We start from the raw sequence: 223,761 nt of genomic DNA, 5'->3' as shown, positions 1-223,761 counted from the left end.
ACCCGGCGAGGGCCTGCATCATCGCGACGATGCGCAGCGGCCCGGTCACCTTCATGCCGGTCTGGCCGAGCGTGGTGAAATTCATCCCCGAAAAATAGACATAGTCGTTCCATGTGCCGCTGAAGCTGCCGCCGAAGGCTTCGGGATAGAGTGTCCGGTGCAGCGCAAGGTAAACGCCGCCCCCAGCCAGGATCTCGATCAGGTGGATCAGGGCCAGCAGGCCAAAGACGGTGATCGGCAGCGCCTTACTGCTGCGCAGGCGGTCCGGCACGCTGGACGTCGCCAGCACCAGAAGCGCGTGGTGAAGACAGGCGGTCAGCAGCATGAAGGCAATGCCGATGAGGTAGGCGGTCATGGTAACTCCCTTGGATCGCGCGGTTGGTCGCACGCCAAGACAATGTTCCGCGCGCCGTGCAGTTCCTTGCGGGCAGAGGATTGCGCCGCCTGCATTGAGAGGCGATCATGATGAAAATGCGCAATTTTGATAGGCAATCATGATCCCCAAGCTGGAGATGTTCATCGCGCTCGCCCGGGAGCAGCACTTCGGTCGCGCGGCGGTCAGCCTCGGTATCACCCAGCCGACGCTGTCCACCGGCATCCGCCAGCTTGAGGAGCAACTGGGCGTGAAGCTGGTGCAGCGCGGCTCGCGCTTTGGCGGGCTGACCCCCGAAGGGCAGCGCGCTTTGGTCTGGGCACGGCAGATTGTCGGCGACACCCGGCGGCTGCGCGACGAGATGCGCGCCTCGCGCGAGGGGCTGGCGGGGCATCTGCGGCTGGCGGTCATCCCGACCGCGCTGACATGGGCGTCGACGCTGGCCGCGCAGTTCAACCGGCGCCATCCGCGGGTCACTTTCACCGTGCTGTCGCGCGCCTCGGCCGACATCCTGTCGATGCTCGACGATCTCGAGATCGACGCGGGTATTTCCTATCTCGACAACGAGCCGCTGGGCCGCGTCACCACCCGTCCGCTCTACCGCGAGGCCTATCGGCTGGTGTGCCGCGACGATCATCCGCTGGCGGGGCGGACCGAGCTGTCTTGGCGCGAGTTGGCCGGGCTGAACCTGTGCCTGCTGACGCCCGAAATGCAGAACCGGCGGATCATCAACCGGCAATTCATGGAAGCCGGGATCGAGCCCAGTTCGGCGATCGAATCGAACTCCACCGTGGTGCTGGTGAGCAATGTGCTGATGGGCGATTGGCTGACGATCCTGCCCACCGATCTTGCGACCTTCCTTGCCGAGGGCAAACCGCTGGCGCTGGTGCCGATGGCCGAGGACAGCCGTGCGCATGAGGTCGGGCTGATCGCGCCTTGGCAGGAGCCCTATACGCCGGTGCTGCAGGCGCTGCTCGACGAGGCGAAGGGGCTGGCGCGTCCGGGCTGACGCGGCGCCATTTGATCCGTCTCAAGACAGACGCGCGCCCTCTGCCTTAGGCTAATGCCGAAAGAGGGAGGCGCCGTGACAGAGCAGCCGATCTACCGTGTCGAAGGGCTCACCCGTGTCTACGGGGAAGGGGCCTCTGCCGTGCATGCGCTGCGCGGCGTCGATCTCGTGCTGCCGCCCGGAGAGATCAGCGTGCTGCTGGGGCCCTCGGGCAGCGGCAAGTCGACGCTTTTGAACATTCTCGGCGGGCTCGACCGCCCCAGCGCGGGGCGGGCGTGGTTCCGGGGCGAGGAGCTGACGCAGATGCCCGACCGCACGCTCACCCGTTACCGGCGTGACCACCTTGGCTTTGTGTTCCAGTTCTACAACCTGATGCCCTCGCTCACCGCCGAAGAGAACGTGGCGCTGGTGACCGAGATTGCACCCGATCCCATGGCACCTGCCGAGGCGCTGGCGATGGTCGGGCTGGAGACGCGCAAGGGCCACTTTCCCAGCCAGATGTCGGGCGGCGAGCAGCAGCGCGTGGCGATCGCCCGCGCCGTGGCCAAACGCCCCGAGGTGCTGCTTTGCGACGAGCCGACCGGCGCGCTCGACAGCGCCACCGGGCGTGAGGTGCTGGGGGTCCTGCAGCATCTCAACCGCAGCCTTGGCACCACGGTGATGATCGTCACCCATGCCGCCGCCACCGCTGCCATGGCGCATCGGGTGATCCGCTTTGCCGATGGCGCGATCCGCGAGGTCGAGATGAACCACGCGCCGCGCCCGGCAGAAGAGATCGTGTGGTGACCGGATGAGCGCGCTCGACCGCAAGCTTTCGCGCGATCTGTGGCGCATGAAGGGGCAGGCGGCGGCCATCGCGGTGGTCATGGCTCTGGGCGTGATGATGCAGGTGATGATGGCCGGGCTGGTCGATACGCTCGATGAGACGCGGCGCGGCTATTACGAGCGCTATCGCTTCGCCGAGGTCTTTGCGCCGGTGACCCGCGCGCCGCGCCACGTGCTGCATCAGGTCACCGCACTGCCCGGCGTGGCGCTTGCCGAGGGGCGCATCGCCGGTCTGGCGCGGATCGAACTGCCGGGCCGCGCGGTGCCGGTCTCTGCCGAGGCGCTGTCGCTGCCCGACCACGGCGCTCCGGTGCTCAATGCCATCCGTCTGCAGCAGGGGCGGATGTTCGCGCCCGGCGCGCCCGAGGAGGTGGTGCTGCTCGACAGTTTTGCCGATGCACACGGGCTACACCCCGGCGACCGGCTCCAGGTGGTGATGAACGGCGCGCGCCGCAGCCTGCGCATCACCGGGCTGGCGCGCTCGCCGGAGTTTCTCTATGCCGCCGCGCCGGGCGAAATGGTGCCCGATGACGCGCGCTTTGCGGTGCTGTGGATGTCGGAGACCTCGCTCGCCGCGGCCTACGACATGAAGGGGGCTTTCTCCGAGATCATCGTGACGCTGACCCGGGGCACAGACCCGCGCGGCGTGATCGCGGCGCTCGACCGGGTGCTGAAACCATGGGGCTCGGCGGGGGCCTACGACCGTCAGGACCAGTTCTCGCATCGCTTTGTGTCGGAAGAGATCAGCGGGCTGCGCGACACCGCCGGGGCGATCCCGCCGGTGTTTCTGGGCATCGCGGCCTTCCTTTTGAACATCGTCATCGCCCGCATGGTGCAGGCCGAGCGCGAGGAGATCGGGCTGCTCAAGGCCTTCGGCTACCGCGCGGCAGAGATCGGCGGGCACTACATGAAGCTGGTGCTGGTGATCGCCGTCGCCGGTGCGCTGCTGGGCGCGGGGCTGGGCATTTTGGGCGGGCGCGGGATGGTGCAGCTCTACCTGCAGTTCTTCAAGTTTCCCTTCCTCGTCTTCCGGCTCGATCCCGCCGCGCTGGCCCTTGGGCTGGCGGTGAGCGTGCTGGCCGCCGCGGCAGGCGGCGCGGTGGTGCTGCGCCGCATCTTCGCGCTGCAGCCCGCCGAGGCGATGCGTCCGCCAGCCCCCGCCGACTACCGCCGCGCGGGCCGCTGGGCCGGGGCGCTGAGCCTCTTCGATCAGCCGACCCGCATGGTGATCCGCCGCTTCACCCGCACGCCGTTCCGGATGCTGGGCGCGGTGGTGGGCATCACCTTCGGCATGGGGCTCTCGGTCGCCATGCTGACCATCCACGCCGGGTTCAATCAGGCGGTGGCGATGAGCTTCGACGTGCTCGACCGCTCCGAGGCGAGCGTCACCTTCACCCACGCGGTGTCTGAAAAGACCCTGCTGGAGCTTGCCCGGCAGCCCGGCGTGCTGCGGGCCGAGGGGGCGCGCATGGTGCCGGTGGTGCTGCATAACGGCCGCTCGAGCTATCGCGGTGCCATCACCGGGTTGCCGCCCGACCCCGCGCTGGTGCGGGCGCTGACGCCGGATTTGCAGCCGATCGCCCTGAACGGGCCGGGGCTGGTGCTGAGCCATGCGCTGGCGGGCACGCTGAGCGCTCGGGTGGGCGACGTGCTGACCGTCGAAGTGCGCGAAGGCGCGCAGCCGGTGCTGCGCCTGCCGGTCACGGGCGTGTCAGAGACGGTGCTGGGCGCGCCGGCCTATATGTCGCTCGACGCGCTGGGTCGGGCGCTGTTCGAGCCGCGCCGCATCTCGAGCGCGGCGCTGCGGCTTGATCCGGCGCAGGCCGAGGCGGTGCAGATCTGGCTGCGCGGCCTGCCGGTGGTGGCGGGCGTGAGCCTCAAGGCCGAGGCCCGCGAGGCCTTTGAACGGGTGATGAACCAAGGCACCGGCGCGACGCGTTTCGTGATGGCGGCGGTGGCCTTCACCATCACCTTCGGGATCATCTACAACGCCGCCCGAATCGCATTGGCCGAGCGGGCGCATGACCTTGCCAGCCTGCGGGTCATCGGCTTTTCAAAGGGCGAGGCCGCCTATGTGCTGCTGGGCGAGCTGGGCTTGGTCACGCTGCTGGCGTTGCCCTGCGGCGCGCTGCTGGGCTGGGGCATCGCGCATCTTCTGGCGGCAGCCTATTCGTCCGACCTCTACACGATTTCGGTGGTCTTCGATCCCGCCGCCTTCGGCTTTGCCGCGCTTGTGGTGATCGCCGGGGCGGTGCTGTCGGGGCTGCTGGTGAAACGCGACGTGGACCGCGCCGATCTGGTGGCGGCGCTCAAGACACGGGACTGATCTCATGGCTCTCAATCACACACGCACGCGCACCCGTCTGATCCTTGGCCTCGGCCTTGCGCTGCTGCTCGGGGTCGCGCTGGCCGCCGCCTTCTGGCCGCGCCCGGTGCTTGTCGATCTTGGCGCGGTCACCCGCGGGCCGCTGGTGGTGACCATCGACGAGGAAGGCAAAACCGAGGTGCGCGACGTCTACGTGGTAACCACGCCGGTCGCCGGTCGGCTGCTGCGGGTACAGGCGATCGACGGTGACGCGGTGGCGCAGGGCGATACGGTGGCGCATATGCGCCCCGCCGCGCCTTCGGTGCTGGACCTGCGCACCCGCGAGCAGGCGCGGGCCGCGGTGGCTGCCGCGCAGGCGGCGCTGCTGCAGGCCAAGGCCGAGGTCAGCGCGTCGCAGGCCGACGTCGAACTGGCGGTCTCGGACCACGACCGGGCCAAGGCGCTGGCGGCGCGGGGCACCATCTCGACCGCCGCGCTCGATCAGGCGCGCACAGCAGCGCTGGCGGCGCAGGCGCGGCTCGAAACCTCGCGCGCGGCGGTGGCCATGCGCGAGGCGGAGCTGGCCAATGCGCAGGCGCAACTCATTGGCTTCGACGATCAGGGGCTGGCCGAGGCGCTGGCCGAGGTCGGGGCCAGCGACATCCCGCTGCGCGCGCCGGTGGACGGGCGCATCCTGCAGGTGGTCGAGCAGTCCGAGACCTCGCTGGCTGCCGGGGCGCCGGTGCTGGAGATCGGCAATATCGCGCAGGACCTGCAGGTGGCGGTGGACCTGCTGTCATCCGACGCGGTGCAGGTGCGCCCGGGCGCGCGGGCGCTGCTGGAGGATTGGGGCGGGCCGGGCGCGCTGGATGCCGAGGTCGAGCGGATCGCGCCGCTGGGCACCACCGAGGTCTCGGCGCTGGGGGTCGAGGAGCAGCGGGTGCGGGTAATCCTGCGCTTCACCGCGCCGCCGGAGGCGCGTGCGGCGCTGGGGCATGGCTATCGGGTTCTGGCGCGTATCGTCACTTGGGAAGATCAGGACACGCTGCAGATCCCGCAAAGCGCGGCCTTCCGCGCAGGCGCGGATTGGGCGGTCTTCCGGGTCGAGGAGGGGCGCGCCGTACAGGTGCCCGTCACGCTCGGGCAGGGCAATGGCATCGAGGTGCAGGTGCTGGAGGGGCTGAGCGAGGGCGATGAGATCGTGCTCTACCCGCCAGCGGAACTGACGGGCGGCGATCTGGTCGCGCAGCGTCAGGCGGGGTGATGAGGGCCGGCTGAGAAGGGGCCAGACACAAAGATCGGTTGATGAGGGGCGGGCACGGCCCGCCCTGCTCATAATGTCGAACAGGGCCGAAGCCCTGCGCGGGTCAGCCCTGACCCTTTTCCAGCGCGTCGAGGCGGGCCTTCAGCGCTTCGTTCTCTTCGCGGGCCTTCTGCGCCATGGCGCGGACCGCGTCGAATTCTTCCCGCGTCACGAAATCGCGATCCGCCAGCCAGCGGTCGATCATGGATTTCATCGCGGTTTCCGCTTCGTCTTTCGCGCCCTGCGCCACGCCCATGGCGTTGGTCATGAGCTGCGACAGATCTTCGAATACCTTGTTGCGCGTCTGCATTGGGCTCTCCGTCATGTGATTGGGATCTATATGGAGCGGCGAGCCCCCGGTCACAAGGTTGACTTCGTCTCGAAACTCCCGGCACACATCGCGCATGAAAGCTGCCATTCCTTTTCCGCCCCTGTCCTCCGAGGTCTTTTCGATCTCGGCTTTCGGCATGGAATTCGCCCTGCGCTGGTACGCGCTTGCCTATATCGCGGGCATCATCATCGGCTGGCGGATCGCCGTCGCGGCGGTGAAGCGCGCGCGGCTCTGGCCTGCAGACACGCCGCCGATGAGCCCGGCGCAGGTCGAGCAGCTGCTCACATGGGTGATTCTGGGCATCATCCTTGGCGGACGTCTGGGCTTTGTGCTGTTCTACCAGCCCGCCTATTACCTGACCCACCCCGCCGAGATCCTGATGGTCTGGCATGGCGGCATGTCGTTCCACGGCGGCTTCCTTGGGGTGCTGATCGGCTTCCTCGGCTTTTGCCTGAAGAACCGCATCCCGCTTGGCTCGACCGCCGATATGCTGGCGATCTCGGTGCCGCCGGGGCTGTTCCTCGGGCGGCTGGCGAATTTCGTCAACGGCGAGCTTTGGGGGCGGCCCACCGATGTGCCTTGGGCGGTGATCTTTCCGGGCGACGCGGCGCAGGCCTGCGGGCAGGCGGTTGGCGAGCTTTGCGCGCGCCATCCCTCGCAGCTTTACGAGGCGGCGCTGGAAGGCATCTTGCTGGGCGCGCTGCTGCTGTGGCTGGCGCTGCGCAAGGGCGGGCTCAAGACGCCGTGGCAATTGGCGGGTGTGTTCCTTGCGGGCTATGGCGTGGCGCGGTTCCTTGTCGAGTTCGTGCGCCAGCCCGACGCGCAATTCGTCTCGCCCGGCAACCCGCTGGGGCTGGCGTGGCAGGTGGGCGGCTACGGGCTGACCATGGGCCAGATGCTGTCGCTGCCGATGATCCTTGTGGGCATCGGCCTCATCCTCTGGGCGCGGCGCCGGGCATGAGCGCGCTGCTGCCGCTCCTTCAGGCGCGCATCGCGGCCGAGGGGCCGATGACGGTGGCCGAATACATGACATGGTGCCTGCTGCACCCGCAGCACGGCTATTACACCATCCGCGATCCGCTGGGCGCCAAGGGCGACTTCACCACCGCGCCGGAAATCAGCCAGATGTTCGGCGAGCTGCTGGGGCTCGCGCTGGCGCAAAGCTGGCTCGATCAGGGACGGCCCGCGCATTTCGTTCTGGCGGAGCTGGGGCCGGGCCGTGGCACGCTGATGGCCGATGCGTTGCGCGCCATGCGCGGCGTGCCGGGGCTGCTGGACGCCGCCGAGCTGCATCTGGTGGAGGCCTCTCCGGCCTTGCGCGCCGAGCAGGCCGCGCGGCTTGGGGATCATGCGCCGGTCTGGCACGACAGCCTCGCCGATCTGCCCGAGGCGCCGCTTTTCCTGATCGCCAATGAGTTTTTCGACGCGCTGCCGGTGCGGCAGTTCCTGCGCGACGGCAACGGCTGGCGGGAACGCGTGGTCGGCTGGCACGAGGGCGCGCTGTCCTTCGGTCTGACCGACATCGCCCCGCAGGCGGCGCTGGAGCACCGGCTTGCGGGCACGCAGCAGGGCGATCTGGTCGAGACCTGCGCACCGGCCGAGGCGCTCACGCAGGAGATCGGCAGGCGCATCGCTGCCCATGGCGGTGCCGCGCTGCTGGTGGACTACGGCAGCTGGGGCAGCCTTGGCGACACGTTGCAGGCGGTGCGGGCGCATCAAAAGGTCGGTCCGCTGGACACGCCGGGGGATGCCGATCTTACCGCGCATGTGGACTTCAGTGCATTGGCCGCGGCGGCGGCCCCGGCGCAGGTGTCGGGGCTGACGGCTCAGGGCGTGTTTCTGGAGCGGCTGGGCATCACCGAGCGCGCCCGCGCGCTGGCCGCCGGGCTGACCGGCGCGGCACTCGACGCGCACATCCGTGCACATCGCCGGTTGACGCACCCCGACGAAATGGGAAGTTTGTTCAAGGTGCTGGGGCTCTACGGTCCGGGCACAGCTACCCCGCCCGGATTGGACGCATGACGCTGGAAATAATCACCGCAGACACGCTCTCCCCGCTTCGGCATGGCTTCTTCACCCGCAAGGGCGGCGCGTCCTCGGGCGTTTTTGCCGGGCTCAACTGCGGGCCGGGGTCTTCTGACCAACGCGAGATCGTCTCGATCAACCGCACCCGCGTGGCGCAGGCTATGGAGGTGCCGCTGGAGGCGCTGATCACCGTCAGCCAAGTGCATTCGCCGCGCGTCGTCACGGTGACTGACCCGCTGCCCGAGCCGCGCCCCGAGGCCGACGCGCTCGTCACGCGCGAGCCGGGGCTGGCGCTCTCGGTGCTGACCGCGGACTGCCAGCCGGTGCTTTTCGCCGATGTGGAGGCGGGGGTCATCGGTGCGGCCCATGCGGGCTGGCGCGGGGCCCAGGGCGGCGTTCTCGAAGAGACGGTGGATGCGATGATCGCGCTTGGCGCCAGCCGCGACGGGATTCGCGCGGTGATCGGTCCGACCATCAGCCAGCGCGCCTATGAAGTCGGCCCGGAATTCTTTGAGGAGTTTCTGGCCGAGGATCAGGGCAACGCCCGCTTCTTCGCGGGCGGCGAGGGGGATCGCATGCAGTTCGACCTTCCGGCTTATGGCCTGCACCGGCTCCGCGCGGCGGGGGTCGAGGCGGAGTGGACCCGTCATTGCACCTATTCCGATCCCGAGCGCTTCTATTCGTTCCGCCGCACCACGCATCAGCGCGAAGCGGATTACGGACGTCTGATCTCGGCCATCCGCCTCTGAGGCGAGTTCACCCGCAGCGCGATCTCGGCTGAAACCTTTCAGCTTCCGGGCATTGATTCGAAATTCTCTGTACCAAAATGTGGCGGGCTGGTTCGTCATCTCGCGACAATCTCTGCAGGTCGCAGGTATTGGGGTCCAGCTTCCCGACAAAACCTTGCCAATTTTGACACAAATGCCAGATTGAGGCCTGTTCAAGGCCAAGTCGGTTAAACGTCCGTCTGTCGTTGTTGGTGGGGGCCAACACGGATGTGACAGCCTCTCAAGGGATGTTCACATGACCAGTATTCATCACGCGGTACGAGGCCGCGACGATGCGTTTTCGCAATCCATTCCTCGCGATCCGGTATCTCTCCGGAGTGGGCGACCTCGGCGCGCAACTTCTCTCATGCGCAAATACGAGGTCGCCGCACTGCTGCCGGATCTGTCGCTGGCGATGAAGCAGCAGATCGCCCCGGCGATCCCTCTGTTCGAAGAGGCCTGCTCGGCGTTTGCCCGCGGCACCCTGATTCAGACGGCGCGTGGCCCGATCGCCATCGAAGACCTTCTGCCCGGCGATTACATCGAAACCAGCCGCGGCGTGCAGTCGGTGACATGGATCGGATCGACCACCTATGTGCCCGGCGTGCGCAGCGAGGGCAGCGCGCTCGACACGCTGACCCGCGTGACCGCAGAGGCCTATGGCGTGGGGCGGCCCGGCTCTGACCTGCTGCTCGGTCCGGCGGCGCGCATGGTTGTCAAAAATGCCAAGCTGCGCAGCCTGCTCGGCAACGACAGCGTGATGGTCCCGGTCTCGGATGAGGCCGACTGGGACCGCATCGTGCCGGTCACCCCGGGCGGGGCGGTGCAGCTTTATCACCTGATGGTGCAGCGCCATGCGACGATCCGCGTCGGCGGCATCGAGATGGAGACCTATCATCCGGGCACGGCGCTGTCGGCGCTTAGCAGCGAGAACATGCGCGCCCTGTTCCTGTCGATGTTCGAGAACATCGAAGGTCTGCAGGATTTTGGCGAGCTGTCGATGATGCGTTCGACCCGTGAAGCGTTGGATCAACTGATCGAGCTGTGACGCCGCGCTGCCGGTCCGCCAATCAGGCGGTCCGGCTCAGCCGCTCTTCGAGCACGTCGAAGGGCACGCCCGGCTCATCCTTGGCGCAGCGGATGACCAGCGAGGTCTTCACCGAACCCACATTCGGAGCGGTCAGCAGATCCTCGGTCAGGAAGGCCTGAAAGGTCGAAAGATCGGGCGCCACGCATTTGAGGATGAAGTCCACCTCGCCATTGAGCATGTGGCACTCGCGCACCAGCGGCCAGTTGCGGCAGCGGTCCTCGAAGGCGCGCAGATCGGCCTCGGCCTGACTTTGCAGCCCGACACTGGCAAAGACCTGCACTTCGAAGCCCAATTCGCGGGAATCAACCTCGGCGTGGTAGCCCTTGATGAAGCCTTGCTCCTCGAGCGTGCGCACACGGCGCAGGCAGGGCGGGGCGGAGATGCCCACGCGGCGGGCAAGTTCGACATTGGTCATGCGGCCATCGGCCTGCAGTTCTGCCAGAATCTTCCGGTCGATGGGGTCGAGCCTGTGGGCGGGCATGCGTCTTCCTTGAAGCTTTTCGCGAATATTATAGCAACCAGACACCCGGCGCAATAATCTTTCATATTCTTGAAAAATTCTTAACTGTGCGAAAATCGGGTGGGGAACCGGTCGGCACGGGGTTTGCGTCGTCGCCGCGCGTGGCTATATGCACTTCGCAAAGCAAATGCCATAGCTCGCGAGAGGCACGACATGTCCGACACCCGCCACACACGGCTTCTGATCATCGGCTCCGGTCCGGCCGGTTACACCGCAGGCGTCTACGCGGCGCGGGCGATGCTCTCGCCGCTGCTGCTGCAGGGGCTCGAACCCGGCGGCCAGCTGACCACCACCACCGAGGTTGAGAACTGGCCCGGCGAGACCGAGATTCAAGGCCCCGAACTGATGGTGAAGATGGAAGCGCATGCGCGCGCCATGGGCTGCGAGATCGAGGGCGACATCATCTCGAAGCTCGAACTCGACAAGCGGCCCTTCGTGGCGCATGGCGACAGCGGCACCACCTACACCGCCGATGCGGTGATCCTTGCAACCGGGGCCCGCGCCAAATGGCTGGGCCTGCCCACCGAGGAAGAGTTCAAGGGCTTCGGTGTCTCGGCCTGTGCCACCTGTGACGGTTTCTTCTATCGCGGGCAGGAGATCGTGGTGATCGGCGGCGGCAACACCGCCGTGGAAGAGGCGCTGTTCCTGACCAACTTCGCCTCCAAGGTGACGCTGGTTCACCGCCGCGACACGCTGCGCGCAGAGAAGATCCTGCAAGAGCGTCTCTTCGCGCACCCCAAGATCGAAACGCTCTGGCACCACCAGCTCGAAGAGGTGGTCGGCGACGACATGCCCAAGGGCGTGACCGGCGTGAAGGTGAAAGACGTGCGGAACGGCGAGATCACCGAGATCCCGGCGAAGGGCGTCTTTGTCGCCATCGGCCACGCGCCCGCGTCGGAACTGGTGAAAGACCAGCTCGAGACCCACATGGGCGGCTATGTGGTGACCAAGCCGGGCACCACGGAAACTTCGATCCCCGGTGTCTTTGCTGCGGGCGATCTGACCGACCATAAGTACCGTCAGGCCGTAACCTCGGCGGGCATGGGCTGCATGGCTGCGCTGGAAGCAGAGCGTTGGCTGGCAGAGCAAGGCCTCGAGGCGGGCAAGGACACCACCGAGCCGCTCGGCCATGGCGCGCCGCAGGGCGAAGCGGCGGCTGCGACCGGCAACTGAGCCGGCATAGCGCCGCTGGTGAGCCCGGCGGCGGCATGTGAATGACTGAGACCCGAAGCCCTCGGATACAGGGCTTCGGGTTTTCTGTGCCTACGATTCACGATTTCTTAACCATGTGAACGCCTTATGGGCGATCCGTGCGGGAATGCGATCTCGCACGGATTGTTTGGTGAAGCCCTGTGTAAGGCGTGCAAATGTTGAGATTGTTTTGTGTTCGGCTCGCTGCTTTAGCGGCGTTGCTTGTCGGCCCGTCCGTCGCTTCGGCGGTCACCGTGGCGCCTGATGGTAGCTCGTCCTACCTCTTCGCGTGGTACGGGACTGGCGACACCATTGACCTGATCCTGCCGGGCGGCGGTGACAGTTGGTCGCTGCTGCTTTCCGATCCCAGCGAAGTGACGATCTCGGTGCGTGACAAGCTGTGGCCCAACGCCAGCTTTAGCCTGACCGGCACCGGAGGTGCGGCGCTGGACTGGACCTACACCTCTGATACCGGCCTATTTCACGGCGTCTACGAGGCTGATCTGGATCCGGGGGCGTATGAGTTCAGCCTGACCGTGGACCCGCTCAGCGTCTGGGCGGGGCTGGGCTCTGCGCAGTTCACCGTCACGGCGCAGATGCCGTCGCCGGTGCCACTGCCGCCCGCGCTGCCGGTTTTTGCCGGGCTGCTTCTCGGCGGGGGCGTTCTGCTGCGCCGCCGCGGCGCATCTGCAAGGCGCTGAGCGCTCGTCAGGCAGACCCGCACTGCGCCTGCCGTAGAGGCAGCTTCGGCTCTGGCGCCGCATTAACGCGGGCCAACTTCAAGCGAGAGTTGAAATTTTTGCGGGCAGGGCTTTCACTGAGGTCATTGCCCGTACCGGCATCCGTTTGCCATTATTGATACAAGAGATTTTTACATGACCATGTCCAAAAACCTCGCTCCTATTCCGGAGCTCTATGTCTCTTACGACAGTGCGCAGAAGATGAAATTCGAGGCGGCGGAGCTTGTCAGCCTCGATCTGAGCCCCCGGCAAATCTGCGACCTCGAACTTCTGATGAACGGCGGCTTTTACCCGCTGAAGGGGTTTCTGGGGGAGGAGGACTACGATGGCGTGGTCGAGAACATGCGGCTTGCCGATGGGGCGCTCTGGCCGATGCCGATCACCCTCGATGTGAAGGCGGCGTTCGCCGACAGCATCGAACTGGACCAAGATATCGCTTTGCGCGACCAAGAAGGGGTGATCCTTGCCACCATGACCGTCACCGACAAATGGGTGCCGGACAAGGCCAAGGAAGCGCAGATGGTCTTTGGGGCCGACGATGACGCGCATCCGGCGGTGAACTACCTGCACAATTCGGCGGGGGAGGTCTATCTTGGCGGGCCGATCACCGGCATCCAACAGCCCGTGCACTATGATTTCCGCGCCCGGCGCGACACGCCGAACGAGTTGCGCGCCTATTTCCGCAAGCTCGGCTGGCGCAAGGTGGTGGCGTTCCAGACCCGCAACCCGCTGCACCGCGCGCATCAGGAACTGACCTTCCGCGCCGCGCGCGAGTCTGAAGCGAACCTTCTGCTGCACCCGGTCGTCGGCATGACCAAGCCCGGCGATGTCGACCATTTCACCCGCGTGCGCTGCTATGAGGCGGTGCTCGACAAATACCCTGCCTCCACCACCACCATGTCTCTGCTGCCGCTGGCCATGCGTATGGCGGGCCCGCGCGAGGCGCTCTGGCACGGGCTCATCCGCAAGAACCATGGCTGCACGCATTTCATCGTGGGGCGCGATCACGCGGGGCCGGGCAAGAACAGCGCCGGAGAGGATTTCTATGGGCCCTATGAGGCGCAGGACCTGTTCAAAGAGCATGAGGCGGAGATGGGCATCGAAATGGTGCCGTTCAAACACATGGTCTACGTGCAGGAGCGCGCGCAGTACGAGCCCAACGACGAGATCGCCGACAAGGAGACGGTGACCATCCTCAACATCTCGGGCACCGAACTGCGGCGGCGGTTGTCCGAAGGTCTGGAGATCCCCGATTGGTTCTCCTTCCCCGAGGTGGTCTCGGAACTGCGCAAGACCAAGCCGCCACGCTCGAAACAGGGGTTCACGGTGTTTTTCACCGGCTTCTCCGGCTCGGGCAAATCGACCATCGCCAACGCGCTGATGACCAAGCTGATGGAGATGGGCGGCCGCCCGGTCACGCTGCTTGATGGGGACATCGTGCGTAAGAACCTCAGCTCCGAGTTGGGCTTCTCGAAAGAGCACCGCGATCTCAACATTCTGCGCATCGGCTATGTCGCCTCGGAGATCACAAAGAACGGCGGCATCGCCATCTGCGCTCCGATCGCCCCCTATGCCACCACCCGGCGCAAGGTCCGCGAGGGGATCGAGGAATATGGTGCCTTCGTCGAAGTGCATGTGGCGACCGCGCTCGAAGAATGCGAGCGGCGCGACCGCAAGGGGCTCTACAAGATGGCCCGTGAGGGCAAGATCAAGGAATTCACCGGCATTTCCGACCCCTATGACGTGCCCGCAAACCCCGAGTTGCGGGTCGAAACCGAAGGCACGGATGTCGACAATTGCGCCCATCAGGTGGTGCTGAAACTTGAGGCAATGGGGCTGATCGCCGGGCACTGAAGCGGGCGTCGCGCTGCGCAGATGGCCTCAAAAGTCGCGGGCGCGCCCCGCGGCTGCGGTAACGCTGCGTCTCTCTCGTAGATTTGAGGAGCTCTGCGCCAGCAGGGGTTTGATGCGCTGCGGCAGGGCGATTATTTCGGATCCGACCACCAGAATCGAAGACCTCGCCCCGGCGCCCCACACAGGCGTTCGGATCAGAACCGTCACCCGGAACCATGTCGCCCGGAAGTCTGCCGCCGGAGACCGCCATGAAGACCGCCTCGATCCTGCGCGCGCTTGCGCTGCTGCTGATCTGCCTGCTCCCGGCGTTGCCGGTGCGGGCGGAGGATGCGTTGCGCTCTGCCTACCGGAGCGGCGTGTCGACCACGCTGAGCGCTTCGGTCGGGGCGTTCAACAGCGTGCTGGGCCATGCGACCACGGGCTACGGTCAGGTGCGGTTGACCGACAAGGGCTTCTTTCTGGCAACGCCCGCCAGCAGCCGCGCCCCGCGCATGTGGTGGGCGTTCGAGGCGCGTGAGTATCACGGCGATACCAGAGGGCGGAAATTCGACATGCTGCTGGGGTTCGAAAAGCCGCTGGGGGTGCGCACCCGGCTGGGCTTTGCCACCGGCTACGGCATGGCTGAACTCGATACCGGGCGAGAGATACGCTCGCGCACGCTCAGCTTCGCGCCTTATCTGCAGACCAAGCTGAACGACAATCTGGGGTTCAAGGCATGGGCGGCGCTGGCCCGGCCCGACTACCGGCTCGGCAGCACGCCGCGGGCGGCGTGGCGGACGGCGGCAGGGCTGGATGCCAATGGGGCCTACAAGCTGCGCAAGCTCGATCTGTCGGGCACTGCGGGGCTGTCCCTGTCGCGGCAGGCCAGCAGCGGGGTCGGGGATGTCGCGGGCTGGCAGATCGGCAAGCTCACCGCGACATTGCGCACCCGCGCGACGCTGCGGCTGGAGCGGAACTTCCGCCCCTATTTCGAACTGGGCTACAGCTATGGCGCGTGGGTGGATGACGGCAGTTCCGGCGATTACGAGACGCCCAGCCTGAAGACCGGCCTCAGCTGGACCCACAAGAAGCGCAGCTTCACGCTCAACCTCAATGGCACGCAGGTGTTCGATCCGGTGCAGCCGCTGGTGCTGAGCACCAATTACAGCATCCGTTTCTGAGGGTCGTGGCCTAAAGGTGTATCTCGCCCGAGATGAGCACATGCGCCTGTCCGGCCACGCGCACGCCGGTGATGGCCTCGGGCGGGCCAAGCACCTCGACCTGCGCCTGACCGGCCCGCCCCATGCCATGGCCCTGTTCGGCGATAAAGCGCGGCGCGTCGAGGAGCCCCTTGCACCAGAGGTAGGACGCCATGGCGCCGGTGGCCGAGCCGGTGAACGGGTCTTCGGGCGGGCTTGGCGGCGCGAGCAGCAGGCGCGAGAAGGTGTCGCCCGCCTCGGTGGCGCCCTCCAAGGTGACGAGGAAGGGCTCGGCAAGGTCCATGCGCCCGCCGATGGTCTGCGCCAGCCTTGCAAGCGCCTCCGTGTCGAGGCGCGCCCGCTCCAGCGCGTCGCGGTCCTTTAGCACGGTGATGCAGAAGGGCAGCCCGGTGGAGACCACCTGCGGCTGCCCGAGGATATCCGACGGGGACAGCGAGACCGCATCTGCCACTAGCGCCTTGTCGGGGCTGGCGCCGAAGGTGGGCGCGATCTGGGTCATCACGATGCGGGGAGGGGAGACCGAGCGGTCGATCTCGATGGGGATCACCCCGGCCAGCGTCTCCAGCGTCAGCCGATCGCCGCTCACCAGCCCGCGATGCAGCAGCGCAGCGACGGTGGCGACGGTGGGATGTCCGGCAAAGGGAATCTCGCCGCTCGCGAGGAAGTAGCGCACCCGCACATCGGCCACATCGGAGGGGCCGGTGAAGGTGCATTCGACCAGCGAGGTCTCGCGCACCACGCGCTTGCAGGTCTCGTCCTCCAGCGCCGCGCCGCCATGCAGCACCGCACAACCGTTGCCGCCGAACGGGCGATCGGTGAAGGCGTCGACCCAGTCCAGCGGCAGCGTGCTCAAGGGCTCATCCAAGCTTCGTGGACAGTTTAATGAACGGTGACGGGGGCGAGGTCATTCTGCCGGGCCAGCGCGAAGGCCATGCCGCGGTCGCGGACCAGCGCCAGCCGCTCGCCATCGGCGCGGTGCACCGCATAGAGGCGGGTGGTGTCACCGACCTGCTCCTGCACGTCTTCGGGCAGTTCGCTCACCTCGACGGAGCGGACATAGACGATGCGCTCGGCGTCAAATTCGGGGAAGTCGTACTTCGTGTTCATGGCTCAACCCTTTCTGATATTGATGGTCTGCACCACCGTCTCTGGACGGGACATGGTCAGGTCTACGTGCAGCAGACCGTTCTCCATGACCGCCTCGCCCACCTCGACACCATCGGCCAGCACAAAGCTGCGCTGGAACTGCCGCGCCGCGATGCCGCGGTGCAGGAAGATCCGGTCGGACCCGTCGTCGCGCTGCCGTCCGCGGATCACCAACTGGCGGTCCTCGACGGTGATGGCGAGATCGGCCTCTGAAAACCCGGCCACGGCCAGCGTGATCCGGTAGGAGTGATCCGACGTCTGTTCGATGTTGAAAGGGGGGTAACCTTCGCTCGACTTGGCTGTGCGCTCGAGCAAGCGCTCGAGTTGCTCGAAGCCGAGCATATGCGGATAGGAACCCAGGGTCAGTTTGCTCATGACATGTCCTTGACAGGGAAGCGACCGTCCGCCGGGCCCCGTGAGCGGCAACCCGACACCATGGAATATGGGAAGCCGCGCCGGGCAGCGCAAGACCCTTGCAAGGGCTTTGCGGCCGCGGCAAGTCTTGGTATCGTAATGCTTCCCGTGAGTTCCAAGGATGGACAGCCATGAACGCGCCGCAAGACATCTCGATGAAGACCGAAGAGGTGCTGCGGGTGGAGCTTGAAGTCTTCCGCCACGAGCACCGCGACCTCGACGAGGCGATCCGCGCCCTGCAGGAGCGCGGCACAGCCGACCAGCTGACGCTGCAGCGGCTGAAGAAGAAGAAGCTCTTCCTCAAGGACAAGATCGCGATGATCGAGGACCGGCTGACGCCCGATATCATCGCCTGAGGCCGCTGGCCGAGGCGGATGGGCAGCGAGGCAGGATGGGGGCGCTGCCCCCGCCGCGCTCGGCGCTGCTCCCCCGGGATATTTTCGCCAAGAGGAAGGACTTGCCGGGAGGCGGGCCGTTGCACCCTTTTCGGGGCGCGCGTATCACTTGCGCGAACGTCGACAGGAGGATCGGATGACGGACGGTGAACTGGCGCAGCGCGGGCTCGTGCTGCTGGGCTGTGGCAAGATGGGATCGGCCATGCTGGAGGGCTGGCTGAAGCGCGGTCTGCCGGCGGGCTCGGTCTGGGTCAACGATCCGCGCCCCTCGGACTGGCTGCAGGCGCAGGGCGTGCATATCAACGAAGACCTGCCCGACAGCCCGGCGATCGTGCTGGTGGCGGTCAAGCCGCAGATGATGGCGGATGCGCTGCCGGTGCTGGCCAAGCTGGGCAATGGCTCGACGGTGTTCCTGTCGGTCGCCGCGGGCGTCACCATTGCCACCTACGAGACCATGCTGGGCGAGAACACGCCGGTGATCCGCGCCATGCCCAACACGCCCGCTGCGGTGGGTCAGGGGATCACCGCGCTCGCCGGCAACACCAACGCCAGCGAGGCGAATATGGCCATGGCCGAAGAGCTGCTTTCGGCGGTGGGCGAGGTGGTGCGTCTCGAGGGCGAGGGCCAGATGGACGCGGTGACCGGCGTCAGCGGCTCGGGTCCGGCCTATGTGTTTCACATGATCGAATGCCTTGCGAAGGCGGGGGAGGCCGAGGGGCTGGCGCCCGAGCTTGCCATGCAGCTGGCCAAGGCCACGGTGGCGGGTGCTGGTGCGCTGGCGATGCAGGCCGACGACGATCCGGCACAGCTTCGCAAGAACGTCACCTCGCCCAATGGCACGACGCAGGCCGGGCTCGAGGTGCTGATGGACGAGGGCAAGGGCCTGCCGCCGCTGATCCGCGCCACGGTCGGCGCAGCGGTGCGCCGCTCGGAAGAATTGGCCAATGGCTGAGATCAGCTACGACGACTTTCTCAAGGTCGACATCCGCGCGGGCAAAGTTGTCCGCGCGGAGCCGTTCCCCGAGGCGCGCAGGCCCGCGATCAAGCTCTGGATCGATTTCGGCCCGGAGATCGGCGAGAAGAAAAGCTCGGCGCAGATTACGGTGCATTACGCCCCCGAGGACCTGCTGGGCAAAGAGGTGATGGCGGTGGTGAATTTCCCGCCACGTCAGATCGGCCCCTTCATGTCGGAAGTTCTCGTTCTAGGTTTCTCCGACGAGGCGGGCGCGGTGGTGCTTGCCACCCCTGACAAGAGTGTACCGCTGGGAGGACGCCTGCATTGACCAAGATCCTGATCGCCCGAAACCTGCCCGACAGCGTTGTTGCCGAGGCCCGCGACAGCTTTGACGTGACCTACCGCGACCGGCCCGATCCGATGAGCCGCGATGAATTGCTGGCCTCGCTGGCAGACTACGACGGCGTGCTGATGACGCTTGGCGACCAGTATAACGCCGAAGTCTTCGCCGCCGCCGGTGTGCCGCGCGCGAAGATCCTCGCCAACTTCGGTGTCGGCTTCAACCACATCGACGTGGAGGTGGCGCGCAACGCCGGGGTCACGGTGACCAACACCCCCGGCGCGGTGACCGACGCCACCGCCGATATCGCCGTGACGCTGATGCTTATGTCCTGCCGCCGCGCCGCCGAGGGCGAACGCATGGTGCGCATGGGCAGCTGGCAGGGCTGGCACCCGGTGCAGATGCTGGGGCTGCATATGACCGGCAAGACCGTCGGCATCCTTGGCATGGGGCGCATCGGTCAGGCCATCGCGCGGCGCTGCCATTTCGGCTTTGGCATGCCGGTGGCCTATACGAGCCGGTCCGAGAAAAGCCTCGCCCATCCGGCGACGCGCTATGAGACGCCCGAGGACTTGGCGGCCAATGTCGACATTCTCGTCACCGCTCTGCCGGGCGGGGCCGCGACGCGGCACACGGTGAATGCCGACGTGCTGGCGGCGATGAAACCGCATGCGCATTTCATCAACATCTCGCGCGGCGACGTGGTCGACGAGGCGGCGCTGATCGCGGCGCTGGAGGCAGGGCAGATCGGCGGCGCGGGGCTCGACGTCTACGAGCATGAACCGCAGGTGCCCGAGGCGCTGCGCCTGCTCGACAACACGGTGCTGCTGCCGCATCTGGGCACGGCGGCGCTGGAAGTGCGCGAGGAGATGGGGCGCATGGCGGTGGCCAACCTGCGGGCCTTCTTCGCGGGTGAAGCGGTGCCGAACCCGGTCTGAGCCAGTCTTCAGCTTTCCGTCTTCAGCTCACCGTGTTCAGCTCTCCGTGGGCGCGCGGCGCCCGCGGAACTCAGCCCTGCGCCGCGTGGTCGCCCATCGCGTCGCGCCAGTGCTTGCGGCACAGCGAGACGTAGGATTCATTGCCGCCGATCTGCACCTGCGCGCCGTCGGTCAGCACGGTGCCGTCGCCATCCTGCCGCACCACCATCGTCGCCTTGCGCCCGCAATGGCAGATGGTGCGCACCTCGCGCAGCGTATCGGCCAGCGCCAGCAGCGCCGCCGAGCCGGGAAACAGCTTGCCGCGGAAATCCACCCGCAGGCCATAGGCCATCACCGGCAGCTTCAGGTCGTCGACCACCCGCGCCAATTGCCAGACCTGCTCTTCGGTGAGGAACTGCGCCTCGTCGATGAAGATGCAGGCCAGCGGCGTCGTCTCGCGCGCGGCGGCGATCATCGCAAAAAGATCGTCCTCGGCGGCGAAGGTCTCGGCCGCTTGTCCCAAGCCGATGCGCGAGCCGATGCGGCCCTGCCCGGCGCGCGTGTCGAGCTTTGCGGTCAGCAGGAAGACCTCCATGCCGCGTTCGCGATAGTTGTGCGCCGCCTGCAGAAGCAGGGTCGATTTGCCGGCGTTCATGGTCGAATAGTGGAAATGCAGCTTGGCCATGCGCGCTGTCCTGCCGCAGCCGCGCGCGCTTCGCAAGCCTGACCACGCGCGCCGGAGCGGAAGTGTTGCGCGAAAAAATTGCCAAACCGAGGGTCTTGTCCGAAGATGGGGGACCTGTTGCCGGGGTCATGATCGGGAGGTTGAGTGATGTGGCACACGGGAGAGGGCCCCGCGCCGCGGCGGCCCATGCTGGAGGCTGAGCGGCATGTCCCGGACCTGCTGCAATGGTTCCTGACTGAACTGGAGATGACCGAGACGACCGAGCAGGTCTGGCAGCTGATCGTCCGGCTTGGCCGGACCCTCGATTTGCCCTTCGTCGATCTGATCGCCTCGAGTTTGCAGAGTGCGTGCCGCCGCCCGCTCTTTGTCCGAAGCTCGCATGACACCAGCTGGCTCGAGGCCTTTGGCAGCGATGCGGAGATCGGCCGCTGGTCCTATCTGCGCGGTCACGCCGCCGCGCATCTGACGCCGATCACCATCGGGCTGGAGTTCCTCTCTGAATACCGCGTTCTGCCCGAGCGCAGGATCGAGGTGCTGCGCGAGGCGGCGCGGCGCCGGATGCGGGCGGGCGTGGCCTTTCCGTTGCGCCAGGGCACGCCGCCGCGCGCCGGAATGCTCAGCTTTGCGGGGGATCATTCGCGACGCGAGATGCTGGCGATCCTCCACGCCCATGGCTGGACGCTCAGCACCGCCGCCTTGCTGGGCCACCAGCGGTTCGCGGCCTGCTTTGCTCGCGAGTTTCCGCTGCGCCGACAGATCACAGAAAAGCAGATGGAATTGCTGGGGCTGATCGGCTCAGGGCTGCACGACAAGGACATCGCGGGCGTGCTCGAGATATCTGTCTCGGCGGTGCGGCAGCGGCTGCAGGCGCTGTGCGCGCGCACCGGCATGACATCGCGCGCAGAGCTTGCAGCGCTGGGGATGTCGCTTGGCGTGCTGCCCGATCCGCTGCAGCCGGGCCTCGACCCCTCGGGGCCAGAGGCGGCGCGCTGCGTCTTCTAGCGCTCTGGTCTTGGCTCAGTCACGGCGCAGCGGGAGCGCCAAAATAAATGCTCCCGGAAAACCGGGAGCATCGCGCCGTGATGAAATCCAAAAGCAAAATCAACGGTCTCCGAAGAGATAAAGGGTGATCACGCAGGGATGCGGTCGCAAGCCGACCGAAATTGTCGCCGCCTCCCGGCGCGGCCAGTGCCGCTGGAACCAGAAAATCTCCGAGCCCCTCCTCCATTGGCCCAATGACTGAAGGATAGCACGGCTCATGCGCGCAACGGATTGCGCTGGCGCAATAAAACGGGCCCCAAAGGGGCCCGGCGCTGGCGCGATTTGTGTCAGAACCTGTCAAAAGTGCCAGTTGGCCGCGGGCACTGCCGCGGCCTGCTGGCGGAATGGGCTCAGTTCGATTCGATCAACCGGCCCCAGAGATCGTATTCGCCCGCTTCATCCACCTCGACGGTGACCATGTCGCCGGGCTTGAGGTGTTCGAAGCCCTCGTCGATGAACAGGTTGCCGTCGATCTCCGGCGCATCGGCCTTGGTGCGGCAGGTGGCGGCATCCTCGTCGACCTCGTCCACCAGAACCTGCAGGGTCTGGCCGACCTTGGCTTCGAGCTTGGCCTCCGAGATCGCCTGCGCCTTCTCCATGAAGCGCTCCCAGCGGTCCTGCTTGACCTCCTCGGGCACATGATCCGGCAGCGCGTTCGAGCGCGCGCCCTCGACGTTCTCGTATTTGAAGCAGCCAACCCGGTCGAGCTGCGCCTCATCCATCCAGTCGAGCAGCGTCTGGAACTCGTCTTCGGTCTCGCCGGGGTAGCCGACGATGAAGGTCGAGCGCAGGGTGATGTCCGGGCAATCGCTGCGCCAGGCGGCGATCTCGTCGAGCGTGCGCGCGGCGGCGGCGGGGCGCGCCATGCGCTTCAGCGTGTCGGGGTGGGCATGCTGGAACGGAATGTCGAGATATGGCAGCACCAGCCCCTCGGCCATCGCCGGGATAAGCTCACGCACGTGCGGGTAGGGGTAGACGTAATGCATCCGCACCCATGCGCCGAACTGGCCCAGCTCGCGCGCCAGCGACAGGATCGGGAATTTCTCGTCGCGGTCCTTCCAGTCGGTGCCATAGGCCGAGGTGTCCTGACTGATCACCAGCAGCTCCTTCACCCCCGCCTCGACCAGCTTCTCGGCCTCGCGCAGCACCGCGCGCTGCGGGCGCGAGGTCAGCAGGCCGCGCATGTCGGGGATGATGCAGAACTTGCACTTGTGGTTACAGCCTTCCGAAATCTTCAGATAGCTGTAGTGGCGCGGCGTGAGCTTCACGCCCGAGCCGGGCAGCAGATCTACAAACGGATCGGGGGAGGGCGGCACGGCGCCATGCACCGCGTCCAGCACCTGCTCGTATTGATGCGGCCCGGTGACCGCCAGAACCTTGGGGTGGGTGCCGGTGATATACTCGGGCTCCGCGCCGAGACAGCCGGTGACGATCACCCGGCCGTTCTCCTTCAGCGCCTCGCCGATCGCCTCGAGGCTCTCGGCCTTGGCGCTGTCGAGAAAGCCGCAGGTGTTCACGATCACCGCATCGGCGCCGGAATAGTCGGGCGAGATGCCATAGCCTTCGGCGCGCAGCCGGGTGAGGATGCGCTCGCTGTCGACCAGCGCCTTGGGGCAGCCAAGCGAGACCATGCCGATGGTCGGCTGGCCATCGCGGCGGGTTTCCGTGACGCGGGCGCGGGCAAGGTCGGGGCGAAGATCGGGCGGATTCTGCATGGGCGGCATATACGCGCTCTCTCGGCTCCGGGAAAGGGCGCTTGGCACCGTGGCGCTTCATTCTGCGGCGCCGCGCGCATGGGGCGGGCGCGACTTGCGTATTTGGAAAGAGAAGAAGCCAAAGAGGGTCCCAGTTCTTCTTCTCTTTTCAAATACGCAAGGGGGTGAGGCGCGGCAGCGCCGAGGGGGCAGCGCCCCCTTATGCCGGGTCACCCATAGAGCCAGAGGATCCCGGCGCAGGCGGCCAGCGCGGCCACGAGGTTCATCGCCAGCCCGATCTTCAGGAAATCGGAGAATCGGTAATTGCCCGCGCCATAGACCAGCGTGTTGGTCTGATAGCCGATCGGCGTGGCGAAACTGGCCGAGGCGCCGAACATCACGGCGGCGGTCAGCGCCCGCGGATCGAGCCCGGTGCTCTGGGCGAGCCCGATGGCAATCGGGGTGAAAACCACGGCGACGGCGTTGTTGGTCACGGTCTCGGTCAGCAGCGAGGCCAGCAGATAGACCGAGAGCAGCGCGAGGAAGGGCGGCATGCCAGAGATCGGCGGCGCCAGCCAGCCGACGAGCAGATCCATCGCGCCGGTGTTCTGCAGGCCCAGCCCGACCACCAGCATGGCGAAGATCAGCACGAGGATCGCGCCATCCACCGCGCCCCATGCCTCATCGGCGTCGATGCAGCGCAGCATGAGAATGGCGGCGACCGCGAGCAGCGAGAGCGTGGCGATCTCCATCACGCCGAAGGCCGCAAGCAGCACCACGCCGGCCAGCGCGGCCAGCACCAGCGGCGCGCGGCCGCGGCGGAAGGCGCGCCCGGTGGGGCGGCTGACGGAGACCAGCTGCGCTTCGTCCTCGAGCGTCTGGAACGCCGTGGGCGGGCCTTCGAGCAGCAGCTTGTCGGCAGGGCGCAGCCGCACCGAGCCGAGGTCGGGGCCGGGGTTGTGTTCGTGCCGGTGCGCGCCCAGCACCCGCACGCCAAAGCGCCGCCCCAACGACATGCTGCCGAGACTGCGGCCAAGGCTCGACTTGCGCGGCGAGACCACCACTTCGACGGTGACAAGCTCGCCCTCGGGGGGCTCGCCGCGGCGCAGGCCGATCTTCAGGGCCGGATCGTCATGCAGCGTCAGAAGTTCGGAAGTGGGCGCGCGAAAGATCACCGTGTCGCCCTTCTCGAGCTCTTGCTCCTCGAGCGGGGCGGGCAGGGCGCGGCCTTTGCGGCGCAGGCCGATCACCCTGACGCCGCCGCGCTTGAATGGGGCAATCTCGGAGAGCGGCGTGCCGGCGAGACTGTCGTCGGTGAGCACGGCCTCCGACAGAAACGTTGTCTCGCCAAGCATCTGGTCGGGATCGCTGGCCTGCCGGTTTGGCAGCAGCCACGGGCCGAGCAGGGCCAGAGTTCCGCCGCCCGCCAGCGCCACCAGAAGGCCGATGGGGGTGATCTCGAAGATGCCGAAGGGCTCCAGTCCCTGACCGCGGGCAACGCCGTCGACCAGCAGGTTGGTCGAGGTGCCGATCAGCGTGCAGGTGCCGCCGAGGATGGCCACATAGCTCAGTGGGATCAGCAGCCGGGTCGGCGCCTTGCCGAGCGCCGCCGCGAGCCGGATCACCACCGGGATCAGCACCAGAACGACGGGCGTGTTGTTGACGAAGCCCGAGGCGAGAAGCGTCACCCCAAGGATCACGATCAGCGCCAGCGCGGGCTTTTCCTTGGCTTGGGTGATCACCATGTTCGAAATCGCTTCGAGCACCCCGGTGCGCACCAGCGCGCCCGACAGCACGAACATCGCCCCGATGGTCAGCGGCGCGGGGTTCGAGAACACCGAGAGCAGCTCATCGGTCGAGACGAACCCCAGGGCCACGAAGAGCGCGGCGAGGCCCGCCGCAGGCACCTCGGGCGGGTAGACCTCGAGCATGAACAGCACGAAGAGGCCGACGATCAACGCCAGCGACAGCAGCGCGGCATAGTCCCCGATGAGGGTCTGAAGTTCGGTCATGCGTTTTCACCCATTGCTTGGGCACAACGCTGGAGGTCACGGCAAGGTTGCGCAACCCCCTGCGGAACGGGCGAAAATCGGCGCAGCTTCCGCGCGGGCGGGCAGGCACAACGATGCAGGCACGAAAAAACCGCCCGGGCCGGAGCCGCGGGCGGTTTCAGAATGCTTGGCGATGCGCGGCTCAGCGGCGGCGGTCGCGGCGCGAGGACATCGGCTGGAAGGCCACGCCCACATGCGCCTCGCAATAGGGTTTGCCCTGCTGCACCGGCAGGCCGCAGAACCAGAAGTCCTCGGTCGCCGGATCGCCCACCGGCCATTTGCAGGTGCGCTCGGTCAGATCCATCAGCGACAGCTTCTTGGCCTTCTTCTCGACCTCGCTGACCTTGGCCAGAGCCTCGGGGCTGATCTCATTGGCCGAGGGCTGCGGCGGCAGCGGCTGGCCAGCCGGCACGATCGGCTTGCGCGACGGGCCGACGGGCGCCGGGCGGGTTTCGGGCACCGGGGCCGCCTCGCGCGCGGCGGGCTCGGGCGCTGCCGCGGGTTCCGGCTTGGGTGCGGGCTTGGCCCTGCTTTCCTTCGCTGCGGGCTTGGCTTCCTTGGCCGGGGCTGCGGGCGCAGCAGGGGCCGACGCGCCGCCAGCAGGGGCGGTGCGGTTCGAGAGGCCCAGCCGGTGCACCTTGCCGATCACCGCATTGCGGGTGACGCCGCCAAGTTCCTTGGCGATCTGGCTGGCCGACTGGCCCTCGGCCCACATCTTCTTGAGAAGCTCGACGCGCTCATCCGTCCAGGACATGTCCGATCCTTGCTTGAGAAAAAGCGGCCCGTGATCAAGGGCCGCCTGAAAATTCCATCAGGGGCCCTATTGTAGTCATCGTATGGCGAGTTACAAGCCGGACCCAAACGGAAAGGAGACCTCATGGACAGCCAAGCCCGCTTTGAGCCCGGCGCCCGGCGTTTCGGCGCGGTGAACTGGCTCGGCCTCGCCACTCTGTGCCGCCGCGAAACCCAAAGATTTCTTGCGGTCTGGACGCAGACGCTGCTGGCGCCTCTGGTCACCGCCGGTCTGTTTCTGGTGATCTTCACCATTGCGATAGGTCCGACCCGCGGCGAGGTGATGGGCGTGCCCTTCACCCAGTTCATCGCCCCCGGCATCCTGATGATGACGGTGATCCAGAACGCTTTTGCCAACACCTCCTCGTCGATCGTGATCTCGAAGGTTCAGGGCAACATCGTCGACACGCTGATGCCGCCGCTGGCGCCGTTCGAACTGGTGATCGGTTATCTCGCGGGCGGCATCACGCGCGGGCTGGTGGTGGCCTGCGCCATCCTGCTCGGGCTCTGGGCGACCACCGGACTGGTGCCCGCGCATCCGCTGATCGTGCTGGGCTTTGTGCTGCTGGGCGGGGCGTTCCTGTCGTCCGTTGGCATCGTCGCGGGGCTGTTCGCCAATAAGTTCGACCAGATGGCAGCGATCACCAATTTCATCGTGACGCCCTTGGCATTCCTGTCGGGCACCTTCTACTCGCGCGAGGCTTTGCCGCCGCTGCTGTACGAGATCACGCAGTTCAACCCGGTGTTCTATCTGATCGACGGTGCCCGCTATGGCGTGCTCGGCGTGTCGGACGCGGACCCGGCGCTGGGGGCCGTGGTCTCGATTGTGGCGACGGCGGTGGTCTGCCTCGGCGCTTGGGGGCTCTTCCGCACCGGCTGGCGGCTCAAGGCCTGAGCGGGCAAGCCCCGGACCGCCTTCCGAAAGAAAACGCCGGCCTCTTTGCGGGGGCCGGCGTTTTTCGTTGGGCGGTGTGGGTTGTGATCAGCGGCGCTGGGGAATCACCTGCTGGGCGATGCCCGCGAAGATCAGATAGACCGAGGTGATCACCAGACCCCAATGCGCCCAGCTTCCGGCGTGGAAGTCGGTCCAGGCCGCCCAGCCCGCGCAGCCGGTCCAGATCAGCGCCATGGGCAGCGAGAACGGCCGCCAGCGCACGGTGCGCACCGGGTGGATGAACTTCAGCGGCAGGAACATCGCCACCGACAGCACCGCCACCAGCGTCAGGATCACCCAGAAATCCGGCTTCAGCGCAAAGAGCACCAGCACCAGCATGTTCCAGCAGCCGGGAAAGCCCTGGAACGAGTTGTCGGTGGTCTTCATCCGGCTGTCAGCGAAATACATCGCCGAAGCGAAGGTGATGACGATGATCGCGAACCAGCCCGTCCAGCCCGGCAGCAGCCCCGAGTTGAAGAGGGCAAAGGCGGGGATGAACACATAGGTCAGATAGTCGATGATCAGGTCGAGCAGCACGCCGTCGAAGCGCGGTGAGTTGACCTTGACGTCGTATTTGCGCGCCAGCGGGCCGTCGACGCCATCCACGGCGAAGGCCACCACCAGCCACAGGAACATGATCGACCAGTCCTCCTGCGCGGCGGCCAGCATCGCGAGCATGGCAAAAACGGCACCGGTTGCGGTAAGCAGGTGAACGATGAGGGCACGGGCTTGAAGTGTCATGCCGCCCGTCTTGGCGGAAATGAGACCGCCGCGCAATCGTCACGCCTCGTCGGCTGGCGGATCCTTCATCAGCGTGGCCAGCGTGCCCAGGTCCATCCCGAAACCGCTCTGCAGCTTGTCGGCGGCGCTCTCGCGCATCTCAGCGGTCTTGTTCTGCGAGAGCTTCCAGGTGCTGTCGATCTCGTCGATGCGCAGCCGGAAGGGCAGGATCATGCGCTGCAGCTTGGCCCGGACCTCCGGGTCCATCTTATCCATGGTCCAAGGGCTCTTGGGGGCAAGGCGGGCCTCGAAGGTGGCGCTTTGTTCGGCCAGCAGCGGGTCGATCTGCGCGTGCGGCAGCGGCTCGAGCGTGCCGGTCAGATGCACCGCCACATAGTTCCATGTCGGCACCTGTCCGGGATCGCCGTACCAGTCGGGCGAGACGTAGCCGTCGGCGCCAGTCACCGCGAGCCGTGCGGGAATGCCGTCGCGGGCGGCGCGGCAAATCGGGTTCGAGCGCACGAGGTGCAGGTCGGCATAGCTGGCATCTTCCGACAGCAGGAAGGGCACATGCGACAGCAGCGGCGCGCCCTCGGCGCTGACCGCCAGCGTGCCGAAAGAGCGCGCGCGCACGAGATCGAGGCTGCGGGCAAGCTCGGTCCGGCGGAAGGTCGGGTTCGGATGCATGGCCTCAGGCCGTCAGCTGCGTGCCGCGGATGCCGGTGATCGTCGCGGTGACGATCGCGCCTTCCGTCTGCGGCGTGTCGAAGAGCACTTCGGTGAATTGCTCGGTGCGGCCCATCTCGGGGCTCTCCATCAGCACCTGATGCGTGCGGCCCGGCTGCGCGGCCAGATGGCGCTGCACGGCGGCATCCCCGGCGGCACGCAGGCGCGCGGCGCGGGCCTTGATGTCGTTGCCGTTCACCTTGCTCGGGATGCGCGCGGCAGGGGTGCCGGGGCGCGACGAGTAGGGGAAAACGTGCAGCCACGTGAGGTCACACTCCTCGACCAGCTTCAGCGAGTTGGCGAAATGCTCTTCGGTCTCGGTCGGGAAGCCCGCGATGATGTCGGCACCAAAGGTCATCTCGGGGCGGAGCTTGCGTGCCTCCTCGCAGAAACGGATGGCATCGTCGCGCAGGTGGCGGCGCTTCATCCGCTTGAGGATCAGATCATCGCCGTGCTGCAGCGACAGATGCAGGTGGGGCATCAGGCGCGTCTCGGTGGCGATGGCCTGCATCAGGTTCTCGTCGGCTTCGATGGAATCGATGGACGAGATGCGCAGGCGCGGCAGGTCCGGCACCAGCTTCAGGATGCGCATGACAAGATCGCCAAGCCGCGGCGTGCCGGGCAGATCGGCGCCCCAAGAGGTGAGGTCCACCCCGGTCAGCACCACCTCGTTATAGCCCTGCTGCACCAGCCGCTTGATCTGGTCGACCACCACGCCCGCAGGGACCGAGCGGGAATTGCCGCGGCCGTAGGGGATGATGCAGAAGGTGCAGCGGTGATCGCAGCCGTTCTGCACCTGCACATAGGCGCGCGACCGGGTGCCGAAACCGTCGATCAGATGGCCCGCGGTCTCGGTCACCGACATGATGTCGTTGACCATGACGCGCTCGGTCTCGCCAATGAAGCCGCTGGACAGGCGCGACCATGTCTCGGGCGCCATCTTTTCGGTGTTGCCGACCACCGCGTCGACCTCGGTCATCGCGGCAAAGCTGTCGGGGTCGATCTGCGCGGCGCAGCCGGTGACGATGACCTTGGCGTCGGGGTTCTCGCGGCGCAGGCGGCGAATCTCCTGACGCGCCTTGCGCACGGCCTCGGAGGTCACGGCGCAGGTGTTCACGATCACCGCGTTTTCCATACCGGCCTGAGACGCAAGATCCTTCATCGCCTCGGTCTCATAGGCGTTGAGGCGGCAGCCGAGAGTGGTGAATTTGGGCGCGCTGGTCATGACACCGCCTCGAGCCAATCGTGGGTGAAATTGCCGTCGAACACATGCGCGGTGCCGCCGGTCATCCAGACGCCATCCTCGCGCCAGTCGATCTGCAGCGTGCCGCCATCAAGCTCGATGGTCACGCGGCGCCCGGTCAGGCCGCGGCGCGCGGCGGCGACGGCGGTGGCGCAGGAGGACGAGCCGGAGGCCAGCGTGAGGCCCACGCCGCGCTCCCAGACGCGCATGCGCAGGTGATCGGGGCCGATGAGGCTGGCGACCTGCACATTGGTGCGCTGCGGATAAAGCGGGTGATGCTCATGCGCGGGGCCGAAGCTGTCCAGATCCACCGCCTCGGCATCCTCGACGAAGAAGGTGCAATGCGGGTTGCCCATGCCGGTGGCGGTGGGGCTGCCGTCGATCGGCAGTTCCAGCGTGTCCATCTCGTGCGCCAGCGGCACCTCGTCCCAGCGCAGCTGCGGCTGGCCCATGTTGACCGAGGTCAGCCCGTTGCCGGCATCGCGCGCCAGCAGCACGCCGCGCTCGGTGGTGAGCGTCAGGGCGTCCTTGCCGGTCTCGTCGATCAGGAAGCGCGCGATGCAGCGCGTGGCGTTGCCGCAGGCCCCGGCGGTGGAGCCGTCGGCGTTGTAGAAGGTCAGATGAGCATCCCCGGCGTCGGTCTTGGAGATCACCGTCAGCTGGTCGAAGCCGACGCCGCGGTGGCGGTCGGCGATGGCCATGGCGAGGGCAGGGGTCATGGCGACGTCACGCGCCCGACCGTCGAGCACGACGAAGTCGTTGCCAAGCCCGTGCATCTTCATGAAGGGCAGGTGATATGTGGGCGCGTGTTTCATCCGCGCGCATATACGCGCGTTGACCAAACGTTTCCAGCCTGTGTTGCAAGGCGGGATGCAGCCTTGCACAGAGGTCGGATCGGAAAGCGGGCAACCCGGCCCTTCAGAGCCCGGCGGACAGGCAGCGGGATCGGGCCGCGAAACAAGTTGGACAGATTTTTCATTTTACCGCTTGACCCTCCCGGCCACACTTTCTAGAAGCCGCCCCACACATAGTGGGCCGTTAGCTCAGTTGGTAGAGCAACTGACTTTTAATCAGTGGGTCGCAGGTTCGAATCCTGCACGGCTCACCATGTGTCAAAATTCCTGCAGAGTGGGCCGTTAGCTCAGTTGGTAGAGCAACTGACTTTTAATCAGTGGGTCGCAGGTTCGAATCCTGCACGGCTCACCACTGGAACTCTTTCCGAGACATCGGACGCAAAATGCGCCGGCCCCGAAACGGGCTGGCGCATTGCTTTTGCAGGCTCAGCTTAGCGCGCTGCAGACGCCTCAGTTCACCGCGACCGGTTGTGGCCGGGGGACGCGCCGACTGCGAAAGCGCAGGGCCGGATGATCGGCGTAGATGCAGCGCGTGATCATGTAGGATTCAACCGCCAGAGAGGTGACGAACCACAGGAAGCGGGGAATCGAATCCTGCAAGAAGGTCATCGCCGCGAGGTAGCCGACGAAGGCGCCGCAATAGGCGATCAGCCGCCGCGCCATCAGCTCGTCGCCGCAGCTTCGGGCCAGTGCCGCGCTGCGGAAGAAGTTGACCGCTCCGAAAGCAGCAAAGCCAAGGAACACCAGCAGGCCGACGATTCCCTGTTCGGTGAGAAACTCCAGATAGAGACTGTGAGTCGCCCGGCCTTCGCCGCGGAAGATCAGCCCGGCCTCAAGCGCGCCGTTCTGATAGTGCGCCTCGAAATTTCCGACACCAACGCCAAACCACGGATGTTCGTTGAACACGTTGTAGGCGACCGACCAACTGGCCAGTCGGCCCTCGGTGCTGGCGTCCTGCGCCTCGCCAGCAGCGGCGGTGCTGAAGATGCTAGAGAAACGCTCGATCAGCTCATCACTGGCAATGACCCCGGCGAGCACCACGACCAGAACCATGACAATACATGCGACAAAGAACTGTCGCCGCGTGAAACTTGTCGCCAAGACGATCAGCCCCAGCATGAGGCCGATCAGCGAGCCGCGTGATTGCGTGGCAAGCAGCCCGGCGATCATCGCCGCGACCACCAAGGCCCAAAGCACCATGGTGAGCGGATTGCGCGCGTTCAAGAATTGGAAGAGGCCCAAGGGCACGGTGAACACCACGATCGCCGCAAAGAAATTGGGGTCGAGCAGCATACCGGAGAATCGGCTCGAGCTTTCGGTGAAGCGCGAGAACCCAGAGAAACCCGACGGCGACGCGCCGAAGACGAGCTGATACACACCGAGCATACAGATGATGGCTATCGGAATGGTCGCCGACAGCGCCACCGTTTCAAAGCCGCGCTTGTGGTTCATGAAGGCCAGCGCGAGGATGGCCACCGCCGCCTCCTTGATGAAGTCCTTCGACAGATCGACGCTCACGCCCCAGCGCAGGGCGTAGGTCGCGCTGATCAGTTTCAGCGCAAAGATGATGCAAAGGAAGGTGATGGCGACCATCGGCACATAGGGCTTGTCCTTGTAGACCGCGTAGCGCGCCGCCAGCAGCACGAAGAGCCCCGGCGCGGTGATCTTGGCCAGCGAGGGCAATCCGTAGAACTCGATCAGATTGTCCGAAAGGTTCGACATGATCATCGCGATCAGCCCGGCCAGCGCCATCATCGGATAGCGGATGCCGACGGCGAAAATCAGCAGGGCGACCGGGGCAATCATCAGCAGTGTCAGCGAGCGGCTGGCCAGGACGTATGACACAGCAAGGGCCATGAGCCCCGCGCCGAGAACGCTGAACACTCCGCGCCAGTCGACGCCATTACGGGGGGAGGCAGCAGCGTGTCGCTCATGGCCGTGCTCCCTTCGTGGCTGTCGCTGCGGGGGGTGATGCGAAGATCATGCGCGCCTCCGCTTCAGGATGAACCTCTGCCCGGCGCTGAACGCCTCGGGGACGAGAATGCGCAGCGCCACGAGGTAGGTCGCACCAAAGGCGGCAGCCCCGGCGAGCAGGCGCAGCAGTTCCGATCCGCTGTGCAGTTGCAGCACGAGGAAGGCCGAGACCGTGGCGCTTCCGGCGCAGATCAGCGCCGGGCGCAGGGCGGCAAAGACCTTTCCGGCGGTGACATGCATCACCCGCTTGGTGGCAAGATAGGTGGGCACGAAGCGCACGAAGGCCAGCACAAGCTGCGCCGCTGCAACCGCGGTGATGCCGAAGGGAATAGCCGCCGCCAGCAGCAGCACAAACACCGGCAGATTGAACAGCGCCACGCGGAACATCAGGTCGGTGCGGCTCAGCGCCTTGAGCAATCCGCCGGGCACCATGTTGAGCGTGCTGACGGCGAAGGCTACGGCGATGAACTGCATCGGAGCGATCATGCCGTACCATTTGTCGGTGTAGAGGACATGCACCGTCGGCTCTGCCAGCACGGCGATGGCAGCGCCCACGCCGAACATCAGCAGCGCGCAGTAGCGCAGCGACTGGTAGTAATAGGTCGCAAGCTCTTCGGGGTGGGTCTGGATCTTTGACATCACCGGATGCAGCACCGTGCCCGCGACCGAGGTGAAGCTCTTGATCGCCAGTTCGGGGATGCGAAAGGCGATCGCGTAGATGCCCAGTGCGGCAGGACCGAGGAACTTGCCGACCAGCAGGTTGTCGAGCAGACGGGGCGTGGAATTGATCGTCTCGGCACCGATGAGATACGAGCCATAGCCCATGACATATCGCACCGTCGGCCAGTCGGGCAGGGCTGTGGGTCGCCATGGCCGCATCCAGAATAGCATCACGGTGCCGATCACCGCCCCAACCACATAGCCCAGCACCAAGGCCCAGACGCCGTATCCCATCATCGCCAAAGTGATCGAGATCAGCCCCTTGGCCAGCCCCTGCGCCACATCTGGCACCAGCTTCTTGCGCAGGCTGAGCTCTCGGAACAGCAGGCTGATGTGCACCGAGCTGACCGCGCGGATCACCAGCACAAGGCAGATGGTGCCCAGAAGAGGTTGCAACTCGGGCGAGTCGAAGAGCCCGGCGATGCCGCCGGACCCCCACCACAGTAGCAGGGCCATCAGGCCGGACGTGAAGAGCGCGCAGAAGAATACGGCATTCGCCGTTTCCTCTTGCCGATCCTTGACCGAGATCAGCGCCGCGCCGAGGCCGAACTTCGAGATGATCTCGAAATAGCCCATGATCGCGAGGCAGATCGCCATCAGGCCGAACTCGGCCGGATCGACGTAGCGTGCGATGATGATCACCGCGACAAAGTTCAGAAGCTTTGTGGAAGCGAAGGAGAGATAGGCCCAGAACAGGTTCTTGGTCGTGGCCTTGCCGGGAGAAAACGCCATGCAGGAAAGTCCTCGAAAACATGAGGAGGGGAAATGAATAATGCGGCGGCCTGAAAAATGACATCGCGGGGGCGACATGCGGCCGAAGTATAGAGAATTGAGTTAAGTCTAAGGTCTGTACCCGGCGCGGCAAAGGGCAAATGCGCATCCGCGGGGTGGTTGCACAAGTTTAGCGCGTTCGATCTAGGCTCCGGGTCACGACCCCGTGTTTTTCCGCGGCGCGGCGCGGAATTGTTGCCGCAAGCAGGGGGCGATGCTACAGTTCGGTATCAGACTAAGTGATTTCGCACTATTTCAATTTCTTTTTTTACCGATGCCTCCCGGCGTCATTGGATTGGTTTTGACCGTGAAACGCATCATTCTTGCAGTCGTCGTATTTGGCGCAGTTCTCACGCCGCTTCTCTATGCCATCAAACAGTCCCGGCCAGTGTACGAAGCCAGATCATTGGTCTCCTTCGCGCTGGGACGTGAATATGTTTACGTGCCGGACCCCAGTCTTACGGACATCAAAGCGCCGAACGCCGGCGACTTTCAGGGCTTCGTGAACGCCGAGATGCTGCTTCTGGACAACCCCAAGCTGGTGCGGGAGGCGATCGAGTCGGTCGGGCTCGAGCGGGTCTACCCGGACATGCCGAACACGGAAGCGGGGCTTGTTGGGGCGACGATCCGGTTGGACGAGAGCACGATGATCGAGCTGATCACCGGGTCCTATGTGGTGAAGGTTTCGGTCTTTCACACCAATCCCGCGGTCGCCGCGGATCTGGTCAACGCTTTGATCGTCGCCTTCTTTGATCACCGCCGAGAGATGTATACCGAGCGCGAGCTTGTCACCATCACCGCGCGTCTCGAAAAGGCGCAGCAGGAGGCCGAGGAGATCGACGCCGAACTGACCGATCTGCTGGGCGGGCCGGATGCCAGCGGGCTCGAAGTGCAATATGAAAACGCGATCAACGACGAGGTGCAGCTCAAGACCGAGCTGCGCGAGTCTAAACTCGAACTGATCACCCTGCGCCAGCGCCAAACGTCTTTCGAGAACCGTCTGGGGTTCGAGGCAGAGGCGGTCGAGGCGCAGACGCAGGTGGAAGAGGCCGAGAGCCGCATCGCCTATCTCGAGCGCGAGCTTGCGGGAACGCAGACGCAGGTGTCCGACCTGTCGCAAGTGCTGCCGCGGGCGCGGCTGCTGCAGACCCGGCAAGCCGCCCAGACCGAGCGGATCGCCGAGCTTGACCTGCGCCTGCGTGACGCGCGCGCCGTCGAAGTCTCGGGCTTTGACAACGTGCGGGTGATCGAAGAGGGCACGCCGCCGATCAACCCGGTCAACATGTCGCCGCGCACACAGTTCGCGATCGCCGTGGTGGTTGCCGCGATTGCCGCCTTCGCCGCCTATATGATCGCGATAATTCTGGGCTCCCGCCCGAAGAAGACGCGCGACGAAGACGAGCTTCAGGGGCCCAGCGTCACCGTGATGAAGCAGTCGCCCCGTGGCGATGATCGGCCGGCGCATCTGGCGCGCTGAGTCTGTCTCGCGCGCGGCTGTGGTCGCGCGCGTCCGAGCCCATTTACGGACGGAATATTCCCATGAAGGCTGCGAAGATTGATCTTCCCGCGCAGGCGACGGCTATTGAAAGCCCCGAGCCGCTGCGTCTGGGATATCTGATCGACACACTTGTCACCGGCGGCGCCGAGCGCCTTGTGCTGACCTTTGCCGAGGCGGTCCGCGCCCGCTCTGACGTGGAGCTGACCGTGTTCGTGCTAAGCGATCTGCGGACCCCGTTTTATGAAAAACTGCGGGCGCTGGGCACCGAGGTGGTGATGCTGCCGGGCCGCAATCTCGCCGACTTTGGCCGCTTCCGGCGGTTGGTTGCGGCGTTGCGGGCGCGGCGGATCGAGTATCTGCATGCGCATTTGGCTTCGTCCAGCACGCTTGGCGCGTATGCGTCGAAACTGCTGGGCATCCCGTTTGTCACGACGATCCACAACGTCAAACCCTCGGTCCGCCGTATCCGGCCCGGTCGGCGAGTGTTGCAGGGCGTGGCGATGCGCTTGCCCGGGGTGAACAAGATCGCCGTGGGTGAAGCGGTGGCCGAGGCCGCGGCGAAAGAGATCGGTCGCTCGGGGTGCCGCGTTGTGCCCAACGCCGTTGCCGACAGCGTGGTCGCGCCCTTCGGGTCGAGAGCGCGGCTGCGGCGAGAGTTGCAGCTTGGCGAGGATCAAATCGCGCTGGTCTGCGTCGGGGCGATCATCGGGCAAAAGGCGCATGAGGTTCTGCTCGATGCCTTCGCGACGGTGCATGAAGCTGCGCCCAACACGGTGCTTCTCTTGGTCGGGGATGCCCGCGATGCACCCCGTCATGCCGCGCTGCTGGCGCAGGCCGAGCAGCTTGGGCTGGAGGGGGCGCTGCGGTTCCTTGGCATGCGCAGCGACATCCCCGAGGTGCTGGCGGCCAGCGACATCTTTGTCAGCTCGTCGCATTGGGAGGGCGCGCCGGTCTCGCTTCTGGAGGCGATGGCCAACGGTCTTCCGCCGGTGGTGACCGATGTCGGAGAAAACGGGCTGGTGCTGGAAGGCACCGGCGCGATTCTGGTGCGGCCCCGCGATCCCGAGGCGCTGGCCCGCGCTATGCTCGAGATGATCGAGACGCCGCGTCTGCGCAGCGCCACCGCCGAGGCTGTGCGCGAGCGGGCGCTCGGGCGCTATGGCACTGCCACATGGGTGGAACGGCTGCTGGCGATCTATGCCGAAACCGGCCAGCGCCGCGACTGGCACCATCCGCGGGCTGACGTGCCGCCGCCGCCTCTGCAGAACCGGTGAACGCCCCGTTGAAAGGCACGCGCGCCACGCCGCGCCACCGCCAGCGGAGGCCGGACCATAAAGTCTTGACGCCTCTTCGGGGCGCTGCGTATCGTCAAAGGATAGTTATGAAAGGTGGGTCCAAGACGTTTTCACTACGGGCCCGGAATTGTTGGAATTCGTCCCAAAGCTTCAGGGGGACATTGTGTCAGTCAAATCGCCTCTCCCGGCAAAGCCGACGTCGGATTTCATCCGTCTTGTCAGGATTGGTCGATGCCGCTGAATATTTTGGAAAGGAGGTTACGTTTGAAGCGCGATCACGGCGCAGCCGAAGGATCGCGAAATGCGTCGTTTGAACGGCAAGCTGACGAGCAACCGCGGCGCGACCGCAGCTACGTCCGCATAGCGATTTTGACGGCGAGCTGTGCACTTACAGCAATTTTTTACGCTTGGCTTATTTCATTTTTCGTCGGGTTCAGCCTCGGGGCGATGGCTTGGATTGGTATTGCATTTTTTGGCGCTCTGGCCGGGTATATTCTGGCGATCATCCTCTGATCGCATCCCCCGGTAGCCCCTGCGGGCCAGCGCCCCGATCCATCTAACGCTTCTGCCGCCGTCAAGGCGGTCAGCCGGTCCGGCGACGCAGTAGGAGACTGCCGTGTCGACCCACTCTTTGCCGCTCGCGTCCGAATTGGTCTCGGACACCGCGCTTTTCCCGCCCGCCGTCTATCTGATCGGCGCACCGAAATGCGGCACCACAGCCTTGGGTCACTATCTGTCGGAACACCCTGAGGTTGCCTTTTCCAGCCCCAAAGAGCCGCATTACTTCTCGCATGACCTGAACGGGCTGTGCCTGTGCGACGATGCCGCTCAGTATCGCGCCATCTTTCCCAGCGATCCAGCGGCGCGGGTGATGATGGAAGGCTCGGTCTGGTATCTCTATTCCGAGGCGGCGATTTCCGAGATCCTCAAGGCGCGCCCGGATGCGCGGTTCATCGTCATGCTGCGAAACCCGGTGAAGATGCTGGTCTCGCTGCACCGGCAGCTGATTCACGCGCTGGACGAGAACGTCGAGGATTTCCGCACCGCGTGGCAGCTTTCGGAAGCGCGCGCGGCAGGCAAGGATATTCCGCGCGGCTGCCGTGCGCCCTCGACGCTGCTCTATCACCGCACCGCCGCCTTCGGCGAGATGATGGCGCGGCTCTTCGCGCGCGTCCCGCGGGAGCGCGTGCTGGTGCTCTTTCAGGAAGAGATGCGCGCGGACACCGCGGGCACGTACCGCCGGACCCTCGAATTTCTCGGGCTGCCGGACGACGGGCGTACCGATTTCACCCCGGTGAACGAGGCCAAGAAGGCACGCTCAAAGCTGGTGCGTTTCATGGTGTCGCGCGCCGGCCCGGCCCGCGAGGTGGTCTCGGGCCCGATCAAGCGGGCGTTGGGCGTGCAGTCGCTGGGCCTCGTGAAGAGGATGGACGCGCTTAACAACACCAAGCTCGGCAAGCTGAAGGTACCGCCGGACCTCGCCGATGAGATCGCGCGTCACTACGCCGAAGACATGCTGCAGCTGCAGGACCTGCTGGGGCGTGACCTTGCAAAACTGGGCTGGCCGATGCCGGCACGCCCATCCCCAAGAGCCGCCGCCGGGCGCTGAGCCCGCGGCACACTGTTTTTAAGACTTTTGATTTTTGCCTATTTGAAAAGGAAACATCATGTTGAAGCGCAACTACAACAGCCGTAAGCGCATCCTCGTCACGGGCGGGGCGGGTTTCCTCGGCTCTCACCTGTGCGACCGCCTGCTCGAAAGCGGTGCCGAGGTGCTTTGCGTCGACAACCTGTTCACCGGCACGAAGCGCAACATCGAGCACCTGCTGGGCAATCCCCGCTTCGAGTTCCTGCGCCATGACGTGACCATCCCGCTCTATGTCGAGGTCGACGAGATCTACAATCTCGCCTGCCCGGCCTCGCCGATCCACTATCAGCACGATCCGGTGCAGACGACCAAGACCTCGGTGCATGGGGCGATCAACATGCTGGGTCTGGCGCGGCGTCTGAAATGCCCGATCCTGCAGGCCTCGACCTCAGAGGTGTATGGCGACGCGCTGGTGAGCCCGCAGGCCGAAGGCTATTGGGGCAACGTCAATCCGATCGGCGTGCGGTCCTGTTATGACGAGGGCAAGCGCTGCGCCGAGACGCTGTTCTTCGATTACAACCGCCAGCACGGGCTGCCGATCAAGGTCGTGCGCATCTTCAACACCTATGGTCCCCGGATGCATCCGCAGGATGGCCGGGTGGTGTCGAACTTCATCCGTCAGGCGCTGTTCGACGAAGACATCACCATCTATGGCGACGGCAGCCAGACGCGCTCGTTCTGCTACATGGATGAGCTGATCGACGGGATGATGCGGATGATGGCCACGCCCGACGGGTTCACCGGACCGGTCAACCTTGGCAACCCGCAGGAATGCACGGTCAAGCAACTGGCCGAGATGATCGTCGCGCAGACCGGCTCGCGCTCGCAACTGGTGTCGCGCGAACTGCCCAGCGATGACCCGGTGCAGCGCCGCCCCGACATCACCCTTGCGCAAGAGCACCTCGGCTGGACCCCGAATGTCGAGCTTTCGCAGGGCATTGCAAAGACGATCGCCTATTTCGAGGACCTGCTGGACAAGCCCGCGCGGCAGATGCAGGCCACCTCCTGAGCGCAGCCCTCTGCGGCTGCCGAAGGGCATGACCCGGACATTGCGGTGTCCGGGTCGCAACCAGTGTTAGGATAGCCACTATGGCACCCTCGGTGCGCGTGACCGGTCTTTTGCGGCTGGCTGTATTCGTCACCGGCGCAGTGATCGCCGGTTGGGTCTTTGGCGTCGGTGAAGCGGTGTCGCAGACTGTGCCCGGCGAAGCGCAAGACGCGCCGCCGGTCGGCTTTGGCGCCGCGACGACGGGCGGGGCAGGGGGGCGGCGCGTGGCCGTCACCTCGCTGGCGGACGAAGGGCCGGGCAGCTTGCGCGCAGCCATTGAGGCTCCGGGCGGACCACGGGTGATCCACTTCGACATCGGCGGCACCATCGCGCTGAGCCGGCAGATCGAGATCGGCGCAGACATCACCGTGGACGGGCGTGGCGCGCCTTCTGCGGTCACGCTGACCGGGGGGCGCCTGCGGGTGATCGGCAGCAATGTGATCCTGCGCGGCCTGCGCGTGCGCCCTGGCGACGGGCCCGGCGATGGCGGTGAGAACCGTGACGGCATCTCCATCGGCTGGGGCAAGGCGCCGATCCGCAACGTGCTGATCGATGGCAATTCAATCAGTTGGTCGGTGGATGAGGGGCTGGCGGTCTGGGGCGACGTTTCGGATGTGACGATCTCGAACAACATCATTGCCGAAGGCCTTGATCAGTCGATTCATCCCAAGGGGCGTCACAGCATGGGCCTTCTGGTCGGAGGCGGCGCGGCGCAGCGCATCACGCTGGTCGGCAACCTTATGGCGCACAACCGGCACCGCAATCCCGCGATCAAGGACCACAGCCGCAGCATCGAGTTGATCAACAATCTCGTCTATAACTGGGGGCCGAACGGCTTGCAGGGCACCGGGTCGGAGATCAACATTCTCGGCAATGTCTATGTGCGCGGACCTGACAGCGTCGAACGCCCGCCATTCTACCTTCAGGATGGCGATCTGACCGAGCCGCATTTCTTCCTGCAGGACAACATCGGTGCGCTGCGCGAGGATGGGGAGGCCACGCTCTCGGAAAAGCCGGTCTTTGAAGGCAGCGGCACGCCGGTGCTGCCTTCGGCGCAGGTTGAAGACGCCGTGCTTGCACATGCAGGCGCACGGCTGCCCGAACGCGATGCCGTCGACCGTCGGATCATCGAGGAGGTGCGCAGCCGCAGCGGCTACATCATCGATTCGCCAGAGTGGGTGATGGGGGGGCGTAAGCCCAAGCCAGAGCCGGAGCCCGCAGAAGACCTCGAGTCCTCAGAGGCTTGCACAACTATAGGTTGTTCTGAGGCCCCTGCGCCCACCGCAGATATCGAAAATGGCGGCTGAGGAGCGGGGGATAAACTGATGCTCAGTCCGCAGGCAACTGCGGCAAAGGCGCGGCTGAATGATGGCTGTTTTCACAAACTTGGGCGCGTTGCTCCAAAAAACAGCTTTCAACTCCCACCATGAAAAGCTACTGTTTTCATAGCGATCATATGCTTTGATTTAGTTTGAATTCTTATCGCTCCGCCACATTTTTAGGAGCATGTTCCGGCCTTTTTTTGGCCACCATCCGGCGCACTGCTCGCGCATATTTTGATCACCGCGGATCACCGCGGCCCTTATTGTTCGTACTTTTGGCCGGGGGCTCGCCTCTGTTGCCGTTTTAAGTCTGCCGAGGATATTTACGATGGATTTTTCAACCAATAACGATCTCGAAAAACCGAAGAGTTTCCAACCTCTAGACGACACCACCGCCCGCCTCAAAGCTTTCACCAACTCTCACTACCGTACCGACCTGAAGTCCTCTGCCGCGCATTCCTCGGGCTTTGGCGCACAGGCGGCAGCGCTTCCGGCGCCCGGACGCAGCGCAGCCTGGCCCCGGTTCTCGGTTGGCTTCCAGCCGCGGTCGCGCCTCTTCTACCGGGCCTATAACTTCGCCATCTCCATGACCCTGTTTCTAATGGTGCTGCCGCTGTTTCTGGTCATCACCGGTCTCGTCGCGCTCACTCAGGGGCGGCCGATCTTCTACCGTGGCCCGCGCATCGGCGAGAACGGCGAGCTGTTCGACGTGCTGAAGTTCCGCACCCTCGACAGCGCCAAGGCGGCACAGCTGACCAAAGACAAGGTGCTTCCCAAAGGGTCGGGCATCGAAACGCCCATGGGCCTCTTCCTCCGCGAGACCCGGCTTGATGAAATCCCCCAGCTCCTCAATGTCATCAAGGGCGACATGAACATGTGCGGACCGCGCCCGGTGCGCCCCGAGATCGCCGCACAATATGCCTCGGAGATCCCCAACTACGAGCGCCGTTTCCGGGTCAAGCCCGGCATGATCGGCCCGGCGCAGGCCTATATGAGCCACGGCACCTCCAAGGCGATCCGCTCGCGCCTGAACAACAAGCTGTGCGGCACCGAAGTGTCTTATCTGGGCGAAATTTCTCTGGTGTTTATCGTCGGCGCCTGTGTTCTGGCGCGCACCGGTTCGCGTATCCTGTCGCGGCTGTTCGGCGGGAAGGCCGAACGGGTCGAGGCGGCGCGCGCCCGGCTCTATGACATCCGTTTTGTCTGCGACGACGGCTCTGAACGCGCGGTGTTCTGGGTCGACGAAGATCAGTTGATCCTCGAACAGGGCAGCGCTTTGAACGTGCCGCTGACCGGACGGCTGGTGATGAACCTGCCCGATGGCCAGACACGCAGCGCCACGGTCGATCTGAGCACCGTTCAGGCCACCGCGCCGAACGGACGTGTGCAGGTTGCCTATCGCGCCAAGAGCGATTTCAGCGCGCACATCCTGAGCCGCTATCTGTTCCAAGCTGTGGTCGTGCCGCATCGGTCCGAATTCCTTTCGGCCCGCTTGCGACGCGCCCTGAGCCGCAGCGCCTGAATGGCCTTGTCGGGCGCGCCGGACAGGCGGGCCCGATCCTCCCCCAAGACCCAAGAGCCAATACACGAGACTTTGTGACGTTAGAGAGTGGGGTTCGACCGGGCGGCAATTGCCGCCGCCCAGGCACGCCAAAAACCTGACAGAACAATAAGTGATTTAAAACATTTCTTTTTTCCCTCTCCTCTGAGGATCTTCCCATGCCCGAGGAAATTACATTCGGCGTCACCAACTTGAGTGGCGAGCTTAATACAAACCCCACCGCGCTGGATTTCAGCGAGACCGGCAACCCTGTGCTCTTCGTTGCCCAGCAGGATGGCACGATCTACCGCTACGAGATCGAGCGTCAGCCCGACGGATCGGATGCGGATACGACCTCTGATTTCGTGGTCACCTCTGCCATCGCGATCGATGTGATCGCCGACGACACGCAGAACTTCAACGACGACGGCACGACCAATTCCACCAGCAAGCGGCAGATGACCGGGCTGGTGGCGACCACCGATGAGGATGGCAATGACGTGCTTTACGTCACGTCCTCGGACTGGCGGATCGCGGTCGGTGAGGACAGCGGCCTCGACACCAACTCCAGTCAGATCCACCGCATCGTGCTGGATGCCGACACCGGCGAGGTACTGTCGAATGTCGCCATCGTGCGCGGACTGCCCCGCTCGGAAGAGAACCACGCGGCCAACGGTCTTGATCTGTCGGTCGATCCCGACACCGGCGACACCTATCTTTGGGTCACGATCGGCGGCAACACCAACAAGGGTGCGCCGGGCAACAACTTTGCGGGCACGGTCGATTTCGCCTACTCGGCCTCGGTCATCAAGATCAACCTGACCGACCTCGAATCCTACGACATCCGCACCGATGCCAACGGCAATCTCTTCATTCTCGATCTGCCGACGCTGGATGATCCCTCGCGCGATAACGTCGATCTCAGCACGCTGGACATCGCGAACCTCGATCTCGATCCGAATTTCACGCTCGACGACAACGGCAGCATCAACGGCGTGCTGCAGCCCGACTGGGCCGGCGGCAACAACGGCCTGAACATGGCCAAGATCAGCGATTACGTTCTGGTCAGCGACGGTGGTCAACTGACGCTGGTGGACAACCCGCTGACCGTTCATTCACCGGGGTTTCGCAACCCCTATGACGTGCTGGTGACCGAAGACGGGCAGGTCTACACATGGGACAACGGCCCGAACGGCGGCTGGGGTGGCCAGCCGCTTTCGTACTCCGACGGCGCGGTGGTCAACGACTGGACCTCGGAGTTCGGCACCAACGAGTTCTCGGAACTCAGCAGCAGCGGGTTTGGGGATCAGCTGCACTATCTGGGCGAGATCACGGATGAATACGGCCCCTATGGCGGCCATGCCAACGTCATCCGCGCCGCCGCCGAAGCGCTGTCTCTGGCGTTCAACAGCGATGGCACCTACGCGGGCGCAAGTTCCAGCGATCCGATCATCGCCAATGGTGAAGTGCTCTTTGCCAATGAGGCTGAGGCCCGTGATTTCCTGTCGCAACTGCTGATCATCTACGAGCAGCAGGGCGATGGAAACTGGGTGGACGTGACCGGCGACACCGGGCTTCCGGCGGATTTCTTCGACGTGGTCTCGGGCTACGACTGGGAGCATCCCGGCAGTTCGATCGCCGACGTTCTGGCGCATTTCGACGGCACCTCGGTCATGGACGGCACGGTCTATTCACCCGAGTCCCAAACGCTGGACGAAGATGAGGATGGCTCGCTTCTGGTGACGCCGGAATCCACCAACGGCATGGCGGAATACACCGCGACGTTCTTTGGCGGTCAGCTTGCGGGCACGATCATCGGCGCCAGCTTCGACGAGACGCTCTACTTCGTGCAGCCCGAGGATACCGACGGCGACGGCAGGGTGGATTCCGCCTCGATCGTCTATACGCTCACCGACTTCGGCTCGAACCCGCTGGCGGTGACGACGCTGGGCGATGAGGGGCTTGGCACTTTCATCGACAAGGACGGTGACGGCCTCGACGATTTCGCCGGGCTGATCGTCAGCGCGGTCTATGGCGCGAACAATATCGCGATCTTCGTGCCCGGTGGCGAGCCGCTGGATCCGAGCGATGATCTCGATCTCGATGGCGTCGACAACATTCTCGACAGCCATGTTGGCGATGCGACCGACGGCAAGGGCGTGGTTGTCGGCCCCAATAGCACCGCGAAGTGGGATTTCGAGCTCAACAACCCCTCGTCCACGCCGCTTGGGGCGGTGCCGGACGGCGACAGCATCGCAGGCGGCATCGGCATCAACGCGGTCTGGCGCAACAACGTTCTGCCCGCCACCGACAACGGCGGTGATCCGACGCAGGGCCTGTTCAATGGCGGCGTGTTCAACGTCGGCGGTGCCTCGAGCTTCGTGTCGATCGACGAGGCCTATGCCGGCAGTGCAGAGGGCACGGCGGACAGCCAGCAGAACGTGCTGGGCATCGGCTTCATGTCCTCGGGTGCAAGCGCGCTGACGATCACCACCGAGATGGTCAACATCTTCACCTATTCGCTCAACACCGATGCGCCCGCCAAGACGTGGGACGGCGGCGAGAAGGTCGGCCTGATGGTTGGGCCGGGCGATCAGGACAATTTCGCCGAAGCCACCATCGCGGTTGTCGATGACGGCGGTACGATCAAATACGGCGTGCAGCTGCTGGTCGAAGAAGACGACAGCTATGTCACCAGCTTCGTCGAGATCGCCGGGATCGAAAGCCCCGAGATCCTCGGCGTCGGCGATCCCAATTTCCAGGTGGCGATTGACCTCGACATGAGCGCGGGCACCGCGACCGCGAAGGCGCGCTACGTCAACAACGGCGTCTATACCGACTGGGTTTCGACCGCTGCTCTGGTTCTGCCCTCGGCGGTGATCGAATCCGTCCTCGGGACCTACAACAACTTCGGCAGCACCACCGGCGCGGTTGTCGGCATGGTGGCCTCGACCGACGTCGGGGACGACAGCTTTGCCGCCTCATGGGACTGGATTGAGGTGACCAATGCCTCGGACGGCGAGGTCGTGCACCGCTGGGTGGCGGGCAATGCCGATGTGGCGGCGACCGATGGCGGCATGGACTGGACCAGCGACACCTCGGTGATCGTGGCTGGCACCACGACGGTCTCGACGTTCAACATCACCGAGCTCGACACATCGGTGCCCGGCACCACGCCGGTGGGCGTCTTCACCCAGGAACGCTGGGCGCGCAACACCGGCGAGGGCATGCAATATGAGTTCGCCGTCGATCCGGGCACCTATGCCATCCGGCTCTATATGGGCGACGGCTACAGCGGCACCACGGAGATCGGCGACCGCGTGTTCGACGTCTCGATCGAGGGCGCGTTGTTCCTCGACGACTTCGATGTCGTGGCGGCCTTCGGCAATGCCGTCGGCGGCATGGTGCAATGGACCGGCACGATCGACGATGGCATCGCCGACATCGACTTTGCCCGTGTGGTCGAGAACCCGCTGATCAACGCCATCGAGATCGTCGCCATCGACAGCGTTGCAGACGGGCCGGCGATTTCGGTCGCGGATGCTTCGGTGGCCGAAGGCGACGGGTCGGTGACCGTGGCGATCTCGGCCAGCAACTACGTGCCGTCCGACAGTCAGGTGCTGGTGCAGTTCGAGGTGCGTCCGCTCACCGCCACGGCGGCCAGCGACTACAGCGTTGCGAATGCGACCTTCAATGCCAGCACAGGCGTCTACACCGGCACGCGCGAGATTGCCGGGGGTTCGGCGGATGCCAGCGTGACCATCGACATTCTCGATGACGCGCTGGGGGAGGCTGCCGAAACCTTCGAAGTGGTGATCACCGCCGTGGCCGGGGCGAATGCGACCATCGGGGAGGATACGGCGATGGTGACGATCACGGACAACGACGGTGGCGCAACAAGCGGCGGCGCGGTGACGCTTGCGATCAACGAAAACTCCAACAACGTCCAGAAATCCAACTATGACAGTGGCTCTTTCGTGCTGACCAACGTCGGCGACAAGGTTGTCACCAAGGTCGAGATCGACGTCAGCAATGCGATCCTCACCGACGCGGTGTTCGATCCCTTCGGCGTTGCGGGCGACACGATCTCGAAGGTCCTGACCATCAACTCCGCTGGCGGCACCGGAGTGGATGCGCCCAACAATGACGAGAGCGACCCGAACAACGAAACCTATGTCGGGGCCGGGGGCACCGCCGGCTACGAGGGCATCGTGCTGACCTTCGACCAATCGTCCAGCGGTGGCTTCGAAAGCGGCGAGAGTGTGACCTTCTCGGTCGATATGGATCCCAACTCGGTGGCCGGGTCCAAGAAGTCGACGCTCGACGAGGGCACCGATCCGGCGTGGGATGTCGGCGGGGTGTCGGGGGCAGAGCTTATCGGCTCCAGCTTTACTGTCACCTATGCCGATGGCACCACCAGCACCGGCTATCTGCAGGGCACCGACACGCAGGCTGGCTCCAAGGGGCTGTCGTCGCAATCCGTGCCGGGCACCACGGCCAGCATCTCGGTCAACGGTCTCAGCGAGGGCGGCGTCGGCACCTACTCTGACGATGACTTCAGCGTCATCGTCAACGGCGCGGCGGGCAGTGTCCTGCGCGTGGTGCTGATGAAGGGCATGATCCAGCCCACCACCAACGCCTTCAGCACCGGCACCAGCTCCGAGCAGGCCTATGCGCCGACCCTCGATGCGCAGCTTGCCGCGCTGGCAGCGTCGGAGTTCCCGGCCAACAACGCGGTCGAAGTGCAGACGGTGGATGTGACCCTCACCGGCGGCGCGCAGGACATCACGGCGCTGTTCGATCTGTCGGGGGTCGCGGCCTATGATTTCACCGGCGAAGATCAACTGCCGCTCGGCATCGTCGCCTCGGTGATCGATCCGGGCAACGACGACCTGCCGCTCGGGCCGACGAGTGACGCGATCTACCTCACCTACGATGCAGACAGCAGTTCCGGCGGCGGCAGCACGCCGACCGGCGATCCGTTCCGCATCGAGGCCGAGGATATGACGCTCGTGCAGGGCTTCGTGGCCAAGAGCAACTCCCATGCTTCGGGGGGCAGCTTCATCCAAGCCACCAGCTCCGGCACCCAGATCGCCAGCTACACCTTTGATCAAAGCGCGGGCAGCTTCGACATCACGCTGGGGTATTTCGACGAGTCCGACGGCCAGTCGGTGCTGAACGTGATCCTTAACGGCACGGTGATCGACAGCTTCGTCTGGGACGCGGATGCCGGCGATGCGACGGTGAACCAAAGCTCCTTCGCCGAGCACACGATCTCTGGCATCGCGCTGGACGCGGGGGACGTGCTGCAACTGTCGGGCACGTCGAACGGCGGCGAGCCGCTGCGCATCGACTATGCGGAGTTCACCCCGGTCGAGGGGAGTGGTTCGGGCGGCGGTGACACCGGTGGTGGAGATACTGGCGGCGGTGATACGGGTGGCGGAGATACCGGAGGCGGTGGCGCCGCGACGGGCGATCCGTTCCGCGTCGAGGCCGAGGATATGACGCTCGTGCAGGGCTTCGTGGCCAAGAGCAACTCCCATGCCTCGGGCGGCAGCTTCATCCAAGCCACCAGCTCTGGCACGCAGATCGCCAGCTACACCTTTGATCAGAGCGCGGGCAGCTTCGACATCACGCTTGGGTATTTCGACGAGTCCGACGGCCAGTCGGTGCTCGATGTGATCCTCAACGGCACGGTGATCGACAGCTTCGTCTGGGATGCCGATGCCGGTGATGCAACGGTCAATCAGACGTCCTTTGCCGAGCACACGATCTCTGGCATCGCGCTGGACGCGGGCGATGTGCTGCAACTGTCGGGCACGTCGAACGGTGGCGAGCCGCTGCGGATCGACTTCATCGACTTCACGCCGCTTGATGGGGGATCGTCTTCGTCCGGGGGCGGCTCGACCACCACACCGCCCAGCGATCCGGTGCGTGTCGAGGCCGAGACCTTCTCGCTCGACGCAGGCTTTGTGATCAAGAGCAACAGCCACGCGTCGGGCGGCCAGATGATCCAGGCCAGTTCCTCGACCACGCAAAGCGCCAGCTTCGTGTTCGACGATGCCACCGGCAGCTACGATCTGACGCTCGGCCATTTCGACGAGTTCGACGGGCAGTCGAGCTTGGACATTCTCGTGAACGGGGTGCTGGTCGACAGCTTCATCTGGAATGCGGATGCCGGCGACGCGACGGTGAACAAGACGTCCTTCGCCGAACATCTGACCAGCAGCGTCGAACTGGAAGCGGGCGACGTGATCACCTTCAACGGCATCTCGGACGGCGCTGAGCCGCTCCGCATCGATTATCTGGAATACGCATATGTGGACGAGGTCATTGGTTGATATGAAGGATTTTAGCTCGGCCCGCCCCGGAAGTTTGCGGGGGTTGATGGTCATTCGTGGCAGCTTTTCGCACATCAACGCGCAGCTCGAACAAGCGCTGCGCCGGGTCCGGCCGGACATCGAGCTTGAGGTGTTCGACGCGGTCAAGGAGTTCAAGGAGGACATGCTCGGCCAGCTGCGCTGCCTTGTGGGTGTGCAGCGCGAATACGGTCTGTCGAGTTGGAGCTCGAAGGACATGCTGCGCTACCGGCTGTCGCGCTCGCAGACCTATTACAAGGCGGTCAACGACATGATCCGCGACCGGTTCCACCCGATGGAATTCGACTTCACCCTGCAGACCCAGTCGCTGTTCAACGCGGCGCTGCCGGGCATTCCCAACTTCGTCTATACCGATCATGTGGCGCGGGCAGGAATGTCCGCGCTGCAAGGCCAGTTCGGCGCCCCAAGCGGTGGCTGGTTCGACTGCGAGCGGCAGATCTACACGCAGGCCGAGCATGTCTTCACCTTCGGGCCAAAGATCCGCCGCCTGCTGATCGAACACTACGGGATCGCGCCGGAACAGGCGTCGGCCATTGGCGCGGGCGCTTCGGTTCTGCCCAAGCGTCCGGTCGAGCTGACCACCGAGCGTTTCGCCAAGCGCCGCATCCTGTTTGTCGGCGTCGACTGGGAGCGCAAGGGCGGCCCGGAACTGGTCGAGGCGTACAAGTTGCTGCGCAAGCGCCTGCCCGACGCCACGCTGACCATCATCGGCTGTCGCCCCGAGGTGGCTGGCGACGGCATCGAGGTGCTCGGCCGCCTGCCGCTCGAAGAGGTCTCCGAGCATTTCCACGACGCCTCGTGCTTTTGCATGCCGTCGCGGCTCGAACCTTTTGGCGTGGTGTTCGTCGAAGCGATGCAATTCGGCCTGCCGGTGGTCTCTACCGACGTCGGCGACATCGGCTCGATCGTGGTCGAGGGCGAGACCGGCCATGTGGTGCCCAGCGGGGACGCGCAGGCGCTGTCAGAGGCGCTCTTCCAGACGCTCGCCATCCCCGAACGCTGCCAGCGCCTCGGCACGGCGGCGAAGGACCGGGCGACCCAGTTCACATGGGACGCCGTGGCCAGCCGCATCGCCGCGCATTTCCCCGGCGAGCCCTCGTTCCCGCGTGCAGAGTTGGAGGTGACATGGTGAATAAGCGTATCCTTTACGTGATCGACAGCCTGAAGATCGGCGGCGCCGAGATGCTGCTGCTGGGCCTGCTCGATGCGGTCCGGGCGCGGGGCGGCGAGGTGCATGTGGCCTATTTCAGCCAAGGTCCGCTCGAGGCGCGGGTGGCCGAGCGCGGTGTCGGGATGACCCGGCTGAGCCAGAAAGGTCTGCGCGATCCGCGCGCGCTGGCGCGCTGCATGCAGTTGATCCGCGAGTGGCAGCCGGACATCGTGCACACCCATCTGATCAAGAGCGATCTCATTGGGCAGATGGCCGCGCGGCTTTCGGGGGTGCCGCGGATCATCACCCTGCACAACACCGACCCGTGGCGCGAGAAGAAGGCAAAGAGCCTTGCCTACCGCACGGTCACCGCCGGGGCCGATGCCTGTATCGGCGTGTCCGAGCGCGTATCGGAACATGTGGCGCGCACCGGCGGTTTCCGCGCCGACCGTATCCAGACCATCGCCAACGGCATCGACCTCGATCACTTCGATCCCGCGCAGGTGCAGCCGCTCGATCTGTCGCCCTATGGCGTGCAGACCGGCTCCCCGGTGATCGCAGTGGTCGGCAGCCTGACGCCGCAGAAGGATCACGAGAATTTCCTGCGCAGCGCCGCCATCCTCGCGCAGCGTCTGCCCGAGGCGGTGTTCCTCGTCGTGGGCGAGGGGCCGCTTGCCACGCAGATCGAGGCGCAGGCGCGCAGCCTTGGCTTGGGGCCAGAGCGGCTGATCCTGACCGGCGCAATCACCCAGATGCGCGAGCTGCTTGCGGCGCTTGACGTGCTGGTGATCTCATCCGCTTGGGAGGGTCTGCCGATGATCCTGCTCGAAGGCATGGCCATGCAATGCGCCATCGCCTCTACGGCGGTTGGCGGCATTCCCGACGTGCTGCAGGATGGCAGCAGCGGGCGGCTTGTGCCGCCGCAGGACCCCGCGGCGCTGGCCGCGGCGGTGGAGGGGCTCTTGTCCGACCGCTCCGCCACAGAGGCGCTTGGCTCCGCCGCCCGCGGGACCGTGGCCGACCGCTTCAGCGCCGACGTTATGCGCGAGCGCATCTTCGCCCTTTACGACAGCAACCACCGGCCGCGTCGCAGCGCGCGCCGCCAGCCGGGGGCGCCCCGTCTGGACAGTTCCAACTGAGGAGTAGCGAGAATGGCATTTTTCCTTCGCCACCTGACCGCCGGCCTGACGTCGGCCCTTATTCTGGCAGCAGCCCTGATCTCTGCTGGCAGCCCCGCCGCGGCAGAGGCCGAAGACTACAAGGTTGATGTCGGCGACCGGCTGACCATCTCGGTCTATGGCAAGCCAGAGCTTTCGGGCACGTTTCAGGTGCGCGCCGACGGCAATGTCGCGCTGCATCTGCTTGGGCCGGTTACCGTGGCCGGGCTGACCATGCGCGAGATCGAAGAGCGGATCGAGACCGAGGCGCGCGAGCGTTTCTCGAGCCGCGAGTTGGTGCTGGTGGACATGCAGGAATATCGCGATGTCTTCGTGCTGGGGGCCGTGGATACGCCGGGCGCTTATGAATACCGCCCGGGCCTGACGGTGATGAAGGCGGTTGCCATGGCGGGCGGCTTCGAGCGTCTGCAGGAAGAGATGTCGAGCGACCGCGAGATCCAGAACGCCCGCAACACCGTGGCCGAGGCGAAGAGCCGTCTCAACTTTGCCCAGAGCGAGCGGGACGCGCTGGCGCGCGAACTGGCGCGGCTTGACGGCGGCGACGCGCCCGCAGGCGTGGGCGAGGGCAGCACGCTCGATCAGGAGCAAGAGCATCTGGTGGGGCTGCGCCGCTCGCTGCTGGAGGACCTCAAGCAAGGTGCCACGCTGAAAAGCTCGCTCGCTGATGAAGAGGCGGGGATGCTGGACCAGCGCCGCGCGTTGATCCTCGAACGGCTCGAAGCCACGCAGGAGCAGCTTGAGGGCATGCAAGAGCTGGAATCCCGTGGCCTTGCGCGCAAAGAGCAGACGCTGGGCCTGAAGATCGACCTCAGCGAGTATAACGCCGACCTGCTGGAGATCGCCGCCTTCGTCTCGCGCGCCAAGCAGACCCGCGCCAATGCCGAGAGCGACATTCAGGAGGCGCAGACCGAATACCGGCTGAAGCTGCTTCAGGACAAGCTGGAGGCCGATCAGCGCGTGGCTCTGGAGCAGACCGATCTGGAGATGGCACTGGATTACCTGCGCCGCGCCAGCCCGGCGGCCGCCGCCGATCTCGGCACCGCGGTCGAGACGGTCTACGAGGTCTTCCGCGGTGGCTCCGACACCGCCGAGCGAGTCAGCCCGACCGCCACGCTGGCGCCCGAAGACGTGCTGATGATCAGCTTCGAGCCGGTGCTCAACAACGGCTGACGCGGGCTAGGGAATGGCCGGACCGGCGTGGCTCAGGCCGCGCCGGTTTGCTGCTCCGCTTCCGCCTCGGCGACAGCCAGTTCGGCCATCTTCATCACCGCCTCACGGCTGCTCGCCACGGCGATGAAACGCCCGTTGTGGCAGAATTTGGCACCCGGCACGCCGCTGGCCTCTTCCAGCGCCGCGTCGGTCAGCCCGGCCCATGCGGCGGGTAGATCGGCGCGCTGTTCGAAACCGTCGGAATTCTTTCGAATGCCGCCGAGCGTCCAGTCCTCGCCGCGCGGGGTGACGACGAAGAGCAGGTGATCGGCCCCGGCCGCGTCCACCGCCGACCGGAACGGCATGCCCTGCGGCAGCTCCAGCACGCGGCTTTCGCCCGCCGCCTCGATGGCGGCCATCACCTGCGCCTCGGCGCGGCGCTTGGCGGCCTTGCGGCGGATCTGCGCCTCGACAAGCGCGCGGGCGATCTGCAGCGCATCGGCAAAGGCCATGTCATCGGCTTCGGGCGCGGTGTTGTCGAACACCGGCTTGAGGCTTTCCAGCAGCACCGGCAGCGTCAGCCCGGTCAGCATCGGCCCGGCCTCGGAGGGGCTGAGCGCGCCATTGTCCATCAGGTCGACGGGCAGCACGAAACCGCGGTCAAAGCTGCCGTGGATGCTGTCGATCTGCTCTTCGGGCACGTCCAGCGCGCGCAGGTAGTCGGCGCCGAAGTGCTTCCAGATCAGGCCGAACGAGCTGTAGGGCTGCTCGTCTTCGCGCAGGGGCGCGTCTTTCTGGTGGTGGTCGAAGATGCGCTGCTCGGCGTCATAGTCGCGGCCGACGTCATAGATCACCTTGCCCTCGCCGGGGGTGATCCACGCGGCATCGCGGGTGCGGACGATCTCGGCCTGCGGGTGCAGCCGGGTCAGAATGACCGAAGACAGCAGCTCGTCGGCGTGGAAACCGCCGGAATGGGTGACAAGGTGAGTGATCTGCATCGTCGGGCCTCTGGGTTGTGTGCCGCCCCCATAACGCGGGCGGGCCGCGCTGCCAAGGCGGCGCGCCGAGAGATCAGCCCGCCGCCAGCTTCACCCGGATCGCCTGCGCCAGCACCGCCGCCGTCTCCTGCGCGAAGCCATGCGCCTCGGCGCGCACGTCCTCTGCCTCGGCCAGCGTCCTTGCGTGTCCTTGCCAAGCCTCGCAGCGCAGCGCCAGATCGGCATCTTCGCCACCAAGCCGCATCAGCAGCGCCGCGAATTGCTCGATCGCCGCGCCGCCGTCCAGCTTCAGCCCGCGCGTGGCCAGCGTCAGCGCGTGGATGCCCGTGGCGCCCTCGTAGATCGAGGTGATCCGCGCGTCACGCCAGACCTGCGCCACGCCATATTCCTCGAGATAGCCATAGCCGCCAAGGATCTGGATCCCCAGATCGGCAGAGCGGATGCCCGCCTCGGTGCCGTAGATCTTGCACAGCGGGGTGAGGAATTCGATCAGCGCGGGGGCCTCGCGCTTTTCCAGTTCTGCCAGCGCGATATGGCACATGGCGCGGGCAGTGCGGGCCAGATCAAGTTGCTCGGACAGCATGCGCGCCACGTCGGGATGATCGCAGAGCAGGGCAGGGCTGCCATCGGGCAGGCGCCCCTGTTTGCGCTCGGCGGCATAGGCGGCGGCGATGGCATGGGCGCGGGTGGCATGGGCAACGCCCTGCAGCGCCACGTCGAGCCGCGCGTGGTTCATCATGGTGAACATCGCCGCCAGCCCGCGCCCTTCGGCACCGATCAGCTCGGCCTTGGCGCCGTCGAACTCCATCTGGCAGGTGGGCGAGGCGTGCAGGCCCAGCTTTTCCTCGATGCGGGTGACGGTGATGGCGTTGCGCAGGCCGCCGGTTTCGGAGGGGCAGAGGAACAGCGACAGCCCCTTCACCCCGTCCTCGGGCGCGCCGCTGCGCGCCAGAACCAGATGCAGGATGCCCTGCGACATGTCCTGATCGCCGCCGGAGATAAAGATTTTCTGCCCTTCGATCCGCCAGCCCTCGTCATCCCGCACCGCCTTGCAGCGTATGCGCGACAGGTCCGATCCGGCCCCTGCCTCGGTCAGGCACATGGTCGAGAGCCACTCTCCCGAGGTGAGCCGCGGGATATAGCCCGCCTGCTGCGCGGGCGTGCCATGCGCCAGCAGGGTCGAGATCGCGCCGGGCACCAGCCCCGTCACCATCTGCAGCGAATGGTTGGCGCCCGAGAAGATCTCGGACACCGCGGCGGCGGTCAGATGGTCGAGCGCCTGCCCGCCGAACTCTTCGGGCGCGGTGAGCCCCTGCCAGCCGCTTTCCGCCAGCTCCGCATAGGCGGCGCCGAAGCCCTCGGGCATCCGCACGCGGCCATTCTCCAGCGCGCAGCCCTGCCGGTCGCCCGGTTCGTTGAGTGGTGCCAGAACGCCCTCGGCGAAGGCGGCGAAATGCTGGGTGATCTCCTGCGACAACTCGGCATCCCAGCCGGGGGCGTCCCCGGCAAAGCGGCGCAGACTGTCGAAGATCTCGTCGGTGGGGGCTTGGAAGGGGATCATTCGGGCCTCACTCGCAGCTGAAACTGTCGGCGGATTTGACGTCACCACCCTGATAGCGCGCCACCTGCGGCGCCGGGCAGAGTGGGCGGCTGGCGTTTTGCAGCGCATCCGGCAGTTCGGCGTTGTCGGCCCGCGCGCTGGCGGTCACCGCGCCGGGCGCCTCGCCATCCTCGACCCAGGCCACCAGCGGCGTCAGAAGATCGAAGGCATCGGTGGCCGGCCCGCCCGCGCAATGGTTCATGCCGGGCACCGGGTAGAAGCGGGCGAAAGCCTCGGCGTCATCGCCGTTGTTGGCATCCAACGCGGCATACCAGCGGGCGGTGTCATTGACCGAGAAGACCGGGTCCGCAACGCCATGGGTCACGATGATCTTGCCGCCCGCATCGCGGAAGGCCGCCAGTTCGGGATCGTCCGCACCCGGCGGGCTCATCACCTCCATCGCGGATTCGGGGAAGGCCTCGGAGGTGGCGTCGATCGCGCCCGCCTGCGCGGCAATGTCGAACTGCATCAGGAAATCGGCCAGCGCCTGCGGGGCGCCCTCGACCTCGGTGGGCGGCACGGTGAAGACCTGCGCCAGCGAGGCCGCGCCCATCACCGCGATGATCGGCATCTGCTCCCATGGCGGCACGGTGCTTTCGACCTTCCAGAAGCGCCAGTTGCCGCCTTCGATGCCCGCATCCCAGCTCCAGTCGGAGTAAAGCTGCTCGCCGCTCGCCCCCTTCGGCCCGGCGTGGATGGTCTGCAGAGCAGTCACCTGCGCCTCCGACAGACAGCCGGAGTTCTGCCCCTCGGTGCATTGCAGCGCGGTCACGTCAAAGGCGGACTGGCAGGCGGCGGTGTCCATCACCAGACCATCCTCGAGCCCGTCGAGGGCATCGCAACTGGCGCGGATGCCCTGAGCGACCAGAGCAAGATCGTCCTTCGAGAAGGCGCTGCGCAGATCGCCGGTGATCGGGGTCATGGCCTGCACGTCCAGCGCGTGCTGGACCGCGGCGCGGGGCAGGTTGAACCCCGGCGCGGCGACCAGCAGCCCGTCAAAGGCCTCGGGCATACGCGCGGCGGCGACCATCGCGTGCCGCCCACCGTTCGAACAGCCGATGCCATAGGCGTGGGTCACCGGCGTTTCATAGTAGGCCTCGACCATCTGCCGGGCCAGCGGCTGGAGGATCTCCACCGCCTTGTAGCCGTACATCTGCCGCGCCTCGAAATCAGAGCCGAAGGCCGCGCCGCCCGCCAGTCCCATATCGGGGTTGGCCTTGCCGTCGTGGCCCGCATCGCTGGAGACCACCGCAAAGCCCTGCGCCAGCGGAGAGGTCTCGCCGGTGCCGGACTTGAGCGCGCCGGTGGCGGGCTTCACCTCGCCATCGTTGCCGCCGTTGAACTGATGCACGAAATCGCCGTTCCACTCGTCGGGCAAGGCGAGCTCGAAGGTCAGCGCATAGTCCTTGCCGTCGCTGCCCACGCGCTCGGCGGTGCGGGCGCGGATGCGGCATTGCGCGGCGGGGCTGTCCTCGCCTGCGGCGACGGCGGCGACCTCGGTAAAGGTGACCCCCGTAAGGCCGAGCGCCTCGGGCGTCAGCCCCTCGCAGTCGAGGGCGAGGGAAGGGGCGGCGATGCAGATGAGGGCCGTGCTGGCCAGAAGCGATTTCATGAGTGTCCTCCCGTGTCATTGATGCCCGCGCGCCTCCTCCGCGCGCGGGCGGGTCGTTCAGGCGGCGATGCCCAGCAGGCGCATGGCGTTTTCCTTGAGGATCAGCGGGCGCACCTCGTCCTTGAACTCGGCCTTGTCGAAGGCGTCGAGCCATTTTTCGGGTGCGATCATCGGCCAGTCGGATCCGAAGAGCATCTTCTTCTTCAGGATCGAATTGGCGTATTGCACGAGGATCTTGGGGAAATACTTCGGCGACCAGCCCGAGAGGTCGATGTAGACGTTGGGCTTGTGCTGCGCGACCGAGAGCGCCTCTTCCTGCCAAGGAAAGGAGGGATGCGCGAGGATGATCGGCATGTCCGGAAAATCCACCGCCAGATCATCCATATACATCGGGTTCGAGTACTTCAGCCGCATGCCGTTGCCGCCGCGCATGCCCGAGCCGACGCCGGTCTGCCCGGTGTGAAAAAGCGCCGGAACCCCGGCCTCGGCAATCGCCTCATAAAGCGGATAGGCCATGCGGTCGTTGGGGTAAAAGCCCTGCATCGTGGGGTGAAACTTGAAGCCCTTGATGCCGTGGTTCTCCACCAGATCGCGGGCCTCGCGCGCGCCCAGCTTGCCCTTCGCCGGGTCGATCGAGGCGAAGGGGATGAGGATGTCGCTATTCTTGGCGCAGGCGTCGGCGACCTCGTAGTTGTCATAGCGGCGGTAGCCGGTCTCGCGCTCGCTATCGACGGGGAAGATCACCGCCGCGATGTTCATCTCGCGATAATGCGCGGCGGTCTCGTCGATGGTCGGCGGATGCGCCCAGGGCGCGCCGAAGTATTTGGCCATGGTCGACTGCAGCTCGTCATAGCCATCATCGGTGTGGCAGCCGCAGGCTTCCTCGGCGTGGGTGTGGAAATCGATCGCGCGGATCTTTGCGAAGTCGATCATGGGGATGCCTCCTCAGACGCGGATCAGCGCCGGGTCTTCGTTGTCGTAGAGCCGCTCCAGCAGGTCGGCGCGGCGGGTCAGGATCTTCTTGATGTTGAGCGAGCCCTTGTCGGTGATCTCGTGGTGCTCCAGCGAGGGCGGCTCGGCCAGCACCAGCGCGCGGGTGATGCGTTTGGCAGAACCGGTGACATGGGCGTTCATCTCGCGCAGGCGCAGCTCGATCTTGGTCATCAGCTCGGCGTCGGTGATCGCGCCCTGCGTCTCCTCGCCCGGCTTGGCGGCACCGGGCACGGGGAAGATGAACAGCCCGACCTCGCCGCGATCATGGCCGCAGATCACCACGTCCTGCGCCAGCCCGGCGAGCTCCTTCAGCGCGGACATGCGCAGGTTGCCCGCCTGCACCCAGGTGCCGGTATCGAGCTTGAAGTCTTCGGACACACGCCCGTCGAAGATCAGCCCGCGGTTGGCGTCTTCGGCATCGACAAAGCGCACCGCGTCGCCGGTGATAAAGAACCCCTCCTCGTCGAAGGCTTCGGCGGTCTTTGCGGGGTCGTTGAAATAGCCCTGCATCACGTTGGGGCCCTTCACGCGGATCTCGCAGCGCATGTCCTCGTCGGGGATCAGCTTCACCTCGACACCCGGAAGCGGCACGCCGATCACCCCCGAGCGGCCGATGGGCTCGTGCACCATCAGGCAGGCGGGGGCGGTCTCGGTGAGGCCCCAGCTCGAGATCATCATCGGCAGCCCGCCGCGCGCATGGATGCAGAACTGCTCGAGCGCTTCCCAGACATCCTGCGGCAGCGAGGCCCCGGCGTAGAACAGCAGTTGCTGATCCTTGAAGAGATGCTCTTGCAGCGCCGGGTCGTCCTTGATCGCATCCACCAGCATGTTCCAGCCCACGGGCACGTTGAAGGCCAGCGTGCCAGGACGGTCGGTGCGGTTCTTGAGGGTGGTGGCAAAGCCCTTGCCGGTGGGCTTGCCGCTGTCGATGGTCAGCGTGCCACCATGCGCGAGCATCATGTTCACGTTGTGCGAGCCGCCAAAGACGTGGTTCCACGGCAGCCAGTCGGTGATGCGCGGCGCGTGGTCCATCAGGAAGGGTAAGGCGACCTGCATCTGCACCTGATTGACGCACATCATGCGGTGGGTGGTCAGCACGCCCTTGGGGTCGGAACTGGAGCCGGAGGTGAAGAGGATCTTGGCCAGCGTGTCCGGCCCGACCTTGGCGTGCACGGCATCAAGCTCGGGGCTTTCCTCGGTATGGATCAGCTCCGACAGAGGGGTGACCGGGCGGCCCGCCTCGCCGCGCGCGGCGACCACCTCGACCTCCGCCAGCTGCGGCAGGGCAAGGGCCGAGGCATAGCGCGTGGCGTCATCGACGAAGGCGAGCTTGGGGGTCACCTTGTCGAGCACGTAGATCAGGCGGCCATGCGCCTCGGGGATCAGCGAGTATTGCTCGGCCAGAGGCACCACCGGCACGCCGATGTATTGCGCCGCCAGCGAGACCAGCAGGTGATCGAGCCCGTTGCCCGAGAGCATGGCGATCGTGTCGCCTGCGCCCAGCCCGCGCGCCAGCAGCGCCGAGGCGATGGCGCGGACCTGCTGCAGCAGCTCTTGATAGGTGACATTGCGCCATCCGGGCCCCTCGGTGGGACGTTCCGAAACGGCGACGCGATAGGGGGCTTTGACCGCCCATTCGTGCAACCATGCGCCAGTGTTGGGCACCGCCTCGGGCAAATCATAGCCCGAGCGCAGCAGGATGGTGCCATCCGTGCGGTCTTCGCGGACAACCTTATGCGGCACGAAACGGGTCAGCGTGTGGCGGCGGGCCCAGTCGGCGCGGGCCTCAAGACCTGCTGGGGCGCGTTCGATGATGGTCATATCCATTCCTCCTCCCTCCGGTTCGGTTCAGCGGAACACGGGCGCGCGCTTTTCGAGGAAGGCGTTCAGCCCCTCTTCGGCGTCCGGGGTGGTCTGCACCAGCGCGGCGCAGAGGCTCTCGGTAAAGAGACCATCACTGCGCGACATGTCGTTGATCCGGCTCAGGGCCTGCACCATGAAGTAATTGGACATGGGCGCGTTGCCGGCGATCTGCTCGGCCAGCTTGCGGGCCAGCGGCAGCGCCTCACCCGCCTCGACGCTGTAGTGGGTCAGCCCCAGCCGCAGCCCGTCCTCGGCCCCGTATTTGCGCCCGGTCAGCATCATCTCGACCATGCGATCCGCCCCGAGGATGCGGCCCACCCGCACCGAGGCGCCGCCGCCGACGAAGATGCCGCGCCGCCCCTCGGGCAGTTGGAAGATCACCGACGGCTCGGCGATGCGCACATGGGTCGAGGCCGCCAGTTCCAGCCCGCCGCCGATCACCGCGCCCTCCATGGCCGAGATCGTCACCTTGCCGCCGAACTGGATCATCTCCATCACCCGGTGCCAGTTGCGCGAGTGGTAAACACCGTCCTCGGCGCTGCGCGAGACGTGCTCCGACAGGTCGAGCCCCGAACAGAAGTGCCCGCCCGCGCCGGTCAGGATCACCACGCGGACCTCTTCGGGCAGGGTCACATAGGCGTTCTCCAGCGCCGCGATCAGCCCGTCGCTCATGGCGTTGCGCTTGTCGGTGCGGATCATGGTGATGGTGGCGATCTGGCCGTCCACCTCGGTGGTCAGATATTTGGCGTGGTCGGACATGGCTGTCTCCTTCGGGAACTTGGGGCGGGCGGTCATTTCGGGGCGAGCCGGACGGCGCTGTCGAGGCGGATCACCTCGCCGTTCAGCAGCGGGTTCTGGATGATCTGCTGCACCAGCAGCGCGAACTCATCGGGCTTGCCCATGCGCGAGGGGAAGGGCAGGCCAGCCTCCAGCGCGGCGCGCGCCTCGGGCGGCAGTCCGGCGCTCATGGCGGTCTCGAAAAGTCCCGGCGCAATGGTCATCACGCGGATGCCGAAGCGGGCCAGTTCGCGCGCGGCGGGCAGGGTGAGTGAGGCGATCCCGCCCTTGGAGGCGGCATAGGCGGCCTGTCCGATCTGCCCGTCCTGATAGGCGACCGAGGCAGTGTTGAGGATGATCCCCCGCGCACCGTCCGCATCCACCGGCTCCAGCGCCGACATGGCGCGGGCGGCGTGGCTGAGCACGATGTAGCTGCCGAGCGTGTTGACCTTCAGCGTGCGCTCAAAGGCCTCGATGGGCAGCGAGCCATCGCGCGGCAGAATGCGGGTGGCGGTGCCGATCCCGGCACAGTTGACCGCAATGCGGGGCGTGCCGAGCTTTTGCGCAACTTGCGCAAATGCGGCCTCTACCGCGGCAGCGTCCGAGACGTCGACCGCCACCGCCAGCCCGCCGATCTCGCCCGCGACGCGCGCGGCGGCTTCGGCCGAGAGGTCCAGCACTGCAACCTTCGCGCCCTCTGCCGCCAGTCGCCGGGCGGTGGCTTCGCCGAGGCCGCTTCCGGCGCCGGTGACGAGGGCGATGGTTCCTTTGATGTCCATTGCAATAGTCCTCAGAAGAAGCCGCGCACGGCGAGCATGCCGCCGACCAGCACGAGGTCGGCAAGGATGAAGGGCACGATCCCCGCGAACACCTGCTCGAGCCGCACGTAGTCTCGGGCGACCGAATGTATGACGAAGACGTTGAGCCCCACGGGCGGCGTGATCATTCCGATCTCCAGCAGCTTGGCGACCAGCAGGCCGAACCACAGCTTGTCGACGCCATGCTGGGCAAGGATCGGCAGGAACAGCGGCAGGGTCAGCAGCAGCGCCCCGATCGGCTCGAGGAACATGCCGAGGATCAGGTAGATCACCACGATCACCAGCAGCAGCGCGAAGGTGCCGAGGCCCAGCCCCTCGACGAACATGCCCATCTGCATCGACAGGCCCGACATGGCCACGAGCCGGGTGAAGAGGTTGGCGCCGATGGCGATGATGAAGAGCGCGCCGGACGAAAGCAGCGTGTCGACGAGGCTTTCCTTGAAGTCCGCCCAGCTCAGCGAGCGGCGGGCGATACCGAGGACCAGCGCGACGAAGCTGCCGAAAGCGCCCGCCTCGGTGGCGGTGAAGAAACCGGTGAAGAGCCCGCCGAACACCGCGCCGATCAGCAGCAGCACCGGCCAGATCTCGGCGGTCTTCTTCCAGCGGTCGCCCATGGTGTAGGGCTCGGCGCGGGGCAGGCTCTCGGGGCTGCGCAGCCAGACCAGCAGCACGGCGCAGATGTAGAAGGCCAGCGAGGCGAGGCCGACGAAAAGCCCACCAAGAAAGAGGTCGTTGATCGAGATCTCGGCCTGAATGCCAAAGAGGATCAGGATGATCGAGGGCGGGATCAGCGCGCCGATGGTGCCGCCCGCGGCGACCGCGCCGGTGGCGATGCGCAGATCGTATTTCTGACGGGCCATCTCGGGGACCGCGATGCGGCCGATGGCGGCGGAACAGGCGACCGACGAGCCCGACACGGCGGCAAAGCCCGAGGCCCCCGCCAGCGAGGCGATGGCCAGCCCGCCGGGCAGCCAGCCCCACCAGACCCGCGCAGCCTCGAACAGGCCACGGGTCAGGCCGGAGTGATAGGCGATGTAGCCCATCAGCAGGAACATCGGGATCGAGCTGAGCGTCCAGCTTGCCGAAGTGGTGTAGGGGATGGTCGAGAGCATCGAGAGCGCCGGGCGAATGCCCGCGACCGCCCAGATGCCAACGAAGGACACGAGGATCAGGCTCGCGGCGATCGGCACGCGCAGGGCGATGAGGATCAGCAGGGCGGCGAGGGCGAGAATGCCGATGGTGACGGGGTCCATCAGATGTCCTCCCCGGACTTGGTGACGTCTTCTAGGGCGCCGACGGGGTCACGGTCGTGATCGCCGAAACGGCCGGTCAGCACCTCGATGATGCGGATCGCCATGATCAGCAGCGCCAGCGCGAAAGAGATCGGCAGGATCCAGTAGCTCGGCCATGTGACAAAGCGCAGGGTGCCCGCCTCGATATAGGCGCCGCGCTGCATCTGGCGGATCGCCTCCAGCCCCGAGCCATAGGTCAGCACCGCCAGCACCGCAGCGAAGACGCCGAAGCCCAGCAGTTGCACCAGTTTCAGCGGCACGCCGGTGAGGGTCTGGGTGAACACCGTGGCCTCGATATGGCGGCGGTTCAGTTCGGTCAGGGCCAGCGGCAGCACACTGACGGCGACCATGTAATACTTGCCGACAAGGTCGGAGGTGCCGGGAAAGCCCGCGCCAAGGAAGGCGCGCATGAACACGTCGACAACGACCTGTCCCATCATCGCCAGCAGCACGAAGCCGCCCAATACCATACTGATCCGCGCCACGGCGAACTCAATCGGGGTGAACATCCGATCCTCCGGAGAATGTCGGGGTTTGCGAGAGGGGGCACGCGCCCGGGGAGCGCCAGCGCGTGCCGCTTGGGCTTAGCTGCCGTAGCTGGAGAGGTCGATCTTCGACCAGATCTCCTCGGCACGCAGCGCGCCCAGTTCTTCGGGGGTCATGCCGGGGGTGACCAGCTCTTCCCACTTGTCGATCAGCGCCTTGTAGCGGTCGATCTTGGTCTGCGCGTCGCTGACGCCGCGCTCTTCGAGGATCGAGGCGGCATTGGCGAGACGGTCTTCGTTGAATGTGTCGCGGGCGTCGATCAGGCTCTGGTCGGGCTCGATGAACTCGACCATATCGCCCGCGCGCACTTCTTCGATCTGCGTGTCGAACCCGGCCAGACCGGCGGCGAGCCCGTATTGCGCAGCGGTGGCCAGCGCGCTGCGGTCATCGCCATCCATGCGGTCCCAGAGCATCTTGCTGGCGGTGGCCACGGCGGCGCCGTTGAACACGCCCTGCTCGATCTCGGTCACATAGTCGACCACATCGCCCAGACGGTTGGCGATGATCTCATGCGGCGACGAGAAGGTGGCGTCGATCACGCCTTGGCTGAGGCTTTCGAACAGCTCGCTCGACTGCATCTGCACCGGCGCACCGCCGACGCTTTCCACGAAGGCCGCGTAGAAGGGCGAGCCCGAGCGGACCTTGAGCCCCTTCATGTCGTCGGCGGTCTTCACCGGCTTGGTCGACAGCAGGTCATAAAGCGGCGTGGTGTCTGACCCGAGGTACACCTGTCCATTGCGCGCAAACTCGGCCTGACAGGGCTCGCAGGTGGCGATGTATTCGGTGACGGCGGACGAGACGACCATGGCGCTCGAGCCCAGCATCGACAGCTCCGACACCAGCACGCTGTCGGGATATTCGGCGACGAAATAGGGCATCAGGAGCGGGCCGAACTCGGTCACCCCGTCGCGCAGGCCGGTGGACATCTCGTTGGGTGCGACCAGCCCCGAGGGTGTGTCCATCCCGGTCCAGCGCCCGTCGGTCAGCTCTTCGAGCTTCTTGAACATCACCGGATAGACATCCTTGGCGATGGCGTGGTTGGGGCCGAAGGCGCTGGTGGCGCGGATGGTATCGGCCGAGGCGCTGACGGCCAGCGCCGAGATCGAGCAGGCGAGCAGGCTCGCGGCAATGCGCTTATTCATGAATTTCCTCCCGTTTGAACAACACGGCCGGCCTCCTCTGCCGCCCGCGCAACTCCTCTAGCGCGCCTTGTCCTCGAGCCGTCCGAGGACGGTCATTAGGTGGGCGCGGTCTTCGTCGTTGAGGCGGCCGATGATTTCGTCCTCGGCCGTTCTCACCCTTTCGGCGGCGTGGTCGCGCAAGCGGCGTCCGCGCAGCGTGGCGGTCAGCGCATAACGCCGACGGTCGGTGGGAACCTTCTTGCGGGCGATCAGCCCGCGCTGTTCCAGCTCGTCGATGATCACGACGAGGTTGGAGCGTTCCATCTGCAGGGCGTCCGCAAGCTCGGACTGAACGATGCCGGGGTTGTCGGTGATGATCGACAGGCACGAAAAGCTGACCACCCGCAGATCGTCCTCGGCCAGCACGCGCTGTGCCTCGGGCTGGATCTGCATATAGGCGCGCTTGAGCCGGTAGCCGATCAGATTGCCGAGCACCGTATCCTCCACTTTCGGCCCTTTGGGCGCGTCCGAAATATCGTCGGGATGCGTCATCGGGTTCCTCCTCGCTTAAAAGGCTATGGAGGATAATAGTTATAGTCAATAACTATTTCCGAAGATGCGCTGCGGGCCGCCGTTGGGGGCGGCGGCCCGAGGAGATTTCAAAGGGGCGTTCGAGGTCACGCGCTTAGCAGGAAGCCCTTGAAGAAATTCGTGATTTCTTCTGCCGCGTCGAGCGGAAGCACCTGCGCCACATATTGGTCCGGGCGCAGGATCAGCAGCGCCCCACGGGCCCTGTCGATGCCGCGAAGATCGAAGATATCGGGGCCATTTTGCGCCGGGCAAAAGACCTTCTCATAGTCGGTGAGTCCGTATTTGCCCTTCTGCGGCAGCAGCGCGCCCGGCAGCTCCTCGAGTCGCATCTCGCGGTGCGGGATCTGGAAGACGACGCGCAGGTCGATCACGCTGTCGGGGTCTGCCCCCTTGGGGGTGAAGCCCGCGATCACCGGCGCCAATTCGGCGCAAAGCTGTGCCAAGGCGCCGCCCGCTTGCCCGGCGTCGCCGGCGGGCGCGAAGGCCAGCACCCGCCAGCGCCCATCCGCCTTGAAGGCATGGCCAAGCTGCACCGGCTTGGCATCCGCCAGCCGCACCACCGGCGCGGAATGGAACCGTTTGCCGACAAGCTGCCCCGCCGCCAGCGCCTGATGTTCGGGTCCGCCGGTGATCAGCGAGGGGTCGTAGCGCGTCTCGACCCCGGCGGTGTAACGCCTGTGCTGCTTGAAATAGCGCTGGAACTGCGCGGCCTCGGCGGCGTCCTTGGGCTTGGCGCTGAACAGGCGCGCCATGTCGCGGTCGAAGTCGATGAGTTCCTTGGCCTTGGCGCGGCGCTCTTCAGAGTAGGTGTCGAGCAGGGCAGGGGCCGCCCGCCCACGCAGCACGGCGGTGAGCTTCCAGCCGAGGTTGAAGGTATCGGCCATGCTGACGTTCATGCCTTGCCCGGCCTTGGGGCTGTGGGTGTGGCAGGCGTCCCCGGCGATGAAGATGCGCGGGCTGCGGCGGCCGCGCATCGCCTCGGGCACGTCGTCGAAGGCATCGCAAACACGCTGGCCGATCTCATAGGCGGACCACCACGCCACCTCCTGCACATCGAGCGTGTAGGGCGCAAGGATCGCCTGCGCCTTGGCGATCAGCATCTCGGCGCTGACATCGCGGTCGGCGGCGCGCTCCTCGCCGTGCAACTCGTCCAGCTCGATATACATGCGCACCATGTAGCCACCCTCGCGCGGGATAATCAGCACGCTGCCCTCATCCGCCGACTGGATCGCCGCCTTGAGCCGGATGTCAGGGAAGTCCGTGACCGGCAGCACGTCCATCACCCCCCAAAGCTGGCGCGCCGACTCGCCCTTCAAAGCATGGCCCATCGAGGCGCGCACCGTGCTGCGGGCACCATCGCAGCCAACGACATAGCGGGCGCGGATCGTCTCGGTGCCGGTCCCATCGAGGCATTTGAACGTCGCCTGCATCGGGTGGTCGGCGTCGCCGGTCTCGGTCAGTTCCACCAATTCGCGGTTGTAGTCCGGGGTCAGGCGGCGCGGGGAGTTGCGCATGATCTCGAGGTAGAAGTCATGCACCCGCGCCTGATTGAGGATCACATGCGGCATCTCCGAAAGATCATCCTCGACGTCCTGAATGCGGTCGGCACGGTGCAGCGCGCCGGTTGTGCCGGGGCGCCAGAAAGAGACCTCGTTGACCCAATACCCCTCTTTCATGACCTTCTCGGCAAAGCCGAAGGCCTCGAACGTCTCGACCGAGCGGCAGGCGATCCCGTCGGCCTGTCCCACCTCCAGCGGGCCGGATTTGCGCTCGGTGATGCGCACCGAGATCTCGGGGAAGGCCGAAAGCTGCGCCGCCAGCGTCAGCCCGGCCGGGCCGCAGCCAACGATCAGAACGTCGACGTCCTGCGATGAGGCCGCTTCCTGCGGCTCAGCAATGGCCGGATCGCCGGGGCGGAACCCGTTGAGGTGAAATTGCATGGCGAGGTCCTCCCAGATGATACGTGTACTTACTATACAGCGCTGGACCGGGCTGGAGTCAACATGGTAAGTATACATATCATATTTGGAGGCCCACCCTTTGACCCAGCGCAACGACCTGTCCTCGATGCCCGGCCACCTGATCCGGCGGCTCAACCAGCGCTCGACGGCGGTGTTCCACGAGCGGATGAAAGCGGCGCCGGTAGAGCTGACCTCGGTGCAATATGCCGCGCTCGACGTGCTGTCGCAGAACCCCGGCATTGATCAGGCGAAGCTGGCGGCGCTCATCGCCTATGACCGGGCGACCATCGGCGAGGTGGTCAAACGGCTGGTGCAAAAAGGGCTGGTGGCCCGGCAGGTCAACGAAGAAGACCGCCGCGCCCGCAGCCTCAGTCTCACCGACGCGGGCGAGGCGGCGCGGGCCGAGGTGGCGCCGCTGGTGGCGCAGTTGCAGCCCGATATCCTTGGCGGGCTGACCGAAGAAGAGCGGGCGCAGTTCATCGCGCTCGCCCGCAAGGTGGTGGACAGCCGACCCGTTAAACACTGCGACAAAATTTCCGCAGGCGGGGGGATGACTTCGGCTTGGTTTGCAATACATTCGCTGCAACGAATATGTAAGGGCGGCACCGATCCGCCCGACAGCCGAAGAAGGAAAGCCAAATGACAATCAGCCCCGTCGTAAAGACTTTCTGGGACGAGCCGACCGGAAGCTGGCAATATGTCTTCCATGACCCGGGCAGCATGAAGGGCGCCATCGTCGACCCGGTGCTGGATTTCGACCCGCTGGCCGGGGCCACGCGCACCCATAACGCCGACGCGATCATCGCCTATGTGCAGGAGGCCGGGATCGAGATCACCCATATCCTCGACACCCACCCGCATGCCGATCATTTCTCTGCCGCGCCCTACATCAAGTCGAAGATCGGCGGCACCACCGCCATCGGCGAAAAGGTGAAGGACGTGCAGAAGCTCTGGCAGGGCATCTACAACCTGCCCGATCTGCCGACCGACGGCGCGCAATGGGATGTGCTCTTTGCCGATGGCGACGAATTCACGGTCGGCGCGATCCCGGTGAAGGTGATCTTCAGCCCCGGTCACACGCTGGCCTCGATCACCTATGTCGCCGGGGATGCGGCCTTTGTGCATGACACCTTCATGATGCCCGACAGCGGCACCTCGCGCGCGGATTTCCCCGGTGGCAGTTCCGCGCAGCTTTATGAGAGCCTGATGAAGATCCTCTCGCTGCCCGAGGACACGCGGCTCTATGTGGGGCACGACTACGCCCCCGAGGGGCGTGAGGCGCAGTGCTGCGCCACGGTGGCCGAGCATAAGGCGAAGAACATCCACCTCAAGGACGACCCGTCCGAGCAGGAGTACCGCGCGGTGCGCGACAAGCGCGACGGCACGCTGCCTCTGCCGAAACTGATGCTGGCGGCGCTGCAGGTGAACATCCGCGGCGGGCGTCTGCCCGATCCCGAGGACAACGGTCGCAGCTACCTGAAGATCCCGCTCAACTATTTCGACCCGCGCTGATCTGCGCCGGATCAAAAAACGGGGTGCCGGGGCGTTTGCCCCGGTCCCCGAATGGATCAGACCCTGCTAGGGACGTCAGGCCCTGACCGCAACATGGCCCGCCATGCGCTCGAATTCCGCAAGGCAGGTGTCCAGACCGATCACATCGGCGTATTTCGCATTCATGTCGAAGAGATTGGCCTCATGCGGGCCTTCGTGCCGGTCGCCGCAGGCCTCGCGCACCACCAGCGTTCGGAACCCGTGGCTCATGGCATCGACGCAAGAGGCGCGCACACAGCCCGAGGTGGTCAGCCCCGTCAGGATCACGCTGTCGCAGCCCATGGCGTGCAGAGTCGAGGCAAGTGAGGTGCCGAAGAAGGCCGACGGGTATTGCTTGGGAACCACCAACTCGTCTTCCTCGGGCGCCAGACCTTCGGCGAACTCGGCGGTGGCGCGGCCCGGCAGAAAGGCTTCCAGCGGGGCGGCCTTTTCAAAGAACCGCCCGCCGTCGATGCCGCTGGGGTGCAGCGCCATGCGCGTCAGCACCACCGGAACCCCCGCCGCCCGCGCCGCGGCGCGCAGGTCCAGCGCCGCCGCCAGCGCGTTCACCGCGCCGGGACCGGCGAACAGCGGGCAGGCCTCGTCGTAATAGGCGTGGGCGAAGTCGATCAGCACCAGCGCCGGACGCGCGCCAAAGCCCACCTGCCGGTCGTAGACACCTGCATAATTCTCCGCCGCGCCGCTCATGTTCAGACCACCTCGGTCTTGACCAGATGCTCGAACTTGCCGTCGTGGTAGAGCAGCGGATCGGAATCGCTGCCCCAGTCGGTCACCGCGATCACCTCGCCGATAAAGATCGTATGGGTGCCAAAGCTGCTCTTCTGCGCCGGGCGGCAGTCAAAGCTCACCTGCGCGCCGCGCAGCGCCGGGGCGCCGGTCTCAAGCTCGCTCCACTCGCCCACTTCAAAGCGGGTCTCGCGGTCCTTGGGCATGGCAAAGCGCGTGGCGATGTCCTGCTGGTCGCGCGACAGCACGTTCACGCAGAAGGACTTGGCTTCGCTCAGATGCTCGTGGATCGAGGCAGAGGCGTTGACGCAGATCAGCAGGCTCGGCGGCTCGGCGCTGAGCGAGGTCACGGCGGTGGCGATCAGCCCGTGCCGCGCGCCACCCGTCTCACAGGTGATCAGCGAGACACCGGCGGCGAGCCGGCGCATGCCGTTCTTGAAATCATTGGGGTCCATCAGTCGTCCTTTCTTTCCATCGCGGCGGGCCGGGAGAGAGCCATCGCCGGTGCGATCTGCGCGGCCAACCGGATCAGCCGGCGGTCCTGCGCGCGCGCTGCCACCAGTTGTACACCCAGCGGCAGCGGATCCGCGCTTACTGGAACATGAATGCAGGGCAGTTGCATCGCCGTCCAGAGCGCATTGAATTTCGGGTTGCCCGGCGTGCGGCCTGTCGGCGCAAAACCGGGTGCCGAGGGGGCGATCACCGCGTCAAAGGGCGCGGCAAGAGTTTCAAAGGTGCGGCGGTGGTCTGCAAGCCGGTCGTAGGCCTCGAACATCTGCCGCGCGCTATGGCCTTCGCGGCGATCTGCGCGGGCGATGAAATCATCGTGAACCAGCGGGCCACGGTGGCGCAGGTTGCGGAAGGCGGCGGCCCCCTCGCTCAGCAACACGCAGCGGTGCAGCGCATCGAGATCGGCCATCTCTTCGGGCAGGTCGAGCCAGTCCACGTCGGCGAGCGACGCCAGCCGCTCGGGCAGCGCCTCCAGCAGCGCCAGCATCTCGGGGGCCAGCTCGTCGGCATAGGGCGTGCGGCACAGCGCCAGCCGGGGCCGGGCAGGGGGCGCCTCTCCGCTGGGGAAACCGTAGACCTCGCCCAAGAGGTCAAGATCAGCATAGGAGCGCGCGTACAGACCCACCGTGTCGAGGCTGGCGGCATAGAGCTTCACCCCCTCGGCAGAGATCAGCCCCCAGCTTGGCTTCATTGCCGGCACGCCGCAGAAGGCTGCGGGGCGGATGGTCGAGCCGCCGGTCTGGGTGCCAAGCGCCAGCGGCACATGGAAATCCGCCACGGCGGCGGCGGATCCCGCCGAAGAGCCGCCCGCGGTGCGCGACGGATCGGCGGGGCAGCCGGTCACCGCGTTGCGCCCGGCGGCGGCGAACTCGGTGGTGTCGGTCTTGCCAAGAATGATCGCCCCCGCCGCGCGCAGCAGTTCGACGCAGGGCGCGTCATCGCTGGGGCGGCGGGTGCTGTAGAGCGGCGAGTTGTGCGTGGTCGGCAGGTCTGCCGTGTCGATGACATCCTTGATGCCGACAGGGATCCCCGCCAGCGGGCGCGGGTCCGAGGCGGCAATGGCCCTCGCCTCTGCTTCGGCGCGCGGGTTGAGGCTCAGCCATGCGCGGATCTCGCCGTCACGCTCGGCGATCCGGGCAAGGCAGGCGCGGGTCAGGTCTCGGGGCGTCAACCGGCCATCGCGCATCAGCGCGCGGGCGGAGGTGGCGTCGAGCCGGAAAAGGTCAGTCATCGGGTGGTCCGTGGTATGTGCGGCCGCCCCCAAAAACACAGAGGGGAGCAAAGGGGCGGCCGCGCCAGTCAGCTGAATGAAGCCCGCAGGCTCAGGCGGCCTTGAGCTTGTGGCTGCGCGACTGCATCAGCGGCTGGATCTTCTGGCCGAAGGTGTCGATCCCTTCGAGGAAGTCGTCGAAGGTCATCATGATGCCCTTCACGCCTTCCACCTCGGCGGCCTCGTCGAGCATCTTGGCGACCGTCGCATAAGAGCCGACCAGCGTGCCCATGTTGAAGTTCACCGCGCCCTCGGGGATCGCCATATGCTTGGCGGTGGAGGTGCCGTCGCGGCCCTGATCGACGTTGGACTGGTCGATCAGCCACTTCAGCGCGTCCATATCGGCCTCATCGTGGTACTTCTGCCATTTGGCCATAGCCGCTTCGTCGGTCTCGTCGGCGATGACCATGAACAGCACATAGGCGCCCACGTCCCGACCCGATTCCTTACTGGCCGCCACGAGGTTCTTCGAGTTCTCCTCAAAGGCGGTGGGCGTGTTGATCCCATTGCCGAGGATGAAGTTGTAATCGGCGTATTCGGCGGCGAACTTCATGCCGCGCGGGCTCATGCCAGCGGCGACGATCTCGACATCGCCTGCCGGCGGCGGCGAGAGCTTGCAATCGTCCATGGTGAAATGCTCGCCCTTGAGGTCCGAGCTTCCGGTGCCCCAGAGGTCCTTCATCACCTGCACGTATTCGGTCGCGTAATCATAGCGGTAGCCGAACCACTCATTGCCCGGCCACAGGCCCATCTGGCTGTATTCGCCCTCGGCCCAACCGGTGACGATGTTGACGCCGAAGCGGCCCGGCGCGATCGAGCTGATCGTCGAGGCCATGCGCGCCACGATCGCAGGCGGCAGCGTCAGGATGGCGGTGGAGGCAAAGAGCTTGATCTCCGAGGTCACCGCGGCAAGCCCGGCCATCAGGGTAAAGCTTTCCAGCGCGTGGTCCCAGAACTCGGTCTCGCCGCCGAAGCCGCGCAGCTTGACCATCGACAGGGCGAACTCCAGCCCATAGCTCTCGGCCTTCTGCACCACCTGTTTGTTGAGGTCGAACGTCGCCATGTACTGTGGCGAGCCCTTGGAGATCAGCCAGCCGTTGTTGGCGATCGGAATGAAGACACCCATATCCATGTGAATTCTCCTGCTGGACGTATCGTCTTTTTTGTATGTCCGAACTTAGTCCGGGCATTGCGACGCAGGTCCAGCAGGGACCGCAGGAAAGTCCGGACTTTTGCGCATTGTCCGGTCGGCTGGTGATTTTCTGGGCAAACCGGCGCCGCGCTGTCACCCGCTTGGGCGCTGCGCGAGCCGTGGGGCGGCGCCTATTCGGCCGAGAGATTCGTCCTATAGGCGAAGGAGTCCGCGGGCGAGGTCTGGATCGCGTATTCCAGCAGCCGCCCGCCCGAGGCCAGATAGCGGCGGGTGATGCGCAGCCCGATGGTGCCCTCAGGGCGGCGCAAGGCGGCGCAGACCTCGGCGTCGATCTCCACCGCGCGGATCTCCTGCTGGATCTCTTCGATCCGCTCGCCGGTGCGCTGCTCCACAAGCTGAAACAGCGACGAGCGCAGCACGCTCATGTCGGCCACCACGTCTTGCGCAATCGGATCGAGATAGACCTCGTTCCAGCAGAAAGGCGTCGGCTCGCCAATGAAATGCCGCGGCCCGGCCATGTAGATCAGGCGTTTTCCGGGGCGGCAGCCGATCTCGGCGGCGGTCTTGCCGCGCACCTCGCGGCGCTCTTTCTGCTCGATGAAGAACTCGCTCTGGCTGGCGAAATCGAAAAGATCGTCGCGGCTGTCGTTGCGGAAGCGGTCGCGCCAGTCGGGTTTCGAGGCTTCGACCCGCGTGCCCACGCCCTTGCGCGCCGCCAGCATTCCACGCTTGCGCAATTGCGCAATCGCCTGACGCACGGTGTGGCGGCTCACCCCAAGCTGCACCGCCAGTTCCGCCTCGGGCGGCAGCAGGCTGCCCACCGCGCGCTCGCCCGACACGATCTGCCGTTCAAGCCGATGCGCCACCTGCAAATAGAGCGGCGTAGACGTGCTGCCCTCTTGTGATGCGCTGCCCGGCAATTGGTCGCTGTCCAGATCGCTCATGACGCTTGCTCCCCTCCCGCGGATCAAAATCTTGTCAATAAGTACGGACTTATTTACTAGTGGTGCGCAGTTTCCGCCCTCTGGCACCCCATCAAGTCCGGACTTTACGCGAATGACCGACAGCTTGTCGACCCAAGGCGCGCCCGCTGCGCCGACCCAATGGATCAAGCCTCTGACGGTGATGACGCTGGTGCAGATCGCCGCCACGGGCAGCATTCTCGCGCTGACCGCGCTGGCGCCCGAAGTCGCGCAAAGTCTTGGCATCGGGGCGCATTGGATCGGCTATCAGATCAGCCTGATCTACTTCTCGGGCATGTTCGCCTCGGGCTTTGCCGGTGCGGTGGTCGAGACCCTGCGCGCCGAGCGGGTGATCCGGCTCGAACTGGCGATTTTCGTGCTCGGGCTGCTGATGTTGGCGAGCGGCCAGCCGGTGCTCATGGTGCTTGCCTCGCTGCTGTTTGGCATCGGCTATGGGCTCAACAATCCGGCCTCTTCGGTGATCCTGCACCGGTTCACCCCGCGCCGCAGCCAGAGCCTCGTGTTTTCGATCAAGCAAAGCGGCGTGCCGCTCGGCGCGGTGCTGGCCAATGTGCTGCTGCCCGCGCTGGCGGTGGCGCTTGGGGCGGGCTGGCGCGTGGCGCTGGTGCTCGCGGCGCTGCCACCGGCGCTGCTGCTGCTGTGGTCGCTGCTGACCGACCGGCCCGAACCGATCCAGCGCGGTGCCGCCTCCGAGGGGGTCTGGCGCCGCATGCTGCGCGAGCAGAAGGCGATCCACGCGGACCCGCGGCTGCAGACGCTCGCCCTGCTCGGAGGGCTCTATTCGGCGCTGCAACTCATCGCCACCGCCTTCATCGTGGTCATGCTGGTCGAACATGGATGGACGCTGGTGGCCGCAGGCAGCGTCGCCGCCGCCTCGCAACTGATGGGCGCGATTGGCCGCGTCGCATGGGGGGTGGCGGCGGACCGTCTGGGCGGCTTCCGCACGCTGGCGCTGATCGGGCTGATCGCCGGGGGCATCCTCTTCTCGCTCTACTGGATCGCCGAGTTCCCCGCGGCGCTGCAGGTGATCCTTCTGGCCGGGCTTGGCGGCGTGGCCTCGGGCTGGAACGGCGTTTTCCTCGCCGCCGCCGCGCGCACCGCGCCGCAGGGCAAGGTGGGGGCCAACACCGGCGCGCTGCTGGTCTACACGTTCATCGGGGTCATTATCGGCCCGTCGTGCTTTGCCTTCATCTATGGGCTGGTGGGCGACTACGGGCTGGGCTTCACGCTGTTTTCCGCGGTGGGCTTCCTCGGCGCGCTGCTCTCATGGCGGCAGGTGCGCGCGCAGGCGCGGGCCGGGCAGGCGGCCTAGGCGCGGCTCTCGCAGCACGGCAAGCGAGTGATGAATTTTCGGGCTAAGCCGCGCCTCTGAGGCGCTGGCAGCGCCGAGAACGCGGCGGACTTGTTGACAGAGTTTCTGCATTAGTCCGGACAATAGGGATGGCAGCCGTGGTGCGACGCCGCCCCCTGCAGCCATCCGGACCCATGCCCCGAGACTCATACCCTAAGACCCATGCCCCGAGACCGCGGACAAGACATGCTCAATCCCCTCCACCCCCTGCGGCACCCGCACCGCAACGCCGTCCCCGCGGGGACACCTCTGGCGCGGCTCCGGTGGGACACGGCTGTCCCCGCGGGGACAGGGGGCGACATGGGGCGCATATCCGGCAAACGTCTATTTTCTCATCACCGGTGCACAGCGCTTGACCGCGCCGCTGGCAGGCCGGTGCGGCGTGCGGAAATTTTCCCGCGCCGCTCTGGCCATTGCCTCCGCCCGCACCCAGCACAGCCGCAAGAGCAGCCGTATCCCGACGGCTGGGAAAGGACCTCTGACATGGAACAGGAGCTGACCGCCCTGCTGGGCCGCGCGCCCTCGGAAGACGAGCTTGCCATCGCCCGCGACCAGCGCGCGCGGGTCGAGACCGGCATTTTCGCCAACCCACTGCTGGACCCGCCGGGCAATGGCACGCTGCGCCCGATGGGGCGCTGCGGCGCGCTGGCGGCCACCGATCCCTTCGCGGAGGGCGGGGCATGACGCTGATCACCATCGCCGAGCTTCTGGGGCGGCTGGACCGGGGTGAGACCACCTCGGTCGCGCTGCTCGAGGATCTGCAGGCGCGCATCGCCGCGCGCGGCACACTCTCGCCGTTCCAGCGGCTCGAATGGGAACGCGCCTATCAGCAGGCCCGCGCCGCCGATCTCGCCCGCCGCGACGGCGCCCCGCTGGGACCGCTGCATGGGGTGCCTATGGCGCATAAGGACATGTTCGACCGCAAGGGCTCGACCGTCGGTTGTGGCGGTCATCCCTCGGCGCGCAAGACCGCGCAGGGCACCGCGGCGGTGCTCGACCGGCTCGACGCTGCGGGCGCGGTGGATTTCGGGCGGCTGCAGATGTCCGAGTTCGCCATGGGCCCGACCGGGCAGAACCATCACCACGGCATGCCCGAGAACCCGGCGGTGCCCGGCGGCGTGCCCGGCGGGTCCTCCAGCGGCTCGGGTGTCGCGGTGGGGATGGGGCTGGTGCCGGCGGCGCTCGGCTCGGACACCGGCGGCTCGATCCGTGTGCCCGCCGCCTGCAATGGCGTCGTCGGCTTCAAGCCCGGCCTTGGCGTGGTGCCGCTGACCGGGGCCATGCCGCTGAGCTGGACGCAGGACACCGTCGGCCCGCTTGCCGCCAGCGTCGATTGCGCCCGGCGCGTGCTGTCGGTGATCTCCGGCGGGCGCACCCGCGCCACCGCCCAGGACCCCGGCCGCCTGCGCATCGGCTTTGACCGCGGCGGCTTCGTCGAGGGCGCCTCGGAGCGGATGCGCGCCGCCATGGCCGAACTGCGCGCCGCGCTTGGCGGGCAGGGGCATGAGACCGTCTCGCTCGACATGGGGTTCTTTTCGGATCTGACCGAACCGGCGAATGTCATCGCCATCTCCGAGGCCGCGACGGTGCATGCCGACCGGCTGCGCGACACGCCCGAGACCTATGGCACGCAGGTGCGCGCGCGGCTGGCGCAGGCGGCGGGCATTCCGGCGCAGGCCTATCTGCGCGCCCGGCAGGTCCGCGAGATCGCCATGGCCCGCACCGAGGCCGAGATCTTCGGCGCTGCAGATCTGATCGTGCTGCCCGGCCTTGCCGATGTGGCGCCGCAGGCCGAGGCGCTGGTGCATGCGCAGGGGGCCGAGATCGCCCGGATGATCTCGGGCATGACCGGCTTCACCCGTCCCGGCTCGATCCTTGGGCTTCCGGTTCTGACCCTGCCCGTGGCATGGACCTCGGACGGGCCGCTCAGCGTGCAGATCATGGGGCCGCGCGGCTCCGAGGATCTGATCGCCGACCTCGCACAGACCTTCGAGGTCGCCCGCCCGCAGATGCAGGGCGCGGTGGCCGAACCCGCATGACCGCTCGAAAGGCATAAATTGATGAAAGATATCGCACTCCCCGGCGCGCTCGACGCCGCCGCCCTCGACACGCTGTTCCTCGAGGCCCGCTCGCAGAACGCGTGGCAGGACAAGGACATCCCCGAGGAGATCCTCGAAAAGCTCTATGACCTGACCAAGATGGGCCCGACCTCGGCGAACTGTGCGCCGGCGCGCTTCGTTTTCGTGCGCAGCAAAGACGCCAAGGAAAAGCTCAGCCCGGCCATGTCCAGCGGCAACCGCGAGAAGACCATGACCGCGCCGGTCACGGTGATCGTCTGCCACGACATCGAATTTTACGAAAAGCTGGGCGAGCTCTTCCCCCACGCCGATGCCAAGCCGTGGTTCACCGGATCCGAGGCGATGATCAACGACACCGCCTTCCGCAACTCCTCGCTGCAGGGCGCTTACCTGATGCTGGCCGCGCGCGCGCTGGGGCTCGACTGCGGCCCGATGTCCGGCTTCGATCCGGCGGCGGTCGAGGAGGCCTTCCTTGCGGGCACCACGTGGAAGGTGAACTTCATGATCAACCTCGGCTATGGCGAGCCGTCGAAAGTGTTCGACCGCCTGCCGCGCCTGAAGATGGAAGACGCCTGCAAGATCGTCTGAGCCGCAGACAATTCACTTCCGGCCCGCGCGGCGTCGCGGGGGCCGGAACCCCCCAGTCTTTTTCTGTGCCACCTCTGCGCTTCTTCTCTTTAAAAATACGCCGGGGGTGAGCCGCGCAGCGGCGAGGGGGCAGCGCCCCTTTCGCCCCTTGGGATAGCACAGAGGCCGCGCACGCCCCGCGCTGAGGCCAACCCCCTTTCCCCTTCCGCCTCATTCCGCTAAGGACCGGACCCAAGCGAAACCAAGCCGGGCCGAGAGATGAAATTCACGCTTTCCTGGTTGAAAGACCACCTCGACACCTCCGCCACGGTGGACGAGATCACCGAAGCACTGACCGATCTGGGGCTCGAGGTCGAAGGGGTCGAAAACCCCGCCGAGCGCCTGTCCGATTTCAAAATCGGCAAGGTGGTCAAGGCCGAGAAACACCCTGACGCCGACAAGCTGCGCGTCTGCACGGTGATGACCGATGCGGGCGAGAGCCAGATCATCTGCGGCGCGCCCAACGCGCGCGAGGGGATCACTGTTGTCGTGGCCACGCCCGGCACCTATGTGCCCGGCATCGACACCACCATCCAGGTCGGCAAGATCCGCGGCATCGAGAGCTTCGGCATGATGTGCTCCGAGCGCGAGATGGAGCTGTCCGAGGAACATGACGGCATCATCGAGCTGCCCTCGGGCGAGGTCGGCGAGCGGTTCATCGACTGGCTGGCGGCGAACGATCCGGCCAAGGTCGACCCGGTGATCGAGATCGCCATCACCCCGAACCGGCCCGACGCGCTGGGTGTGCATGGCATCGCCCGCGATCTTGCGGCGCGCGGTCTTGGCACGCTGAAGGCGCTGCCCGAGGTCACCGTGCCCGGCAGTTTCGCCTCGCCGATCAACGTGACGATCGACGAAGACACGCTGGACGATTGCCCGGTGTTCTATGGCCGCGTCATCCGCGGCGTGAAGAACGGCCCGTCGCCGGAGTGGCTGCAGGACCGGCTGAAGGCCATCGGCCTGCGCCCGATCAGCTTCCTCGTCGATGTGACCAACTATTTCACTTTCGACCGCAACCGCCCGCTGCACGTCTTTGACGCGGGCAAGGTGCAGGGCGACCTGCGCGTGCACCGTGCCAAGGGCGGCGAGACGCTGGAGGCGCTGGACGAGCGGACCTACACGCTCGAGCCGGGCATGATTGTGATCTCGGCCGGCGACACCGTCGAAAGCCTTGGCGGCGTCATGGGCGGCGAGCCTACCGGCGTTTCGGACGAGACCGTGGATGTGTTCCTCGAGGCGGCCTATTTCGAGACCGTCCGCACCGCCTACACGGGCCGCGCGCTGAAGATCAATTCCGACGCCCGTTACCGCTTTGAGCGTGGCATCGACCCGGCCTCGGTGGCGCCGGGCATCGAGGCGGCGACCGCGATGATCCTCGAGATCGCGGGCGGTGAGGCCTCCGAGGTGATCGTGGCTGGCGCCATCCCCGATGTGAGCCGCGCCTATAAGCTCGACACCGACCGGGTGATCAGCCTCGTCGGCATGGAGATCCCGGCACAGGAGCAGCGCGCCACGCTGACCGCTCTGGGCTTCACGCTCGAGGGCGACATGGCCTCGGTGCCGAGCTGGCGTCCCGACGTGATGGGCGAGGCGGATCTGGTGGAAGAGGTGGCCCGCGTCGCCTCGCTGACCAAGCTGCAGCCGCAGCCCATGCGCCGCGCGCAGCCGGGCGTGCCGAAGCCGATCCTCTCGCCGATGCAGAAGCGCGAGCAGGTGGCCCGCCGCACCACGGCGGAACTGGGCTACAACGAGTGCGTGACCTACAGCTTCATCGATCAGGCGGCGGCCGAGATGTTCGGCGGCGGCACCGATGCGACGATGCTGGCCAACCCGATCAGCTCGGAGATGAGCCACATGCGCCCCTCGCTGCTGCCGGGGCTGCTGCAGGCGGCCTCGCGCAATCAGGCGCGCGGCTTTGCGGATATGGCGCTCTTTGAATGCGGTCCGGCCTTCGCGGGTGGCGAGCCGGGCGAGCAGGCGACGCAGGTGACCGGCATCCTTGTCGGGCGCACCGGTCCGAAGGACGTGCATGGCGCCTCGCGCCCGGTGGATGTGTTCGATGCCAAGGCCGATGCCGAGGCGCTGCTGGCGGCCATGGGAGCCCCGGCAAAGATGCAGATCCTGCGCGGCGCCGAGGAATGGTGGCATCCGGGCCGTCACGGCAAGCTCTGCCTCGGCCCCAAGAAGGTGCTGGGCGTCTTCGGCGAGTTGCACCCCAAGGTGCTGCAGGAGATGGACGTGAAAGGCCCCGTCGTGGCGTTCACGCTCTACCCGCAGGAGATCCCGCTGCCGCGCAAGACCGATGCGGCCCGCCCGGCGCTGGCGCAGAACGATCTGCAGGCGGTCGAGCGTGACTTTGCCTTCGTGGTGGATGCGGAAGTGGCCTCGCTCGATCTGGTGAATGCCGCCGCGGGTGCCGACAAGGCGCTGATCGAAGAGGTCCGCGTGTTCGACGAGTTCATCGGCGGCAGCCTCGGCGAGGGCAAGAAGTCGCTCGCCATCACCGTGCGCCTGCAGCCCAGCGACAAGACGCTGAAGGAAAAGGACATCGAAGAGGTGGCGGCCAAGATCGTCGCCAAGGTCGAAAAGGCCACCGGCGGCGCGCTGCGCGGCTGACCTCTGGCTCTGAGAGATCAAAGGCCCCGGTGGAGCGATCCGCCGGGGCCTTTTTGTTTGCGCAGGGGGGCTGGCGGGATGCGGCCTAGTTTCCCGGGCGCTTGGGCGGGGTCATCTCGGCGCCGCTCAGCACACCATCGCCGTTGCGATCCATGCGCTTGAACATCTGCCGCGCGCCGCCGGTGAATTCGGGCTGCGTGATCACGCCATCGCCGTTGCTGTCCATGCGCGGACCGCCGGGCCGGCCCGCAGGCGCACCGTCGCGCGGGGCGGGGCGATTGGCCGCGCCTTGGCGCGGGCCGCGCGGGCGGGCTTCGTCCTGCGAGAGCCTGCCGTCGCGATTGGCGTCGAGCCGGGCGAACATGCGCGCGCTCTGTGCCTCGGCCTCGGCGAGGGTGACCCTGCCGTCGCCATTGGCGTCCATCTGCGTGATGGGGTCACCGCCCGGACCGCCTTGGGCGGCCCCCTGCGGTTGGGCCGCGAGGGCGGTGGTGGAAACGAGAAGGGCGGCTGCTGCTGCGATCAGAGGGTTCATCGGGCGTCCTTTCTGCCTGTGCCCCTCTGATACGCAGCGCGCAGAGCATTCCGTCGCGGGCTTAGCCTTCGGCGGTGAACTCATCATAGGCGGCCAGCGCCTTGGCGGCATACATCAGGCCCGGCCCGCCGCCCATCTGGATCGCCATGCCGCAGACGTCGGCGATCTCTTCGCGGGTGGCGCCGAGCCGGACCAGCGCGCTGACGTGGCTGAGGATGCAGGAATCGCAGCGGATGGCGATGCCGATGCCAAGCGCCACATATTCCTTTTGCTTGTGGTCCAGCGCGGCCTCGGCGGAGGCGGCCTTTTCCATCTCGACGAAACCGGCGAATGTGTCGGGGATGGCCTTGCGCAGTTCGCGCAGTTCGCGGCGTTTGTCGGCGAGTTGTTCCTTGTAGGACATATCAGTCTCCTGGAATGTATTTCACCCCTCCAGACCATGATGGCGGCGGCGCAGCCTTGATGCAGATCAGACAAGAGCAGGGTAGCCGGATTGCGTGGCGCGCAGGGCAAAAAGGCCCCGCTGGGCGGGGCCTTGCCGGTGGTCCGATATGGCCGGGGTCAGCCGAGCAGGCGGCGCGCGATCACTTGCGCCTGAATCTCGGCGTGCAGCCGAGGCGACCCCTCCCCCGGAGGGGTCGCGACATCGTCACCCAAGCAGGCGACGTGCAATCACTTGCGCCTGGATCTCGGCTGCACCCTCGAAGATGTTGAGGATGCGGGCGTCGCACAGGATGCGGCTGATCGAATACTCCAGCGCGAAGCCGTTGCCGCCGTGGATTTGCAGCGCGTTGTCGGCATTGGCCCAAGCCACGCGCGCGCCGAGCAGTTTCGCCATCCCCGCCTCGAGGTCGCAGCGGATGCCCTCGTCTTTCTCACGGGCCGAGAAATAGGTGAGCTGGCGGGCGATCATGATCTCCACCGCCATCATCGCCAGCTTGCCCGAAACGCGCGGGAAGGCGATCAGCGGCTTGCCGAACTGCTTGCGCTCTTGCGCATAGCGCATCCCCACGTCGAGCGCCGATTGCGCCACGCCGATGGCGCGGGCGGCGGTCTGGATGCGGGCGCTCTCGAAGGTCTCCATGAGTTGCTTGAAGCCTTTGCCCTCTTCGCCGCCGAGCAGGTTCTCGCCCTTCACCTTGAAGCCGTCAAAACCGAGTTCGAACTCCTTCATGCCGCGATAGCCCAGCACTTCAATCTCGCCGCCGGTCATGCCGGGGGTGGGGAAGGGGGTCTCGTCGTCGCCGGGGGTCTTTTCGGCGAGGAACATCGACAGGCCCTTATAGTTGTCGCTGCCCGGATCGGTGCGGGCGAGCAGCGTCATTACATGGGCGCGGGCGGCATGGGTGATCCACGTCTTGTTGCCGGTGATGGTGTAATCGCCGCTCTCGTCCTTCACCGCGCGGGTGCGCAGCGAGCCGAGGTCCGAGCCGGTGTTGGGCTCGGTAAAGACCGCGGTGGGCAGCGTCTCGCCGCTGGCGATGCGGGGCAGCCATTTCGCCTTTTGCTCTTCGGTGCCGCCTGCGATGATCAGCTCGGCGGCGATCTCGGACCGGGTGCCAAGCGAGCCGACGCCGATATAGCCGCGCGAGAGTTCCTCGGAGACCACGCACATGGAGGCCTTGCTGAGGCCAAAGCCGCCGTGTTCCTCGGGGATGGTAAGGCCAAAGACCCCCATCTCGGCCAGTTCCTCGATCACCTCCATGGGGATGTAATCATCCTTGAGGTGCCATTCATGTGCGTGCGGCTCGACCTTTTCCACGGCGTAACGGCGGAACTGCTCGCGGATCATCTCTAGCTCGTCGTCGAGCCCGGTGCGGCCCACGGTGATCTCGGCGGCGCGCTCTTGCATCAGTTCGACAAGGCGCGTGCGGGCGCTCTGGCTGTTGCCGCGCGCGGCGAGGGTTCCGGCGGCGCCGGTCATCAGCGGCGCGGCGGCGGAGACGGGCAGTCCGAGATCGCTGAGGCGCACCATCTCGCCCTGATTCATCTGGATGCCCCCGGCGATCTGGCTGAGGTATTCGCCAAAGCCGATCTGCAGAAGCAGCTGTTCGATCTCGCCGAAGGTGCCCTCGGCGGCCATGCGCTCGGCCCAGCCGTGCAACTGCCGCAGCGACTCGGCGTAGGTGGCGAGCCATGCCAGACCATGGGCCGCGAACTGGTTTTCCTCGATCAGCCGACCGGAGACGCGGCCGTCTTCCTCGGTCAGGGCGCGCAGGGCGCTGCGGGCCTCTTCAAAGATCTGTTCCACCGGGGCCAACGCCGCGCCGGTGAGCCCCAGAAGATCGTCCAGAATCGTGCCGTCCTTCAGCATGTCACCCTGTCCGTCATGCGCCATGAATCATCTCCTCCTCGTGCCAGAGAGGGGATAGCGATTTTGCAGTCGCAGCGCAACAAAAATACCCTGTGATAAAATCATGCGACTTAATATTACCCTATCGTTCGGGGCTGTCGCGGCGAAGCGCCCGTGATATGAGCCACTTATGGACGCGCTTTTCTCTCTCGTATCACCGCAGACCTTTGCCCTCGCCTTCGCTGTCGCAGCACTGGCGGGCACGGTGAAGGGCATGGTGGGCTTTGCCATGCCGATGATCATGATCTCGGGGCTGGGATCGGTGGTCGGTCCCGAACTGGCGCTTGCAGGGCTAATCCTGCCGACGCTGGCGACCAACGCCTTTCAGGCCTTCGGCGAGGGGCCGCGCGCGGCCTGGGAGACGGTGAAACGCTTCAAGGTCTTTCTGATCGTGGCCTTCGTGATGCTGGCGCTCTCGGCGCAGCTGGTGCGGGTGCTGCCGTCGCAGGTGCTGCTGGCGATGATCGGCGGGCCGGTGGCGCTCTTTTGCCTGATGCAGCTGGCCGGATGGCGGCCGAACCTGCCGAACGGCTCGACCCCGAGGCTCGAGGCGACGGTGGGCGCGGTGGCCGGGTTCATCGGCGGCATGTCGGGGGTCTGGGGGCCGCCCTTCGTGGCCTATCTGACGGCGATCGGCACCGAAAAGCGCGATCAGATCCGCGTGCAGGGCGTGGCCTATGGGCTAGGGGCGATCTCGCTGACCGCCGCGCATACGCTCTCGGGGGTGTTTAACGCGCAGACCGCGCCCTTCTCGGCGGCGCTGCTGATCCCGGCGCTGGGGGGCATGTGGCTGGGCCGCCGCGTGCATGACCGGATCGATCAGGCGATGTTCCGGCGGATCACCCTGATCGTGCTGCTGGTGGCGGCGCTGAACCTGCTGCGGCGGGCGTTCTTTGGCTGAGGGCGGATGAGGGGCGCTGCCCCTCTGCCCTGCGGGCATTCACCCCGGCGTATTTTCAAAGAGAAGAAGGGCCCGGTTCGGTCAAGCCGGTCAGTCGAAGAACAGCTCGGGGTAGCCGGTGCGCGGGTCGGGCGCGCGGCGGAAATGCACCGGGGCGAGGCCGAGGATCACCTCGGCGGTGGTGCGCACGATGGAGCCTTCGAGCAGATGCCCGCCGAGCATCTGGCCGCGCGAATCCGACACCGAGATATGCAGATGCGGGCCGTCCTTCGAGAAGGTGCCCGACAGTGAGACGATCTCGAGCGTCACCTCCAGCAGCATCGCGCTGTCCTTTCCGGCGGGGCGCAGGGCGACTTTGGAGAGGCTTCCGACGCAGGCGACGACGAACCCCGCATGCTCGCGCTCGGCCGCGAATGCCGCCTGCAGGGCGGCGCGCAGATCATCGCCGGGCAGCAGGCGCAGCGCGAGGAAGCGAGTTGCCGCGCCGGGCCATAGGGTTTTGAGATCTGCGGACTGCGGGGTTTCGGGGCTCATACGCCAAGAGTGACACAGGCCGGGGCGATCTCCTACGCCCATCGCAAGACCTGTCGCGCTTCGGCGTCAGTTCGCGCGTTTGGCCAGCCAGTCCGAGGCCGCGGCGAGATCGCCCTGTCCGAGACCATGCCCGGCGGGCAGCAGGCGGGCGTCGAGCGCCGCGCCGCAACGCTCCAGCCAGTCATTGAGCGCCGGGGCGTAGCGGCCATAGGGATCGGCCTCACCGGCGAGTGTCAGCACTTCGAGATGCGACAGATCCGGCTCGGGCGGCTCTTCCAGCACCAGCATCGGGCGCAAAAGGATCGCGCGCCGCAGCAGCTTGGGGTGCAGCGCCATGAGCGCCGCGGCGAAATTGGCGCCGTTGGAATAGCCCAGCACGGTGAGGCGCGCCGGGTCGATCCGCTCGTGCTGCAGCAGCGCGGGCAGGGCCTCGGCGAAGGCCTGCGCCTCGCTACGGATCTGCGCCTGATCGAAGCGCGCCATTTCCAGCCGCCGGAACCAGCGGGTCACCCCCTCGTCGGTGGCGCGGCCGCGCAGACCCAGAAGCGTGGCCCGCGGTGCCAGCATCTGCCCCAGCGGGATGAGATCGGTCTCTGTGCCGCCGGTGCCATGCAAGAGCAGCAGCGCGGAGCCATCCGCGGCGTCGGGGCGGTGCAGGTGATGGGCGAAGGCGGCAGTGGTCATGGCGCGTGTCCGAGATTGTTGCTTGAAAGAAGATAGGGGCGCGCGGCGCCGCTGTCGCCCCGCCGCCCTGCGCGCCATCGCGGGGGGCCTGTTCGCAGGCGCAGGGTCTGGCGGCGCGCGTCGCAAGGTTGCAGGGTGCCTGCGCGGCGCGATGCTGCTAGGAGGGGCGGTACCACAGGAGGAGGGCCGGGGCACACCCGGCGGTTCAGGCGCATGTTCGACTTTTCACACCCGTTTTTCCGTCCGCTCTGGCTGCGCGTGGCGATCACCGCGGTCTGCCTCGGCTGGGGGCTTTTGGAGATCGCCATCGGCGGGCCGGGCTGGGCGGTGGTTTTTCTGGGGCTGGGGGCGATCTGCGCCTATAAGCTGCTGATCGCCTATGAGCCTCCGGCGGATGGGAAATAGCGCTGCGCGGAGGGCTCTGGCGAAGGGATATCGCGGGCTCCCGCAGTCTGCGCAACGGAAGCCGGATTTCTGGGAGATATCCGGTTGACCACGCCTTCAGAACCTTCTAGAGAGCGCAACACAGTAGGGGTATAGCTCAGCTGGTAGAGCGACGGTCTCCAAAACCGTAGGTCGCGGGTTCGAACCCTGCTGCCCCTGCCACGTACCACCGCCCAGAGGGCCGGGTTGGTCACCACTCTTTCCGAGATTTCTGACATGGTTCGCGCGGCGCATCTGTTTGCGTCCTTCGCTCTGTCTGGCGAGGCCGATCGGTCGGCTTTCCGCCAATGTAAGCTGCCTTGGGAAAACATGTTTCGCCTCTTGCGGGAATTGCCCTAAGGTCAGGGCGAGACGATATTTTACGAATTCTACCGAGATCTTGATTTCCGAGACACCGACATGCGCGTTGCCAGCCCGCGGCCCCGGCCCTCTTTTCCCGCGCTCCGCGGCGCCTTTCGGCGCTTTGTCGCATCCGGCGCAATCCGCGGTAAGGGCTGGAAATCACAAAACAGTTTTCCTTGTGTGAGGAACCGGTCGCGGTGGCTGCGCGTTCTCGTCAGTGCCTCGTCACATTGGCGATACATCGATTCGCCATAAGGCGGGCGAACAGTGAAGGAACATGCCCGGATGCCGACCTTTTCCGCAGGCAAGATTGCCCGCACCTCGTACCGCAGCTTGTTCATTTCCGACCTCCATCTCGGCGCGCGTGCCTGTCGGTCGGGGCCGATCCTCGAGTTTCTGCGCGGGGTCGAGGCCGAGACCATCTATCTCGTCGGCGACATCTTCGATCTGTGGCACGGCGGGCGGCTGCATTGGGCGGCGGCACATGATCAGATCATGGCCGAGCTGCGGAGCCGGGCGAAGGACGGGACGCGGGTGGTCTATCTGCCCGGCAACCATGACGCCAAGATGCGCGCGCCCGGTGCGGCCATCGAGGGCTGGGAGCTGCGTGAGGCGGTGATCCACCACGGCGCAGACGGGCGGCGCTATCTCGTGCTGCATGGGGATCAATGCGATCCGCGGATTCTGCGCTGGCACTTCATGACCCGGCTCGGCAGCCGCATCGACGCCTCGCTGCGCCAGCTCGACGCCTATCTGCGTCGCCGCGCGGGGCTGACCGAATGGGAGCAGAGCTTTGTGGACCGGGTCTTTGCCTGGGCCAACGGCCTCTTGGCGATGGGTGACGGGTTTGAGCGCAAACTCACGCGGCTGGCCGAGGCGGCCGGTGCGCGCGGGGTGATCTGCGGTCATTCGCACAAGCCGGGCGTGCGCCTGCGCAGCGGCATCGCCTATGCCAACTGCGGCGACTGGGTCGACAGCCTCACCGCGCTGGCCGAGGATTTCGACGGGCGGCTGCAACTGGTGAGCTATGAGCGCGCCCCGGCGGCGGCGCTGCCGCGCCCGCTGCCCGCCCGTGCCGCCGAGGCCACACCCGAAAAAGGCGCCTTGGCCGAGGGGGCGATGTGATGCTGACGCTGCTGCTACTTCTGGTGCTTGTGCCGCTGGCGATCCACCTGCTGAGCGCGGTGCTGGCGGGCGCACGTTATGTGGGGCCCGAGCAGAGACCTGCGCAGGCGGATCTGCCGTTCGTGTCGCTTATCCGCCCGGTCTGCGGGCTCGATGCCTTTGACGAAGAGACGCTCGCCTCGTCCTTCGTGCAGGACTACCCGAGCTATGAGGTGATCTTCTGCGCCGCGCGAGAACAGGACGCCGCGGTGCCGCTGGTGCGGCGGCTGATCGCGGCGCATCCGCAGGTGCAGGCGCAACTGCTGATCGGCGACGTGGCGCAGACCGGCAACCCCAAGCTCAACAACCTCTTCAAAGGGGTCGCGGCGGCACGTAGCGAGCATCTGGTGATGACCGACAGCAACCTGCTGCTTGACCGCGATTATCTGACGCGGCTTGTGGCGACATGGCGCGAGGGCACCGGGCTGGTCTCGGCTCCGCCTGCGGGCAGCCGACCTGAAAACTTCTGGGGCGCGGTGGAATGCGCGTTCCTCAACAGCTCGCAGGGGCGCTGGCAACTGGCGGCGGACAGCCTTGGGCTGGGCTTTGCGCAGGGCAAGACGCTGTTCTGGCGACGCGATGTGCTGGAGGCGGGCGGCGGGCTGCGGGCGCTGGGGCGCAACCTCGCCGAAGACGTCGCCGCGACCAAGCTGGTGCGCGCACAGGGACTGAAGGTGCGGCTGTCTCAGCGGCTGTTCTCGCAGCCCATCGGCAGCCGGGCCGCGCGCACGGTCTGGGACCGGCAGCTGCGCTGGTCGCGGGTGCGGCGCGACGGGTTTCCGGGGCTTTTCATCGGTGAGATCGCGCAGGGGCCGCTGCTGGCGCTGCTGGGCCTTATCGGCGTGATCAGCCTTGGGGTGGCGCCGCTGTGGGCGCTGCCGGTGCTTCTGATCCTGTGGTACGGTGCGGAATGGACCCTGTGCAAAGTGGCGGGCTGGCCTGCCGGCGCGCGGGATGTCGCGGCCATGCTGATGCGCGACCTCTTGCTTCCGGCGATCTGGGTGGCCACATGGGCGGGGCGCGGAATCTCCTGGCGCGGAACGGATATGGCTCCCGGCAGCACACCCTCCTCGGCTGCGGGGCCTGCGGAGTAAGACCTTGATCGGACTGGAAACGGTAACCGCCCTCATCGCCAAGGAGGGGCTGGCGATCCTCGCCCCCATCGCCATGCTCGAAGGGCCGATCGTCACGGTGATCGCTGCGTGGCTAGCGAGCCGCGGCCTGCTGGACATCTGGAGCGTGACGCTGGTGGTGATCGTCGCCGATGTGGTTGGCGACGTGCTCTATTACGGCATCGGGCGCTGGGGGCTGACCCGGCTGCCGCAGCGCTGGCTGATGAAGATGGGGCTGAACCGGGCGCGTCTGGCGGCGCTGGCGGGGCATTTTCACCACAAGGGCGGGCGCACGCTGGTGGTCGGCAAGATCACCCATAGCGCCGGCGCGCCGATCCTTGTGGCCGCGGGCATGGCGCGCATGTCGCTGTGGCGCTTCTTCTGGGTCAACACGCTGGCGACCATCCCCAAAAGCCTGTTCTTCGTGGCGCTCGGCTACACGCTGGGCTCGGCCTACAGCCAGATCGACAATTGGATCGCCCGCGCCTCGCTGGTGCTTCTGGGCGGGCTGGTGCTTTTCGCCGTGGGCTGGGGGCTGCGCCGCGGGCTGAAGGTGGGAGTGAAGAAATGACCGAGATCGCGCTCAGCTGCATCATCCCCGCCTATAACGAGGCGCCGCGCATCGGCGGGGTGCTGCAGGCGGTGCTGGACCATCCGCTGATCGGAGAGGTCGTGGTGGTCGACGACGGCTCTGGCGATGGCACTGCCGAGGCCGCCGAGGCGGCGGGGCAGGGGCATGGGCATCTGCGGGTGCTGCGTCAGCCCCACAACGGCGGCAAGACACGCGCCGTCGCGCGCGGCATCGCCGAGGCGCGCGGGCAGCATGTGCTGCTTCTGGACAGCGATCTGCTGGGGCTGGGGCCAGAGCATCTGTCGGCCTTGGCCACCCCCGTACTGCAGGGCCATGCCGGGGCGGCGATCAGCCTGCGCCGCAACGCGCCGCTGCTGTGGCGGATGATCGGCATCGACTATATCTCAGGCGAGCGGGTGATGCCGCGCGCGGTTCTGGCCTCGCAACTGGCAGCGCTCGAGGCGCTGCCGCGCTTCGGGCTCGAGGTGTTCATGAACCGGCTGTGGATCGACGCGGGGCTGCGCGTGGCCGTGGTGCGCTGGCCCGAGGTGGAAAGCCCCTATAAGCACGACAAGCGCGGCGGCTGGATCGCCGGGCTGCGCGCCGATGTGGCGATGCTGGGGGATATTTTCCGCACCGTGCCGCCCACCGAGACGCTGCGGCAGGTGCTGGCGCTGCGCGCCCGGCGGGTCTGAGCGCCGATCTCGCGTCACAGCCCCCTTGATCGCGCCGGGCAGGCAGCCCAAGACTGCGCCGATGATTGATGCCTTTCTCCTGCCGCTGCAGCGCCGCCTGCTACACCCCGTCGCCCGCAAGCTTTATGCCGCCGGGATAAAGGCCGATTGGATCACGCTGGCGGGCTTTGGCTTTGGCCTCGCCGGGGCCGGGGCGGCGGCGCTTGGGCTTCCGGCACTGGCGCTGGTGGGGCTCGCGGCGAACCGTCTCGCAGACGGCTTGGATGGCGAGGTGGCGCGTATGGCCGGGCCGAGCGACCGGGGCGCCTTTCTCGACATTGCGCTGGATTTTCTGTTCTACGCGCTCTTCCCGCTGGGCTTTGCGCTCGCCGATCCCGAGGCCAACGCGCTCGCAGCGGCCTTGGTGATCGCCAGCTTCATTGGCACCGGCTCGTCCTTCCTCGCCTTCTCGCTGATCGCCGAGCGGCGCGGGATGACGGCGGAGGAGTACCCCTCAAAGGGCATCTACTACCTTGGCGGGCTCACCGAAGGCGCCGAGACCATCGTCTTTCTGGCGGCGATCTGCCTCTGGCCGGGTGCCTTCGCGCCGCTGGCCTGCATCTTTGCGGCGGCCTGCGCGATCACCACGGCGACCCGGATATTTGCCGGATGGCGGCTGTTCCGCTGATCGGCGGGGGATCGCCTTGCGGCTCGGGGCAGGGAACCTTGCAGGCGGCGCGCGGGTTTGTCCTGCAAGCCCCGGGAGGGGCATTGGACGAAACCCGGAGGAACCCATGTCCTTTGCAAACATCATTCGCCGTGGCGCCAAGAGCTATGCTGCGAGCACCCATCACAGCAACCGACCCGTGCGCCGCCGTCCGGTGAAGCGCAGCCACAGCCAGAAGCTGCGGCTGGCCGAACGGGCGCTGCGGGAGGTGAAGCGGCGCGTCTGACGCCCGACACGGCGCAGGTATATCAAAGCAGGTATATCAAACATGAAAAAGGGGCGGTCCCAAACGGGCCGCCCCTTTCCTGTGCGGGGGAGGTCCCCCGCGAAATCCGATGCTCAGGCGAGCTGGATGTTCACGGCGCTTTCGCGACCGTCACGGCCGGCTTGCAGCTCGTAGGTTACTTTCTGGTTGTCGGCGAGGCCGGTCAGGCCCGAACGCTCAACAGCCGAGATGTGCACGAAAACGTCCTTGGAGCCGCCATCGGGTGCGATGAAGCCGTAGCCCTTGGTGGTGTTGAACCACTTCACGGTGCCAGTTGCCATGGGTTAAACCCCTTTCCTGTCTTGTGCTGCCCACGGAACTGCGGCAGCCCGGCGTAGAAACGTCTGTATCGATAGACTGCGTGCCGGGTCGGAACTGGGTCGTCGAATAGAAGCCTAAGCGGCCTCAAGCGTTACATGGCAATTCTCTAATTTCAAGGGGATTCGGCCACTTCCGGGAGGGCCCCGGCCTTCAGGCGCTGAAGATAATCGGGATTTACACACGGCGTTTGGCGAAGGATCGCCGGTGCCTTGCAGGGACGCAGCGCGCCGGTCAGATCGGCCCACGCCTCTTAGTGGGCAGGATGGGGCCGGGACAGGGCTGGGACGGGGCCGGGAGGGGGCTTGCGGCGCGGCTGCCCTTGCGGCACCTCTAGGCGAAACAGGGAGACCATCGATGCAGCAACTGATGATCGGGATCGCCATGGGGCTGGGCGGCACCGTGGCCATGGACCTCTGGGCGCTCTGCCTGCATCTCGTGCTGGGCTATCCGCGTCCGGCATGGCGCAACCCTGGCCGCTGGGTCGCGCATGTGGCGCGCGGCAAGGTCTTCCACGACGATATAAACGCCGCCGAACCGGTGCCGGGCGAAAGCGCCATCGGCTGGGCCTTCCACTATGTGGTGGGGGCCATCTACGGCGTGCTCTTCGTGCTGCTTGCGGGGAAGGGCTGGCTGGAAGCGCCCACATGGGCGCCGCTCTGGGCCTTCGCGCTGATCACCATCGCGGCGGGATGGTTCTTGCTGCATCCGGGCATGGGGCTGGGCTGGGCGCTGTCGAAAACGCCCACCCCCTGGAAGGGGCGGGCGCTTGGTCTCATCGCCCATACCGTCTTTGGTCTGGGCATGTATGCGGTGGCATTGATCGCCACCTGAGCGTCAGATCATCGCCCAGTCGGTAAAGCGGAACGTGGGTTCTGGCTCGGGATCCCGTTTCTTCGGTGCCGACTGGCGCTGCTTCTGTGCGGACTGCGTGCTCATTTTGAACTCTTGAGGTCTATGCGTGTGTTTCGCGGAAGGCCTGGCGCTTCGCCGCATCTTCCGCGAGCGGGCACCTAATGATCCACGCGCCGGAACGAAAGACCCCGCGCACGAATGTGTACGCGGGGTCATCTTCATTTTCTGCAATGCTGGGCGGAGTGCCGCTCAGCGGGCGAATTTCTTGAACTTCACCCGCGTCGGTTCCAGTGCATCGGCACCGAGACGGCGCTTCTTGTCTTCTTCGTAGTCCTCGAAGTTGCCCTCGAACCATTCCACATGCGCTTCGCCCTCGAAGGCGAGGATGTGGGTACAGATACGGTCGAGGAAGAAACGGTCGTGCGAGATCACCACGGCGCAGCCGGCGAAATCGACAAGCGCGTCTTCGAGCGCCCGCAGGGTTTCCACGTCGAGGTCGTTGGTCGGTTCGTCGAGCAGCAGGACGTTGCCGCCCTCTTTCAGCAGGCGCGCCATGTGCACGCGGTTGCGCTCACCACCCGAAAGCAGGCCGACCTTCTTTTGCTGGTCGCCACCCTTGAAGTTGAACGCACCGCAATAGGCGCGGCTGTTGATCTGCGCGTCGCCGAGCTGGATGATTTCCGCACCGCCCGAGATCGCTTCCCAGACGTTGGCGTCCGGATCGAGATCGTCGCGCGACTGGTCGACATAGGACAGTTTGACCGTGTCGCCGTAGGTGACGGTGCCCTCGTCGGGCTGTTCCTGACCGGTGAGCATCTTGAACAGGGTCGATTTACCGGCGCCGTTGGGGCCGATCACGCCGACGATGCCGCCCGGCGGCAGCGAGAAATCGAGGTTCTCGATCAGCAGCTTGTCGCCCATGGCCTTCTTCAGACCCTCGACCTCGATCACCTTGCCACCAAGGCGCGGGCCGTTGGGGATGACGATCTGGGCACGGCCGACGCGCTCGCGCTCGGACTGGCCTGCCATCTCTTCATAGGCGGCGATACGGGCTTTCGACTTGGCCTGACGCGCCTTGGCGCCCTGACGCATCCACTCAAGCTCGCGCTCGAGGGTCTTCTGCTTGGCCTTGTCTTCGCGGGCTTCCTGCGCGAGGCGCTTGGCTTTCTGCTCCAGCCAGCTCGAATAGTTGCCCTCGTAGGGGACGCCACGGCCACGGTCGAGCTCGAGGATCCAGCCGGTGATGTCATCGAGGAAGTAACGGTCGTGCGTGACGCAGAGGATCGTGCCCTTGTACTCGATGAGGTGGTTCTGCAGCCAGGCGATGGTCTCGGCGTCGAGGTGGTTGGTCGGTTCGTCGAGCAGCAGCATGTCGGGCGCTTCAAGCAGCAGCTTGCAGAGCGCGACGCGGCGCTTCTCACCACCCGAAAGCGTGGTCACATCCGCCTCGTCCGGCGGGCAGCGCAGCGCTTCCATGGCGACGTCGATCTGGCTGTCGAGATCCCACAGGTTCTGCGAATTGATCTCGTCCTGCAGCTGCGCCATCTCGTCGGCGGTCTCGTCGCTGTAGTTCATCGCCAGTTCGTTGAACCGGTCGAGCTTGGCCTTCTTTTCGGCCACGCCAAGCATGACGTTGCCGCGCACGTCGAGCGAGGCATCAAGCTCGGGCTCCTGCGGCAGATAGCCGACCTTGGCGCCCTCGGCGGCCCAGGCCTCGCCCGAGAAGTCCTTGTCGATGCCCGCCATGATGCGGAGCAGGGTCGATTTACCGGCGCCGTTGACGCCGACGACACCGATTTTCACCCCGGGCAGAAAGCTGAGACGGATGTTCTCGAAGCATTTCTTGCCGCCGGGATAGGTCTTGGAGACGCCGTCCATGTGGTAGACGTACTGATAGCTGGCCATCGGTTCCTCCGGTGAAAAAGCTTTGCGGGGGTGTATGGCACCGCGACGGGGGAAAGCAAATGCCTTGTTTGCCGGGATACGGCCCGCTCCCTGTGGAAAAATGCGGTTGATCCCCGAGCGAAATCCTGTGTCTTTGGGCATTCATTCCTAAAGGAAGGGGCGCAATGCTCTGGAATGCGTATGAAACCGGCTTTCATCTGCGGGCCGGACAGAGGATCGGATTGCTCGGCGGATCGTTCGACCCGCCGCATGAAGGCCATGTGCGCATCACTCTGGAGGCGTTGAAGCGCTTTCGCCTCGACCGGATCATCTGGCTGGTGAGCCCCGGCAATCCGCTCAAGGTTCAGGGCCCGGCACCGCTGGAGGCGCGGATCGCGGCGGCCCGCGCGCTGATCCAGCATCCGCGGGTCATGGTCAGCGGCTTTGAGGCGCTGGCCGGGACGCGGCACACGGCCCGCACGCTGGCGCTGCTGCAGGCGCGGCACCCCGGTGTGCGTTTCACATGGCTGATGGGCGCCGACAATCTGGCGCAGCTGCACCGCTGGGAAGACTGGCGCGAGATCATGCGCCGGGTGCCGGTGGGGGTGCTGGCGCGTCCGGGCAGCCGGCTGGCCGCGCGCGAGTCGGTGGCGGCGGCGGTGTTTCGCCATGCGCGGCTGCCGAGCCGGGCCGCGGCGGTGCTGCCACTTGCCACGCCGCCGCGCTGGTGCTTCGTGAACCTGCCGATGTCGGACCTCAGTTCCACGGCCATTCGTGCGCGGACGCGCGCCGAACCGGCGCAAATGTGAAGTATTCGCGCGTGCAGGACGCTTGCTGCGCCTCACTCGCTTCGGTTAGATCCGCGGCATGAACCGCGGTCTGTCTCGTCGTCACTTTTTGTCTTTCCTCGCTGCGTCCGGTGTCTCCGCGGCTGCGGCCCCGGCGTTTGCTGGCGCGGTCGAACGGTCTTTGCGGCCGATTGGGCGCGGCGACAATGTTGCGCTGCGCACGCTCGACTCGCCCGAAGACCTGATCGCCAAGGCCAATCTTGGCGACGGGCTGGTCGGCTACGCGGTGCTCAGCGCCGCGACGGGCCAGCTGCTCGAGAGCCATCAGGGCACGCTGGGCCTGCCGCCCGCGAGTGTTGCCAAGTCGTTGACCGCCTCTTATGCGCTTGACACGCTGGGCCCGGATTACCGTTTCTCTACAGAGCTTTGGACCACGGGCGCGATCGTCGGCGGCGAGTTGAAGGGCGATCTGGTTCTGGTCGGCGGCGGCGATCCGACGCTGGACACCGACGGGCTGGCCGAGATGGCGCGCAGCCTTGCCGAGATCGGCATCAAGAAGGTGACCGGGCGCTTCATCGTCGATGGTGGCGCGCTGCCCTATGCGGCGCAGATCGACCTCGAGCAGCCGGTGCACGTCAGCTACAACCCGGCGGTTTCGGCGATCAACCTCAATTACAACCGCGTCAGCTTTGAGTGGGAGCGCGACGGCAACGGCTATGACGTCAGCATGGACGCGCCCTCGATGGCGGGGCGGCAGTCGGTGCGCATGGCGCATATGGCGGTCTCGGACCGCAATGGGCCGATCTACACCTATGCCGATCAGAACGGGCGCGACGAATGGAGCGTGGCCAGCCACGCGCTTGGCAAGGGCGGCTCGCGCTGGCTGCCGGTGCGCAAGCCCGAGCTTTACGCCGGTGAAGTGTTTCAGGCACTGGCTGGATCGCAGGGGCTGCAACTGCCCGAGCCGGTGATCGAGCATGGCGTCGAGACGGTGGATTCTGGTGGCGCGTCGCGAGAGCGAGCCGCTGCATGTGATCCTCAAGGAGATGCTGAAGTATTCCACCAACCTGACCGCCGAACTGGTCGGGCTGACCGCCACCCGCAAGCGGCTGGGGCATGCCGAATTGATCGTGCATTCTGCCGAGGTGATGAACACCTGGGCGCGTGACGAGCTGGGGCTGACCCATATTGCCATGACCGACCATTCGGGCCTTGGCGGCAACAGCCGGGTCGCGGCGGCGGATGTGGCCTCGGCGCTGCTGCAGGCCGAGCGGCGGCTGGGGCTGAAGCCATTGCTGAAGCCGATCACCATGCTCGACGGGCGCGGGCGACCGGTGCAGGATCACCCGCTGAAGGTGCACGCCAAGACCGGCACGCTGAACTTCGTCAGCGGTCTTGGCGGCTTTGTCGATATGCCGAGCGGCGAGCAACTGGTGTTCGCGATCTTCTGCGGTGACGTGCCGCGGCGCGACGCGATCCCGGTGGAAGAGCGCGAGCGCCCGCCGGGCATGCGTGAATGGAACCGCCGCGCCAAGGCGCTGCAGCAGGATCTGATCGAACGCTGGGCGGTGCGCTTCCCCAAGGGCACCGGACCCGAGCCTGCTGCTGCCGTGGCAAGCGCCAGCCCCGATGTCACGCCGACCACGCAAACCTCGTCCGGCAGTGTCGCCACGCCGCAAAGCGCCGCGCCCTGAATGGGGCGTGGAGGCGCCGCGCTCGCCCAGCCGGATGACCGGTAGGGCAGGCCAGCGGGGTGCTCACAATGCCAATGCGCCGAGGATCGGAAGCAGGCAAAGCAGCAGTGCAGCGAACAGGGTGAACCTATGACGGGTCACGTGATGACGTGACATGGGCTGTCTTCCTTGAAAATGCAGTGAAAACAGAAACAACTCGGAAAGAATGAGTGGTGGATTAAGTGCGGTAATGCGCACAATTACATCATATTCGAAAAACCGTCCGTCGTCACGCTGCGCTGCGGAAGGCGCGCAGGGATAGGGTGTTTTCCGCCCATGGCCACAACGCCCTGCCGAAACCGGGCAGGGCAGGGCAGGGGGTAGGGCCGGGTATAGAACGGGGTGCTTAGCCGTGCAGGTGACGGGCGCGGGCACCGCGTTCGATGGCGGCGGCATGCAGCCGGTCGATGTCGAGCTCGTAGCGGATTTCTTCGAGCAGCCGCAGTTCCTCTTCGCGCAGCGTGCCATCGGCGGCGGCCACATCGCAGGCCAGCGCATAGGCGGTCTCGTTCAGCCGCTCGGGCAGGTTGTCGCGCAGCAGGCCGAAGAGCGCGTCGAGCCCGTCTTCCTGTTCGAAGAGGTCGAACACCAGATCGGTGACCACGCGCATCCGGTCGATGTCGTAGTTGCTGAAGATCGGCAGCATGTTGACCGAGGATTCGATCTTCACCAGCTCGGCGGTACGCATGTTCTCGTCAGAGGCCGAGACCGCGATCATCAGGGCGACGAGGCAGTCTTGCGGGGTCATCGGATGCGGGGCGGCTTCAGACACTGGAATACTCCGGAAAAATCATGCTACGCGCAATTTATTGACCCCATGCCCCGGCTGCAATAGGACGCGGGCGCACTGCCCCGTGAATGGGGGCGTTTCTTCCCTAAGGAGTGTTTCAATGTCCGAACTGCGCGACGCAGCAATGAGCTCGAAGGCCTGGCCCTTTGAAGAGGCGCGCCGGGTGCTGAAACGCTACGAGAAGACGCCGCCCGAGAAGGGATATGTGCTGTTCGAGACCGGCTATGGTCCGTCGGGTCTGCCGCACATCGGCACCTTCGGCGAAGTTGCGCGCACCACGATGATCCGCCGCGCCTTCGAGGTGATCTCGGACATCCCGACCCGTCTGATCTGTTTCTCGGACGATATGGACGGCATGCGCAAAGTGCCCGAGAACGTGCCGAACCAAGAGCTTCTGCAGGAGAACCTGCAGCGCCCGCTGACCTCGGTCCCCGATCCCTTCGAGGAATTCGAGAGCTTTGGCCACCACAACAATGCCATGCTGCGCCGGTTCCTCGACACCTTCGGGTTCGAGTATGAGTTCTATTCGGCGACCGATTTCTACAAGTCGGGCCAGTTCGACGAGATCCTGCTGCGTTGCTGCGAGAAATACGATGATCTGATGAAGATCATGCTGAAATCGCTGCGTGAAGAGCGGGCCTCGACCTATTCGATCTTCCTGCCGGTCCACCCCGAGACGGGCCGCGTGCTCTACGTGCCGGTGAAGAATGTCGATGCCAAGGAAGGCACGATCACCTTCGACGATGACGATGGCAAGGAATGGACCGTTCCGGTGACCGGCGGCAACGTGAAGCTGCAGTGGAAGCCCGATTTCGGTGCTCGCTGGGCCGCGCTCGGCGTTGACTTCGAGATGTACGGCAAGGACCACTCGACCAACACGCCGATCTACGACGGCATCTGCCGCACGCTCGGCGTGCGCGCGCCCGAGCACTTCACCTATGAGCTTTTCCTCGACGAGAACGGCGAGAAGATCTCGAAGTCCAAGGGCAACGGCCTGTCGATCGACGAGTGGCTCACCTATGCCTCGTCGGAATCGCTGTCCTACTTCATGTACCAGAAGCCGAAGACGGCAAAGCGCCTGTGGTGGGACGTGATTCCCAAGGCGATGGACGAGTACCACCAGCAGCTGCGCGCCTATCCGACGCAGGATGCCAAGGCGCAGCTCAACAACCCGGTGTGGCACATCCACGGCGGTGACGTGCCCGAGACCAAGATGGTGGTGCCCTTCTCGATGCTGCTCAACCTCGCCTCGGCCGCCGGTGCCGAGGACAAGGAAGCGATGTGGGGCTTCATTCGCCGCTACGCGCCCGAGGCCGAGCCCAAGACGCATCCCGATCTCGACGCCGCTGCCGGTTACGCGGTGCGCTACTACAACGACTTCGTCAAACCGACGAAGCAGTTCCGCGCGCCCACCGATCAGGAACGTGCGGCGATGGAAGACCTTGCCGCTCAGCTTGAGGGCTACGATGGCGCGGTCGAGGACGAAGCGCTGCAGACCATGGTCTTCTCGGTCGGCAAAACGCATGAGTTCGAGAACCTGCGCGAGTGGTTCAAGGCGCTTTACGAGGTGCTGCTTGGCCAGAGCCAGGGGCCGCGCTTCGGCGGGTTCATCGCCCTCTACGGCGTCGACGAGACCGCGGCGCTGATCCGCAAGGGGCTGGCGGGCGAACTGGGCTGAGCCATTGGGCCTGACCTGCGGGTTTGACCTAACGTAAGTAAAGACTACCTCCCTGAGCATTCAGGGAGGTTTTTTTCATGCGCAAATGTCTTGCCGCATTTCTGCTGGCCGGGGCTCTGTCGGGCCCGGTCATGGCGCAGGAAGATGAGATCGCCGGCACCATCCGCAGCCAGATGGAGGCTTTTCTGGCCGAAGATGCCGAGACCGCCTTTACCTTTGCCAGCCCCGGCATTCAGGGGCTCTTTGGCACGCCGGAGAATTTCTCGCGGATGGTGCGCGAGGGTTATCCGATGGTCTGGCATCCCGGCGAGATTCGTTTTGGCGGGCTTGATGAGCGTGGCAACTATCTGGCGCAGAACGTTTATGTCACCGACACGGCGGGCCGCGCCCATGCTCTGGAATACCTGATGGAGCAGATCGACGGACGTTGGCGCATCGCTGGCGTGCGCCTTTTGGACCTGCCCGAAGCCTCGGTCTGAGCGCCATCTGCCGTTGCCTGTGGCGGCGGTCCGGCGCGCGGTGTCACTGGGCGTCGTTAACCTCGCTTCTCTAGCTCTTTGCCCATTGGGTCGGCGCGGCCCGTGAGGCGATCAGAGCAGAGGAAGCAGGGCATGAACATTGCGGTGACCGACGGGGTGGTGCTGACCCCCACGCCATTTTCCGAAGGGCTGGATGTGTGGTCGCGCGGCGACGGGCGACCGGGATCGGACACCTACGCCTCGTCTGTTGCGGCGGCCTATGTTCCGGCGGATGCGGATTTCGGCGGCTGTCTGGAATTGCAGAAAACCGACACCACGCAAAAGCTGCGCTACATGGGGCAGACGCCGATCCTGCCCGGCGTCTACCTGCAGGTGACGGCGCGGGTGAAGGCGATCTCGGGCAATCTGCCGTCGGTGCGCATCGCGGGCTGGGCTGGCACCGGCAACGATGTGGCGGTGAGCGGCGTGCCGATGCAGGGGGATGCGGTGGCGCTGAGCAGCTATGGCGAGGTGGTCGAGGTCTCGGCCATCGTGGGGGCCGGGTCGCGCGCCGGTGTCGATTTGATCTGGGGCACAGGGCCGAGCTACGGGCATTTCGGGCTCGACCTGACGGGGCTGAACGGCGGGGTCGTGCGCATCGACGATCTGCAGATCGAGGATATCACCGAGGTCTTTCTGCGGCAGATGCTGGCGAGCGTCGATGTCCGCGACTATGGCGCGCTTGGCGATGGCAGCACCGACGACAGCGCCGCCTTCGAGGCCGCCGACGCGGCGGCGGACGGGCGGCTGATCATCGTGCCCTCGGGGACTTATCGTCTCGCCAATTCGGTCACTTTGGAACACCACGTGCGCTTCGAGGGACAGCTGAGCATGCCAGCCTCGGCGATCCTGTCGCTGACCAAGGATTTCAACCTGCCCGCCTATTCCGATGCTTTCGGCGGCGATGAAGAGATCGCCTTGGCCAAGGGGCTGCAGTCGCTGCTCAACAACGCCGACCACGAGAGCTTTGACATGGGGGGGCGCCGCGTCTCGATGAACGGCCCGCTGGATGTGCAGGCCGCCGTGCCGAACCGCGACACCTATTCGCAGCGCCGGGTGCTGCGCAACGGCCAGCTGCGGGCCGAGGACAGCGGCGGCTGGGGGGCGACCAGCGTCACCAGCACCGCCACCTATTCCGCCTCGAACCAGTGGCGCCTGACCAATGTGGCCAATATCGCCAATATCGAGGTCGGCAGCCTTGTCACCGGCGCCGGGGTGGGGCGCGAGATCTACGTGAAGTCGAAGAACGTCGGCGCGCAGGAGATTACCCTCTCGCAGCCGTTGTCGGATGCGGTGGGCACGCAGAGCTACACCTTCACCCGCTTTCGCTACATGCTGGATTTCTCGGGGTTCACCAAGCTCGAGAAGTTCGAGGTCGAGGATGTGGAGTTCCAATGTTCGGAACTGGCCAGCGGGCTGATGCTGCCGCCGCTCGGCACGGTGAATGTGATCCGCAACTGCGTGTTCAACCGTCCCGGTCACCGCGGCATCACCTCGATCGGCGAGGGCTGTCAGGGGCTTCTGATAGACCACAATCAGTTCATCAGCGCCGAGGGCGGGCTCTCCACGCAAAGCCGCCAGTCCGTGGCGATCAACACCAACGCCAACGATGTGAAGATCCGCAACAACCGCGCCTCGCAGTTCCGCCATTTCGCGGTGATCTCGGGCGCGCAGGCGGTGATCTCGGGCAACCATTTCTTTCAGGGCGACGAGACCGGCAGCGGCATTCGCTCGGCGGGGATCGTGCTGTGCCTCCGTGCCTGCAGCACCACGATCTTTGGCAATTATATCGACAATTGCTTTGTCGAATGGACCAACGAGCGCGAGCCCGAGCCGGATTTCTCGGGCGGCTTCGGCTTTGCGGGCCTGTCGATCACCGGCAATGTCATGCTGTGCTCGAACGTCGCCGACTGGTTTTCCTTCATCGTGGTGAAGCCCTATGGCAGCGGCCATATGGTCAACGGCATGAACGTCTCGGGCAATCTTTTCCGCGCCGTGGGTGGCACGATCACCCGGGTCGAGCGGGTCGACACCTCCTTTGCCGGGCTCGACCTGGGCGCGATGCGCCGGGTGTTCATGCAAGAGAACACTTTCCACAATATCGACCTGCAGACCGAGAACCCGTTGCAGGTTAACCACGACCAGAACACCCATGCCGCCACATGGGTGGTCGCGACCGGCAACAAGCTGCCCTTCGGCGGTCGCGCGCGGCAGGTGCAAAGCCTCGTGCTCACCTCGCGGCCGCGCAATGGCGCGAATGTCACCGCCTTTGTCACACCCTATACCTCGGCGGAGCAGGGCAGCGGGGCGTCCGACGTGCATGTGATCTGGCCCGAGCCGGTGCTTGGCGATCTGACGCTGCTGGTGCGCATGGATACGTGACCCTGCGCATCGGCGGATCGAACCGGCGCCAAAAGGCGTCGGCGCCGTTTCAGAACTGCGTCCAGAGGCCAAGCAGAAGCCCTGCGCTGGTGTCTCCGACCAGCCCCCAGCTGGCGCCGATCTCGGCCTGCAGCCGCGCGCGCAGCGGCAGCACCACCGAAGGGGCCAGCCGCACGAAACCGGGATCGCCGCGCTGCACCCCGGTCTGCACCTGCAGGATCGCCTTGCGGCGCTGCGGCAGGTTGAGCCCAAGCGTCAGGTCCATCTTCACATCGGTGCCCGCCGCGCCACGCAGTTCCGCCAGTATGTCGGCATTGAGCCAGCCGCGCACGTGGCTGAGCCCCAGCGACAGCCCGGGGCGCAGCGCCTGATATCCTTCGATCCGTCCGGCCCCCAGTTCCGCGCTCAACCGCATCGGGCCCGCGCCGATCAGCGGCAGGCGCAGGAACAGCAGCGATTTGCCCGCGCCCGAGATCGCCCGCCCGAGGTCGGCACCGATCGTCACCCGCGGGCTCAGCCCATATTCGACATAGAGCGTGTCATATCGCCCACTGGGCAGTTGCCACCCCTGAAGCCCGTAGCTCTGCGGCCATGTGAGCCGCGTGGTTGAACTGGCGAAACCCGCGCCGCGCTCTTGCAGCCAAGCCCCCGCCTGCAGCGGCCCGGCGCAGAGCCAGAGCAGCCCGCAAAGCACACCTAGCCGTGCCAACCTCCGCATGAGCGCCTCCCTTGCGGAAAGCCTGCTCCGGACGTGGTTAACGTGGGATGAATATGACGCAGGACGCTTGGCAACCGCTTGGCGATCCCTTGGCGACCACGCGTCATCTGGACACTGGACGGAGTGCCGCGATCGGATATGCTGCGGGTGCAAAACAGCCCTTGAGAGGGGCGGGGAGGGGCAGCCATGACCGGATCGGTGATCACCGTCGCACAGCAGAAGGGGGGCTCGGGCAAGACCACGCTCTCGGCCAATCTGGCGATCGGATTTCTTGCGCAGGGCAAATCCGTGGCGCTGGTGGACATCGACCCGCAGGGCAGCCTCGGGCGCTGGTTCATGACCCGGCTGGAACGCGATCCCGAGGCGCTCGGCGCGCTGGAGTTCGCCACCTCCTCGGCTTGGGGGGTTACCTACGAGTGTCGCAAGCTGTCGGGCAGCCATGACGTGGTGATCGTCGACACGCCGCCCAAGGCCGACAGCGATCTGCGCCCGGCGCTGCGTGCCGCCGATCTGGTCGTGGTGCCGGTCTCGATGAGCCATCTCGACCTCTGGGCCACCGAGGGCGTGCTCGATCTGGCCCGGCGCGAGAACCGCGAGGCGATGGTGGTGCTCAACCGCACCCGCCCCGGCACCCGGCTTTCGGGCGAGATCTCCGAGGCGGTGGGCGCTATGGACGTGCGCATCGCCGCCGCGCAACTGGCCAACCGGGTGGCTTATGCCGAGGCCTTCGGGCGGGGGCAAAGCGCCGCCGAAGGGCGCAAGACCCCGGCCCGCGCCGAGGTCGCCGCGCTGACGGCAGAGGTGGCGGAGGCGCTGGCAAACGGGTAAAGCGTGCCGCAACAGGAGACATGCCCGCCCATGACCGACATGACCGATACCACAGACCACGCCGCGCTTGCCGAGACGATCCGCCGCCACCAAGAGGGGCAGGGCCAGCCGATCTCGCGGCTCGGGTATTTCTGCGCGCCCTTCCGGCCCGCCGACGGCCCGTTTGCCGACAAGGTGATCAAAGTCTATCGCGGGCTGCCCGACGGCGCGAAGCTGGAGCGGCTGGCGCAGGCGCATGACGCCTATGTCGCGGCGCTCGAGCAGACCGGCGTGCCGCTGCCGCAGACCGAGTTCCTGCTGATGCAGACCGAGCAGGGGCGGATTCCGGTGATCCTCCAAGAGGCGCTGCCCGAAAGCGCGCTGATGCGCCCGCGCATGCAACGCGAGGATCTGGCCTCGACGCTGGCAATGATGGAGGCCGCGGGTCAGGTCATCGCGCAGTTCTGGAACAACGCCGACCAAATTGAGGGGCGGGTGGGCTTCCACCCGTCGATTCGCAACTTCGCGGTGCTGGACGGTCAGGCGATCTTTTACGACACCTTCCCGCCGCTGATCGGCTACAGCCGCGACGAGATGGGCGAGCTTCTGCTGCTGTTCTCGGAAAAGCGCCTGATGCGCTGGGTCGGTCCCTTCCTCAAGGCCAAGGTCACCGGCATTCAGGACGAATGGTATTCGGCCCCCGAAACGCTGGTCGGCCTCGTCGGCTCGGCCTGCCGTCTGCGCCCCGAGCATGCGGGCGCCTATCTCGACTGGGGCCGCGACTTCGCTCCGCGCGCCATGCCGCGCTTTGCCGAGGAGGCTCTGGAAGGGCTCTCGCAGCCGCCGCGGCTGCCGGGCTATTGGACCGGGTTCCGCAAGCTGCTGGGGTTGCAGGGCGAGCCCAACCTCTGAGGTCAGCCCTGGCCCTGCCGCCGGATGTGCGTATTTGAAAAGAGAAGAAGCGGACGGCGCCGCGCAGGGGTTTGAGGGTAATCTGCCGTTAACCCTGATCGCTTAGGTGTGGCTGTGCGGTACAGGCTGGCGAGCCGATGACCGCAAGAGGAGAAGCCTCGCGGTCCCGCGGCCTTGTTGCTTTCCCGGGCTGCCGGATCGCGGGGTGGACCCGCGCGGTCCCCTGCTTCTTCTCTTTGAAAATACGCACGGCGGAAAATAGCGGCGGGGCGCGCAGCCGGGGTGGGTCCATAGGCTATGGAAATGTAAAAGAAAAAGGCCCGCCTCGTGCAGAGGCGGACCTTTGGAATCCCGGAAAGGAGGAGGCGATCAGACGATCTTGATGCCAGCCTTTTCGGCATCGGCGACAAAAGCGGCGAGGCCCTTGTCGGTCAACACGTGGTTGGCCATCGCCTTGATCACGGCGGGCGGCGCGGTGCAGACGTCGGCGCCGATCTTGGCGCAGTCCGACATGTGGTTGGCCGAGCGGATCGAGGCGGCCAGCACCTGCGTCTCATAGCCGTAGTTGTCGTAGATCTGGCGGATGTCGGCGATCAGCTGCAGCCCGTCGAGGTTCAGATCGTCGAGGCGGCCGATGAACGGCGAGATGAAGGTCGCGCCGGCCTTGGCGGCGAGCAGCGCCTGATTGGCCGAGAAGCAGAGCGTCACATTGACCATATTGCCCTCTTCCGAGAGCACCTTGCAGGCTTTGAGGCCATCCCAGGTCAGCGGCACCTTCACCGCGATGTTCGGCGCGATCTCGGCCAGCTTGCGGCCCTCGGCGATCATCGCCTCGGCGTCGAGCGCGACCACCTCGGCGGAGACGGGGCCCGGCACCATCTCGCAGATTTCCTTGGTGACCTCGAGGATGTCACGGCCGGATTTGGCGATCAGCGAGGGGTTGGTGGTGACGCCGTCCACCATGCCGAGCTCGTGCAGCTCGCGGATGGCATCGACATCGGCGGTATCGACAAAGAATTTCATCTGGGTAAGCCCTCCAGGCTTGGCTTGGCATTCGGTCGCGCCTGTCTTACCTCATGAGGTGAGGGGCGGGAACCCCCTTGAAAATAGCGCTAACGGACCTGCCCTCAATGGATGATTACTACGACGAAGGCACGCTGATCTCGGTGCTGACCACGCAACCGCTGGATCGGCTGCTGGACTATAAGGCGCCCGCGGGTGGCTGCGCGCAGGGGGCGTTTGTCGAGGTGCCGCTGGGGCCGCGCAAGGTGTTTGGCGTGGTCTGGGGGCCGGGGCAGGGCGGCTTCGATCCCGCCAAGGTGCGCAGCGCGTCGCGGGTGCTGGAGGCGGCGCCGATGCGCGCGGAACTGCGGGAATTCCTTGAGCGATCCGCCGATTACACGTTGACGCCGCGCACCGCGATGCTGCGGCTGGCCACCCGCGCGCCGGGGCTGGGCGAGGCGCCCTCGATGCGCAAGATCTACCGCCGCGGTGACAGCGTGCCCGAGCGGCTCACCGATGCGCGGCGCCGGGTGCTGGAGGTGCTCGACGAGATGGGCGGCCTGTCGCTGACGCTGAAGGAATTGGCCGATGCCGCCGGGGTGACCTCTTCGGTGGTCAAGGGGCTGGCAAAGCTCGGGGCCGTGCGCGAGGAAGAGGCGCCGCGCGATACCGCCTTTGCCCGGCTCGATCCGGACTATGGCGGCAAGGCGCTGACCGAGGATCAGGCCAAAGCCGCCGAGGTGCTGCGCGCGGGTGTGTCCTCGGGCACATACGGCACGGTGCTGCTGAAAGGGGTGACCGGCTCGGGCAAGACCGAGGTCTATCTCGAGGCGGTGGCCGAATGCCTGCGGCAGGGGCGGCAGGCGCTGGTGCTGCTGCCCGAGATCGCGCTGACCTCGGAGTTTCTGACCCGCGTCGAGGCGCGCTTCGGCGCAAGGCCCGCCGAATGGCATTCGGGCGTTACGGTGACCGAGCGGCGGCGGGTCTGGCGGCACGTGGCCGAGGGCGGCGCGCAGCTGGTGGTGGGCGCGCGTTCGGCGCTCTTCCTGCCGTTCCGCGATCTGGGTCTGACGGTGGTCGATGAAGAGCACGACACCTCCTACAAGCAAGAGGAAGGCGTGCTCTACAACGCCCGCGACATGGCGGTGCTGCGCGCCTCGATCTGTTCGGGGCGGGTGGTGCTGGCCTCGGCCACGCCCTCGCTGGAGAGTTGGGCCAACGCCGATGCGGGCAAATATGAGCGGCTCGATCTGGTCTCGCGCTTTGGCCCTGCGGTGATGCCGGAGATGCGCGCGCTGGACATGCGCGCCGAGGATCTGCCGGGCAGTCGCTGGATCTCGCCCTCGCTGCAGGCGGCGGTGAAGCGGCGGATCGAGAACGGTGAGCAGGCGATGCTTTTCCTCAACCGTCGCGGCTATGCGCCGGTCACCATCTGCCGCGCCTGCGGTCACCAGATCGCCTGTCCGCATTGCGACGCGCGGATGGTCGAGCACCGCTTCCTGCAGCGGCTCGTTTGCCATCAGTGCGGCGAGAGCACGCCGAAGCCCGAGAAATGCCCCTCCTGCGAGGTGCAGGGCAAGCTGGCGGCGGTGGGGCCGGGGGTCGAGCGGCTGGCCGAAGAGGCGGCGGAGGTCTTTCCCGATGCAAGGCTGGCGGTGCTCTCGTCAGACCTCTTCGGCTCGGCGCGGCAGCTGAAGGCGGAGATCGAGAAGATCGCCATGGGCGGGGCCGACATTGTCATCGGCACGCAGCTGGTGGCCAAGGGGCACAACTTTCCGAACCTGACACTGGTGGGGGTGATCGACGCCGATCTGGGGCTGCAGGGATCGGACCTGCGCGCCGCCGAGCGCACCTTTCAGCTGATGCGGCAGGTGGCCGGGCGCGCGGGCCGGGCCGAGAAGCCGGGCGCGGCGCTTTTGCAGACCTTCCAGCCCGAGCACCCGGTGATCCGGGCGATCCTCTCGGGCGACGAAGAGGGCTTTTGGAAAGCCGAGGCCGATGAGCGCCGCGCCGCCGGGATGCCGCCCTATGGCCGCCTCGCGGGGGTGATCCTGTCGTCGACCGAGGTGCAGGAGGTGTTCGATCTGGGCAACGCCATGGCGCGGCAGGACGGCCCGCTGCGGCGGATCGGGGCGCAGATCTACGGCCCGGCGCCCGCGCCCATCGCGCGGGTGCGTGGGCGGCACCGGGTGCGGCTGCTGGTGAAGGCCCCGAAGGGCGTGGCGTTGCAGGCGGCGCTGGCGGAATGGGCCGGGCAGTTCCGTCTCAAGGGCGAGCTGCGCATGGCGATCGACATCGACCCGCAGAGCTTTTTCTGACGGCAGCGATAGGGGAGCCGGGCGCGCGCCTGCCCGTGGGGTGGCGCCGAAACCGTTTTGGTCGCCGCTTTATGTCAGCCAAGCCCGGGTGACACTCGAACGCCGTGCGCAGGTGACAAAGCGCCAGCCCGACGGGACGGGCAGGCGCTCGCCCGGCGGCTTCGCCTTGATTCCGGGCGCGCGCCTCTACCCGGCCCGATTCAGCTTCGTGCTCAGGTGGATCAGGCTCTCGGAGCTTTTCACCCCGCGCGCCTCGGCGATCTTGTCGAGCGTGGCGTCCAGCTCTTCGGTGCTGCGCGCGCTCACCTGCACCAGCAGGTCGACCCGGCCCGAGGTGGTATGCGCGGCCTCGACCGCTGGCATCTGGCGCAGCCGGGCGAGCACCTCGGGCTGGCTGCGCGGCTCGATGCAGACCAGCACCGTGGCGCGGATCGGCGCCTTCAGCGCGGCGCCGCGGCGCAGGGTGAAGCCGGCGATGATCCCGCGTGAGAGCAACCGGTCGATCCGCGCCTGCACCGTGGTGCGCGCCAGCCCCAGCCGCCGCGCCAGATCGGCCACCGGCAGACGGGCATCGGCCTCGAGTAGGGCGATGAGCTGACGGTCGGTTTCGTCGATCTGTCCGGTTCGGTCGTCAATCTGTGGCATGATGCCCGACATTCTGTTCCATCTGCCACGCGGATCCGAGCGTTTTCTGCGCCATCCTGAAAAGAAAACGCAGCAGGAGGCAGTGACACATGCGGATCGACCCCAGCCTATCGCCGACGCCGGAAAGCTGGCTCGCGGCCAATGCGCCCGACGCGCCGGTGTTTTTCTTTCACCCGGAGCGGCTGGCCGAGGTGGCGCGAGAATTTCGGGCGGGTTTTCCGGGGCTGGTGACTTACGCAGTGAAGGCCAACCCCGCGCCCGAGATGATCCGCGCGCTGCACGGCGCAGGGATCACCGCCTTCGACGTCGCCTCGCCCGCCGAAATGGAGCTGGTGCGCACCCATGCGCCCGGCGCGGCGCTGCATTATCACAACCCGGTCCGCTCGGCGGCAGAGATCGCGGCGGGCCTTGAGGCGGGCTGCGTGTCGTGGTCCGTCGATCGCGCCAGCGAGCTCGAGAAGCTGCGCAGCTTGCCCGCGGGCACCGAGATCGCCGTGCGCCTGAAGCTGCCGGTGGCGGGCGCTGCCTATGATTTCGGGGCCAAGTTCGGCGCCACGCCCGATCAGGCGGCGGCGCTGCTCCGGCGGGTGGCCGAGCTGGGCTTCACCCCCTCGCTCACCTTCCATCCCGGCACGCAATGCGCCTCGCCCGAGCCTTGGGCGCGCTACATCGCCGAGGCCGCTGCGGTGGCGCGCTCGGCCAAAGTGGTGCTGCACCGGCTCAACGTGGGTGGCGGCTTTCCGGCGCACCGCGACACCGACCGCCCCGATCTGCAGGCAATCTTCGACACCATTCGCGAGGTCACCGAAGGCGCGTTCGACACCGCGCCGCAACTGGTCTGCGAGCCGGGCCGCGCGCTGGCCGCCGAGGCGCTGACGCTGGCGCTGCGGGTGAAGGGCGTGGATGAGGAGGCGGTGTTTCTCAACGATGGCGTCTACGGCGGGCTGGCGGAATGGCGCGACATCGCACCGATGAGCCGGGTGCGCCCGGTGGCTGCTGCGGGCGGTGCGCTTTGCGGCGCTTTGCGGCGGCGCATCGTCTTTGGCCCGACCTGCGACAGCATCGACCGGCTGCCGGAATTGCTGCCGCTGCCCGGTGACTTGGCGGAGGGGGACTACCTGCTCTTCGAGGGCATGGGGGCCTATTCGCGCGCCCTTGTCACCGGCTTCAACGGCTATGGTGTACGCAGAGTCGTGGAAATCGAAAAACAGTCCTGAGATCACAGTCCCGGGCGCTGGACTCTGCCGACATGCCCTCTACAGTCGCCCGCGAAGACGCATCGCGGGAGGACCAGCCAGATGGAAAAATTCGGCAAGAGCCAGTCGTTCAAGCGCACCGAGGATGTGCGCTTTCTCACCGGGCACGGTCGCTATGTGGATGACATTGCACCCGAGGGGGCGCTGCATGCCTTCGTCCTGCGCTCGCCGGTGGCGCATGCGAAGATCACCGAGCTTGACGTGACCGACGCCCGCGAGATGCCGGGTGTGCATCTGGTGGCGACGGTCGAGGATCTGCTGGCCTCCGGCATGGACATCTCGATGGGCGGCACGGTGATCAGCAACCGCGACGGCAGCAAGGCCGCCGACCCGATGCGCCCGGTGCTGGCCAAGGACCACGTGCGCCATGTGGGCGAGCCGGTGGCGCTGATCGTGGCCGAGACGATGATCGAGGCGAAGGACGCCGCCGAGGCGATCCTGTTCGATTTCGAGGATCTGCCGGTGCATATGGCGCTGGCGGCGGGCGGCGATCCGATCCACCCCGAGGCGCCGGACAACCGCGCCTTCGACTATGGTCTGGGCAATGAGGCCGAAACCGATGAGGCTTTTGCCAAGGCCGCCAAGGTGGTCAGCCTCGAGGTCGGCGACAACCGCGTCATCGTCAACGCCATGGAGCCGCGCGGCGCCTATGCCGAATGGGACGGCGAGAAGCTGCATGTGGCCTTCAACGGGCAGGGGGTCTGGGGGCTGAAGTCGGAACTGGCCCAGGCCTTCGACCTGCCGGTCGAGCAGATCCGCGTGACCAACCCCGATGTCGGCGGCGGCTTCGGTATGAAGGCTCCGGGCTATCCCGAGTATTTCGCCATCGCCTATGCGGCGAAGCAGTTGGGCAAGCCGGTGCGCTGGATGTCCGACCGCACCGAGGCGATGCTCTCGGACCACGCGGGCCGCGATCTGGTGACGCTGGCGGAGCTTGCCTTTGACGAAGACAACCGCATCCTCGGCTACCGCAACCACACCCGCTGCAACCTTGGTGCCTATAATTCGAACTTCGGGCAGGCGATCCAGACCGCGCTCTATGCCAAGGTGCTGACCGGCACCTATGACATCAAGGCGGCCTATATGCGGGTCGAGGGGTTCTACACCAACACCACGCAGGTCGACGCCTATCGCGGTGCGGGCCGCCCCGAGGCGATCTACACGCTCGAGCGGGTGATGGACCGCGCCGCGCGCGAGCTCGGCGTCGATCCGATGGAGCTGCGCCGCATCAACTTCGTGCAGGAGTTCCCCTATAAGACCGTCACCGGCGAGAATTACGACGTGGGCGATTTCTCCCGCGTGCTGGCCCATGCCGAGGCGGATGCCGATATCGCCGGATATCCGGCGCGCAAGGCGGCCTCGGAGGCGCAGGGCAAGCTGCGCGGGCTGGGCCTGTGCTATTACATTGAAAGCATCCTCGGCGATCCCGCAGAGGACGTGAAGGTGGAGTTCACCGAGGACGGCGGCGCGACCATCTACGTCGGCACCCAGTCGAACGGGCAGGGGCACGAGACGGTGTTCGCCAAGTTCCTCGCCGACCAGACCGGCATCCCGGTCGAGAAGATCGGCTTCGTGCAGGGCGACAGCGACCGCATCCCGCGCGGCGGCGGCACCGGGGGCTCACGCTCGGTGACCACGCAGGCGACGGTGACGCTGACCGCGGTGCGCGACATGATCGCGGGCTTTGGCGAGTTTCTTGCCGGCGAGATGGGCGTCGATCCCGACGACGTGCGCTTCGATGACGAGCAGTTCCGCGCCGAAGGCTCGAACCTGCACCCGACCATGCTCGAGGCTGCCGCGCTGGCCCGCGAGAAGGGCCGCGAGGATCTGCTGAGCTGGTCCGCCCGCACCGCCATCGACGCCCGCTCCTACCCCAATGGCGCGCATTTCTGCGAGGTCGAGATCGACCCGGAAACCGGCGTGACGCGGGTGGTGAAATACACGGTGGTCGATGATTTCGGCAATCTCATCAACCCGATGCTGGCCGAGGGGCAGGTGCATGGCGGGGTGGTGCAAGGGCTGGGTCAGGCGCTCACCGAACACACCGTCTATGATGAGGATGGCCAGCTGCTGACCGCGACCTTCATGGATTACGCCATGCCGCGCGCCAAGGATGCGCCGTGGATCGCCTTCGATGTCGAGCCCGTGCCGTCCACCGGCAACCCGATGGGGATGAAGGGCTGCGGCGAAGCGGGGACCGTGGGCTCCATGGCCGCCGTGTCGAACGCCGTGCAGGACGCGCTGTGGGAGCGGGGGATTCGTCAGGCGGATATGCCGTTCACGCCGCACCGCGTTTGGCAGATGCTGAACGGCGCTGCCATGGCCGCAGAGTGAGGTCCGCCAGCACGTGAAGGCGGGAAGGTCAAGATTTTTTCATCACGTAAGCGCGAGGGGTCTTACATTCGTGGCATTTTTGCCTATCTCTGATGCAGAGGCGCGGAACCGGAACTTCCGCAGCCCCTTCACTGTCCCTCGTTCCGTAACTGGCGTCCGGGTTTCTCCCGGACGCTTTTTCTTTTCCCAGTTTCGCTTCCCCCGGCGCTGTGACAGGCTGTTCGCATGAGCTATTCCGACGCATTTCTCAAAGATGTCCTGACCCGCACGCGGGTGATCGCCGTGGTCGGTGTTTCGACCAATCTCATGCGCCCGAGCCACTACGTCTCGCGCTTCCTGCATCAGCGGGGGTATCGGATCATCCCGGTCAATCCCGGCCATGTGGGGCAGACGCTGTTCGGCGAGGACGTCCGTGCTGGCCTGTCGGAGATCGACGCCCCGGTGGATATGGTCGACATCTTCCGCCGCCACGACGCGGTGCCCTCGGTGGTCGGCGCGGCGCTGTCGCATCTGCCGCAGCTGCGCACGATCTGGATGCAGCTTGGCGTTGAACACGTCGAAGCCGCCGCCAAGGCCGAGGCGAAGGGGATCGACGTGATCCAGAACCGCTGCACGAAGATCGAATACGAGCGCCTTATCGGGGCGTCCATGCCGCTCGCCGACGCCGTGGGTGGCTGAGGAAGGCTAAGGGAAGGGGGCTCTGCCCCCGTCCGCGATGCGGACTCCCCCGGGATATTTGCGTCTAGACGAAGGCCGCAGGGTCCCGGCCCCTGTGCTTCTTCTTTTTGGCTTCTTCTCTTTGAAAATACGCCGGGGGTGAGCCGCGCAGCGGCGAGGGGGCAGCGCCCCCTGACCGGTGGTCTCAGCCCTTGGGCCGCGCGGCCTTCTCGGCGATGCCCGAGCGGCCCTGACGTCGCTCAAGCTCGGCCATGACCTCTGACAGCGGCAGCTCGCGCGCGCGCAGCATCACGAGGAAGTGGAACAGCACGTCGGCGGCCTCGGAGGCGAGCTTCTCGCGATCGCCCTTCACCGCTTCGATGATCGCCTCGATGGCTTCCTCGCCGAATTTCTCGGCGCATTTCTCCGGGCCCTTGGCGAGCAGCTTGGCGGTCCAGCTTTCGTCGGGCGAGGCGGAGGCGCGGTCGGCGACCACCTGTTCCAGCTTTTCCAGCGTCATCTGCGACATGTCAGAGCCTCACGGGGATGCCGGCCTGCGCCATATGCGCCTTGGCCTCGGCGATGGTGTAGGTGCCGAAATGAAAGATCGAGGCGGCAAGCACCGCCGAGGCATGGCCCTCGGTCACGCCCTCGACCAGATGGTCGAGCGTGCCGACGCCGCCCGAGGCGATCACCGGGATTGGCACCGCGTCGGCGATGGCGCGAGTGAGCGGCAGATTGAACCCCGCCTTGGTGCCGTCGCGGTCCATCGAGGTGAGCAGGATCTCCCCCGCGCCCTTGCGCGCCATGGTGATGGCAAACTCCACCGCGTCGATGCCGGTGGGGCGGCGGCCGCCATGGGTGAAAATCTCCCAGCGGCCGGGCGCTACGGTCTTGGCGTCGATGGCGCAGACGATGCATTGGCTGCCGAAGTGATCCGCGGCCTCGGCCACCACGTCGGGATTGGCCACCGCGGCGGAATTGAACGAGACCTTGTCGGCCCCGGCCAGCAGCAGCGCCCGGACGTCGCCCACCGTGCGCACGCCGCCGCCCACGGTGAGCGGGATGAAGCATTGCTCGGCGGTGCGGGTGACCACGTCGAACATGGTGCCGCGATTTTCATGGGTGGCGTGGATGTCGAGAAAGCAGATCTCGTCGGCGCCAGCGGCGTCATAGGCGCGGGCGGCGTCCACCGGGTCGCCGGCATCGCGCAGGTCGACGAAGTTGACGCCTTTGACCACGCGGCCATCGGCCACGTCGAGGCAGGGGATGATGCGGGTCTTCAACATGGCGCTGTGATAGTGCGGAATTTCCGCGGGGGGAAGGGGATGTTGCACCGCAGCGCGCATGCAAGCCTGCCTGAAACCAAGAAGGGCGCGCCGCTTGGCGCGCCCTTCGGCGTTTGTGCCTCAGATGGCGATCACTCTTTCACGGTGATCCGGCCCTCGGTGAAGGGCTCGTAGGGGCTGCTTGCGGCGACGAATTCGGCGGTGACATCGGCGAGGTCGGGGCCGAAGTCATAGGCGTTCTCGGCGGTGGTGAACATGGAGTAGCCGTCCCCGCCGTTGCGCACGAAGTTGTTGGACACCACGCCGTAGGTGGCGCTTTCATCCAGCGCGGCCTCGCCGACCATGACGTCGGAGATGCGGCTGCCAGCCTCGGCCGAGGGATCGACGGTGAAGCTCATGCCCGAAACCTGCGGGAAGCGCCCGCCGCCTTCTTCGATCTGGCTGACGCCGTTTTCCAGCGCCTCCTTGATCACCGCGCCGGTGACCTCGAAGGTCGAGAGGGTGTTCTGGAACGGCAGCACGGTCAGCACTTCGCCCATGGTCACCTCGCCCGCGTCGATCGAGGCGCGCAGCCCGCCGCCGTTGGTGATGGCGACGTCGATGCCCTGATCCTTCACGCGATCCAGCATCGCGTCGGCGACGAGATTGCCCATCGGGCACTCCTCGGCGCGGCACATGTCGCGGCTGCCATTGATCTCGGCGCTCGACTCGCCGATCACCTTGTTGCGGATCTCGTCGAGCGGCTTGGCCGCTTCGGTGATGCGCGACTTGGTGGCCTCATCCTCGGTCACGCTGGCATCCATGATCAGCGGCTGGCCGGAGGCTTCGACAAGGTTGCCCTCATCGTCGAAGGTCGCGTTCAACTCGCCGAGGAACTTGCCGTAGGCATAGGCCGAGAGGATCGCCGTGTCCTTGACCATGGTGGGATAGGGGCCTTCGGCACCGTCCATGTCGCCCAGCAGCGTGTTCGAGTGGCCGCCGACGATGATGTCGACGCCGGTGGTCTCTTCGGCGACGCGCAGATCGGTGTGATAGCCCGAGTGCGACAGCACCACGATCTTGTTCACGCCCTCGGCGGTCAGCTTGTCGACCTCGCCCTGAACAGCATCCACCGGATCGGTGAAGACGACGTTCTTGCCCGGCGAGGACAGTTCCTTGGTGTCCACCGGGGTCAGGCCGATGAGGCCGATCTTCTCGCCGTCCTTCTCGATGACCACGGATTTCTGGATCTCACCTTTCAGCAGATCTTCGGCGGTGAGATCGGCGTTGGACATCAGCACCGGGAAGTCGACCGAATCGACAAAGCCGCGCAGCACCTCGGGGCCGTCGTCGAACTCGTGGTTGCCCACGGTCATCGCGTCATAGCCCATCTGGTTCATCATCTCGGCGGCGAGCTTACCCTTGTAATAGGTGTAAAAGAGCGTTCCCTGAAACTGGTCGCCGCCGTCCACCAGCAGGTAGTTCCCGGCGCGATCCTTGGCTTCGGTGATGGCGGTCTGCAGGCGGGCCGAGCCGCCAAAGCATTTGCCCTCGGTGTTGTCTTCTTCGCCGCAGGTGGAATCATACTTGCTGATCGGCTCGAAGCGCGCGTGGAAGTCGTTCGTGTGCAGGATGGTGATGGAATAGTCGGCGCTGGCAGTTCCAGCGGTCAGCGCCAGCGCGGCGGCGCCGGTCAGAAGACGAAGCGACATGGGAATCCTCTCTGTCGTGTTATTATCTTCCGATCCTGCAACGCCTTCTGCGGCCTGTCAAAACACGTTGAGGGAAAAGTCAGCCTTGCGTCCAGCCGTGGGTCAGAACCCGGGCAAGTTCGGCGGGATCGGCATCGGTTTCCCCCGACAGGAGCTTCAGCCAGAGCATGGCGATCACCGCGTCGGCCAGTGCTTCGGGAGCGAGGCCGGGGGCAAGCTCGCCGCGCGCCTCGGCGCGGTGGATGACGCCCACCAGCGCATCGCGCCGCTCCAGACGAAACTCGGTGAGAGCGGCGTTGACGTCCGGCTCGGCCTGCGCGGCGGCGATGATCGAGCGGAAGACCTGCGCCGTGCCGCCGCGCCAATGGCCAAGGACCAAGGCGAGCACCCCGGCGATGTCGCTCTCGAGCGCGCCGGTGTCGGGGTAGTGATCGTCGAACTTCATCCGCCGGTAGACCGCCAGCAGCAGCGCCCCCCGCGTCGGCCACCAGCGATAGAGCGTTGCCTTGCCAGCCCGCGCGCGCTTGGCCACCGCCTCCATGCTGAGACCCGAGATGCCCTTTTCGGCCAGCACCTCTGCGGCGGCGTCGAGCACGGCGGTTTCCGTGTCGGGGTTGCGGCGGGCGCCGATGGAGGCTCGTTTTTCGGTCATCGGATGGGCTTTGCTGCGAAAAGGGCGGGTTCTAATCGCATAGCCCTTTACAGGCGTGCACGCCAGATATTATGAAACGGAACGTATCGTTCCGATAAATGGAGTCCTCCCATGACTGCCACGACAGCCACGCCGCGGACCCCGTCCCGTCTGCGGTTCGCCATCTTCGTGTTTCTTGCGGTCTATCCGCTTGTCACGCTGCTGCTCTATCTGATCGGTCCCATCACCGCCGAATGGCAGGTCTGGCAGCGCAACCTGCTGTTTGTCCCGATCATGGTTTTCTCGATGGTCTGGGTGATCATCCCACGCATCCAGCGGCACTGCGGGCGCTGGCTCTGAGCCGTCTTGGGCCTGCCTTTCGGTAGGCGGGGATTGACCGGCGCAGGGTTCCACGGCATCTGGAGCCCATGCTGATTTACAAAATCCTCCGGGCCGACGAATGGGCGGCGCTGCAGGCGCAGGGCGAGACCGCCGGGGCGCCCATCGACGTGGCCGACGGCTACATTCACTTCTCGACTTCCGAGCAGGTGCGCGAAACCGCCTCGAAGCATTTTTCTGGCGTCGAGGGGCTGCATCTGCTCTGCTACGAGACGGAGGATCTGGGGGATCAGCTGCGCTGGGAGCCGTCGCGCGGTGGCGCGCTGTTCCCGCATCTCTACGCCGCCTTGCCGATGGCGGGGCTCAAATGGGCGCGTCCGCTGCCGGTGGGCAGCTCTGGGGCGCATGTGTTTCCGGATGATCTGGCATGATGCGATTTCTCGAGAAGGCAGGTCTGCCGCTGTTCCACAAGCTTGATCCCGAGCAGGCGCATCGGGCCGCGGTGCTTGCCCTGAAGATGGGTCTGGCGCCGGCGCCCGGTCTGATCACCTCGGACCGGCTGCGCTGCGATGTGGCGGGGCTGCGGCTGCCCAACCCGATCGGGCTTGCCGCCGGGTTCGACAAGAATGCCGAGGCGCTTTCGGGTCTGTCGCGCGCGGGCTTCGGCTTTGTCGAGGTGGGGGCGATCACCCCCCGCGCGCAGCCGGGCAACCCCAAGCCGCGGCTGTTCCGGCTGACCGAGGATCAGGCGGCGATCAACCGGTTCGGTTTCAACAACGAAGGCATGGAGGCCGCCGCCGGGCGGCTGGTGCATCGCCCGCGCGACATGGTGCTGGGGCTCAACCTCGGTGCCAATAAAGACAGCGACGACCGCGCGGCGGATTTCGCCAAGGTGCTGGCGCGCTGCGGCGAGGATCTCGATTTCGCCACCGTCAACGTCAGCTCGCCCAACACCGAGCGGCTGCGCGACCTGCAGGGCAAGGACGCGCTGGCGGCGCTGCTCGGCGGTGTCATGGAGGCGCGCGCGCATCTCGATGATCGCATTCCGGTGTTCCTCAAGATCGCGCCCGACCTCGACGAGCAGGGGCTCAAGGACGTGGCCGAAGTGGCCATGGCCTCGAAGGTCGACGCGGTGATCGCCACCAACACCACGCTCTCGCGCGAGGGGCTGCGCTCGGCCCATGCCTCCGAGGCGGGCGGCATGTCGGGCCAGCCCTTGTTCGAGAAATCCACCCGCGTTCTGGCGCATCTGTCGCAGCTGACCGAGGGCCAACTGCCGCTCATCGGTGTTGGCGGCATCGGCTCGGCTGAACAGGCGTATCAGAAGATCCGCGCCGGGGCGTCTGCGGTGCAGCTTTACACCGCGCTGGTCTACGGCGGGTTGTCGCTGGTGCAGGACATCGCCGAGGGGCTCGATGCGCTGCTGGCGCGCGACGGTTTTGCCTCGGTCGAGGAAGCGGTGGGCACCGGGCGCGGAGACTGGACATGATCCTCTGGCACAATCCCCGCTGCAGCAAATCGCGCGAGGCGCTGGCGCTGCTGCAAGACAAGGGCGTCGCGCCGCAGGTCCGCCGCTATCTCGAAGACGCGCCGAGCTATGATGAGCTGAAGGCGGCGCAGGCCGCGCTTGGCGTGCCGGTGATCGCGATGATGCGCACCAAGGAAGCCGAGTTCAAGGCGGCGGGGCTGAGCAAGGACAGCGACGATGAGACGCTGCTGCGCGCTATGGCCGAGACGCCCAAGCTGATCGAGCGCCCGGTCGCCTTCGAGGGCGATCGCGCGGTGATCGGCCGTCCGCCCGAGCGCGTGCTGGACCTGCTCTGAGCCATGGAAAACACCTTCGAGATTTTCCTCGCCTGCGCGCCGGGGCTGGAGCCGGTTCTGGTGCAGGAGGCCAAGGCGCTCGGCTTCGGCCCGCTGAAGCCCGAGCAGGGCGGCGTGTCGTTTCAGGGCGGCTGGCCCGAGGTGGCGCGCGCCAATCTGGAACTGCGCGGCGCGGCGCGGGTGCTGGCGCGCATCGGCGGCTTTCCGGCGCTGCATCTGGCGCAGCTCGACAAGCGGGCGCGCAAGTTCCCCTGGGGCGACATCCTGCGCGCCGATGTGCCGGTGAAGGTCGAGGCGCTGAGCCGCAAATCCAAAATCTACCACGCAGGCGCCGCCAAGCAGCGCATCGAGCGGGCGATCACCGAAGAACTGGGCGCGCCCGTGGCCGAGGATGGCGTGCGCATCCTCGCGCGGATCGAGAACAACCTCGTCTCCTTCTCCGTCGACACCTCCGGCCAGCCGCTGCACCGGCGCGGGCTCAAGCAGGCGGTGAGCAAGGCGCCCATGCGCGAGACGCTGGCCTCGCTCTTCATACGGGCCTGCGGCTACGATGGCGTCGAGCCGGTGCTCGACCCGATGTGCGGCTCGGGCACCTTTCCCATCGAGGGGGCCGAGATCGCCGCCGGCCTGCTGCCGGGCCGGGCGCGGGCCTTTGATTTCGAGCGTCTGGCGGTCTTTGCGCCGGCGGACCTCAAGGGGATGAAGCGGCAGGGTCCGCTGCGCACGCCCTCCGCGCTCTACTATGGCTCCGACCGCGACGCGGGGGCGATCCGCTCGGCGACCGCCAATGCCGAGCGCGCCGGGGTGACGGAGTGGACGCGCTTCGACTGCCGCCCGGTGAGCGATCTGGAGCGTCTCGAAGGCCCGCCGGGGCTTGTTATGGTGAACCCGCCCTACGGCGCGCGGATCGGCGAGAAAGGCCCGCTGCACGCGCTGCACGCCTCGCTGGGCACGGTGCTGAAAGAGAAGTTCGGCGGTTGGCGCGTGGGGATCATCACCACCGAGCCGGGTCTGGCCAAGGCCACCGGCCTGCGCTTTCTGCCGACGGGGGCGCCGGTGGCCCACGGCAGCCTGAAGGTGAAGCTCTACCGCACGGAGCCGCTTTAACTACTAGCGCCTCCCGGAATGCACAAAGGGCCGCCCCAATCGGGCGGCCCTTTTGCTTGGCTCTGGGGAAGGGCTCAGCGGGGAAGGGCTCAGCCCTTGAGGGCGGTCAGCGCTTCTTTCAGGTCGATGGCTCCATCGTAAAGCGCTCGGCCTGAGATCGCGCCGTTGAGCTCTGCGCCGCAGTCGCGCAGGGCGATGAGGTCGGCCAGAGACGACACGCCGCCCGAGGCGATCACCGGGATCGACACGGCGCGCGCCATGGCGGCGGTGTAATCGATGTTCGGCCCCTGCATGGCACCATCGCGGTTGATGTCGGTGTAGATGATCGCCGCCACGCCGTCGTCCTCGAAGCTGCGCGCCAGATCCACCGCGTCCACATCGGTGACCTCGGCCCAGCCCTTGGTGGCCACCCGCCCGTCGCGCGCGTCGATGCCCACGGCGATTTTGCCGGGAAAGGCCTTGGCCGCCTCGCGCACCAGTGCAGGGTTCTCCACCGCCACGGTGCCGAGGATGACGCGCGCCAGCCCCTTGTCGAGCCAGCGCTCGATGGTCGCCATGTCGCGGATGCCGCCACCCAGCTGCGCGGGCACTTTGGTGCGCGCGAGGATCGCCTCGACCGCCGCCGCGTTCACCGGCTCCCCGGCGAAGGCGCCGTTGAGGTCGACGAGGTGCAGCCAGTCACAGCCCGCCTCGACGAATTCCATCGCCTGCGCGGCGGGATCGTCGTTGAAGACCGTGGCCTTCTCCATATCGCCGCGCAGCAGGCGCACGGCCTTGCCGTCCTTGAGGTCGATGGCGGGGTAGAGGATCATGGCGCGGCTCCGCAAAAGGTCAGTGACGGGATCGGTGTCGGGCACCCTATAGCCGCGCTGGGGCGCGCTTTGCAATCCGCGCGCTGCCGCAAAGGCAGCCCGCGCCAGCACCAAGGATCAGGGCGCCCAGGTCAGGAAGTTGCCGATCATTCGCAGCCCGGTCTCGGCGCTCTTCTCGGGGTGGAACTGAAAGCCCAGCATGGTGCCGGTGCCAACGACCGCGGTCACCGTGCTGCCGTAGTCCACATGGGCGATGCGGTGCTCGGGGGTCAGCATGCGCATCTGGTAGGAATGCACGAAATAGGCGTGATCGCCGCTCTGCACGCCGTGCAGAACCGGGTGCTCGTGGTCGATGACCAGCTCGTTCCAGCCCATATGCGGCACTTTCAGCGAGGGATCCTCGGGCAGGATCTTCTCAACCTCGCCGTCGACCCAACCAAGGCCGGGGGTCTCTTCATATTCATAGCCGACCCGCGCCATCAGCTGCATGCCGACGCAGATGCCAAGGAACGGCCGACCCTTCTGGGTCACCGCCTCGACCAAGGCGTCGAAACAGCCCGAGTGGCGCAGCGCTTTGGCGCAGGCGGGGAACGCGCCGTCGCCGGGCAGCACCAGCCGGTCGGCGCGGGCCACCACCTCGGGATCGTCGGTCACCACCACGGTGCCGGCGTCCAGCTCGCTTGCCATGCGCTGAAAGGCCTTTTCGGCCGAATGCAGGTTGCCGCTCTCGTAGTCGATGATCGCCGTCAGCATGTGGCTCACCTTTCCGGGCCGGTGCAGTCCCGGCCCCTTTCATCTTTCCGCAAATACTCCGGGGAGCGCGAGGGGCTGGCCCCTCGCTGACCCACGTAAAATTCAGAGCGCGCCCTTGGTCGAAGGGATCGCGTCGCCCTTGCGCGGGTCCGGCTCGACCGCTTCGCGCAGGGCACGGGCCACCGCCTTGAACGCCGCCTCGACGATATGGTGCGAGTTCACCCCATCGATGGCCTCGACGTGCAGGGTGATGCCGCCATGGGTCGCCAGCGCCTGAAAGAACTCGCGCACCAGTTCGGTGTCGAAACTGCCGATCTTCTCGGTGGGCAGCTCGACCTTCCACACCAGGAAGGGACGGGCCGAGAGGTCGAGCGCCGCGCGCACCAGCGCATCGTCCATCGGCAGCAGACAAGAGCCATAGCGGCGGATGCCGCGCTTGTCGCCGAGCGCCTTGGCCAGCGCTTGCCCGATGGCGATGCCGGTATCCTCGACGGTGTGGTGATCGTCGATGTGCAGATCGCCCTCGGCGCGCACCACCATGTCGATCAGCGAATGGCGTGCCAGTTGGTCCAGCATGTGGTCGAAGAACCCCACGCCGGTCTTCATGTCGTAGCTGCCGGTGCCGTCGAGATCGAGCGCGACCTCGATCTTCGTTTCGGCGGTGCTGCGGCTTACCTCGGCCTTGCGCATGGACCATACTCCTCGATGTCTCGCAGGGGCTTATAGGGCGGGGCAGGGCGCGCGCCAAGCCCCGCGCGTTACGGACGCCGCGGGCACGCTTGCGGCGGCGGGGGCGGTGTGACAGCTTGCCCGCATATCAACGAAAGGCCCCGACCATGACCACCTGCGTCTTCGTGCAGATCCGCTGCAAGCCCGGCACCACCTATCAGGTGGCCGATCAGATCGCGCTTCGCGAGATTCACTCCGAGCTCTATTCGACGTCGGGCGACTGGGACCTGCTGCTCAAGCTCTACATCCCCGAGGGTGCCGACGTGGGGCATTTCATCAACGAGAATTTGCTGGATGTGCCGGGAATTGAGCGCTCGCTGACGACGCTGACCTTCAAGGCGTTCTGAGCCGCCGCAGGGCGGCCTTCGGGTCGCCCGCCAGCGCGTGGTCAGGCGATCATGTAAAGCGCGCAACGCTTACGAGCGGCCTTTAGGTCGATCAGCCTGTCTGGAAACTTTGTCTGGAAGGAAAGTGGTGAATGGAGCGGGCGAGGCGATTCGAACGCCCGACCCTTACCTTGGCAAGGTAATGCTCTACCCCTGAGCTACGCCCGCAAACCATTCATCATGTGCGACTTTCAGGCCTCTGCCCGTCTGTCGATCCGGCCTTTCACCGGCCCGGCTGCTGCCGGAGGTCCAACTGGAGCGGGCGAGGCGATTCGAACGCCCGACCCTTACCTTGGCAAGGTAATGCTCTACCCCTGAGCTACGCCCGCTTCCTTGTTGGTGTGGGCGATTTAGAGTTTCCCGCAGACCTCCGCAAGAGGAAAATTCAGGTTTTTGCCGGAAAATTCCCGGAGAGCAAAAAAGCGCAGCAAAACGCGACGGCAACTTCGCGGCGGCGCGTATCGGCGGCGCGCTTACAGGGGAGGGCGCGGCCGCCTGCTCGCCAGCATCGGGCAATTTGCGGCGCGGCGCGGCGCGGACGAAGGCTGAGAACGCAAGGCCCGCTGTTGGCAAGGCGGAGGGCTGCGGGCTCTCCGTCGCCTGCGCCTCCCTCCGGCGGAGCGCTGAGCCGGCGGTTGCGACGTGCGTATTTGGAAAGAGAAGAAGGCCCGAAGGAGTGCGCCCCGGGCCTTCTTTTATATCACGGTGTGCGGCAGTGTTTCGTCTAGAACCCGCCCCGGCGGCGCGTCAGAACGGCACGTCGCCCGCCGAATTTGCAGCGGTGACGAAACGGGCCACCACTTTCTTGACGCCCGCCTTCTCGAAATCGATCTCGAGCTTGTCGCCTTCGATGGCGACGATGGCGCCATAGCCGAATTTCTGGTGGAAGACGCGCTCACCGGTCTCGAAGGCCGAGACCGCCTGCAGGTCGATCACCTGAGTGCGGCTCTCGCGCGGCTGGCTGACCGAGCGGGCGCTGGAGGAGCGTTCCTGCAGGCGTTTCCAGCCCGGAGAATTGTAGACATTGGCCTCGGCGGCGCGGCTTTCCAGCCCCGATCCGCCGCCAAAGCCGCTGTTCATGCCCGCAGCGCCATAGCCGCCGCCGTAAAGGCCGGGCGGGGTGAGAATCTCGACGTGCTGCTCGGGCAACTCGTCGATGAAGCGCGAGGGCAGGGCCGATTGCCACTGGCCGAACACGCGCCGGTTGGCGGCGAAGGAGATGGTGCAAAGCTCCTCAGCGCGGGTGATCCCGACATAGGCGAGGCGCCGCTCTTCCTCGAGCCCCTTGAGGCCGCTTTCGTCCATCGAGCGCTGCGAGGGGAAGAGCCCGTCCTCCCAGCCCGGCAGGAACACCGCGGGAAATTCGAGGCCCTTGGCCGCGTGCAGCGTCATGATCGAGACCTTGGCCCCGGTCTCCTCCGTCTCATTGTCCATGATCAGCGCGACGTGTTCGAGGAACCCCTGCAGGTTGTCGAAATTCTCCAGCGCTTTGACCAGTTCCTTGAGGTTTTCCAGCCGGCCCGGAGAATCGGGGTTCTTGTCGTTTTGCCACATCTCGGTGTAGCCGCTCTCGTCGAGCATGACCTCGGCCAGTTCCACATGGCTCATGGTCTTGGCCAGCGGCTTGTCCTCGTCGATCAGCACCAGATCATCGTCGTCCTGCTGCACCTCCGAGGGCAGGCCCAGCTGCTGGCGGGCCACCTCGTGCCAGCGGTCGATCTGCTCGACGAAGGTGGCCAGCTTGCCCGCGCCCTTGCCGGTGATCTCCTTGTCGCGCAGCAGCAGCCGCGCGCCGTTGAGCAGCGTCGTGCCGTTCGCGCGCGCCTTGATCTGGATCTTCTGCTGCGCCTTGTCGCCGAGGCCCCGTTTGGGGGTGTTGACGATACGCTCGAAGGCCAGATCATCCTCGGGCGAGACCACCAGCCGGAAATAGGCCATGGCATCGCGAATCTCGAGCCGCTCGTAGAAGCGCGGGCCGCCGATCACCCGGTAGGGCAGGCCGATGGTCAGGAAGCGGTCTTCGAAGGCGCGCATCTGGTGCGAGGCACGCACGAGGATTGCCATGTCATCGAGCGAGACGGGCCGCATGCCGCGCGAGCCGCGCTGCGCCGCCTCGATCTCCTCGCCGATCCAGCGCGCCTCTTCCTCGCCGTCCCAATGGCCGATGAGGCGGACCTTCTCGCCGCCATCGGCCTCGGTCCAGAGTTCCTTGCCGAGCCGGTTCTCATTGCCGCGGATCACCGAGGAGGCGGCAGCGAGGATATGCGCGGTCGAGCGGTAGTTCTGTTCCAGCCGCACCACATGGGCGCCGGGGAAATCCTTTTCGAAGCGCAGGATGTTGCCCACTTCGGCGCCGCGCCAGCCATAGATCGACTGGTCATCGTCGCCGACGCAGCAGATGTTGGTGTGGCCCTGCGCCAGCAGCCGCAGCCAGAGGTATTGGGCGACGTTGGTATCCTGATACTCGTCCACGAGGATGAAGCGGAACCAGCGCTGGTACTGCTCGAGCACATCGGCGTGCTGCTGGAAGATCGTCACCACATGCAGCAGCAGGTCGCCGAAATCGCAGGCGTTCAGCTCGCGCAGGCGGGTCTGATACTGGGCGTAGAGCTCGGTGCCGCGGTTGTTGAAGGCGCCAGCCTCGGACGCCGGGACCTTGTCGGGCGTCCAGGCGCGGTTCTTCCAGTTGTCGATCACCCCCGAGAGCTGCCGGGCGGGCCAGCGCTTTTCGTCGATATTGTTGGCCGCGATCACCTGTTTCAGCAGGCGGATCTGATCGTCGGTGTCGAGGATGGTGAAATTCGTCTTCAGCCCGACCAGTTCGGCGTGGCGGCGCAGCAGCTTGACGCAGATCGAGTGGAAGGTGCCCATCCACGGCATGCCCTCGACCGCGTGGCCGAGCAGGCGGCCCACACGCTCTTTCATCTCGCGCGCGGCCTTGTTGGTGAAGGTCACCGAAAGAATCTCGTTCGGCCGCGCGCGGCCGGTGGTCAGCAGATGCGCGATACGGGCGGTCAGCGCCTTGGTCTTGCCGGTGCCGGCGCCGGCCAGCATCAGCACCGGCCCGTCGAGCCGTTCCACCGCCTCGCGCTGTGCGGGGTTGAGGTCGTCGAGATAGGGCGCGGGGCGCGCCGCCATGGCCCGCTGCGACAGCGAGGCCCCCTCGAATGCATCCATGTCGTCAAAGCTGCTCATGGCGCAAATCTAGCGCGGCACGGCGGGCTGTGAAAGGTGCGTTCTTTATTTGTTCAACACTTTCCGCAACACCCGTTGGCGTGTGGGCGCCCGTCCTGCATGGCGAGATTTGCAAAGTTGGCGCTCACGGGTGCTAACTTTGCATAGTCATCTTGCGCCGCATCGCAGCATGGCGTTCACTCCACGTCACCCGCAGGCATGGCGGTAGTGACGGAGGAAGATAATGCCAGAGTTCCAGAAGATTCTCATCGCCAACAGGGGCGAGATCGCGATCCGCATCATGCGCGCCGCGAACGAGATGGGGAAGAAGACGGTCGCCGTCTATGCCGAAGAAGACAAGCTGGGGCTCCACCGTTTCAAGGCCGACGAGGCCTATCGCATCGGTGAGGGGCTGGGCCCCGTGGCGGCTTATCTGTCGATCCCCGAGATCATCCGTGTTGCCAAGGAATCAGGCGCTGACGCGATCCATCCGGGCTATGGCCTGCTGTCCGAGAACCCCGAGTTCGTCGATGCCTGCGTCGAGGCGGGCATCACCTTCATCGGGCCCAAGGCGGAAACCATGCGCGCGCTTGGCGACAAGGCCAGCGCCCGCAAAGTGGCGGTCGAGGCCGGGGTGCCGGTGATTCCCGCCACCGAGGTGCTGGGCGATGATTTCGGCGCCATCACCAAGGAAGCCGAAGAGATCGGCTATCCGCTGATGCTCAAGGCCAGCTGGGGCGGCGGCGGGCGCGGAATGCGTCCGATCGAGTTGTCGAAGGAACTGAAAGAGAAGGTGCTCGAAGGGCGGCGCGAGGCCGAGGCGGCCTTTGGCAACGGCGAGGGCTATCTCGAGAAGATGATCATCCGCGCCCGCCACGTCGAGGTGCAGATCCTCGGCGACAAGCAGGGCAACATCTACCACCTTTATGAGCGTGACTGCTCGGTGCAGCGCCGCAACCAGAAGGTCGTCGAGCGCGCCCCCGCGCCCTATCTGTCCGAGGCACAGCGCGAGGAGATCTGCGAGCTGGGCCGCAAGATCTGCGCTCATGTGAACTATGAGTGCGCGGGCACCGTCGAGTTCCTGATGGATATGGACAGCGGCAAGTTCTACTTCATCGAGGTGAACCCGCGCGTGCAGGTCGAGCACACCGTCACCGAAGAGGTGACCGGCATCGACATCGTGCAGGCACAGATCATGATCGCCGAGGGCAAGAGCCTTGCAGAGGCCACCGGCAAGGCCAGCCAATACGACGTGCGCCTCACCGGCCACGCGCTGCAGACGCGGATCACCACCGAGGATCCGACCAACAACTTCATCCCCGACTATGGCCGCATTACCGCCTATCGCTCGGCCACCGGCATGGGCATCCGCCTCGATGGCGGCACGGCCTACGCGGGCGGGGTGATCACCCGCTATTACGACTCGCTGCTGGTGAAGGTGACCGCCAAGGCGCCGACGCCCGAGAAGGCCATCGCCCGCATGGACCGCGCCCTGCGCGAGTTCCGTATTCGCGGCGTGAGCACGAACATCGACTTCGTGATCAACCTGCTCAAGCACCCGGTGTTCCTGAACAACCAGTACACCACGAAGTTCATCGACACGACGCCCGAGCTCTTTGACTTCAAGAAGCGCCGGGACCGCGGCACCAAAGTGCTGACCTATCTCGCCGACATCACCGTCAACGGTCACCCCGAGGTGCAGGGCCGCCCCAAGCCGCATGCCGAGCTGAAGCCCGCGCGCGCGCCCGAACTGCGCGCCGAAACGCCGCCGCCGGGCACCCGCACGCTGCTTGAGGAAAAGGGCGCGCAGGCGGTGGCCGATTGGATGGCGGAGCAAAAGCAGCTGCTGATCACCGACACCACCATGCGCGACGGTCACCAGTCGTTGCTGGCGACCCGGATGCGCTCGCTCGACATGATCAAAGTGGCGCCTGCCTATGCGGCGAACCTCTCGAACCTCTTCTCGGTGGAATGCTGGGGCGGCGCGACCTTCGATGTGGCCTACCGTTTCTTGCAGGAATGCCCGTGGCAGCGCCTGCGCGACATCCGCGCCAAGATGCCCAACGTCATGACGCAGATGCTGCTGCGCGCCTCCAACGGCGTGGGCTATACCAACTACCCCGACAATGTGGTGCAGAGCTTCGTCGCGCAGGCGGCGGACTCGGGCGTCGATGTGTTCCGCGTCTTCAACTCGCTGAACTGGGTCGAGAACATGCGCGTCGCCATGGATGCGGTGATCGACAGCGGCAAGATCTGCGAGGGCACGGTGTGCTACACCGGCGATATCCTCGATCCGGCCCGCGCCAAATATGACCTCAAATACTACGTGGCGATGGGCAAGCAGCTGAAAGAGGCCGGGGCGCATGTGCTGGGTCTCAAGGACATGGCAGGCCTGCTGAAACCCTCGGCCGCCGGTGCGCTGATCACCGCGCTGAAAGAAGAGGTGGGGCTGCCGATCCACTTCCACACCCATGACACGTCGGGTGCTGCCATCGCCACCATCATGGAGGCGAGCCGGGCCGGGGTCGACGCGGTGGATGCGGCGATGGATGCGCTCTCGGGCAACACCTCGCAGCCCACGCTCGGCTCGATCGTCGAGGCGCTGCGCCACACCGAGCGTGACACCGGGCTCGACGTGGACGTGATCCGCGAGGTCTCGAACTACTGGGAGGCGGTGCGCGGCCAATATGCGGCCTTCGAGAGCAGCATGCAGGCGCCCGCCTCCGAGGTCTATCTGCACGAGATGCCGGGCGGGCAGTTCACCAACCTCAAGGCGCAGGCGCGCTCGCTGGGGTTGGAAGAGCGCTGGCACGAGGTCGCCAAGACCTATGCCGACGTGAACATGATGTTCGGCGATATCGTGAAGGTGACGCCGTCGTCGAAAGTGGTGGGCGACATGGCGCTGATGATGGTGAGCCAAGGGCTGACCCGCGCGCAGGTCGAGGACCCCAAGAGCGACGTCAGCTTCCCCAACTCGGTGATCGACATGATGCGCGGCAACCTCGGCCAGCCGCCGGGCGGCTTCCCTGAGGGCATTCTCAAGAAGGTGCTGAAGGGCGAGAAACCCAACACCGAGCGTCCGGGCAAGCATCTGCCGCCCGCCGATTTCGCCAAACTGCGCGCCGAGTTGCAGGAGAAGTTCCCCGATGTCGAATTCGACGACGAGGATTTCAACGGCTACCTGATGTACCCCAAGGTCTTCACCGACTACATCGCGCGGCACGAGGAATACGGCCCGGTGCGCACCCTGCCGACGCTGGCCTATTTCTACGGCATGGAGCCGGGTGCCGAGATCACCGCCGAGATCGACCCCGGCAAGACGCTGGAGATCCGCCTGATCACCGTCGGCGAGACGCAGGATGACGGCGAGGTGCGGGTGTTCTTCGAACTCAACGGCCAGCCGCGCGCGGTGCGCGTGCCTGACCGCAAGGCCAAGGCCGCGAGCGGTGCCAAGCCCAAGGCCGAGTTGGGCAACGCCAACCACATCGGCGCGCCGATGCCGGGCGTTGTCGCGTCGATCGCGGTGCAGGCGGGTGCCTCGGTCAAGGAGGGTGATCTGCTGCTGACCATCGAGGCGATGAAGATGGAGACCGGGCTGCACGCCGAGCGCGATGCGGTGATCAAGGCGGTACATGTGACGCCCGGTAGCCAGATCGACGCCAAGGACCTTCTGATCGAATTGGAAGAGTAGCGCGCGCACCGAAGAGCTGTGGACGCAACGAAGCGCGGGGCAGGGGTGACCTGACCCCGCGCTTTTACTTTGCGCCTACATCGCGTCCAGTTACATCGCCCGTGTTTACATTGCCCCCAATTACATCGCCCAGGCCGCGCCCGCCCAGAGCGCCGGGCCGAGCAGCGCGAAGGCCAGGATGATCAGCAGGCCGTCGCGCAAGGTCAGGCCAAGCCCGAACAGCAGCACCGGCACGGCGACGAGGAACGGCAGGCCGGGCACGAAGCCAAGGCCGATCACCGCCGCGCCCGCGAAGATCAGCAGCACGGCGATGATGCGCGAGATGGTGCCGCTGGCCGCCCATGTCATGCGCGAGCCAAGATAGCGACGAAGGCTCCGGGCCTTGGGCCAAGCCTTCTTGATGCTGGCGGTGAATTTGTCGGCGGGGAACTCGATGCTGGCGATCTTCGAAGGCAGCCAGACCCCGGATTTGCCGCGCATCATCTGCGCGCCGCAGAGGATGAACAAAAGGCCGATCAGCGCGGGCACGCCGGGGATCATTCCGATCGGCAGCATGAGGAAGGCCGCCAGCACGATGAGCAGTGGCCCAAAGCCCCGCGATTCCAGCGTGCGGACCACCTCTTGCACCTCGATGCAGCCGTCGCTGTCTCCGAGTTCCGAGAGGTCGTGCATAATTCCTTCAAGCGGCCGGTCGGTCATATCTGTCCCCACTAATGTGTAGGGGACAAGCGCCTCAGGGGCGTCTTCGGTTCCAGACGGTCTGGCTGCGGTGGCGGTCCGGGCGCCTGTCAGAGCGCCCGGGGATGGGCCTACTCCGCCGCTTTGCGCTTCGCCTTGGGCGCGGTGATCGGCAGGTAGTCCTGCGGCTCGCGGTGCTCTTCGAAGTTGAAGACATTGGCGCGAATCTCGGCGCAGCGGTCGAGATCGACCTCTGCCGTGATCACCTCGTCGCCCGAGGTGCTGGCCTTGGCAACGATCTCGCCAGTGGGGGCGACGATGATGCTGCCGCCGATCAGCACAGAGCCTTCCTCCAGCCCGGCCTTGGCCACCGCCACGCCCCATGTGCCGTTCTGGTAGCAGCCCGCCATCACCGACAGTTCGTTGTGGAAATACTGCAGGTGATCATGCTCGGGCGCGGGCGCGAAGTGGATCGGGGTGTTGTAGCCAAGGCAGACCAGTTCGGCCCCGCCAAGACCCAGCACGCGCCATGTCTCGGGCCAGCGGCGGTCGTTGCAGATGCACATGCCCATCTTGCCGCCGAGCATGTCGAACACCGGCCAGCCCAGATCGCCCTTTTCGAAATAGCGCTTCTCGAGGTGCTGGAAGGGGCGCCACTCCTCGTTCTCCCAATGGCCGGGGAGGTGGATCTTGCGGTATTTTCCGGCGATCTCGCCATCGGGCCCGACGAGGATCGCGGTGTTGTAGTGGTGCCCGTCCGGCGTCAGCTCGGCATAGCCGAGGTGAAAACCGATCTGCAGATCCTTCGCCAGCGCGAATAGCGGCGCGGTGGCCTCATTCGGCATCTCGGTCTCGAACCACTGATCCAGCTCGGGGCCCGCCTCGATGAACCAGCGCGGAAAGAAGGTGGTGAGCGCAAGTTCGGGGAAGACCACGAGGGAGGCACCGCGGGCCTTGGCCTCCTTCATCATCGCGCAGAGGCGGGCCACGGCAGTGCTGCGCGGCTCATCCTTGGCGATGGGGCCAAGCTGGGCGGCGGCGACGGTGAACTTGCGGCTCATGGGGTCGGTCCTTTTCTAGAGGCGTATCTGGGAGGCCGGGGCGCCGATGAGCTGCTCATAAAGCTCGGGGTCGGTGTCGCCCTCGGTGCCGAAGGTGAGAATGCGGGAACTGGCGTCGAGGCCGAGCATCTGGCGCGCCTCGGGGTCGTCCATGGCAAGGCGCAGACCGGCGATGCCCGCGACGGCCGACTCGCCCGCGACCAGCGCAGGATCGCCGCCCTCGGGGTAGGCGAGGCGGCGCATGGCGGCGATGGCAGCGGCATCGGTGAGCGCGATCACCGCGTCGCCGTGGTCTTGCAGGATCTCCCACGCCAGCGCCGAGACCTCGCCACAGGCGAGCCCCGCCATAAGCGTATCGAGATCGCCATGCACCGCCGTGCGCGCGCCGGTGCGGTAGGAGGCAAGGAAGCAGGCGGCCTGATCGGGGTCGCAGAGCACCACCTTCGGCCTGTCCGCGCCGTAGCGGCGCACTGCCTGCGCGGTGACCGCCGCCGCCATGCCGCCAACGCCGGTTTGCAAAAAGATGTGGGTGGGCGGCTCGGGCAGGGCGTCCAGCGCCTCGGCGGCCATGATCTCATAGCCCTGCATCACGTCGCGCGGCACGTCCATATAGCCGGGGTACGAGGTGTCAGAGACCACGAACCAGCCTTCCGCGCTCGCCACCTCCTGCGCCTCGCGCACCGAGTCGTCATAATTGCCCGGCGTGCGGCGGACCTCGGCGCCGAAGGCTTCGATGGCGGTCTTGCGGCCCTCGGAGACGGTGGCATGGATGAAGATCACGCAGGCGCAGCCAAAGCTCTGCGCCCCCCAGGCGACCGAGCGGCCATGGTTGCCGTCGGTGGCGCAGCAGACGGTGATCTGCGCCGCCTCGGGGATCGCGCGGGCGGTGATCTCATCCATGGTCACATCGCGGCCCAGCCGTGCCGACAGTTCCTTTTGCAGCAGCCGCGCCACCGCATAGGCTCCGCCAAGCGCCTTGAAGCTGCCGAGCCCGAAGCGCGTGCTCTCGTCCTTGTAGTGCAGCGCGGCAACGCCGATCTCGGCGGCGAGCGCGGGAAGGGCCACCAGCGGCGTCTCGGCGTAGCCTGGCCAAGCGCGGATGGTGCCCGCAGCGGTGGCGAAGCCGGCGTCGCTGAGGATGGCATTCTGCGCTTCGGTCCACTGGGTGCCGGGGGCGGCTTGTGCGTTCAGGGCGAGCGTGAAGGCCTCTTCCGTGCCTGCGTTGCGGGTGATCTCCTCGGCCATGGTGTCCTTCCGTTTGGTCTGCGTTACTGAAGTAGAAAGTTCGGACTTTTGCAAAGGCCCGCATGCGGGCAGCGCGCCGCCGCGCAAGCCTGTGCTGAATAATCGGGCAGCTCAAGCGATGTGTTCAGGCCCTGCGTGTGCGCCGCCGCGTCAGGCTGCGATTTCGCGCAAGAGCCAGTCGCGGAACGCCTGCACGCTGGCGCTGTCGGCGCTGCGTTCGGGCTGGATCAGCGCGTAGCTCTCGCCGGTGTCGAAGCGGCGCTGTGCGGCAAGGGCAAGCTGCCCGCTGGCCAGCGCCGGGCGGGCGATGATCTGCGGCACGATGCCGACGCCAAGCCCGGCCATCGCGGCATCGAGGATCATGTCGAAATGGTCGAAACGGGCGCCGCGCAGGATGCGCCGCGCGTCGGTGTCGCGGCCGCGGAACCAGTCGAGCCAGAGCGTCGGGCGGGTGGATTGCTGCAGCAGCGGCAGCTCGAGCAGTTCGGCGTCCGAAAGCTCGGCGCGCCCGGCAAGCAGGGCAGGGGCGGCGACAACCACCATCTCTTCGCGCGCCACCGTCTCGGCGCTGGTGCCGGGGGTTTCATGCTGGCTGCGCATAAGCGCAAGGTCAAAGGGATCGCGGCTGAACTCCACCGGCTGCAGCCGCGCAGAGAGATCGAGGGTGATGCCGGGGGCGGCTTTGGCAAAGCTCGGCAGGCGCGGGATCAGCCATGTGCGGGCAAAACTCGGCAGCACCGCGAGGCGCAGCACGGCGGATTGCCCCCCGAACGCCATGACCCCCATGGCGGCGCCGTCAAGCTCGCCCAGCACCTTCTCAGCCTGCAGCAGAAAGGCCTGCCCCGCTGGCGAAAGCACCAGCCTTTGGCGCACGCGCAGGAAAAGCGCGACGCCCAGCCGGTCCTCAAGCGCCGCCAACGAGCGCGAGATCGCGCTCTGCGTGAGGTTCAAACTGTCGGCGGCCATCGTGGTGGTGCCGCGCCGGGCGCAGGCGACAAAGGCCTCCAGCTCGCCGACGCTGGGCATATAGGGTTTGCGCATCCGGGACTCCTCTGAATGCGCAGATTATGAGTTTTGATCATGACATGAGCAATTCAAATCGTTTCCCAGCGGCCCGCCCCGGCGCTAGTCTGCGCGCCAAACGCATGATCCCTCCGGAGGAGCCTTCCGATGACCGACCTGTCCCACCTCAAGCCCAAGGAACAACCCGCGCTTGCCTCGTTCAGCTGGGAGGACCCGCTGCTGTTCAGCGAGCAGCTGACCGAAGAAGAGCGGATGATCAGCGACACCGCCCATGCCTTCTCGCAGGAGAAGCTGCTGCCGCGGGTCGAGCATGCCTATCTCGACGAACACACCGACCCCGAGATCTTCCGCGAGATGGGCGAGCTGGGCCTTCTCGGCTCGACCATCCCCGAGGCCTACGGCGGCATCGGCGCGGGCTATGTGGCCTACGGCCTCGTGGCGCGCGAGGTCGAGCGCGTGGACAGCGGCTACCGCTCGATGATGTCGGTGCAATCCTCGCTGGTGATGTATCCGATCTACGCCTACGGCTCGGAAGAGCAGCGCATGAAATACCTGCCGAAGCTCGCCAGCGGCGAGTGGATCGGCTGCTTTGGCCTGACCGAGCCGGACGCGGGTTCCGATCCCGCAGGCATGAAGACGCGGGCGGTGAAGACCGAGGGCGGCTATGTGCTCAAGGGCTCCAAGATGTGGATCTCGAACGCGCCGATCGCCGATGTCTTTGTGGTCTGGGCCAAGTCCGAGGCGCATGGCGGCAAGATCCGCGGCTTCGTGCTGGAAAAGGGCATGAAGGGGCTGAGCGCGCCGAAGATCGGCGGCAAGCTCAGCTTGCGCGCCAGCATCACCGGCGAGATCGTCATGGATGACGTCGAGGTCGGCGAGGACGCGTTGCTGCCCAATGTCGAGGGCCTCAAGGGGCCGTTCGGCTGTCTCAACCGCGCGCGCTACGGCATCGCATGGGGCGTCATGGGCGCCGCCGAGTTCTGCTGGCATCAGGCGCGCAATTATGGCCTCGACCGCAAGCAGTTCGGCAAGCCGCTGGCGGGCACGCAGCTCTTTCAGAAAAAGCTCGCCGACATGCAGACCGAGATCGCGCTTGGCCTGCAGGCCTGCCTGCGCACCGGTCGGCTGATGGACGAGGGCCGCGCCGCGCCCGAGATGGTCTCGCTGATCAAGCGCAACAACTGCGGCAAGGCGCTGGACATCGCGCGCATGGCCCGCGACATGCACGGCGGCAACGGCATCCAGATCGAATACGGCGTGATGCGCCACGCGGCCAACCTCGAGACGGTGAACACCTATGAGGGCACCCATGACGTGCACGCGCTGATCCTCGGGCGGGCGCAGACCGGCATTCAGGCGTTCTTCTGATGCAGGTTCCCCCGCTGCCGCCGATGCACGGGGTGCGCGTGATCGAACTGGCGCGCATCCTCGCCGGGCCCTGGGCCGGGCAGGTGCTGGCCGATCTCGGCGCCGAGGTGATCAAGGTCGAGGCGCCGCAGGGCGATGACACCCGCCGCTGGGGCCCTCCGTTCATCGAGCGCGAAGGCGACCGCTCGGCTGCCTATTTCCATGCCACCAACCGCGGCAAACGCTCGGTGATCGCCGACTTCCGCACGCCCGAAGGGCAGGCGAAGGTGCGCGAGCTGGTGGCCGAGGCCGATGTGGTGATCGAGAATTTCAAGCTCGGCGGGCTGCGCAAATACGGCCTCGACTACGAAAGCCTGCGCGAGGTGAACCCCGGGCTGGTCTATTGCTCGATCACCGGCTTTGGGCAGGATGGCCCCTATGCCGAGCGGGCGGGCTACGATTTCCTGATCCAGGGCATGGCGGGCTGGATGGACCTCACCGGCAGCCCCGAGGGCGAGCCGCAGAAGGTCGGCGTGGCCTTTGCCGACATTTTCACCGGGCTCTATTCGGTGATCGGCATTCAGGCGGCGCTGGCAGCGCGGGCGCGCACCGGTCGGGGGCAGCTCGTCGACATGGCGCTGCTCGACTGCGCCGTGGGCGTGCTGGCCAATCAGGGGATGAACTTCCTCGCCACCGGCAAGGCACCGCGGCGCCTCGGCAACGCGCACCCGAATATTGCCCCCTATGAGGTGCTGCCCACCGGCTCGGGCGACATGATCCTCGCGGTCGGCAATGACGGGCAGTTTGCCCGGCTTTGCGATGTGCTGGGGCTGACGCTGGCCGAGGATCCGCGCTTTGCCACCAATGAGGCGCGGGTGGCGCATCGCGACCTGCTGCGGCCCGCGCTGGTGGGCGCGCTGGCGGCATGGGACCGGGGCGAGCTTCTGGCCGCGCTGGAGAAGGCCACCGTGCCCGCCGGGCCGATCAACTCGGTCGATCAGGTGTTCGACAACCCGCAGGTGATCGCGCGCGGCATGGCGGTGGAGGCGGGCGGGGTGCCCGGCATCCGCACTCCCATCCGCCTGTCGGAAACGCCCCTTGCGCCGGTGCGCCCCTCGCCGAAGCTCGGTCAGGGCTGAACCGCGGTCGAGGGGGCGCCGCCCCCTCGGCGCTGCGCGCCTCACCCGCAGGCATAGCCCCCAGGCATATTTTTCGGGCATATTTTTCGGGCGCATTTTTATAGAGAAGAAGGGCGCGAACCCCGGCTTCTTCTCTTTAAAAATACGCCCGCCGGAGGCGGTCCGGCGCGCGCCAGAGGCGCTTTCCGCCGGGAAAAGCGATACGCGTTCCGCTGCGCTCTGGTACGCGGCGCGCCGCTTTAGTAGGGTCGCGCGCATGACAGCGCCCGCGATCAGTTTTTCCGAGGATCAGGCCGAAGCCTGGGACCGCGTGGCCGAGATGCTGCGCGGCGCTGGCGTCGATCTGGATGAAGGCACCACCGAGCCCGCGCGTGAGGGCCTTTCCAAGGTCATGGCGTTGATGGGCAAGGCCGGATCGGGCAAGACGCTGCTGCTGGCCGAGCTGTGCAAGGCGCTACAGGAGGCGGGCTGCGAGGTGGTCTCGGGCGATTTCGAGAGCCGCCGCAAGCGCGACAAGCGCACGCTGGCGATCCTTGCGCCGACCAACAAGGCCGCCTCGGTGCTGCGCATGCGCGGCGTGCCGGCCACCACGATCCACCGCATTCTCTACACGCCGGTCTATGATCCGGTCTACGAGCGCATCGCCGAATGGCTGATGGGCAACGAGGAGCGTCCGGAGATCGAGGCGCTGACCGATGAGGCGCTGGACCGCGCCTATGCCGCATATCAGGGCCACAAGTCGGTGCCGGCGGCGCTGGCCGCCGCGGGGCTGCGTGGCAGCGATTTCATCACCGGATGGAAACGCCGCGAAGAGCCGCTCGACATCGGCTTCGTCGATGAGGCCTCGATGCTGGATGACCGGCAGTTCGAGGATCTGCGCGAGATCTTCCCCAACCTGCTGCTCTTTGGTGATCCGGCGCAGCTGGCGCCGGTGAACCAGTCCGGCAAGATGGTGTTCGACGCGGTGGCCGAGGACCGCAAGATGGAGCTGTCGCGCATCCACCGGCAGGAAGCCTCGAGCCCGATCCTCGATCTGGCGCATGCGCTGGCCGATCCGGAGGTGGATTTCTACCGTTTCGAGCGGCTGGTCGAGGAGATGGCGGCCAAGGACGACCGGGTGATCTGGGGGCAGCGGGTCGAGGTGGACCTGATGGCGCGCTCGCCGGTGCTGGTCTGGCGCAACGCTACGCGCATCCGGCTGATCAACGCCTTCCGTGCCGTGCATGGCGCGCCCGAGACCGAGCTTCTGCCCGGCGAGCCGCTGATCTGCGACGGCATCGAACTGCCGCTCAAGCACCGCAAGAAACGGCTCGATCTGGAGGCGCGCGGGCTGATCAAGGGCGCGCAGGTGGTCTATCTCGGGCCGGGCAAGAAACCCGGTTTCTCGCGGCTGCACGTGATGGGCGCGCCCGACCCGCAGGTTTCGGCGGCGTCCATTGTGAAAATCGAGAAGCCCGACGAGGAAGAGCCCTTCATCCCCTTCGCCGCGCGCATGGGGGCAACCTTCCTGCATGGGGCGGCGGTGACCATCCACAAGGCCCAAGGCTCGCAATGGGAGAACGTGCAGGTCTTTGCGCCCGATCTTTACACCGCTGCGCGCATGGGGCGCGTCGAGGCCGGGCAGCCGCTGTGGAAACGTCTTGCCTATGTGGCCATCACCCGCGCCTCCGACCGGCTGCACTGGGTGGTGCGCAACCGCCTGGCCAAGCCCTCGGGGCCGCTGCGGGTGGATGATCTGGCCGCCGCGGCACCGGCGCCGCTGGAGCTTGAGATGCAGGGCGAGGACGCGGCGGGTTGATGCCCTGCGGCTGATCGGGATTTCCTCTTGCCAGCGGCGGGGCCGATCCGCCAATCTGCCTCGGGTTTGGCAATGCGCAAGGAGAGGCGATGATCCGGGGCAGCAGCAACAGGCAAGCGGGGCACCATGCCAGCTGAGGCGATCCTAGGAATGGAGCCGAAGGTGTCGCGCTGGTTTCTTCTGGACGCGGAGAAAGTGGCGCAGTTCGGGGCGGTGACCGGCGATCTGAAATTCTTCCACGAGGACGCGGGGGCCTCCGCCGATTTCCTGTTCGGCGAGCCGGTGGCGCAGGGGTTTCTGACGCTGTCGCTGCTCTCGGCCATGTGCGCTGACGCGGTGCCGCCCTTTCCGGGACAGATCGCCAATGTGAACTACGGCTTTGATCGGGTGCGCTTTGTCACCCCGGTGCCGGTGGGCTCGCGGGTGCGCGGGCATTTCACCGTTGGCGGGGTCGAGGAAGAGGAAGAGCGGCTCACCGTGCATTGGGACGTGGAGATCGAGATCGAGGGGCAGGGGCGCGACCAGCCCGCGCTGGTGGCACAATGGGTGACCTTCCTCGAGCTGCGCGACTGATCCTCGGCTGACGCAAAGGCCCCGGCTTGACCCTGCGCCGCGCAGCGCCGACACAAGGGGCGCGCAACAGGAGACCCCGCATGACCGAGCCGTTCCTCGAAGGCCCTTCGCCCTATCTGCAGCACCTCGGCGCTGCGCTGACCGACTGGCGCGCCGATTTCGCCCGGTTCGAACTGGACTTGGGGCCCGAGCATATGAACCGGCACGAGAACCCGCATGGCGGGGTTCATGCGTCTTTGCTCGACACGGCGATGGGGTTTGCGGGCTGCTTCACCGGGGATGCGGACGACAAGCTGATGGCGCTGACGCTCTCGCTCAACGTGCAGTATCTGTCGCGCCCCAAGGGCACGCGGCTGATCGCCGAGGGTACGCGCACCGGCGGCGGAAAGAGCACCTTCTTTGCCGAGGCGACGATCACCGACGAGACCGGCGAGCTTATCGCGAAGGGCTCGGGCGTGTTCCGCTACCGCCGCCGGGGCTGAGGCTTAGCCTGGGGCCAGCGCTTCGAGCGCGGTGATATCCGCAGCCTCGAGCGCGCCGCGGGCCGCGGCGATGCGCTCTGCGCGCCAATGCCACCAAGCGAGGCGCAAGAGAAGGTCGATGGTCTTGGGATCGAAGCGCATCTTCGCCACGCGTCCGGGGTTGCCGGTCACCACCGCATAGGGTGGCACCTCGCCGCGCACCACGGCACCCGCGCCGATGATCGCGCCCGAGCCGATCTTTGCGCCCGCCAGAACCATCGCGCCGGTTCCTAGCCAGACGTCATGGCCGATCTCGATGCCTCGGGCGTCGGGCTGCGTGGCCTGAATGGCCTCGCGGTCGAACACCATGAAGGGATAGGTGCTGAGCCCACGCGTCTCATGATTGGCCGAGCCGCCGATGAAACGCACGCCATGGGCGATCTGGCAGAAATTGCCGATCACCAGCCGGTCTTTTGAGAAGGGAAAGAGATAGGGCGCGAGGCGCGCCGCCCAGCCGTCGACCGCGGGCGGATCGAAATCCGAGGCGTAGGTGAAACGGCCGACCTTGATGCACGGATGGTCGATCACCGCGCGCAGATGCACGGTGCCCGCGTGCGGGGTGCCATCGGGCAGGATGATGGGGTGACTCTCCTCCGCGGAGGGAAGGGCAAAGGGCATGGGAGCCTCCTTTCGAAACGCATCTGTCAGGGTTTCAAAGGCGCTGGTCCATGGCTCCCTCCATCGGTGAACAGGGGCACTCTAGCGCGGAAGGGCGGCGCGGGAAAGCGCGCTCACTCCCCTGGGCGCTTGAGCGAGAACACCTCGCGGATCACCGCATAGTCGCGGTAGCCGAGGCGGGTGAGGGGCTGGAAGGTGGTCACGTCGAACTGCCCATCCTTGAGGCAGTCATCACGCATGTGAACGCCGGTGACCTCGCCGAAAACGGCGAAATTCGCCGCGCCTTCCAACGGCACGATCTGGGTCACCTTGCATTCCAGCGAGGCGGGCGCCCCGGCCACGCGCGGGCAGTCGATGGTCTCGCACTCGGCTTTCTCGATCCCGGCGAGGGCAAACTCATCCTCGCCCGCCGGCCACGACCCGGAGCTGAGGTTCATCACGTCGCGCGCCGCGTATTCGACGATGTTGACGCAGAACACGCCGCTTTCGCGCAGCTGCGCCACGCTGTCCTTGGTGCCGTCGCGGTCGTCCTTGGCCGAGGTCGAGGCGAACATCACCTGCGGCGGCACATAGGCCACCGCGTTGAAGAAAGAATAGGGCGCGAGGTTGTCGCCCATCGTTCCTCGGGTGGAAATCCAGCCGATGGGGCGGGGGGTGACGATGGCGTTGAACGGGTTGTGCGGCAGGCCGTGGCCGTCTTCGGGGCGGTAGAACATGCCTGTCCTCTCAGCTGTTTGCGCGGTCTTTGGACCCGTGATAGGGCCAATTCAGCCAAAACGCCACGGAAACGCCACGGGAGAGCACACCTCTGTACAGCTTGTTTCAGGAACGCCCGGATGATGTCTGGGAGGTCGAGGCCCTCTATGACCTCAGCTTTGCGCCGGGCCGGACGCTGCTGTCGTCCTACCGTCTGCGCGACGGTGTGGCGCCGGTGGCCGAGCTGTGCCGCGTGGCCAAGGACGAGAGCGGCATCATCGGCGGCGCGATCCGCTACTGGCCGGTGCGCGTGGGCGAGGTGCAGGCGCTGCTTCTGGGGCCGGTCGCGGTACACCCCACGGCGCAGGGCGAGGGGCTGGGCGCGGCGCTGATCCGCGACACGCTGGAGCGGGCACGGGCGCTGGAATGGGGCCGGGTGCTGCTGGTGGGTGACGAGCCCTATTACCGCCGTTTCGGCTTTTCCAAGATCGACGGGGTCGAGATGCCGCCGCCGACCAACCCCGAGCGCGTGCTGGCGATGGAACTGCGCCCCGGCGCATGGGCCGGTGTGACCGGCGAGGTCACGCGCAAAGCTTGAAATTTCGGGACCGGGGCCGATCTTCTTAGAAAGACCCTAGGAGGCGCAAGATGACCGCAGCAGTCCCCGGAACCGAGCTTGTTCCCGTCAGCATCGAGGCAGAGATCGCCGCGCTTGCCCGTCGCCACCGCGCCGCGGGCGGGGTCGGGCTGCAGGTGCTCAACCTCATCGGCGGCAAGGCGGAGAACCTGCTCGAACGGCTGCCCGACTCGGTGAAGAACCGTCTTGAAAGCAGTACGGCAAAGGCGCTGGAGCTTTCCTTGAAGGCAGCCTCGGGCTCGCGCCGGGCGGTGCCGGATCAGAAGGGGTGGCTCAACACCGCGCTGGCCACCGCCATGGGCGCCGCGGGCGGCGCGGGCGGGCTGCCTACGGCCATGGCCGAACTGCCGGTCACTGTCACCGTGCTGCTGCGGGCCATTCAGGGCATCGCCGCTGAGTATGGGTTTGACCCCGAGATGCCGGAGATCCGCCGCGAGTGTCTGGCCGTCTTTGCCTCCGCCGGTCCGCTGGCGACGGATGATGGCGCGGATCTGGGCTTTCTGGCGACGCGGGTCACGCTGACCGGCGCCACGGTGCACGGGCTGATCGGCAAGGTTGCGCCGCGTTTGGCGACGGCGATGGGGCAGAAGCTGGCGGCGCAGACGATCCCCGTGCTGGGCGCTGCCGCCGGGGCCGCGACGAACTACGCCTACACCAGCTATTATCAGGAAATGGCGCATGTGCAGTTCGGCCTGCTGAAACTGTCGCAGCAGACCGGGCGTCCGCGTGCCGAACTGGTGGCGGCGCTGCAGAAGCAGATCGGTTAACCGCTTCGCAAGGTTAATGGCCTAGAGACTTGCGCGAGGCGCGGTGAAACCCGCGCCGCAACGCCCGCGCAGAAGGTGCGGGTTGTGTCCCGTGCCAGAACGGCCGGCGATGCGCGCAACATCCAAATCGCCCGGGGCGCGGGGGACCGATGCGCCGGGCGAGCCTTGGTCCCGTAGATTGGAAAGGTCTAAGAACGCCCGGAACAAAGCCGAAGGCGCCGGGCGAGCGCCTGCCCGTCCGGGCGGGCTGGCGCTTTGTGAAACTCGCGCGCCGCTGACGTGCTGGCCAGACTTGGCTGACATAAAGCGCAGACCTCATGCGGAGCAGCGCCATCCCACGGGCAGACGCTCACCCAGCGCGCCGGACCCGCTCAAGCCACATCATATAGCGGCCTTGCCCCGCCTCAGCCTTGCCAGCGCATGTATTCCATCACCGCGTCGCGCACCGACTGCTCGCCACGCTCACGTGCGTCGCAGATCACGTCGTAGAGCGCGTCTAGGTCCGTGCGCATGATCAGGCTCTTCACCGGCCCGATCGAAGCCGGACGCATTGACAGGCGGTGTAGCCCGATGGCGGCCAGACAGACCGCCTCGATCGGGCGGCCCGCATCCTCGCCGCAGAAGCTCAGCGGTGTGCCGGTGGCCGAGCAACGCTGCACGATCTGTTCGAGGAAGGTCAGGAAGCTGACGTTGAGCGTGTCATAGCGCCGACGCACGCGCTCGTTCTCACGGTCGGCTGCAAAGAAGAACTGCTTGAGGTCGTTGCCGCCGATCGACAAAAACTCCACGTCCTCGAAAAACTTGTTCGAGGCGTAGGCGAGGCTTGGGGTCTCGAGCATTGTGCCGACCGAGATCTTGTCCGGCACCACATGACCCAGCTTCTTCTCCAAAGCGATGGCCTTATAGACCTCTTCGCGGGCGGCGCTGAATTCTTCCCATTGTGCGACGAAGGGGAACATCAGCGTCAGCGGGCGGCCCTCGGCGGCACGCAAAAGCGCCTGCAGCTGCATCCGCATGACGCCGGGCCGGTCGAGGCCGACGCGGATCGCCCGCCAGCCGAGCGCCGGGTTGGGCTCGTCGGTGGGCTTCATATAGGGCAGCACCTTGTCCGAGCCGATGTCGAGCGTGCGGAACACCACCGGCTTGTCTCCAGCGGCATCCGCGGCATCGAGCACGCGCTTGTAGACCGCCGCCAGCTCGGTGCGGTTGGGCATCTTGTTGCGTACGAGGAACTGCAGTTCGGTGCGGAAGAGGCCCACACCCTCGGCCCCCGAGGTCTCGAGCGACGGGACATCGGCCAGAAGGCCCGCGTTCATGTAAAGGCTGATGCGCTTGCCGCAGAGCGAGATCGCCGGCTTTTGCCGGATCGAGGCATAGCGCTCCTGCGCCTCGGCCTGCATGGCGATCTTGTCGCGGAAGGCCGACACCACCGTGTCATCGGGGCGCAGGTGCACGAGGCCCTGATCGCCGTCGACCATGATGTGATCGCCGTTGAGCGCCTCTGTGGTGATGCGCGGCGCGTTGATCACCAGCGGGATCGCCAGCGCGCGGGCGACCACGGCGGCGTGGCTGCCGACCGAGCCTTCCTCGAGCACGATGCCGCGCAATTGGCGGCCGTATTCCAGCAGCTCGCCGGGGCCGATGTTGCGGGCCACGAGGATCGGATCATGCGGCATCGACGCGCCGGTGTCGCTGCCCTGACCAGTCAGGATGCGCAGCAGGCGGTTCGACAGATCGTCGAGATCGTGGAGCCGCTCGCGCAGGTAGTTGTCGGCCACTTGGCTCATGCGGGCGCGGGCGGCGGATTGCTCTTTCTCTACAGCCGCTTCGGCGGAGAGGCCGCGCTGGATGTCTTCTTCCATGCGCCGCCGCCAGCCCTTGGAGTTGGCGAACATCCGATAGGCTTCGAGCACCTCAAGCTGTTCGGCGTCGTGGCCCGCGCCGGCGAGCATCTCGTCGACGCTGACGCGCAGCCGCTCGATCGCCTCGCTCAGCCGCTCATGCTCGCGCTCGGGGTCGTCGGCGACGAAATTGGTGACCATCACCCGCGGCTCATGCAGCCAGACGTGGCCTTCGGCGGTGCCTTCCTGTCCGGTGCCGCCGCGCAGCAGGGTGGGCTGGGTGTGCCGCGCTGAAAGCGCCGCGCTGTCGCCGACGAAGGCGCCCAGTTCGGTCATCTCGGCCAGCACCATGGCGACGACTTCCAGCGCATAGACCTCGTCAGAGGTGAACTCGCGCTTGGCCCGTGTCTGCACCACCAGAACACCCAGCGTCTCGCCGAGGCGCTGGATCGGCACACCGAGGAAGCTAGAGTAAATCTCCTCGCCGGTCTCGGGCATGTAGCGGAAGCCCTTGGCCGAGGGCGCATCGGCAGTGTTCACCACCTTGCCGCTGCGCGCGACGCGGCCCACCAGACCCTCGCCCATGCGCATGCGGGTCTGGTGCACGGCCTCTTTCTTGAGGCCCTCGGTCGCGCAGAGCTCCAGCGTCTCTTCATCGCGGAAGAGGTAGATCGAGCACACTTCGGTGCCCATCGAGTCGGCGGTCAGATGCGTGATCTTGTCGAGGCGCGCCTGTCCGGCGGCGTCCTCGGCCATGGTGTCCCGCAGCCGCCCGAGAAGCTTGCGACTTTCGCTTTCCGTGCCGTCCGGCATTCGGCCACCCTGTCCCTAATTATTTGGAAGGGAGCCCGCGGTGTCTGTCAGGCCGCCTTCTCGAGTTCGAAGGCATCATGCAGCGCCTGCACCGCAAGTTCCATGTATTTCCGGTCGATAAGCACCGAAATCTTGATCTCTGAGGTTGTAATGACCTTGATGTTGATGCCCTCGTCGGAAAGCACCTTGAACATCTTTGCCGCGACGCCCGGCTGGCTGCGCATGCCGATGCCAACGACCGAGATTTTGCACACTTCGGTGTCGGCCTTCAGCTCTGCGAAATTGATGCTGCCGGCGTCCTTGCAGTCCTGCAGGGTCTTCTCGGCGCGCGCCACCTGATTGGTGGGGCACGAGAAGGTCATGTCGGTGCGGCCCTCGTCAGAGATGTTCTGGACGATCATGTCGACATTGATGCCTGCCTCGGAGAGCGGCGTGAAGATGGCCGCGGCGATGCCCGGACGGTCGGCGACCGAAACAAGGGTCATCTTGGCTTCGTCGCGCGAATGGGCGACCCCGGAAACGACGTTCAGTTCCATGATTTCCTCCTCGTCGCAGACGAGCGTACCGGCTTCGTCGGACTGTTCTTCAAAGCTGGAGAGCACCCGCAGCTTCACGTTGTAACGCATCGCAAGTTCGACCGAGCGGGTCTGCAGCACCTTGGCGCCGAGCGAGGCCAGTTCGAGCATTTCCTCGAAGGCGATCTTGTCGAGCTTGCGGGCCTTCTCGCAGATCCGCGGGTCGGTGGTGTAGACGCCATCGACGTCGGTGTAGATATCGCAGCGCTCGGCCTCGAAGGCGGCGGCAAAGGCGACGGCGGTGGTGTCCGAGCCGCCACGGCCCAGCGTGGTGATCCGGCCCTCGGCGCTGATGCCCTGGAAGCCCGCGACCACGGCCACTTTCATGCCCTCGCCGAACTTGCGGTTGATGTTGTCGGTGGGGATGTCGACGATCCGCGCCGCGCTGTGCGACGAGGTGGTCTGCAGCGGCACTTGCCAGCCCTGCCAGCTGCGCGCCGGCACATCCATTTCCTGCAGCGTCAGCGCCATCAGGCCTGCGGTGACATTCTCGCCCGAGGAGACGACGGCGTCATATTCGCGCGCGTCGAACAGCGGCGAGGTCTCCTCGACGTAGCCGACCAGCTTGTTGGTCTCGCCGGACATGGCCGAGACGATGACGATCACGTCGTAGCCCTTGGCGACCTCAACGCCCACGCGTTTCGCGGCCCGGCGAATGCGGTCCAGCGTGGCGACGGAGGTGCCGCCGAATTTCATCACGAGCACGGGCATGGCGTTTTCCCCGGGGTGGCCTTTGAATCAGCGGTCGTTTACGCGCGGGGGGCGGGCTGCGCAAGAGCCTTGCACCGCCGCCGTGAGCGATCACTGCGCGGGCAGGGGGCTTTTGAGTATTTTTGGAAAGATGAAAGCGCCTTCCTGTCCCGGTTCCTTGCGCATGGTCCGGTCGGGGCGCGGGAAGGGGCTCAGGAGAGGCTCAGGGCTTGCGATAGTCGGCGGTCGAGATCCCGTCCTGTGCCACATAGGTCTCTTGCCCGGGCATGACCTCGGTGTTCTGCGCGGAGACGGCCTGCCATCCCTCCGCCGTGCGCTGCAGGACGAAGATAAGGATGGTCTGGCGCGGACCGGCGGCGCTGCCATCCGGGGCGCGCTGGCCGGTCATGTGAAAGCGGCAGCGCACCACCGCGTGATCCGCGCCCAACTGCCGGGTGGCGATACGGCCGGGCCGCAGGGTGGTTTCGGCAAAGAAGCTTTTCAGCGCGTAGTCATGCGGGCGGGCGATTGCCGCACGGCCCTGCCACCACAGGCCGGTGACATTCACGAACTCGGCGTCCTCGGCAAAGAGCGCGGCGATGGCCGCGCCCTCGCGCGTGGCCCATGCGCGGGCGAAAGCGGCGGGGAAATCTCCGGGCCGCTGCGGCAGATCAATAGGGGTGGGCGCGGCCATCCCAGGTCTCAAAACAGCCGGTGCCATCGAGGCTCAGCGCGTCCAACCGGTCGGCGAGCCCTTCGGCGGATTGCGCCGGGGTGAGATCGGCGCCAGCGCCGCCCATCTCGGTGCCGACCCAGCCCGGGTGATAGATGCCCACCGCGATGCCGCGGGGTTTCAGGGCTTCGGCAAGGTTGCTGCCAAGGTTCAGTGCTGCGGCCTTGGAGGCGCGGTAGATCAGCGCGTTGCCCTTGGCGAGCGCGTTGGACCCCATCTGCGAGCTGATGATCATGATCTTTGGCGTGGCGGCGCGCTCCAGCAGCGGCAGCATGGCCTGCACCGTCAGAAAGACGCCCGTGACATTGACCGCGAACATATCGGCCCACATCTGCGCCGGGTAGCCGGTGTCTAGCGTCTCGGGTTTGTCGAAGTAGACCCCGGCGTTGCAGATCAGCGCGTCAAGCGGCGCCTCGCCAAGCTGGCCCGCCAGCGCTGGCGGCGACGCCGGGTCGGCCACGTCGAGCGTCAGCAGGCCTTCGGTGCTGCGGGCGGTGCCCAGCACTTCGTTGCCGCGGGCGCGCAGCGTGTCGGCCAGCGCGGCGCCGATGCCGCGGTTGGCGCCGGTGATGAGCAGTCGCATGGGAGTGTCCTAGTTCGATTTCCGGGTCGGCATGAAGGGCAGGGGGGCGACGGGCACGCCGTCTTCGATCAGCGCCTTGGCCTCGTCGCCGCGGGTCTCGCCCCAGATCGCGCGCTGCGGGGCGTCGCCGCTGTGCATGGCGCGTGCTTCGCGGGCAAAGTCGCGGCCCACGTAATCCGAGGTTTTCTCCACATGCTCGCGCAGGGCGCGCAGCGCCTGTTCGGCGGGATTGGCCGGTTCGGAAAGGCTCGGCGCTTCGGGTTTGGGCACGGGGGCGCCATTGTTCACGCGCGGTGCCATGGGCACCTTTTCCACCTTGGTGGAGCCGCAGGTGGCACAGGCCACCATGCCCGCGGCCTGCAGCTTGTCGAAGGCGCTGGCCGATTGGAACCAGCTGTCGAAGCGGTGATCTTCCGCGCATTTGAGAGAGTATTGGATCATGCGGCAGTTTCCGAAATGATCCTAGATACCTAATGCTTTTTGAGCCGAGATCAAGCGGGGCTCGTCTTTGCCGCCTGCGGGTTTCAGGCCACGCAGCAGTTGCGCCAGTTCGGGATGGTCGACGAGTTCCGCGGCGCGTTTCGGGCTGACCCAGCGTTGCTTGCGTTCACCGCGCTCGGGGAACTTGCGGTCGCGGGAGACCACCTCGAGAGGGTAAACGAGGGCGAGATGCGGATACGGCGAACTGCGCTTGCGGTAGGTGAAGCCGCCAAGGCAGACCTCATGCACCTGTCCGCGAATGCCGGCCTCTTCCCAGGCTTCGCGCGCGGCGGCCCCGGCCGGGCTGTGACCGGGCATCGGCCAGCCTTTGGGCAGCGTCCAGCGTCCGCGGCCCCGGCTGGTGATCAGCAGCACCTTGAGCTTGCCGTTGCGCACGCGAAAACACAGCGCGGCGTATTGCACTTGGGTCTTCCGGGGCAGCCGTCCTTGGCCGAGGCTGTGGACGGCGAGGGCCGGCAACGCTTTCATCCTGGATCCCTGCTCGTGGTCTTTTTCCGGAATCTTGCGCCTATTTTTCGGCGGCGTCTACATATTGTGTAAGCAGGGCGACGAGGTCATGCGCTGACGCCTCGGGTTCGAGCAGGCTGCGGGCGGCACCTCCGGCGGCGTTTTGCGCGCCGGGGGTGCGCAGCCTTTGAAGCGCGGCGGCGAGTTCGGCGGAATCCTTGATCTGCAGCGCCGCGCCCGAGGCATCGAGCAGGGCGAAGGGCGCGCGGAAGTTGCGCAGGTCCGGGCCGTGGATCAGCGCCGCGCCGAAGGCGGCGGGCTCATAGGGTGTGTGACCGCCGCGGTCGGTGAGCGTTCCGGCGATGAACACGCGCCCGGCGAGCCGGTAGAAGAGCGCCATCTCTCCAAGCGTGTCGGCAAGATAGACATCGGCGCCCTGCGGCGGCTCGCCCAAGCTGCGGCGGGCGCAGCTCAGACCCTGCGCGGCGATGAGGCGGGTGATCTGCTCGGCCCGGCGCGGGTGGCGCGGGGCGAGGATCAGCCGCAGGCCCGGCTCGTGTTTGCGGGCTTCGGCATGGGCGGCGAGGACGATCTCATCCTCACCTTCATGGGTCGACGCCGCCAGCCAAGTGGAGACGCGGGGGAATTCGGCTTCCAGCGCCGGGTCGCGCTGCTCGGGCGGGATGTAGAGCGCCTTGAGGTCGACCACGGGGCCAAGCGCTTCGGGGCGCAGCCCGGCGGCGAGGAAGCGATCGTGCGAGCCGGCATCCTGCGCCGAAAGAAATGCGATGCGCCGCAGCACCCGCGCTTGCAGGCCGCCAAAGATGCGCCAGCCGCGGGCGGTGCCCTCGGACAGCCGCCCGCCCAGCACCAGCACGGGGCCGGGGCAGGTGAGCAGGCGGTTCGGCCAGAGCTCGGATTCCATCGTGATATGGGCGCGCACGTTCCACCGCCGGTGCATGCGCCGCGAGGCGCGTGCGAGGTCGAGTGGTGCCAGACGTGCCACCAACCCCCAGCTTTCGGCAAGGCTGACACCGGAGGCGGAGTTGCAGGTGATCAGCAGCCTCAGATCCGGGCGGGCGGCGCGCAGCGCTTCGATCACCGGTTTGGCCGAGGCCAACTCGCCGTTCGACGCGGCGTGCAGCCAGACGTGGGCACCGGGATTGCCGGGGCCCAGTGCAAGCCGCGCGCGAAGGGTGTCGCTGTCGCGCCGGAGTGCGGCGCGGCCAAGGATCGCGATGGCAAAGAGCGACAGAAGCAGGCGGTACAAAAACATCGGGTTCGGCGCATCCAAGTGGCAGAGGGCAGCCGCCGGGCCGCCGGTGCCGCAGTGTAACCGCCTCTTCTATATAAAAAGGCGGCGAAGGAGGCGACCTCCTATCGCCGATGCCTCAAGGATGCCAGACGGTCGCCCCCGCTCAGGCCGCTTGCGCGCCGGGCCGCCGCATGGCTTCGATTTCGAAGAAGATGCGCCGCACCTCGGGGTGCGCTTCCTGAATGCGGGCCTGCACCCGCTCGACGGTTTCAAAGATGTCGGCGGCGCTGAGGTCGGTGCGGAATTGCGCTTCCATGTTCAGCAGCACCTGTTTGGGGCCGAAGTGCATGGTGAGCAGGCTCGACACTTCGGAGATCGCGGGCTCTTCCAGCGCGATGTTGCGGACCGAGCGCGTCACCTCGCTGTCGGCGCTTTCACCCATGATCAGCGAACGGGTCTCGGACACCAGCAGGCAGGCCACGGCAATAAGGATGACGCCGATCACGATCGAAGCGATGCCGTCAAAGACCGGCGCGTCGAAGGTCACCGACAGATAGACGCCAAGCGCGGCGGCAATGATGCCAAGAAGTGCGGCGGTGTCTTCGGCGACGACGGTGAACACCGACGGGTCCTTGCTGCGGCGGAAGGTCTGCAGCGCGCTCTCTCCCTCTTTGCGGGTCTTGAGCATGGCGCGCAGGGCGATGATCCACGAGGCGCCCTCGGCCAGAAAGGCAATTCCCAGAACGGCGTAGTTCCACATCGGCTCTTCGATCGGCTCGGGGTTCATCGCGTGGATGATTCCCTCATAGACCGAGAGCCCGCCGCCGATGGCAAAGAGCAGCATCGCGACGATCAGCGACCAGAAGTAAAGCTCCTTGCCGTAGCCGAATGGGTGTTTGGCGTCGGGCTTTTTGCGGCTGCGGGCGAGGCCGAGCAGCAGCAGCCCCTCATTGCCGGTATCGACCACAGAGTGGAACGCCTCAGACAGCATCGACGAGCTGCCGGTAAAGAGCGCGGCGGCGAATTTGGCGATGGCAATCAAAAGATTGGCTGCGAGCGCCCCGTAGACCGCAATGGGGCTTTCTCCCGATGATTCTGCCATGGGTGTCCTGCTTTTTCTGATTCTCTGGATGCGCCGGTCGGCTTGCCGGAGGCGGAAAAGTCAGGCCAGTCGCAGGACATTAACAGGTGCCAGCGCTGCGGGTTCCCGCATGTGCTTCATCTGATAGAGATTTTTCGTGATGAGAGAGGGAGCGCTGCGCTCAGACAGAATGGTGCGGGATGCGGTGAGGCATGCGCGAAAGGCGCAAAGCCACGGCTGGACATGCCGCAGAAAGCTGCCACTTTGGTCTCTGATTTGAAGAGGGAAAGTGGTGGGCGACCTTGGAATCGAACCAAGCGTGCGTCTCCGCGAGGGAGTTACAGTCCCCTGCCACACCTTGCGGCCTGTCGCCCACTTTCCACCGTCTGACGGTGTCCTCCGCCGGCTGCCCGGCGTCGTGGGGCGCTGACTACAATCAGTGAAAACTGCCGTCAACAGGAAAATCTCTTGCAGCGCGTCACAGGGCGATGCAGAGACCGAAGCTCAGGAAAAAGGGACGCGTGCCATGGTCAAGAAACCGAAATGGGTGGTCGAGAAAGAACAGTCGAAAAAGGCCAAGGCGGCCGAGACCGTCTGGCTGTTCGGCCTGCATGCGGTGCGCGATGCGCTGATGAACCCCAAGCGCGAGAAGCTGCGGCTGATCCTGACCCTGAATGCCAAGGCAAAACTGGAGGATGCGCTGGAAGCGGGGGGAATCGAGCCCGAGATCCACGACCCGCGCAAATTCGGCGCGCCGCTCGATCCGCAGTCGGTGCATCAGGGCGCCGCTTTGGAAGTGAAGCCGCTGGATTGGGGCCGACTGGATGATGTGGCGCTGGGGGATGGCACGCTGCCGCCGCGCCTGGTGCTGCTCGACCGGGTGACCGATCCGCATAACGTCGGGGCAATCCTGCGCTCCGCCGAGGTGTTCGGTGCGCAGGCGGTGATCGGCACGCTGCACCATTCGGCGCCCGAGACCGGCGCGCTGGCCAAGACCGCTTCGGGCGCGCTGGAACGTCAGCCCTACCTGCGCGAGCGCAACCTTGCGGACACGATCATTGCGCTGCAGGGCATGGGCTATCTGGTGCTGGGCCTCGACGGCGAGGCAGAGGCCTCCATCGAAGCGGCGCTTGATGGCAAGCGCGACCGTGCCGTGGCGCTGGTGCTGGGCGCCGAGGGGCCGGGGCTGCGCCAGCGCACTAAGGAAACGGTGGATCAACTGGTGAAGATCGACTTTGCCCGCGGCTTCGGCTCGCTCAACGTCTCTAACGCGGCGGCGGTGGCGCTTTACGCGGCCAAGCCCTGAGCTTGCGGGGCGCGCCCGCCGCGCCCATATGCTGCTGATGGCCCAGACGATTGCGACCTGTTGTTACTGCGGCGCCCGCGCCGCGCTTGTGCTGGACGGGACGTCCCGTCACGAACTGAGCTGCGCCTCCTGCGGGGCGCCGCTGCGGCAGTTGAAGAACCTGAAAACCGAAACATCGCGGGCCGGGGTCATCCCGCACCCCAAGCCGCATCCGGACCGGGACATGCTGCGCAAGGCCGAGAAGGTGGCGCGCAAGGCCGCCAAGAAGGCGAAGAAGCGCAAGCGCAAGTCGCCGGCGAAAAAAGCGCTGTCGGGCATGTTCGACCTTCTGGACGATATTTTCGACTGACCGCCTTGCACAGGGTGCAATACAGCCACGCACAAAAACCGGCCTAGTCTTTCGCGCCCGCCTGTCTTATTTGGCGGGTGCAGAATTGAGAGGCGACATGGCGGATTACGAAAACCCGGGTCCGGTTGAAGAGAACTGGAAAGACGCGATTTCCTCGGTCGAGGAGATTATCGAGGATGCCCGCAACGGGCGGATGTTCATTCTCGTCGACCACGAGGACCGCGAGAACGAGGGTGATCTGGTGATCCCCGCGCAATGGGCGACCCCCGACGCGATCAACTTCATGGCCACCCACGGCCGCGGTCTGATCTGCCTGTCGATGACTTCCAAGCGGATCGACGAGCTGGGCCTGCACCTGATGTCGGTCAACAATTCCTCGCGCCACGAGACGGCCTTCACCATCTCGATCGAAGCGCGCGAAGGGGTGACCACGGGCATCTCTGCTGCCGACCGTGCCAAGACCGTCGCCGTTGCCATCGACGCCTCGAAGGGGGCTGCCGACATCGCCACGCCGGGCCACGTCTTCCCGCTGCGCGCCAAGGATGGCGGCGTTCTGGTGCGGGCCGGCCATACCGAGGCCGCCGTCGACGTCTCGCGCCTTGCCGGGCTCAACCCTGCGGGCGTGATCTGCGAGATCATGAACGAAGACGGCACCATGTCGCGCCTGCCCGAACTGGTCGCCTTCGCGCAGCGCCACGGGCTCAAGATCGGCACGATCTCTGATCTCATCGCTTACCGCCGCCGCCACGACAACCTCGTGCGCGTGCGCTCCGAAGAGGTGATCCACTCGGAGTTCGGCGGCGACTGGAACATGCGCATCTACACCGACCAGTCCCATGGTGACGAGCATATCGTGCTGACCAAGGGCGACATCTCCGGCGAAGAGCCGGTGCTGGTGCGGATGCATGCGCTCGACCCGATGCTCGACATCATCGGCACCGGCCATGGTGGCCGCTCGGACGAGTTCCGCAATTCGATGAAGGAAGTCGCCGAAGAGGGCCGCGGCGTGGTCGTGCTGCTGCGCGACACCTCGATGAAACTGGAGTTGCATGACGACGTCTCGCCGCGCACCCTGCGTCAATACGGTCTGGGCGCGCAGATCCTGTCGTCGCTCGGCCTGTCGAAGATGGTGCTGCTGACCAACTCGCCCACCCCGCGCGTCGTCGGGCTCGAGGCCTATGGGCTCGAGATCGTCGGCACCCGCAAGATCGGAGAGAAGTGATGGCCTCGAACGAAACCCATTACAGCCTGCCGCGCGCCGAGTTCGACAAGCCGGTAAAAATCCTCATCGTCGTCGCGCCTTACTACAAGGACATCGCCGACGAGCAGATCGCCGGTGCTATCGCCGAGATCGAGGCCGTGGGCGGCTTCCACGAGATCGTCGAAGTGCCGGGCGCGCTGGAAGTGCCCACCGCCATCGGCATCGCCGAGCGCATGTCGAACTTCGACGGCTATGTGGCGCTTGGCTGCGTGATCCGCGGCGAGACCACCCATTACGACACCGTCTGCAACGACAGCTCGCGCGGGCTGACGCTGCTGGGCCTGCAGGGCCTGTGCATCGGCAATGGCATCCTTACGGTTGAGAACTACGAGCAGGCGCGGGTGCGCGCCGAGGCGAAAGGCCAGAACAAGGGCGGCGGCGCGGCTGCTGCGGCCTTGCATCTTATCGCGCTCGAACGTAGGTGGGGCGGCGCCCGCAAGGGGGTGGGATTCGTTCCTGCCCAGGACGAGTACCAGATCGCGGGCGCTTCCAAAGGAAAGCATAGCGCATGACGACCCCGGTCCCCCCCTCCGGCAATCAGAAACGCCGTATGAAATCCGCATCGCGGCTCTATGCCGTGCAGGCGCTCTATCAGATGGAGCTCTCGGGCACGACGGCCGAGAAGACCATGCAGGAGTTCTACGACTACCGCTTCGGCGCGGAGGTCGAAGAGGGCGTGGAGCTGGTCGAGGGTGACATTGATCTTTTCGGCAAGCTGGTCGGCGAGGCGGTGAACTGGCAGGCGAAGATCGACCAGATGACCGACCGCGCGCTGGTGGCGAAATGGCCGATCGACCGGATCGATCCGATCCTGCGCGCGCTGTTCCGTGCCGCTGGCGCCGAGATGGTGGCGCTCGACACGCCGCCGAAAGTGGTGATCACCGAGTTCCTCGACGTGGCGCGGGCGTTTTTCCCCGAGGGCCGCGAAGTGCAATTCGTCAACGCGATCCTCGACCATATGGCGCGCGAGGCCAAGCCCGAGGCGTTCTGAGGCGTTCTAGGGCGTTCTGGGGAGAGAGGGGGGCGCTGCCCCCGCCGCGGCTGCGCCGCAACTCCCCCGGCGTATTTTTAAAGAGAAGAAGGGGCCGGGGTCGGGGGACGCCGGCCTTTTTGCATGAGAGCGACTTGCGTGTGATCTAGCGGGCGCGGCTCGGCGGGGGTTGGCCGGGCGGGACTTGGCCGGGCGGGACTTGGCTGGGCGGGACTTGGCCGGGCTGCGCTTTCGTCGCGGCAGGATTGCTTGCGTTTCGTAAAAGTATCCCTACATTTGAATGTGACGGAGCGGAATCTTGCAAGAGACTTGAGCTTTGCAGAGGTTACGTTACGCTCTGTCGACCTGATGAAGGAGAAAGTCATATGCCGAAACTCGTCCGCCTCTACATCACCCAATGCGCGATTGGCTTTGGCCTGTCGGCGGGCTTTGTGGCGCTGCTGCTGTGGCAGAACGTCGCCAACCTGCTGCATCTGGTAACGCATTCTGATATGGGTGGTCTGGCGGTGTTTCTTCTGTGGCTTTTCAACGGTCTGGTCTTTGCCAGCGTGCAATTTGCGATGACCGTGATGCGCATGGGCGACGACGCGTTTCCGCCGGCTGGTGGCAAGCGCATGGCGCTCGAGCCGATGCCGATCCGCGTGCCGGTGGATGAGCCGCGCAAGCGCCGCCATCTCTGATCGCCTCAGGTCTGTTTGCCGAATCGAAGCGCCTCCTTGCGGGGCGCTTTTTTCGTTTCCGGGGGTCGGGAAGAGGGGAGCTCGGGAGGAACGGCAGATTTCCGCGCCCTACCCTGAGCTGTGACCGGAAATCTTGAGGGGGGAGAAGTGGCGGGAACCGGTCCTTCCGTGGGGTTATCTCATTCCCGAGGACCTGTATATACAGGTGGGCGTCAGGTAACCGGACCAGGGCCCGGACAGAGCCAACTCCCTCGGAATTGCTTAAGGCCACCGGAATGCAACCATGCACGCAAAGGTCAGAACCCGCCTGAGCCGCAGATAGTCTCTGCGTGGCCTCGCGGCAAGGGGCAGGGCGCAAATCCTCGGCGCGGCACCGTCATGATCCGGTCACGAAGTTGTAACGGGTCAGCTCCTCGGGCAGCAGCACGTAGATCTGATCGGAGGGCGTGGCGAGCGCGGGGCGCAGCAGCATCGGGTCGATGCCCATCTCGTCGAGATATTCCATCACCTCGCCCTGACCGCGCTGAATCTGCTCGACCGCGACAAAGGCGGGCAGGATCGTGCTTTCGCCGAAGTAATGCTGGTGCACGCCGACCGAGGCGCCCTCGGGGATGTCGCGGGTGACGCCGGAGGCGAGCAGATAGGGGCAGGCGGAATAGCAGAACTCGCCCTCCAGCATGCGCGTGCCGAGGCCCATCTCGCGCATGTGGCGCCCGATGGCCAGCGCATCGGGGACCGAGCCGCCGGGGCTTTGCAGGATCACCGTCTCTGGCTGCAACTCGTCGAGGGCTTTGATGACGCGTTCGGCGTCCCCTTCGGCGATCGTGCCTTCCAGCCGCCATGTGGTGCCCTCGGTCTGGGACAGCGTCAGCCGATCCGGCAGATCGCCCGGATCGCGCAGCGGCGAGAGCGGCGGTAGATCGCGGTTCGGCGCGAAGGTGCGGCGCTGGTCGCCGGGCTGCACCGGCTGCGACAGCCGCGGCGCGGAGGGGCCGAAGCGGGGCAGGGAGAAATCGGAGGTTCCGAGATCGCCGACGACCAGAAAGGCTCCCAGTGCGATCTGCAGCACCAGCGCGCCGGTCAGCGCCCGCGAGACGCTGAGTTTCATGTGCCGCGTCCCGGCAGGCGCGAGACCTCAGGGTGATCTGCGGGGGGATCTGCGGTGTCGCGCTCTGAGGTGTCTTCGGGTGCGACCGGCGCGGCTTCGGCGGCAGCGGGCGTGCGGGCCATGGTGGCCTCGACGTCGCGCATGGCGTGCAGTGCGGCGCGCAGCTCGGCGAGGGTCAGCGTGTCCTCGATCTCGGCGCCTTCGCGGCCGTGGCGGATGGCGCCATGTGTGACCGCGAGGATCAGCACCAGCACCGCGGGCAGCAGGTCGATGGCGATCGCCCCAGCCCAGGACGGCACGAAGTTGCGGGCGTACATGATCACCGCGTCTGCGGCAGAGACCGGCGTATAGGTGACCTCGGCGGCGGGCTGCAGCGCCAGCACGTTCTGCGCGGCGCGTTCCAGCGTGGTGGCGCGCTGCGCCAGAACATCCAGCACCGAAGTGATGGTGGCGGCCTGATTGCCGCGGTCGGCGTCGCTCTGGCCGTCAAGCTCGGGCAGCACCACCGAGGCGGCGAGGTCCTGCGCCGCGCGTTCCACCAGCGGCGCGACCGACAGCTGGCGCAGCTGCGCGATCAGCCCCTGCAGTTCCACCGCGGCCTCGGAAAACTCCACCGAGCGCGGCTCCACCGGGCCGGGCTCGACGGTCAGCGCGCGCATCCGCGACAGAATGGCGTTGCCCTGTGCGAAGGCGCTGTCGACCAGCGGCGTCTGCTCGGCGATCTGCGCCTCGAGCGCCGACAGTTCGGCGGCCTTCTGGCGCAGCACCCGGAACACCGCGCCGCGCCCGGCGAGGCCCGACAATGAGCCCTGCGCCTCCTGTTCCGACAGATCCTCGAAGCTCTGCCGGACGCGCGCCACGTCGCGTTCGAGGGATTGTCCGGTGAGGGCGATCTCATGGGTGCGCTCCAGCGCGCCCTGGTATTGCTGCACGGTGGTGGCGAGATGCTGTTCAACCGCCGCCGAGCCCGCCAGCGCCGCGGCGTTGAGCCAGGACGACATGGCGATGATCGCCAGCGAGCCCAGCCCCATGGCCCCCAGCAGCCCCATGCGCGCCCGGGTCGAGCGCATCGCCGGGAAGAGGCGCATCAGGTAGGACCAGAAGACGAAGATCCCGACCGAGACCGCGACCGAATAGGCGACGGCGGCGAAGACGGTGAAAGCCCCGCCTTCTTCGAGCAGCGAGGACACGCCGAGATAGGTGTAAATGCCCGAAGCGACAGACAAAACCCCGAGCGCGGTGCCGGAAAACGTGTCGAGCCAGCCGAGGTGCAATTCCAGCTCGCGCGCGTGCCGCAGCCCGCGTGTCTTGGACTGGCCCGAGCGGATATCGCCGGTCCTGTCAGCGTCGTCAGTCGTGGCGGTCATGCGTCTGGCCTCCTGCAACCATTTGACAAGAAATAGGCGCGCGGGCGGCGCAAAAAAGAGTGAGTGGCTCTGTGCTTGCTTTTGTTCACGTATTGTTCATATTGGGGCCATGATCCCGCAGAGTGATATCCCACTGATGCCCGGCCAGCTTCTGGCGCGGGGCGTGTGCCGCCATCTTGCCAGCCTCGGCTTTGCCGTGGTCGAGGAGTTCACCCCCGAGCGCGGCAAGCGCGTCGACGTCATGGCGCTGGGGCCGAAGGGCGAGATCTGGGTCGTGGAGTGCAAGAGCAGCCGCGCCGATTTCATGTCGGACGGCAAGTGGGAGGGCTATCTGGACTGGTGCGACCGCTACTTCTGGGCGGTGGACGAGGCCTTCCCGACCGATCTGCTGCCGGAAGGGACGGGGCTGATCATCGCCGATGCCTATGATGCGGAGATGCTGCGGATGGCGCCGGAGGTGAAGCTCAGCGGCGCGCGGCGCAATGCGCTGATCCGGCGCTTCGCCATCCATGCGGCGCGGCGCCTGCAGGCGCTGCGCGACCCCGAGGCGCAACTCCACGCCTGGGGGTGAGTTAGCTGCGGCGCTGGCTCAGCGCTTGACCTTGCGCGCGGTGGCGGCTGCGGCGCGCAGTTCCTCGGCGATTTCCTCGGCCTCTTCGGGATCGAAATCCATCGGGATCTCGAGGTCGCCGGCAAAGACGTAAAGGCGCACCATACCCTGGTCGGTCGGGCCGATCTGCAGGTTGGCCTCGATGTCGCGTTCGCTGTTGATCCCCATGATCACCCTCATCAGAATGGAATTGCGCGGACTTAGTGCCGCACCAGACATAATGCAAGCGCGGGGGCGGAAGTCCATGGATCAGGTAAGCGATCAGGTCACGTTGAAACCCTATGAGCCCGCCGATCGCGGCTGGCTGGTGGCGCAGCACGCCCAGCTTTACGCAAAGGCCGAGAGGTTCGACGACAGCTTCGGCGTGCTGGTGGAGAGCATCTTGAAAGAGTTTGAGGCCGCGCATGATCCTGCCTGCGAGCGCGGCTGGATTGCATGGGCGGGCGAGCAGCGGCTCGGCAGCATCTTTTGCGTGCGCGCGGGCGAGGGGCTGGCGAAGCTGCGGCTCTTCCTGCTGGTGCCCGAGGCGCGGGGTCTTGGTCTGGGGCAGCGCCTGCTCGACGCCTGCATGGGATTCGCGCGCGAGGCGGGCTACGGGCGCATGACGCTCTGGACTCATGAAAGCCACAAGGCCGCCTGCGCGCTCTATGCCAAGAACGGGTTTTCCCTTGTCTCGTCGACACCTGTGACCAGCTTCGGGCAGGCGCTGGTCGAACAGCATTGGGAGCGGCAAATTTAGTGCCGGATTTCTGCTTGCATTCGAAAATGGAGGGCGTTATTCCCCCCGAGCGTGCCGCCTTAGCTCAGTAGGTTAGAGCGCTTGATTGTGGATCAAGAGGTCTCCCGTTCGAACCGGGAAGGCGGTACCATCTCCCCCTTCGGAAAATCGCTTGTTTCGCTGCAGGACACATGTCGCTCGTCTGGCCGCGTGTCTGGTGTGTGGATGCGGATGTTTTGGGGCGCTGCCCCGTCCGCGCTGATGCGCGGACTCCCCGGGATATTTTTGTCTAGGCGAAGGTCTATTCGTTGGTCTTGACCGCGATGGTCTGGCGCAACTGGTGGTCTTCGCGGTTGAAGATCAGGATCTCATCGTCCGCCGTCACCACCGCGTACCAGTCCGAGCCTTGGGTGAAGGCCGTTGCCTTTGTGCCGGAGGGCAGGGTGATCTCGTCGGGAAGCGGCGCGCGGGCGTTCGTGAAGCGGATGACAATCAGCGACAGGATCGCTACAAGCCCTGCGATCATCACCGCCGTCAGCAACGTCACCAACCGGCGCAGGAAGCGCAGGTTGGCGGGTTCGGGCAAATCCTCGGGATTTTCGGGAGTATTGGACATGGAGCAGCCTCTGCGCATCGTCATCGGGGAAGCCCCGCCGCCGCGCCTTGATAAGGCGCTGGCGCGCGATGTGCCAGAGGAAGCGGCCCTGTCGCGCACCCGGCTGGCCCGGCTTATCGCCGAGGGCGCGGTGACCCGTGGCGGCGAGGTGCTGTCGGACCCCAAGGCCAAGGTGGCCGAGGGCGACGTGCTGGAGATCTCTGTGCCGCAAGCCGAAGAGAGCCACATCGGCCCCGAGGATATCCCGCTCGACATCATCTGGGAGGATGCCGACCTCGTGGTGGTGAACAAGCCCGCCGGCATGGTGGTACATCCCGCGCCGGGCACGCCCTCGGGCACGCTGGTCAATGCGCTGCTGTTTCATTTCGGCGATGACCTCTCGGGCGTCGGCGGCATGAAGCGACCGGGCATCGTGCACCGGATCGACAAGGACACCTCGGGCCTGCTGGTCGTGGCCAAATCCGACCGCGCGCATCACGGGCTGGCGGCGCAGTTCGAGAAGCACAGCGCCGAGCGTGCCTATCTGGCGGTGGTGCATGGCCTGCCCTCGACCGCCGATCCGCGGCTGCGCGGGGTGCGCGGCGTGTCGGTGGAGCCGGGCGAGGTGATTTGCATTCAATCGGGGCTGGCGCGGCACAAGACCGACCGGCAGCGGCAGGCGGTCTATTTCGACGGGCAGGGGCGTCACGCCACCACCCGCGCGCGGGTGCTGGAAAGCTTTGGCACGCCGCCGTCGCTGGCGCTGGTCGAATGCCGGCTGGAGACCGGGCGCACCCATCAAATTCGTGTGCATATGGCCCATGCCGGTCACGGGCTGATCGGCGATCCGGTCTATGGCGGCAAACGCAAGCTCTCGCCAAAGGCGCTGTCGCCCGAGGCATTGGCGGCGGCCACCAGCTTTGACCGGCAGGCGCTGCACGCGGCTCTGCTGGGCTTTGAGCATCCGGTCACCGGCGAGCATCTGCGCTTTGAGGCGGAGCTTCCCGCAGACATGGCCGATCTTTTGCAGGTGCTGCGCGGGGAATGACATAAGCTTCCCATCTGCGTGAAAGCGGCGAAATACGGATCCGCGCGACGGATCCATGCGTTAGAAACGTGAAACCTTCGTAAGACCGCTAACATCGCGGCCTTGAAATGATCCGGGGGCCTGCCCATATGGCATGTTAACCCCCATAACATTGGAGGAACGGACACGTGAGCAACTACGCCAATCTGCCGGCGCCGTCGCCGGAAGCCGGCCTCAGCCGGTACTTGCAAGAAATCCGGAAGTTCCCGCTTCTGGAGCCGGAAGAAGAATACATGCTGGCCAAGCGCTGGGTCGAAGAGCAGGACGCCGAGTCGGCCCATAAGATGGTCACCAGCCACCTGCGTCTCGCGGCCAAGATCGCCATGGGCTATCGCGGCTACGGTCTGCCGCAGGCCGAAGTTATCTCGGAGGCCAACGTGGGCCTGATGCAGGCGGTGAAGCGCTTCGACCCCGAGAAGGGCTTTCGCCTTGCGACCTACGCCATGTGGTGGATCCGCGCCTCGATCCAGGAATACATCCTGCGGTCGTGGAGCCTCGTGAAACTGGGCACCACCTCGGCGCAGAAGAAGCTGTTCTTCAACCTGCGCAAGGCCAAGAACCGCATCGGCGCGCTGGAGGACGGCGATCTGCGTCCCGAGCACGTCGAGCGGATCGCCACCGATCTCGGCGTGTCCGAGGATGAGGTGATCTCGATGAACCGGCGCATGTCGGGCAGCGACGCCTCGCTCAACGCCACCGTCGGCGCGGAGGGCGAAGGCTCGATGCAGTGGCAGGACTGGCTCGAAGACGAGGACGCCGATCAGGCTGCCGACTATGCCGAGCGCGACGAGATGGATGCGCGCCGTGCGATGCTGGCGCAGGCCATGGACGTGCTGAATGACCGTGAGAAGGACATTCTCACCCAGCGCCGCCTTGCCGAACAGGCTGTGACGCTGGAGGAACTGTCGAGCGTCTATGACGTCAGCCGGGAGCGTATCCGTCAGATCGAGGTGCGCGCCTTCGAGAAACTGCAGAAGCGCATGCGTGAGCTTGCGCAGGAACAGGGAATGCTGAGCGACGCCTGACGTCGCGCCTCCCGAACGTGTCCCCGAACGCCCGTCGCATCCGCGGCGGGCGTTCTGCTTGCAGCCCCCCGCGGCGACGCTACCATCTGCGCAAAGGCTGAAAGGATTTGAGCATGGGTGATTACGTCAGATGGGGCATTCTGGGCGCCGCGAATTTCGCAAAGAACCACATGGGGCCAGCGATCCATGCGGGGCGGGGCGGAGCGCTGACCGCGCTGGCGACCTCCAAGCCCGAAAAGGCCGAGCCCTTCGCCGCCTTTGCCCCCGGCCTGCGGGTGCATGACAGTTACGACGCGCTTTTGGCCGATCCCGAGATCGACGCGGTCTACATCCCGCTGCCCAACGCGCTGCATGTGGAATGGAGCCGCAAGGCCGCGGAGGCGGGCAAACATGTGCTTTGCGAAAAGCCCATCGCCATGCAAGCCGAAGAGATCGACGATCTGGTGGCGGTGCGGCAGAAGGCCGGCAAGCTGATCGCCGAGGCGTGGATGGTGGCGCATCACCCGCAGTTCGCCAAGGCGCGCGAATTGCTGCAGGCCGGAGAGATCGGCGATCTGCTGCGCGTCGACTCGACCCACAGCTTCTACAACGACGACATGCAGAACATCCGCAATCAGGCCGATGTCGGCGGCGGCGCGATGCGCGACATCGGGGTCTATGCCTTCGGCTCTATCCGGCTGATCACCGGGCAGGAGCCCGGCGAGATCCTCGCGGCCCAGATCGACTGGCAGAACGGCGTGGATGCCTCGGCGCATGTGATGGCGCAGTTTCCGGGGTTTCTCTACACCGGGCGGGTCTCGACGCGGGCGGCGCTTTGGCAAGAGATCGTGCTGCATGGCACCAAGGCGGTGATGCGCCTGCCGGTGCCCTTCAACGTGCAGGTCTTTGGCGAAGCGCGGGTCGAAGTGCACGGGCCGGGGCTGGAGACGCGCACATGGCGCTGGCCCGCCGAGAATCATTACGTGCTGCAGGTGGAAGCGTTCAACAGGGCGGTGATGGGCGAAGCCGACTATCCGCTGCCGTTGGAGTTCTGCCGCGGCACGCAGGAATTCATCGACCGTATCTTCGCCGCAGCGCCGCAGGGCTAATGCTGCGCAGCATTTTTAAGGCCGCGATGCAGCATGTTGCAGCATCGCGGCGGTGAGCCGTCCGGCAAGTGTCGGTGAAACTGGTGCTTTTCTTTTTTTCTGCGCTCGCATAGGCTTTTCCTCAACTCTGCGTGGAGGGAGGGTCCAACGTGGCTGACACCGAAAAACCGCTGCTCATCAAGCGCTATGCGAGCCGGCGGCTCTACAATACCGAGACCAGCGATTATGTGACGCTCGAGGACATCTCGGGTTTCATCCGCGACGGTCGCGACGTGCAGATCGTCGATCTGAAATCGGGCGATGACCTGACGCGTCAATATCTGCTGCAGATCGTCGCCGAGCATGAAAGCCGCGGCGAGAGCGTGCTGCCGATCAACGTGCTGACCGACCTCGTGCGCAGCTATACGACGCAGGCCACCTCGGCTGTACCGCAGTTCCTTGCGGCCAGCTTCGAGATGTTCCGCGACAGCCAGAGCAAATGGGCCGAGGGCATGGCGCAGGTCAATCCGATGATGCCGAAGATCCCCGGCCTCGAGGCGATGCAGGCGCAGCAAGAAGCCTTCCTGAAAGCCATGTCTGGCCAGATGGGCGGCAATTGGTCCGGCCCCTCGAAGGAAGACGAGAGCGGCGGCGAGAGCGAGGAAGACCTCGCGGCGATCAAGAAACAACTCGCGGAGCTGCAGCAGAAGCTCTCCAAGATGGACAAGTGATCAAGACACCCAAGTGATCCAGGGCCCTTCGGGGCCCGATCTGCTTTTTGGCGCCCCCACTATCGGCGCATTGCGCAGGATCCGGATTTCCCCGCCGCCCCGGATCGGGCAAAGCGGGGGCATGGATCACGCAGCTTCCCCCCGTATCGACCGCACCGCCGCCCTGCTGCTGCTCGCCCTCGCGGCGCTTTGGGGCAGCACGTTCCTCTTCGCCGAGATTGCCCTGCGCGCGCTCAGCCCGATGCAGGTGACGCTGCACCGCGTGGCGTTGGCGCTGCCTGCGCTCTGGCTGGTGCTGCGCTGGCGCGGGCTTGCCCTGCCGCGCAGCGCGCGTGTCTGGGGTGCCTATCTGGTGATGGGCGCGCTCAACAACGCCATCCCCTTCACGCTGATCTTCTGGGGGCAGACCCATATCGAAAGCGGGCTGGCCGCCATCCTCAATGCCTCGACCGGGGTGCTGGGCGCGGTGGTTGCCGGGCTGCTCTTGCGCGACGAGCGGCTGAGTTGGCACAAGCTGGCGGGCGCAGCTTTGGGGCTTTGCGGGGTGGCGCTGGTGATTGGCCCCGAGCGGCTGACGACGCTGGACCCGCGCAACCTCGGGCAGGGGGCAGTGCTGCTGGCGGCGCTGAGCTATTCGCTCGCCAGCGTCTGGGCCAAGCTGCGCCTTGCGGGGCAGCCGCCGTTGGTCAACGCCTTTGGGATGCTGGCCGGAAGCACGGCGCTGCTGCTGCCGCTGGTGATCTGGCGCGAGGGTGTGCCGAGCCTCGACTATTCGGCCGAGGTCTGGGGTGCGCTGCTGGCGCTGTCGCTGTTGGCCACGGCGCTGGCCTTCATCCTCTATTTCGCCATTCTCGCGCGGGCTGGCGCGGCGAACCTGATGCTGGTGACGCTGCTGATCCCGCCCTTCGCGATCCTTCTGGGCGCGCTCTTCCTTGGTGAGCGTCTGTCGCCGGGGGTCTATCTCGGGCTTGGGGTGATCGCGCTGGGGCTCTTGGTGACCGATGGGCGGCTGACGGCGCGGCTGCGCCGCCAGCCCAAGCGCCGATCAAAAGGCAGCACTCAGGTGCCGTAGGCGCGCAGCGGACCCATCACGCTTTCGGCCGCGCTGACCAGTACCTCGGCCACGGCAGAGCATTCCTCCAGCGTCAGCCGCGCGGGCAGCCGCGTGTCGCAGGCGCGCTCGAGCATGGCGCGGGTGCGCGGCAGCTCGGGGATCTCGGTGAGGAACTGCCAGTTCCAGAAGGCGCGGGCGTTGTCGGTCGACAGGCCAAAGAGCTGCACTTTCACGCCAGCCTCCGCCGCGGCCTCGATGAAGGCGCGCATCTCGGCGGCATCCATGCCGGTAAGGTTGAACTGCAGCGAATCCGGCGCGCGCTCCTCGGGGCCGAGCTTTTCCGGCACCTCGATCCACGGCGAGCGGTTCAGGATGGCGGCCACGTGATCGTGGTTGCGGCGCCCGTCGCGCACCCGTCGCGCGACCTGCGGCAACTGCGGGCGGATGACTGCGGCGGCAAGGTTCGACAGGCGCAGGTTATAAAGCGGCAGCCGGTTCTGCCAGCGGGCAAAAGCCTCTTCCAGCTCAGCCGAGTTGTCGCCCGGCGTCATGTGCTTTTTCCAATTGTGCTCATAGGCGCCCGAGAGGATCACCGCCCGCGCCACCAGATCGGCGTCATCGGTGATCAGGATGCCGCCCTCGCCAGCGTTGACCAGCTTGTAGCTCTGGAAACTGAAGCAGCCGACCTTGCCCAGCGTGCCGATGTTGCGGCCCGCCCAAGTGGTGCCCAGCGAATGCGCCGCGTCTTCGATCACCGGCAGGCCGCGCGCGTCGCAGAGCGACAGGATCGCGTCCATGTCCGAGGTGTGGCCGCGCATATGGCTGATGATCACCGCCTGCACGTCGCCGAGCTTGGCCTCGAAGTCGCTCAGGTCGATGCGGTAGTTCTCGCCCACCTCGCAAAGCACCGGCACGCAATCGGCATGGACGATCGACGAGGGCACGGCGGCGAAGGTGAAGCCGGGGATCATCACCTTTGCGCCGCGCGGCAGGCCGAGCGCCTTCAGCGACAGGAACAGCGCCGCCGAGCAGCTCGACACCGCCAGCGCGTATTTGCTGCCCAGCATCGCCGCGAACTCGCGTTCCAGCAGCGCGACGGGCGCATCCTCGGCGGCGGTGTAGCGGAAAAGGTCGCCCGATTGCAGCAGACGCTCGATCTCGGCCCGCGCTTCCTCGGGGATCGGTTCCGCATCATGCATGTTGGGAAGGCTGCTCATTTCACAAATCCCGAATTGTCTCTTTCGAAAACCTTAAACACCGCGTTTGTGACAGCCAAGTATAAAGCCCCCGCAAAATACGGGGGCCTTGCGGGGGTCGGCGGATTTTTTCTTAGATTCCGAGGCGGTCGCGCAGCGCGTACCAACTCATCGCCAGCACCAGCAGCGGCGAGCGCAGCGCCGCGCCGCCGGGAAAGCTCGGCACCGGCAGCGCCGCCATGGCGTCGAAGCCCGCCGACTGGCCGCGCACCGCCTCGGCGAGCAGCCGCCCGGCATGGACCGCCGTGCCGACGCCGTGTCCGGAGTAGCCCGAGGCCGACAGCACGTTGGGCCCGAGCCGCGCCAGAAGCGGCAGGCGCTTCATGGTGATCGCCAGTGTGCCGCCCCAGGCGTAGTCGAGCTTCACATCCTCAAGTTGGGGGAAAATCTCCAGCATCGGCTTGCGCACCAGCGCGCGGATGTCCGAGGGGAAGCGGTAGCCGTAGCTCTCACCGCCGCCGAACAGCAGCCGCCCGTCATGGCTGAGGCGGAAGTAGTTCACCACGAATTTGCTGTCGGCCACGGCCACGTCGCGGGTCAGCACTTCACGGGTGCGCTCCCCCAGCGGCTCGGTGGCGACGACGAAATTGTTGATCGGCATGACGCGCGCCGCGACCTTGGGCTGCAGATCGCCGAGATAGCCGTTGCAGGCATAGATCACATGGCCCGCGCGCAGACGGCCCTTGTCCGTGTGGATGATCGCCTCGGGGCCCTGATCGACCTTGGTGACATGGCTGGTCTCATAGATGCGCGCGCCGGCGCCTGCCGCCGCTTTCGCCAGCCCTTGGGCAAAGCGCAGCGGGTGCAGATGCGCGGCGCCCATGTCGAGCACGCCGCCGCAATAGTCGGGCGAGGGGCAGAGCTCATGGAAGGCCCCGGCGTCGAGCCGCTCGATTTCATAGCCATAGCGCGTGCCCATATGCTCGGCATACTCATGCAGATGCTGCACGTCGCCCTTGCTGGAGCCGCACCACGCCACGCCGTCGCGCAGATAACAGTCGATGCCATGCTTTGCGATGAGGCCGCGGCAGAGGTCCTTGGCCTCCTCGCCAAGATCCCAAAGCACCCGAGCGTCGGCCTCGCCGACCATCTTCTCGAGGCTCAGCTGATCCTGCCGCTGGCCCGATCCAAGCTGCCCGCCGTTGCGGCCCGAAGCGCCAAAGCCGACGCGATGCGCCTCCAGCAGCGCCACGTCGAGCCCGGCTTCGGCCAGATGCAGCGCAGCCGACAGCCCGGTATAGCCGCCGCCGATGATGCAGACATCCGCCCGCGCCTCGCCTTCGAGGGCGGGGAAGGGGGGCAGCGCATCCGCCGTGGCCGCGTACCAGCTTTGCGGGTATTCCCCGCGCCGGTCGTTGGAAAACAGCAGGTCCATGAAACACCGCCTCCGCTTCGTCTAGATGCAAATATCCCGGGGGTCCGGGGGCAGCGCCCCCGGCCTGTTCGCGCCCGCCCCTGGCTCAGACGTTGAGCAGCAGGTGCTCGCGTTCCCACGGCGAGATCACCGCGAGAAATTCTTCGTACTCGGTGCGCTTCACGATCGAGTAGACGCGGGCAAAGTCCGGCCCCAGCACCTCGTGCAGCTTGGTCGCCTCGTCGAAGATATCCAGCGCCTGTCCCAGCACGCGCGGGATGTCGCCCTCGCCCTCATAGGCGTCCCCGCGGAACTGCTTCGACGGACGCCGCTCTTCCATCAGGCCGAGATAGCCGCAGGCCAGCGAGGCGGCGATGCCGAGGTAGGGGTTGCAATCCATCCCCGCGAGGCGGTTCTCGACGCGCCGCGACGACGGACCCGAGATAGGGATGCGGATGCCGGTGGTGCGGTTGTCGCGGCCCCATTCGAGGTTGATCGGCGCGGCACTGTCGCGCACGTAGCGGCGGTAGCTGTTCACATAGGGCGCCAGCACGGCGATCGCCGCTGGAAGATGCGCCTGCAGCCCGCCGATGAAGTGATAGAAGGCGTCGGTCTCGCCGCCGGCAGGGCCGGAGAAGATGTTGCGCCCGGTCTCGATCTCCATCACCGAATGGTGGATGTGCATGGCCGAGCCCGGCTCGTCGGCGATCGGCTTGGCCATGAAGGTGGCAAAGCAGTCGTGGCGCAGCGCCGCCTCGCGGATCAGCCGCTTGAAGTAGAAGATCTCGTCCGCCAATTTCACCGGATCGCCGTGCTGCAGGTTGATCTCGAGCTGACCGGCGCCGCCTTCCTGCGTGATGCCGTCGATCTCGAAGCCCTGCGCTTCGGCAAAGTCGTAAATGTCGTCGATCACCGGGCCAAACTCGTCCACGGCGGTCATCGAATAGGCCTGACGGGCGGCAGCGGGGCGGCCCGAGCGGCCCATCATCGGCTTGATGTCCTTGGCCGGATCGACGTTGCGCGCCACGAGGAAGAATTCCATCTCCGGCGCCACAACCGGCTCCCAGCCCTGGGCGCGGTAAAGCTCGACCACCCGCTTCAGCACGTTGCGCGGGGCGTAGGGGATCGGCTCGCCCTTGCGGTCAAAGGCGTCGTGGATCACCTGCAGCGTCCAGTCGGCGGTCCACGGCGCGGCGGTGGCAGTGGTCATGTCCGGGCGCAGGATCATGTCGCGCTCGATGAAACCTTCGTTTTCATCCGCCGCCTCGCCCCAGTCGCCGGTGATCGTCTGGTAAAAGATCGACTCCGGCAGGTGAAAATAATCCTGCCGGGCAAATTTCGACGCAGGCACCGCCTTGCCGCGGGCAATGCCGGGCAGGTCGGCGATCACGCATTCGACCTCGTCGAGCCGCCGCCCTTCGAGATAGGCGGTGGCGGGTTGCGGAAGCTGGCCGGTCCAGTCTTCGGTCATGCGAGAGCCTTTTGCTTGAAGAAATGCGCGAATTGATCGGCGAGGGCGCGCTGGTCGAGCGGCGTGCCAAGCGCCTTGTCGGCAGCGTCGAGCTTGTCCTGCGGCACCACGCCGGGGCCGCGGGTGTCGATCAGCGCGCGGGTGAAACTGTCGTCGAACTCGGGGTGCGGCTGCACCGTGTAGGCATGGCCGGGATAGAGCAGCGCGGCATAGTCGCAATAGTCCGAACTGGCGATCACCTCGGCGCCGGGCGGCAATTGGGTGACCTGATCCTGATGCCACGCGTTAATGATCTTATCGCCGCCCTCGAAGTGATAGGCGGTGGGGCCGATGATCCAGCCGCCGGGGTGCTTCTCGACCTTGCCACCAAGCGCCTGCGCGATGATCTGATGGCCGAAGCAGACGCCGATCAGCGGTTTGCCTGCGGCGTAGACGTCGCGGATCAGTTGTTCGAGCGGCGGGATCCAATCGTGCTCTTCATAGGCGCCGTGGCGCGAGCCGGTGATCAGCCAGCCATCGGCGGCTTCGGGGCCTTCGGGGAACTGCCCCTCGACCACGGACCAACTGGCGAAGTCAAAGCCGTAGCCATCGAGGAGGCGGGCGAAGAAGGCGGGGTATTCACCGGTCTCTGCCGCGAGTTCCGCGGGAACGAGGCCGGTTTGCAGGATGCCGATTTTCATGGATCACACGTTGGTTTCGCTGGCGCGGTTTATGTGGCGCGGTTTGTCTGGCGCGTCTTTCAGGCCAGGGCGTTCTGCGCCGAAGGTAGCCTTGCCGCCCGAGGGCGGCAAGGTGGTGCTCAGACCGTATCGAGATAGATTTCTACCTGCTCCTGCGGCGAGAGTTCGGCCATGTAGAGCTGCTCTTGCCGTTTGGTCAGCAGCAGGTTGCGGATCAGTTCGGGCGGCAGGATGCGCGGCATGATCGGGCTCGCCTCGAAGGCGTCCATCGCCAATTCCCAGTCGGTGGGGATCGTCGGCAGATCCTGCGCGTAGGCGTTGCCGGTGATCGGGGCGGGCGGCTCCATCTCGTCCTCGATCCCGGCCAGCGCCGCGCCAAGGATGGTCGCCATGAGCAGATAGGGGTTCACGTCGCCGCCCGCCACGCGGTGCTCGATGCGCCGCGCCGCCGGGCTGCCTGAGGGCACGCGGATCGCCGCGGTGCGGTTCTCATAGGCCCAAGAGATGCCGCAGGGCGCGTGGTTCTCGGGGATCAGCCGGTCGTAGGAGTTGAGATGCGGCGCAAAGATCAGCGTGCTGTCGCTCATCGCGTTGACGCAGCCGCCAATGGCGTGGCGCAGCACGTCGGTGCCCTTGGGGCCACCGTCGTCGAAGATGTTGTTGCCGTCCTCGTCGAGCACCGAGAAATGCATATGCATCCCAGAGCCGGCGTAGTCCTCGTAGGGTTTGGCCATGAAGGAGGCGGCAAAGCCGTGGCGGCGCGCCAGTCCCTTGAGCAGCATCTTGAACAGCCACGCATCGTCGGCGGCGCGCAGCGCATCGTCCTGATGCATCATATTGATCTCGAACTGGCCCAGACCCGCCTCGGAGATGGCGGTGTCGGCGGGGATGTCCATGTCCTCGCAGGCGTCGTAGAGATCGGTGAAGAAGATGTCGAACGCATCGAGCGCGCGGATCGAGAGCACCTCGGCGGCCTTGCGGCGCTTGCCCGAGCGGGGCGAGACCGGCACCTGCAGCTTGCGGGTGCTGTCGTCGATCAGGAAAAACTCCATCTCCAGCGCCACCACGGGGGTCAGCCCGTGCTTCTTGTAGCGGCGCACCACCTGCGCCAGCGCGTGGCGCGGATCGCCCTCATAGGGTTTGCCACCCTCGTGGAACATCCAGATCGGCAGAAGCGCGGTGGGGGCCTCGAGCCACGGCATCGGCACGAAGCCGCGCTCGGTGGGCTTGAGCACGCCGTCGCGGTCGCCGCTTTCAAACACCAGCGGGCTGTCGTCGATGTCCTCGCCCCAGATATCGAGGTTGAGGGCCGAGAAGGGGAAGCGGGTGCCGTCCTCGACAACCTTATGGGCGAAACGGGAGGGCACGCGCTTGCCGCGCGGCTGGCCGTTGAGATCGCAGGCGGCGACGCGGATGGTGCGGACCTGGGGGTTCTTGCGGAGCCAGGTTTTCGGGTCTGTCATGGTCTATCCGGAAATTTGATCAAATTAAGCGTAGCGACTCGGATGCACGCTGGCAAGCGGGGGCTTGGAGGGAAGAGAGGAGTATTTTTGGAAAGATGAAAGAGCGGGCGCGCAGAGCGGCGGCGCGCCACGCGAAATATGGCCGGGCGCCGGGACTCCGGGGACGACAGGTGCCGGAGTATGGTGGGGGCGTTGGGCAAGGGCGCTCAGGCGGCGCGCCTCACGTCCGCTCCGTCAGCGCAGCAGAAGCCGCGGACGCATCCGCATCTTCTGGCGGCGCTCTTTCGGCAGATGCCGGTTCAGCCGCTTGTTGATCAGCCCGAAGACACCGACCACGCAGAGCGTCAGCAGGATGAAATAGCCCGCAAGGATCGGGTAGGGGATGAACGGGTTGAAGGTCTTGTCGGCGAAGTAATTCGCGTAATAGAGCGCGTCGCCCCGCTGCTGCCACGCCGGAAAGCCCGAGAAGAACACCAGCGTGGTGGCGTGGAAGAGGAAGATCGCCTCGTTGGTGTAGGCGGGCCACGCGAGGCGCAGCATGGTCGGCCAGACGATGCGGCGAAAGCGCGGCAGCCCCGAGAAACCGTAGGCGTCAGCCGCCTCCACATCGCCCTTGGGCACCGACAGCAGCGCGCCGTAGAAGATCTCGCCCGAATAGGCGGCGGTGTTGAAGAACAGCACGATCGCCGCGCCCAGCCATGCAGAGGTCAGCGGATCGAAGACCGGCGAGACGCTCTTGAGGCTGAGGAACAGGAAGTAGGCAAAGAAGAACTGGATGAAGAGCGGCGAGCCGCGGAACACGAAGATCACCCATTCCGCCAGCTTGCGCAGCGGGGTGATCTTCGATGCCTTGCCCATGGCCAGCGCCGTGGCGAGGCAGAAACCGGTGATCAGGCTGACGATGCCGAAGTAGATGTTCCACAGCATCCCCGAGCCGATCAGTGTGAACTGCTGGCACAGGGTGAAATTGTCGCGCGGCAGCAGCCGCTCGCCGATGCCGATCGAGCGCAGCCCGTAGTCCGCAATGGTTTCCCAGCAGCTCATGAGGCCTTCCTCTGCGCTTCGCCGCCCATGGTCGCCTGACCGTGGGTGAGGCGCTTCATGATGCGGTCAAGGACGATCTCCGACACGCGGGTGAAGACCAGATAGAAGACCAGCAGCGCCGCGAAATACCACACCCGCCAGTCGGGGTGCGGATAGTCGGTGAAGCGCGCGGTCTTCGAGCCGCCCAGTTCGCGCGCCCAATAGACGATGTCCTCGACCCCCAGCAGGAACAGCAGCGGCGTGGCTTTGATCAGCACCATCCACAGGTTCGACAGGCCGGGCAGCGCATAGACCCACATCTGCGGCACGAGGATGCGCCAGAAGGTCTGGCGCCGGGTCATGCCATAGGCCTCGGCGGTCTCGAGCTGGGCGTGCGGCACGGCGCGCATGGCGCCAAAGAGCACATTGCCCGCGAAAGCCCCGAAGACGATGGCGAAGGTCAGCACCGCGAGCGAGAAGCCATAGGTCTCATGCACCCATTGCGCCGCGGTCGAGAGCGGCAGCTTGGCCTCGGCGCAGACCACGAAGTCATTGCCCTGCCGGATCGGCTGATCCCAGTCGGGGCATTTCACCTCGTGGCGGATCCACTCGAAGAACTGGTCGAGGGCGATGACGAAGAACAGGAAAAAGGCGATGTCCGGCACGCCGCGCACGATGGCGATATAGCCCTTGCCCAGCCACGACAGCGGCGGGAAGGGCGAGCGGGCCGCCATGGCGCCGCCGAAACCGAAGGCCAGAGCCACCGGCGCGGTGATCGCCAGCAGCAGCAGCACGGTGCCGACCGAGACATAGATCGACATGTGCTTGCCCGTGGTCAGGTAGCAGCTCAGCCAGCTCAGGCCAGAGATCGCGTCGGGGTCGGTACACCAAGAGAACATGTCGGATCAGCCGTCGAGGGGGCCGGACAGGCCCCCTCGTCTTGGGGCGCTCAGAACGGAGCGCCGATTTCCCATTTCACGAGCAGCTCGTTGAGCGAGCCATCGTCCTTCATGGACTGGATCGCCGCGTCGAACTTCTCTTTCAGCTCGGCGTCGCTCTGGCGCAGGCCCATGCCGACGCCGCCACCGATCAGCTCTTCCTGCTCGAGCAGCACCACGTCGTCGCTCTCGTCGGCGACCGGCGCGAGATAGCTCTTGTCGGCCAGAACCGCGTCGGCTTCGCCGCTGCGCACGGCGGCGACGGTCTCGTCCGGGGTGGCGTATTCCACGAGGGTCGCGCCCATTTCAGCGACAAAGGCGGCCTGAATGGTGCCGGTCTGCGCGGCGATCACGGCGCCCTTCAGATCGACGTCTTCCATGCCCGAAAGCACGAGGTAGGCCGAAGGGTCGGGCTGGGTGTAGTTCTGGGTGAAGGCGATGACCTCGGCCCGCTCGGGGGTGATCGACATGCCGGCCATGATCGTGTCGTAGTTGCCCGACACGAGGTTGGGGATGATCGAATCCCAATCGTTGGTCACCCACTCGCAGGTCACCTCGGCGCGGGTGCAGAGCTCGTCGCCCAGTTCGCGCTCGAAGCCGTCCACTTCACCGCTGTCGTTGATGAAGTTGTACGGAGGGTAGGCGCCCTCGGTGCCCATGCGCACCACGTCCTGTGCCAGCGCGACGCTGGCGGTCATCGCCAGCGCGGCGGTGCCGAGAAGGATGGATTTCATGTAACTTGCTCCCTGGTTTACGCGTCCGATTGCGGTTCTTGGCCGCTTGTCAGACATGGCTGGTCGACCGCAGGAAGCCCTGCAGTCGTTCCGATTTCGGCGCGCCGAACAGCTCGGCCGGGGCGCCTTCTTCCTCGATGAGCCCCTTGTGCAGGAACACCACGTGATCGCTCACGTCATGGGCCATCTTCATGTCGTGAGTGACGATGATCATGGTGCGGCCTTCGGCGGCCAGATCCTTGATCACCTTGACCACTTCCTGCTCCAGCTCGGGATCGAGCGCCGAGGTCGGCTCGTCAAAGAGCAGCGCCTCGGGCTCCATGCACAGTCCGCGCGCGATTGCCGCACGCTGCTGCTGGCCGCCGGAAAGCTGTGCCGGGAAGACGTCGGCCTTGTCGCCGATGCCGACCTTGTCGAGATAGCGCCGCGCGGCGGCCTCGACCTCGGCGCGCGGACGGCCGAGCACGGTGAGCGGCGCTTCCATCACGTTTTGCAGGATGGTCATATGGGCCCAGAGGTTGAACTGCTGGAACACCATGGAAAGATTGGTGCGCATGCGCAGCACCTGCTTGGGGTCCGCCGGGCGGCGATTGTGCCCGGAGCCGTGCCAGCGCACTGGCTCGCCCTTGAACAGGATTTCGCCCTGCTGGCTGTCTTCAAGCAGGTTGCAGCAGCGCAGCAGGGTGGATTTGCCCGAGCCCGAAGATCCGATCAGCGAGACGACGTCGCCGCGCTTGGCGGTGATGCTGACGCCCTTGAGGACTTCAAGCTCGCCATAGGCCTTGTGCAGATCGCGGATCTCGATGACGGGATCGAGGGTCTTTGCGTTGGCTGGGGCGTTGGCAGGAGCGGGATCGGTCAAGCCTCACCTTCTTGGGCAGTTGCTGAATCTGGCGGCGAGAATGGGCGAAAAGCAGCCCCGATGTCCATGCGCAAAACAGCAGGCTCTGCCGGGTTTGCGCGGCGTAAACGGGCAATTGCCCGGAAATCAGCCGGATGGACGGGGTCTCAGCCCGCGGCTTCGACCCTTTGCCGGGCCAGCGCCGAATCTCTGTCGTTGATGCCGAGCAGGTTCGACACCAGCCGCAGCAGCGCGTCTTCCTCGTCGTCGCGGCTGCCGTCGGCCAGCGCGACCTGCCACAAGGCCTCGATCACCGCGATGCGATCCTCATAGGCCACGGCGTCCTTGATCGCGCGGGTGAAACGCACGGTATCGGGGGCCTCGGCCTCCAGCGCCTCGGCCTCGCGGCGCAGCTTGCTGGCCTCGAAGGGCGACAGGCCATAGCGCGTCGCGGCGATGCGGTCGATCCGGTCCTGCTCTGACTGGTCGTAGGTTTCATCGGCCCGCGCCACACGCACGAGCAAAGCGCAGAGCGCCAGCCGCGCATCGGCGTCGGGCAGGAGCTCGGGGCCGGGATCGACCAGCCGTTTCAGGAAATCCGCAAACATAGGCAAGATATAGCCGCCTCTTGCCGCCGCGCCAACGGCAGAGCGTGACGGGGCCCGCACGAAGCTGTGTGCGGCGGTTTCCGCCTTCGTCTAGAGGCAAATATCCCGGGGGAAATCCGCGTCAGCGGATGGGGGCAGAGCCCCCAGCTACGTCCAACTGCGGCCAGCTACCGTCGGTCAATTCGCGCGGTTGGGCGCGGCAAGGTCCTGCGGCGTCACGAAAAGCAGATGCTCCGACAGCCACAACGCGCTCTGCAGCGAAGCAGCAGGCGCTTCGGCGTCGGCCATGACCTCATAAAGACAATGCGCCAGCGCCAGCCGCTCGCGATAGCCGACCGCGCGGGCCAGAAGCGCGGCGAAACAGGCGGTGTCGGGGGCTGCCGCCGCGACGGCCTGGCAGGAGATGCGCATCTCGGCGGCCTCGCGCGGGGTCAATTCGTGGCGGCGGGCCAGAACCGCATCGACCACCGACATGCGCAGCAATGGCGGCTGGCCTTGGGCTTCGGCGGCGGCGCGCAGCAACAGCGCCCCGAGCGCCAGCGGCACATCGCAGGGTTCGAGCGGCGTCGCCTCGGGGGCTGCCATCCAGAATTTCAGACCGCGCGGCAATATCTTAGCCTCGGTGCGCGCGGCTGCGCTTAGGCGTGAACCGTGTCATGTCGGCCCTGTTTGCTGAGTGTCGTCTGACTTACTTTGCGTCAGCTTCCGGCGGCGGGCAATGGTCTTGCGCGGTCAGCGCGCGGCCTTGGCACGGCGCAGCCGATCGGTGAGGGCGCTTGCCGCCTCGGACAGACCCCACGGCGGGTTCACCACGAACATGCCCGAGCCGATCATCCGATGATTTTCGCGCACGGGGGGAAAGCGGATCTCGTGGCAGAGCGCGTCGGGGAAATCCTCGGTCAGCGCCGCCAGCATCGGCACATGCGCGGCGGAACTGAGGATCGGATACCAGAGCGCCAGCACGCCGACGTTCCACTTCTTATTGATCTGGCGAAAGAATTTCGGGATCTCGACGTAGTCCTGCTTGAGCTCATAGGGCGGATCGACAAGCAGCACGCCGCGCCGGGGCTCGGGCGGGCAGAGGCTGTGGGCGAGGGCAAACCCATCCTGCCGGTGCAGCGTCACATTGGGCGCGCGCAGCGCCAGCGTCAGCGCCTGATGCTCTTGCGGATGAAGCTCGGCGAGATGGATTTTATCGTTCGCGCGCAGCAGCTTGGAGGCGATGAGCGGCGAGCCCGGATAGGCGTTTGGCCCATGCTCGCGGCGCACCGCATCCAGCGCGGCAAGATAGGGGTGATCGGGCCCGAAGATGCCTGCATGGGCGCCGATGCCCTGCGCCGCCTCGCCGGTTTTCACCGCCTCGTCGGAGGTCAGATCATAGAGACCGCGACCGGCATGCGTCTCGATATAGGTGAGCGGTTTGTCCTTCTTCGTGAGGTAGGACAGCAGCTCTGCAAGCAGCGCGTGCTTTTGCAGATCGGCGAGGTTCCCGGCGTGGAAGGCATGTTGGTAGGAAAGCATCTGGGCCTCGGAGCAGGGGGGCACAAGCGATGCACAAAGCATGCACAACCCATGCATATGCCGCAGCAGATAGCCTTTGCGGCGCGCCCTGTCGAGCCGATGGCCCTTGGCGCGCGCTTTCGGCCTGCCGCCGTGCTGGGCAGGTCGGCGCGCAGGGCGGCGCAAATGCGAGCAACAGAGCGCCCACATCGGCGGCGCGGGTGGTTCGGCCTTGCGGGACCCTGAAGCGCGCGCGATGCTGCCCCCAATTGACGGAAGAAATTTTTTGAAAATTTTTACGCGCGGCTGCGAGAGGACGGGACGCCCCTCTGCCGCGCCGAGGAGCGAAACCGTGACAATCGAGGACTTCATGACGGCGGCCGAGGGCCGCCCGAGCGGCTTTGACTATATGCGACTGCTGCTCTCGGTTCTGGTTCTGGCGATTCACAGCGTGCAGATCGCCTATGGGCAGCAATTCTACATGGAGGTGATCTGGAGCCATTTCCCCAGCGACGGGCTGGCGATGACCGTGCTGCCGATGTTCTTTGCCCTGTCGGGCTTTCTGGTGGCGGGCAGCCTCTATCGCTGCCGCACGCTGTTTTCCTTCATGGGGCTGCGGTTCATCCGCATCTATCCGGCGCTGGCGGTGGAGGTGGTGCTGTCGGCGGTGGTGCTGGGACCGCTGGTGACCTCGCTGGCGTGGCCCGAGTATTTCGCCGCCGAGGAGTTCGCCCGCTACCTGCTCAACGCCACTGGCCATGTGAGCAACGAGTCGATGTATCTGCCGGGGGTCTTCGCGGGCAACCCGCAGGAGGGCATGGCGAACGGCCAGCTGTGGACGGTGCCCTACGAGCTTTATTGCTACATCGGCCTTGGCCTTCTGACGCTGCTTGGCGCGCGGCGCGACCGGCGCGTGCTGCTGCTGGGTCTGCTGGCCTTCCTGACCCTGTCGGTGGTGAAAATGGGGCTGCGCACCGGCTGGCATTTCGACCCTTGGGTTGGCACGGTCACCGGACGGGCGCTGGTGCTGGCCTTCGTCTGCGGCGTCTGCCTGCATGCGTGGCGCGAGGTGATCGCCGTGCGGTTTGGATTCGTGCTGGCCGGCGCGGTGATCGCGGTGATCGCGTTCAGCCTTAGCGGGCTGGGCCAATACGTGGGGATTTTCGCGATCTCTTACGTGACGGTTGGGCTGGGGCTGATGAATGTGCCGCGGCTTGGCGTGCTGAAGCGGGCCGATCTGAGCTATGGCATCTTCCTGTATCACTTCATCATCGAGCAGTTGGTGGCCTATCTGCTGCCCGGTCTGCGCGAATGGTATTGGATCACGCTGGTGTCGCTGCCGGTGACGGCGCTGGTGGCGCATCTGTCGTGGGTGCTGATCGAGCGCCCGGCGCTGCGGCTGCGGCGGCATGTCTTTGCGCTGGAAAGCTGGGCGGTGGGCGCGATGCCCGCGCTGGCCGGGCGTGGCGCGCTGCGCTGATCCGCGGGCGCAGGCCCTATCGCAAAAAGGCCCGGACGTATGCCCGGGCCTTTTCAAATTCTGCGAGGGTGGCACTTAGACCAGACGCGAGGCTTCTTTCGCGGCGCGCACGAAATCCTTGAAGAGCGGGTGCGGATCGAAGGGCTTCGATTTCAGTTCCGGGTGGAACTGCACGCCAAGGAACCACGGGTGATCGGGCCATTCCACGATCTCGGGCAGGCGGCCATCGGGCGACATGCCGGAGAAGCAGAGCCCGCCTTTTTCCAGCGCCTCGCGGTATTTGATGTCGACCTCGTAGCGGTGACGGTGACGCTCGTCGATGGCGGTGGTGCCGTAGATCTCGGCCACTTTCGAGCCTTCGGTCAGAACCGCGTCATAGGCGCCGAGGCGCATGGTGCCGCCCTTGTCGTCGCTCACCGAGCGGTTCACGCGCTGGTTGCCCTGCACCCATTCCTTGAGGTGATAGACCACCGGCTCGAAGCGCTTCTCGCCCTTCTCGTGGTCGAACTCTTCCGAGCCCGCCTTGGCCACGCCTGCGACGTTGCGCGCCGCTTCGATGACCGCCATCTGCATGCCGAGGCAGATGCCGAGATAGGGCACCTTGTGCTCGCGGGCGAATTGCGCCGCCTTGATCTTGCCCTCGGTGCCGCGCTCGCCGAAGCCGCCGGGCACGAGGATCGCATCGAAGCCTTCGAGATGCGGCGCCGGGTCTTCCTGATCGAAGAGCTCGGCATCGACCCAAGAGACATTCACCTTCACCCGGTTCGCCATGCCGCCATGGGTCAGCGCCTCGGCGATCGACTTATAGGCGTCTTCGAGCTGGGTGTATTTGCCGACGATGGCGACATTCACCTCGCCCTCGGGGTTGTGGATGCGTTCCGAGACGTCTTCCCACTTTTCGAGGTTGGGGCGCGGCGCCGGGGTGATGCCGAACGCATCGAGAACCGCCTGATCGAGCCCCTCGCGGTGATAGGCGAGCGGCGCGTCGTAGATCGACGACAGGTCCTGCGCGGCGATCACGCTGTCGGGGCGGACGTTGCAGAAGAGCGCGAGCTTCTCGCGTTCCTTCTGGGGAATCGGTCCCTCGGAGCGGCACACGAGAATGTCGGGCGCGAGGCCGATCGAGCGCAGTTCCTTGACCGAGTGCTGCGTCGGCTTGGTCTTCAGCTCGCCCGAGGCCTTGATCCACGGCAGCAGCGTCAGGTGCATGAACACGCATTGGCCGCGCGGCTTGTCCTGGCTGAACTGGCGGATGGCTTCGAAGAAGGGCAGGCCCTCGATGTCGCCGACGGTGCCGCCGATCTCGCAGAGCATGAAATCCACCTCATCCTCGCCGATCGAGATGAAGTCTTTGATCTCGTTGGTGACGTGCGGAATGACCTGAATGGTCTTGCCGAGGTAGTCGCCGCGGCGCTCTTTCTCGAGCACGTTGGTGTAGATGCGGCCCGACGAGATGGAATTGGTCTTGCGCGCCGGAACGCCGGTGAAGCGTTCGTAGTGGCCAAGATCGAGATCGGTCTCGGCCCCGTCGTCGGTGACAAAGACCTCGCCGTGTTCGAAGGGGCTCATAGTGCCCGGATCGACGTTGAGATACGGATCGAGCTTGCGCAGGCGGACCGAAAAGCCCCGCGCCTGCAGCAGCGCGCCAAGCGCCGCGGAAGCCAGACCCTTGCCGAGCGAAGAAACGACACCGCCGGTGATGAAGATGAAACGTGCCATTGGCAGCGCGACCCCGTGATTTGCGTCAAAATGGAGGACACCCACGGCCCAACGAGCCGCAGCATCACGGGAGTCCACGTATAAAGGATTCGGGCCGCACTGTCTAGCCAACCGCAAGATGCTGTTGCGGCTGACAGGCGGCCCTCAAGCTGTTGTTAGTCTGGCGGATATTAGTCCGCGCTGGGAACCATCGGCGCATCCGCGCCAGAATTGGTGCCCGTCTCGCCCGACGGCGGCGGCAGCAGGCCATCCGTGTCGAGCGTTGCCGGAGCGGAGCCGTCGCTCTCTTCGGCGGAGCTGCCGCCGGTGAGCCGGTCCATGACCGAGGTGCCGCTTGCATCGCTCGCCGCGAGCACCGTCAGGGTGATCGAGGTGATGATGAAGGCGATGGCGAGCCCCCAGGTGATCTTGCCCAGAGCCGTGGCTGCTGCGCGTTGGCTCATGGCGCCACCGCCGCCGCCGCCCATCCCAAGGCCGCCGCCTTCGGATCGCTGCAGAAGCACCACGCCGATAAGCGCGAGCGCAAGGAGGAGGTGCACGATGAGGATCACGTTTTCCATGGGGCGTCTCAGGCATTCCGGCTGTGTTGAACGGGCGCTGTGTAGGGCAAGGCGACTGCACACGCAACCCGGCTCTTGGCGGCAATGCGGCGGCAGCCACCCGTTGCGGCATGTAAGTCAGGCTGGACGTCAGGATAGAGGTCAGGCGCGCGGCGCCAAAACAGCCGCAGCACCGCCCGCTGCCCGCGCTTCATTGTTCCACAAATACGCACTCTTGGGCGCAGCGGCAGGGCGGCCTTCAGTGGGGCTGAGAGCGGAGGTTCCCCAGTCAAACCCGGTGCGGCACATGACAGAATTTCTTGTCTGAGTGAAAAGGTGCGGCTACCGTTCGCCTCATGGTTGGTGATCGTCCCCTTCTTGGTGTCCTTTTGATGCTTGGTTTCTGCATCGTCGCCCCGATGGGTGACGCGACGGCCAAGCTGCTTGGGGACAAGGTCACGATCGGCCAGCTGCTGCTTTTGCGCTTTGCCATTCAGGCGCTGGTGCTGGCACCGCTGGTGATCGCCACCCATCGGGTCTGGCGGATGCGGCGGCGAATCTTCGCCCTGACCGCGCTGCGCACGCTGCTGCATATGCTGGGCATTGGGCTGATGTTCGCCGCGCTGCGCCATCTGCCGCTGGCCGATGCGGTGGCCATCGCCTTTGTCATGCCGTTCTTCATGCTGCTGCTCGGCCATTATGTGCTGGGCGAGGAGGTGGGCTGGCGGCGGCTTGCGGCCTGCGGCGTCGGGTTTGTCGGCACGCTGCTGGTGGTGCAGCCCGCCTTTGCCGAGGTCGGCTGGCCGGCGCTGCTGCCGCTGGGCGTGGCGCTGAACTTCTCGCTCTTCATGCTGGTCACGCGGCAGATCGCGCGCGACACCGATGCGATCTCGCTGCAGGCGATCTCGGGCGGGATGGCGGTGCTGATCCTCGTGCCGGTGCTGGCGCTGCTGCCGGGGGCCATGCTGCCCGCGCTGGAGTGGAGCGGCGACGGGGCCGAGGTCTGGGGGCTGATCCTTGGCATTGGCCTGCTCGGGACGCTGGCGCATCTGCTGATGACATGGTCGCTGCGCTTTGCGCCCGGCGCGACGCTGGCGCCGATGCAATATCTGGAGATTCCCTTCGCCACGCTGTTCGGCTTTCTGGTCTGGAACGACCTGCCGGACGGGCTGGCGACGGTGGGCATCTGCATCACCGTCGCCTCGGGGCTTTATATCCTCATGCGCGAGCGGGCCATCGCGCGTCGGCTTGCAGCAGCGCCTGCGCCAGTGGCGCCAGATGCTGCGCCGGCAGAATGATCAGCATCTTCGGGGCATCAAAGCTCAGATCCACGCGCGGCGCATCGGTCTGGTTCGACGTGCCGGTGATCCCATCGGGGCTGAAACGCAGCCCGTCGATCGGCCAGCGCAGCCCCGAACTGGTGCCGCCACAGTCCGCCATCGGATAAAGCGAAAAGCGGCAGCCGATGGGCAGCTCGAGCGAGATCCGCGGCGGGCAGAGTGCCACCACGTCATCGCGGCCCACCAGCAGGCAGCGGCGGTCGGGGTGACGCGCCAGAACCGTCATCGCCGCCAGTTGGTGATCAAGCCGTGCACCAAGAAAGCCCGCCGCATAGACCAGAGGCGCCGCGATGTTGCGCAGACACTTGTCGAAATCGGTGCTGTCCTGTTCCGTGATAAGGTGGATTCGCTCTGGCGGGATCGCGGCGCGGGCGTCGTCTGTCAGGGAATTGAGATCGCCGATCACCGCATCGGGGATCACCCCGGCTGCCAGCAGCGCATCCGCGCCGCCATCGGCCGCCACGCGCAGCTGAGCCTTGTCCAGCAGCGGCGACAAGAGGTCGGGCGGGCAGTCTCCGCCGCCCGCCAGCAAGACGGGTCCATCGGACCTGAGACGTTCGGACGTTCCGGGATTCATGGCTTTTTAGTGGCTTCTCGCGAAAACGACCACAATTTGGTCATGAAATGATACGGTGAAAACCTCAGATTCGGTCAGCTTTGGTCTCCTAGTGGATGGTAAACAGTTTGTTGCAGATCGAGTGAAAGAGTGAGCGGCACATGGTGAGTTCCAGCAAGATATTGACGGTCTCCTACGGCACCTTCTCCTGTACGGCAGAAGGGTTCGAGGATCCCCTCGCGGTGGTCAAGGAGAGCACGAATTTCTTCCGTGGTGTGGTGCGGGAAGATCGCTTCTTCGGTGCCGAGCCGCCGCAGTTTGATCCCGAGCTTGCCGCGCAGCTTATGCAGGCGCAGGTCAGTGCCGACGCGCAGAGCGGCCGTCTGGTGCTGCGCGGGCCGCTGGCCGATGCGGCGATGCCTGCGGCAGCGCAGGCAGGTGCCGATGTGGTCGGCCCCGACGCCGAGCGCGGCATGGAACAGGCGCTGAGCGAGGCCGCCGAGCGCGCTGCCGCCGAAGCCGCCGCTGAGGAAGCCGCCGCCGAGGAAGCTGAGCTTCAGCGCGAAGCGGAGGCTGCTGCCAAAGCCGCCGCCGAATCCACGCAGGCTGAGACGCAGGCCGAGATTCTGGCCGAAGGCGATGACAGCCTCTCCGCCGAGGCGGCGTTCTTTGCGGCGGAAAGCGCCGCGCCCGCCCATGACGCCTTTGACGATGATTACGACGACGAGCCGGTTGCCGCTGTTGCCGCGCCCGCCGCGCCGGTTGCGGGCATCGTTCCGGCCTCCGACGACAGCGTGGCCGCCAAGCTGCGCCGCATTCGCGCCGTTGTGTCGGGCGGGGCCGTTGCCGCGACCGCGCCGGACGTGAGCGAAGACGCCGATCAGAACGGTGAAGACACGGTTGCCGCCGTCTCCGCCATGCTCGGCACGCTCGATATGGATGCGCCCGAGGTCCGTGATGTGGCCCTTGATGAGGCCGCTGAAGACGCGGACGACGCAGAGGATATGCAGATCGACCTGTCGGTGCTGCAGGGCGAAGATTGGGACGACCAAGAGGATGCCACGGATGCGGACCTTGAGGCAGAGCTCGACGCGCCGGTCGCGGACGCCCCCTTTGCGCTGACCAAGGCTTTTGCCGCCGCGCCGGACAATGCTGAAGAGGCTGAGATCGAGGCGGCTGCGCCCAAAGCTGCGGCCCCCGCGAAAGTGGTCCGGGTTGCACCTGAGGCTTCCGCAGAAGCCGCCACCGACACCGCCACCAACACCGCGCCGGAGGCCGCAAAGCCGTCCAAACCGCGCCGGGTGCGCGTGGTGAAGGTGAGCCGCGCCGCCTTCGACGCCGCCGTGGCGACGGGTGCGCTGGAAGAAGTGCGCCAAGAGCCTGCCAAGAGCAGCCTCAGCGCCGATGACGAGGCCGACCTTGCCCGCGAGCTTGAAGCGGTGAAGGCCGAACTGGCCGCCGGTCTCGAGGATGAATGGGACGAGGTCGACGATCTCGATCAGATCAGCGCGGCGGCGGAAGAGGCCCAAGCGGACACGCCCGTGCCCGCCGAGACGCTGCTTGCCGAGCTTGAAGCCGAGACCGAAGAAGAGAGCGCTTGGGACGACGAAGACCTCGAAAATGAGGATTTCGACGACGAAGCATGGGGCGACGACGATTGGGACGATGAGGATGACGACGAGGAAGACCTCGCCGCCTCCGCAGCTGCCCGCGATGCCCTGCTCGACGATGAGGATGACGAAGACGACGATCTGGCCGAGGAATTCGCCGAAGCTTTCGACGCGCCGCTGGATGAGGCCGATGAGGACGGTGACGATCAGGACTGGGATGATCAGGCCAGTGACGATCAGGACAGTGAAGAGCAGGACGGTGACATCGAAGAGATGATCCGCGCCGCGCAGCAGGACGTGCGCAAGGCGGTGAAACTCTCGAGCCCGGCGCGCATGATGCTGACCGAGACCAGCGTCGAGGACAATGACACCTCGCGCATCCTGAACGAGACCAACACCCAGCTTGAAGAGCCCGAGGGCAACCGCCGCCGCAGCGCCATCGCGCATCTGCGCGCCGCCGTGGCCGCAACCCGCGCCGACCGTCTGCTGGGCCGCAAGAAAGACGCCGAAGAGCAGGCGCAGCCCTACCGCGAGGATCTGGCGGATGTGGTGCGTCCGCGCCGCCCCGCGCCGGCTCCGCAGGCCGCCAGCGAGCGCCCGGTCGTCGAGGCTCCGCTGCGCCCCGCGCCGCTGAAGCTGGTCGCCGAGCAGCGCGTGAACGAAACCGCGGATGCGCCCGAAGCGCCGCTGCGTCCGCGCCGCGTGACGCTGGCCGATCTGGAAGAGCAAGCCCCCGCGGGCGTTCAAGGCGATTTCGCCAGCTACGCCGAAAGCGTCGGCGCGCACGACCTGCCGGAGCTTCTTGAGGCCGCAGCCTCTTACCTGTCGTATATCGAGGGCCGCGCCCAGTTCTCGCGCCCGCAGCTGATGACCAAAGTGCGTCAGGTGGAAGGCGAGGACTCGAGCCGCGAGGATCGCCTGCGCAGCTTTGGCCAGCTTCTGCGCGACGGTAAGATCGAGAAGACCGGCGGCGGGCGATTCACCGTCTCTGACCGGATCAGCTTCAAGCCCTCGGCCCGCGCCGCAGGCTGACCGGCGGCCAAGACCCCGCCATCAAAGCGCCCCTGCGAGCCATCGCGGGGGCGCTTTGCGTTTCACTGGGCCGGTCGGGTCATCTGGCCGGGCGTTTCACTGGGCCGGGGCGCCTCGTTCACGGCGATGTGCCTCGCGCGGCGGGAACAGGGCAGGGGGGACCGCTCGTTTGATCTGTGACCCGCAGCGCCGAAGCGCGGCGCGCCGGACCGGACCAAACGGAGATTGAGATGAAAGATATTGTTGCAGACCCCGCCATCGCCCCGCAGCCCTATGAGAGCCTCGACCGGTTCGAGGGCGCTACGGTGATCGTCACCGGTGCCAGCACAGGGATCGGCCGCGCCACCGCCCGCCGCTTCGTGCTGGAAGGCGCCAATGTCGCCATGGTGGCGCGCAGCGAAGACGACCTTGCAGAGGCCGCAGAGGGGCTGCCCGAGGCGCGGGTGCTGAAGATCAGCGCCGATGTGTCGAAGGAAGAGGACGCCAAGCGCATCTCAGCCGAGACGCTGGCGCATTTCGGCGCCATCGACGTGCTGGTGAACAACGCCGGGACCGCCGTCATGGGCAGCATCGAGGAGGTGGACCGCGAAAGCTGGGACAAGGTGATCGATACCGATCTCACCGGGCTTTACATGGTCACCCGCGCCGCATGGCCCGCGCTGCGCACGGCGCGCGGCAATGTGGTCAACACCTCTTCGGTCTCGGGCACAGGGGGCGATTGGAACATGTTCGCCTATAATGCCGCCAAGGGCGGGGTCACCAATCTGACCCATGCGCTGGCGCTGGACGCGCGCGAAAGCGGCGTGCGGGTAAACGCGGTGAACCCCTCGATCACCCGCTCGGCGCTGACCGAGGATATGTTCGAGAACGAAGAGCTGCTGCAGAAATTCATGGAGCGCCTGCCGCTGGGCCGTCCCGGCGAGCCCGAAGATGTGGCGGCGGCGATCTGCTTTCTGGCCTCGCGCGATGCCTGTTTCATCAATGGTGTGAACCTTGCGGTGGACGGCGGGCTGTCGGCCTCGAACGGTCAGCCGCCGCAGGCTTGAGTTGCGCGCCTAAGAAGCGGGTCTTGGGGGATGGCGGTTTGCGCCGGGCCCGAGGCTGCGTGCGTGGAAGGCTGCGTATTTGTAAAAGAGAAGAAGGGCAGGGCGTGGGTGCGCTCTGCCCTTTTCTGCGCCGTCCGGTGGTTGGGCGGGGGGACGGCGGCAGATCTGCGCTGGGCGCGGCAAATGGCGGAATTTGGTCGGCATATTCGGCAAATGCCCGCGCTTTGCGCGACGCGCTGCATCACTTGAGAGTTCTTTTGCGCCCCGCCTTGTCGTCGCGCGGGGGCGTGTCTACATCACCGGGATGAAAAGCCCGATCCCCTTCCTGAAAAGCAAACCCACCGTCTCGGTCGTGCGCCTGCAGGGCGCCATCGGCATGGCGGGACGCGGCAGTCTCAACGACACCACGCTGGCCCCGGTGCTGGAGCGCGCCTTCCGGCGCGGCAAGCCCAAGGCGGTGGCGCTGGAGATCAATTCGCCCGGCGGCTCGCCGGTGCAGAGCTCGCTCATCGGCGCGCGCATCCGGCGCCTTTCGGAAGAGACCAAAGTGCCGGTCTATGCCTTTGTCGAGGATGTGGCGGCCTCGGGCGGCTATTGGATCGCCTCGGCGGCGGATGAAATCTTTGCCGACGAAAGCTCGATCCTCGGTTCGATCGGGGTGATCTCGGCGGGCTTCGGCGCGCATGTCTTTCTCAGCCGGCAGGGGATCGAGCGGCGGGTGCATACCGCCGGGAAATCGAAAAGCATGCTCGACCCGTTCCGTCCCGAGAGCGAAGAGGATGTGGCGCGGCTCGAGCGCATCCTCGGCCAGTTGCACGAGACCTTCATCACGCAGATCAAGGAGCGGCGGGGCGGCAAGCTTGCCAATGATCCCGACCTCTTCACCGGCGAGATCTGGATCGGGCGCTCGGCGGTGGAGGTCGGGCTGGCCGATGGCACCGCGCATCTGGTGCCGGGGATGAAGGCGCGGTTTGGCGACAAGGTGAAGTTCCGCCGCTATGGCGTGAAGAAGCGGCTGATCCCGAAGCTGGGCCTGAGCCTTGCCGAAGAGACGATGGGGCTGATCGAGGAACGCGCGGGCTACGCGCGCTTCGGGCTCTGACATGCTTGCAAAGATTGTCGCCCTCTTCCTTGTGGTCATCGCGGTGCTGGGGATCTTCGGCAAGCTGCGGTTGCCGGGAGTGGGGCGGTTGAGCCGCCGCGAGGCGGGAAAGAAATGTCCGCGCTGCGGCCGGCATAAGATCGGCAAGGGGCCCTGTCCCTGCGGCGAACGAAAGGTCTGAAATGGTTTTTGTCTACGCGGCCCTCGGCCTTGTGATCCTGCTTCTGGCGGGGGATGCGCTGGTCAAGGGGGCGGTGAACCTGTCTTTGCGCATGGGGATCCCGGCGCTGATCGTCAGCCTCACCATCGTGGCCTTCGGCACATCCGCGCCCGAGCTGCTGATCTCGATACAGGCCGCGCTCGACGGCGTTCCGGGGATCGCGCTGGGCAATGTGGTGGGCTCGAACACCGCCAACGTGCTGCTGGTGCTGGGCATTCCGGCGCTGATCACCGTGCTGCACACCTCCACCCACGACACGCGCAAGAGCTATGCGATCATGATCGGCGCCTCGCTGCTGTTCATCGCGCTGGCCTTCCGCGGCACCTTCGACTGGATCGCGGGGCTGGTGATGCTGGGCGTCATGGCGCTGATCTTGTGGGATTTGGTGCGCGACGCGCTGAGCCACCGCAAGAACGGCAAGGCCGATGCCGAGCTTGAGGATCTGGAAGAGCCCGAGGGTGCGGATCCCGACATGCCGGGCTGGAAGATCGCGGTCTATCTGGTGCTGGGCCTCGTCGGCCTGCCGGTGGGCGCCAACCTGCTGATCGACAGCGCCACCGAGATCGCCGCCATGTTCGGCGTGCCCGACACGGTGATCGGCCTCACGCTGGTGGCGCTCGGCACCTCGCTGCCCGAGCTTGCGACCACGGTGATGGCGGCGATCCGGCGGCAGGCGGATGTGGCGCTTGGCAACGTCATCGGCTCGAACGTGTTCAACCTGCTGGCGATCATCGGCGTCGCGGCGCTGATCAAGCCGATGCCGGTGGATCCGCAATTCCTGAGCTTCGATCTGTGGGTGATGCTGGCGTCCTCGCTGATCCTCGTGCCCTTCGTCTTCATGAAGCGCGACATCGGACGCGTCTGGGGGGTGGTGCTCTCGGCGCTTTACGTCGGATATGTCAGCTACGTTCTGATCTGATCGGTTTCGGGGGGAAGACATATGGGTATCGAGAAACGCGCGCTGGTGACCGGCGCGGGCAAGCGGCTGGGCCGGGCGATGGCGCTGTATCTGGCGGAGCGCGGCTTTGACGTGGCGGTGCATTACGGCGGTTCGGCGGAGGCGGCCGAAGAGGTCGCGGCGCTGGTGCGCGAGAAGGGCGGCCGGGCGGTGACGCTGCAGGCCGATCTGCTGGACGAGCGGCAAGTGACCCCACTGGTGGGGCGCGCTGCCGAGGCGCTTGGCGGGCCGCTCGGGCTGCTGATCAACAACGCTTCGATTTTCGAGCATGACGACATGGAGACCGCGACCCGCGACAGCTGGGACCGGGCGATGGAGTCGAACCTGCGCGCGCCCTTCGTGCTGCTGCAGAGCTTCGCGGCGCAGGCGCCTGAGGCCGAGACCGACGCGCGCGGCGAGCCGCGGGCCCGCGCGCTTTGCGTCAACATGCTCGACCAGCGGCTGCGCAAGCTGACGCCGGAGTTCATCAGCTACACGCTGGCCAAATCGGCGCTCTGGACGCTGACCCAGACCGGGGCACGGGCGCTGGCGCCGAAGGTGCGGATCAACGCCATCGGGCCGGGGCCGACATTGCAGGGCGCCGATCAGAGCGCCGAGGGCTTCGCCACGCAGCGCGCGGCGACGGTTTTGCAGCGCGGATCGAACCCCGAGGACATCTGCGGCGCGCTGGGATATTTCCTCGATGCGCCGGGGGTGACCGGGCAGTTCCTCTGCACCGATGGCGGCCAGCATCTGGCTTGGCAGACACCCGACACCTGCGACCGCGACTAAGGTCGCGGCGGGGCGGCTGCGACAAGTTGTGCACCTGTCACACGCGCGTTACCCAAGTGTTAGGAAAGCATCAAGCTTTCAAGGGTTTGCGCGAAGCGGCGTAAATCTTTCGAGCCAAATCAACACGTTATGTTTTGGCACAATTTTTGTGCAAATCGACGAAACGGCAAGGATTCAAGGGAAAATCGCAAAACCCCGGAATTCCCCCTCAGGGTTATCCACAGGAACAGTGGATGTATTCTTCCTTGATCTCAGGGGGCCGGCATTGCAGCGAGATGCAGAATCAAGGCAAGCGGTGAACAGACCGGAAACGACGTGATGAACGACGAAGCAGACATTCCGAAAGTGGCGCCGAAACGCGGCTACGAGGTCATCCACGGCTACCTCAAGACGCTCGACTCCAGTCCGGGCGTCTATCGCATGCTGGATGACCAGAGCCGGGTGCTCTACGTTGGCAAGGCGCGCAATCTGAAGGCGCGGGTGTCGAGCTATTCGCGGCCCTCGGCGCAGCACTCGCGGCGGATCAGCCGGATGATCTCGGAAACCGCGTCGATGATGTTCCTGACCACGCGCACCGAGACCGAGGCGCTGCTGCTGGAACAGAACCTGATCAAGCAGCTCAAGCCGAAGTTCAACGTGCTGCTGCGCGACGACAAGAGCTTTCCGAACATCCTTGTCACCACCGAGCATGACTTTCCGCAGATCAAGAAGCACCGCGGCGCAAAGACCGAGAAGGGGGCCTACTACGGTCCCTTCGCCAGCGCCGGGGCGGTCAACCGTACGCTGACGCAGCTGCAGCGGGTGTTCTTGCTGCGCAACTGCTCGGACTCGATGTTCGACAGCCGCACGCGGCCCTGTCTGCTGTTCCAGATCCGCCGCTGTTCGGGGCCCTGCACGGGCGAGATCAGCGCCGAGGATTACGCGGAATCGGTGCGTGACGCGCAGCGCTTCCTGTCGGGCAAATCCACCGAGATGCAGGCGCGGCTGGCGGATCAGATGATGGCCGCCTCCGAGGCGATGGAGTTCGAGCGCGCCGCGGCGCTGCGCGACCGCATTCGCGCGCTGACGCAGGTGCAGTCGGTGCAGGGCATCAACCCGCAGGGCGTGGAAGAGGCCGACGTCGTGGCGCTGAATATGGAGCATGGGCAGGCCTGCGTGCAGGTGTTCTTCATCCGCTCGGGGCAGAACTGGGGCAACCGCGACTTCTATCCGCGGGTCGGCGATGACGTGGAGGAGGCGGAGGTGCTCGAAGCCTTCCTCGGCCAGTTCTACGACACCAAGGAGCCGCCGCGGTTGGTGCTGCTGAGCCATGAGATCGAGAGCCCGGATTCGATGTCCGAGGCGCTTAGTGGCAAGCTGGGCCGCAAGGTCGAGATCGCGGTGCCAAAGCGCGGCGAGAAGGCAGAGCTGGTCGAGGGCGCAGCGCGTAACGCGCGTGAGAGCCTCGGGCGCCGCATGGCCGAGACCGCGACACAGGCCAAGCTGCTGCGCGGTGTGGCCGAGGCCTTCGGGCTCGACGGGCCGCCGCAGCGCATCGAGGTCTATGACAACTCGCACATTATGGGCACCAACGCCGTCGGCGGGATGATCGTCGCCGGGCCGGAAGGCTACATGAAGAACCAGTACCGCAAGTACAACATCCGCGGTGAGGACCTGGTGCCGGGCGACGACTTCGGCATGATGAAAGAGGTGCTGACGCGCCGCTTCACCCGGCTGCTGAAAGAGGACCCCGAGCGCGACAAGGGGCTCTGGCCCGACCTGCTGCTGATCGACGGCGGTGCCGGGCAGGTCTCGGCGGTCTGGGAGATCATGCAGGAGTATGGCGTCGAGGATATCCCGATGGTGGGCGTCGCCAAGGGCGTCGACCGCGACCACGGCAAGGAAGAGTTCCACCGCATCGGCGAGCGGCCCTTTGCGTTGCAGCGCAATGATCCGGTGCTCTACTTCATCCAGCGGCTGCGCGACGAGGCGCACCGCTTCGCCATCGGCACGCACCGCGCCAAGCGCGCCAAGTCGCAGATGGCCAACCCGCTGGATGAGGTGCCCGGCGTCGGCGCGGCGCGCAAGCGGGCGCTGCTGCAGCATTTCGGCTCGGCCAAGGCGGTGGCGCGGGCGAATCTGGCGGATCTGAAGGCGGTGGACGGGGTGAGCGAGGCGCTGGCCGAGCGCATCTATGATTTCTTCCACGAGAAGGGCTAGGCAAGTTTCTTCGAAGAAAGTTGCAAAAGCCTTCGAAGGCTTTTGACCGCGCCCGCCGCTGGCATAGTTCCTTTTGTGCTGCGGCCATGTTATGGCGGCGCATCTTTACCCAAGGAGAGAGGCCATGGCCCATAAGGTGTTCATCGACGGCGAGGCTGGTACCACCGGTCTGCAAATCCGCGAGCGGCTCGAAGCGCGCGCGGATATCACGCTCGTTCAGGTGGACCCGGCCCGACGCAAGGACGCCGATGCGCGTTCTGAGGCGCTGGCCGAAGCCGATGTGGCCATCCTGTGCCTGCCCGATGATGCTGCGCGCGAGACCGTGCGGCTCGCCGAGCCGCATGGCACGAAGATCATCGACGCCTCCACCGCGCACCGTGTCGCCGAAGGCTGGGTCTTCGGGTTCGCCGAGATGGCCGAGGGTCAGCGCGAGGCGATCGCCGCGGCGCAATTCGTGTCCAACCCCGGCTGCTGGTCGACCTGCGCCATTGCGCTGATCCGTCCGCTGGTGGAGGCGGGGCTGATCGACCCGGCCGCAGGGCCGGCCATTTCCGGCGTGTCGGGCTATACCGGCGGCGGCAAGGGCATGATTGCCGAGTATGAAAGCGGCGAGACCAATGGCTCGTTCCTCTATGGCGCGTCGCAGGGCCACAAGCACCTGCCGGAGATCGTCAAGCACGGGCTGCTGAGCGCGGTGCCGGTGTTTGTGCCCTCTGTGGGCGCCTATGCGCAGGGCATGGCAGTGGCGGTGCAACTGCCCGCCATGGGCAGCGAGGGCCAGGCCGCGGCCGAGGCGGCGCTGCGCAAGGCCTATGCCGGTGAGCGCTTTGTGTCGGTGGTCGATGCATCGGTGCATGAGCCCCGCGTGATGCCGCAGCGGCTCAACGGCACCAATGCGCTGGAGCTTTCGGTGCATGGCAACCCGGCGACCGGCGCGGTGACGCTGATCGGCGTGCTCGACAACCTTGGCAAAGGCGCGTCGGGCGCGGCGGTGCAGAACCTCAACATCATGCTCGGCTGCGATGAGGCGGCGGGGCTGAGCGGGGCCGAGGCCGCGGCGGCCTGAGCGCTGGTGCCGGGAGGGGGCGCTGCCCCCGTCCGCTGATGCGGACTCCCCCGGCGTATTTGGCAAAGAGAAGAAGGGGCGCGGTCCGGCGGGGCGGCGCCTTTTTTCGTGGGCTGCGCCCGGGGGAGGCGGCGCGGCGCGCGGGCATAGAAAAACGCGGCGCCTCGGGGGAGGCACCGCGTTTGCAATTCCGGACCTGAGGCGGGCTCAGGTGTTGAACAGGAAGTGCAGCACGTCGCCGTCCTTGACCATGTAGCTCTTGCCCTCGGCGCGCATCTTGCCCGCTTCCTTGGCGCCCTGTTCGCCCTTGCAGGCGACAAAATCATCATAGGCGATGGTCTCGGCACGGATGAAGCCGCGCTCGAAATCGCCGTGAATGACGCCAGCGGCCTGCGGGGCGAGCGTGCCCTGCGGGATGGTCCAGGCGCGGGCCTCTTTGGGGCCGACGGTGAAATAGGTCTCCAAGTGCAGCAGCTCGTAACCGGCGCGGATGAGACGGTCGAGCCCGGCCTCTTCGAGGCCCAGCTCCGAGAGGAACATCTCGGCCTCTTCGCCGTCGAGCTGGCTGATCTCTTCCTCGATCTTGGCGGAGATCACCACATGGCTGTTGCCCTGCGCGGCGGCCATCTCGGCGACCTTTTCCGACAGCGCGTTGCCGGTGGCGGCCTCGTCCTCGTCGACGTTGCAGACGTAGAGAACCGGCTTGGAGGTCAGCAGCTGCAGCATGCGCCACTGTTTGGTGTCCTCGGCATCAACCTCGACGAGGCGCGCGGGCTTGCCCGCTTCGAGCATCGCCATGGCGTCTTTCATCAGGCGCTCTTGCTGGATCGCCTCTTTGTCGCCGCCGCGCACCTTGCGCACGATGTTCTGCAGGCGCTTCTCGAGGCTCTCCATGTCGGCGATGATCAGCTCGGTCTCGATGGTCTCGGCATCGGCCACCGGGTCGACACGGCCATCGACGTGGGTGACGTCGTCATCCTCGAAGCAGCGCAGCACATGGGCGATGGCGTCGGTCTCGCGGATGTTGGCGAGGAACTGGTTGCCGAGGCCCTCGCCCTTCGACGCGCCCTTCACCAGCCCGGCGATGTCGACGAAGGTCATCCGCGTGGGGATGATCTGCTTCGACCCGGCGATCTGCGCCAGCGTGTCGATGCGGCTGTCGGGCACGGCCACGTCGCCCACATTGGGTTCGATCGTACAGAAGGGGAAGTTGGCCGCCTGCGCGGCGGCGGTCTTGGTCAGGGCGTTGAAAAGGGTCGATTTGCCCACGTTGGGCAGACCCACGATCCCCATGCGAAATCCCATGTCGTGCTCCTAAGGCTCGGGCTTGGCGTTCTTGCGGTCGCGCCGCTTCTAGTCGCCGCCCGCGCCCCTTGCAAGCGCCAGCCCCGACAGATGCGGCACCTGACGGTACCAGAAGCGCCAGTAGAGCAGCAGCGCCGCAACGCCGAGGCCAAGGCTCAGGCCCATCCAGACGCCGCCCGCGCCATAGCCCAGCGGGAAGCCCAGCACATAGGCGGCGGGCAGGCCGATCAGCCAGTAGGACACGGCGGCGATGATCATCGGCACTTTGGTGTCCTGCAGACCGCGCAGCACGCCCAGCACGATCACCTGAATCGAGTCGACCAGTTGGAACACCGCGGCGAGCAGCAGCAGCAGCGTGCCAAGCCGCAGGATCTCGGCCCGGCGCGGCTCGTCGTCCGACAGGAAGAGGTCGATCAGCGTCTCGGGCATGCCAAGGAACAGGATCACCGTCAGGATCACGGTGCCGATGGAGAGGATCTGCGCTGCCATGGCGCCGCGGGTCAGGAAGGGCAGGTCGCTGCGGCCCATGGCTTGACCGGCGCGCACCGTGGCGACGTTGGAAAAGCCGAGGTGAATCATGAAGATCGCGCCCGAAAGCTGCATCGCGATGCCATGCGCCGCCAGCGGCAATGTGCCCAGCCAGCCGACCAGCACCGCCGTGGCGGCAAACAGCCCGACCTCGGCCAGCGTGGTGAGACCAATGGGCCAACCAAGCTGGAACACCTCGCGCAGCATCTCCATGTCTGGGCGCCAGAAGTGGAACCAGATCTGATGCTCGGGCAGGCGCAGCCGCGCATAAAGGATCACCCCGAAGAACGACGCGCTATGGGCGCAGATCGAGGCGATGGCGGCACCGCGGATGCCAAGCTCTGGCGCGCCCCAATTACCGAAGATCAGGGCGTAATTCGCCGCCGCATTGACCAGCGCCGCCGCGACGGTGATCCAAAACACCGCGCGGGTGTGTTCAAGCGCCGCGAGATAGCTTTTGAAGACCATGACGCCGAGCGCGGGCAGCAGACCGCAGCCCGCGATGCGCAGGTAGGTCTGGGCGTTTGCCGCAACGATATCGTCCTGTCCCAGAAGCCGCAGCAGCGGGCCCGAGAACCACAGGATCGGCAGCGCCAGCAGGAAGAAGGCGGCGGACAGCCACAGGCCCATGCGGGCGACCCTGCGCACATGCACCTCGTCGCCGCGCGCGGCGTATTGCGCGACCATCGGCATCACCGCAAAGGCAAACCCCGAGCCAAAGAGGAACAGCACCTGAAACAGCGTCATCGACAGTGTCAGGGCAGCCAGTTCCGGCACGCCATAGCGCCCCATCATCACCGTATCGGTCAGACCGATGGTGAGCTGCGCCAGATGGCCGCCAATGAGCGGCAGGCCCATCACCAGAACGGCGCGGATATGGGCGGAATATGGCAGGTCTTGCGTCATATACGGGCTTTATTCTGACGCAATTGTTCACGCAACCTCAGAGTGTGCGCAACAGGAGTTGGGCCGCGAAGAGTGTGACAATCGCGCCCGCCGCAGCTTCGAGCAATGCCAGCGCGCGGGCGGTGCCGGGTCCGGAAGCAAAGCGGGTCAGTGCGCCTTCGCGCAGCGAGACCGAGGCCAGCGCCACCACGAGCGTCACCGAGGCGGTGCCCAGCCCCATGGCGAAGGCGCCGAGGATGCCGGCCATGCCAATGCCCATCCGCCACGTGAGGATGAGCAGGAACAGCGCGCCGGTGCAGGGGCGGATGGCGATGGCACCGATCAGCAGAGCCGCGTCGCGCAGGGAGTGCACCTTTTGCGCCTGTTCAAGGCTGGGGCCATGGGCATGGCCGCAGGTCTGGCAGATGCCCTCGTGGTCGTGGTCGTGGTCGTGGTCGTGGTCGTGGTCGTGGTGAGCGTGTGCTGCGTGGCGGTCGGCCAGAAGGCGGCGCAGCCCGCGCGCCAGCAGGTAAAGGCCGATCCCGGCGATCGCAGCGTAGCTTGCCGGGGCGAACCAGTCCTCGGCGGCGGCGGTCATCCGCTCGCGCCCCCAGCCCAGCAGCCAAACCCCGGCATAGACCAGCAGCACCGCCGCGGCGGCCTGCGCGAGGCTCGAGGCCACCGCCAGTGCCGACAGTCGCCACAGCGCCACGCGCCGCCCCAGCCCGTAGCCGCCAATCAGCAGCTTGCCGTGGCCCGGTCCGACCGCATGGAAAAAACCGTAGCCGAAGCAGACCGCCATCAGCGCCATCATCGCTCCCGGCTCGCCAGCCCGCAGCGCCCGGAGGCCGCGCGCCATGGCGTTCTGCGCCTCGCGCTGGCCCTCCATCGCCATCACGGCCAGCCGGTCCGCACCGCCAAAGCCCCAGAGCCAGACCGCCACCGCCAGCACCAGCAGGGCGGCGAGCGTCAGGAGGCGGCGCATGTCACCTCGATGCGGTCGGCGAAGTCGCGGCCGGGCTCGATCTCGAGGAACTGATCCTCGGGGATCTGCGCCAGCTCCTGCTGCATCTTGCGCGCCGCCTCGTCGAGGTCGGGCTTGGCGACGGCCGCCGTGCAGGGGGCGGGCAGGGTGATCGGCAGGCTGGCTTCGAAGGCGATGTAATAGGTCGGGTCATAGGGCTCGATAACCAGACCGTCGGCGGGGGCGGGGCTGACGCTGCGGCGATGCACCGAGGTGATCCGCCCCTCGTCGACCGAGACGGAGACAAACTCTGGCGCGCCGAGGGCCAGCTTCTGCTCGCCCGAATACATGTAAAGATCGCCCTCGAAGCCCTCGTACCAATTGTCGAGATCGAAGCGTTCCAGCGCCGTGAGTTCCTCGGACGTTAGGGCGCCGTCGCCATCGGCATCGAGCCCCATGTCCTCGAGAATGAGCAGCGAGAAGAAATCGTCATAGCGCCAAGTCACCTCGACCGAGACGACATTGCGCTTTGCATCGAGGTCCAGCGCCAGCCCCACATCCGCAAAGACATGCGGATGCGCCTGCGCGGCCGGGGCGCAGAGCAATGCGGCGGCGAAGGGGGCGACGAGACGGCGGAGGAGTTTGCGGAAAGGGGGCATGACGGCGCGACGTTACAGGGTTTCAAAGCCGCCACAAGCTTTTGCCCCGAGCTTCGGCGGCTTCGTGCTAGGGTGGCCATATTTGAGACATGATTCCCTTGGGAAATTTTAATGGCAAGTTTGATTGATCTGACGGGGTTCGCCCCACAGGCCCGGCAATTTTTGTCCGAGCTTGAAGCAAATAATGACCGGGCGTGGTTTCACACGAACCGGCAACGCTACGACAGCGAGGTGAAGCGGCCCGCCGAACGCATGATATCGCTGCTGACGCCCGAGCTTGAAACCCTGTGCGGCGAGCGCCCCCGGCCCAAGCTGTTCCGGCCGCATAGGGACGTGCGGTTCAGTGACGACAAATTGCCGTTCCACACCCATCTGCACGCACTCTGGGCGTTGCCCGACGGCAGGGCATGGTATTTTGCGCTGTCGCCCAGCTACGCCACGGCGGGGGCGGGGATCCTCAAATTCGACGCGCGGCAGATGCTGGCGTGGCAAGCGGCGCTGATGGGGCGTGAGGGCGAGGAATTGGAGCGGTTCATCACCCGCAGCGAGGCGCGGATCGACCCGGCAGCGGATCCTGAACAGAGGGTGCCTGCGGGGCCGCGGTCGGAATTGATGCGGCGGCCGGGCTGCGTGCTCTGGATCGACGGCATCTACGATACGCTCAGCCCGGACCCGGTGGGCGCGTTACAGCAGTGCTATGCGCGGCTGCAGCCACTGCAGGACTGGCTGGGCCAGCGGCTCTGACCCTCACTCGGACGCGGTTTCCTTGGCTGCTTGCGTGGCAGCCGTCGGGCTCAGCGCCGAGCCTAGAATATGATCCGAGCGGTGGATCACATGCGCCGCGCCGCCGACGATCAGCGGATCGGGCGGGGTGGCGATGCGGCGATCCTTGCCGGGATAGTCCAGCGTCGACAGAAAGTGCCGCATGCAGTTGATGCGCGCGCGCTTCTTGTCGTCGGATTTCACCACCGTCCACGGCGCGTCGGCGGTGTCGGTGTAGAAGAACATCGCCTCTTTGGCTTCGGTGTAATCGTCCCATTTGCCAAGGCTCGCCTTGTCGATCGGCGACAGCTTCCACTGTTTCAGCGGGTCGGTCTCGCGGCTCTTGAAGCGGGCCTTCTGCTCTTCGCGGGTGACCGAGAACCAGTATTTGTAGAGCCGGATGCCCGAGCGCACGAGCATGCGTTCAAGCTCGGGGGTCTGGCGCATGAACTCGAGGTAGTCATTGGGCTCGCAGAAGCCCATCACCCGCTCGACGCCTGCGCGGTTGTACCACGAACGGTCGTAGAGCACGATCTCGCCCGCGGTGGGCAGATGTTCGACGTAGCGCTGGAAATACCATTGCCCGCGCTCTTCGACGCTGGGTTTGTTGAGCGCGACGACGCGGGCGTGGCGCGGGTTGAGATGCTCGGTGAAGCGTTTGATTGTGCCGCCCTTGCCGGCGGCGTCGCGCCCCTCGAAGAGCAGCACGAACTTCATGCCGGTCTCTTGCGCCCAAAGCTGCACCTTCAGCAATTCGGCCTGAAGCTGCGCCTTCTGCCGCTCGTAGCTGCGCCGGGCCATCTTCTTGGCATAGGGATACTCGCCGGTCTCGAACGCGTGGCGGATCTCGTCCGGGGTCGGCCCACGATGATGCGGCATATGCGGAGGGATGGCGAGTTTGGGGGCGGCGGCGCCATCCGGCGCCACGGCCGGAGTGTCGGCGGTGGGCTCATCTGCTTGCGGGGTCTTGGGCATCTGGGTCATCGCGAACTCCTCGGCGGCGGCTGGGCTCGTGTTGCCTCAGCCTATGCCCAAAGCCTGCGCCTGCCTTTGATACCTGTCAAATCCCGCCCGGCGGTTTAACCGCGCAAGACGCTGCGCCAATCATGCTGCGGGGAGAAACCGAGCATTTGCCGCGCCTTGGCGTTGCTGAAGAACGCCTGCCGCGGCTGCATCGGGGTTTTCACCGGCACGCCGCCGTAGAACTGGCTGCGCAGCGCCTCATTGTCCTGCGGCACGGCTAGGTCGTTGTTGACCACGTTGAACACCTCATATCCCAGCCCATCGGTGTCGAGACAGCGCTCCACCATCTGCGCCAGATCGCGCACGTCGATATAGCCGAACATATTGCGCAGCCGCAGGCCGGGGTCCTCGGCGAAAGCCGGGAAATCGCGGTGATAATCCTCGATCTCGCAGACGTTGGAGATGCGCAGCCCGTAGATGTCCTGCCCGCTGCGCTTCTGGATGCTGCGGGCGGTGGCCTCGTTGCAGACCTTGGAGATCGCATAGGCATCCTCGGGCACGGTCGGGTGCTCTTCGTCGATGGGCAGATAGGCGGGCTGGCGCGGGCCATCGGCGAAGCAGATGCCATAGATCGTCTCGGAACTGGCGAAGATCACCTTGGGAATGCCCAGTTTGGCGGCGGCCTCCAGCACGTTGTAGGTGGATTGCGTGTTGACCCGGTAGGTCTCGCAATCGGGCTGGATCAGAATGCGGGCGAGCGCGCCGAAATGCACCACGGCATCGAACTTCGGCAGGCCGGTGCCGGGCTCCAGCTCGTCGAAGCCCGCGTAGGAGGTGAGCGCGCCCCAGACCTGCCCGGGATCGGCAAGATCGGTGATCAGATCATGCACGCCGGGATGTCCGAGAGGCGCGAGATCGGCGTTCAGGATGCGGTGGCCGCGCGCCGCGAGATGCGGCACGACATGGCGCCCGGCCTTGCCGCTGCCGCCGGTGAACAGAATGCGCATGGGGGTCTCCTCGTGATGTCTCCTCGCCGTGCAGCTAAGGCGCCGGGCGCGGCGAGGTCCAGAGGCGGCGGAGGATTTGGCGGGCTCCCGCAGCATCATGGCCTGCCGAGCGGGCCGCCGCCGTCAGACATGCGCTTGATTTTCCCTTGGGTATCCGGCAGAGCTTTCGCGACATTCCGGGCGCTCCGCGCGCCCGCCTGCGAAGGGAAGGACCGCCATGACCCGCATCGACGCCAAATTCGCCGCGCTGAAGGAAGAGGGCAAGAAGGGATTCGTTGCCTATGTGATGGCCGGGGACCCCGATTTCGACCGCTCGCTGGAACTGGTGCGCGGTCTGCCGAAGGCGGGTGTCGACGTGATCGAACTGGGTCTGCCCTTCACCGATCCGATGGCCGATGGCGAAACCATCCAGCTGGCCGGGCAGCGCGCGCTCGAAGCGGGCATGACGCTGAACCGCACGCTGGAACTGGTGCGGGAATTCCGCAAGGGCGACGACAGCACGCCGATCGTGATGATGGGCTATTACAACCCGATCTACAGCCACGGCGTGGACAAGTTCCTCGAAGAGGCGCGCGAGGCGGGCATCGATGGGCTGATCATCGTCGACCTGCCGCCCGAGGAAGACGAAGAGCTTTGCATCCCGGCGCAGAAGGCGGGTCTGAACTTCATCCGCCTCGCCACGCCGACCACCGATGACAAGCGCCTGCCGAAAGTGCTGCAGAACACCTCGGGCTTTGTCTATTACGTCTCGATCACCGGGATCACCGGCGCCGCTGCGGCGCAGGCCACCGATGTCGGCCCCGAAGTCGCGCGGATCAAGGCGGGCACCGATCTGCCGGTGATCGTCGGCTTCGGCATCCGCACGCCGGAAACCGCCGAGAGCATCGCCGGGGTCGCCGACGGCTGCGTCGTCGGCTCGGCCATCGTCGCGGCCATGGCGGAGGGCAAGCCGGTCGCCGAGGTGCTGGGATTCGTCAAATCCCTCGCCGATGGGGCGCATCGCGCCTGACCCGGCTTGCGAGGCGGCGCAACGCCGCCTGATAGAACGCAGCCTGACACAAAATACCCCAAAGCCGCGCCGCCTGCCGAGCGCGGCTTTTTCGTGCCCGGCCGCAGAGCTTGCGTGGCGCGCAGCACGGCGAGGGGCGCTGCCCCTCGCGCTCCCCGGCGTATTTTCAAAGAGAAGAAGTGCAGGACCCGCCTTGGCGGGAATGGCGTGTTACCGCCACCAGCCGCATTGACACTCCGGGCCGCAGGCTTCATCTTCATTTGGTATACCATTTTGCGGGAGGAGCACTTTGGCAGAGATCACGGTGATCGGGCTCGGCTCGATGGGCATGGGCATGGCGCAATCGCTGCTGCGGGCAGGACACGTCGTGCACGGGCTGGATATTTCGACCGAGCGGATGGAGGCCTTCAAGGCCGAAGGCGGCGCCGAGGGCAGTCTCGCCGAGGCGCTGGCGGCAAGCTCGATCCTTGTCTGCGTGGTGCTGAACGCCGCGCAGACCCGCGAGGTGCTGTTCGGCACGGCCGGGGCTGCGGCGCATCTGCCGGAGGGCGCGGCGATCATTTCCTGCGCCACAATCGCGCCCAGTCAGGCGCGCGAGTTCGCCTCTGAGGCCTCGGCAAAAGGGCTGCACTATCTTGACGCGCCGATCTCTGGCGGCGCGGTGAAGGCGGCGCAGGGCGCGCTGTCGATCATGGCGTCGGGCACGCCCGAGGCCTTTGCCGCGGCGCAGCCCGCGCTCGACGCCATGGCGGCCACCGTGCATCCGCTTGGGGATGAGGCCGGGGCGGGCAGCGCGATGAAGGCGGTGAACCAGCTTCTGGCGGGCGTGCATATCGCCGCCATGGGCGAGGCGATGGCGCTGGGCGTGAGCCAGGGGCTCGATCCGGCGCGCATCGTCGAGGTGATCTCGGCCTCGGCGGGCACCAGCTGGATGTTCGAGAACCGCGGCCCGCATGTGGTCGAGGGCGATTACACCCCGCGCTCGGCGGTCAACATCTGGCCCAAGGATCTGGGCATCGTCGGCGGCATCGCCGGGGAGGCGCATCTTCCGGTGCCGATGACCGAGGCGGCGCTGTCGCAGTTCAAGGCCGCGGCGGAGGCGGGCGACGGGCTGATCGACGATGCGGCGGTGATCAAGGTCTACGCCCGCGCGGCGGGGCTGACCCTGCCGGGAGACGCGTGATGCTGCTGGGCTGTATCGGCGATGATTTCACCGGCTCGAGCGATCTTGGCAACACGCTGGTCAAGCAGGGCATGCGCACAGTTCAATACGTTGGCGTGCCGACGGGCGATGCGGCGCCGGAGGTCGAGGCCGGGGTGGTGGCGCTGAAATCGCGCTCCATTCCCGCCGCCGAGGCGGTGAACCTGTCTTTGCAGGCGCTGGAGTGGCTGCAGACGCAGGGCTGTCAGCAGTTCCTGTTCAAATATTGCTCGACCTTCGACTCGACCGCGGAAGGCAACATCGGCCCGGTGGCCGAGGCGCTGGCGGATGCGCTCGGCACCGAGAGCGTGATCTTCTGCCCGGCCTTTCCGGCGACCGGGCGGACGATCTATCAGGGCCATCTGTTCGTGCAGGATCACCTGCTGTCGCAGAGCGGCATGGAAAACCATCCGCTGACCCCGATGACAGACCCCGATCTGCGCCGCGTGCTGGCCGCGCAGGTCTCGCGCGGTGTTGGCCATGTGCCCGCCAGCGCGGTGTGGCAGGGGCCGGAGGCGATCCGCGCGCGGCTTGCAGAAGAGGCGGAGGCGGGGCGCGGCTTTGTCATCGCCGACGCGATCCGCGACGCGGATCTGCTGACCTGGGGCAAGGCGCTGGGGGGCAGCAAGCTGCTCACCGGCGGCTCGGGCATTGCGCTGGGTCTGCCGGGCAACTTCGCGCTTTCGGGCAAGGCCGGGGCATGGACCGGGCAGGGCGGGCAGGTGGTTGCGCTCTCGGGGTCCTGCTCGAACGCCACCCGCGCGCAGGTCGCGGCCCACGGTGGGCCGAAGCGCGAGGTCACCGCCGAAGAGGCGCTTGGCGGGCTGACCGCCGAGACGCTGGCGGAGTGGGCGGTGGCCCAAGACGGGCTGCCGCTGATCTACTCCTCGGCAGAGCCGGGGACGGTGGCCGAAGCGCAGAAAAAGCACGGGCGCGAGACGGTCGCCGCGGCGCTGGAGGGGCTTTTCGCCCAGACCGCCGCCGCGCTGGCCGCCAAGGGCGTCAAGCGGATCATCAGCGCCGGAGGCGAGACCTCGGGCGCGGTGGTCGAGGCGCTGGCCCCCGAGGCGCTGGAGATCGGGCCGGAGATCGACCCGGGCGTGCCGGTCATGCGCGCGGGCGAGATGGTGCTGGCGCTGAAGTCGGGCAACTTCGGCGCGACGGATTTCTTTGCCAAGGCGGCGCGCGTGATGGAGCAGGGCGCATGAGCGAGACCAAGCTGCGCGAGCAGATCTGCGAGATGGCCGCCTCGATGTTCCAGCGCGGCCTCACCGGCGGCGCATCGGGCAATATCTCGGCGCGCACCGAGGATGGCGGGCTGCTGGTCACGCCCACTGGCTCCAGCTTCGGCAGCCTCGATCCGGCGCGGCTGTCGCGTTTCGACGACCGCGGCATGCTGATTGGCGGCGACAAACCGACCAAGGAGATGCCGCTGCACAGCGCCTTCTACGAGACCCGCGGCAAGACCGGGGCCGTGGTGCACCTGCATTCGAGCCATGCGGTGGCGTGGTCGATGATGCCCGACATCGACCCCGAGAACCTGCTGCCGCCGCTCACCGCCTATGCGGTCATGCGGCTCGGCAAGGTGCGGCTGCTGCCGTTCTTCGTGCCGGGCGATCCGGCCATGGGCGATGCGGTGCGCGGGCTGGCGGGCAAACGCTCGGCGGTGGTGCTGGCCAACCATGGCCCGGTGGTCGCGGGCAAGGATCTGGAGGCGGCGGTCTATGCGATGGAAGAACTGGAAGAGACCGCCAAGCTGGCGCTGCTGCTGCAGGGGCACCGGCCGCGCATGCTCACCTCTGGACAGGTGAAGCAGGTGGTCGACAAGTTTGACGTGGAGTGGGACTGAGACATGAAGTTTTCCGCAAACATCGGATTTCTCTACACCGAGCTGCCGCTGCCCGAGCGTATTCGCGCCGCGAAGCGCGACGGGTTCGACGCGGTGGAGTGCCATTTCCCCTATGACGTGCCCGAGGCCGAGATGAAGGCGGCGCTCGACGAGACCGGCTTTGCCATGCTCGGGCTCAACACCGTGCCCGGCGATGTGGCGGGCGGGGACTTCGGCCTTGCCGCGCTTGCCGGTCGTCGCGATGAGGCGGCGGCGGCGGTGAAGCAGGCAGTGGACTATGGTGCCGCGATCGGCGCGCAGAACGTGCATGTGATGGCCGGGCGAACCGATGGCGGCGCCGAGGCCGAGGCGGCCTATCGCGAGACGCTGAACCTTGCCTGCGATCTGGCGGGCGAGAAGGGCATGGGCGTGCTGATCGAGCCGATCAATCATCGCGACGTGGCGGGCTATCACCTTTCGCGTGTCGAACATGCCGCCGAGATCATCGAGGCGCTGGGGAAGGACAACCTGCGCATCATGTTCGACTGCTATCACACGCAGATCATGCAGGGCGATCTGCTGATGCGCTTCAAGGCGCATCTGCCGCTGGTCGGCCATGTGCAGATCGCCGCGGTGCCCGACCGGGGCGAACCCGACGGCGGCGAGATTTGCTTCGAACGCCTGCTGGCCGGTTTTGCCGAGGCGGGCTGGGCGGCGCCGGTGGGCGCGGAATACAAGCCGCGCGGCGGGGATACGAGGGCCGGTCTCGGCTGGCTCGCGCCCCTGCGCGCGGCGCTGAAGTGACCCAACAAGGATTTTTGAGATGACGGATGTACTGGCGGTCGGCAGCCCCGACCAGAAAAGCCGCGAGGCGCTGGCCGAGCTGGGCTGGACCCATGTGGAAAGCCTCGATGCCGCGCAGGCGCTGGACGAAGAGACCCGCAAGGGCTTGAAGGCCATCGCCTTCTTTGGTCACAGCCCCTTTGCGGGCGCGCAGATGGAGGCCTTCCCGGCGCTCGGACTGATCGCCAACTTCGGCGTCGGCTATGACGCGATCAACGTGGGTGATGCCTCGGCGCGCGGCATCAAGGTGACCAACACGCCCGATGTGCTGAACGATGATGTGGCCGATCTTGCGGTGGCGATGCTGCTGGATTTCTGCCGCGACATGCGCGGCGCCGAGGCGCATGTGCGCTCGGGCGACTGGGGCAAAAAAGGCCCGCATCCGCTGCAGCGCAAGATGAGCGGGCAGAAGGCCGGTATCCTCGGCATGGGCCGCATCGGGCGCGAGATCGCCGACCGGCTGGCCGCCTTCAAGATGGAGATGCACTATCATGCGCGCTCCGAGAAGGAGACGCCGGGCTGGACCTTCCACGCTGATCCGGTGGCGCTGGCGCGCGAGGTGGATTTTCTGGTGATCGCCCTCGTCGGCGGCCCGGCCACCGAAGGCTATGTCTCGAAAGAGGTGATCGAGGCGCTGGGGCCGACCGGCGTGCTGATCAACATCTCGCGCGGCACCACGGTCGACGAAGAGGCGCTGATCGAGGCGCTGCAGAAGGGCACCATTCAGGGCGCCGGGCTGGACGTGTTCCTCAACGAGCCGAACCCGGACCCGCGCTTCCTGACGCTGGAGAACGCCGTGCTGCAGCCGCATCAGGCCTCGGCCACCCATGAGACCCGCGCGGCGATGGGCCAGCTGCAGCGCGACAACGTTGCGGCCTTCCTTGCGGGCAAGGATCTGCTGACGCCGGTAAATTGAAGGTGGTGAACTGAAGCGCAACGTCCTTCGAAGGACGTTGCAAATCTCTTGCAAGAGATTTGGCCCCTGCCGCTGGCGGGGGCTTTTCTATGCGCCGCTTCTCTTGGCGGGCCGGATCGGGTAGGGCGGGCGCATCCACCACTTGAGGACCGCATCATGCAGCCATGGGAACTTCTCGCGACGGCGCAAGCGCCGCAGGGCGACACGCTGCGGCTGCTGCGGCGCGGGCATGAATATTCGATCCGTTTGCAGGGCGGCAACGAGTTGATGAGCAGCCGTCTCAGCGGCTCGGAGGAGGCGCTGGCGACGCTGGCGCTAGAGGCGCTCGGCGGGCGTGCCGCGCCGCGGGTGCTGATCGGCGGGCTCGGCATGGGCTTCACCCTGCGCGCGGCGCAGGAGGTGGCCGCCAAGGACGCGCATCTGATCGTGTCGGAGATCGTGCCGGAGCTTGTCGGCTGGGCCACCGAGCATATGGGCGCGGTCTTTGGCGATTGCCTTGATGATCCGCGGGTGGAGATCCGCACTGGCGACGTGGCCGCAGAGATCCGCAGTGCCGAGGCTGGCAGCTACGATGCCATCCTGCTCGACGTGGACAACGGCCCCGACGGGCTGACACGGGCGGGCAACGACTCGCTGTATGGGGAGCGCGGGCTGCAGCACGCGCGGCGGGCGCTGAGCAAGGGCGGCGTACTGGCGGTCTGGTCGGCGGCGCAGGATCAGGGGTTCACCCGGCGGCTCGGGCAGAACGGCTTTGCCGCCAAGGCACATATGGTGCGCGCCGGGCGCACCAAGCGCGGTGCCAAGCACACGATCTGGATCGCGCAGAAAACCGGCGCCTGACGCGGCGCCGGTACATCGTTCTAAAGCAATATCTTAGGCAAAGATGCCGGGCACCAGCGCGCCGCGCGCCTGAATGACCTTTGCGGCGAGCTGCATCGCCTCGGCGGCGGCGTCCTGCGGGGCCTTGCCCTGCGCCAGCCCGGCCAGCAGACCGGCGGCAAAGCTGTCGCCCGCGGCGGTGGTGTCGACCACATCCGTCACGGTCTGCGCCTCGATCTGGTGCATCCCGGCCTCGCGCTGCCACAGGTGCAGCGCATCGCCGCCCTGTTTGACCGCCACCATGTCGGCCCCGCCTTCGCGGTAGCGCTCGATGGTTTCGGTGGGGGTGGCATCGCCGAAAAGGCTTTCTTCCTCGTCGAAGCTTGGCAGCACGATGTCGGCGGTGCGTGCGCCCATGGTCAGCCCGGCGCGCATGGCCTCGGTGCTTTCCCACAGCTTCGGCCGCAAGTTGGTGTCGAAGGAGACGATCGCGCCCTTCTTGCGCGCCCGCGCCAGCGCGCCGCAGAACATCTCGCGCTGCTTCGGCGGCAGGATGGCCAGGGTGATGCCCGAGAAATGGATCATCTCGCGGCCCTTCAGAATGCCGTCGAGCCACGTCAGATCGTCGGCCATCAGCTTTGCCGCCGACTGTCCGCGCCAATAGGAGAAGCTGCGCTCGCCGCCGTCGAGCGAGATCATGTAGAGCCCGACAGTGCGGTCCGAGACACGCTTGACCGTCGACACATCTACCCCTTCGCCCGAGATGAAATCGAGCATCTCGGTGCTCACGGCGTCCTCGCCCACGCAGGTGCCATAGCTCACCGTCCACTCCTCCGGGAGCAGGCGGCGGGCGTACCATGCAGTGTTGAACGTGTCGCCGGCAAAGCCGCGCTTGTAGAGGCCGTCTCCGGCCTGCGACAGTTCAACCATGCATTCTCCGAGGGCGAGGAAAGCGGTCACAGAAGGTTTCTCCGGGATAGGTTGCGCATCAATGCGCCAGCGCCAAAGGTCCATTCCGGGGCCTCGGTCGACAGGCGTACGGTGTTCTCTAGCGCACCGAGCGCGGGTTCGGAAATGGTTACCACGTCACCGACGTGATGGGTGAAGCCCTGACCGGGGGCGTCGCGGTCCTCGGTCGGCGCGAAAAGCGTGCCGAGGAACAGCATGAACCCGTCGGGATACTGGTGGTGGCGGCCGATGGTCTGGCCGACGATCGAGGCCGGGTCGCGGCTGATCTGGCTCATCGACGAGGCACCGTTGAGCACGAAACCATCCTCGCCCTTCACCGTCATCGTCAGCTCTGCCTTGCGCACGTCGTCGAGCGTGTAGCTTGCGTCAAAGAGGCGGATGAACGGGCCGATGGCACAGGAGGCGTTGTTGTCCTTGGCCTTGCCGAGCAGCAGCGCCGAGCGGCCCTCGACGTCGCGCAGGTTCACGTCATTGCCCAGCGTCGCGCCGAGGATGTCGCCGCGCGAGTTGATGGCGAGCACGATCTCGGGCTCGGGGTTGTTCCACTTGCTGATCGGGTGCAGGCCCACCGTCGCGCCCCAGCCGACCGCGGCCATGGGCTGGGATTTGGTGAAGACCTCGGCGTCGGGGCCGATGCCCACCTCGAGGTATTGCGACCACATGCCTTCCTGCTGCAGCACGCGCTTCACTTCCATCGCCTTTTCCGAGCCGGGCTCGATGCCCGAGAGCGAGTTGCCGATGATGGATTTCACCTTGGCGCGGATCGCCTCGGCGGCGTCGGGATCGCCTGCCGCCTGCTCCTCGATCACCCGCTCGACCATCGACTGCGCGAAGGTCACGCCCGAGGCTTTCACCGCCTGCAGATCGCAGGGCGCCAGCAGGTGCAGCACATCCTCGCCCGCGCTTTCCTTGGACCCAGCGGCGAGATCGGCCAGCGTGCCGATCTCTTCGCCGGTGGCTGCGCGCAGGGCCGCCGCCGGATCGTCGCCCTCGAGCAGGTCGCGCATCGTGGGGATCGCCGTGCTGGTGATGTCCACCAGCGTCTCGCCGCGCAGCGCGACGACGGCAGGTCCGACGCCGGGGCGCCAGACGCGACCGACAAAAAGGGCATCGGGGGTGGGGTTGCTATGCGGGAGCATGAAATCTCTCCTAGTCAATTAATCTTGGGGCGGCAACAGTTTGCCGGGGTTCAGGATGCCCTGCGGATCGAAGGACGCCTTGATGCGCCGCATCCACGCGAGGGCGGGGCCGTGTTCGGCCTCCATGTATTTTTGCTTGCCGATGCCGATGCCATGCTCGCCGGTCACCGTGCCGCCGAGCCGCAGCGCGGTCTCGTTGAGCTTTCCGGCAAAGGCGTGCACCGCCTCGACCTCTGCCGGCTCGGCGGGATTGAAGCGCGCGGCGCAGTGGAAATTGCCGTCGCCCACATGGCCGACGATGGTGCTGACCAGCCCTGCGGCGCGGGCATCGGCCTGCGCCTGCAGCACCGCCTCGGCAAGCTGCGAGATCGGCACGCAGACATCCGTGGCCAGCGTGCCGAACTCCGCCCCGGGGCGCAGCGCGGCAGAGGCGAAATGGGCATTGTGGCGCATCTTCCACAGCGCGTTGCGGGCCTCGGTGGTATTGGCCTCGGCCCAGGCTTCCATGCCGAATTCCTCGGCGATCTCGCGAAAGCTCTCGGACTGCTCGGCGACGCCCGCCGGGCTGCCGTGGAACTCGACAAACAGATGCGGCTGCTCGGGCAGGCTCGATCCGGCGTGGATGTTGAAGCCGCGCACCATCATCTCGTCCACCAGTTCGATCCGCGCCATCGGCAGGCCGGACTGGATGGTCAGGATCACGCAGTTCACCGCATCCTCGACGGACGGAAAGCGGCAGGTGGCCGAGGCGATGCCTTCGGGCAGACCGTGCAGCTTCAGCGTCAGCTCGGTGATGATGCCGAGCGTGCCTTCGCTGCCCACCAGCAGATGCGTCAGATCATAACCCGCCGAGCTTTTGCGCGCCTTGGTGCCGGTGCGGATGATGCTGCCGTCGGACATCACCGCCTCCAGCGCCAGCACGTTCTCGCGCAGGGTGCCGTAGCGCACCGCCGTGGTGCCCGAGGCACGGGTGGCCGCCATACCGCCAAGCGAGGCGTCGGCGCCGGGGTCGATGGGGAAAAAGAGGCCGGTGGCCCGCAGTTCCTCGTTGAGTTCGGTGCGGGTGACGCCGGGCTGAACCACCACGTTGAGATCCTCGGCGTTGACCTCCAGCACCTTTTTCATGCGCGAGAAGTCGATGCTGATGCCGCCCTTGATCGCCAGATGCTGGCCTTCCAGCGAGGTGCCGGTGCCGAAGGGGGTGATCGGCGTGCCGGTCTCGGCGCAGAAGCGGACGATGGCGGCGACCTCCTCGGTGGTTTCGGGGAAGGCCACGGCGTCGGGCATGGCGAGGGGGAAATGCGCCTCGTTCCGCGCGTTCTGCTCGCGGATGGCATCGCTGGTGGCAAGGCGGTCACCAAGGAGCTGTTCGAGCGGGGTGAAGAGGGTCATTTCTCAGGTCTCCAAGTTTGGGTGCCGGGCGCAGGCCCGCCCGGACGAAATCAAAGCCAGCGCTACGACAGCCGGGCGAGCGCCTGCCCGTGGGGTGGCGCCGCGACGGTCGAGGTCCGCGCTTTATATCGGCCAAGCCCGGGCGACCTTCGTGCGTCTCGCAAGGGTGACAGAGCGCCAGCCCGCCCCGCATGCCAAAGGCATGCAGAACTATGATTGCGCACCTCCGGTGCGACGGGCAGGCGCTCGCCCGGCGGCTTCGCCTTGATTCCGGGCGGCCTTACTTGCCCCAGTTCAGCACGAGCGGATCGAGCGGCTTGATCAGCTCGATCAACATCGAAGCGGTGTCGGGATGCAAGGGGGCAATCGGGTGGCGGCAGAAGGCCGATTTGATCACGCCGCCCACCTGCATCGCGTGCTTGGCCGACCGAAAGCCGCACTGGCGGTTCTCATGGTTCACCGCGGGCAGCACGCGGGCATAGCCGTCGATCGCCGCCTGCCGGTTGCCGGCAAGGAAATCCACCACGATCGGGCGGATCTGATCGGGGATCATCGCCGAGGTCATGCAGCCGGTCGCCCCGGCGTCGAGGTCCGCCAGCAGGGTGATCGCCTCTTCGCCATCGAACGGCGCCTCGATGGCCGCGCCGCCCTCGGCAATCAGGCTGCGCAGCTTGGCGGCGGCCTGCGGGCACTCGATCTTGAAGAGCTTCAGCATCTCGATCTCATTGGCCATCTTCACCAGCAGCGGCACCGGCAGATCGACACCCGAGAGCGGCGCATCCTGCAGCATGATCGGAATGCCCACTTCACCCACCTGCCGGAACTGCTCGAAGGTCTGCTCGGCAGTGCCCTTCATCAGCGCGCCGTGGTAGGGCGGCATCATCATCACGATGTCGGCGCCAAGGTCCTTGGCGTATTGCGCGCGCTCCACCGCGATTGGGGTGGCGTAATGCGAGATCGTCACGATCACCGGCACACGGCCCGCCACATGCTCGACGCAGAGCTTGGTGAGGATCGCGCGCTCGTCGTCCGACAGCAGGAACTGTTCGGAGAAATTGGCGAGGATGCAGATGCCGTCGACGCCCATGTCGATGGTGCAGTCCAGAACGCGCTTCATGCCCTCGAGGTCAAGCGAGCCGTCGTCGTGGAACGGCGTCGGCACCACGGGCCAGCATCCGGTATATTTGGTCATTCTAAAGGTCCTCCCGAATAGTCGATGTCTGAGTGTCAGGTTCCGCCGAAGGCCGACACGAGGGCCAGCGCGACGACGCCCAGCATGGCCAGCGCCATGCCGTAATTGATCAGCCGCTGGGTGCGGTAGCTGAGGTTGAGCCGGTGCAGGGTCACCCCCGCCTTCAGCCAGGCCAGATGCACCGGGATCCAGATCGCGTTCATGATGAGGATCTTGGCGGCGGTCTCGAAACCGAGGCTCTCGGGCGCAAAGGAAAACCCGGTGAACATGGCGGTGTTCACCGCATAGGCCTTGGGGTTGATCACTTGCAGCAGAACGCCCGCGCGCACGCCCGGCGCGGTCTTGGCTTCGATGAAGGCGATGCGGCTGCCCGCCAGCGCGATGCGCGCGGCGAGATAGAGCAGGTAGCACACCGACAGCCCCATCAGCACGATACGCACGGCGGGCACCGACAGGATGATCGCGGCAAAGCCGGTCAGCACCAGCGTCATCACAAGGTTCGTGCCGATCCACAGTCCCGCGCCATAGCGCAGCCCCCCCTGCCAGCCGAAGGCCGAGCCGACACCGGCGATCGAAAGAACCCCGGGGCCCGGCGTGATGAACAGCAGAAAGACGGCGGCGGCAAAGCTCAGCATGGGCCGGGCTTTCGGTCCTGCGGGGCTGCGCCGGGGAGTGTCACGTCGCTGTCCTCTCTTGCGGGCGGGGCGGTTTTGCACGGGCCCCGCTTGCATCGCGGTTCATTTGGTATACCATTTTCTTGAATACGGTCCCGCCGCGTTTTGTCAATGGGATTGCGGGTACGCGCAGCCCTTGCGGTATGCGCGCGGCGGCCAAGGGTAGAGGAGAAATCATGTCCCTGTTCGATTTGACGGGCCGCACCGCGCTGGTGACCGGCTCGACCATGGGTATTGGCTTTGCGCTGGCGCGCGGCCTCGCGCAGGCGGGGGCCAAGGTGCTGCTCAACGGGCGCAACCCGCAGCGGCTGGAAGAGGCGGTGGAGACGCTGAAGGGCGAGGGGCTGCAGGCCGAAGCGCTTGGCTTTGATGTCGTCGACCACGACGCGGCCCGCGCCGCCGTCGACGGCTACGAGGCCGAGCATGGCCCCATCGACATCCTGATCAACAACGCCGGGATGCAGCACCGTGGCCCGCTCGAAGACTTCGATCCCGAGGCCTTCGACAAGCTGATGCGCACCAATGTCTATTCGGCCTTCTACGTCGGGCAGGCCTGCGCGCGGCATATGATCGGACGCGGCGCGGGCAAGATCGTCAACATCGCCTCGGTGCAGAGCGCCTTGGCGCGGCCGGGGATCGCGCCCTACACCGCCTCCAAAGGGGCGATCACCAATCTGACCAAGGGCATGGCGACCGATTGGGCCAAGCACGGGCTCAACTGCAACGCCATCGCGCCGGGCTATTTCAAGACGCCGCTGAACGCCGCGCTGGTTGCCGACCCCGAGTTCAGCGCATGGCTCGAGAAGCGCACCCCGGCGGGCCGCTGGGGCGACGTGGAGGAACTGGTGGGTGCCTGCGTCTTCCTCTGCGCCCCGGCCTCGAGCTTTGTGAACGGCCACACGCTGTTCGTCGACGGCGGCATCACCGCCTCGCTGTAAGGCTGCGATTTAAGACATGGGAGGAGAGACCATGAGCGACAAACCCGTAGTGGGCTTCATCGGCGTCGGCCTGATGGGCCACGGCATGGCCAAGAACATCCTCAAGGGCGGCTACCCGCTTTGGATCAAGGGCAACCGCGACCGCGCGCCGGTCGAGGATCTGCTGGGGCAGGGGGCGCAGGAGGCCGCCTCGCCCAAGGCCATGGCCGAGACCTGCGACATCATCCATCTGTGCCTGTCGAATTCGCCGCAGGTTGAAGGGGTGATGCGCGGCGACGAGGGCATCCTTGCGGGCGCGCGTCCGGGGCTGATCGTGGTGGATTGCTCTACCGCCGATCCAGCCTCGACCGAGGCGCTGGCGGCGGAACTGGCCGAGAAGGGCGGCGCGATGGTCGACGCGCCGCTCGGGCGCACCCCGAAAGAGGCCGAGGAGGGCATGCTCGACGCCATGGTCGGGGCCGACGACGCGAGCTTTGCCAAGGTCGAGCCGGTGATCCAATGCTGGGCGGGCAACATCAACCGCGTCGGCGGGGTCGGCGCGGGCCATAAGATGAAGCTGGTGATGAACCTCATCTCGATGAGCTATGCCGCGCTTTATGCCGAGGCGACGGTGCTCGCCGCCAAATCCGGCATCTCGCCGCAGACCGTGCGGCAGGTGATCGGCTCCAGCCGTCTGGGCAACGGCTTCTTCGACACCTTCATGCGCTACGCGGTGGATCGCGACATGGACGCGCATAAGTTCAGCATCTTCAACGGTGGCAAGGATGTGCGCTACGCCAATGCCATGGCGGCCAAGGTCAACGCCCCGGCGCTGATCGCCAGCGCCACGCGACATTACTTCGCCACCGCCGAGGCGACGGGGCATGGCGCGGACTACGTGCCCAGCCTGTCGGACCGGATCGCCGAGATGGGTGGCATCGATCTGGCCGAGGAGGTGAAGAAGGGCGAGGGGTAGGCGCGGGCAAGCGCCCGCCTCCCGTTCCGCGCCGCTCAGCTCGTTGCGCGGCGCACCACGGTGAAGCCCATGTTCTCGCGCAGGCCCTTGGGCAATTCGCCCGCGAGGATCAGCTCGGCGGCGCGGCGTCCGATCGCCATGCCGTCGATATGCACCGTGGTCAGCGCCAGTGCGGCGGGGCTCGCCATATCAAAATCCCCGAAGCCCGAGATCGCCAGCTGTCCCGGCACATCCAGCCCGCGCCGCCATGCCTCGCAGAGCGCGCCGCTGGCCAGCATGTCGCTGACGCAGACCACCGCCTCGGTGTCGGGCCAGCGCTGCAGGATCTCGCCCAGCCCCTGCGCGCCAAGCTCGGGCCCGGCGACGCCGGGCCGCGGCGTGACGGCGACGATGCGCTCCTCCGCCAGTTGCCCGCAGAGGTCCACATAGCCCTGCCGCCGCAGCTGCGCGCGGGTGTCATGTTCGCGGTTGAGCCCGAGGAAGGCGACGCGCCGCCGCCCGGTCTCGATCATGTGGCGGGTGATCGCCGCGCCCGCCTCGCGGTTGAAAAATCCCACCGCCGCATGCACCGGCGGATCGGGCAGGCCCCAAACCTCCAGCACCGGGATGCCCGCACGCTCTAGCAGCGCGCGGGCGGCGGGCGTGTGGCGGTCCGAGGTCAGCACCAGCGCCTCGGGGCGGCGGCCAAGCATGGTCGAGATCAGGCTCGCCTCGGTCTCGGGGTCATATTGCGTGGTGGCCAGCATCAGCTGCAGCCCGCCCGCGCCCAGCCCCTCGGTGAGCCCGCGGATGGTGGCGGCAAAGACCGGCTCTTCCAGCGTCGAGACCAGCGCCGCCACGATCCGCGACCGCTGCGAGCTGAGCGCGCCCGCGGTCTCGTCGATCACATAGCCAAGCTCGTCAACCGCCGCCTGCACCTTGCGCAGCGTGCCGGGGCTGACCTTGCCGGGGGTGCGCAGCGCGCGGCTCACGGTGATCTTGCCGACCCCCGCCCGCGCCGCGACATCGCCCATGGTCACCCATTTCCTGCCGTCTGCCATGATTGTCCCTGCCTGCCCTGTTGACGACCTCTGATACGCGGTGGTACCGATACCACGGAAGGCCGAATGCGGTCTCAGAGAATCGCAGTTTCGTGAGCGGGCCGTGCCGGTCTGCCCGAAGAACCATCTGCGAGCCATCTGCGTGAGAATGCCGCCGGGTGCGAGGCACGTCGCCGCCCGGCACAGCGCGAAGCCCGCCGCCCTCGCAAGCCGGCGGCGCTTCGCTGAGGGTCGGCTTCGGAGGAGGGGGCCGACCCTCTCTAATTTTCTGCCCCTCTCTCATTTTCAGAGATTGCGATGCTTCGCGCGGTATGCGCAGGCGCCTCAGAACAGCGCCTGCGCCAGATAGAGCGTGCCCATCCCCGCGATCAGCGCACCGGTGACCGACAGGCGCAGCGCCACGAGGAAGGTCACCAGCGCGGCGATGACCCGCGCCGGTTCGGTCTCGCCGCCCGTGGCCTGCGGCCAGAGCACCAGCGGCGTCACCATGGCGGGCAGCACGCCGACGCCGACATATTTGAGGTGCAGCACGAACCACTCGGGCAATGTCTTGCGGCCGAAAAAGCCGAGGAAGGAAAACCGCACCAGAAAGGTGCCGATGCCCAGCAGCACCGTCAGCGTCCAGAAGGTTGCCGTGTCGATCATGCCTGCCTCCGTAGCGCGCGGCGGCGCAGGGCCAGTTCGGTCTGTGCGCCCACCAGCATCGCCACCAGCGCCGCCGCGATCAGCCCCAGCCCGGCGGGAAACCCCGCGAAGAGAATCGCGCACAGCACCGACACACCCGCCGCCAGCACATGCGGCAGCGAGCGCAGCAGCGGCGCGGTGATGGCGATGAAGCAGACAGGCGCGGCGAAATCGAGGTGCAGCGAGGCGGGAATCGCCGTGCCGATTACCGCGCCGAGCAGCGTGCAGCCGTACCAGAACGGGCAGATCAGAGCCATGACGCCGAAGTAATAGGCGACCTTTTCGTCGCAACTCATGGCCGGCTTTTCCTCGTAGGTTTTCACCGCCACCGCATAGGCCTGATCGACCATGAGATAGGCCATCAGCGCCCGCGTGCCGAGCCGCGCGTGGCCCACATGCGGCACCAGCGCGGCGGAGTAGAGCGCCATGCGCAGGTTCACCGCCAGCGCGGCGGTTAGCGCGATGAACACCGGCGCGTTTTCCTGCAGCAGCGCCAATGCGGTGAACTGCGAGGCCCCGGCGATCACCAGCACCGACATGGCCATGACCTGCAGAATATCCAGCCCCGCGTCACGCGCCACGACGCCGAACAAAAGCGAGAAGGGCACCACCACCGCAATGAAGGGTGCGCAGTCGCGATAGCCCTGCCAGAAGGCCTCTCGCCTCATGCGGGAAATCCTTGATGTGGATTCTTGCGGGCACGCAAGGCAATGAATTTAATTGATAAAAAGCCGTTTCCGGCCTGTCTTTCCTGCATCTGTGCGCCTCCCTCCCACGAATGCTCTTGCATTTGGTATACCAAATTGGGAAGCTGCCGCAAGGAAACAGCGCGTCCCCCGGCGCGCCCGAGAGGCGCGCGGGGAGGCGCGTCAAGGAGAGGAAGCGACCCGTGTCCGATACACGTGCCAACAAGCGATTCCGCTCGCAGGAGTGGTTCGACAACCCCAACAACCCCGGCATGACCGCGCTCTATGTGGAGCGCTATCAGAACCAGGAATACACCCGCGACGAGCTGCAGGCCGAAAAGCCGATCATCGGCATCGCCAACAGCGGCTCTGACATCGCGCCTTGCAACAAGATCCACGTCTTCCTGATGGACCGGATCAAGGCGGGCATCCGCGAGGCGGGCGGCATTCCGATGGAATTCCCGGTGCATCCGATTCAGGAAACCGGCAAGCGGCCCACCGCGGCGCTCGACCGGAACCTCACCTACCTCGGCCTCGTCGAGGTGCTGCACGGCTATCCGCTCGACGGCGTGGTGCTGACCACCGGCTGCGACAAGACCACCCCCGCCATGCTGATGGGCGCGGCCACGGTCGACATTCCCGCCATCGCGCTCAACGGCGGGCCGATGCTGGACGGCTGGTGGAAGGGCAAGCGCGCGGGCTCGGGCACCATCGTCTGGGAATCGCGCCGCCTGCTGTCGGAAGGCAAGATCGACTACGAAGAGTTCATGTCGCGCGTCTGCTCCTCGGCTCCCTCGCTGGGGCATTGCAACACCATGGGCACCGCCTCGACGATGAACGCCATGGCCGAGGCGCTCGGCATGTCGCTCACCGGCAACTCCGCCATCCCCGCGCCGTTCCGCGAGCGCATGGCGATGGCCTATCAGACCGGCAAGCGCATCGTTGAGATGGTCTATGAGGACCTCAAGCCGTCGGACATCCTGACCCGCGAAGCCTTTGAAAACGCCATCGTCGTCAACGGCGCCATCGGCGGCTCGACCAACGCCCCGCCGCACCTGCAGGCGGTCGCCCGCCACGCCGGTGTCGAGCTTGACGTGAAAGACTGGGAGACCATCGGCTTCGACGTGCCGCTGCTGGTCAACATGCAGCCCGCTGGCGAATACCTCGGCGAGAGCTTCTTCCGCGCTGGCGGCGTGCCCGCGGTGATGGAAGAGCTGCGCAAGGCGGGCCGCATCCACGAAGGCGCGATGACCGCCAGCGGCAAGACCATGGGCGAGAACGTCACCGGCCTCGGCTCGGTCGATACCGATGTGATCAAGACCTATGACGCGCCGATGCGCACCAATGCAGGCTTCAAGGTGCTCTCGGGCAACCTCTTCGACAGCGCCCTGATGAAGACCTCGGTGATCTCCGAGGACTTCCAGAAGCGCTTCCTGTCGGAGCCGGGCAAGGAGGGCATCCTCGAGGCCCGCGCCATCGTCTTCGAAGGCCCCGAGGATTACCACGACCGGATCAACGATCCCGAGCTGAAGATCGACGAGCATTGCATCCTGTTCATCCGCAACGTCGGCTGCGTCGGCTATCCCGGCTCCGCCGAGGTGGTGAACATGCAGCCGCCCGATGCGCTGATCCGGCAGGGCATCAACCACATGCCCACCGTCGGCGACGGGCGTCAGTCCGGCACCTCGGAAAGCCCCTCGATCCTCAACGCCTCGCCCGAGGCGCTTGTGGGCGGCGGTCTGGCTTATCTCGAAACCGGCGACATGGTGCGGCTCGACCTCAATGCCAGCACGATGAACGCGCTGGTCGATGACGCCGAGTGGGAGAAGCGCAAGGCCGACTGGCAGGCGCCCGAACTGGTCAACCAGACCCCGTGGCAGGAGATCTACCGTCGCCACGTCGGGCAATTGTCCGACGGCGGCTGCCTCGAACTGGCCACGGCCTACCAAAAGGTCGCCCGCGTCCTGCCGCGCGACAACCACTGACGCAGTTCAGTTCCGGCGCGGGCGAGGGGACGCCCGCGCCGTTTCCTTGTCCAATCTCTTGTCCAATCTCCTGGGAGGAGTTTCATGCAGAGCATCATCATCACCGGTGCGGGCAGCGGCATCGGCCGGCTGACCGCGAAATCATTCCTCGACGCGGGCTGGAAGGTCGGCCTCGTCGGGCGCCGCGAGGCGCCGCTAGAGGAAACCGCGGACGGCAATCCCAATGCGCTGGTCCTGCCCTTCGACGTCTCCGACCCCGCGGCGGTGGAGGCGGGCTTTGACAAGGCGATGGCCGAATGGGGCCGCATCGACACGCTGTTCAACAACGCCGGCGTCAACGTGAAAGGCGCGATGATCGACGAGATCCCCGCCGAGGATTGGCTCAAGCTCTCCTCGATCAACATCTCGGGCATGTTCCTCTGCGCCCGCGCCGCCTTTGGCCGGATGCGCAAGCAGGACCCGCAGGGCGGACGGATTATCAACAACGGCTCGGTCTCGGCGCATGTGCCGCGCTGGGGCTCGGCGCCCTATACCACCTCGAAACATGCGGTCACCGGGCTGACCCGCTCGCTGTCGCTGGACGGGCGGGCGTTCAACATCGCCTGCGGCCAGATCGACATCGGCAATGCGCTCACCGACATGGCGCAGGCGATGACCCAAGGGGTGCCGCAGGCCGATGGCTCCATCGCTGTAGAGCCGGTGATGGACGCGAAACATGTGGCCAGCACGGTGATGCATATGGCCACGCTGCCGCTCGAGGCGAACGTGCAGTTCGTCACCGTCATGGCTCCGGCCATGCCCTACATCGGGCGCGGCTGAGCGCCGACCGGCACCCCGGCGATTTACAATCGCCGGGGTCTGGCCTATCGGGGGGCCGACGTAGGAAAAGGCGCTCCATATGCCCAAGACGCTCGTGACCGGCGCCGCCGGATTTATCGGTTTCCACCTGTGCCAGCGACTGCTTGCCGAAGGCCATGAGGTCATCGGTCTCGATGCGATCACCGATTACTACGATGTCTCGCTGAAACGCGCCCGCATTGCGCAGCTGGAGAACGAGCGTTTCACCTTCGTGAAGGGCCGGGTCGAAACCCGCGGCCTGCTCATGGATCTCTTCGCGCAGCACCGCTTTGATTATGTCTTCCATCTCGCCGCGCAGGCCGGGGTCCGGCACTCGATCGAGCAGCCGCGCGACTATCTCGACAGCAATATCGCGGGCACCTTCGAGCTGCTCGAAGCGGCGCGGGCGCATCCGCCCAAACATATGCTCATCGCCTCGACCTCTTCGGCCTATGGGTCGAACACCGAGATGCCCTATGTCGAGACGATGCGGACGGATCACCAGATGTCCTTCTACGCGGCGACCAAGAAGGCGACCGAGAGCATGGCGCACAGCTATGCGCATCTCTACGATCTGCCGGTCACGATGTTCCGCTTCTTCACCGTCTACGGCCCGTGGGGCCGCCCGGACATGGCGCTCTTCAAGTTCACCAAGGCGATCCTGCAGGGCGAGGCGATCGACGTCTACAACCGCGGCGACATGATGCGCGACTTCACCTATGTGGACGATCTGGTCGAGGCGTTGGAACGGCTGGCACCGCTGGCGCCCCAGCGCGGCGCGCCCGCCTGCGCCGAAGACAGCCTGTCGCCGGTGGCGCCGTGGCGTGTGCTCAATATCGGCAATGGCAGCCCGGTGCAGCTGACCGCCTTCATCGAGGCGATCGAGGCGGCCACCGGCCTTACCGCCAAGCAGAACCTGCTGCCGATGCAGCCCGGCGACGTGCCCGCCACATGGGCCGACACCACGCTGCTTACCGCGCTGGCAGGGGATGCGCAGCACACGCCGGTGACCGAGGGCGTGCGCCGCTTCGTGGCGTGGTACCGCGCCTATTACGCGGTCTGAGCCGGGCCGGATCGGGGCCGATCTGAACTCGGCTGGTCCCGCCGCTTCTTCTCTTTGAAAATACGCCGGGGGTGAGGCCGCAGGCCGAGGGGGCAGCGCCCCCTCAATACCGGTATCTCACATCCGCGGCGGACGGTGATGCGGCACGCCGCGCTGCCGCTCGCGGTGCCAGATGTAAAGCCCGGCGCCGATGATGATCGCCGCGCCCAGCAGCGTCCAGGGCGTCGGCCATGTGCCGAAGATCAGCAGGCCCGCGGCGGCGGCGCTCAACAGCTGCAGATAGACCACCGGCGCCAGAACCGAGGCATCGGCATAGCGGTGCGCTGCCGTGGCCAGCATATGCGCCACCGCCCCGAAGATGCCGATCACCGCCAGCATCACGCCCACGCCGGTGCTTTCGGGCGCCTCCCAGCTTGGCAGCACCACCGGCGCCAGCAGCAGCGTCGGCAGCGCGCCGCCCCAGACCTGCGAGGTGGCGTTGCTCTCCTTGCCCGCCATCTGCCGCGTGAGGATGAAATAGAGCGCGGCGCTGCTCAGCGCGCCCACCGACAGCAGCATCGCCGGGTGGAACTCTGCGCCCCAGGGCTGCATCACCACCAGCACGCCCAGAAAGCCGACGCAGACCGCGCCGATCCGATGCGGGCCGACCTTCTCGCCCAGCAGCGGGATCGCCAGCAGCGTCACCACGATCGGCCCGGCGAACATGATCGTCGTGGTCACGGTGATCGGCAGATAGCCAAGCGCGAGGAAGTTCAGCATCGTGCTGCCAAACAGCGCCGCGGCGCGCAGCGCCTGTTTCCACGGATGCTCGGTGTGAAACAGCGCCTTTCCCTCGCGCGGGAAGAAGGCGACGAGCACCAGCACCAGATGCGCGGCATAGCGGCACCAGACCACCTGCAGTGCGGGGATCCCGTGCTGCAGCAGCCATTTCGCCGAGGTGTCGATACAGGTGAAGCCGATGACGCCAATGGCCATCAGCGTCAGGCCCAGGGCCGTCTTGTCTTCGCGGGGAGCGACGGCCATGGCTCAGCGCGTCCGCGCCGGTTGGAGGGGCATTTGTTCAGCCTTTCAGGTGCTTGGAGAGGTAGTCGACCATTTCCGGCACCATGTGCCCGGCAAAGCCGTTCTGCAAGGCCTCGGCCAGCGTTTCCGAGGCACAGCCGGACATGCGCGAGCGCGCCCCCAGTTCTTCGGCCATGGCGCGGTAATAGCCCACGTCCTTGGCGGCATTGTCCACCGAGAAGGCCAGATCGAGCTTGCCGTCCATCGCCCAGCTTTTGATGAAATCCATCATGCCCGAATGGTTCGGCCCCGCCGCCAGCACGCCGTAGAGTTTCTCGCGCGGGATGCCCGCAGCGTCGCCCATGGCAAAGGCCTCGGACATGGCCATGGCGGTGGTCATGGCAAAGAAGTTGTTGATCAGCTTGATCGTATGTCCAGAGCCGAGCGGCCCGAGGTGAAAGACGTTCTCGCCCAGCACGTCCAGCACCGGCTTGACCTGCGCGTAGGTCGCTTCGTCCCCGGCGCACATGATGTTCAGCTTGCCCTCTTTGGCGTGGGCGGGCGTGCGCCCGAGCGGCGCGTCGAGATAGCTTGCGCCCTTGCCCGCCAGTTCTGCGCCGATGCGCTGGGTCGAGCCGGGCAGGGAGGTGCCGAAGTCGATGACGATCTGCCCCGCCTTGGTGCCCGCCAGCACGCCATCCTCGCCGAAGATCCGGCTCTCGACCTGCTCGGAGGTGCCGACGCAGAGCATCACGATGTCGCTGCCCGCTGCCAAGTCACGCGCCGACCCCGCCTCGGAGCCGCCCCGCGACAGCGCTTCTTCAACGCCGCTGCGGTCGCGGTTGCCAAGGACGCTCACGTCGTAACCCGCCTTTTGCAGGCATTCGACCATGGCCCGGCCCATGAGGCCGAGCCCGATGAACCCGATGCTGGGTTTGCTCATGTCTTGTCCTTTCTGTGTGAAGAGACGGGCCTAAGTGAAAAGGCGGGCGCGGGCTTACATCACCGCGCCGACCTGCCAGGGCACGAACTCATAGTCGCCAAGCCCCAGCGCTTCGGATTTGCTCTGCTCGCCCGAGGCCATACGCAGCCACATCTCATAGATCTCGCGGCCCACTTCCTCGACCGAGGCACCCTCGGTGAGGATGCGCCCGGCGTTGACGTCCATATCCTCGGTCTGGCGCTGATAAAGCTCGTTGTTCGAGGCGACCTTCATGGTCGGCGAGGGTTTCGCGCCGAAGGCCGAGCCGCGCCCGGTGGTGAAGCATACGAGGTTGCAGCCCGAGGCGATCATCCCGGTGACCGAGGCGGGGTCGTAGCCGGGGCTGTCCATGAAGGTGAAGCCCTTGGCGGTGACCGGCTCGGCATATTTATAGACGCCCATCAGCGGCGTGGTGCCGCCCTTCGACGCCGCACCGAGGGATTTCTCGAGAATGGTGGTCAGCCCGCCCTTCTTGTTGCCGGGCGAGGGGTTGTTGTCCATCGAGCCGCCGTTGCGCTCGGTGTAATCCTCCCACCAGTGGATCAGGTCGATCAGCTTTTTGCCGATCTCGGGGGTGGTGGACCGGGCGGTCAGCAGATGCTCGGCGCCGTAGATCTCGGGTGTCTCCGACAGCACGCCGGTGCCGCCCTGCGCCACCAGCAGGTCGCAGGCATGGCCGACGGCGGGGTTGGCGGTGATCCCCGACCACGCATCCGAGCCGCCGCATTCGAGGCCGACCATCAGTTCCGAGGCCGGGCATTCGGTGCGCGTGGCTTTGTTGACCTCGGGCAGCATCTTCTCGACCTGCGCGATGCCATGTTCGACGGTCTTGCGCAGCCCGCCTTCGTCTTGGATGTTCATTTTCTGGAACAGCGGGCCGGGGGTCAGCCCATAGGCCTGCACCAGCCAGTCGATCTGCATCACCTCGCACCCAAGGCCCGCCATCAGCACGCCGCCGACGTTGGGGTTGCGCGCATAACCCCAGAGCACGCGCTGCAGGAACTCAAAGCCGGTGCCGTCGCCGCCCATGGCGCAGCCGGTGCCATGCACGAAGGCGACAACGCCGTCGACATTGGGATAGGCGGCCAGCTTCTCGGGGGTGAAATGCTGCGCGATCATCCGCGCGGCGGTGGCCGAGCAGTTCACCGAGGTGAGGATCGCAAGGTAGTTGCGCGTGCCGACCCGGCCGGTCGAGCGGCGGTAGCCCATGAAGGTGTCTTGCTTTGCGGCAGGCGGGACCGGGCGCAGGTTGGTGCCGAACTCATAGTCGGCCTCGACGTTGCGGAACTCGAGGTTGTGGGTGTGGATATGCGCGCCTGCCGGGATGTCTTCGGCGGCGTAGCCGATGATCTGGGCGTATTTGCGCACCGGCGCGCCCTTGGCGATGTCGGTGGTGGCCATCTTGTGGCCGCGCGGGATCAGCGTGGTCGCGCCCTCGTCGCCCACTTCGAGCGGGACGACTGCGGTGACGACGTTGTCATGTTCGGAAAGGCGGACGGTTTTCATCTTGGCATATGCTCCATGGAGCGGCTGTGTGGGGTGTCGGGCAAAGGCCGGGCGGCGCATCTTCGGCGCCAGCGGGGTCTTTGGGAAACTCTCTGCCTCCGATGCCGGAGGGTCAAGCGAAGGGGCGGCGCTTGGCCGCCCCTCCGAAAAGGTCACGTTACAGGAACAGCGTCACCAGCGGCGGCCAGGCCAGCAGCACCAGCAGCGCCAGAAGCTGCAGACCGATGAAGGGCAGGAAGCCGCGGAAGATGTCGGTGAGCGAGATATGCGCCGGGGCGACGGACTTCAGATAGAAGGCCGCGGGGCCGAAGGGCGGCGACAGGAAGCTCACCTGCATGTTCATACAGAACACCACACCGAACCAGATGCCGATATAGCTGCTGTCCACATGGCCGAGCCAGCCGATTTCCTCGGGGGGCAGGCGCATGACGATCGGCAGGAACACCGGCATGATCAGCAGCACGATGCCGACCCAGTCCATGAACATCCCCATGATCAGGAAGATGAACATCATCACAAGGATGATCCCCATGGTGGGCAGGTCCGAGCCGACGATCAGGTTGGCCACATAGCTCGGGCCGCCCGCCAGCGTGTAGGCCGCCGCAAGGGCTGCCGCGCCGATGGTCACCCAGATGATCGTGCCGGTGGATTTGAGCGTGCGCATGACCGCATCCCAGACCACCTCAAAGCTCATCTCGCGGCGGATCAGGCCGATGACGAAGACCGCCACCACGCCCATGCCGGCGGCCTCGGTGATGCCGGTGATGCCGCCATAGATCGAGCCCAGAACGACGCCGATCACCACGGTGGGCGCGATCAGGCCCTTGCCCATCTCCCAGCCGACGGCGGTGCGCTCACGGCCGACGATGAAGAAGACCACGATGGCAAAGACCACCAGCGCGCCGATCAGCCACGGAATGTCCGACACCATGCCAAGCGGGATCGGGTCGACGCCCTCGGTCACGGTGTTGGCACCGGTGACGGTGAAGAACAGCGCGCGCAGCGTCAGCACGGCCACGATCCACATGCCGAACCGCGACAGGAAGCCGAGGAACATCAGGGCTTTCTCGCCGCCCGCCGGGGCGTCCGGATCTGCCGGGGGCAGGGGGGCCTCGTCGGGGTTCATCCGCGTGCGGATGAAGATGTAGATCATGAAGAACGAGGCCAGCATGAAGCCCGGCAGGAAGGACGCGGTGAACAGCGCCTTGATCGAGGTCTCGGTGACCAGCCCGTAGAAGATCAGAACGATCGACGGCGGGATCATCGTGCCAAGCGAGCCCGACGCGCAGATCGTGCCGATGGCGAGGTTCTGGTTGTAGCCAAGGCGCAGCATCTGCGGCAGCGCAATCAGGCCCAGCAGAACCACCTCGCCGCCGATGATCCCCGACATGGCGGCCATGATGACGGCCATGATCGAGGTCACGAAGGCGATGCCGCCACGGGTCCGCGACAGCCACACGTTCAGCGAGCTGTACATGTCCCGCGCGATGCCCGAGCGTTCCAATAGTGAGGCCATAAATATGAACAAGGGTACCGATATCAGTACGTAGTTCACCATCTGCCGATAGACCGCCTGACCCAGCACCGCAAAGGGGCCCATGCCGAAGCGCCCGAACAGCAGATCGGGGCCGAATTTCATCACAAGCGTCGCAACTGCCAGAAAGGCGGAGGCGAAGCCCAGTGGCATCCCGATCGCCAGCAATGCGAACATTGCCAGCAGCAGGATCAGGCTGAGTGTGCCAATATCCACCATTTAAGTCAGTCCTCCAGCGTGCGACGGATGTTTTCAATCTCCGTCTGGTCGATCTCGTCCGCGGGCGAGTGGTGTTCGGGGGCCTTGTTCCAATCCGCGATGAGGTTGGAGAGCGCCTGCAGCGCCACGAGGCCGATGATGATGAGAATGCCGATCTTCAGCGTCGCCGGCAGGGGCGGATCCCACGCGGTGCCAAAGGTCTCCATACGGCCAAGCTTCTGCATGGCTTCGTTGTAGCCACCCCAGAGCAGGCAGAAGAAGAACACCCAGATCAGCGAGACCGAGATCACGTCGGCCAGCTTCTGCATCCAGCGCGGCATCATGTCATAGATAATGTAGATGCGGATGTGGCTGCGCTGCTGCATGGAATAAAGCCCGGCGAACAGGAACACGAAGGACGCGATCCACAGCGACAGCTCGTTGGCCCAGAGCGTGGGCTTCTCAAAGACGTAGCGGGCCACGACCTCGTAGAACATCACCAGCACGATGGCGATGATCGCGATCATCGACAGGCGCGACAGCACCAGCGACAGGATGTCGAGCGGGCCGGTGGGCTCGATCTCGATCGAGCCACGGGTGTCCGACAGGTAGATCGAGCCGAACAGCAGCGCGGCGAGAAGCGCCCACAGCATCACCGACACCATCGGGCGGCCTGCGGGGCGGAGCATTTCGTACATGCCGACAGGTTCGGCAGAGATGAACTGGCTGAGCACGAGCCAGGCGTACACGACCAGCGCAAGCCCGGTGCTTAGCAGGGCCAGCAGCCGGACCGGGCCGCGTAGCGAGCCGAGCCAGAGGCTTTGATTGGACATTGGTTAACCCTTTCGGAGGAGGGGATGTCAGGGTCGATGCGACAAAGATGAAACAAGAAGGGCGGGCCCGGGTCTGGGCCCGCCGCTCTGCCTGTCATGGATCAGGACGCGAAAGCCGCCCTTATTCCGCCGACATCAGGCCCAGCTGGCCCAGGTATTCCTTGTGGCTTTCCACAAGCGCCTTTGCCTCGGGCGACTTCTCGGCCCAGACGTCCCACGCCGACTGCGCGGCTTCGCGGAAGGTCGCGCGGTCTTCTGCGCTCCAGTCATGCAGCGTGACGCCCGCCTCGGTCAGACGTGCGGCTGCTTCGTTGTTGGCCTTCTCGAAGAACAGAGCCGAACGCAGCGCCAGCTTTTCCATCGCGGTTTCGACGATGCGCTTGTTCTGGTCCGACAGACCGTCCCAGACCATCTTGTTGCACGCAAGGTGGTCCGACGGCATCGAGTGGAAGCCGGGGTAGGTGGCGTGTTTGGCCAGATCGAACAGGCCGATCGACTCGTCGTTGGCCAGACCGGAATAGTCGGTGCCTTCGATGATGCCGGTTTCCATCGCGGTGAACACTTCGGTGAAGTCCATCACGATGGGCGATGCGCCGAGGTTTGCGAAGATCTCGGTTTCCATGCCCGGGGGCGACCGGAATTTCCACTCTTTCAGATCTTCGGGGCCAGCGATCGGGGTCGAAGAGACCAGCAATTCCTGACCGTAGACCCACCAGCCGATCAGCTGCATGCCGAACTCATTATAGAGTTCCTGCGCCTGCTCGAGGCCGCCGCCGTAATACAGCCACGACAGCTGCTGGTAGGGGGTGTCATAGCCGCCCATGATGTCGCCGACGAACTGGAAGCCGGCGTTCTTGCCGGTCTGGTACGCACCGCCGGTCATGTCGCAGTCGATGATGCCATTGGCTGC

The 223,761-nt window shown here is 66.1% G+C and carries 211 protein-coding genes and 7 tRNA genes (2 of these 218 cut by a window edge); 110 read left to right on the top strand and 108 right to left on the bottom strand.

Translation table 11 applies throughout. The features are described 5' to 3' along the window. On the bottom strand, positions 1–355 hold the 5' portion of the coding sequence (locus tag ACXAD2_RS09185; protein WP_475169224.1) for an ion channel. 89 nt of this gene lie to the left of the window's left edge; the window shows 355 of its 444 coding nt (coding positions 1–355); it begins with the start codon at positions 353–355; its stop codon lies beyond the left edge, outside the window. Between the two features lie 139 nt (positions 356–494). Here ACXAD2_RS09185 and ACXAD2_RS09180 point away from each other — a divergent pair, with 139 nt between their 5' ends. The 4 genes from ACXAD2_RS09180 to ACXAD2_RS09165 are packed head-to-tail and all read left to right on the top strand — an operon-like array spanning position 495 to position 5,776. Then, entirely contained in the window at positions 495–1,382 is an 888-nt protein-coding gene (locus ACXAD2_RS09180) for a LysR family transcriptional regulator (protein ID WP_475169221.1), read from the top strand. A gap of 54 nt (positions 1,383–1,436) precedes the next feature. Then, complete coding sequence (locus tag ACXAD2_RS09175) at positions 1,437–2,168, top strand: ABC transporter ATP-binding protein (protein WP_475169220.1); 732 nt, start codon at positions 1,437–1,439, stop codon at positions 2,166–2,168. A gap of 4 nt (positions 2,169–2,172) precedes the next feature. Beyond that, complete coding sequence (locus tag ACXAD2_RS09170; protein ID WP_475169218.1) at positions 2,173–4,533, top strand: ABC transporter permease; 2,361 nt, start codon at positions 2,173–2,175, stop codon at positions 4,531–4,533. Positions 4,534–4,537: 4 nt separating this feature from the next. After that, positions 4,538–5,776, top strand: a complete 1,239-nt coding sequence (locus tag ACXAD2_RS09165) for an efflux RND transporter periplasmic adaptor subunit (RefSeq protein WP_475169217.1) — start codon at positions 4,538–4,540, stop codon at positions 5,774–5,776. Positions 5,777–5,879: 103 nt separating this feature from the next. On the opposite strand, the gene ACXAD2_RS09160 is transcribed toward ACXAD2_RS09165, so the two are convergent. Further along, complete coding sequence (locus tag ACXAD2_RS09160; RefSeq protein ID WP_066104340.1) at positions 5,880–6,125, bottom strand: accessory factor UbiK family protein; 246 nt, start codon at positions 6,123–6,125, stop codon at positions 5,880–5,882. Between the two features lie 94 nt (positions 6,126–6,219). Between ACXAD2_RS09160 and lgt the strand changes: the two genes are divergently transcribed. The 4 genes from lgt (at position 6,220) to ACXAD2_RS09140 (ending at position 9,986) form a co-directional block, all read left to right on the top strand. After that, positions 6,220–7,107, top strand: coding sequence for a prolipoprotein diacylglyceryl transferase (lgt, locus tag ACXAD2_RS09155; protein ID WP_224903534.1), 888 nt, complete (start codon positions 6,220–6,222; stop codon positions 7,105–7,107). After that, entirely contained in the window at positions 7,104–8,168 is a 1,065-nt protein-coding gene (locus ACXAD2_RS09150) for a class I SAM-dependent methyltransferase (protein ID WP_475169213.1), read from the top strand. Before lgt ends, ACXAD2_RS09150 begins: the two co-directional genes overlap by 4 nt. Beyond that, positions 8,165–8,920, top strand: a complete 756-nt coding sequence (pgeF, locus tag ACXAD2_RS09145) for a peptidoglycan editing factor PgeF (protein WP_475169211.1) — start codon at positions 8,165–8,167, stop codon at positions 8,918–8,920. The genes ACXAD2_RS09150 and pgeF overlap by 4 nt, the downstream gene beginning before the upstream one ends. Before the next feature lie 385 nt (positions 8,921–9,305). Continuing rightward, positions 9,306–9,986: a Hint domain-containing protein gene (locus tag ACXAD2_RS09140; RefSeq protein ID WP_475169210.1), complete on the top strand. Its 681-nt coding sequence runs from the start codon at positions 9,306–9,308 to the stop codon at positions 9,984–9,986. A gap of 22 nt (positions 9,987–10,008) precedes the next feature. Here ACXAD2_RS09140 and ACXAD2_RS09135 read toward each other — a convergent pair whose 3' ends face one another. Further along, positions 10,009–10,509: an Lrp/AsnC family transcriptional regulator gene (locus ACXAD2_RS09135; RefSeq protein WP_066104353.1), complete on the bottom strand. Its 501-nt coding sequence runs from the start codon at positions 10,507–10,509 to the stop codon at positions 10,009–10,011. A gap of 192 nt (positions 10,510–10,701) precedes the next feature. Here ACXAD2_RS09135 and trxB point away from each other — a divergent pair, with 192 nt between their 5' ends. The 4 genes from trxB (at position 10,702) to ACXAD2_RS09115 (ending at position 15,493) form a co-directional block, all read left to right on the top strand. Next, positions 10,702–11,721: a thioredoxin-disulfide reductase gene (gene trxB / locus ACXAD2_RS09130; RefSeq protein ID WP_066104356.1), complete on the top strand. Its 1,020-nt coding sequence runs from the start codon at positions 10,702–10,704 to the stop codon at positions 11,719–11,721. 194 nt (positions 11,722–11,915) lie between these two features. After that, entirely contained in the window at positions 11,916–12,440 is a 525-nt protein-coding gene (locus tag ACXAD2_RS09125; RefSeq protein WP_475169208.1) for a hypothetical protein, read from the top strand. 174 nt (positions 12,441–12,614) lie between these two features. Next, a complete protein-coding gene (locus ACXAD2_RS09120; RefSeq protein WP_066104361.1) occupies positions 12,615–14,333 on the top strand; it encodes a bifunctional sulfate adenylyltransferase/adenylylsulfate kinase in 1,719 nt (572 codons plus the stop codon). Between the two features lie 248 nt (positions 14,334–14,581). Then, on the top strand, positions 14,582–15,493 hold the full coding sequence (locus ACXAD2_RS09115; RefSeq protein WP_475169207.1) for an autotransporter domain-containing protein: 912 nt from the start codon (positions 14,582–14,584) through the stop codon (positions 15,491–15,493). A gap of 10 nt (positions 15,494–15,503) precedes the next feature. On the opposite strand, the gene ACXAD2_RS09110 is transcribed toward ACXAD2_RS09115, so the two are convergent. From ACXAD2_RS09110 to ACXAD2_RS09100, 3 genes are read right to left on the bottom strand one after another with little or no spacing between them, the layout of a single operon-like run. Further along, positions 15,504–16,385, bottom strand: a complete 882-nt coding sequence (locus ACXAD2_RS09110; protein WP_475169205.1) for a PhzF family phenazine biosynthesis protein — start codon at positions 16,383–16,385, stop codon at positions 15,504–15,506. Positions 16,386–16,411: 26 nt separating this feature from the next. Further along, on the bottom strand, positions 16,412–16,639 hold the full coding sequence (locus ACXAD2_RS09105) for a DUF1150 family protein (RefSeq protein ID WP_066104366.1): 228 nt from the start codon (positions 16,637–16,639) through the stop codon (positions 16,412–16,414). Positions 16,640–16,642: 3 nt separating this feature from the next. Continuing rightward, complete coding sequence (locus ACXAD2_RS09100; RefSeq protein ID WP_066104369.1) at positions 16,643–17,053, bottom strand: Hsp20 family protein; 411 nt, start codon at positions 17,051–17,053, stop codon at positions 16,643–16,645. 170 nt (positions 17,054–17,223) lie between these two features. Between ACXAD2_RS09100 and ACXAD2_RS09095 the strand changes: the two genes are divergently transcribed. The 4 genes from ACXAD2_RS09095 (at position 17,224) to ACXAD2_RS09080 (ending at position 19,720) form a co-directional block, all read left to right on the top strand. Further along, positions 17,224–17,448: a YdcH family protein gene (locus ACXAD2_RS09095; protein ID WP_066104372.1), complete on the top strand. Its 225-nt coding sequence runs from the start codon at positions 17,224–17,226 to the stop codon at positions 17,446–17,448. Positions 17,449–17,623: 175 nt separating this feature from the next. Beyond that, positions 17,624–18,439: a pyrroline-5-carboxylate reductase gene (gene proC, locus ACXAD2_RS09090; RefSeq protein ID WP_475169203.1), complete on the top strand. Its 816-nt coding sequence runs from the start codon at positions 17,624–17,626 to the stop codon at positions 18,437–18,439. Further along, entirely contained in the window at positions 18,432–18,770 is a 339-nt protein-coding gene (locus ACXAD2_RS09085; protein ID WP_475169202.1) for a tRNA-binding protein, read from the top strand. The genes proC and ACXAD2_RS09085 overlap by 8 nt, the downstream gene beginning before the upstream one ends. Then, positions 18,767–19,720 carry a 2-hydroxyacid dehydrogenase gene (locus ACXAD2_RS09080; RefSeq protein ID WP_475169201.1) on the top strand — a complete coding sequence of 318 codons (954 nt, stop codon included), beginning with the start codon at positions 18,767–18,769 and terminating at the stop codon, positions 19,718–19,720. Before ACXAD2_RS09085 ends, ACXAD2_RS09080 begins: the two co-directional genes overlap by 4 nt. A gap of 70 nt (positions 19,721–19,790) precedes the next feature. On the opposite strand, the gene ACXAD2_RS09075 is transcribed toward ACXAD2_RS09080, so the two are convergent. Beyond that, positions 19,791–20,384 (bottom strand): thymidine kinase, encoded by a 594-nt coding sequence (locus ACXAD2_RS09075; RefSeq protein WP_475169199.1) that lies wholly within the window; start codon positions 20,382–20,384, stop codon positions 19,791–19,793. 147 nt (positions 20,385–20,531) lie between these two features. Between ACXAD2_RS09075 and ACXAD2_RS09070 the strand changes: the two genes are divergently transcribed. Next, positions 20,532–21,386: a helix-turn-helix transcriptional regulator gene (locus tag ACXAD2_RS09070; protein ID WP_475169198.1), complete on the top strand. Its 855-nt coding sequence runs from the start codon at positions 20,532–20,534 to the stop codon at positions 21,384–21,386. A 389-nt stretch (positions 21,387–21,775) separates the two neighbouring features. Here ACXAD2_RS09070 and rimO read toward each other — a convergent pair whose 3' ends face one another. The 3 genes from rimO to ACXAD2_RS09055 form a co-directional block, all read right to left on the bottom strand. Further along, complete coding sequence (gene rimO, locus ACXAD2_RS09065) at positions 21,776–23,149, bottom strand: 30S ribosomal protein S12 methylthiotransferase RimO (protein WP_475169197.1); 1,374 nt, start codon at positions 23,147–23,149, stop codon at positions 21,776–21,778. Positions 23,150–23,349: 200 nt separating this feature from the next. Next, entirely contained in the window at positions 23,350–25,131 is a 1,782-nt protein-coding gene (locus ACXAD2_RS09060) for an SLC13 family permease (protein ID WP_475169196.1), read from the bottom strand. A 181-nt stretch (positions 25,132–25,312) separates the two neighbouring features. Next, complete coding sequence (locus tag ACXAD2_RS09055) at positions 25,313–25,924, bottom strand: GcrA family cell cycle regulator (protein ID WP_066104395.1); 612 nt, start codon at positions 25,922–25,924, stop codon at positions 25,313–25,315. A 123-nt stretch (positions 25,925–26,047) separates the two neighbouring features. Between ACXAD2_RS09055 and ACXAD2_RS09050 the strand changes: the two genes are divergently transcribed. Next, entirely contained in the window at positions 26,048–26,857 is an 810-nt protein-coding gene (locus ACXAD2_RS09050) for an ABC transporter permease (protein WP_066104398.1), read from the top strand. 87 nt (positions 26,858–26,944) lie between these two features. Here the strand turns inward: ACXAD2_RS09050 and ACXAD2_RS09045 are convergent, their stop codons facing one another. From ACXAD2_RS09045 to dapF, 4 genes are read right to left on the bottom strand one after another with little or no spacing between them, the layout of a single operon-like run. Beyond that, positions 26,945–27,637, bottom strand: coding sequence for a CDP-alcohol phosphatidyltransferase family protein (locus ACXAD2_RS09045; protein ID WP_475169193.1), 693 nt, complete (start codon positions 27,635–27,637; stop codon positions 26,945–26,947). Positions 27,638–27,676: 39 nt separating this feature from the next. Continuing rightward, positions 27,677–28,303, bottom strand: a complete 627-nt coding sequence (locus tag ACXAD2_RS09040; RefSeq protein ID WP_475169191.1) for an FMN-binding negative transcriptional regulator — start codon at positions 28,301–28,303, stop codon at positions 27,677–27,679. Positions 28,304–28,307: 4 nt separating this feature from the next. Then, positions 28,308–29,567: a tRNA (N(6)-L-threonylcarbamoyladenosine(37)-C(2))-methylthiotransferase MtaB gene (mtaB, locus tag ACXAD2_RS09035; protein WP_066104404.1), complete on the bottom strand. Its 1,260-nt coding sequence runs from the start codon at positions 29,565–29,567 to the stop codon at positions 28,308–28,310. Next, entirely contained in the window at positions 29,564–30,400 is an 837-nt protein-coding gene (gene dapF / locus ACXAD2_RS09030; protein WP_475169188.1) for a diaminopimelate epimerase, read from the bottom strand. Before dapF ends, mtaB begins: the two co-directional genes overlap by 4 nt. A 217-nt stretch (positions 30,401–30,617) precedes the next feature. On the opposite strand from dapF, the gene ACXAD2_RS09025 reads away from it, so the two are divergent. Beyond that, positions 30,618–30,693: transfer RNA gene (locus ACXAD2_RS09025), tRNA-Lys, on the top strand. 22 nt (positions 30,694–30,715) lie between these two features. After that, positions 30,716–30,791 (top strand) — tRNA-Lys (locus ACXAD2_RS09020). Positions 30,792–30,889: 98 nt separating this feature from the next. Here the strand turns inward: ACXAD2_RS09020 and ACXAD2_RS09015 are convergent. Together ACXAD2_RS09015 and ACXAD2_RS09010 are read right to left on the bottom strand one after the other, a co-directional pair. Further along, positions 30,890–32,284, bottom strand: coding sequence for an O-antigen ligase family protein (locus tag ACXAD2_RS09015; protein WP_475169187.1), 1,395 nt, complete (start codon positions 32,282–32,284; stop codon positions 30,890–30,892). A 135-nt stretch (positions 32,285–32,419) separates the two neighbouring features. Beyond that, entirely contained in the window at positions 32,420–33,865 is a 1,446-nt protein-coding gene (locus tag ACXAD2_RS09010) for a lipopolysaccharide biosynthesis protein (RefSeq protein ID WP_066104417.1), read from the bottom strand. Between the two features lie 427 nt (positions 33,866–34,292). On the opposite strand from ACXAD2_RS09010, the gene ACXAD2_RS09005 reads away from it, so the two are divergent. The 11 genes from ACXAD2_RS09005 (at position 34,293) to ACXAD2_RS08955 (ending at position 52,133) form a co-directional block, all read left to right on the top strand. Further along, complete coding sequence (locus tag ACXAD2_RS09005) at positions 34,293–35,381, top strand: GumC domain-containing protein (RefSeq protein WP_475169183.1); 1,089 nt, start codon at positions 34,293–34,295, stop codon at positions 35,379–35,381. Positions 35,382–35,443: 62 nt separating this feature from the next. Beyond that, positions 35,444–36,676, top strand: a complete 1,233-nt coding sequence (locus ACXAD2_RS09000) for a glycosyltransferase (protein WP_475169182.1) — start codon at positions 35,444–35,446, stop codon at positions 36,674–36,676. Between the two features lie 252 nt (positions 36,677–36,928). Further along, positions 36,929–37,210 carry a hypothetical protein gene (locus ACXAD2_RS08995; RefSeq protein ID WP_475169180.1) on the top strand — a complete coding sequence of 94 codons (282 nt, stop codon included), beginning with the start codon at positions 36,929–36,931 and terminating at the stop codon, positions 37,208–37,210. A gap of 103 nt (positions 37,211–37,313) precedes the next feature. After that, a complete protein-coding gene (locus tag ACXAD2_RS08990) occupies positions 37,314–38,306 on the top strand; it encodes a sulfotransferase family protein (protein ID WP_475169178.1) in 993 nt (330 codons plus the stop codon). A gap of 58 nt (positions 38,307–38,364) precedes the next feature. Then, the gene (locus ACXAD2_RS08985) at positions 38,365–39,354 is read left to right on the top strand and encodes a UDP-glucuronic acid decarboxylase family protein (protein ID WP_475169175.1); all 990 of its coding nucleotides are present in this window, start codon (positions 38,365–38,367) and stop codon (positions 39,352–39,354) included. Between the two features lie 80 nt (positions 39,355–39,434). After that, positions 39,435–40,700, top strand: coding sequence for a pectate lyase family protein (locus ACXAD2_RS08980; protein ID WP_475169173.1), 1,266 nt, complete (start codon positions 39,435–39,437; stop codon positions 40,698–40,700). Between the two features lie 343 nt (positions 40,701–41,043). After that, entirely contained in the window at positions 41,044–42,237 is a 1,194-nt protein-coding gene (locus ACXAD2_RS08975) for a sugar transferase (RefSeq protein ID WP_475169171.1), read from the top strand. Positions 42,238–42,434: 197 nt separating this feature from the next. Beyond that, complete coding sequence (locus ACXAD2_RS08970; protein ID WP_475169169.1) at positions 42,435–48,596, top strand: malectin domain-containing carbohydrate-binding protein; 6,162 nt, start codon at positions 42,435–42,437, stop codon at positions 48,594–48,596. Between the two features lie 46 nt (positions 48,597–48,642). Next, a complete protein-coding gene (locus ACXAD2_RS08965) occupies positions 48,643–49,767 on the top strand; it encodes a glycosyltransferase family 4 protein (RefSeq protein WP_475169167.1) in 1,125 nt (374 codons plus the stop codon). Beyond that, entirely contained in the window at positions 49,761–50,924 is a 1,164-nt protein-coding gene (locus tag ACXAD2_RS08960) for a glycosyltransferase (protein ID WP_475169165.1), read from the top strand. The genes ACXAD2_RS08965 and ACXAD2_RS08960 overlap by 7 nt, the downstream gene beginning before the upstream one ends. A gap of 12 nt (positions 50,925–50,936) precedes the next feature. Beyond that, on the top strand, positions 50,937–52,133 hold the full coding sequence (locus tag ACXAD2_RS08955; protein WP_475169164.1) for a polysaccharide biosynthesis/export family protein: 1,197 nt from the start codon (positions 50,937–50,939) through the stop codon (positions 52,131–52,133). 32 nt (positions 52,134–52,165) lie between these two features. Here the strand turns inward: ACXAD2_RS08955 and ACXAD2_RS08950 are convergent, their stop codons facing one another. The 12 genes from ACXAD2_RS08950 to ACXAD2_RS08895 form a co-directional block, all read right to left on the bottom strand. Then, positions 52,166–53,110, bottom strand: coding sequence for an MYG1 family protein (locus tag ACXAD2_RS08950; RefSeq protein ID WP_475169162.1), 945 nt, complete (start codon positions 53,108–53,110; stop codon positions 52,166–52,168). A gap of 73 nt (positions 53,111–53,183) precedes the next feature. After that, positions 53,184–54,671 (bottom strand): acyl-CoA dehydrogenase family protein, encoded by a 1,488-nt coding sequence (locus ACXAD2_RS08945; RefSeq protein WP_475169160.1) that lies wholly within the window; start codon positions 54,669–54,671, stop codon positions 53,184–53,186. Positions 54,672–54,678: 7 nt separating this feature from the next. Then, positions 54,679–56,322 carry a tannase/feruloyl esterase family alpha/beta hydrolase gene (locus ACXAD2_RS08940; RefSeq protein ID WP_475169158.1) on the bottom strand — a complete coding sequence of 548 codons (1,644 nt, stop codon included), beginning with the start codon at positions 56,320–56,322 and terminating at the stop codon, positions 54,679–54,681. Between the two features lie 57 nt (positions 56,323–56,379). Then, on the bottom strand, positions 56,380–57,255 hold the full coding sequence (locus tag ACXAD2_RS08935) for an amidohydrolase family protein (RefSeq protein ID WP_475169157.1): 876 nt from the start codon (positions 57,253–57,255) through the stop codon (positions 56,380–56,382). Positions 57,256–57,267: 12 nt separating this feature from the next. Further along, positions 57,268–59,142 carry a feruloyl-CoA synthase gene (locus tag ACXAD2_RS08930; protein ID WP_475169156.1) on the bottom strand — a complete coding sequence of 625 codons (1,875 nt, stop codon included), beginning with the start codon at positions 59,140–59,142 and terminating at the stop codon, positions 57,268–57,270. A gap of 21 nt (positions 59,143–59,163) precedes the next feature. Beyond that, positions 59,164–59,937 carry a crotonase/enoyl-CoA hydratase family protein gene (locus ACXAD2_RS08925; protein WP_475169154.1) on the bottom strand — a complete coding sequence of 258 codons (774 nt, stop codon included), beginning with the start codon at positions 59,935–59,937 and terminating at the stop codon, positions 59,164–59,166. 32 nt (positions 59,938–59,969) lie between these two features. Next, positions 59,970–60,734, bottom strand: coding sequence for an SDR family NAD(P)-dependent oxidoreductase (locus ACXAD2_RS08920; RefSeq protein WP_475169153.1), 765 nt, complete (start codon positions 60,732–60,734; stop codon positions 59,970–59,972). 11 nt (positions 60,735–60,745) lie between these two features. Further along, on the bottom strand, positions 60,746–62,026 hold the full coding sequence (locus tag ACXAD2_RS08915) for a TRAP transporter large permease (protein WP_475169151.1): 1,281 nt from the start codon (positions 62,024–62,026) through the stop codon (positions 60,746–60,748). Further along, positions 62,026–62,574 (bottom strand): TRAP transporter small permease, encoded by a 549-nt coding sequence (locus tag ACXAD2_RS08910; protein WP_475169150.1) that lies wholly within the window; start codon positions 62,572–62,574, stop codon positions 62,026–62,028. The genes ACXAD2_RS08915 and ACXAD2_RS08910 overlap by 1 nt, the downstream gene beginning before the upstream one ends. A gap of 75 nt (positions 62,575–62,649) precedes the next feature. Further along, positions 62,650–63,753, bottom strand: coding sequence for a C4-dicarboxylate TRAP transporter substrate-binding protein (locus ACXAD2_RS08905; protein WP_475169149.1), 1,104 nt, complete (start codon positions 63,751–63,753; stop codon positions 62,650–62,652). A gap of 57 nt (positions 63,754–63,810) precedes the next feature. Further along, on the bottom strand, positions 63,811–64,284 hold the full coding sequence (locus ACXAD2_RS08900; protein WP_475169147.1) for a MarR family winged helix-turn-helix transcriptional regulator: 474 nt from the start codon (positions 64,282–64,284) through the stop codon (positions 63,811–63,813). 125 nt (positions 64,285–64,409) lie between these two features. Further along, entirely contained in the window at positions 64,410–66,263 is a 1,854-nt protein-coding gene (locus tag ACXAD2_RS08895) for an FAD-dependent monooxygenase (RefSeq protein WP_475169145.1), read from the bottom strand. Positions 66,264–66,363: 100 nt separating this feature from the next. On the opposite strand from ACXAD2_RS08895, the gene ACXAD2_RS08890 reads away from it, so the two are divergent. Together ACXAD2_RS08890 and ACXAD2_RS08885 are read left to right on the top strand one after the other, a co-directional pair. Further along, the gene (locus ACXAD2_RS08890) at positions 66,364–66,927 is read left to right on the top strand and encodes a MarR family winged helix-turn-helix transcriptional regulator (protein WP_475169144.1); all 564 of its coding nucleotides are present in this window, start codon (positions 66,364–66,366) and stop codon (positions 66,925–66,927) included. Next, the gene (locus ACXAD2_RS08885; protein WP_475169141.1) at positions 66,924–67,796 is read left to right on the top strand and encodes an MBL fold metallo-hydrolase; all 873 of its coding nucleotides are present in this window, start codon (positions 66,924–66,926) and stop codon (positions 67,794–67,796) included. The genes ACXAD2_RS08890 and ACXAD2_RS08885 overlap by 4 nt, the downstream gene beginning before the upstream one ends. A gap of 75 nt (positions 67,797–67,871) precedes the next feature. Here ACXAD2_RS08885 and ACXAD2_RS08880 read toward each other — a convergent pair whose 3' ends face one another. From ACXAD2_RS08880 to ACXAD2_RS08860, 5 genes are all read right to left on the bottom strand, one after another. After that, positions 67,872–68,522 carry an isochorismatase family protein gene (locus tag ACXAD2_RS08880; RefSeq protein WP_475169139.1) on the bottom strand — a complete coding sequence of 217 codons (651 nt, stop codon included), beginning with the start codon at positions 68,520–68,522 and terminating at the stop codon, positions 67,872–67,874. Positions 68,523–68,524: 2 nt separating this feature from the next. Then, a complete protein-coding gene (locus tag ACXAD2_RS08875; RefSeq protein WP_475169136.1) occupies positions 68,525–69,016 on the bottom strand; it encodes a flavin reductase family protein in 492 nt (163 codons plus the stop codon). Then, entirely contained in the window at positions 69,016–70,302 is a 1,287-nt protein-coding gene (locus tag ACXAD2_RS08870) for an amidase (protein WP_475169134.1), read from the bottom strand. Before ACXAD2_RS08870 ends, ACXAD2_RS08875 begins: the two co-directional genes overlap by 1 nt. A gap of 91 nt (positions 70,303–70,393) precedes the next feature. Continuing rightward, a complete protein-coding gene (rutA, locus tag ACXAD2_RS08865; RefSeq protein WP_066104497.1) occupies positions 70,394–71,473 on the bottom strand; it encodes a pyrimidine utilization protein A in 1,080 nt (359 codons plus the stop codon). Positions 71,474–71,664: 191 nt separating this feature from the next. Further along, a complete protein-coding gene (locus tag ACXAD2_RS08860; protein WP_475169131.1) occupies positions 71,665–72,438 on the bottom strand; it encodes a GntR family transcriptional regulator in 774 nt (257 codons plus the stop codon). A gap of 112 nt (positions 72,439–72,550) precedes the next feature. On the opposite strand from ACXAD2_RS08860, the gene ACXAD2_RS08855 reads away from it, so the two are divergent. From ACXAD2_RS08855 to pheT, 5 genes are all read left to right on the top strand, one after another. After that, on the top strand, positions 72,551–73,789 hold the full coding sequence (locus ACXAD2_RS08855; protein WP_475169129.1) for an MFS transporter: 1,239 nt from the start codon (positions 72,551–72,553) through the stop codon (positions 73,787–73,789). 522 nt (positions 73,790–74,311) lie between these two features. Next, positions 74,312–74,512: a hypothetical protein gene (locus tag ACXAD2_RS08850; RefSeq protein WP_066104504.1), complete on the top strand. Its 201-nt coding sequence runs from the start codon at positions 74,312–74,314 to the stop codon at positions 74,510–74,512. Beyond that, positions 74,509–75,867 carry an amidase gene (locus ACXAD2_RS08845; RefSeq protein WP_475169128.1) on the top strand — a complete coding sequence of 453 codons (1,359 nt, stop codon included), beginning with the start codon at positions 74,509–74,511 and terminating at the stop codon, positions 75,865–75,867. The genes ACXAD2_RS08850 and ACXAD2_RS08845 overlap by 4 nt, the downstream gene beginning before the upstream one ends. Positions 75,868–75,888: 21 nt before the next feature. Then, positions 75,889–76,494, top strand: a complete 606-nt coding sequence (locus ACXAD2_RS08840) for a malonic semialdehyde reductase (RefSeq protein WP_475169126.1) — start codon at positions 75,889–75,891, stop codon at positions 76,492–76,494. Between the two features lie 258 nt (positions 76,495–76,752). Continuing rightward, a complete protein-coding gene (gene pheT / locus ACXAD2_RS08835; protein ID WP_475169125.1) occupies positions 76,753–79,149 on the top strand; it encodes a phenylalanine--tRNA ligase subunit beta in 2,397 nt (798 codons plus the stop codon). An 85-nt stretch (positions 79,150–79,234) separates the two neighbouring features. On the opposite strand, the gene ACXAD2_RS08830 is transcribed toward pheT, so the two are convergent. The 3 genes from ACXAD2_RS08830 to ACXAD2_RS08820 form a co-directional block, all read right to left on the bottom strand. Further along, positions 79,235–79,684, bottom strand: a complete 450-nt coding sequence (locus ACXAD2_RS08830) for an EF-hand domain-containing protein (protein ID WP_475169123.1) — start codon at positions 79,682–79,684, stop codon at positions 79,235–79,237. Positions 79,685–79,745: 61 nt separating this feature from the next. Next, on the bottom strand, positions 79,746–80,087 hold the full coding sequence (locus tag ACXAD2_RS08825; RefSeq protein WP_066104517.1) for a carboxymuconolactone decarboxylase family protein: 342 nt from the start codon (positions 80,085–80,087) through the stop codon (positions 79,746–79,748). Between the two features lie 246 nt (positions 80,088–80,333). Then, positions 80,334–82,022: an acyl-CoA dehydrogenase family protein gene (locus ACXAD2_RS08820; RefSeq protein WP_475169119.1), complete on the bottom strand. Its 1,689-nt coding sequence runs from the start codon at positions 82,020–82,022 to the stop codon at positions 80,334–80,336. Between the two features lie 145 nt (positions 82,023–82,167). On the opposite strand from ACXAD2_RS08820, the gene ACXAD2_RS08815 reads away from it, so the two are divergent. Continuing rightward, a complete protein-coding gene (locus tag ACXAD2_RS08815; protein ID WP_475169117.1) occupies positions 82,168–82,938 on the top strand; it encodes a sulfite exporter TauE/SafE family protein in 771 nt (256 codons plus the stop codon). Positions 82,939–83,028: 90 nt separating this feature from the next. Here ACXAD2_RS08815 and ACXAD2_RS08810 read toward each other — a convergent pair whose 3' ends face one another. Then, the gene (locus ACXAD2_RS08810; RefSeq protein ID WP_164182219.1) at positions 83,029–83,472 is read right to left on the bottom strand and encodes a PPC domain-containing DNA-binding protein; all 444 of its coding nucleotides are present in this window, start codon (positions 83,470–83,472) and stop codon (positions 83,029–83,031) included. A 66-nt stretch (positions 83,473–83,538) separates the two neighbouring features. Continuing rightward, complete coding sequence (locus ACXAD2_RS08805) at positions 83,539–84,156, bottom strand: alpha/beta hydrolase (RefSeq protein ID WP_475169115.1); 618 nt, start codon at positions 84,154–84,156, stop codon at positions 83,539–83,541. A gap of 213 nt (positions 84,157–84,369) precedes the next feature. Between ACXAD2_RS08805 and ACXAD2_RS08800 the strand changes: the two genes are divergently transcribed. The 8 genes from ACXAD2_RS08800 to ACXAD2_RS08765 all read left to right on the top strand — a co-directional run bounded on the left by ACXAD2_RS08800 (position 84,370) and on the right by ACXAD2_RS08765 (position 89,416). Then, the gene (locus tag ACXAD2_RS08800; RefSeq protein ID WP_066104532.1) at positions 84,370–84,561 is read left to right on the top strand and encodes a hypothetical protein; all 192 of its coding nucleotides are present in this window, start codon (positions 84,370–84,372) and stop codon (positions 84,559–84,561) included. A gap of 125 nt (positions 84,562–84,686) precedes the next feature. Next, a tRNA-Trp gene (locus ACXAD2_RS08795) sits at positions 84,687–84,762 on the top strand. 465 nt (positions 84,763–85,227) lie between these two features. Beyond that, complete coding sequence (locus ACXAD2_RS08790) at positions 85,228–86,067, top strand: UDP-2,3-diacylglucosamine diphosphatase (protein WP_475169113.1); 840 nt, start codon at positions 85,228–85,230, stop codon at positions 86,065–86,067. Next, the gene (locus ACXAD2_RS08785) at positions 86,067–87,200 is read left to right on the top strand and encodes a ceramide glucosyltransferase (protein ID WP_475169112.1); all 1,134 of its coding nucleotides are present in this window, start codon (positions 86,067–86,069) and stop codon (positions 87,198–87,200) included. The genes ACXAD2_RS08790 and ACXAD2_RS08785 overlap by 1 nt, the downstream gene beginning before the upstream one ends. Positions 87,201–87,204: 4 nt before the next feature. Next, positions 87,205–87,789 carry a DedA family protein gene (locus ACXAD2_RS08780; RefSeq protein ID WP_475169111.1) on the top strand — a complete coding sequence of 195 codons (585 nt, stop codon included), beginning with the start codon at positions 87,205–87,207 and terminating at the stop codon, positions 87,787–87,789. Further along, on the top strand, positions 87,786–88,484 hold the full coding sequence (locus ACXAD2_RS08775) for a glycosyltransferase family 2 protein (protein ID WP_475169108.1): 699 nt from the start codon (positions 87,786–87,788) through the stop codon (positions 88,482–88,484). Before ACXAD2_RS08780 ends, ACXAD2_RS08775 begins: the two co-directional genes overlap by 4 nt. A gap of 61 nt (positions 88,485–88,545) precedes the next feature. Beyond that, the gene (locus ACXAD2_RS08770; protein WP_475169107.1) at positions 88,546–89,151 is read left to right on the top strand and encodes a CDP-alcohol phosphatidyltransferase family protein; all 606 of its coding nucleotides are present in this window, start codon (positions 88,546–88,548) and stop codon (positions 89,149–89,151) included. Between the two features lie 106 nt (positions 89,152–89,257). Further along, positions 89,258–89,416, top strand: a complete 159-nt coding sequence (locus tag ACXAD2_RS08765) for a hypothetical protein (RefSeq protein WP_475169106.1) — start codon at positions 89,258–89,260, stop codon at positions 89,414–89,416. 113 nt (positions 89,417–89,529) lie between these two features. Here the strand turns inward: ACXAD2_RS08765 and ACXAD2_RS08760 are convergent, their stop codons facing one another. Beyond that, positions 89,530–89,736, bottom strand: coding sequence for a cold-shock protein (locus tag ACXAD2_RS08760; RefSeq protein WP_066104551.1), 207 nt, complete (start codon positions 89,734–89,736; stop codon positions 89,530–89,532). Positions 89,737–90,130: 394 nt separating this feature from the next. Between ACXAD2_RS08760 and ACXAD2_RS08755 the strand changes: the two genes are divergently transcribed. Continuing rightward, complete coding sequence (locus tag ACXAD2_RS08755) at positions 90,131–90,607, top strand: DUF2938 domain-containing protein (protein ID WP_475169104.1); 477 nt, start codon at positions 90,131–90,133, stop codon at positions 90,605–90,607. Positions 90,608–90,877: 270 nt separating this feature from the next. Here the strand turns inward: ACXAD2_RS08755 and ettA are convergent, their stop codons facing one another. Then, a complete protein-coding gene (gene ettA, locus ACXAD2_RS08750; RefSeq protein WP_475169102.1) occupies positions 90,878–92,533 on the bottom strand; it encodes an energy-dependent translational throttle protein EttA in 1,656 nt (551 codons plus the stop codon). Positions 92,534–92,697: 164 nt separating this feature from the next. Between ettA and ACXAD2_RS08745 the strand changes: the two genes are divergently transcribed. From ACXAD2_RS08745 to ACXAD2_RS08735, 3 genes are all read left to right on the top strand, one after another. Beyond that, positions 92,698–93,321 carry a nicotinate-nucleotide adenylyltransferase gene (locus ACXAD2_RS08745; RefSeq protein WP_475169101.1) on the top strand — a complete coding sequence of 208 codons (624 nt, stop codon included), beginning with the start codon at positions 92,698–92,700 and terminating at the stop codon, positions 93,319–93,321. Between the two features lie 160 nt (positions 93,322–93,481). Next, entirely contained in the window at positions 93,482–94,468 is a 987-nt protein-coding gene (locus ACXAD2_RS08740) for a D-alanyl-D-alanine carboxypeptidase (RefSeq protein WP_475169100.1), read from the top strand. Further along, positions 94,350–94,994, top strand: coding sequence for a D-alanyl-D-alanine carboxypeptidase (locus ACXAD2_RS08735; protein ID WP_475174794.1), 645 nt, complete (start codon positions 94,350–94,352; stop codon positions 94,992–94,994). The genes ACXAD2_RS08740 and ACXAD2_RS08735 overlap by 119 nt, the downstream gene beginning before the upstream one ends. Positions 94,995–95,379: 385 nt before the next feature. On the opposite strand, the gene ACXAD2_RS08730 is transcribed toward ACXAD2_RS08735, so the two are convergent. Then, on the bottom strand, positions 95,380–95,805 hold the full coding sequence (locus tag ACXAD2_RS08730) for a tellurite resistance TerB family protein (RefSeq protein WP_083191212.1): 426 nt from the start codon (positions 95,803–95,805) through the stop codon (positions 95,380–95,382). 118 nt (positions 95,806–95,923) lie between these two features. Between ACXAD2_RS08730 and ACXAD2_RS08725 the strand changes: the two genes are divergently transcribed. The 3 genes from ACXAD2_RS08725 to ACXAD2_RS08715 all read left to right on the top strand — a co-directional run bounded on the left by ACXAD2_RS08725 (position 95,924) and on the right by ACXAD2_RS08715 (position 100,401). Then, positions 95,924–97,501, top strand: a complete 1,578-nt coding sequence (locus ACXAD2_RS08725) for a lysine--tRNA ligase (protein ID WP_475169098.1) — start codon at positions 95,924–95,926, stop codon at positions 97,499–97,501. A gap of 77 nt (positions 97,502–97,578) precedes the next feature. Further along, a complete protein-coding gene (locus tag ACXAD2_RS08720; protein WP_475169097.1) occupies positions 97,579–97,980 on the top strand; it encodes a DUF4864 domain-containing protein in 402 nt (133 codons plus the stop codon). 132 nt (positions 97,981–98,112) lie between these two features. Beyond that, positions 98,113–100,401 (top strand): glycosyl hydrolase family 28-related protein, encoded by a 2,289-nt coding sequence (locus ACXAD2_RS08715; protein WP_475169095.1) that lies wholly within the window; start codon positions 98,113–98,115, stop codon positions 100,399–100,401. Positions 100,402–100,450: 49 nt separating this feature from the next. Here the strand turns inward: ACXAD2_RS08715 and ACXAD2_RS08710 are convergent, their stop codons facing one another. Then, positions 100,451–101,119, bottom strand: coding sequence for a hypothetical protein (locus ACXAD2_RS08710; protein WP_475169094.1), 669 nt, complete (start codon positions 101,117–101,119; stop codon positions 100,451–100,453). Between the two features lie 186 nt (positions 101,120–101,305). Here ACXAD2_RS08710 and parA point away from each other — a divergent pair, with 186 nt between their 5' ends. Then, on the top strand, positions 101,306–101,947 hold the full coding sequence (parA, locus tag ACXAD2_RS08705; protein WP_066104578.1) for a ParA family partition ATPase: 642 nt from the start codon (positions 101,306–101,308) through the stop codon (positions 101,945–101,947). 30 nt (positions 101,948–101,977) lie between these two features. Then, positions 101,978–102,838 carry a DUF6206 family protein gene (locus ACXAD2_RS08700; protein WP_475169093.1) on the top strand — a complete coding sequence of 287 codons (861 nt, stop codon included), beginning with the start codon at positions 101,978–101,980 and terminating at the stop codon, positions 102,836–102,838. Positions 102,839–103,207: 369 nt separating this feature from the next. On the opposite strand, the gene fsa is transcribed toward ACXAD2_RS08700, so the two are convergent. Next, complete coding sequence (gene fsa / locus ACXAD2_RS08695) at positions 103,208–103,861, bottom strand: fructose-6-phosphate aldolase (RefSeq protein ID WP_092423818.1); 654 nt, start codon at positions 103,859–103,861, stop codon at positions 103,208–103,210. A 107-nt stretch (positions 103,862–103,968) separates the two neighbouring features. Between fsa and ACXAD2_RS08690 the strand changes: the two genes are divergently transcribed. Next, a complete protein-coding gene (locus tag ACXAD2_RS08690; protein WP_475169091.1) occupies positions 103,969–106,158 on the top strand; it encodes a primosomal protein N' in 2,190 nt (729 codons plus the stop codon). Positions 106,159–106,344: 186 nt separating this feature from the next. On the opposite strand, the gene ACXAD2_RS08685 is transcribed toward ACXAD2_RS08690, so the two are convergent. Next, positions 106,345–106,803: an Lrp/AsnC family transcriptional regulator gene (locus tag ACXAD2_RS08685; protein ID WP_066106958.1), complete on the bottom strand. Its 459-nt coding sequence runs from the start codon at positions 106,801–106,803 to the stop codon at positions 106,345–106,347. An 89-nt stretch (positions 106,804–106,892) separates the two neighbouring features. Between ACXAD2_RS08685 and ACXAD2_RS08680 the strand changes: the two genes are divergently transcribed. The 3 genes from ACXAD2_RS08680 (at position 106,893) to ACXAD2_RS08670 (ending at position 111,071) form a co-directional block, all read left to right on the top strand. Further along, a complete protein-coding gene (locus tag ACXAD2_RS08680) occupies positions 106,893–108,020 on the top strand; it encodes an alanine racemase (RefSeq protein ID WP_475169089.1) in 1,128 nt (375 codons plus the stop codon). 81 nt (positions 108,021–108,101) lie between these two features. Next, a complete protein-coding gene (locus ACXAD2_RS08675; protein WP_475169088.1) occupies positions 108,102–110,393 on the top strand; it encodes a xanthine dehydrogenase family protein molybdopterin-binding subunit in 2,292 nt (763 codons plus the stop codon). 225 nt (positions 110,394–110,618) lie between these two features. Next, entirely contained in the window at positions 110,619–111,071 is a 453-nt protein-coding gene (locus ACXAD2_RS08670) for a CoA-binding protein (protein WP_475169086.1), read from the top strand. Positions 111,072–111,255: 184 nt separating this feature from the next. Here ACXAD2_RS08670 and ACXAD2_RS08665 read toward each other — a convergent pair whose 3' ends face one another. The 4 genes from ACXAD2_RS08665 to ACXAD2_RS08650 form a co-directional block, all read right to left on the bottom strand. Continuing rightward, the gene (locus tag ACXAD2_RS08665) at positions 111,256–111,570 is read right to left on the bottom strand and encodes a phosphoribosyl-ATP diphosphatase (RefSeq protein WP_164182407.1); all 315 of its coding nucleotides are present in this window, start codon (positions 111,568–111,570) and stop codon (positions 111,256–111,258) included. Between the two features lie 10 nt (positions 111,571–111,580). Beyond that, on the bottom strand, positions 111,581–112,339 hold the full coding sequence (gene hisF, locus ACXAD2_RS08660) for an imidazole glycerol phosphate synthase subunit HisF (RefSeq protein ID WP_066104593.1): 759 nt from the start codon (positions 112,337–112,339) through the stop codon (positions 111,581–111,583). A gap of 131 nt (positions 112,340–112,470) precedes the next feature. Continuing rightward, positions 112,471–114,030, bottom strand: a complete 1,560-nt coding sequence (locus tag ACXAD2_RS08655) for a bifunctional metallophosphatase/5'-nucleotidase (protein WP_475169083.1) — start codon at positions 114,028–114,030, stop codon at positions 112,471–112,473. A 79-nt stretch (positions 114,031–114,109) separates the two neighbouring features. Further along, complete coding sequence (locus ACXAD2_RS08650) at positions 114,110–114,682, bottom strand: TetR/AcrR family transcriptional regulator (protein WP_475169082.1); 573 nt, start codon at positions 114,680–114,682, stop codon at positions 114,110–114,112. A gap of 111 nt (positions 114,683–114,793) precedes the next feature. Between ACXAD2_RS08650 and ACXAD2_RS08645 the strand changes: the two genes are divergently transcribed. The 5 genes from ACXAD2_RS08645 (at position 114,794) to ACXAD2_RS08625 (ending at position 117,931) form a co-directional block, all read left to right on the top strand. Continuing rightward, complete coding sequence (locus ACXAD2_RS08645; protein WP_164182256.1) at positions 114,794–115,021, top strand: putative antibiotic biosynthesis monooxygenase; 228 nt, start codon at positions 114,794–114,796, stop codon at positions 115,019–115,021. A gap of 68 nt (positions 115,022–115,089) precedes the next feature. After that, on the top strand, positions 115,090–115,431 hold the full coding sequence (locus tag ACXAD2_RS08640; protein ID WP_066104604.1) for a DUF952 domain-containing protein: 342 nt from the start codon (positions 115,090–115,092) through the stop codon (positions 115,429–115,431). Next, entirely contained in the window at positions 115,431–116,489 is a 1,059-nt protein-coding gene (locus ACXAD2_RS08635) for a quinone-dependent dihydroorotate dehydrogenase (protein ID WP_475174791.1), read from the top strand. The genes ACXAD2_RS08640 and ACXAD2_RS08635 overlap by 1 nt, the downstream gene beginning before the upstream one ends. After that, a complete protein-coding gene (gene arsC, locus ACXAD2_RS08630) occupies positions 116,486–116,824 on the top strand; it encodes an arsenate reductase (glutaredoxin) (RefSeq protein ID WP_475169079.1) in 339 nt (112 codons plus the stop codon). The genes ACXAD2_RS08635 and arsC overlap by 4 nt, the downstream gene beginning before the upstream one ends. A 3-nt stretch (positions 116,825–116,827) precedes the next feature. Beyond that, positions 116,828–117,931: a THUMP domain-containing class I SAM-dependent RNA methyltransferase gene (locus ACXAD2_RS08625; protein ID WP_475169078.1), complete on the top strand. Its 1,104-nt coding sequence runs from the start codon at positions 116,828–116,830 to the stop codon at positions 117,929–117,931. 89 nt (positions 117,932–118,020) lie between these two features. Here the strand turns inward: ACXAD2_RS08625 and hisA are convergent, their stop codons facing one another. The 3 genes from hisA to hisB all read right to left on the bottom strand — a co-directional run bounded on the left by hisA (position 118,021) and on the right by hisB (position 120,186). Continuing rightward, the gene (gene hisA / locus ACXAD2_RS08620) at positions 118,021–118,743 is read right to left on the bottom strand and encodes a 1-(5-phosphoribosyl)-5-[(5-phosphoribosylamino)methylideneamino]imidazole-4-carboxamide isomerase (protein WP_475169076.1); all 723 of its coding nucleotides are present in this window, start codon (positions 118,741–118,743) and stop codon (positions 118,021–118,023) included. 117 nt (positions 118,744–118,860) lie between these two features. Further along, positions 118,861–119,496: an imidazole glycerol phosphate synthase subunit HisH gene (hisH, locus tag ACXAD2_RS08615; protein ID WP_475169075.1), complete on the bottom strand. Its 636-nt coding sequence runs from the start codon at positions 119,494–119,496 to the stop codon at positions 118,861–118,863. Positions 119,497–119,598: 102 nt separating this feature from the next. Further along, positions 119,599–120,186 carry an imidazoleglycerol-phosphate dehydratase HisB gene (gene hisB, locus ACXAD2_RS08610; RefSeq protein WP_066104620.1) on the bottom strand — a complete coding sequence of 196 codons (588 nt, stop codon included), beginning with the start codon at positions 120,184–120,186 and terminating at the stop codon, positions 119,599–119,601. 146 nt (positions 120,187–120,332) lie between these two features. Here hisB and ACXAD2_RS08605 point away from each other — a divergent pair, with 146 nt between their 5' ends. Further along, positions 120,333–120,572: an Lrp/AsnC ligand binding domain-containing protein gene (locus ACXAD2_RS08605; RefSeq protein WP_066104622.1), complete on the top strand. Its 240-nt coding sequence runs from the start codon at positions 120,333–120,335 to the stop codon at positions 120,570–120,572. A 132-nt stretch (positions 120,573–120,704) separates the two neighbouring features. Here the strand turns inward: ACXAD2_RS08605 and ACXAD2_RS08600 are convergent. From ACXAD2_RS08600 to ACXAD2_RS08590, 3 genes are all read right to left on the bottom strand, one after another. Continuing rightward, positions 120,705–120,779, bottom strand: a tRNA-Gly gene (locus ACXAD2_RS08600). An 86-nt stretch (positions 120,780–120,865) separates the two neighbouring features. After that, a tRNA-Gly gene (locus tag ACXAD2_RS08595) sits at positions 120,866–120,940 on the bottom strand. A 418-nt stretch (positions 120,941–121,358) separates the two neighbouring features. Next, positions 121,359–123,806, bottom strand: coding sequence for an ATP-dependent helicase (locus tag ACXAD2_RS08590; protein WP_475169073.1), 2,448 nt, complete (start codon positions 123,804–123,806; stop codon positions 121,359–121,361). Between the two features lie 223 nt (positions 123,807–124,029). Between ACXAD2_RS08590 and pyc the strand changes: the two genes are divergently transcribed. Then, positions 124,030–127,476, top strand: coding sequence for a pyruvate carboxylase (gene pyc / locus ACXAD2_RS08585; RefSeq protein ID WP_475169072.1), 3,447 nt, complete (start codon positions 124,030–124,032; stop codon positions 127,474–127,476). A 120-nt stretch (positions 127,477–127,596) separates the two neighbouring features. On the opposite strand, the gene ACXAD2_RS08580 is transcribed toward pyc, so the two are convergent. The 4 genes from ACXAD2_RS08580 to ACXAD2_RS08565 all read right to left on the bottom strand — a co-directional run bounded on the left by ACXAD2_RS08580 (position 127,597) and on the right by ACXAD2_RS08565 (position 131,501). Continuing rightward, positions 127,597–128,175: an exopolysaccharide biosynthesis protein gene (locus ACXAD2_RS08580; protein WP_224903285.1), complete on the bottom strand. Its 579-nt coding sequence runs from the start codon at positions 128,173–128,175 to the stop codon at positions 127,597–127,599. 110 nt (positions 128,176–128,285) lie between these two features. Next, positions 128,286–129,215, bottom strand: a complete 930-nt coding sequence (locus tag ACXAD2_RS08575) for an N-carbamoyl-D-amino-acid hydrolase (RefSeq protein ID WP_475169071.1) — start codon at positions 129,213–129,215, stop codon at positions 128,286–128,288. A 15-nt stretch (positions 129,216–129,230) separates the two neighbouring features. Continuing rightward, positions 129,231–130,460 (bottom strand): diaminopropionate ammonia-lyase, encoded by a 1,230-nt coding sequence (locus ACXAD2_RS08570; protein ID WP_475169070.1) that lies wholly within the window; start codon positions 130,458–130,460, stop codon positions 129,231–129,233. Between the two features lie 150 nt (positions 130,461–130,610). Then, positions 130,611–131,501 (bottom strand): LysR substrate-binding domain-containing protein, encoded by an 891-nt coding sequence (locus ACXAD2_RS08565; protein ID WP_475169069.1) that lies wholly within the window; start codon positions 131,499–131,501, stop codon positions 130,611–130,613. 129 nt (positions 131,502–131,630) lie between these two features. Here ACXAD2_RS08565 and ACXAD2_RS08560 point away from each other — a divergent pair, with 129 nt between their 5' ends. From ACXAD2_RS08560 to ACXAD2_RS08540, 5 genes are all read left to right on the top strand, one after another. Beyond that, entirely contained in the window at positions 131,631–132,851 is a 1,221-nt protein-coding gene (locus tag ACXAD2_RS08560; RefSeq protein ID WP_475169067.1) for an acyl-CoA dehydrogenase, read from the top strand. Continuing rightward, positions 132,851–133,969, top strand: coding sequence for a CaiB/BaiF CoA transferase family protein (locus tag ACXAD2_RS08555; protein WP_475169065.1), 1,119 nt, complete (start codon positions 132,851–132,853; stop codon positions 133,967–133,969). The genes ACXAD2_RS08560 and ACXAD2_RS08555 overlap by 1 nt, the downstream gene beginning before the upstream one ends. Positions 133,970–134,225: 256 nt before the next feature. Continuing rightward, on the top strand, positions 134,226–135,767 hold the full coding sequence (locus ACXAD2_RS08550) for an ATP-dependent DNA helicase (RefSeq protein WP_475169063.1): 1,542 nt from the start codon (positions 134,226–134,228) through the stop codon (positions 135,765–135,767). A gap of 126 nt (positions 135,768–135,893) precedes the next feature. After that, the gene (locus ACXAD2_RS08545) at positions 135,894–136,340 is read left to right on the top strand and encodes a MaoC/PaaZ C-terminal domain-containing protein (RefSeq protein ID WP_224903270.1); all 447 of its coding nucleotides are present in this window, start codon (positions 135,894–135,896) and stop codon (positions 136,338–136,340) included. A gap of 80 nt (positions 136,341–136,420) precedes the next feature. Next, a complete protein-coding gene (locus ACXAD2_RS08540) occupies positions 136,421–136,822 on the top strand; it encodes a PaaI family thioesterase (protein ID WP_066104656.1) in 402 nt (133 codons plus the stop codon). A 3-nt stretch (positions 136,823–136,825) separates the two neighbouring features. Here ACXAD2_RS08540 and ACXAD2_RS08535 read toward each other — a convergent pair whose 3' ends face one another. Together ACXAD2_RS08535 and ACXAD2_RS08530 are read right to left on the bottom strand one after the other, a co-directional pair. Then, complete coding sequence (locus ACXAD2_RS08535; protein ID WP_475169061.1) at positions 136,826–137,479, bottom strand: CatB-related O-acetyltransferase; 654 nt, start codon at positions 137,477–137,479, stop codon at positions 136,826–136,828. 113 nt (positions 137,480–137,592) lie between these two features. Then, complete coding sequence (locus ACXAD2_RS08530; protein WP_475169060.1) at positions 137,593–138,195, bottom strand: flavin reductase family protein; 603 nt, start codon at positions 138,193–138,195, stop codon at positions 137,593–137,595. A gap of 92 nt (positions 138,196–138,287) precedes the next feature. Between ACXAD2_RS08530 and ACXAD2_RS08525 the strand changes: the two genes are divergently transcribed. Together ACXAD2_RS08525 and ACXAD2_RS08520 are read left to right on the top strand one after the other, a co-directional pair. Continuing rightward, positions 138,288–138,773 carry a GNAT family N-acetyltransferase gene (locus ACXAD2_RS08525; RefSeq protein ID WP_066106967.1) on the top strand — a complete coding sequence of 162 codons (486 nt, stop codon included), beginning with the start codon at positions 138,288–138,290 and terminating at the stop codon, positions 138,771–138,773. A 50-nt stretch (positions 138,774–138,823) separates the two neighbouring features. Next, positions 138,824–139,579: an EcsC family protein gene (locus ACXAD2_RS08520; protein WP_066104665.1), complete on the top strand. Its 756-nt coding sequence runs from the start codon at positions 138,824–138,826 to the stop codon at positions 139,577–139,579. A 404-nt stretch (positions 139,580–139,983) separates the two neighbouring features. On the opposite strand, the gene ptsP is transcribed toward ACXAD2_RS08520, so the two are convergent. The 9 genes from ptsP to ACXAD2_RS08475 form a co-directional block, all read right to left on the bottom strand. After that, positions 139,984–142,233 (bottom strand): phosphoenolpyruvate--protein phosphotransferase, encoded by a 2,250-nt coding sequence (gene ptsP / locus ACXAD2_RS08515; protein ID WP_224903261.1) that lies wholly within the window; start codon positions 142,231–142,233, stop codon positions 139,984–139,986. 47 nt (positions 142,234–142,280) lie between these two features. After that, positions 142,281–143,519, bottom strand: coding sequence for an aspartate kinase (locus ACXAD2_RS08510; RefSeq protein WP_066104671.1), 1,239 nt, complete (start codon positions 143,517–143,519; stop codon positions 142,281–142,283). Positions 143,520–143,721: 202 nt separating this feature from the next. Continuing rightward, on the bottom strand, positions 143,722–144,192 hold the full coding sequence (locus tag ACXAD2_RS08505; protein ID WP_475169058.1) for a YybH family protein: 471 nt from the start codon (positions 144,190–144,192) through the stop codon (positions 143,722–143,724). Beyond that, entirely contained in the window at positions 144,170–144,814 is a 645-nt protein-coding gene (locus tag ACXAD2_RS08500; protein WP_475169056.1) for an SDR family NAD(P)-dependent oxidoreductase, read from the bottom strand. Before ACXAD2_RS08500 ends, ACXAD2_RS08505 begins: the two co-directional genes overlap by 23 nt. A 9-nt stretch (positions 144,815–144,823) precedes the next feature. Further along, the gene (locus ACXAD2_RS08495) at positions 144,824–145,255 is read right to left on the bottom strand and encodes a DUF1178 family protein (protein ID WP_164182298.1); all 432 of its coding nucleotides are present in this window, start codon (positions 145,253–145,255) and stop codon (positions 144,824–144,826) included. A gap of 21 nt (positions 145,256–145,276) precedes the next feature. Beyond that, positions 145,277–145,783 (bottom strand): NUDIX hydrolase, encoded by a 507-nt coding sequence (locus ACXAD2_RS08490; RefSeq protein ID WP_475169054.1) that lies wholly within the window; start codon positions 145,781–145,783, stop codon positions 145,277–145,279. A 40-nt stretch (positions 145,784–145,823) separates the two neighbouring features. Then, entirely contained in the window at positions 145,824–147,038 is a 1,215-nt protein-coding gene (locus ACXAD2_RS08485) for a 3-deoxy-D-manno-octulosonic acid transferase (protein ID WP_475169052.1), read from the bottom strand. Positions 147,039–147,180: 142 nt separating this feature from the next. Then, the gene (locus tag ACXAD2_RS08480; RefSeq protein ID WP_475169051.1) at positions 147,181–148,119 is read right to left on the bottom strand and encodes a cation diffusion facilitator family transporter; all 939 of its coding nucleotides are present in this window, start codon (positions 148,117–148,119) and stop codon (positions 147,181–147,183) included. A 269-nt stretch (positions 148,120–148,388) separates the two neighbouring features. Further along, positions 148,389–148,472, bottom strand: a tRNA-Tyr gene (locus ACXAD2_RS08475). Positions 148,473–148,624: 152 nt separating this feature from the next. Here ACXAD2_RS08475 and rlmB point away from each other — a divergent pair. The 6 genes from rlmB (at position 148,625) to ACXAD2_RS08445 (ending at position 152,685) form a co-directional block, all read left to right on the top strand. Beyond that, positions 148,625–149,404: a 23S rRNA (guanosine(2251)-2'-O)-methyltransferase RlmB gene (gene rlmB, locus ACXAD2_RS08470; RefSeq protein WP_475169049.1), complete on the top strand. Its 780-nt coding sequence runs from the start codon at positions 148,625–148,627 to the stop codon at positions 149,402–149,404. A gap of 28 nt (positions 149,405–149,432) precedes the next feature. Then, the gene (locus tag ACXAD2_RS08465; RefSeq protein WP_475169048.1) at positions 149,433–149,753 is read left to right on the top strand and encodes a hypothetical protein; all 321 of its coding nucleotides are present in this window, start codon (positions 149,433–149,435) and stop codon (positions 149,751–149,753) included. A gap of 97 nt (positions 149,754–149,850) precedes the next feature. Beyond that, positions 149,851–150,975 carry a 3,4-dihydroxy-2-butanone-4-phosphate synthase gene (ribB, locus tag ACXAD2_RS08460; RefSeq protein ID WP_475169046.1) on the top strand — a complete coding sequence of 375 codons (1,125 nt, stop codon included), beginning with the start codon at positions 149,851–149,853 and terminating at the stop codon, positions 150,973–150,975. Beyond that, positions 150,975–151,526 (top strand): 6,7-dimethyl-8-ribityllumazine synthase, encoded by a 552-nt coding sequence (locus ACXAD2_RS08455; protein ID WP_224903237.1) that lies wholly within the window; start codon positions 150,975–150,977, stop codon positions 151,524–151,526. The genes ribB and ACXAD2_RS08455 overlap by 1 nt, the downstream gene beginning before the upstream one ends. After that, positions 151,523–152,005, top strand: coding sequence for a transcription antitermination factor NusB (nusB, locus tag ACXAD2_RS08450; protein WP_066104706.1), 483 nt, complete (start codon positions 151,523–151,525; stop codon positions 152,003–152,005). Before ACXAD2_RS08455 ends, nusB begins: the two co-directional genes overlap by 4 nt. A gap of 365 nt (positions 152,006–152,370) precedes the next feature. After that, entirely contained in the window at positions 152,371–152,685 is a 315-nt protein-coding gene (locus tag ACXAD2_RS08445; RefSeq protein ID WP_475169044.1) for a hypothetical protein, read from the top strand. Between the two features lie 376 nt (positions 152,686–153,061). Here ACXAD2_RS08445 and ACXAD2_RS08440 read toward each other — a convergent pair whose 3' ends face one another. Next, a complete protein-coding gene (locus ACXAD2_RS08440) occupies positions 153,062–153,793 on the bottom strand; it encodes a COG3904 family protein (protein WP_475169042.1) in 732 nt (243 codons plus the stop codon). Next, entirely contained in the window at positions 153,790–155,160 is a 1,371-nt protein-coding gene (locus ACXAD2_RS08435; RefSeq protein ID WP_475169040.1) for a hypothetical protein, read from the bottom strand. Before ACXAD2_RS08435 ends, ACXAD2_RS08440 begins: the two co-directional genes overlap by 4 nt. Before the next feature lie 109 nt (positions 155,161–155,269). Here ACXAD2_RS08435 and ACXAD2_RS08430 point away from each other — a divergent pair, with 109 nt between their 5' ends. Continuing rightward, on the top strand, positions 155,270–155,731 hold the full coding sequence (locus ACXAD2_RS08430) for an MmcB family DNA repair protein (RefSeq protein ID WP_475169038.1): 462 nt from the start codon (positions 155,270–155,272) through the stop codon (positions 155,729–155,731). 18 nt (positions 155,732–155,749) lie between these two features. Here ACXAD2_RS08430 and ACXAD2_RS08425 read toward each other — a convergent pair whose 3' ends face one another. After that, positions 155,750–155,938, bottom strand: coding sequence for a DUF6324 family protein (locus ACXAD2_RS08425; protein WP_066104720.1), 189 nt, complete (start codon positions 155,936–155,938; stop codon positions 155,750–155,752). A gap of 76 nt (positions 155,939–156,014) precedes the next feature. Between ACXAD2_RS08425 and ACXAD2_RS08420 the strand changes: the two genes are divergently transcribed. Together ACXAD2_RS08420 and ACXAD2_RS08415 are read left to right on the top strand one after the other, a co-directional pair. Then, positions 156,015–156,509 (top strand): GNAT family N-acetyltransferase, encoded by a 495-nt coding sequence (locus tag ACXAD2_RS08420; RefSeq protein ID WP_475169037.1) that lies wholly within the window; start codon positions 156,015–156,017, stop codon positions 156,507–156,509. A 53-nt stretch (positions 156,510–156,562) separates the two neighbouring features. After that, a tRNA-His gene (locus tag ACXAD2_RS08415) sits at positions 156,563–156,639 on the top strand. A 150-nt stretch (positions 156,640–156,789) separates the two neighbouring features. On the opposite strand, the gene ACXAD2_RS08410 is transcribed toward ACXAD2_RS08415, so the two are convergent. After that, positions 156,790–157,104, bottom strand: coding sequence for a DUF6476 family protein (locus ACXAD2_RS08410; protein ID WP_066104726.1), 315 nt, complete (start codon positions 157,102–157,104; stop codon positions 156,790–156,792). Here ACXAD2_RS08410 and ACXAD2_RS08405 point away from each other — a divergent pair. The 5 genes from ACXAD2_RS08405 to ACXAD2_RS08385 all read left to right on the top strand — a co-directional run bounded on the left by ACXAD2_RS08405 (position 157,103) and on the right by ACXAD2_RS08385 (position 162,065). Next, entirely contained in the window at positions 157,103–158,131 is a 1,029-nt protein-coding gene (locus ACXAD2_RS08405; protein ID WP_066104729.1) for an RluA family pseudouridine synthase, read from the top strand. The genes ACXAD2_RS08410 and ACXAD2_RS08405 overlap by 2 nt on opposite strands. Before the next feature lie 167 nt (positions 158,132–158,298). Beyond that, on the top strand, positions 158,299–159,195 hold the full coding sequence (rpoH, locus tag ACXAD2_RS08400) for an RNA polymerase sigma factor RpoH (protein ID WP_066104732.1): 897 nt from the start codon (positions 158,299–158,301) through the stop codon (positions 159,193–159,195). Positions 159,196–159,308: 113 nt separating this feature from the next. After that, entirely contained in the window at positions 159,309–160,283 is a 975-nt protein-coding gene (locus ACXAD2_RS08395) for a Gfo/Idh/MocA family protein (protein ID WP_475169035.1), read from the top strand. A 149-nt stretch (positions 160,284–160,432) separates the two neighbouring features. Next, positions 160,433–160,993, top strand: a complete 561-nt coding sequence (phaR, locus tag ACXAD2_RS08390) for a polyhydroxyalkanoate synthesis repressor PhaR (RefSeq protein WP_066104738.1) — start codon at positions 160,433–160,435, stop codon at positions 160,991–160,993. A 121-nt stretch (positions 160,994–161,114) separates the two neighbouring features. Continuing rightward, positions 161,115–162,065, top strand: a complete 951-nt coding sequence (locus ACXAD2_RS08385; RefSeq protein ID WP_475169033.1) for a DMT family transporter — start codon at positions 161,115–161,117, stop codon at positions 162,063–162,065. On the opposite strand, the gene ACXAD2_RS08380 is transcribed toward ACXAD2_RS08385, so the two are convergent. The 12 genes from ACXAD2_RS08380 to ACXAD2_RS08325 form a co-directional block, all read right to left on the bottom strand. Then, on the bottom strand, positions 162,053–163,264 hold the full coding sequence (locus ACXAD2_RS08380) for a DegT/DnrJ/EryC1/StrS family aminotransferase (RefSeq protein WP_475169032.1): 1,212 nt from the start codon (positions 163,262–163,264) through the stop codon (positions 162,053–162,055). The two genes, ACXAD2_RS08385 and ACXAD2_RS08380, sit on opposite strands and share 13 nt — an antisense overlap. Positions 163,265–163,376: 112 nt before the next feature. Then, positions 163,377–164,678 carry an NAD(P)/FAD-dependent oxidoreductase gene (locus tag ACXAD2_RS08375; RefSeq protein ID WP_475169030.1) on the bottom strand — a complete coding sequence of 434 codons (1,302 nt, stop codon included), beginning with the start codon at positions 164,676–164,678 and terminating at the stop codon, positions 163,377–163,379. A gap of 85 nt (positions 164,679–164,763) precedes the next feature. Then, complete coding sequence (locus tag ACXAD2_RS08370) at positions 164,764–166,128, bottom strand: glutamine synthetase family protein (RefSeq protein WP_475169029.1); 1,365 nt, start codon at positions 166,126–166,128, stop codon at positions 164,764–164,766. Beyond that, the gene (locus ACXAD2_RS08365) at positions 166,125–166,808 is read right to left on the bottom strand and encodes a type 1 glutamine amidotransferase (RefSeq protein ID WP_475169027.1); all 684 of its coding nucleotides are present in this window, start codon (positions 166,806–166,808) and stop codon (positions 166,125–166,127) included. Before ACXAD2_RS08365 ends, ACXAD2_RS08370 begins: the two co-directional genes overlap by 4 nt. Positions 166,809–166,927: 119 nt before the next feature. Continuing rightward, positions 166,928–168,271: a glutamine synthetase family protein gene (locus ACXAD2_RS08360; protein WP_475169025.1), complete on the bottom strand. Its 1,344-nt coding sequence runs from the start codon at positions 168,269–168,271 to the stop codon at positions 166,928–166,930. Positions 168,272–168,505: 234 nt separating this feature from the next. After that, a complete protein-coding gene (locus ACXAD2_RS08355; protein WP_066104756.1) occupies positions 168,506–169,315 on the bottom strand; it encodes an ABC transporter permease in 810 nt (269 codons plus the stop codon). Beyond that, positions 169,312–170,193 carry an ABC transporter permease gene (locus tag ACXAD2_RS08350; RefSeq protein WP_066104759.1) on the bottom strand — a complete coding sequence of 294 codons (882 nt, stop codon included), beginning with the start codon at positions 170,191–170,193 and terminating at the stop codon, positions 169,312–169,314. Before ACXAD2_RS08350 ends, ACXAD2_RS08355 begins: the two co-directional genes overlap by 4 nt. 50 nt (positions 170,194–170,243) lie before the next feature. Beyond that, positions 170,244–170,966, bottom strand: coding sequence for a transporter substrate-binding domain-containing protein (locus ACXAD2_RS08345; protein ID WP_066104762.1), 723 nt, complete (start codon positions 170,964–170,966; stop codon positions 170,244–170,246). A 49-nt stretch (positions 170,967–171,015) separates the two neighbouring features. Next, positions 171,016–171,828: an ABC transporter ATP-binding protein gene (locus ACXAD2_RS08340; protein WP_318246649.1), complete on the bottom strand. Its 813-nt coding sequence runs from the start codon at positions 171,826–171,828 to the stop codon at positions 171,016–171,018. Positions 171,829–171,974: 146 nt separating this feature from the next. Further along, the gene (locus ACXAD2_RS08335; protein ID WP_066104767.1) at positions 171,975–172,415 is read right to left on the bottom strand and encodes a tellurite resistance TerB family protein; all 441 of its coding nucleotides are present in this window, start codon (positions 172,413–172,415) and stop codon (positions 171,975–171,977) included. 177 nt (positions 172,416–172,592) lie between these two features. Beyond that, positions 172,593–173,000: a tellurite resistance TerB family protein gene (locus ACXAD2_RS08330; protein WP_475169022.1), complete on the bottom strand. Its 408-nt coding sequence runs from the start codon at positions 172,998–173,000 to the stop codon at positions 172,593–172,595. 147 nt (positions 173,001–173,147) lie between these two features. Beyond that, on the bottom strand, positions 173,148–173,936 hold the full coding sequence (locus ACXAD2_RS08325; protein ID WP_475169021.1) for a 23S rRNA (adenine(2030)-N(6))-methyltransferase RlmJ: 789 nt from the start codon (positions 173,934–173,936) through the stop codon (positions 173,148–173,150). 331 nt (positions 173,937–174,267) lie between these two features. On the opposite strand from ACXAD2_RS08325, the gene ACXAD2_RS08320 reads away from it, so the two are divergent. Beyond that, positions 174,268–175,395 (top strand): acyltransferase family protein, encoded by a 1,128-nt coding sequence (locus ACXAD2_RS08320; RefSeq protein WP_475169020.1) that lies wholly within the window; start codon positions 174,268–174,270, stop codon positions 175,393–175,395. A gap of 75 nt (positions 175,396–175,470) precedes the next feature. On the opposite strand, the gene ACXAD2_RS08315 is transcribed toward ACXAD2_RS08320, so the two are convergent. Together ACXAD2_RS08315 and secG are read right to left on the bottom strand one after the other, a co-directional pair. After that, the gene (locus ACXAD2_RS08315; RefSeq protein ID WP_475169019.1) at positions 175,471–177,114 is read right to left on the bottom strand and encodes a CTP synthase; all 1,644 of its coding nucleotides are present in this window, start codon (positions 177,112–177,114) and stop codon (positions 175,471–175,473) included. 170 nt (positions 177,115–177,284) lie between these two features. Then, positions 177,285–177,674, bottom strand: a complete 390-nt coding sequence (secG, locus tag ACXAD2_RS08310) for a preprotein translocase subunit SecG (RefSeq protein WP_475169018.1) — start codon at positions 177,672–177,674, stop codon at positions 177,285–177,287. Positions 177,675–178,009: 335 nt separating this feature from the next. Here secG and ACXAD2_RS08305 point away from each other — a divergent pair, with 335 nt between their 5' ends. Beyond that, positions 178,010–178,951 (top strand): DMT family transporter, encoded by a 942-nt coding sequence (locus ACXAD2_RS08305; RefSeq protein WP_475169016.1) that lies wholly within the window; start codon positions 178,010–178,012, stop codon positions 178,949–178,951. Here ACXAD2_RS08305 and ACXAD2_RS08300 read toward each other — a convergent pair. Then, positions 178,872–179,570, bottom strand: coding sequence for a thiamine diphosphokinase (locus ACXAD2_RS08300; protein ID WP_475169015.1), 699 nt, complete (start codon positions 179,568–179,570; stop codon positions 178,872–178,874). The two genes, ACXAD2_RS08305 and ACXAD2_RS08300, sit on opposite strands and share 80 nt — an antisense overlap. 140 nt (positions 179,571–179,710) lie before the next feature. Between ACXAD2_RS08300 and ACXAD2_RS08295 the strand changes: the two genes are divergently transcribed. The 7 genes from ACXAD2_RS08295 to argC all read left to right on the top strand — a co-directional run bounded on the left by ACXAD2_RS08295 (position 179,711) and on the right by argC (position 189,553). Beyond that, the gene (locus ACXAD2_RS08295; RefSeq protein ID WP_475169014.1) at positions 179,711–182,191 is read left to right on the top strand and encodes a hypothetical protein; all 2,481 of its coding nucleotides are present in this window, start codon (positions 179,711–179,713) and stop codon (positions 182,189–182,191) included. 230 nt (positions 182,192–182,421) lie between these two features. Next, entirely contained in the window at positions 182,422–183,237 is an 816-nt protein-coding gene (budC, locus tag ACXAD2_RS08290; protein ID WP_475169012.1) for a meso-2,3-butanediol dehydrogenase, read from the top strand. A 304-nt stretch (positions 183,238–183,541) separates the two neighbouring features. Then, positions 183,542–184,339 (top strand): S49 family peptidase, encoded by a 798-nt coding sequence (locus ACXAD2_RS08285; RefSeq protein ID WP_475169010.1) that lies wholly within the window; start codon positions 183,542–183,544, stop codon positions 184,337–184,339. A gap of 182 nt (positions 184,340–184,521) precedes the next feature. After that, positions 184,522–185,478, top strand: a complete 957-nt coding sequence (locus ACXAD2_RS08280) for a calcium/sodium antiporter (RefSeq protein ID WP_475169009.1) — start codon at positions 184,522–184,524, stop codon at positions 185,476–185,478. Between the two features lie 21 nt (positions 185,479–185,499). Beyond that, positions 185,500–186,288, top strand: a complete 789-nt coding sequence (locus ACXAD2_RS08275) for an SDR family oxidoreductase (RefSeq protein ID WP_475169006.1) — start codon at positions 185,500–185,502, stop codon at positions 186,286–186,288. 318 nt (positions 186,289–186,606) lie between these two features. Then, positions 186,607–188,487, top strand: a complete 1,881-nt coding sequence (uvrC, locus tag ACXAD2_RS08270) for an excinuclease ABC subunit UvrC (protein WP_475169005.1) — start codon at positions 186,607–186,609, stop codon at positions 188,485–188,487. Positions 188,488–188,611: 124 nt separating this feature from the next. Continuing rightward, positions 188,612–189,553, top strand: coding sequence for an N-acetyl-gamma-glutamyl-phosphate reductase (gene argC / locus ACXAD2_RS08265; protein ID WP_475169003.1), 942 nt, complete (start codon positions 188,612–188,614; stop codon positions 189,551–189,553). 207 nt (positions 189,554–189,760) lie between these two features. Here the strand turns inward: argC and ychF are convergent, their stop codons facing one another. Genes ychF through ACXAD2_RS08245 form a run of 4 tightly spaced genes read right to left on the bottom strand, consistent with a single transcriptional unit; the run spans position 189,761 to position 193,894 of the window. After that, positions 189,761–190,858 carry a redox-regulated ATPase YchF gene (gene ychF, locus ACXAD2_RS08260; protein ID WP_475169002.1) on the bottom strand — a complete coding sequence of 366 codons (1,098 nt, stop codon included), beginning with the start codon at positions 190,856–190,858 and terminating at the stop codon, positions 189,761–189,763. A 48-nt stretch (positions 190,859–190,906) separates the two neighbouring features. Continuing rightward, complete coding sequence (locus ACXAD2_RS08255) at positions 190,907–192,292, bottom strand: MATE family efflux transporter (protein ID WP_066104809.1); 1,386 nt, start codon at positions 192,290–192,292, stop codon at positions 190,907–190,909. A 37-nt stretch (positions 192,293–192,329) separates the two neighbouring features. Beyond that, entirely contained in the window at positions 192,330–193,256 is a 927-nt protein-coding gene (locus tag ACXAD2_RS08250) for a nickel/cobalt transporter (protein ID WP_475168999.1), read from the bottom strand. Then, positions 193,241–193,894 (bottom strand): DUF1007 family protein, encoded by a 654-nt coding sequence (locus tag ACXAD2_RS08245; RefSeq protein WP_475168997.1) that lies wholly within the window; start codon positions 193,892–193,894, stop codon positions 193,241–193,243. The genes ACXAD2_RS08250 and ACXAD2_RS08245 overlap by 16 nt, the downstream gene beginning before the upstream one ends. Positions 193,895–194,005: 111 nt before the next feature. Here ACXAD2_RS08245 and ACXAD2_RS08240 point away from each other — a divergent pair, with 111 nt between their 5' ends. Further along, a complete protein-coding gene (locus tag ACXAD2_RS08240) occupies positions 194,006–194,638 on the top strand; it encodes a DUF2461 family protein (RefSeq protein ID WP_066104818.1) in 633 nt (210 codons plus the stop codon). 3 nt (positions 194,639–194,641) lie between these two features. Here ACXAD2_RS08240 and ppk2 read toward each other — a convergent pair whose 3' ends face one another. Next, on the bottom strand, positions 194,642–195,631 hold the full coding sequence (gene ppk2, locus ACXAD2_RS08235; protein ID WP_475174787.1) for a polyphosphate kinase 2: 990 nt from the start codon (positions 195,629–195,631) through the stop codon (positions 194,642–194,644). Positions 195,632–195,735: 104 nt separating this feature from the next. Beyond that, positions 195,736–196,626, bottom strand: a complete 891-nt coding sequence (locus ACXAD2_RS08230) for an NAD-dependent epimerase/dehydratase family protein (protein WP_475168995.1) — start codon at positions 196,624–196,626, stop codon at positions 195,736–195,738. A 217-nt stretch (positions 196,627–196,843) separates the two neighbouring features. Between ACXAD2_RS08230 and trpA the strand changes: the two genes are divergently transcribed. The 7 genes from trpA (at position 196,844) to ACXAD2_RS08195 (ending at position 203,263) form a co-directional block, all read left to right on the top strand. Continuing rightward, positions 196,844–197,635: a tryptophan synthase subunit alpha gene (trpA, locus tag ACXAD2_RS08225; protein WP_475168993.1), complete on the top strand. Its 792-nt coding sequence runs from the start codon at positions 196,844–196,846 to the stop codon at positions 197,633–197,635. 289 nt (positions 197,636–197,924) lie between these two features. Beyond that, positions 197,925–198,818: an L-threonate dehydrogenase gene (ltnD, locus tag ACXAD2_RS08220; RefSeq protein WP_475168991.1), complete on the top strand. Its 894-nt coding sequence runs from the start codon at positions 197,925–197,927 to the stop codon at positions 198,816–198,818. Further along, a complete protein-coding gene (gene otnK / locus ACXAD2_RS08215; protein ID WP_475168989.1) occupies positions 198,818–200,044 on the top strand; it encodes a 3-oxo-tetronate kinase in 1,227 nt (408 codons plus the stop codon). Before ltnD ends, otnK begins: the two co-directional genes overlap by 1 nt. After that, positions 200,041–200,685 carry a 3-oxo-tetronate 4-phosphate decarboxylase gene (otnC, locus tag ACXAD2_RS08210; RefSeq protein ID WP_475168987.1) on the top strand — a complete coding sequence of 215 codons (645 nt, stop codon included), beginning with the start codon at positions 200,041–200,043 and terminating at the stop codon, positions 200,683–200,685. Before otnK ends, otnC begins: the two co-directional genes overlap by 4 nt. Positions 200,686–200,688: 3 nt before the next feature. Continuing rightward, positions 200,689–201,468: a hydroxypyruvate isomerase family protein gene (locus tag ACXAD2_RS08205; RefSeq protein WP_475168986.1), complete on the top strand. Its 780-nt coding sequence runs from the start codon at positions 200,689–200,691 to the stop codon at positions 201,466–201,468. Between the two features lie 19 nt (positions 201,469–201,487). Continuing rightward, a complete protein-coding gene (locus tag ACXAD2_RS08200; RefSeq protein ID WP_475168984.1) occupies positions 201,488–202,423 on the top strand; it encodes a 2-hydroxyacid dehydrogenase in 936 nt (311 codons plus the stop codon). 156 nt (positions 202,424–202,579) lie between these two features. Beyond that, positions 202,580–203,263, top strand: coding sequence for a spermidine synthase (locus ACXAD2_RS08195; RefSeq protein ID WP_475168982.1), 684 nt, complete (start codon positions 202,580–202,582; stop codon positions 203,261–203,263). Between the two features lie 33 nt (positions 203,264–203,296). On the opposite strand, the gene ACXAD2_RS08190 is transcribed toward ACXAD2_RS08195, so the two are convergent. From ACXAD2_RS08190 to ACXAD2_RS08170, 5 genes are all read right to left on the bottom strand, one after another. Continuing rightward, positions 203,297–204,202, bottom strand: a complete 906-nt coding sequence (locus tag ACXAD2_RS08190; RefSeq protein ID WP_224903097.1) for a sugar kinase — start codon at positions 204,200–204,202, stop codon at positions 203,297–203,299. Next, entirely contained in the window at positions 204,199–205,350 is a 1,152-nt protein-coding gene (locus ACXAD2_RS08185) for a fumarylacetoacetate hydrolase family protein (RefSeq protein ID WP_475168980.1), read from the bottom strand. The genes ACXAD2_RS08190 and ACXAD2_RS08185 overlap by 4 nt, the downstream gene beginning before the upstream one ends. Positions 205,351–205,368: 18 nt before the next feature. Continuing rightward, complete coding sequence (locus ACXAD2_RS08180; protein WP_475168979.1) at positions 205,369–206,742, bottom strand: FAD-binding oxidoreductase; 1,374 nt, start codon at positions 206,740–206,742, stop codon at positions 205,369–205,371. A gap of 280 nt (positions 206,743–207,022) precedes the next feature. Continuing rightward, entirely contained in the window at positions 207,023–207,934 is a 912-nt protein-coding gene (locus tag ACXAD2_RS08175) for a dihydrodipicolinate synthase family protein (protein WP_164182390.1), read from the bottom strand. Between the two features lie 35 nt (positions 207,935–207,969). After that, entirely contained in the window at positions 207,970–208,569 is a 600-nt protein-coding gene (locus ACXAD2_RS08170; protein WP_066104845.1) for a LysE family translocator, read from the bottom strand. Positions 208,570–208,784: 215 nt separating this feature from the next. Between ACXAD2_RS08170 and ACXAD2_RS08165 the strand changes: the two genes are divergently transcribed. Both ACXAD2_RS08165 and ACXAD2_RS08160 read left to right on the top strand, forming a co-directional pair. Further along, positions 208,785–209,546 (top strand): SDR family oxidoreductase, encoded by a 762-nt coding sequence (locus tag ACXAD2_RS08165; RefSeq protein ID WP_066104848.1) that lies wholly within the window; start codon positions 208,785–208,787, stop codon positions 209,544–209,546. 31 nt (positions 209,547–209,577) lie between these two features. Beyond that, positions 209,578–210,501, top strand: coding sequence for an NAD(P)-dependent oxidoreductase (locus ACXAD2_RS08160; RefSeq protein WP_475168974.1), 924 nt, complete (start codon positions 209,578–209,580; stop codon positions 210,499–210,501). A 35-nt stretch (positions 210,502–210,536) separates the two neighbouring features. Here the strand turns inward: ACXAD2_RS08160 and ACXAD2_RS08155 are convergent, their stop codons facing one another. The 3 genes from ACXAD2_RS08155 to ACXAD2_RS08145 all read right to left on the bottom strand — a co-directional run bounded on the left by ACXAD2_RS08155 (position 210,537) and on the right by ACXAD2_RS08145 (position 212,893). Beyond that, the gene (locus tag ACXAD2_RS08155) at positions 210,537–211,541 is read right to left on the bottom strand and encodes a LacI family DNA-binding transcriptional regulator (RefSeq protein ID WP_475168973.1); all 1,005 of its coding nucleotides are present in this window, start codon (positions 211,539–211,541) and stop codon (positions 210,537–210,539) included. A 324-nt stretch (positions 211,542–211,865) separates the two neighbouring features. Then, the gene (locus ACXAD2_RS08150; RefSeq protein ID WP_066104857.1) at positions 211,866–212,186 is read right to left on the bottom strand and encodes an AzlD domain-containing protein; all 321 of its coding nucleotides are present in this window, start codon (positions 212,184–212,186) and stop codon (positions 211,866–211,868) included. Next, on the bottom strand, positions 212,183–212,893 hold the full coding sequence (locus tag ACXAD2_RS08145) for an AzlC family ABC transporter permease (protein WP_475168971.1): 711 nt from the start codon (positions 212,891–212,893) through the stop codon (positions 212,183–212,185). The genes ACXAD2_RS08150 and ACXAD2_RS08145 overlap by 4 nt, the downstream gene beginning before the upstream one ends. 221 nt (positions 212,894–213,114) lie before the next feature. Between ACXAD2_RS08145 and ACXAD2_RS08140 the strand changes: the two genes are divergently transcribed. From ACXAD2_RS08140 to ACXAD2_RS08130, 3 genes are all read left to right on the top strand, one after another. Then, positions 213,115–214,896 carry an IlvD/Edd family dehydratase gene (locus ACXAD2_RS08140; RefSeq protein WP_164182396.1) on the top strand — a complete coding sequence of 594 codons (1,782 nt, stop codon included), beginning with the start codon at positions 213,115–213,117 and terminating at the stop codon, positions 214,894–214,896. A gap of 84 nt (positions 214,897–214,980) precedes the next feature. Further along, the gene (locus ACXAD2_RS08135) at positions 214,981–215,715 is read left to right on the top strand and encodes an SDR family oxidoreductase (RefSeq protein ID WP_066104865.1); all 735 of its coding nucleotides are present in this window, start codon (positions 214,981–214,983) and stop codon (positions 215,713–215,715) included. Between the two features lie 79 nt (positions 215,716–215,794). Further along, positions 215,795–216,796 carry an SDR family NAD(P)-dependent oxidoreductase gene (locus ACXAD2_RS08130; protein WP_475168966.1) on the top strand — a complete coding sequence of 334 codons (1,002 nt, stop codon included), beginning with the start codon at positions 215,795–215,797 and terminating at the stop codon, positions 216,794–216,796. 117 nt (positions 216,797–216,913) lie between these two features. On the opposite strand, the gene ACXAD2_RS08125 is transcribed toward ACXAD2_RS08130, so the two are convergent. The 6 genes from ACXAD2_RS08125 to ACXAD2_RS08100 all read right to left on the bottom strand — a co-directional run. After that, positions 216,914–217,819 (bottom strand): DMT family transporter, encoded by a 906-nt coding sequence (locus tag ACXAD2_RS08125; RefSeq protein WP_475168965.1) that lies wholly within the window; start codon positions 217,817–217,819, stop codon positions 216,914–216,916. Positions 217,820–217,856: 37 nt separating this feature from the next. Further along, positions 217,857–218,741, bottom strand: a complete 885-nt coding sequence (locus ACXAD2_RS08120; RefSeq protein ID WP_475168963.1) for an NAD(P)-dependent oxidoreductase — start codon at positions 218,739–218,741, stop codon at positions 217,857–217,859. Between the two features lie 54 nt (positions 218,742–218,795). Continuing rightward, on the bottom strand, positions 218,796–220,286 hold the full coding sequence (locus ACXAD2_RS08115) for a UxaA family hydrolase (protein ID WP_475168961.1): 1,491 nt from the start codon (positions 220,284–220,286) through the stop codon (positions 218,796–218,798). Positions 220,287–220,443: 157 nt separating this feature from the next. Then, positions 220,444–222,039, bottom strand: a complete 1,596-nt coding sequence (locus tag ACXAD2_RS08110; RefSeq protein ID WP_193789484.1) for a TRAP transporter large permease — start codon at positions 222,037–222,039, stop codon at positions 220,444–220,446. A 5-nt stretch (positions 222,040–222,044) separates the two neighbouring features. Then, complete coding sequence (locus tag ACXAD2_RS08105; protein WP_475168960.1) at positions 222,045–222,851, bottom strand: TRAP transporter small permease subunit; 807 nt, start codon at positions 222,849–222,851, stop codon at positions 222,045–222,047. 121 nt (positions 222,852–222,972) lie between these two features. Beyond that, on the bottom strand, positions 222,973–223,761 hold the 3' portion of the coding sequence (locus ACXAD2_RS08100) for a TRAP transporter substrate-binding protein (protein ID WP_475168959.1). 231 nt of this gene lie beyond the right edge of the window; only the last 789 of its 1,020 coding nucleotides appear in the window; its start codon lies off the right edge, out of view; its stop codon occupies positions 222,973–222,975.

It is taken from the genome of Salipiger sp. ABN3_019, assembly GCF_056158605.1.
The sequence above is the reverse complement of the archived record's forward strand: the minus strand, read 5'-3'. Positions and strand labels throughout refer to the sequence as shown.

Bases quoted from the DNA above. Each gene is read 5' to 3' on its own strand.
- ACXAD2_RS09180 (WP_475169221.1), top strand. From the start codon at position 495: ATGATCCCCAAGCTGGAGATGTTCATCGCGCTCGCCCGGGAGCAGCAC.
- ACXAD2_RS09175 (WP_475169220.1), top strand. From the start codon at position 1,437: ATGCCGAAAGAGGGAGGCGCCGTGACAGAGCAGCCGATCTACCGTGTC.
- ACXAD2_RS09170 (WP_475169218.1), top strand. From the start codon at position 2,173: ATGAGCGCGCTCGACCGCAAGCTTTCGCGCGATCTGTGGCGCATGAAG.
- ACXAD2_RS09165 (WP_475169217.1), top strand. From the start codon at position 4,538: ATGGCTCTCAATCACACACGCACGCGCACCCGTCTGATCCTTGGCCTC.
- ACXAD2_RS09160 (WP_066104340.1), bottom strand. From the start codon at position 6,125: ATGCAGACGCGCAACAAGGTATTCGAAGATCTGTCGCAGCTCATGACC.
- lgt (WP_224903534.1), top strand. From the start codon at position 6,220: ATGAAAGCTGCCATTCCTTTTCCGCCCCTGTCCTCCGAGGTCTTTTCG.
- ACXAD2_RS09150 (WP_475169213.1), top strand. From the start codon at position 7,104: ATGAGCGCGCTGCTGCCGCTCCTTCAGGCGCGCATCGCGGCCGAGGGG.
- pgeF (WP_475169211.1), top strand. From the start codon at position 8,165: ATGACGCTGGAAATAATCACCGCAGACACGCTCTCCCCGCTTCGGCAT.
- ACXAD2_RS09140 (WP_475169210.1), top strand. From the start codon at position 9,306: ATGCGCAAATACGAGGTCGCCGCACTGCTGCCGGATCTGTCGCTGGCG.
- ACXAD2_RS09135 (WP_066104353.1), bottom strand. From the start codon at position 10,509: ATGCCCGCCCACAGGCTCGACCCCATCGACCGGAAGATTCTGGCAGAA.
- trxB (WP_066104356.1), top strand. From the start codon at position 10,702: ATGTCCGACACCCGCCACACACGGCTTCTGATCATCGGCTCCGGTCCG.
- ACXAD2_RS09125 (WP_475169208.1), top strand. From the start codon at position 11,916: ATGTTGAGATTGTTTTGTGTTCGGCTCGCTGCTTTAGCGGCGTTGCTT.
- ACXAD2_RS09120 (WP_066104361.1), top strand. From the start codon at position 12,615: ATGACCATGTCCAAAAACCTCGCTCCTATTCCGGAGCTCTATGTCTCT.
- ACXAD2_RS09115 (WP_475169207.1), top strand. From the start codon at position 14,582: ATGAAGACCGCCTCGATCCTGCGCGCGCTTGCGCTGCTGCTGATCTGC.
- ACXAD2_RS09105 (WP_066104366.1), bottom strand. From the start codon at position 16,639: ATGAACACGAAGTACGACTTCCCCGAATTTGACGCCGAGCGCATCGTC.
- ACXAD2_RS09100 (WP_066104369.1), bottom strand. From the start codon at position 17,053: ATGAGCAAACTGACCCTGGGTTCCTATCCGCATATGCTCGGCTTCGAG.
- ACXAD2_RS09095 (WP_066104372.1), top strand. From the start codon at position 17,224: ATGAACGCGCCGCAAGACATCTCGATGAAGACCGAAGAGGTGCTGCGG.
- proC (WP_475169203.1), top strand. From the start codon at position 17,624: ATGACGGACGGTGAACTGGCGCAGCGCGGGCTCGTGCTGCTGGGCTGT.
- ACXAD2_RS09085 (WP_475169202.1), top strand. From the start codon at position 18,432: ATGGCTGAGATCAGCTACGACGACTTTCTCAAGGTCGACATCCGCGCG.
- ACXAD2_RS09075 (WP_475169199.1), bottom strand. From the start codon at position 20,384: ATGGCCAAGCTGCATTTCCACTATTCGACCATGAACGCCGGCAAATCG.
- ACXAD2_RS09070 (WP_475169198.1), top strand. From the start codon at position 20,532: ATGTGGCACACGGGAGAGGGCCCCGCGCCGCGGCGGCCCATGCTGGAG.
- rimO (WP_475169197.1), bottom strand. From the start codon at position 23,149: ATGCCGCCCATGCAGAATCCGCCCGATCTTCGCCCCGACCTTGCCCGC.
- ACXAD2_RS09060 (WP_475169196.1), bottom strand. From the start codon at position 25,131: ATGACCGAACTTCAGACCCTCATCGGGGACTATGCCGCGCTGCTGTCG.
- ACXAD2_RS09055 (WP_066104395.1), bottom strand. From the start codon at position 25,924: ATGTCCTGGACGGATGAGCGCGTCGAGCTTCTCAAGAAGATGTGGGCC.
- ACXAD2_RS09050 (WP_066104398.1), top strand. From the start codon at position 26,048: ATGGACAGCCAAGCCCGCTTTGAGCCCGGCGCCCGGCGTTTCGGCGCG.
- ACXAD2_RS09045 (WP_475169193.1), bottom strand. From the start codon at position 27,637: ATGACACTTCAAGCCCGTGCCCTCATCGTTCACCTGCTTACCGCAACC.
- ACXAD2_RS09040 (WP_475169191.1), bottom strand. From the start codon at position 28,303: ATGCATCCGAACCCGACCTTCCGCCGGACCGAGCTTGCCCGCAGCCTC.
- mtaB (WP_066104404.1), bottom strand. From the start codon at position 29,567: ATGACCAGCGCGCCCAAATTCACCACTCTCGGCTGCCGCCTCAACGCC.
- dapF (WP_475169188.1), bottom strand. From the start codon at position 30,400: ATGAAACACGCGCCCACATATCACCTGCCCTTCATGAAGATGCACGGG.
- ACXAD2_RS09010 (WP_066104417.1), bottom strand. From the start codon at position 33,865: ATGGCGTTTTCTCCCGGCAAGGCCACGACCAAGAACCTGTTCTGGGCC.
- ACXAD2_RS09000 (WP_475169182.1), top strand. From the start codon at position 35,444: ATGAAGGCTGCGAAGATTGATCTTCCCGCGCAGGCGACGGCTATTGAA.
- ACXAD2_RS08995 (WP_475169180.1), top strand. From the start codon at position 36,929: ATGCCGCTGAATATTTTGGAAAGGAGGTTACGTTTGAAGCGCGATCAC.
- ACXAD2_RS08985 (WP_475169175.1), top strand. From the start codon at position 38,365: ATGTTGAAGCGCAACTACAACAGCCGTAAGCGCATCCTCGTCACGGGC.
- ACXAD2_RS08980 (WP_475169173.1), top strand. From the start codon at position 39,435: ATGGCACCCTCGGTGCGCGTGACCGGTCTTTTGCGGCTGGCTGTATTC.
- ACXAD2_RS08975 (WP_475169171.1), top strand. From the start codon at position 41,044: ATGGATTTTTCAACCAATAACGATCTCGAAAAACCGAAGAGTTTCCAA.
- ACXAD2_RS08970 (WP_475169169.1), top strand. From the start codon at position 42,435: ATGCCCGAGGAAATTACATTCGGCGTCACCAACTTGAGTGGCGAGCTT.
- ACXAD2_RS08965 (WP_475169167.1), top strand. From the start codon at position 48,643: ATGGTCATTCGTGGCAGCTTTTCGCACATCAACGCGCAGCTCGAACAA.
- ACXAD2_RS08960 (WP_475169165.1), top strand. From the start codon at position 49,761: ATGGTGAATAAGCGTATCCTTTACGTGATCGACAGCCTGAAGATCGGC.
- ACXAD2_RS08955 (WP_475169164.1), top strand. From the start codon at position 50,937: ATGGCATTTTTCCTTCGCCACCTGACCGCCGGCCTGACGTCGGCCCTT.
- ACXAD2_RS08950 (WP_475169162.1), bottom strand. From the start codon at position 53,110: ATGCAGATCACTCACCTTGTCACCCATTCCGGCGGTTTCCACGCCGAC.
- ACXAD2_RS08945 (WP_475169160.1), bottom strand. From the start codon at position 54,671: ATGATCCCCTTCCAAGCCCCCACCGACGAGATCTTCGACAGTCTGCGC.
- ACXAD2_RS08940 (WP_475169158.1), bottom strand. From the start codon at position 56,322: ATGAAATCGCTTCTGGCCAGCACGGCCCTCATCTGCATCGCCGCCCCT.
- ACXAD2_RS08935 (WP_475169157.1), bottom strand. From the start codon at position 57,255: ATGATCGACTTCGCAAAGATCCGCGCGATCGATTTCCACACCCACGCC.
- ACXAD2_RS08930 (WP_475169156.1), bottom strand. From the start codon at position 59,142: ATGGATATGACCATCATCGAACGCGCCCCAGCAGGTCTTGAGGCCCGC.
- ACXAD2_RS08925 (WP_475169154.1), bottom strand. From the start codon at position 59,937: ATGTCCGACCACGCCAAATATCTGACCACCGAGGTGGACGGCCAGATC.
- ACXAD2_RS08920 (WP_475169153.1), bottom strand. From the start codon at position 60,734: ATGGACATCAAAGGAACCATCGCCCTCGTCACCGGCGCCGGAAGCGGC.
- ACXAD2_RS08915 (WP_475169151.1), bottom strand. From the start codon at position 62,026: ATGGACCCCGTCACCATCGGCATTCTCGCCCTCGCCGCCCTGCTGATC.
- ACXAD2_RS08910 (WP_475169150.1), bottom strand. From the start codon at position 62,574: ATGTTCACCCCGATTGAGTTCGCCGTGGCGCGGATCAGTATGGTATTG.
- ACXAD2_RS08905 (WP_475169149.1), bottom strand. From the start codon at position 63,753: ATGAATAAGCGCATTGCCGCGAGCCTGCTCGCCTGCTCGATCTCGGCG.
- ACXAD2_RS08900 (WP_475169147.1), bottom strand. From the start codon at position 64,284: ATGACGCATCCCGACGATATTTCGGACGCGCCCAAAGGGCCGAAAGTG.
- ACXAD2_RS08895 (WP_475169145.1), bottom strand. From the start codon at position 66,263: ATGCAATTTCACCTCAACGGGTTCCGCCCCGGCGATCCGGCCATTGCT.
- ACXAD2_RS08885 (WP_475169141.1), top strand. From the start codon at position 66,924: ATGACAATCAGCCCCGTCGTAAAGACTTTCTGGGACGAGCCGACCGGA.
- ACXAD2_RS08880 (WP_475169139.1), bottom strand. From the start codon at position 68,522: ATGAGCGGCGCGGCGGAGAATTATGCAGGTGTCTACGACCGGCAGGTG.
- ACXAD2_RS08875 (WP_475169136.1), bottom strand. From the start codon at position 69,016: ATGGACCCCAATGATTTCAAGAACGGCATGCGCCGGCTCGCCGCCGGT.
- ACXAD2_RS08870 (WP_475169134.1), bottom strand. From the start codon at position 70,302: ATGACTGACCTTTTCCGGCTCGACGCCACCTCCGCCCGCGCGCTGATG.
- rutA (WP_066104497.1), bottom strand. From the start codon at position 71,473: ATGGATATGGGTGTCTTCATTCCGATCGCCAACAACGGCTGGCTGATC.
- ACXAD2_RS08860 (WP_475169131.1), bottom strand. From the start codon at position 72,438: ATGAGCGATCTGGACAGCGACCAATTGCCGGGCAGCGCATCACAAGAG.
- ACXAD2_RS08855 (WP_475169129.1), top strand. From the start codon at position 72,551: ATGACCGACAGCTTGTCGACCCAAGGCGCGCCCGCTGCGCCGACCCAA.
- ACXAD2_RS08850 (WP_066104504.1), top strand. From the start codon at position 74,312: ATGGAACAGGAGCTGACCGCCCTGCTGGGCCGCGCGCCCTCGGAAGAC.
- ACXAD2_RS08845 (WP_475169128.1), top strand. From the start codon at position 74,509: ATGACGCTGATCACCATCGCCGAGCTTCTGGGGCGGCTGGACCGGGGT.
- ACXAD2_RS08840 (WP_475169126.1), top strand. From the start codon at position 75,889: ATGAAAGATATCGCACTCCCCGGCGCGCTCGACGCCGCCGCCCTCGAC.
- pheT (WP_475169125.1), top strand. From the start codon at position 76,753: ATGAAATTCACGCTTTCCTGGTTGAAAGACCACCTCGACACCTCCGCC.
- ACXAD2_RS08830 (WP_475169123.1), bottom strand. From the start codon at position 79,684: ATGAACCCTCTGATCGCAGCAGCAGCCGCCCTTCTCGTTTCCACCACC.
- ACXAD2_RS08825 (WP_066104517.1), bottom strand. From the start codon at position 80,087: ATGTCCTACAAGGAACAACTCGCCGACAAACGCCGCGAACTGCGCGAA.
- ACXAD2_RS08820 (WP_475169119.1), bottom strand. From the start codon at position 82,022: ATGGCGCATGACGGACAGGGTGACATGCTGAAGGACGGCACGATTCTG.
- ACXAD2_RS08815 (WP_475169117.1), top strand. From the start codon at position 82,168: ATGGACGCGCTTTTCTCTCTCGTATCACCGCAGACCTTTGCCCTCGCC.
- ACXAD2_RS08810 (WP_164182219.1), bottom strand. From the start codon at position 83,472: ATGAGCCCCGAAACCCCGCAGTCCGCAGATCTCAAAACCCTATGGCCC.
- ACXAD2_RS08805 (WP_475169115.1), bottom strand. From the start codon at position 84,156: ATGACCACTGCCGCCTTCGCCCATCACCTGCACCGCCCCGACGCCGCG.
- ACXAD2_RS08800 (WP_066104532.1), top strand. From the start codon at position 84,370: ATGTTCGACTTTTCACACCCGTTTTTCCGTCCGCTCTGGCTGCGCGTG.
- ACXAD2_RS08790 (WP_475169113.1), top strand. From the start codon at position 85,228: ATGCCGACCTTTTCCGCAGGCAAGATTGCCCGCACCTCGTACCGCAGC.
- ACXAD2_RS08785 (WP_475169112.1), top strand. From the start codon at position 86,067: ATGCTGACGCTGCTGCTACTTCTGGTGCTTGTGCCGCTGGCGATCCAC.
- ACXAD2_RS08775 (WP_475169108.1), top strand. From the start codon at position 87,786: ATGACCGAGATCGCGCTCAGCTGCATCATCCCCGCCTATAACGAGGCG.
- ACXAD2_RS08770 (WP_475169107.1), top strand. From the start codon at position 88,546: ATGATTGATGCCTTTCTCCTGCCGCTGCAGCGCCGCCTGCTACACCCC.
- ACXAD2_RS08765 (WP_475169106.1), top strand. From the start codon at position 89,258: ATGTCCTTTGCAAACATCATTCGCCGTGGCGCCAAGAGCTATGCTGCG.
- ACXAD2_RS08760 (WP_066104551.1), bottom strand. From the start codon at position 89,736: ATGGCAACTGGCACCGTGAAGTGGTTCAACACCACCAAGGGCTACGGC.
- ACXAD2_RS08755 (WP_475169104.1), top strand. From the start codon at position 90,131: ATGCAGCAACTGATGATCGGGATCGCCATGGGGCTGGGCGGCACCGTG.
- ettA (WP_475169102.1), bottom strand. From the start codon at position 92,533: ATGGCCAGCTATCAGTACGTCTACCACATGGACGGCGTCTCCAAGACC.
- ACXAD2_RS08745 (WP_475169101.1), top strand. From the start codon at position 92,698: ATGCTCTGGAATGCGTATGAAACCGGCTTTCATCTGCGGGCCGGACAG.
- ACXAD2_RS08725 (WP_475169098.1), top strand. From the start codon at position 95,924: ATGTCCGAACTGCGCGACGCAGCAATGAGCTCGAAGGCCTGGCCCTTT.
- ACXAD2_RS08720 (WP_475169097.1), top strand. From the start codon at position 97,579: ATGCGCAAATGTCTTGCCGCATTTCTGCTGGCCGGGGCTCTGTCGGGC.
- ACXAD2_RS08715 (WP_475169095.1), top strand. From the start codon at position 98,113: ATGAACATTGCGGTGACCGACGGGGTGGTGCTGACCCCCACGCCATTT.
- ACXAD2_RS08710 (WP_475169094.1), bottom strand. From the start codon at position 101,119: ATGCGGAGGTTGGCACGGCTAGGTGTGCTTTGCGGGCTGCTCTGGCTC.
- parA (WP_066104578.1), top strand. From the start codon at position 101,306: ATGACCGGATCGGTGATCACCGTCGCACAGCAGAAGGGGGGCTCGGGC.
- ACXAD2_RS08700 (WP_475169093.1), top strand. From the start codon at position 101,978: ATGACCGACATGACCGATACCACAGACCACGCCGCGCTTGCCGAGACG.
- fsa (WP_092423818.1), bottom strand. From the start codon at position 103,861: ATGAAATTCTTTGTCGATACCGCCGATGTCGATGCCATCCGCGAGCTG.
- ACXAD2_RS08690 (WP_475169091.1), top strand. From the start codon at position 103,969: ATGGATGATTACTACGACGAAGGCACGCTGATCTCGGTGCTGACCACG.
- ACXAD2_RS08685 (WP_066106958.1), bottom strand. From the start codon at position 106,803: ATGCCACAGATTGACGACCGAACCGGACAGATCGACGAAACCGACCGT.
- ACXAD2_RS08680 (WP_475169089.1), top strand. From the start codon at position 106,893: ATGCGGATCGACCCCAGCCTATCGCCGACGCCGGAAAGCTGGCTCGCG.
- ACXAD2_RS08675 (WP_475169088.1), top strand. From the start codon at position 108,102: ATGGAAAAATTCGGCAAGAGCCAGTCGTTCAAGCGCACCGAGGATGTG.
- ACXAD2_RS08670 (WP_475169086.1), top strand. From the start codon at position 110,619: ATGAGCTATTCCGACGCATTTCTCAAAGATGTCCTGACCCGCACGCGG.
- ACXAD2_RS08665 (WP_164182407.1), bottom strand. From the start codon at position 111,570: ATGACGCTGGAAAAGCTGGAACAGGTGGTCGCCGACCGCGCCTCCGCC.
- hisF (WP_066104593.1), bottom strand. From the start codon at position 112,339: ATGTTGAAGACCCGCATCATCCCCTGCCTCGACGTGGCCGATGGCCGC.
- ACXAD2_RS08655 (WP_475169083.1), bottom strand. From the start codon at position 114,030: ATGTCGCTTCGTCTTCTGACCGGCGCCGCCGCGCTGGCGCTGACCGCT.
- ACXAD2_RS08650 (WP_475169082.1), bottom strand. From the start codon at position 114,682: ATGACCGAAAAACGAGCCTCCATCGGCGCCCGCCGCAACCCCGACACG.
- ACXAD2_RS08645 (WP_164182256.1), top strand. From the start codon at position 114,794: ATGACTGCCACGACAGCCACGCCGCGGACCCCGTCCCGTCTGCGGTTC.
- ACXAD2_RS08640 (WP_066104604.1), top strand. From the start codon at position 115,090: ATGCTGATTTACAAAATCCTCCGGGCCGACGAATGGGCGGCGCTGCAG.
- ACXAD2_RS08635 (WP_475174791.1), top strand. From the start codon at position 115,431: ATGCGATTTCTCGAGAAGGCAGGTCTGCCGCTGTTCCACAAGCTTGAT.
- arsC (WP_475169079.1), top strand. From the start codon at position 116,486: ATGATCCTCTGGCACAATCCCCGCTGCAGCAAATCGCGCGAGGCGCTG.
- ACXAD2_RS08625 (WP_475169078.1), top strand. From the start codon at position 116,828: ATGGAAAACACCTTCGAGATTTTCCTCGCCTGCGCGCCGGGGCTGGAG.
- hisA (WP_475169076.1), bottom strand. From the start codon at position 118,743: ATGATCCTCTACCCCGCCATCGACCTCAAGGACGGCAAGGCCGTGCGC.
- hisH (WP_475169075.1), bottom strand. From the start codon at position 119,496: ATGCTGACGGCGATCATCGACTACGAGAGCGGCAACCTGCATTCGGCC.
- hisB (WP_066104620.1), bottom strand. From the start codon at position 120,186: ATGCGCAAGGCCGAGGTAAGCCGCAGCACCGCCGAAACGAAGATCGAG.
- ACXAD2_RS08605 (WP_066104622.1), top strand. From the start codon at position 120,333: ATGACCACCTGCGTCTTCGTGCAGATCCGCTGCAAGCCCGGCACCACC.
- ACXAD2_RS08590 (WP_475169073.1), bottom strand. From the start codon at position 123,806: ATGAGCAGCTTTGACGACATGGATGCATTCGAGGGGGCCTCGCTGTCG.
- pyc (WP_475169072.1), top strand. From the start codon at position 124,030: ATGCCAGAGTTCCAGAAGATTCTCATCGCCAACAGGGGCGAGATCGCG.
- ACXAD2_RS08580 (WP_224903285.1), bottom strand. From the start codon at position 128,175: ATGACCGACCGGCCGCTTGAAGGAATTATGCACGACCTCTCGGAACTC.
- ACXAD2_RS08575 (WP_475169071.1), bottom strand. From the start codon at position 129,215: ATGAGCCGCAAGTTCACCGTCGCCGCCGCCCAGCTTGGCCCCATCGCC.
- ACXAD2_RS08570 (WP_475169070.1), bottom strand. From the start codon at position 130,460: ATGGCCGAGGAGATCACCCGCAACGCAGGCACGGAAGAGGCCTTCACG.
- ACXAD2_RS08565 (WP_475169069.1), bottom strand. From the start codon at position 131,501: ATGCGCAAACCCTATATGCCCAGCGTCGGCGAGCTGGAGGCCTTTGTC.
- ACXAD2_RS08560 (WP_475169067.1), top strand. From the start codon at position 131,631: ATGACCGACCTGTCCCACCTCAAGCCCAAGGAACAACCCGCGCTTGCC.
- ACXAD2_RS08555 (WP_475169065.1), top strand. From the start codon at position 132,851: ATGCAGGTTCCCCCGCTGCCGCCGATGCACGGGGTGCGCGTGATCGAA.
- ACXAD2_RS08550 (WP_475169063.1), top strand. From the start codon at position 134,226: ATGACAGCGCCCGCGATCAGTTTTTCCGAGGATCAGGCCGAAGCCTGG.
- ACXAD2_RS08545 (WP_224903270.1), top strand. From the start codon at position 135,894: ATGCCAGCTGAGGCGATCCTAGGAATGGAGCCGAAGGTGTCGCGCTGG.
- ACXAD2_RS08540 (WP_066104656.1), top strand. From the start codon at position 136,421: ATGACCGAGCCGTTCCTCGAAGGCCCTTCGCCCTATCTGCAGCACCTC.
- ACXAD2_RS08535 (WP_475169061.1), bottom strand. From the start codon at position 137,479: ATGCCCTTTGCCCTTCCCTCCGCGGAGGAGAGTCACCCCATCATCCTG.
- ACXAD2_RS08530 (WP_475169060.1), bottom strand. From the start codon at position 138,195: ATGTTCTACCGCCCCGAAGACGGCCACGGCCTGCCGCACAACCCGTTC.
- ACXAD2_RS08520 (WP_066104665.1), top strand. From the start codon at position 138,824: ATGACCGCAGCAGTCCCCGGAACCGAGCTTGTTCCCGTCAGCATCGAG.
- ptsP (WP_224903261.1), bottom strand. From the start codon at position 142,233: ATGCCGGACGGCACGGAAAGCGAAAGTCGCAAGCTTCTCGGGCGGCTG.
- ACXAD2_RS08510 (WP_066104671.1), bottom strand. From the start codon at position 143,519: ATGCCCGTGCTCGTGATGAAATTCGGCGGCACCTCCGTCGCCACGCTG.
- ACXAD2_RS08505 (WP_475169058.1), bottom strand. From the start codon at position 144,192: ATGGCCGCGCCCACCCCTATTGATCTGCCGCAGCGGCCCGGAGATTTC.
- ACXAD2_RS08500 (WP_475169056.1), bottom strand. From the start codon at position 144,814: ATGCGACTGCTCATCACCGGCGCCAACCGCGGCATCGGCGCCGCGCTG.
- ACXAD2_RS08495 (WP_164182298.1), bottom strand. From the start codon at position 145,255: ATGATCCAATACTCTCTCAAATGCGCGGAAGATCACCGCTTCGACAGC.
- ACXAD2_RS08490 (WP_475169054.1), bottom strand. From the start codon at position 145,783: ATGAAAGCGTTGCCGGCCCTCGCCGTCCACAGCCTCGGCCAAGGACGG.
- ACXAD2_RS08485 (WP_475169052.1), bottom strand. From the start codon at position 147,038: ATGTTTTTGTACCGCCTGCTTCTGTCGCTCTTTGCCATCGCGATCCTT.
- ACXAD2_RS08480 (WP_475169051.1), bottom strand. From the start codon at position 148,119: ATGGCAGAATCATCGGGAGAAAGCCCCATTGCGGTCTACGGGGCGCTC.
- rlmB (WP_475169049.1), top strand. From the start codon at position 148,625: ATGGTCAAGAAACCGAAATGGGTGGTCGAGAAAGAACAGTCGAAAAAG.
- ACXAD2_RS08465 (WP_475169048.1), top strand. From the start codon at position 149,433: ATGCTGCTGATGGCCCAGACGATTGCGACCTGTTGTTACTGCGGCGCC.
- ribB (WP_475169046.1), top strand. From the start codon at position 149,851: ATGGCGGATTACGAAAACCCGGGTCCGGTTGAAGAGAACTGGAAAGAC.
- ACXAD2_RS08455 (WP_224903237.1), top strand. From the start codon at position 150,975: ATGGCCTCGAACGAAACCCATTACAGCCTGCCGCGCGCCGAGTTCGAC.
- nusB (WP_066104706.1), top strand. From the start codon at position 151,523: ATGACGACCCCGGTCCCCCCCTCCGGCAATCAGAAACGCCGTATGAAA.
- ACXAD2_RS08445 (WP_475169044.1), top strand. From the start codon at position 152,371: ATGCCGAAACTCGTCCGCCTCTACATCACCCAATGCGCGATTGGCTTT.
- ACXAD2_RS08440 (WP_475169042.1), bottom strand. From the start codon at position 153,793: ATGAAACTCAGCGTCTCGCGGGCGCTGACCGGCGCGCTGGTGCTGCAG.
- ACXAD2_RS08435 (WP_475169040.1), bottom strand. From the start codon at position 155,160: ATGACCGCCACGACTGACGACGCTGACAGGACCGGCGATATCCGCTCG.
- ACXAD2_RS08430 (WP_475169038.1), top strand. From the start codon at position 155,270: ATGATCCCGCAGAGTGATATCCCACTGATGCCCGGCCAGCTTCTGGCG.
- ACXAD2_RS08425 (WP_066104720.1), bottom strand. From the start codon at position 155,938: ATGGGGATCAACAGCGAACGCGACATCGAGGCCAACCTGCAGATCGGC.
- ACXAD2_RS08420 (WP_475169037.1), top strand. From the start codon at position 156,015: ATGGATCAGGTAAGCGATCAGGTCACGTTGAAACCCTATGAGCCCGCC.
- ACXAD2_RS08405 (WP_066104729.1), top strand. From the start codon at position 157,103: ATGGAGCAGCCTCTGCGCATCGTCATCGGGGAAGCCCCGCCGCCGCGC.
- ACXAD2_RS08410 (WP_066104726.1), bottom strand. From the start codon at position 157,104: ATGTCCAATACTCCCGAAAATCCCGAGGATTTGCCCGAACCCGCCAAC.
- ACXAD2_RS08395 (WP_475169035.1), top strand. From the start codon at position 159,309: ATGGGTGATTACGTCAGATGGGGCATTCTGGGCGCCGCGAATTTCGCA.
- ACXAD2_RS08385 (WP_475169033.1), top strand. From the start codon at position 161,115: ATGGATCACGCAGCTTCCCCCCGTATCGACCGCACCGCCGCCCTGCTG.
- ACXAD2_RS08380 (WP_475169032.1), bottom strand. From the start codon at position 163,264: ATGAGCAGCCTTCCCAACATGCATGATGCGGAACCGATCCCCGAGGAA.
- ACXAD2_RS08375 (WP_475169030.1), bottom strand. From the start codon at position 164,678: ATGGACCTGCTGTTTTCCAACGACCGGCGCGGGGAATACCCGCAAAGC.
- ACXAD2_RS08370 (WP_475169029.1), bottom strand. From the start codon at position 166,128: ATGACCGAAGACTGGACCGGCCAGCTTCCGCAACCCGCCACCGCCTAT.
- ACXAD2_RS08365 (WP_475169027.1), bottom strand. From the start codon at position 166,808: ATGAAAATCGGCATCCTGCAAACCGGCCTCGTTCCCGCGGAACTCGCG.
- ACXAD2_RS08360 (WP_475169025.1), bottom strand. From the start codon at position 168,271: ATGACAGACCCGAAAACCTGGCTCCGCAAGAACCCCCAGGTCCGCACC.
- ACXAD2_RS08355 (WP_066104756.1), bottom strand. From the start codon at position 169,315: ATGAGCTGCTGGGAAACCATTGCGGACTACGGGCTGCGCTCGATCGGC.
- ACXAD2_RS08350 (WP_066104759.1), bottom strand. From the start codon at position 170,193: ATGTTCTCTTGGTGTACCGACCCCGACGCGATCTCTGGCCTGAGCTGG.
- ACXAD2_RS08345 (WP_066104762.1), bottom strand. From the start codon at position 170,966: ATGAAATCCATCCTTCTCGGCACCGCCGCGCTGGCGATGACCGCCAGC.
- ACXAD2_RS08335 (WP_066104767.1), bottom strand. From the start codon at position 172,415: ATGTTTGCGGATTTCCTGAAACGGCTGGTCGATCCCGGCCCCGAGCTC.
- ACXAD2_RS08330 (WP_475169022.1), bottom strand. From the start codon at position 173,000: ATGGCAGCCCCCGAGGCGACGCCGCTCGAACCCTGCGATGTGCCGCTG.
- ACXAD2_RS08325 (WP_475169021.1), bottom strand. From the start codon at position 173,936: ATGCTTTCCTACCAACATGCCTTCCACGCCGGGAACCTCGCCGATCTG.
- ACXAD2_RS08315 (WP_475169019.1), bottom strand. From the start codon at position 177,114: ATGGCACGTTTCATCTTCATCACCGGCGGTGTCGTTTCTTCGCTCGGC.
- secG (WP_475169018.1), bottom strand. From the start codon at position 177,674: ATGGAAAACGTGATCCTCATCGTGCACCTCCTCCTTGCGCTCGCGCTT.
- ACXAD2_RS08305 (WP_475169016.1), top strand. From the start codon at position 178,010: ATGGTTGGTGATCGTCCCCTTCTTGGTGTCCTTTTGATGCTTGGTTTC.
- ACXAD2_RS08300 (WP_475169015.1), bottom strand. From the start codon at position 179,570: ATGAATCCCGGAACGTCCGAACGTCTCAGGTCCGATGGACCCGTCTTG.
- ACXAD2_RS08295 (WP_475169014.1), top strand. From the start codon at position 179,711: ATGGTGAGTTCCAGCAAGATATTGACGGTCTCCTACGGCACCTTCTCC.
- budC (WP_475169012.1), top strand. From the start codon at position 182,422: ATGAAAGATATTGTTGCAGACCCCGCCATCGCCCCGCAGCCCTATGAG.
- ACXAD2_RS08285 (WP_475169010.1), top strand. From the start codon at position 183,542: ATGAAAAGCCCGATCCCCTTCCTGAAAAGCAAACCCACCGTCTCGGTC.
- ACXAD2_RS08280 (WP_475169009.1), top strand. From the start codon at position 184,522: ATGGTTTTTGTCTACGCGGCCCTCGGCCTTGTGATCCTGCTTCTGGCG.
- ACXAD2_RS08275 (WP_475169006.1), top strand. From the start codon at position 185,500: ATGGGTATCGAGAAACGCGCGCTGGTGACCGGCGCGGGCAAGCGGCTG.
- uvrC (WP_475169005.1), top strand. From the start codon at position 186,607: ATGAACGACGAAGCAGACATTCCGAAAGTGGCGCCGAAACGCGGCTAC.
- argC (WP_475169003.1), top strand. From the start codon at position 188,612: ATGGCCCATAAGGTGTTCATCGACGGCGAGGCTGGTACCACCGGTCTG.
- ychF (WP_475169002.1), bottom strand. From the start codon at position 190,858: ATGGGATTTCGCATGGGGATCGTGGGTCTGCCCAACGTGGGCAAATCG.
- ACXAD2_RS08255 (WP_066104809.1), bottom strand. From the start codon at position 192,292: ATGACGCAAGACCTGCCATATTCCGCCCATATCCGCGCCGTTCTGGTG.
- ACXAD2_RS08250 (WP_475168999.1), bottom strand. From the start codon at position 193,256: ATGCGCCGCCTCCTGACGCTCGCCGCCCTGCTGGTGCTGGCGGTGGCG.
- ACXAD2_RS08245 (WP_475168997.1), bottom strand. From the start codon at position 193,894: ATGCCCCCTTTCCGCAAACTCCTCCGCCGTCTCGTCGCCCCCTTCGCC.
- ACXAD2_RS08240 (WP_066104818.1), top strand. From the start codon at position 194,006: ATGGCAAGTTTGATTGATCTGACGGGGTTCGCCCCACAGGCCCGGCAA.
- ppk2 (WP_475174787.1), bottom strand. From the start codon at position 195,631: ATGCCCAAGACCCCGCAAGCAGATGAGCCCACCGCCGACACTCCGGCC.
- ACXAD2_RS08230 (WP_475168995.1), bottom strand. From the start codon at position 196,626: ATGCGCATTCTGTTCACCGGCGGCAGCGGCAAGGCCGGGCGCCATGTC.
- trpA (WP_475168993.1), top strand. From the start codon at position 196,844: ATGACCCGCATCGACGCCAAATTCGCCGCGCTGAAGGAAGAGGGCAAG.
- otnK (WP_475168989.1), top strand. From the start codon at position 198,818: ATGCTGCTGGGCTGTATCGGCGATGATTTCACCGGCTCGAGCGATCTT.
- otnC (WP_475168987.1), top strand. From the start codon at position 200,041: ATGAGCGAGACCAAGCTGCGCGAGCAGATCTGCGAGATGGCCGCCTCG.
- ACXAD2_RS08205 (WP_475168986.1), top strand. From the start codon at position 200,689: ATGAAGTTTTCCGCAAACATCGGATTTCTCTACACCGAGCTGCCGCTG.
- ACXAD2_RS08200 (WP_475168984.1), top strand. From the start codon at position 201,488: ATGACGGATGTACTGGCGGTCGGCAGCCCCGACCAGAAAAGCCGCGAG.
- ACXAD2_RS08195 (WP_475168982.1), top strand. From the start codon at position 202,580: ATGCAGCCATGGGAACTTCTCGCGACGGCGCAAGCGCCGCAGGGCGAC.
- ACXAD2_RS08185 (WP_475168980.1), bottom strand. From the start codon at position 205,350: ATGCTCCCGCATAGCAACCCCACCCCCGATGCCCTTTTTGTCGGTCGC.
- ACXAD2_RS08180 (WP_475168979.1), bottom strand. From the start codon at position 206,742: ATGACCCTCTTCACCCCGCTCGAACAGCTCCTTGGTGACCGCCTTGCC.
- ACXAD2_RS08175 (WP_164182390.1), bottom strand. From the start codon at position 207,934: ATGACCAAATATACCGGATGCTGGCCCGTGGTGCCGACGCCGTTCCAC.
- ACXAD2_RS08170 (WP_066104845.1), bottom strand. From the start codon at position 208,569: ATGCTGAGCTTTGCCGCCGCCGTCTTTCTGCTGTTCATCACGCCGGGC.
- ACXAD2_RS08165 (WP_066104848.1), top strand. From the start codon at position 208,785: ATGTCCCTGTTCGATTTGACGGGCCGCACCGCGCTGGTGACCGGCTCG.
- ACXAD2_RS08160 (WP_475168974.1), top strand. From the start codon at position 209,578: ATGAGCGACAAACCCGTAGTGGGCTTCATCGGCGTCGGCCTGATGGGC.
- ACXAD2_RS08155 (WP_475168973.1), bottom strand. From the start codon at position 211,541: ATGGCAGACGGCAGGAAATGGGTGACCATGGGCGATGTCGCGGCGCGG.
- ACXAD2_RS08150 (WP_066104857.1), bottom strand. From the start codon at position 212,186: ATGATCGACACGGCAACCTTCTGGACGCTGACGGTGCTGCTGGGCATC.
- ACXAD2_RS08145 (WP_475168971.1), bottom strand. From the start codon at position 212,893: ATGAGGCGAGAGGCCTTCTGGCAGGGCTATCGCGACTGCGCACCCTTC.
- ACXAD2_RS08135 (WP_066104865.1), top strand. From the start codon at position 214,981: ATGCAGAGCATCATCATCACCGGTGCGGGCAGCGGCATCGGCCGGCTG.
- ACXAD2_RS08130 (WP_475168966.1), top strand. From the start codon at position 215,795: ATGCCCAAGACGCTCGTGACCGGCGCCGCCGGATTTATCGGTTTCCAC.
- ACXAD2_RS08125 (WP_475168965.1), bottom strand. From the start codon at position 217,819: ATGGCCGTCGCTCCCCGCGAAGACAAGACGGCCCTGGGCCTGACGCTG.
- ACXAD2_RS08120 (WP_475168963.1), bottom strand. From the start codon at position 218,741: ATGAGCAAACCCAGCATCGGGTTCATCGGGCTCGGCCTCATGGGCCGG.
- ACXAD2_RS08115 (WP_475168961.1), bottom strand. From the start codon at position 220,286: ATGAAAACCGTCCGCCTTTCCGAACATGACAACGTCGTCACCGCAGTC.
- ACXAD2_RS08110 (WP_193789484.1), bottom strand. From the start codon at position 222,039: ATGGTGGATATTGGCACACTCAGCCTGATCCTGCTGCTGGCAATGTTC.
- ACXAD2_RS08105 (WP_475168960.1), bottom strand. From the start codon at position 222,851: ATGTCCAATCAAAGCCTCTGGCTCGGCTCGCTACGCGGCCCGGTCCGG.